This window comes from Zhongshania aquatica (assembly GCF_027257955.1).
Taxonomy (GTDB): Bacteria; Pseudomonadota; Gammaproteobacteria; order Pseudomonadales; family Spongiibacteraceae; genus Spongiibacter; species Spongiibacter aquatica.
Genome location: NZ_JANZNQ010000005.1, coordinates 1 through 230,686 on the forward strand (window position 1 = coordinate 1; position 230,686 = coordinate 230,686).

The window sequence follows — 230,686 nt, forward strand, 5'->3', positions numbered from 1 at the left end:
CTACTCCAACTCTTGTAATGTTCATATAGGGCTTCTCCTCATCTTCTGAATGGCAAATTGACACTTACCATTCTGGCGCATTGACGCCGCATTGCTAGGGTGAGGAGGAGTCCATCCCATTGCTTACGTTTTTTAGCTTCAAAATTGACCGCCAGCCCCGTTTCCATCGCATCTTCCAACTGCTTGCGACTTAACTCCGCAGTGACGACTTCATGCTGACCGCATTTGAGAAACGCGCTTGAACAACGTGAGAATCGACGTTCGACTGTTTCGAATGGTAGTGCTTGTCCACCCAAGGACGCGCCACGGTAAAAACGCCAGCCGCCAACATAACGAGTTTCAAAGAATACCTGATGGCGGGCGACACCCTCGTCGTCGGCAATGGTTCTAATATAACGCTGGCTAAAATTATCAACCCAGCCAATCGGCGTCTTCTTGGTAATCTTCATACCACGAAGAACCGGTTCTCTATCTGCACCGATTCGCTCATATTGAGTCAGCGCAATAATATTTTCGACGGTCAACCCTTGCTTTGCCTCTGCATGACTAGGCAGTGAAATGCAGCTAGCTAGCAAGGCCACGATTAGCAGTCTCATAGATCCTCCACGGGCAGTATCACCCTATTTTTTTATTTGACTATAGCCGGCTGCCCGAATCGTTTAAGATTCAGGCAGTAAAATTGACATTACAGTCAATAAATACGGAAGTCCGAGCTAAGTGGATTTATGAGCAACTAAAATGTGAAGAAATCTTCTCCTGCTGGTAGTTTCCGCACGCGCTTTCCGGTAGCCGCAAATAGGGCATTGGCAACCGCAGGCGCGACTACGGGCGTACCAGGCTCCCCAACGCCGCTTGGCGCCTCCGCAGAGGGCACAATGTGAACGTCTACATGAGGCATATGACGCATCCGCACCACTTTGTAGGAATCAAAGTTTTGCTGCGCAGGTTTGCCGTCCTTTAGCGTGATTTCACTGAACATGAATGGTGACAAACCAAAACCAATGCCGCCTTCCATTTGCGCAGCAATAACATCGGGATTTATGGCAACACCGCAATCGACTGCGCAGGTAACTTTCACGATCTTATATTTGCCGTCTTTTTGAGCGGCAATCTCAGCAACTTGGGCAACATAGGTGCCAAAAGACTTGTGCAGCGCTACGCCATGAAAATGGCCGTCTGGTAGAGGTTTACCCCACTGGGCTTTTTCCGCAACCAGCTTCAAAACCCCAGTATAGCGAGGCTCATCTTTAAGTAGTGCTAAACGGAAGGCCACCGGATCACGACCGGCCTTCTGCGCTAATTCATCAATAACTGTTTCCACTGCAAAGGCCGTATGGGTGGAACCAACACTACGCCACCATGAAATTGGCACGGCCTCATTGGTGTTATGTGCTTCAACACTGAGATTAGCGATAGCGTAGGGTAGGTTTGATGCCCCTTCCACAGTGGTGTGGTCTACTGAATCACTCGCACCCATTATCGACTGACCCACAATACGTTGCTGCCACGCGCTAAGCTCACCGGACACGTTTAACGATGCCTTGACGCTATGAACATACATCGGCCGGTAGTAACCACTCGCCGTATCATCCTCACGAGTCCACACCAATTTGACGGGCGCCGAACCACCCCAGGCCTTTACAATTTCTGCTAACTCCACTGCGTAATCTGACACCATAGTCGCCCTGCGGCCAAAACTGCCACCGGCATAAAGTGTATTAATGGTGACGGCCTCAGGTGCGAGTCCAAAAACCTTGGCAACATTTTGTTGGTCCCAACTTTGAGCCTGGCATCCGTACCACATATCTACACCTAAGGCGGTTTTCTGTAAGGCACAATTCATCGGTTCCATGGCCGCATGGGCCAAGAAGGGAAACTCAAACTCAACATCGACAAGATGCTCACCATTACTTAGTGCCGACGAGACATCGCCCTTAATAACCGCGCTCAAGCCTGGCTTACTAGCAAGTTTTTTGTAATCAGCAATGATGTCTTCCGAACTACGCTCACTGCCACCCTGCCATTGAAGCTTCAAAGCATCGCGGCCTTTTTTGGCCTGCCAAAAGCTGTCTGCCAATACGGCAACACCACTGGGAATCTGCACCACGGCCCTCACACCAGGCAGTGCCTTTGCGTTAGATGCATCTACAGATTTCAAGGTGGCGCCGAACAACGGTGGATGAACTACCACCGCCGTTAACATTCCGGGCCGCTGCACGTCTTGGGTGAAAATCGCCGTTCCGTCGGTTTTACCGCTATCTTTGCGGCCAAGCTTAGCTTTACCAATGAGGACAAACTCACTGGGGTCCTTCAAACTGATTTTCTTAGGGAGTGGCTGCTTAGCGGCCGCTGCTGCTAACTCGCCAAAGCTCGCATGGCGACCTGATGCGCTATGAGTAATGGTGCCTGATTGAACACCGAGACTCGATACGGCGACATTCCAACGTTGGCCTGCAGCGGCAAGCAGCATTGCTCTAGCGGTCGCACCCGCTTCACGCATTTGAGTATATGAATTGGCAATAGCCGTACTGCCGCCAGTAAGTTGCAGCCCCATGGCCAGATTTGCGTATTTTTTAGTATTGGCCGGTGCACCGAAAGACTTAACCTGAGACCAGTCCGCATCTAATTCCTCTGCGACGATAGTTGCCAAACCAGTAAATGTACCCTGCCCCATTTCCAGATGTTTGATGGTAATGACAACGGTGTTATCCGGTTGAATAGTGACAAAAGCATTGGGTTCAAAGTCGCCCGTCTCAGCATTCGCGGCGAGTACTCGACCACCTAAGCTCATCCCCAAGGTCAACGCCGCCCCCACCTGAGCGCCGCGAATTAGAAACAGTCTGCGATTTAGGCCTTCCTGAATATAGCTCATGCCACCACCTCCTTGGCGAGATTCAATGCGGCTTGTTTGATTCCTGCGCGAATCCGCTGATAGGTAGCGCAACGGCAGATATTTCCCGACATAAACTGATCGATATCGTCGTCTGTTGGCGACGGCTTATCCCGAAGTAATTTAGCTGCCGACATTAGCTGGCCCGACTGGCAGTAACCACATTGGTAAACAGCGAGATCTTCCCATGCGGCCTGCAAAGCCTTTGCTTCCGCACTGACTTCACCCTCAATCGTAGTTACATTTTGGCCCTCAACCGCTTGAACTGGCAAAGAGCAGGAGCGCATCGCATTGCCATTAAAATGCACGGTACACGCACCACATTGGGCAATCCCACAGCCGAACTTGGTGCCGGTCATTTGCAATTCGTCTCGCAAAACCCACAGCAACGGGGTATCAGGCGCAACCTCAACCTTGGTCTTTTTGCCGTTAAGCGTAAAATTTATAGCCATGGCCAATCTCCATTTTCTAGGTGGTGCTGATATCGGCGTTGCTGGTATTACTAGCCTGCAGCAACGAAATGTTAGTTGTTTGGATAATACTGATATTTGTGAGCGCTAAAGCACAGAGGAGTATGGTGACATTACTGCACCGTTATAAAATAGTCGCGCCGCTCCATGGCGGCGCTACAAGAAAATACCTAAGTATCTCTAAGAAAACTATGCCCACTATATAGGCAAGTATACGCGACGCTCGTTCAACTCTTAAATTTCACTAAGAAATTATAAAACGACGTGGCAAATTTACCATAGGGCGGACGCAAAAATGTCATCGGCGAAAACGACGCCTGATAAAATATTGGCCGCAGCTTTGAAAACGTCACAAAGCCTTCGTAACCGTGATAATGGCCCATACCACTGGGGCCAACACCGCCAAAAGGAATGTCGTGCTGAGCAACATGAAATAGCGCGTCATTTACTGTTACACCACCAGACATAATGCGCTCAATATATTGGTCTTGCAGATCACGTTTATTGGTAAAGGGGTAAATGGCCAAGGGGCGATCATGGGCATTTACATAATCAATCACGTCCTTAGGCTGATCATAAGCGATCACCAAAAGTAGCGGCCCAAAGGTTTCACGGCTGCGAATATTCATGTCAGCGGTGGTATCTAAAATCAAATGTAGAGGCATCTTACGCGTAGTTGGATCGCTGGTCTGATCACCGTGCAAATTGATCACTCGCGCGCCCTTGCTGCGCGCATCTTCTATCGTGTTTTCAAGACGTTGCAAAGAGCGACCATCAATAATTGAGGTGTAATCTGGGCTATTAATATCCGGGCAGTGCTTTTTCACCCAAGCTTGCGATGCGCTAACAAACTCTTCAACTTTACTTTGGTGAACGAACACATAATCGACGTTGGTGCAGATTTGTCCCGCATTAAACTGCTTAACAAATAAAATACGGTCAACGGCTTTTTCCAAAGAGTAATCTGGATCGATAACTGCTGGTGCTTTGCCACCCAATTCAAGTACAACAGGTGTTAAGTTTTTAGCTGCGGCAGCCATTACTGCTCGCCCGGTTTGACCGGAACCGGTAAACACCAGCAAATCAAAAGGCAGCGTTGAAAACTCGATGCCTACCTGCCCAGTCTCCTCAAAAAACGCGAGTTTTTCTGGCGGGAAATAGTTGGGAGTGATGGAAATAAGCAGCCTTGTCAGTGCGATAGAATTTTCAGACATTTTCACCATGGCACGATTACCCGCCGCAAATGCGGCAGTGATCTGGGTCATACTGAGATTGATCGGAAAATTCCAAGGAATAATGAGTCCCACCACACCAAGCGGCTGAGGAATGACTCTATTCTTGCCACCGGGAAACATCATTTGATCAACATGGCGGCGCTGAACCTTCATCCAGCCTTTCATCTTTTTGATAATGCCGTTGATACCATCGGTTACCGTAATGATCTCAGCGAACAAACTTTCATGACGTGAGCGATTGCCGTAGTCCTCAGAAATCGCATCAATTATTGCATCGCGATTTTCATTGATCATGCGTTTGAGGGTCAACAAATCCTGCTTACGCTGAGCGTAATCGGGCACTGGCGCGACAAGATAAGCTGCGCGCTGTGCGTCGAAAGCACTTTGTAGAATAGAGCCCTGCTCAATATTACTCGCTATCTCAACACTGCTATTCATACCCCGTACTCCTCATCCAAATTTTAATTATGCTTATTTTATAAAGTGGCGCTTATCCACCAAGCGTAACCCTTATCATACCCTCATCAATGTGTCAGGTGTAACCATTCAATCGGTTAAACCAAAGTACATGGCTGAGCGGATTACACATCAATCCTACTGGGAATGGCGAGAAGCGACGATATCGTCGCTTAAATCAGGCGATCAGACTTTCAACATATGGCTCTGTGCATACAACTGCTGCCAGTGACTACCTTGCTTGTTGACGACCTCGGTATCGAAATAATGCTTAACCCGACGGCGATCTTGAAGATTATCTTTTAACGTAGCGCCCAGTAAAAAATGAATTAGGTCAGCAGCTTCCATTCTGCCTTCTCGGTAGTAGTGGGCGTAGACACCCAACGCATGTGCTACCGATACCGCCTCGGCGGTAGACATCACCGCCGCTGCCAAGCGGTCGGTACTGCGGCCACTAAGGGTTACGCCGTTTCGCAACTCATGGAATACGGTTACCAGCATTTCGACGATCATCGGATCAAGCGCTATGGTCACCCCTGAACGCCGCAACAGTTTCGTCGCCTCGCGCTGCACCACGTCCATTTCGTCATTTACGTCATTAATCGCTTCTATGGTTTCAAAATTCATGCGCCGCTTTAAGGCCGCACTCATATCAAACAATCCTCTATCTAATGAGTTTGAGCTAGCGATAATATTAAAACCATCTCGTGCGTATAGCGTTGCATCTTCGCCGCTCAGTTCCGGGATTTGAATTTGGCGCTCAGACAACACCGATAAAATGGCGTCTTGAACCATCTGTGGGCAACGCGCTAATTCTTCGAATCGAACCAGTTGCCCTGCCGCCATGCCTCGATAAACAGGGCCTGGAATTAAGGCTTCCTTAGTCGGGCCATCGCGCTGCAATAAGGCCTTATTCCAATCATATAAAAGTTGGCTGTAATGGGAGACAGCCCCTCCTTGTATGGTCAGCTTGGAATGACCCGACACCGCACAAGCGAGTAGTTCAGATAGCCAAGACTTTGCTGTCCCTGGCTCACCAATAAGCATGACGCCGCGATTTGTTGCCAAAGAAATAATCACCCGACTGATCAATTCCCGCGAGGCTACAAATTTACGCTCTACGCCAAGCTCTTCATTGCCAAGGATAAAATGCTCCACCGCAAACGGAGACAGCACCCAACCTGGCGGCACAGGCGCTGTATCCCACTCACGCAATTTGGCCAGCTCTTCACTGTATGCATCTTCCGCCGCGAGCCGCTGTATTGCTTTATTTACCATTTCCGCTCCCTTCCTGATTATGCTTGCCACTGACCGCGTTTTTCTGGTGCCATCCGCTCTTCGGGTAAAATACGTGGCAACTCACTCAATGGAATATTGCCCTGTACCACGTGATCCAGCGCACTGTCTCGCATGGTAATAAGGCCGGAGTCTAGGGCTTGAGATCGCAACTCCCCCATCGGCACACGACGTGAAATACTGTCGCGCAGCTCTGCATTTAATTGCAGGTATTCGATCACCGCCACTCGGCCATGCGTACCTGTACCGTGGCAGCGCTCACAACCCTTGCCGCGAAAAGCCTTAAAATACTTGGGCACATCGCGGGGGAAGAGCTCTTTTAGTATTGCAGGATCAGCTTCCGCCTCAACCTTGCAGTGTTCGCAAATACGCTTAGCCAGGCGCTGCGCAATCACCGCCAATAGTTCGCTAGCCAGGGAATTGGGATGCACGTCTAGGTCAAACAAACGCTGCACGGCGTCAATCGCGTCGTTGCAATGCAATGTAGATAAAACGATGTGACCGGTTTGAGAGGCCCTGATCGCTTCTAGCGCCGTCTCGTGGTCACGAATTTCCCCCACCAAAATCACATCTGGATCTTGGCGAACAAATGAGCGCATCGCATCTGCAAAGTTAAACCCAATTTCAGGACGTACTCGGGTTTGTTGAATATCATCGATGGAGTACTCAATAGGATCTTCCACGGTGATGACTTTACGACTGGTGTCTTTAGCTAACATCTGTAATCCAGCGTTCAGCGTGGTGCTTTTACCCGATCCTGTCGGGCCTACCACCAACACCAGCCCCGCTGGATTAGTCAATAAACGCCGATAATGACTGGCCACTATCGGCGCCAAACCAAGACTATCGATACTAATTAATGGCGAATTCTGCGGCAGTAGGCGAATCACCACATGCTCGCCATGCAGTGACGGCTGCACCTGCACTCGCAAATCAAATCGCGACTCGCCCACCCTTACCTGCGAACGACCACTCTGGGGCAGCCGCCGCTCGGCAATGTTCATCTCGGCGCGCAGCTTTACCACATTCACAAGCCCGCGATAGCCCGCGCTACTAATTTGATAGTGATGTAAATCACGTAATTCACCGTCTATCCGCAGGCGTACACGCACCCGATCAACATACTTCTCTAGGTGAATATCGCTGGCGCGATCCGCGACCGCATCAAGCAATAAAGCCTCATACACCGCCACCATACGCGCATCGGGTGCGGCGCTATCTAGCAAGTCTTTATCTTCGTCATCACCCTTGGCGTCTTTTGACTCTAAGGCAGAACTCCCTTCTTTTACCCCGCGATTTAAAGAGCTCCACAAACGACGATAATCCACCGGCGTAACCAGCACTTTTTCAATTTTTAAACCAGGGTAAACCAGCTGGATTTCCCGCATAGTCGTTCCGGGACTCGTACAGGCAACCACAAGGTTTTCCCCCTCTATACATAGAGGTATCGCCTGCTGATGGTCGAGAAAAGCCTTTGAAAACTGCAAAAACACCTTGGGGTCTGCGCGCTTCAGTAGCTCGTCTAAGGTGCGTAGAGGCAGACCATATTGCTTGGCCATCGAGCGATACAGCTTCAGCTCGTCAAGGTGCTGAAATTTACTAATCTCGTCAACGATCAGCGTGTTGTTTACTTTGGCAAGTTCACGCGCCCTAGAAAGCAGTTCCGGCGTTATTAGGCCAAGCTCTACAAAAATCTGATCGTCATTCTGCAGTAAATCAACGTAGCCATGCTCTGTGCGCGCGATCTTATGTTGGCCGCGATTATGGTATTTCACCAAGACTAAACGCGAGGCCTCACCGGTTTCGATGCAAATAAATTGACCACCTACCGAAAGCTGCTCCCACAGATTCTCTCTATTGGAAATAGTGGGCGTAGACACCAGAATCAAGTCAAAAGGGCCATCAGCAGGCGCGCCCGCATTACCATCACCAAGGCGGAAGTCAACGTTGTGAATATTCAACTCGGCCAACTTTACCCTAGCGATATCGACAAGCTGACTATTCTTCTCGACAGCGATTACGGTGCCCGCAACCGCAGCCAATACCGCCGTGGCATATCCAACCCCGGCCCCCAAGTGAAGAACTTTGGCGTGGGAAGACAATTTACACAGCGCCAAACTGCGCTCTACCAATTCCGTAGGCGGAATACTTCGCCCAACAACCAAGTCCTGTTGTGAATTCTGAACAAAGTGCTGGCGATCAACCGCCGCAATAGCGTCGTCATACCAATGATGTTGCAGTGTATCTGCTTGCATAAACGTATTTCTTTGATGGCGGGTAATTATAAAAAATAATATATAACAAAATGACGACGCCCGTACTACGCATAAACCTACTAAGCTAATTCGACGTTGGCGCTCCGCGTCGTGTCACGATCAAACTCGTTTCTAACTTAGAGATACCAGCTCGTGCGCCCTTAATTACCCCACCGCAAGTAAAGAGCCTCCAGCAAAGTGATAAAGAGAGCCAGATACGCGCCGTGTCATTTTTGACAAACCCCTCGCCATTAATGACAAAAACAGCTATCAGAGTTGCCGCCACCACTTTTCTATAGCTATGCCAATCACAGAAAAACTATAAAAATCAATGTACTACAGCGTCACCTCATTTCACATAGCTGCTGGCACAGGAGTTGCTATTTACACATCAAAGAACTTTATGGAATATACTTATTCCTTAATTGAATAAGAGAATTACAACGTAAGGGCAGAAATCGCTATGGACACGCTAATACAAATTGTCACGACAACCAGCTTACACGCTCCTTTTCCGACAGCGATAGGATCAGCCAGTTTTTACCGAAATTTAGGCAATAGCGCCTCCAAATGAACAACGCGTATTAACGATATCAGGTACAACAGGAGATACTCGCATGAACAACACTAGCCTACCGGTAGATTTCGACCACAAACCAGAGGTGATTCCGTTTTTCGACAAGGACACCAATACCTTTTCATATATCGTAAAAGATCCCACATCGACATCCTGTGCGGTGGTCGACTCAGTTATGGAATTGGATTATGCCGCAGGTCGCACCAGCCTAGATGGCGCGGACAAGATTATTGAACACATCCGAGACCACGGTCTGACACTGGAGTGGCTGATTGAAACCCATGTGCACGCTGACCATCTTTCCGCCGCGCCCTATATCAAGGAAAAACTGGGCGGCAAGATTGGCATTGGCGCCAAGATCACCATTGTTCAAGATACCTTCGCCACCGTATTTAACACCGGTACGGAATTCGCCCACGATGGCTCTCAATTCGACCATCTTTTTGAAGATGGCGAAGAATATCTAGTTGGCAATATGCGCTGCGTCGCCATTCACACACCCGGACATACACCGGCTTGTATGGTGCACCTAATGGGTGATGCCGCCTTTGTTGGCGATACCCTTTTTATGCCTGACGGCGGCACAGCCCGCGCAGACTTCCCCGGCGGCAATGCCCGCGTACTATACCACTCGATACAACGCGTGCTGGCGCTACCTGAGGTGGTTCGTCTATTCATGTGCCACGACTATATGCCCAATGGTCGCGAAGTTGAGTTTGAAACCACGGTCGCCGAAGAGAAGGCCAAAAATATTCATGTTCATGAAGGAGTCAGCGAAGACGAGTTTGTCGCAATGCGAGAAGCCCGCGACGCAACACTAGGTATGCCGCGACTAATTTTGCCGTCACTGCAGGTAAATATGCGCGCCGGGCACCTACCGGATCCAGACAACAATGGCACGGTATACCTGAAATTACCGCTAAACCTGCTTTAGACAAGCGCGAGGATCTCTAGTATGGATTTAAAAGAACTCGACACTGGCCTCAGTGTTTCCGGCCAAGTATGTGCCGCCGACCTCGATGCATTGTCAGCCAGAGGCGTAAAACACCTAATCTGCAACCGCCCCGACGGCGAAGGTGCCGATCAACCCAACTTTAGCGAAATTGCCCAAAAAGCAGAAAGCTTAGGCATGACCACCCACTACCTGCCGGTAATTACAGGTCGCGTCAGCGATGACATCGCCGAAGAATTTGGAAAAATACTGGCCAATGCCGAAGGCCACGTACACGCGTTCTGCCGAAGCGGCATGCGCTCTACAACATTATGGGCACTGTCGCAGGGAAGGAAAAAACCGCTATCGGAAATAGTTAATCAAGCGAAAAAAGCCGGGTACGACATGACCGGCGTTGCCGCCCGCATCGGCGGCTCAGACAACGCCGATAACGGTCATCGTTTAGCAAAATACGATGTGGTCATCGTTGGGGCCGGTGCTGGCGGCATATCCGTCGCATCGAGCCTACTAGCACGTCAACACAACATCAACATAGCCATTGTTGACCCCGCCGACATTCATTACTACCAACCCGGCTGGACCTTTGTCGGCAGCGGCATCTTCAAGCCCGAGTATACTGCTCGCACAATGGCCTCACTGATTCCGAATGACGTGGATTGGATCAAAGCCGCCGTCGCGGCCTTCGACCCCGAGCGCAACACCGTGATTTTAGAAGGCTGTCGCCTGCTACACTACGAACGCTTGGTCGTTGCTCCGGGCCTAAAACTAAACTGGGATGGCATTGAAGGCCTAGTCGATACCCTCGGCCGCAATGGTGTCACCTCCAACTATCGCTACGATCTAGCCCCCTATACTTGGGAGCTGGTACAAAATCTGCGCAACGGAAAAGCTCTTTTCACCCAGCCTCCCATGCCAATCAAGTGCGCAGGCGCGCCGCAAAAAGCGATGTACCTGTCTGCAGACTATTGGTACAAACAGGACTATCTGAAAAATATTGATGTCGAGTTTTACAACACCGGCGCCGTATTGTTTGGAGTAGAGGCCTATGTACCCGCGCTAATGGAATATATAAAGAAATACGACGCCCAACTTAATTTCAATCACCAACTGGTAAAAATCGACGGCTACAAAAAGCTCGCGTGGTTCGAAACCAAGGACGCCCAAGGTGAAACCACAACGATCGAACGGCCCTTCGACATGATCCACGTAGTTCCGCCACAGTGTGCACCGGACTTCATCCGCAATAGCCCCCTAGCTGACGCCGCTGGCTGGGTAGACGTGGATCAGAATACCTTACGCCACAAGAAGTTTGACAATATATGGTCGCTCGGCGACGTCATGAACGCACCCAACGCGAAAACCGCAGCGGCGGCGCGCAAGCAAGCACCGGTAGTGGCCAATAATGTACTCGCTGATATGGGTAAAACACGAGGCATCGCCCACTATGACGGCTATGGCTCCTGTCCGCTCACCGTAGAGCGAGGCAAGATTGTATTGGCGGAGTTTGGCTATGGCGGCAAGTTAATGCCCAGCTTCCCACGCTGGCTCGTCAACGGGCAGAAACCCACGCGGCTAGCTTGGTTGTTAAAGGAGCGGCTGCTGCCACCCCTCTATTGGGACGGTATGCTTCGCGGCCGTGAGTGGATGGCCAAGCCGGTGATTGGCGAGGACTAATTATCACTACGCACGGCACAATGCCTCACCGAACTCGTCTAGCGGGCTGCGGTGGGGTAACAATAAACATTGGGTCGACCCTATGAAGCAACTTCAAAAATACCTGCCTATTCTCGATTGGGGCAGTAAATACACCAAGCAAACACTGATGAGTGATCTGCTTGCGGCGATCATTGTCACTATTATGTTGATCCCGCAATCACTCGCCTATGCATTGCTCGCAGGCCTACCTCCCGAAGTGGGTCTATACGCCAGCATCACCCCACTGATTGCCTACGGGATTTTTGGTAGCAGCCGAACACTGGCGGTCGGCCCTGTCGCCGTTGCATCACTAATGACCGCCGCCGCCGCGGGACAAGTTGCCAACGGCGGCACCGCAGAATACCTCGCCGCCGCCGTTTTGATGGCAGCAATATCCGGTATTTTCCTGTTGGTCATGGGGATATTAAAAATGGGCTTTTTGGCCAATTTTCTATCCCACCCCGTTATTGCCGGATTCATTACCGCCTCGGGAATCATCATCGCCTTCAGCCAGCTCAAACATATTCTCGGCATAAGCGCGCACGGCGAAAACCTATTACAGCTTATCATCAGCGTGGTAAATCACATTGGCGATACCAATATCTACACAATGATGGTGGGCATTCCGGTATTACTGTTTTTGTTCTGGGTAAGAAGTGGCTTAAAACCCTTATTAGTTAAAATGGGAGCCTCGCCTTTTGCGGCTAGTATGCTCGCCAAAACCGGCCCCGTGTTTGGCGTGATTGGCACCAGCGTTGCTGCCTACTCCCTCGACTTAGGCAGTAAGGGTGTTTCTCTGGTAGGCGCGGTGCCCACCGGCCTACCCAGCTTTGTTATGCCCAATTTCCTTAACCCCGCGTGGAAAGAACTACTGATTTCAGCGATATTTATTTCAATAATTGGCTTCGTCGAATCCGTATCGGTAGGGCATACGCTAGCCGCAAAACGCCGCCAGAAAATTTCGCCTGACCAAGAATTGATCGGCCTTGGCGCAGCCAATATGGCATCGGCCATGTCGGGCGGCTATCCAGTAACCGGCGGATTTGCCCGCAGCGTAGTAAATTTCGACGCCGGTGCAGAAACCCCTGCGGCGGGTATATTCACTGCTATCGGCATTGGACTCGCCGCTATATTCTTCACCCCCTACTTAGCCTATTTACCAACAGCAACGTTAGCTGCGACGATCATCGTGGCGGTGCTTTCGCTAGTCGATTTTTCGATTATCAAAAAGACATGGCAATTTGCTCGCTCAGACTTTGTTGCAGTAATCACCACCATTGGCTTCACCTTAAGTATGGGTGTCGAAACGGGCGTTGCTTGCGGCGTATTTGCCTCACTTGCACTTCATCTCTACAAAACATCAAAGCCTCATATGGCGGTTATCGGCGAAGTACCTGGCACCGAACATTTCCGCAATATTGATCGGCATGAGGTTATTACACACAAGGAAATCCTATCTCTGCGTGTTGACGAAAGCCTGTATTTCGCCAACGCAGGCTACATAGAAGACCGCATCTACAGTCTACTAGAAACGTACCCGGACACCCGGCATGTAATTCTTTTATGTACCGCCGTCAATGAAATAGACCTCAGTGCCCTAGAGGCACTGGAGTCCATCAACCATCGCCTCAAAGACGCCGGCATCAAGCTGCACTTGTCCGAGGTAAAAGGCCCAGTTATGGATATGCTCAAAAAAACCAAATTCTTAGATCAGCTAAGTGGAAAGGTATTCTTAACCCATCATTTGGCATTCAACGCTGCAATGAATGACACCGGTGGACAAGCCGAATGGACGATTTAAAGAATTAAATTCATGCACTCTCATTGCTCCTGCCACCGCCGTGCTTTTTGGGCGGTGGCTTTTTCTTTAACGTCACATGATTAAGACAATACCGCCATCAAGACAATCACTACACAAAAACTAAAATACGGTTATCACTCATAAAAACTTACACTCCTGTAGGTCGCTATATTGCAGGTTCAACTACAACAGTCGCAAACAACCATGACGTCGCGGCGCCGCAATCGCCCTACCACTTGAAATCCACTCCGTCGACGCCGAATCAATAAGTGGCATTTCTCTACTAACCATCCTCCTCGCAACTATTTCGAAAAATTAAATTACAAATTCAAACTTTCTTGTTGTAAATCAAATTTTGAATTCAAGATTAGGCGTCTAATGAGCAGGTAGGAGAAAACACAATTTTGAGATATGGAGAGCAGTTATGAAAATGTTAAAAGCAGCAGCTTATGTTGTGACAGGGGTGAGCCTGTCCTTTTCCGCGCTAGCTTATGAAGCGGGAGATTGGATAGTACGCGCGGGTGTAACGCAAGTCGCCCCAGACGAATCTAGCTCCGTTGTCAGCGTTAACGGCGACAATGGTGCGGCACTCGGTACCAACAGCGGTGTCGGCGTAGATAACGATGAGCAACTGGGTTTGAATATTCAATATATGCTAAACAAACAATGGGGGGTGGAATTACTTGCGGCAACCCCATTCAAACATAAGGTTAACGGCACAGGAGATCTAGCTGGGCTGGATATCGGAGAAGGCAAACAGCTACCACCAACCTTAAGCGCAGTATATTACTTCGATACCGGTTCGGCCTTTATGCCTTACTTCGGCGCAGGCATTAACTACACGGTGTTTTTTGACGCGGAACCAAGCGATTCATTAAAGTCTGCGCTAGGTGCCTCTAAAATGAAGATGGACGATTCTATTGGCCTTGCAGTTCAGGTAGGCGTCGACTACAAAATTAATACGCACTGGCTTGTAAATGCTTCTGTGCGAAAAATAGATATCGAAACCGATGCCACTATTGACCTAAGCAACGGTGACAGAGTCGATGTAAATGTTGATATCGATCCCTATGTTTATACACTATCAGTGGGTTATGTTTTTTAAAAAGTTAACTTTAAAAGCCAAACACCTCCACAAATTGAATAGGGGGTGTTTTATTTTAAGCATATAAAATATTAAAAAATCTGCGTTCAGCCTTCTTATCGCTACATCAATAATAACGATCTAAGCCAAACATCTATATTTATTAGAGAGATTCATCTGCCCACCACTCCTCATTACGAAATATATTTTCTACCGAGCACGTTTTAACCCCCCTCAGTCAAAGTAAAGTTCAAATTAAACTGACACACTATTACTCACCAAAACAAAATGCGAAATTAGACCTAGAATCCAACTACCCGAATAACTACTATAGGCTTACTTACCAATTCTAAGGACAGGACAATGCTTCCACGATCGCACCTCGCTGGCGCTTGGTCAGGCTTCATGTTTATTATTTTTTTAGGGGTCGGCATGCTGCTATTTGCCGACTTTATCCCCGCACATAAACCCAGCGCATCTGCAGCTGAAATCGCCTTGATATACCAGAATAATCTAAACGGCATTCGCGTAGGCATGTTATTTATGATGTTCGCGTCATCACTTTATATCGCGTGGGTCATAAGTCTGTCAGCTGCCATTAAAACAATAGAAGGGGACAACGGCTTTTTAAGCCCCGGCCAACTGATTGGTGGCTCCATTGGCAGCCTGTTTTTTTTGTTACCTGCGTTTTTCTTCGAGTTCGCCGCGTTCAGGCCCGAACGAGACGCAGAACTCGTTTTACTTTTAAATGATATTGGATGGCTCCTCTTAATCACACCTGCACCGCCATTCTTGCTGCAAGCTATCAGCCTGGGCGCAGCAATACTAATCGATAAACGCTCGACGCCAATATTTCCACGCTGGTCGGGATACTTTACTTTATGGGTGGCCGTTTTACTGATTCCGGCCATTTTGCCGTTTTTCTTTAAGACCAATATATTCGCATGGAACGGCTTATTCCCATTCTGGATACCACTTGCGATTTTTGGCGCGTGGATTTCAATTATGAGTTATTTATTATTCTCGGCCATCAAACGCCAAGCATGATCGGATTAGACGTTTAAAGCGTGCTGTTATTAAATAGTTAAAATAAATGGTATCAGCAGGATTTAACAAAAATAGAATATAGGACTGCGCGGTCACCGCGCAGCCCTAGACAAAAAGCACTACTTAACTTTGGGGTTTAAACGGCCTGAGTCATATTCCATATACATGGCTTCCAAACTCAACGGTTTAATTTTAGAGGCATTACCCGCTGTACCAAACGCTTCATAACGTGCGACACAAATCGCCTTCATCTCTTTAATCGTTTCTTGCAGATATTTACGCGGATCAAATTCGCTTGGGTTTTGCGCCATAAAACGGCGGATTGCGCCAGTCGATGCCAAACGCAGGTCGGTATCGATGTTTACTTTACGCACACCGTATTTAATACCTTCGGCAATCTGCTCAACCGGTACACCATAGGTTTCAGGAATCTTGCCGCCGTATTCATTAATAATCGCGAGCCAATCCTGCGGTACGCTAGAGCTGCCATGCATAACCAGATGCGTGTCTGGAATACGTGCGTGAATCGCTTTAATACGGTCAATTGCCAAAATATCGCCTGTCGGTGGACGGGTAAACTTGTAAGCGCCGTGGCTAGTACCACAGGCAATTGCCAAGGCATCTACACCAGTTTTAGTGACAAAATCCGCCGCCTCTTCCGGGTCAGTCAACATTTGGTCGTGAGACAAAATGCCCTCTGCGCCAACGCCGTCCTCTTCGCCCGCTTGACCCGTTTCAAGTGAGCCCAAGCAACCCAATTCACCCTCAACTGAAACGCCGCAAGCGTGGGCCATGTCCACGACTTTACGAGTCACATCGACGTTATAGTCATACTCAGCTGGTGTTTTGCCATCTTCTAATAATGAACCGTCCATCATTACCGAGCTAAAGCCCAACTGCATTGAGCGCTGGCAAATAGCAGGACTAGTACCGTGATCCTGGTGCATGACCACTGGAATTTCAGGAAATTCTTCAATTGCCGCCAAAATCATGTGACGCAGAAAAGGGGCGCCAGCATACTTACGTGCACCCGCAGATGCCTGCATGATAACGGGACTATTTGTCTCACGCGCCGCTTCCATAATGGCGCGGGTTTGCTCTAGGTTATTAACATTAAATGCGGGTACGCCGTAAGCATATTCGGCGGCGTGATCCAACATTTGACGCAGACTGATAAGTGCCATTGTGAGTTCCTTTTAAGTTTTACTAAATTCGTTGTTTGCGATTCGCCAAGACGTTTAAGCTCAAAGCAATTAAGCTTTTGCCCGCTCTTCTAATATCGCCACGGCAGGCAACACTTTGCCTTCCACATACTCCAAAAACGCACCACCGCCAGTCGAGATATACGACACCTTATCGGCAATGCCAAACTTATCGACAGCGGCTAGGGTATCACCACCACCAGCAATGGAAAATGCGCTCGACTCGGCAATGGCGCGGGCAATATCTTCGGTGCCGTCGGCAAATTGATCGAACTCAAATACGCCAACAGGGCCATTCCAGATGATAGTGCCGGCCTGTTTCAGTATTTCGGCAAGGCAGGCAGATGAGACGGGGCCGATATCAAAAATCATATCGTCGTCACCCACGTTTTCAACCGGACGCAGCGTTGCTGGCTCATTGGCATCGAATTTCTTACCAGTAATCACGTCCGTTGGAATCGGGATATGACACTTCTCCATCAACGCCTTCGCCTTTGGAATCAAGTCTTCTTCATATAAAGACTTACCAACGTTATAACCCGCCGCTGCCAAGAAGGTATTAGCGATACCGCCGCCAACAACGAGCTGATCTACCTTATCTGACAATGTTTCTAGCACGGTCAATTTCGTTGATACCTTTGAGCCACCGACGATAGCCACAAATGGACGCGCTGGATTCGCCAGAGCGCGCTCCAAATTATCTAATTCACTCGCTAACAAAGGCCCCGCGCAGGCAATAGGAGCGAACTTAGCCACACCGTGAGTCGATGCTTGCGCGCGATGCGCTGTACCAAAGGCGTCCATCACAAACACATCACACAACGCGGCATAGGCTTTCGATAATGTCTCGTCGTCTTTTTTCTCACCAGTGTTAAAGCGCACATTCTCAAGCAGGGCGAGCTGGCCATTTTCTAGCGACACGCCGCTTTGCCAATCATCCAGTAGCGCTACCGGTGCACCCAATGCCTCACTTAAATAATCTGCTACTGGTTTGAGCGAGTATTGCGCATCAAACTCTCCCTCTGTGGGGCGTCCAAGATGAGACATGACAATAACTTTGGCACCGGCTTCCATTGCCAACTTCAAGGTTGGCAGAGCGGCGCGCAGACGCGCATCTGAACTTACCTTACCATCGGCGATGGGTACATTGAGATCTTCTCGAATGAGTACCCGCTTCCCGGCCAAATCCAAATCCTGCATTCTAATTACTGCCATGTTCTATTCCTTGTTATCTCTACAGCCATCAGGTTCTATAAAACCGGTTTGGCTTGTCCAATTAAAACGTTTTACCAGCGCCACTATCTTTGGAACTGGCCAAAAACATCATGCAAGAATCGCGCTGACCTAAATAAAGTACGCTACTGCAGCCAATGCGCGGTCACATCCAACATACGATTGGCATATCCCCATTCGTTGTCGAACCACGTAAATAAACTGACCAACTCCCCCGCTACGCGGGTTTGCCCGGCATCGACAATGGCCGAACGTGGATCGTGGTTAAAATCACAGGATGCCAGCGGTTCGTTGCTATAACCTAATATTCCTGACAAGCGACCGCTTGCCGCCATTTTTAAGGCTGCATTCACATCGTCAACGCTCACGTCAGCATCTAGACTGACAGTCAGCTCCATCGCCGACACATTGTGCGTTGGAATACGCACTGCACGGGCAGCAAAACGCCCATCAAGCTCAGGAATAATACGGCCAATGCCCGCGGCCAAACCCGTATCTACCGGAATCATTGAAAGGCCCGCTGCGCGAGTTTTCCGCAAATCCGTATGATGATATGCATCTAATACTGGCTGATCATTCATCGCCGAGTGAATCGTGGTAATACAGCCAGAGCGAACGCCAAAGGCTTTATTCAACACATCAATTACCGGCACAATACCGTTTGTGGTGCACGACGCGTTCGACACAATACGTTGCTCAGGATTAAGTTCTTGGTGATTCAAGCCATAAACAATGGTCGGAATGCCGGACTCGCCAGGCTGAGACAACAAAACATGACGAGCACCGCGCTCGATATGGGCCTCTAAATCAGCGTAGCGACTGATCACACCCGAGCATTCCAAAACCACATCAACGTTGTGACGAGACCAGTCTACATTCGCCATCTCGTCGTGATGGCTAACCGAAATCACATCGTCATTAATCACTAAACTGTCGTGACGATGTTCAACCGTACCGGGAAAGCGGCCATGGGTGCTATCGTATCGAGTTAAGTGCGCAATCGTCGCCAAATCCGCCGGTTCATTAATGGCGACAATCTGCATGTTTGCCCGCAAAGGCGATTCGTAAAGGGCGCGCAATACACAGCGCCCTATGCGGCCGTATCCGTTTATGGCCAGTCGTAGCATTAGAATCTGCTCACACTAATCTAAACAGTCTTCAACGGCGTCAACCACCGCGTCAGTCGTGATGCCAAAATATTCAAACAAGGCGTCAGCCGGTGCGGACTCACCGAAACTGTCCATGCCGACAATACGACCATCGAGACCAACGTATTTGTACCAGTAGTCGCGGTGGGCGGCTTCAACGGCAACACGGGTCGGCACATTACTTGGCAATACAGACTCGCGGTAGTCGCCGTCTTGGCTGTCGAATACGTCGGTGCTTGGCATAGAGACAACGCGTACTTTCTTGCCTTTGGCACTCAATACTTCTTGGGCCGCCATCGCCAGCTTCACTTCTGACCCGGTGGCAATAATGATGGCCTCTGGCTCGCCGTCGCAATCGCTTAAGACATAAGCACCCCGGGCAACGTTGGCCAATTGCTCAGCATCGCGCTGCTGATGTGGCAAACCTTGGCGGGTGAAAATTAATGCGGTTGGCCCATCAGTTCTTTCCAACGCGGCCTTCCACGCTACCGCAGATTCAGTCATATCACAGGGGCGCCACAACGACATATTTGGCGTACCACGCAAACTGGCTATTTGCTCAATGGGCTGATGGGTCGGCCCATCTTCACCCAAACCAATAGAATCATGGGTGTAAATATGAATAACACGCTGCCCCATGATCGCTGCCATACGCACTGCGTTACGGGCGTATTCCATAAATACTAAGAAGGTTGAGCCGTAGTTAATGAAGCCACCGTGCAGAGCGATACCATTCATCATCGCCGACATACCAAACTCGCGAACACCGTAGTGCAGGTAGTTGCCGCTAGCGTCTTTGGCGCTGATGGATTTAGCTCCCTTCCAGATCGTCAAGTTTGAACCCGCCAAATCTGCTGAGCCACCAAACAGTTCTGGCAACATCGCGCCGTAAGCGTCTAGACAAAGTTGCGAGGCTTTGCGGGTAGCAACATCCTTCGACTCCGCTTGGCACTGCGCAATATAAGCATCGGCTTTAGCCGCAAAATCAGCAGGTAAGTCACCCGCCGAGCGACGAGCAAACTCAGCAGCTAACTCTGGGTATTCCGCTGCATAAGCATCAAAACGTTCATCCCATGCCGCTTCTAGGGCTTTACCCTTGTCCTGCGCATTCCATTCGTCATAGATTTCTTCAGGAATTTCAAACGCCGGGTATGGCCAGCCCAAAGCTTCTCGGGTCAAGGCGATTTCTGCCTCGCCAAGCGCTGCGCCATGGCTTTCTTCTTTACCCTGCTTGTTCGGTGAGCCTTTACCAATGATCGTTTTGCAGCAAATCAATGTTGGCTTATCAGTCTCGGCACGAGCGGCTTCAATGGCGCGGGCGATCTCTGCACTGTTGTGGCCATCAACGGCGGGGATAACATGCCAGCCGTATGCTTCAAAGCGAGCTGGGGTGTCGTCGGTAAACCAGCCCTCGACTTCGCCATCAATCGAAATACCATTGTCGTCATAAAAGGCGACCAGCTTGCCCAAGCCCAAAGTGCCAGCAAGCGAACACACCTCATGGGAAATACCTTCCATCATGCAACCGTCGCCAAGGAAGGTATAAGTGTAATGATCAACGATATCGAAACCGTCGCGGTTGAATTGCGCAGCCAACACTTTTTCTGCAACCGCCATACCCACCGCGTTGGCAATACCTTGACCTAAGGGGCCAGTGGTGGTTTCTACGCCCGGTGTATAACCGTATTCAGGGTGACCGGGAGTGCGGCTGTGCAGCTGGCGGAATTGCTGCAGGTCTTCAATCGCTAAATCGTAGCCGGTGAGATGCAACAAGGAGTAAATAAGCATGGAGCCGTGGCCATTAGAAAGCACAAAGCGGTCACGGTTTACCCAAGACGGGTTATTGGGATTGTGCTGCAAATAATCGCGCCACAATACTTCGGCAATATCTGCCATCCCCATTGGGGCGCCTGGGTGACCAGAATTGGCTTTCTGAACGGCATCCATACTGAGGGCGCGAATGGCGTTAGCGAGATCACTGCGAGAAGGCATTGGTTGCTCCTGAAATTTTAGCGGGCTGCAAAGAGGCGGTATTTTCCCCTACCGGCGCCCAGACAGCAAATAGCAGAACCGTAAAAATGGCCAATTTACTTGCGCCATTTGCCATCCACAGCGAAAATCATTGCCTCAACGAACAAATCAGGCTCAAAACCCCATGTTCAACAATATTTTGATGGTATGCGTTGGCAATATTTGCCGCAGCCCAACCGCCGAATACATGCTCAAGCACAAGCTCGCTCACAAACCAAATGTGATCATCCACTCCGCAGGTCTCGGTGCACTAGTAGACAAACCCATCGACCCAAGTGCGGGGCAATTACTCACCGCCAACGGCATCGATGCAAGCGCCCACCGCGCCCGTCAACTCAACACCGAAATGCTACTCAAGGCAGATTTAATATTGGTGATGGAACAGCGTCACATAAAGGGCGTCACTGACCTCGCCCAACAAGTCAGCGGGAAAACCTTTTTGCTTGGCAAATGGTCGCAAAATCAAGCCGTTCCAGATCCCTACCGAAAAAGCATGGAAGCCTTTGAGCATGTTTACGGGCAAATGGATCAGTTCACCAATGACTGGCTGAAGTATTTGTAAAAGAGTCGGACGCAAGATGTCAGACGACTGACACCAAAGAAATCTATATCAATATATTTTGATATAGATAAAAAGCCCTGCTACACTGCGCAGCATGAACACTGCCGTCAAGACAAATACCCGTACTCCTGCGCTAGATACCGAGCTTTTGCAACTTTGCAAAGCGGGCGGTGATTCGCTGCGTTTACTGGTTTTGCGGGTATTAAGCCGCGACGCCTACTCTGTTCAGGAGCTTTGCCACATTCTCGATTGCCGACAGTCGGGTATGAGCCATCATCTTAAAACCCTGACGACGGCAGGGCTGATCACAAAACGTCGCGAAGGTAATAGCCTTTTTTATCGACGAACCTATACACCGAGTCACCCCGACCTCAGCGAGCTTCACGATGCTCTGCTCAACAGCGCTGACCTCATCATCTTGGCCCAGGATCAACAAACACGACTGGAGCAGGTGTACCTAGAGCGGGCGGAGCGCTCGCGAGCATTTTTTGCAGAGCACGCCGGTGAATTCGGTGAGCAGCAAGAACAAATGGTGGCCTACGGTGTTTACGGTCAAAGCTGTTTAGAACTGCTGCGCAGCAGCCAAGCGGCTGGCGGCAAGCTAGCCATTGAAGTCGGCCCCGGCGAAGGCGCATTTTTAGCTGAGCTATCACCTCACTATGAGAAAGTGATTGCCGTGGACAATGCCGAGGCGATGCTGAATAGAGCCCATGAATTTATAAACCAACACGCCTTGAACAACGTATCGTTCATTCTTGGTGATAGTCGGGACCCCAGCCTGCAGCAAAACGCGGCTGACTGTGTGATCACCAATATGGTCTTACACCATGTACCGTCACCGGCAGATATTTTCAAAGACGCCGCTCGCCTGCTTCGACCCGGCGGTATTTTTTGCGTTACCGATTTATGCCGCCACGATCAAAGCTGGGCAAGAGATGCCTGCGGTGATTTGTGGCTGGGCTTTGAGCCCGACGATTTAACGGAGTGGGCACAGGCCAGTGGTCTGCAGGACGGCCCCGCTGCGTACTTAGCTCAACTCAATGGATTTCGCGTACAAGTTCGGCAATTTATAAAGCCGGATCATGTTCAACTTCACACCAAGAACCGCAGCGTTTAAAAAAACGTCGGCAATTAAAACAGAGGACCCAGCAACATGTCTGACTACAGTATCTTTACATCAGAGTCGGTGTCGGAAGGACATCCGGACAAAATGGCCGATCAGATTTCTGATGCCGTACTAGACGCGATTATCGCCCGTGACAAATACGCCCGCGTTGCAGTGGAAACGCTGGTAAAAACCGGCATGGCAATCGTCGCTGGTGAAGTCACCACCTCGTGCTATGTCGATTTAGAAGACATCATTCGCGACGTGATTACCGGCATCGGCTACAACAGCTCAGACGTCGGTTTTGACGGCGCGAGCTGCGCAGTACTCAACGCCATTGGCAAACAATCTGTCGACATTAACCAAGGTGTGGACCGCGCCAAGCCAGAAGACCAAGGTGCTGGCGACCAGGGCTTGATGTTTGGTTACGCAACTAACGAAACGCCGTCCTTAATGCCTGCGCCGTTGTTCTACTCTCACCGCCTTGTTGAGCGCCAAGCATACCTGCGTAAAAACGGGGTATTGCCGTGGCTGCGTCCAGATGCCAAAAGCCAAGTGACTCTACGCTATGAAAATGGCGTGCCAGTTGCTATCGACGCGGTGGTTTTATCCACCCAGCACAACCCAGAAATTTCACTGAGCGACTTACAAGAAGCCGTGCGTGAAGAGATTATTAAAAACGTATTGCCTGCAGAGCTGCTGCACGCAGGCACCAAATACCACATCAACCCCACCGGCAAATTTGTCATCGGCGGCCCAGTAGGCGACTGCGGCTTAACTGGTCGCAAAATTATCGTAGACACCTACGGCGGTATGGCACGTCACGGCGGCGGTGCGTTCTCGGGTAAAGACCCATCAAAGGTTGACCGCAGCGCGGCGTATGCTGGTCGTTATGTTGCCAAGAATATCGTGGCGGCAGGCCTAGCCGATCGCTGTGAAATTCAAGTGTCTTACGCAATCGGTGTTGCAGAACCAACCTCTATCTCAATCAACACCTTTGGCACCGGCAAAGTCAGCGACGATAAATTAATCGCCGCAGTACGTGACGTGTTTGACCTACGCCCCTACGGCATCACCAAAATGCTGGATCTGGCTCACCCCATGTATCAACCGACCGCCGCCTACGGTCACTTCGGTCGCGATCCCTACGAACACACTTACACGTGGAAAGAGAACGGCGAAACCAAATCTGAAACCAGCACTGCATTTAGCTGGGAGAAAACAGATCGGGCGGAGGCGTTGAAGGCAGCGCTATAACTCGGGAGAGGCTTGACGGGAGACGGTATACGCACAACCTTCTAAGCCGCTCAAAAATATTAGGAGAGTTGCCATGGAACGGCGACATATAAGAATGGATGTCTGGCAGGATGCTGTCGCACTGGTTCATCAAATATATGAATTCAGCTCAGCATTCCCCCAAGACGAACGGTTTGGACTGACCAGCCAAATGCGTCGCTCGGCTGTTAGTGTTCCGAGCAATATCGCAGAGGGGGCCGCCAGAGGCTCTGACAAAGAGTTTTTACGGTTTTTATATATTGCGAGGGGCTCTCTCGCAGAGCTAGAAACCCAAATGATTATAGCCACACAACTAGGTTATATAAACGAACAAGAAAATTGGCAGCCAGCCTTGGAACGCGTTTTCGCAAAACTAGCTGCACTAATTAACCGACTTAGGGCGAGTATCGGCTGATACGCATTTGCGTCTCCCATCTCCCGTCCAGCATTTAGCTTACAGAGGAATACAACATGACAACATTCACAGATTACAAAGTCGCCGACATCAGCCTAGCAGCTTGGGGACGCAAAGAACTCAGTATTGCAGAAGGCGAAATGCCAGCGCTGATGGCACTGCGCAGCAAGTACGGTGCAGACAAGCCATTAGCAGGCGCTAAGATTCTTGGCTGCATTCACATGACAATTCAAACCGGCGTGTTGATCGAAACCTTGATCGAACTCGGTGCCGAAGTGCGCTGGTCTTCATGCAATATTTTCTCTACCCAGGACCACGCTGCCGCCGCAATTGCCGCTGCGGGTATTCCTGTTTTCGCTTGGAAAGGCGAAACCGAAGAAGAATACGAATGGTGTTTAGAGCAAACCATTCTTAAAGATGGCCAGCCTTGGGATGCCAATATGGTATTGGATGACGGCGGCGACTTAACTGGCCTGCTTCATCAGAAATACCCACAAATGATGGATAGCATTCACGGTATTACCGAAGAGACCACAACAGGTGTTCACCGTCTTCAAGAAATGATGAAAAAAGGGGAGTTAAAAGTACCCGCCATCAATGTGAACGACTCGGTCACCAAGTCTAAAAATGACAACAAATACGGCTGTCGCCACAGCTTGAACGATGCGATCAAACGCGGCACAGATCACCTGTTATCTGGCAAGAAAGCATTGGTTATTGGCTACGGTGATGTGGGCAAGGGTTCTGCACAATCGCTTCGCCAAGAAGGCATGATTGTTAAGATCACCGAAATAGATCCGATCTGCGCAATGCAAGCCTGCATGGATGGCTATGAAGTGGTATCGCCATTCATCGACGGCATCAACGACGGCACTGAAGCCTGTATCAACACATTGGTGCTGGGAAACACTGATTTGCTGGTTACCACCACAGGCAACGTCAATGTATGCGATTCTAATATGTTGAAGGCTCTCAAAAATGGCTGTGTAGTCTGCAATATCGGTCACTTCGACAACGAAATTGATACGGCCTTTATGCGTAAAAACTGGGAATGGGAAGAAGTGAAACCACAGGTTCACCTCGTGTACCGTAACAAGGCAACTAACGACCATTTAATTCTACTGTCTGAAGGTCGCTTGGTTAACTTGGGCAACGCAACAGGCCACCCAAGCCGCATCATGGATGGCTCATTCGCCAACCAAGTACTGGCGCAAATGTACCTGTACGAGCGTCGCTTTGCCGACTTAGAAGATAACTTTAAAGCAGCTGCCATAACCGTTGAAGTATTACCTAAAAAGCTAGACGAAGAAGTAGCAGCTGATATGGTCGCTGGATTCGGTGGCGTCATCACCAAGCTCAGCACTACTCAGGCTGACTATATTGGTGTTAGCGTTGAAGGACCATTTAAGCCCGAGAGTTATAAGTACTAAGCGGGAGACGCTTGATGGGAGACGGCAAACGCGAGGGCTGAGTTGGCTTTTGCGTCTTCCGTCTCCCGTCCAGCCTTAAGCGATATTGCAAAACATCACCGGAACACCATCATGTCCAACCGTTACAGTTTTGAATTCTTCCCACCCAAAACCGAAGCCGGTCGCGAGAAGTTAAAAGACACCCGCAGCCAATTGGCCGCGCTGAATCCCGAGTTCTTTTCGGTGACCTACGGCGCTGGCGGCTCCACCCGCGACAACACCCGCGGCATTGTGCTGGAAACAAAAAAGGCCGGCTTATCAGTCGCGCCGCACTTGTCTTTTGGCGGCGATGAAGAGTCTGAGATTTTAGAATTATTAAACAGCTACAAAGATGCGGGTATCGATCGCATCGTTGCCCTGCGCGGTGACATTCCTTCTGGCATGGGCGCCACTCGCTTGGTTTATGCTCGTGAATTGGTTGAATTTATTCGCAAACACACTGGCGATCACTTTCAACTAGAAGTAGCGGCCTACCCAGAAATTCACCCTGATGGCAAAAGCTACGATGCCGATATTGGCTTTCTAAAAGACAAACTGGACGCCGGTGCAAACAGTGCCATCACCCAGTATTTTTTCAGCGCCGATTCCTACTTCTACTTTTTAGACGCCTGTGACAAGGCCGGTATCGACAAGCCGATTTACCCCGGCATTATGCCGATAACGAACTATACCAATCTGGCGCGTTTCTCCCGCAACTGCGGCGCAGAAATTCCCCGCTGGTTGTCGAAAAAACTAGAAGGTTACGGCGACGATCAGCAAAGCATCATTGATTTCGGCACAGAGTTTGTGACCGAGCTTTGCCATATTCTGATGGAAGGCGGCGCACCAGGTATTCATTTTTACAGCATGAATCAGGTAGAGCCGATTAAGAGTATTGCTAAAGCCGTGATGGAATCGCATCCATAAGCCCCACTCAGACGGCGTTTAGTACAAACGCCGTCTGCTTTAAGTAATCTGTAGTAAAAGTCAGTGCCAGCCACATTTTAATAAAGCAGATTTCACAGTGTGTATTTGAGGGCCGATGTTGGTAACAGGCGGATGGTCGAATATTCCGAACGCCGCCAGCACGCGGAGCTTTGCAGTGGAGCCGAAGGCACAACGACAAAGCTGTCGCAGAGCTTGGCCTTGTTAGGGCTCTTGGCATATAGTTGTACGGCATTTCCGTACATAAAGGTGGCCGCATGGACACGATCAGCGTAAACAAATTTAGAGACAACCTTAAAAGCGTTGTAGAACAAGTAGTTAGCAGGCATGAACCGCTCAAAGTGACTCGGCGAGCCGGTGAGGCTTTTGTTGTAATGAGCGCCGACGATTGGGAACGAGAGCAGGAAACCCTGCACGTACTCCAAAGCAAAAACCTCATGCAACAAATTGCCGATTCCCTTGAAACCCATACCCGCGGGCAAGGCTACAAACCGACCGAAGAGCAGATGAATGAGATCACTGGTATTTGAGGGTAATACCTGGGAAGCGTATGAAAGCATGCGCGAAAAGGACAAGAGGCTGCACAAGGCACTCTGTAAATTACTCAAGGAAATGCTCAGATCTGATGATCCTTCATCCGACCTCGGCAAGCCCGAACCACTCATGCACAATCTCTCGGGCCTTTGGTCAAAACGAATCTCGCAGAAAGACCGCTTGATATATCGTTTCGATGATAAGTCCATTTATATCTTCGCTATTGGTGGACACTACGATCAGCCCTAACGAGGCTGCAAAAAAACTCCAGCCACTCCAAAAATGAAATTACATTCGTGTTCCCACTCGAAATCTGGAGCTTATTCGCATGCCAACTCGGCCAGATTTCAAAAAAAGCGCCTATTTTTAGCTCAAAATGCAATCAAACAAATTCGCCAGAATTCCGTTTTAGTTTTTCTGCAGCCTCAACGCCTGAGCTTACCGGCATATTTTGGATTGCCGCAGGCAACGAAAAATATGTCCGAGTACAGCGAATTGTTAGGCGGAAGTCCTCCACGACCCCTGGAGCTCTCCCGAAACTGCCGACGCGGACGTATTGTTCTGCCACCGTACCCTTGTCATCAACTGTGTCCAGCGCCGTGCGATGCGTTGCATCTGTTCGGAGGCTTTGTACGTACAATAAATGCAAATTCAAATACTAGGAAAGATTATGACCGGATTCATTGCAGTGGTGCTTTACGTGGTGTGGATACAACTTCTCACGCTGTCTTACGCATTCCCTCGCGTGCCAATGGCGCTTTTCGGAGGCCGCAAGTTCTCAGACTGGGAACGCGCTGAGGTCAACCGCGACCCGGCCTTCATGGTTCGCGCCAAGGGCGCGCACCTGAACTGCGTGGAAAACTTTCCGCTTTTCGCAGGCGTGGTGGTGGTTGCCGCGCTCATGGGCAAGAGCCCCGTGGTAGATAGTCTTGCGATGTTCATCCTGCTTGCGCGCGTGGGGCAGAGCCTGTCACATCTCATAAGCACTGCCCCGGCGTTTGTGCTATCACGTGCTACGTTCTTCCTTGCCCAGGTCGGCATGATTTTCTGGATTTGCTTCCAGCTCATCGTCTGATTTTGCCCCTGGATGGGGGCGCCCGATACAGGACATCCCGTGATAATAGGGCCGAACCCGGCCGCCTAACAGTTTTGTTATCAAGACTGGGGTCACATATCACTTTGGCCCCCTATCACGGGAGCAAAAGTGAGCGACGTCTCAGAAAATTTAATTTTTTCAAAAGGTTGGCAAAGATGTGGCGCAAAAGCCTTTGAAGATATCACGAATCGTTCCCTGTATATTTTTGAATTTCCTTTCTCCCGATCATATACCTACTTGATTATAAATCAATCAGTTAGCGCCTCGCAGGCCGTGATAGGGAGCCTGTGGCTCCTGAAAAGGCGCCATTGGCGATTATCCTACGGTGATTTAATGCCTTTTATGGCATGTGAGTGCCCAATAATGACGGCTTGAAAAGAGAGCTCGCTTTTGTGACTGGTCAGCATTTGGCTTAATCAACACACGATTCATTTTTCCGGCGGCGGTTTTTTCTGGTAGCGTCGCCCTGTGATTTTTTGATGCACGCCCTTGCGCAGGGAGTGGAAACTGTTTTCCAATACGTCCACCCCAACCAAAATACCGACAACGACCAGCGCAATAAGTAAGGCGGGGCCATATTTATCTAGCCCGATCATCACGCCAATTGCCGCCAGCACCCATATTGCCGCTGCTGAGGTAACGCCCAAGACCATACCGTCGCGGGACAAAATCACGCCGGCACCGAGAAAGCCAATGCCGGTAATAATTTGACCTATTACCCGTGACGGGTCTGTTACGCCGTTACCCACCGATACCGCCATGGCCATAAACACATAGGTACCCAAGCAAATAAGTGCGGCGGTGCGAATACCGATAGGCTTGCCACGAACTTGCCGCTCTAGGCCAATGATTGCCCCAGCAACAATTGTAGTAAGTACACCGCCCCACTTGAGAGGCTCAATAGAAAAAAGCGCCAAATCCGGTAAATTTATAGCCATTTTTTATACCGAAAATAAATAAGTAATGCGCCGGAAATCGCCACTAAAATTCCGATAAATATCGCAAAGGCATTGCCGTTATCTGCGCCTGGAATACCACCCACGTTTATACCTAGTAAACCCGTTGCAAAGCCCAAGGGTAAAAATATCGCCGAGACAATAGACAGCACATACATACGGCTATTGGACTCCTCCGATATCTGATTCACCAATTCCTCTTGGCTTACCGCTGCACGTTCACGAATGCTATCCAATGTTTCTATATATTGTGCAAGCCGGTCACTAACCTCACGAACTTGCAAGCGCTGCGCATCGCCAAACCACGACAGGCGCTCACTCTGCACCCAACTCAGGGCTTCACGTTGCGGGGCAAGATAGCGTCGTAAGCTTATCGACTGCCGACGTACTTGACCTAGCTCGCTGCGCAACTTTGCGCGGGCACCCGTTAACAGCGATTCTTCAAGTTCATCAACCTTGTCCTCGGCTGCGTCTATTGGGCCAGCAATACGCCTGACCAATCGATCACACAGCACTGCGACGAACTCTGCGCTAGTTGTGGGGCCCGCTTCATCTTTGAAACTGCGGACAATATCATCTACCGACAGTAGTCGACGTTTTCGCGAGCTAATAATCCGATACTCAGACACACATAAACGGATGGAAACCATGTCTTCCGGGTCCGCTTCTGGATTCATATTCACGCCGCGCAGCGCCATTAGCAGGCCGCCCGCGTGGGAGGTCGCGCGCGGACGAGTATCCTCCGCAACTAATGCGGCAATCGCAATGTCATCAAGGCCACTACGCTCTTGCAACCACGCCAAGGTACCTGATTTGCTGTAATCCATGTGCAACCACAGCAAGCCGTGGGCAGGTTCCCACTTAGCCAACTCAGCGGAGCTAATATCACGGGCACCGCCTTTGCCATCAAGTATTTTTGCGTAGACTAAAAAATCATCCATACCGAGTATCTCATTTTTTCATATTCTCATTGATAATCGCACAGCAGAACCGCGATAAACAATCGCCTAGTATCAGGAACGCGCATATGCGCAGTCTATTTTCTTATACCTATTCACTATGATTTACCGCGATTCGCCACAAGCCAACATTGCGCACGTACAATACCCCTTGATAATAAAATAATGCCACAGGACCTATCATGAAAATCGGTGTTTGCCTTCCCTATATGCAGCGCGACATAAGCCGTCAAAACTTTAAAGATTGGTGCCGCATTATTGACCAAGGGCCCTTCCATAGCCTGTCTTGCGGCGAGCGTGTCACAGGTTATAGCTACGAAATGCGCAATATTTTAGCCTTTGCCGCTGCCGCCACCGAACGGGTTCGTATTATTCCCGCCCTATATGTACTGCCGATGCACAGCGCTGTGCAAGCGGCCAAAGAGATTGCCACCCTCGATATTTTGTCGGAAGGTAGGGTTACATTGACCGTGGGCGTGGGCGGTCGCGAAAAAGATTATGAAGCCCTCGACGCCAGCTTTAAAAACCGCTTTCAAAGGATGGACGATCAAATCGCCACCATGAAAAAAATCTGGCGTGGTGAACTGCTAGATGGCTTAGAGGAAATCGGCCCGACCCCCATTCAGGCGGGCGGTCCGCCGATATTAGTGGGGGCAATGGGACCAAAAAGTATTCAGCGGGTATCGAAATGGGCCGACGGTCTGTACGGCTTTGCAATGGACGGCAACTCCGACTTAATCAATCATTTTTTCAGCTCCGCCGATAATGCCTGGCAAGAATCTGGTCGCGAGCAAAAACCCTATCGCATGGGTGGATTCTGGTATTCGCTGGCCGATAACGCCGAAGAAGCGTTGGGTAACTATGTATTTGATTACCTAAAAACCTTTGGCGAAGACGATGCCCGAAAAATAGCCAAGACTATGACAATGCACGACCCGATTGCGATCCAAGACGGGCTGGACGCCATAGAAGCGCTAGGCTGTGACGAGATTCAACTGGTGCCGGCAAGCTCAGACGTAAGCGAGGTGGATCGTCTAGCAAACATGTTGGCAGGCCGCTAAAACGACATACTACGAAATACAGCGCTATTTTAATTTGGCGAATATATCGAGAACGGTATTTAGCTGCTTGCCAGTCACGTTCTCCATCAAACTATTAGCACAGTGTATGCAAGTCACTAGAGCATCGTTATAAATTTCCACCCCGGTCGCGGTTAGCTTCACCAGGCTAAACCGCGCGTCGCGCGCATTCACCACTTTCTCAACAAGATGCAGTTTTTGCATAGGATTAAGCTTTTTAGTAATACCCGACGGCGACAAGCTCACCGCATCTGCAAGCTCTGTTCTGCTCATCGTATACTCCGGCGCCCTATGCAGATAATGCATCACCATAAATTCAGCAAAGCTAATACCATGGGCGCTAAGCTTGCGATCCGCCTGTTTTATAAAGGCAGAACTCAATGACGACATCTCTGTTAATAAATGAAAAGAAGCTGGGAGCTCCATAATAACAACCCCTAATACTTGACTAGTAAAATATTAATCAAGTATATATCGATGAGTATTTAGACTGCAAGGGGTAAATATACCGGACTAAAATCAGCCAAAATCCTCAACCCCTGCCAATAACATCAAATAAGCTGATCAATTAACCCAGAATTTTGCACTTTTCTATTAATTTATTGTTTATATACTCAAATTCTAGAAAATAACTGAAAACACAAATATCGACTTTTTCAGTGAGCTTGGATGAAATCTCAGACAAAGGAGCCGTCATGACAGCAAAAAATACCTACAGCCGCTACGGCTGGGTCAGTGTTGGCCTGCATTGGCTAATGGCCATTACCGTTATTGGCATGTTTGCTCTTGGTATTTGGATGCGCCAATTGTCTTACTACGACCCCTGGTACAAAGACGGGCCAACAATCCATAAAAGCATAGGTATTTTGTTATTCCTCGTTCTGCTGGCGCGCATTGTTTGGCGCAATATCAATATACGCCCTAGCGACGACCCAGCACTGAAAGCGTGGGAGAGAGTAACCGCCCACCTCACCCACTTTGCACTGTATGGCTTGATGCTCGCACTGATGATTGCAGGGTATTTAATTTCAACAGCAGATGGTCGGCCCATCGAGGTATTTAATTTATTTAGCGTGCCCGCAACCTTACACGGAATAGCGGATCAAGAAGATATTGCTGGTGAGATACACGAAATTCTCGCATGGACACTCATTTTATTAGCCGGTGTTCATGCGCTCGCCGCATTGAAACATCATTTTATAAACCACGACTCGACCCTGCTAAAAATGCTGGGAAGAGAATCAACGATGACATCACCACAAAAGGAATCTGAACTATGAAAAAGCTAATCGCCCTAGGCTTTACCGCACTACTCGGACTCAGCGGCGCACTGCATGCCGCAGAATACAAAATTGACACAGCCGGCGCCCACGCCTTTGTGCAATTTAAAATTAAACACCTTGGCTACAGCTGGCTATATGGCCGCTTTAATGACTTTGAAGGTCGCTTTAACTACGACCCGGCTAAGCCTGAAGCATCGACGGTCGACGTCACAATCAAAACCGCCAGTCTCGACAGCAATCATGCTGAGCGCGACAAGCACTTACGTGGCAAAGACTTTTTAGAGGTAGACAAATACCCTACCGCCACATTCAAAAGCACCAGCTTTAAAGCGCTTGGCGACGGTAAGGCGGAATTGAAAGGTATGCTTACCCTACACGGCGTAAGCAAACCCGTGACTATTGCGGTAACTGAAATTGGTGGCGGCAAAGATCCTTGGGGTGGTGTTCGCCAAGGTTTTCACGGCACCACAGAAATCGCCCTGAAAGACTTTGGCATCGACTTCGATCTTGGCCCAGCATCGCAAGTTGTCGAGCTGACGCTTGACGTAGAAGGTATTGCACAATCAATGATGTAAACCAAATGAACTTATTCGACGTAACACTACTCGAAGATTAGGAATTACCCTCATTCAGTCTCGATACTTTGGCCGCTTTGCGGCCTTTTTTATTTCCGACCTTCCCCTATATATTTTTGAATAGCATCGTCTGCGTTAAATTGCGCATCTAACAATGCAATCAGTGCATAGACCCCCATTAACTTGCGCATCACATACAAAAAGTCTTTTGGCGGCAGGGCAAAATACTTGCTAATTGACGCAGTCACCGCCCGTTTTGCAATACGTTGCGGCAAACCACTGTTCCGCCACCAGTAGAACCCGTCTTCAGTAAGCGCCCGCGCGGGTACAGAACTATCAATGGGCCTCAGCGGTTCGGCGATGTCCACCCCGATATCAACAAAATTATCGAGCACCGTCTTCGGAAAATGCGATTTCATAAATCCGAGGCTTATTGATCTCGCCAAAAACGTCGGTTTATCGCGCTCGCAGGCAGCAACTAACATATCGCAAAATTCGTCCGCGAATTCAGCGGGTAATAGGCGCATGGCACCGAAATCCAGCAACACTAACTTATCATCCGACCCATTTTCGTCGATACGCACACGATAATTGCCGAAATTTGGGTCAGTCTGCATTCGCCGCCATTCAAATAATTCGGTGAGGAAAAGCTCCAAGATCGATCGACCTAAACGATTGCGCCGCGGCTGGGGTAGCGCCGCAACCTCGGCGGCATTCACCGATGTTGCCGACTCATAACTCATGGTGAGAATACGACGGGTACAAAACTGCGGATAGCTTTTTGGCACCACAAAACGCTCGTCATCGACTAGGGAGTTTCTAACAAAATCCAGATCTCGACGCTCTTGTTCGTAATCCACTTCTTTATGTAACAAGGCGCGAATATCGCCAAACCATTCATCTAAATTTCGTGTACTCGGTATTAGCCTCGACATTTTCATCAAATGCATCACGGCGCTAAAATCGGCATCTATGGTGTCTTCCACCCCCGGAAATTGCACTTTTATACAGAGCAATTCGCCGGTTTCTCGCAATACCGCGCGATGCACCTGACCCAGCGATGCTGCCGCCAATGGCTGCGGATCTATGTCTAGCTCAGCCAGTACATCCTCGCCCAACTCGTTTACCATCGCTTTTCTAATGGCTCGCCACGACATCGGCTGAGTATTATCCTCAAGCTTATGCAGAGCCTCGGCCACCTCCGGCGGCATTAGATAGTCCCCGTAGGTCGCCATCATCTGGCCAATTTTTACCACACTGCCCTTTAAGCGCCCGAGCTCCGCAACAAAAAAATCGATGTTCTCGGTGCGCTTAGCCAGCGCCTCTTCACCATCACCACTAATCCGCTGCCAGAGGTTTTGTCGCACGGCCCGGGCGCCGTAGCGCAAGCCCACTTTGGACAGCTCAAAACGACGAGAAAACGCGCCGGTTTTCAATTTGTCGAGGGGGTTGTCCTTGTCACTCATAGAAACGTATTTACCTTATTCAATCATATTCATCACTACCGATCGCAACGCTAGTGACCTACTATTCGTCTATATTGCATTATCGTTCATCGACACGGCCAAACAACATCCTAACAGGTATTAGCCATGAAGCAGCTTCGCGCCCTCACTCTAATTGGCCCCGGATTTGTTGTCGCGGCGACCGGTCTAGGGGCTGGCGATTTAGTTGCCGCGGCGGTATCCGGCGCCAGTCTCGGCACCCAACTGCTTTGGGCTATTGCCTTTGGTGCCATTATTAAACTCGCTCTGAACGAGGGCTTGGCGCGCTGGCAGTTAGCTACGGGGAACACATTACTCGCCGGCTGGCAGCAGTATTTACCACACTGGATAAATTGGTATTTTCTCATTTATCTCTTTATTTGGGCATTTCTTGTTGGCGCAGCGCTCATGGCGGCCTGCGGCTTGGCTGCAAATGCACTGCTCCCGCAGTTATCGATAAATAGCTGGGCCTCACTGCACTCTCTAGTCGCCATTACTCTGGTTCTATTCGGGCGCTACTCACTTTTTGAACAGGCAATGAAAATTCTCATTCTGCTCATGTTTGCCACGGTAATGGCAGCACTCTTTGCGAGTGATTGGTCGAGCATAGGTGATAGCTCATCGACGACCATTAGCAGCATCAGTGAGCATTTTAATTTAGTCATGGCACTTGTTGGCGGCGTTGGCGGCAGTGTCACTTTGTTGTGCTACGGCTACTGGATGCGAGAAAAAGGCTGGCAGAATAGTGAGTCGCTCACCCTCGCACGGATAGATTTGATCATCGCCTACACAATTACTGCTCTATTTGGCATGGGAATTATGATTCTTGCCTCGCAGTCGGCGCCCGAATCAGCGTCTGGCACCCATATATTGCTGGCGATGGCCGATCAACTTGGCCTGCTGCTAAGCCCCATTTTTAGAGACCTTTTCTTAGTTGGGGTTTGGGCTGCGGTATTCAGCTCGATGCTCGGTGTATGGCAGGGCGTGCCCTATATTTTTACAGATGCCACAGCACATTGGCGTGGCACACAGGAAGCAAATGGGGTAAGCAGCAAGGCCTACAAATTGGCGCTGCTGTATATCGCCATTCCGCCCGTTGCACTGCTTTACATGGGTAAACCTGTTTGGCTCATCATTTTATATTCGGTTACTGGCGCCTTGTTCATGCCCTTTTTGGCTCTCACGCTACTTTACTTAAACAACCGAATTATCGCGCCAGCGTTGCGCTATGGCTTTATCAGCAACATCGCAATTGTTATCGCATTAATACTATTTTCATGTATTGGCGCACAGTATTTTCTATCCTGAATGAAGCCAGCTAGTGCCACTCGTCGCCATAGTCATGGAGCAACTCTTCGCCAGCCGCTATATCGCGTAGCGCCACGACGGTGAAATCATCGTAGTAAATGACGTTGGCAGACTTATGATGGTTGATGTACTTGAGCGCGCACGTCACATCAATCAAACGGCCATCTGTCATGGTCAGTGTATGCAGACCCGCCTCGATAGCGGGCCTGGTTTCACATACCCCAAGTACAGTGCCTTCAATAATGCCCTTTCGAGCAAATAAACCTTTACCGTGAATAGCACTTTTCTGTACGCGATAGCACTTTTTCATATCACTCCCTCGGCAGCACAAATAACGAGCACGCAGAGGACTATGTGATACATTCCTTCGCCCTGCTATCGACTATTCGCTCGTTAACAGGGCCAAGCAATGACTACGCCAATCTTACTCAGCCAACATCGTCATCAATGCATCCCAACTGACTTTATCTGCATGAGCATCATACGCCAGCGGCATGTCATATTTTTTACCGAGTTCGGTTGAGCCAGGATTTGTAAAACTGTGCTTCACGCCCGGAAAGCTTAGCAATTCAAAATCAACACCAGCCACGGACATTTCTTCGACAAAACCTGCCACTTGTTTTGCTGGCACCATCGTGTCGGCACCGCCCGTTGCCACTAATACCTTCGCCTTAATCGTGCCAGGCTCAACCTTGGTGTCAGTACCCAGCGATCCATGGAAACTCGCCACGCCAGCAAGATCAAGTCCACGGCGTGCTTGATTCAATACCACCGCCCCGCCAAAACAATAACCAATGGCGAACAACTTTTGACTATTTACTGATGGCTGCTTACGTAAAATAGCTAATGCCGCATCAAAACGCGCATCCATTTTTTCCGGTTCGGCTAGTGCCGCATTCATAAATGACATCGCATCCTTGGGGTGGCTTGTGGACTTACCTGTGCCATACATATCAACCGCAATTGCCGTGTAACCTAATTCCGCTAGCTGGTGAGCCCGCTCCCGTGCGTAATCATTCAAACCCCACCATTCATGAACTACAACCACCGCAGGCGATGGCTGAGTGACCTCACTATCGTGATACATAACCGCGGTTCCGAGCTTATTAGGCAGGGTAATTTTTTTCTCAACAACGGCGGCATGTAAAGCTGAACTCGCGAGTGCCGCAGCTATAAGTAAGGTTAAAAATCTCATTCGAAACTCCCCTAAAACAATAATTATAAGCCTACGAAATATAACGCATTCGCGATGACAAACATACGCGAGATAAACAGCAGCGTGTGCGAACGCCTCAAAACCAAGGGCATTCGCTCCGGTTCGGTGAATACCCTATCGGGCGGCTATAACGGTGTGCTTAATCATTCCACCTAACCAATCACATCATATCCCGTTCTAAGTCACGTAACCGGCGAGAGTAGTAGCGGCAGTTTTTCCATATCCAGTCTTCTTTGGCGCGACGTGCTTTCTTCATTGCTGCGCCACTGGCATAACCCTTTAGTTTTTTGCCATCTCCCAATGCCTGCTCTAAGCGAACCGCCTCAACTTTTCTCGCGCGGCAGGCTTGCCAATCTGCGGCACACAGTAGCGACGAGAATCCAAAACATAGAGCGAGCAATATCAGACGAGATTTCATGATGACCTCCTTGTCAGTCGTGAAATTGTTTCGTTAACGATAAATGAATCAGGCAGTCGATGTAAAATCAATCTAGCTTTTGACTTCACCAACCCTGTCTAACTGTCTTATGCGCACGCTGACTGGCATAATAGTCCGCTGTTAACTCGTAAACGGAATTTTCTCCATGAGCAGAATTGCACTGCCCCAGTATTTAGCAAACGCCGACGTTGCGCCAGAATTACAATCCATCATTCTCGGTTTGGCCGATGTGAGCATCAATATCAGCAAGTCCCTAGCGAAGGGTGCTTTAGCGGGCATTCTCGGTGCCGCTGGCGCTGAAAATGTGCAGGGAGAAGATCAAAAGAAACTTGATGTCATCGCCAACGACATGATCAAAGACGCCTTAGCGGCGATACCGGCTGTGCGCGGCTTAGCCTCTGAAGAAGAAACCGATGTCGTCCCTTGCCATACCAACGGCAGTTTTTTGGTCACCTTCGACCCCCTCGATGGCTCATCGAATATCGATATTAATAGCATGGTCGGCACCATCTTTTCAGTGCTGCCCCACAGCGGCACGGAAGTAGTTACCGAACAGGACTTCCTTCAGCCCGGCCGCCATCAAAGTGCAGCAGGTTATGTTTTGTACGGCCCGTCGGTGATGCTGGTATTAAGTATCGGTAAGGGCGTGGTGATGTTCACCCTCGACCAAGACGTCAACAACTATTTAATGACCGACGCAGAAGTCGCGATTCCCGCAGACGCGAAAGAATTCTCCATCAATATGTCTAACCAACGTCATTGGGTAGCACCAATGCAAGACTATATTGCCGATCTAATGGCTGGCAAAGACGGTCCGCGCGGTAAAGATTTTAATATGCGCTGGGTCGCGGCAATGGTCGCCGATGTTCATCGTATCCTGTGTCGCGGCGGTTTGTTCACCTACCCGTGGGACAGCCGTAAACCAGACCAAGCGGGCAAACTACGTCTCATGTATGAAGCGAACCCAATGGGATATTTAGTCGAACAGGCAGGCGGTGAAGTGTGGACCCCTGACGGCAAGATTCTCGATATTCAGCCAGAACATATCCACCAACGCGTTCCCGTTATATTGGGTGCAGCAAACGAAGTCGCGCTTTGCGTAGACTATCACCAGCGCTGAGACCTCTCAGCGCCAGCACCGGAATAGTCGGCAATGCTTAGTTACCGCCACGGCTTTCACGCCGGCAATCACGCTGATGTGTTAAAGCACGTCGTTGAGGTACTCATCCTCGACTACTTGCTACAAAAGCCCACAGCCCTATCTTACATCGACACCCATGCTGGGGCGGGGTTTTACCATTTTGCCAGTGCTTTTAGCGCCCAAAACCGCGAATTCGACAGCGGTATCGCGAAGCTTTGGCAATCTGAAATAGAGCTTCCGGCCGCGCTTAGACGTTACCTCGACATTATCAACACTTGCTCCGCGGGCGAAGCAGCTGGCTACCCCGGCTCGCCGGCCATTGCACTGGCACTGTTACGCGAGCAGGACAAAGCACACTTATTTGAACTGCATCCTAACGATCACCAGAATTTGAGTAAGCGTTTCAAACGACGCGCCCAAATTCATGACAGCGATGGATTTGCGGGATTAAAAGCCTTATTGCCGCCACCCAGCAAACGGGCACTGGTGTTGATTGATCCACCTTACGAAGACAAAAATGACTACCGCAATGTCATTACCACATTAAAAGATTGCCAAAGACGATTCCAGAATGGCGTGTACGCACTCTGGTACCCGCTCATTCCTAGAGACGAATCAAAGGATTTAGGCCGCCGGTTGAAAGCACTATCACCAAGTAATTTCTTACATGCGCAACTTTGTGTTCAGGCCGAGCAAGGCAGTCACGGCATGTATGGCAGTGCGATGTTTGTCATCAATCCACCGTGGCAACTAAACACGCAGCTACAAGAAGTCATGCCTGTTTTACAAACATTACTAGCTGATGCTGAAAGTAAGCCATTCACCCTTGATGCTGTGATTGCGTAGTTGGAGCAAAGAAGAAACACGCATATTCTAGCTGATTTCTCCCCAGCTACTGACGAGAAAACTCAGATCAAAATCAGTGAAAATGGTTTAGGCCTTAGACGTTCGGGCGCGGCCTTTTTCTGACGTGTGCTCGACAGCTTTGACGTCTAATAAACGAACCTGACTAAACAAATGATAGGCGGCAGTGTGTTCTGTCAGCGCATCGGCCGCCAGTAAGATTGCAGCAGCAGTCCATGTTGGGCGTTCATCTGGCCACAACACATCTTCTACAAATTGGTAACCAGTCCAGTATTCGCCATTGGATTCACGCCACTGATGCAACCAGCTATACACCATTACTGCGCGAGCGTGATCACCTGCCGCTAATAACGCCATAGTTAACTCGCAGGACTCAGCGACAGTCACCCATGGCTGATCCGATACGCATCGGCAACCCAAACCCTGCTCTACAAAATCGTCCCAGCGTTTTTGCAAATGGGCGCTCGCCTTTGCGCTGGGCACCGCGCCAGTCAACACTGGATAGAACCAATCCATGGAGTAACGCGCCTTGCTTTCCCAGGTACGATCAAAACGTTCGGGTTTGTTACGTAAAGCGTCGCCCAAGGCTGCCCGTGCATCTCGCCAATCGGCGCGCGGGTCGCCAATGATCACAGAAATATTCACAGCGCATTCAAGGCTTTTATAGATAGAAGAACAACCGGTAATCAGCGCATCTGGCATTGGCTGGCCGTGAGCGTCTACCGCCCAATTTATTTCGCCGTGACGGGACTGTTGCGCGAGTACAAATCCAATGGCACGCCGAACGCAGGGCCACATTTCACGCAAAAATGATCGGTTTTCGCTAATTAAGTAGTGATGCCAAACACCGGTCGCGATATACGCGACAAAGTTCGTTTCACGGCGCTCTTTGTTATCAACTTCACCGGCACGGTATGCTGCCCACCAACTGCCGTCTTCTAGCTGTGCGTTCTTCAACCACCGGTAGGCGTTTTCAGCGGCCGCATACTCCCCACCAATACTCAGACCCATCGCCGATTCAACATGATCCCAAGGGTCACAATGTCCGCCATCAAACCACGGTATACTGCCATCAGCCTGCTGCGCACGAAGTAAAAATTCGACCGTCGGTCGGAAGAACTCTTGCGGAAAAAGACCCTTACTCAGAAACAGTCCGCTCATGCCGCTTTCGCCTTTTCAAAATACATGACTACTGATTTCCCCAGCACTGGATTCAAGCTTGCCTCTAAGGTTCGCGTGAACAGGGGCCTATCCATTAAGTCCCAGACTAAAAAACGGTGGTATTGCTTAATGATAGGATTGGAATCCTGATTTTTCCAAAATGCGCATTTCAGCCACCAATAGGGTGAATGCAAAGCGTGTGCCCAATGGCGTCGATAAAACCGAAAACCCAAACTCTGAATTTGGCGGCGCAATTCGCTCGCCTTAAATATGCGTAGATGGCCGCCTTCAACCTTGTGATAAGCCTCGCTTAGCGCCCAACATATTTTTTCCGGCCAGGCTCTTGGTACGCTGGCACAGAACAGGCCACCAGGTTTAAGCACGCGCTCAATTTCTTTTAATACCGATTGATAGTCCGGGATATGCTCTAAGACTTCCGAGCAGATAATTTTATCAAAGGTATTATCGGCAAAGGGCAGCTGCATAGCATCGCCATTGGCAAGACCGAAACCCTTATTAGCGTCCTCGCCCGGACAGAAATCCTTGAACCTTTCTTGCGCAGTTTTCAAATCACCGAGAGATAAATCTACGCCAATCGCGGTGACGTCAGCTTCAACATACGCAGAGATAACATGGCGACCTTCGCCACAACCGAGGTCTAGGATTATGTCTCCTCGATTTAATTGAAAATGACGAAAATCAACCGTTTTCACGTTGTATCACCTGCCAATAATAATTCGTCATTTGCTGCGCGGCCCGCGTCCAGCAGAACAATTCTTCTATGCGTTTACGACCTGCTACAGCCAATTCATCACGCCATGCAGGTGAGGCCAGCAAGGTTTCTAAAGCTTCAGCAATGGCCGCACTATCGCGAACCGGCACCTTAACAGCCGCGTCACCGACCACCTCGGGCAATGCACCACCGTCGGTAGAAATCAATGCGGTGCCACAGGCCATGGCTTCGCCTGCAGGCAAGCCAAAGCCTTCGTATATTGAGGGAACCACCACCACCGAGGCCTCGTTATAGTACTTAACCAGATCTTCAGTACTAATGCCGCTAACGGCGCGAATATGTTTGCCGATACCTAATTTGCGGATCAACTCACCACTTTCGCCGTCTTCTTTCGGTTTACCCACCAGCAATAATTCGAGATCAGGGTAATTAGGCACAACCGCAGCAACCGCCTCTAACAAATAACGCATACCTTTCAGTGGTTGGTCAGATGACACCGTCGCCATAATGCGATTCGGCTTTTTCGCTACGTGTTCAAGCGGCTTAAATTCCTCGGTATCGATTCCACAATGGACCAAGCTAATTCCCGCCGGTTGTATATCAAAGGCGGCGGCGATATCCATTCTCGACCGCTCAGACACCGTCACCACATGATGAAGCTCCCGCGCAACATTACGCTGCATAATCAAAAAGCTGTGCCAACGACGTATAAGTAGTCGCTCCGTCCAACTTTTCGCCGCTTTTAACGCAATCTTTAAATCACTGGTAATCGGATGATGGATCGTTGTAATTAACGGAAAGCCCTGCTTTTGCAGCTCCAACATGCCGTAACTCAAGCACTGATTGTCATGGATAATATCGTAATGACGACCGTGTTCTTTTAAATATTTGAGCACCCGCCGTCCAAAGCAATAGGGCTCAGAAAATGCACCGGTGAGCTTCCCCGTCCATTCGTAGATATTGGTAAGGGAAGTGAGATGATGTGGGCGAATCGACGTTAAGCCGGTTTCAAATAAATTCATGCCCGGCATTTTGATGAGATTTACCCGCGGATCAAGATGGGGGTATGGCTGACCAGAGATCACGTCAACCTGGTGACCAGCCTCAACTAAAGCCTTACTCAAATACTTAAGGTAGATACCCTGACCACCGCCATAGGGCGCGCTTCGATACCCCAAAAGGCATACTTTTAAGGCGCGCCTTGGTCTCGCTTCATTTAAAGACGTAACACTGGCTTTAGCAGCCCGGAGTATGGGCTGACTGGCAATTGCTGATTCTGACGGCATAAAACGGGGCCACTATTCTTCTGATTGCTGTTATTTGGAATATAGTCCGTGGAATTCTTCTAAGCCTAAAAACCTATTAAAGATACCGAGGTCATATCAGGCACCTTAAGGCGTTGGCCAAGTACAAATAGAAAGAATGCCGCTCATGTAGTAACAGGATTCTAACCATGGGATGAGCATAAATCCACCTGCGATGACAAAGGGCCCGGTGATCTGGCATTAAGACTTTGTCATGTTAAACTCGCCAAGCTCACAAATTTGCCGATGAGAACCCCAGACACATGCGCATAAACGTCATTTTTTGCACATTTTTCAGTGCGATACTTTGCCTAGTTACGTTGAGCGGCTGCGCGAGTCGGCCGGCGCAGCAGGCGCCACGTGGCAAATTTGAACAAACCATCAAAGCTGGTGATATTCGCTTATTTAGCTATAGCCAACCATTGTTTCGCGAAGCGCCTCGCCCCATAACCTCTTCAAATCGGCGCGAAGATGGCACAGGCAAACCACGGGAGGACAGTGAGTCTCAATTAAAAAGAACATTAAACGACTTGGAACACGATCCACGACTAAAAAAATACTGCCCAGTTGGCTACCTTATTATTGATAAATACGCGGTGCTAAATGAGGTCGTTATCAGAGGGGAATGCAAATACAGCGAAAAACCCAAGGAGAAATAAACGCCGCAGCTAGCGCTACGGCGTTCGATCAAAACTTACTTAACAGGCGTCAACCACTCAGGAAACTCTTCGCGACGTCCTTTAACTTGATCAAAATACATATTTTGTAGCAAGTTAGTCACAGGGCCACGTGAACCGGAGCCGATAATCCGACCATCCAACTCGCGAATCGGCAGAACTTCTGCTGCAGTACCAGTAAAGAAGGCCTCATCCGCAACGTAAACTTCATCACGCGTGATACGTTTTTCTTCCACTTTCAAACCAAGCTCATTGGCAAATTCAAAAATGGTGTTGCGCGTAATACCATCTAAGCAGCTGGTTAACTCAGGGGTATACAACTTGCCGTTGCGAACAATAAAGACATTCTCGCCACTGCCTTCGGCAACATAGCCTTCGTTGTCCAGAAGCAGCGCCTCTTCACAGCCGCTGTCCAAGGCTTCGCGCAGAGCCAACATCGAATTGATGTAATGACCATTCGCCTTAGCTTTACACATCGAAATATTGACGTGGTGACGTGTATAGGACGAGCAACGTACTTTAATACCTTTGTCCCGCGCCTCAGGGCTCATGTAACTTGGCCAATCCCAGGCGGCAACAATAACGTGCATCTTTAGGTTGTCGGCACGCAGACCCATACCTTCTGAGCCGTAAAAGCACATAGGACGCAAATACGCTTCCTGCAATCCGTTTTCACGAACCACGGCACGCTGAGCTTCATTAACCTGATCTTTGGTCACTGACATTTCCATACGCATGATATGCGCAGACCGGAATAAGCGGTCAGTGTGCTCGTGCATACGGAAAATGCAGGTGCCACGATCTTTGGTTTGATAGGCGCGTACGCCTTCAAACACGCCCATACCGTAGTGCAGTGTATGTGTTAAAACATGAACCCGCGCATCGCGCCAGGGAACCATTTCACCGTCGAACCAAATCAGGCCGTCACGATCAGCCATAGACATCGTGTGTTACTCCTCAACAAATTCAGGCAAATACCATTATGGAGACAACATCAGTTGCTGCCAGAAACGGCTTACAATTTCCCGCTCTGTACCCAATGCCGTATCGGCTATCAACCCTTTTTGCTCTTGTAAGCTGAGGCGATGCGCCTGACTGCGGAACGCCTTGTAAGCGTCAATCAGTGTCCGGGTATCCGATGTCGAAATTAGGCCCTGTTCAGCCAGTGATTCCAAGATACGAATATTATCAGTGTAGTTAGTAAGCGGTGGGTGCTGATGCGACCATGCTAAAACGGCATATTGCACCATAAATTCAATATCAACGATACCTCCAGTACCCTGTTTAATATCAAAATCTGCATTTTTATCGCTACCAGACAGCAGATGGTCACGCATTTTCTGCCGCATGCTCACTACTTCTTTGTTAAGCACCAAAATATCGCGCGGTTTACACAGGATTTCGGCCCTCAATCTGGCAAACTTTTGCGCCAACACTTCATCGCCCGCGACCGCACGCACACGAACCAAGGCCTGATGTTCCCATGTCCACGCCTGATTGTGCTGGTAGTCGCTAAATGCAGTAAACGACGACACTAATAATCCAGAATTGCCTGAAGGCCGCAATCGCATATCTACGTCGTAAAGCGCACCTAATCGGGTTGTCGCAGTAAGAATATGAATAATACGCTGCCCTAGGCGCGTATAAAATGACCCCGCATCCAAGGGTCTGTCACCATCACTGACACAGCTTGAGGGCAAATCATGCATAAAAACGAGGTCAAGGTCAGAGCTGTAACCCAGTTCAATCCCACCTAATTTACCGTAACCCAAAATAACAAAATGACGCTGATCGTCACCCGCTGGCACCGGGCTACCATGCTTATCAACTAAATTTTGCCACGCAATATCAAGCACCGCCTCTAAGACTACCTCCGCGATATACGTCAGGTAATCACTCACTTTCATTAGTGGTAAACTGCCGGTCACCTCCGATGCCATCACACGCAGAACGTGGGCCAAACGAAAATGTCGGAGCGCCTCCATTTGCGTCTCAAGATCATCTCGCTCGACACGCAGTAAGCGCTGCCGTAGTTCACTGGTTAAACCAGCCTTTTCTGGCACCGAGAACAAACTGCTCGGGTCTAATAACTCATCTAGTAACACCGGCTGCGCCGCCAGCTGCCTAGCGATCCACGGACTCGCATCGCACAACTCTACTAGACGACTACGTGCGCCTGGATTTTCCATTAGCAGTACCAAATACGAAGTGCGTCGCAGTACTGCCTCCACAAGTGGTATCAAGCGCAGCAGTGTCGCTGACGGTGAACTTGCCTCGCACAGGTCTTCTAATAACAGGGGCAGAAAATCATATAAGCGATCACGGCCACGACCCTGCATACGCAAGACGCTGGCGCCATTGAGCAACGCGACTAATAGGCGCGCAGCTTCGTCCGCATCGTCAAATCCCGCTTCTTCCAAGGTTGCTTTAACGGAGTCTCGATCTAATTCATCAAGCATCGTTCTCCAGCGATTATTACTGAGATGCTGGCCCTCGAGCTCGGATTCTGGGGGCGCAATAACGTGAGCAAAATGCGCGGCAACACGCTGCCGATGCTCACCCAGGGCATGCTGAAAGGCGCTGACATCTTCGCCAAACCCCATGGCGATACTTAAGGCCACGCGCTCAGCGTCATTCTCGGGTAGCTGCTGCGTTTGCTCATCTCGCCAGGCCTGAATCGCATGTTCGGTATTACGTAAAAAGCGATACGCGGCCTGCAATTCATCTACAACCACTGCGGGAAGACAAGACATCTTTACCAATTCTGGAAGAACGACTTGTAATTTTAAAGCCTGCAAGGCGGGCTCTTGGCCACCGCGAATTAACTGGAAGCACTGGGCAATAAATTCAATTTCACGAATACCGCCGGAGCCGAGCTTAATATTGTCTTGCAGCTGGCGCCGCACTACCTCTCGCTGAATCATCGACTTCATATCGCGCAGCGATTCGATCGCTGAGAAATCGAGATAGCGGCGATAGACAAAGGGCCGCAATTGCGTGAGTAAACGATTGCCTTCTTGGTGATCTCCAGCAATGCAACGCGCCTTGATAAGGGCGTATCGCTCCCAATCTCGTCCCTGATCTTGGTAATACTCTTCTAATGCGTCGAAGCTAATTACCAAGGGACCGCTCTCCCCATAGGGGCGCAACCGCATATCGACTCTAAAAACGAAACCATCCGCCGTGCGGATATCTAAGGCTTTAATTAAGCGCTGACCGAGACGAATAAAAAAGGCCTGATTATCATCCACACGTGGCCCACCAACGGTGCTCCCCGCCTGCGGATAGGTAAAAATAAGATCAATATCGGAAGACAGGTTTAACTCGCCGGCCCCCAACTTACCCATGGCAATCACTACTAATTGCTGCGGGGTGCCATCTGCCGATTGCGGCTCGCCGCGCTCGACAACTAACTGACGATGCAAAACCGCCAAGGCAATCTCAACACAGGCGTCAGCAAGCCGAGACAAGTCCCGCACTGTTTCTTCCATGTCAGCAAGGCGATTGAGGTCGCGCCAGACAACTCGCAGCCAATGACGGTTGCGAAAGTCACGCAGTATTTTCGCCAGCGAGTCCGCATTGTCACAGTCAGTACATAAAGCACTTAATTCCGCTTGCCACGCTTCGTCCGGTAAAAAAGAAAGCAGCTGATCGGTTGAAAACAGTTCAATTAGCCAAGCAGGATGGCGCACACACAATTCCGCCAATGCCTGACTGCAGGCGAAGGCCCTTAATAGTTGCGGACGATGTTCAGACTCGGCAAAAGCCTCATACCAATCGCGCTGCGTTTTATCACAGCGTTCAAACAGATTTTGCCAGACTACTTCGACGTCTGCCGCCAAGGATGGGGGCAGCTCTTCCGCCAAAACATGTAAGCCGCGATACTCGCGTGGCATGGTCATTCGTTTATTCCTAAAACCGTCTTATTTTATTTCTAGCAAAATAGCGCGGCTCTACACGCTACTAAACAGCAATTCAAACTCAGCCCGTTTGCACCGGCGGCGCCACTCGCAATACCTCAGCGATGGTAGTTTCCCCACGCGCCACTTTATGGGCACCACTTAGCCGCAACGTGCGCATCCCATTTTTCATTGCCAAACGACGTAATTTATCGAGTTCGACATCATCCCCTATCGCCGCTTGTACCTGTCCCTCAACGGGCAGAATTTCATAGATACCTTGCCGACCATAGAAGCCCGTATTACGACACTCCAGACAGCCAGGCGCATGATAAATCTGGGGCGGCGGCGTGACCTTCCAAGGAGATGTTAAAGTCGTCCACTCAGTTTCATCAAGCGCCACTGGCGCTTTGCAATGAGGACACAAGCTACGTACCAATCGCTGCGCCATAACACCAAGAACCGTCGCGCGAATTAAATACGCGGGCACGCCAAGCTCTAATAATCGCGTCACCGCCGAGGGCGCGTCATTGGTATGCAGAGTTGAAATCACCAAATGGCCAGTTAAAGCGGCTTGAATAGCCATTTCAGCGGTTTCTAAGTCGCGAATCTCGCCGATCATAATAATATCTGGATCTTGTCGCAAAAGTGCGCGCACGCCACCGGCAAAATCGAGATTAATATTGTGCTGTACCTGCATTTGATTGAAGGCGTCTTCCACCATTTCAATCGGATCTTCGATGGTGCACACATTCACTTCGCTGGTGGCAATCTGTTTGAGGCTAGAATACAGGGTGGTGGTCTTACCCGAGCCTGTTGGTCCAGTTACCAAAACTATACCGTGGGGCGCGCGAATCATGCCATCCCAGCGCTGACGGTCTTCACCACGCAGACCTAGCTCATCAAAACTGCGCAGTAAGACCTCTGGGTCAAATATCCGCATGACCATTTTTTCGCCGAAGGCAGTGGGCAGCGTTGAAAGCCGCAATTCAATTTCATCGCCCGCAGAATTTTTTGTTTTCAATCGACCATCTTGTGGACGACGTTTCTCAGCGACGTCCATACGACCTAATATCTTTAACCGGCTGACGACCGCCGTAAGTACCGACGCCGGCAACTCATATACGTTGTACAAAACTCCGTCGATTCGAAATCGCACATTGCCATGCTCACGGCGTGGCTCAATGTGAATATCGCTGGCGCGCTGGTCGTAGGCGTACTGCAATAGCCAGTCGACGATATTGACGACATGACCATCATTAGCATCCAAATCCTTGAGATTACTAATCTCCAGCAATTGCTCAAGATTAGCATTGGCCTGCCCGCCATTGCGGCTATCACCACTGGCGCCGCGCACCGATTTTGCCAAGCTGTAAAATTCTACCGTAAAGCGGTCAATCGCTTCGGGATCGGCAATAACCCTGCGTATAGGGCGGCGCACCACCTGCTGCAAATCCTTTTCCCAGGCGCTGACAAAGGGCTCCCCTCCGGCGATCACAACCTCCTGAGGTGTGACCGCTAAGGCCAAAATGCGGTGACGTTGCGCAAAGGCAAAAGACATCACCGCAGTTACCGCTGGCACATCAACCTTTAGGGGGTCTATACGCTGCGGAAGCTGACCGCAATGCCCAGACAGCCATTCAAGCAAACGGTCCATACCAAGCAGGCGCCCCGCTCGACTCGCGTCTGGCAACTGCTCGGCAGCAAGATAATTAAGAACATGCTGGGTCTTATCACCAACACGCGGGGGATTTGGCCGCACACGCTTCGCCACAGCGGCATCTAAAACACCGTCTTCCACAAGCTGTCTGATCAGCAACGCCGTGTCTAAAAGCCCAGTTTTATTGATGTTGCTGTGCATATAAGCCTAAATCCTATGATCGATATCACTCCATTATGGCAAGTCACACAATCTTAACAACCAGCTGTAAGAATATTAGTGGGCTTTATTAACTGGTGAGCCTCGACAGAGGCCCGTATAATTCCGGCCACTTAACGCTCGACGACCATAGGAGTTGTACCGTGCCTTTAAACTCGCTAAGTAATTTATTCGGCAAATCACCCTTTGCGCCTATTCAAGAACACATGAAACAGGCAAAAAATTGTGCTGCTGCATTAAAGCCCTTTATCAACGCCGTTCTAGAAGGTGATTGGGACAAAGCTGCCAAAGCCCACAGTGTTATTGTCGATCTCGAGAACGAAGCCGACAAGCTTAAAAAGCAAGTACGTCTTCAGCTTCCTAGCAACCTCTTCCTGCCCGTACCGCGCTCAGACCTCTTAGATTTGGTCAGCATGCAGGATCGCATTGCCAACTGCAGCAAAGACATTGCCGGATTGATGCTGGGGCGGCAGATGAAAATCCCTGAGTCACTCACCAAGATCATGGTTGATTACGTAGACTTAGCGATTGCTACCTCTGCTCAAGCGATGAAAGCCATTGAGGAGCTCGACGAACTACTTGAAACCGGTTTTCGCGGCCGTGAAGTTAAATTAGTTGAAACACTTATCGAAGAGCTTGATCGCTTAGAGCATTCAGCCGACAAGGTGCAAATTGATATTCGCGCCGCACTCTATTTAATAGAGAAAGACCACCCCCCCGTAGATGTCATGTTCCTGTATCAAATCATTAACTTGATTGGTGAACTGTCTGACAAATCACAGAAAGTAGGTTCACGCCTGCAAATTGTTATCGCACGCTAAAGCCGCGGTTTTCGCTCAAAATAAGGATTTAACATGTCAATTATTGCTGAACACGGGCAACTATTGCTAATTCTGGCTTGTCTCTTTGGTTTTTTCATGGCGTGGGGCGTTGGCGCCAACGACGTTGCTAATGCGATGGGGACGTCAGTAGGCGCTAAAGCGCTCACCATTAAACAAGCAATTCTGATCGCCATGGTTTTTGAATTCTGCGGCGCCTATCTTGCAGGTGGCGAAGTCACCGAAACTATACGTAAAGGCATTATCGATCCAGCGTTTGTCGCGGGCAATCCCGACTTGCTGGTTTTCGGCATGCTATCGTCCTTGCTCGCCGCCGGTGTGTGGCTTTTTATCGCAAGCATGATGGGCTGGCCGGTATCGACCACACACTCTATCGTTGGTGCGCTAGTGGGTTTCGCTGCCGTCGGCATTAGCACTGACGCCGTTGAGTGGGGGAAAGTAGGTCAAATCGTTGCGAGTTGGGTTGTTTCACCGGTGCTAGCAGGAACACTGTCCTTCGGTTTGTTCCTAAGCGCACAGCGCTTAATTTTGAATGCTGCAGACCCCTTCGCGGCAGCCAAGAAATACATTCCATACTATCTATTTGTTGTCGGCTTTATGATCTCTATGGTCACCATGACCAAAGGTTTAAAGCACGTTGGACTTGGCCTCAACTTCAATGAGTGCATCATTTACTCAGCCGCTGTCGGTGTTGTAGTGTCGATCGCCGGCCAGCTATTCATGCGCGGTATCAAAGACGTTTCTGCCGACGAAAGCACCTCTCGTTTTGCCGGTGTTGAGCGCATGTTTGCCGTACTCATGGTGTTCACCGCCTGCGCCATGGCCTTCGCCCATGGCTCAAATGACGTAGCCAATGCAATAGGACCGGTGGCCGCAATAGTAAGTGTTGTACAATCCGGCGGTGAGATCGGCGCTAAATCTGGCCTACCACCTTGGGTTCTATTGGTCGGTGCCGGCGGCATAGTGTTTGGCCTTGCCACCTACGGTTTCAAAGTTATCGCCACTGTTGGCACCAAGATCACCGAACTCACACCCAGCCGAGGCTTTGCTGCAGAGCTTGGCGCCGCCTCAACCGTCGTTATTGCCTCGGCAACCGGGCTACCGATTTCAACGACACATACTCTGGTTGGTGCAGTACTAGGGGTTGGCCTAGCACGCGGCATTGCCGCGCTAAACTTGAGCGTTATCCGCAATATTTTCATGTCATGGATTATTACGCTTCCGGCCGGCGCGGGACTCGCGATCCTATTCTTCTTTATTCTGAAGGCGCTTTTTTAGTCTGAAGCTTTAATACAATCGTCGTGCAAACAAAGCCCTGTTTTTGTTTGCACGACTCGCTACAATGGCCCGTTACTTAACACTTAGCGCGGGCTGATCGTGGCAAACCAAAACAACATACCAAGCGTTCTGTCGATGATCACAGAACTCGTTAAAATCCCCTCTGTCAGCTCCACCTTACCCAGTTGTGATATGGGCAATATTCGCGTCATCGAGCAACTGGCCATGTGGCTAGAGCCCCTCGGTTTTCAGGTTAAAATTCAGCCAATTGTCGGCCATAAAGACAAAGCCAACTTAATCGCCACCCTAGGCACGGGCAGTGGCGGCCTCGTGCTCGCCGGCCATACCGACACAGTGCCCTTCAACGAATCTCTGTGGCAAAGCGATCCATTCGTCCTAACAGAACGCGACAGCAAACTTTATGGCTTAGGTAGCACCGACATGAAGGGCTTTTTCGCTATCGCCATCGAGGCATTGCAGCCCTTCTTAGGCAAACCACTCAAAGCACCGCTCATTATTTTGGCAACCGCCGACGAAGAAAGCAGTATGGATGGCGCGCGCTCACTAGTGCAGGCCGACGTGTCTGGCGCCCGCTATGCGGTTGTCGGCGAACCTACGGGCTTAAAACCCATGCGCGCCCACAAGGGCATCGTGATGAAGGGCATCACAATTAAGGGACGATCCGGGCACTCATCAAATCCTCTACTTGGCAACAACGCCATGGATGCCATGCACGAAGTCATGAGCGGCTTAATTCAGCTACGACAAGAACTCGCCTTAAAATACCAACACCCCGGCTTCTCTGTACCGACACCCACGATGAATTTTGGCTGTATACACGGCGGCGACAATCCAAACCGTATCTGCGGACAATGCGAACTACATTTTGATATTCGCACCACCCCCGGCATGGACAACGATGAACTAGATACCTTAATCCAAAAAATCCTTACACCCGTGGCCGAACGCCGTGCCATCAATATTGGTCTGCGCGCTTTAATGCCCGGCTTGGCTGCCTATGAAGAGCCCGCCGATTCAGAGCTAGTCACTCTTGTAGAGCAACTGACAGGGCAGCCCGCCGGCACAGTGGGCTTCGCGACCGAAGCGCCATTTTTTCAGCAGCTGGGGATGCAAACGATCGTCATGGGGCCTGGCTCAATAGACCAAGCACACCAACCAGACGAGTTTATGGCGCTAGATCAGATCCAGCCGAGCATTGATGTTCTGCGAAGCATGATCAAGCGGTTCTGCGCTTAATCATGCTTCGCAGAAACTCGACTGACCTTATTTATTAACATCAACAACCACACGGCCGCGCAGAGTACCTTCCATCATTTGCGTTGCCACACCAATGGCATCAGACAGCGTGATATCTTTCACGATCTGCTCAAGTACATCGACATCCAGATCACGTGCGAGACGCTCCCAAGCAACCGTTCTCGCCGCCTTAGGTGCCATTACGCTATCAATCCCCAACAGAGAAACACCACGTAAAATAAAGGGCATTACGGTACTGGGAAAATCAAAACCCTGTGCCAAACCACAAGCGGCTACTGCACCCCCGTAACGGGTTTGTGCACAGGCATTCACCAAGGTCTGGCTACCGGCTGCGTCAACAACACCAGCCCACCGCTCTTTCTGCAATGGCTTACCGCGCTCACCTAACTCGGCGCGATCAATTACAGAGGTGGCACCAAGTCGCTTTAAATAATCTCCTTCACTGGCTTTACCAGTCGCCGCAACCACGTTAAATCCGGCCTTGGCTAATAAAGCAATCGCAATACTGCCAACGCCGCCCGTTGCTGCGGTCACTAGCACCTCCCCTTGATCAGGCGCAACACCCTGTTTAATCAATGCTTCTGCGCAAAGACTGGCGGTGTACCCCGCAGTGCCAATTGCCATCGCCTGACGGGTAGTAAATGCAGAGGGTAATGCGACAAGCCAATCACCATTCAACCGCGCCTTCTGAGCAAGACCGCCCCAGTGACCTTCACCCACACCCCAGCCATTCAAAACAACTTTATCGCCGATTTTATAATCGGCGTGGCTACTTTGTGAAACAACGCCAGCCAAATCTATACCTGGCACCATCGGAAATTTACGAACCACCGGAGAACTACCAGTAATAGCCAATCCGTCTTTATAATTCATTGTGGAGTACTCCACGTCTATCGTTACATCCCCCTCAGGTAATTGCGCCTCGTCGATTTGAGTTACGGCTACCGACTGCCCAGCATCGTCCTTACTAATTAGAATTCCAGAAAACATAACTACCAACTCCCCGTCTATTTAATTCAAAAATTGGGTCTTGCCGACTTCCGTCGAGAATAGCCTGCAAACCATTTAACGATAATCTCCGCTCAGCATGGGAAAACGACGAATTACTCAGCAAAAAGACTGACACGAATGAATGTTCATACCGATCGACCATACCAAAACCACCATGCAACTTTCGCGGCTATTGCGCAAGTTAGACAAAAGTCGTACTCGATCAATATTTATCCACCGCGACGGCAGCTCAGGCGACAATATCAACCGTCAACTCCAGCGCCCCTATATCTGCAGCGCGCTAAGTATTTAACGATTTTGTGGCCAACGAACTAAACAAATATTGATAAAAACAGCTTGAGCAAGGTAAAAAATACATGTATCTATACTCTCTGCACCCAAATTTATTTTCTAATAATACTAAATAGGCGAATCCGGGCTGCAGAATTCGCCAATTAAATAAAAAATAACGACAGTTTTAAGCGGATTTCACAGGAAAGTGTCATCGGCGTTTTCCTTGCTGCGTTAATCAGCAAGCCGTGCAAACTGACGGATATTTTCAAGGAGCTCTTGATGATTACCACCCCTCGTTTTTGTAAACTCATCTTACCCATTGCCGTCAGTACCGTACTCATTGCCTGTGGCAGCAGCAGTAGCGGCAGCGGCTCAGCCCCCAGCAACAATGTCGGCGGAACAGCATCAAAAGGCATCATCATTGGCGGCACCGTCAATGCCTACGCTATAGCAGCCGATGGCACCGTAGATAAAACAACACCACTGGCAACGCCAGCCGTAACGGCCGAAGACGGCACATACAGCTTGACCCTGAATAGTAGCTACGTTTCAGGCACGGCTATATTTATCGAAATTAGCGCCGAAGACGGTGCGACAATGCGCTGCGACGTTACTCAGTGCGGCACGGTTGATGGCACGCCCATTTTATTCGGTGATACCTATCCACTGGCATCAACATTTACCATGGCGGCAACACTGCCAAAAGCTGATTCAAGTACCGTTACCGTTAACGTGACACCACTTACAGACATCGCATCGAAACTGACCCTACAGAAAGTGGTTAGTGGTGCTCGAGCCTCTGACGCGGCACTTGCCTCTAATGCTCAAATAGCAAACCGCCTTGGTATCACCGGTGGCCTGATCAATCAGGCGATCGTCGACATTACCAATGCAGATGCTGTCAACGGTGCGACAAAAGACGCGCTTGACTATAACTTGAAAGCTGCCGCTGCTATTGCCGCGATCCTGAAAGATGATTCAAGCCTGTCGCTAGAAGATGCCGTCGCAAGCTTAAGCAACCAATTTGCAAATGGTGGTATTGCGGACAAAGAAACCACTGAATCTACCGCGATTACCATAGAAGAGTTGCTCGAAGAGGCACTTGCAATCCTCGACGCGGTTAAAGCTGTTGAGGGCGTCGACTCAGACGATCAAGAACTAACTGGTGCAAGCACTAGCATCACCGCCGCAGAGGCTGATGCTGAGCAAAATGGCGACACCACAGCCAGTCAAGGTGACATCCCCGACGACATTGGTAGTGAAGGTCTAATTGCGGCGAAAGCTTTTGTAAAACAAGTGCGCGACTTGGGCAGCGCCGGTGTCATCACTGAAAACCAAGCGGCGTTTGCAGATCAAGTTGATTTGGCGGCACAAGTTTTGGCAGACGATGGCGATATCGTTGCTGAGGCCATGGGCCTAGCTCTAAATGCCATTGCCAATGCGGTTGGCGAATTCGAAGATGCAGAAGGCACCAAGCCGACGTCGTCCACCACGGATGGTATTACCGTCGCTATTAGTGTTTCTGGCGATACAGAAACCTACACAATCGACCAGAACCTAAGCGTTAGTGAGACAGATGTTGCGCTGGCTCTAAGTGCGGTCAACGGTTCAGTCATCGATGAAGATAGCGATGAAACTGAAAACGACGATGGTAGCGTCACTTACGTTGCAGAGGGTACAGCTACTATCGACTTAAGCATTACCGGCAGCGCGGAAAGCAGTGCCGCTAAACTCACGATCGACGAAGGCTCATCAATCAGCGCCTCTTTCGCCTATAGCGAGCAAAGCGATGAAACAGAGTTTTTCAGTGAATACAACGAAGAGTGGAATGACGCTACTACCGTAGAGGACGCCAGCGCCAGCCTTAGCGTCACGCTCGCTCAGCTTGGCGGCGACAATCCAGTCTCCTTCACCGGCGCAATGAACATTGCTCTCGACCTGCTCGATTACACTGACATGGGCGAATATAGCAGCGAATTTGGCGAGAATGGTTATAGCGAATCAGAAAAATATACCGAAACCACGATAGTAGATGGTTTTGAAATCACCCTTTCAGGTGAATTCAGTGACGCTAGCGGCAACGCCATCAGCGCCACGTTGGCTGCCAATTTGACAAACTTCGATGAAACTTGCACCAGCGATCTTAGCTACAGCAACTTAAACGGCTATAGCTATTCCTACACATGTGACGATGAGACAGCGCAAGATTATGCAATGGGCAGCCTAAGCATCATCTTTGACGTCGACTTGGCTGGCGTGAGTGACGATATCAACATTAACTTTAGTGCAGGTCGTACAGGCTTAGATACCGGCGAAGGTAGCATCAAACTAAGTTATGGTGGCAAGCAATTAAACTTAGTTTACGAAGGTGGTAATTCGGTTTCTTTGAGCAACCACAACAATGTGACGCTCATCCTTACCGAAACTGAAGATGGCGATGAAACTAGTGTGAGCGGCTCAATAAACGTAGGCGATGACAAGTTCGCCGACGTCAACGATGACTCTGGCACTATCATTATTCGCTATTCCGACGGAAGCTTCGAATCCATTATGTAATGGGTTCTATACAATGAAAAGGGGAGGCCCAAGGCCTCCCCTTTTTTCATCCCAGCACCACACTGGGAGTTACCAAAAATAAATATGGATTTAACCAATGCACTTGCAGGCTTTAATATTTATTAGTCTTTGTGTTTTATCAGTAAACGGCCGAGCCGACTTAAAACCAGAGTCTTTAGAATTGCGTTTTGAGAGTCAGAGCTATAGCTCGATAGCGTCTATCGATCAAACAATCCATGACCTCGAAGGCAAGCCAGTTAAAAACGGCAACATTGCATTTACACATAACCAACTAGAGGTGACCGCGACTAAAAGTGAGTTTGAATACAGCCTATTTCAACGCTACGACTATTATCTAAAGTTTAATAACGACACCGCAGAGCTCGCCTATTTGCTTCGCAACGATTTACCCGTACCCACCAATCGGCACTACGATGTTTATCTTAAACCAAATCACATACGTGCGTGGGGACTTGGCCTAGCACGCAAAATCGACATAACACCCCAGCTTAAAAGTAAAATTCGCGCAAACTATCTACGCGCAGATAAAACAACAAACGGCTACCTTAAAGGACAATTCCAATCTCTAGATGATGGCTACCAAGCACAATTACACTTGGATTACGGGTACAGCCGAGACACATTATTAGATCGAAAAGAGGAGGACACAGATGGCCATGGGGTCAGCCTAGACTTTGACATCGAATGGCAAGCCTCAGAAACCCTTACTTTAGGCTTACAAGGTAGAGACGTTCTTTCCTATATAAAATTTAAAAACCTCACTTACACTCAGGCGAATGCTGATACCAATACGGTCTCATTTGACAGCAACGGCGCTATTGACACCAAACCAACGATTAGCGGCATCGAAGGCTATCGAGATCAAACTCAACATTTGCCACACCGCTATATCATCAATGGCCAGTATTCACTAAACAAAGACTCAGACATTACCAGCCAACTTTTTTCCTACAATAAAGTCATTTTTCCGCGGCTGGGTTACTCGTCGAAAACTCAATTCTTTGCATGGCATACAGATTACGACTTCAGAAGCAAAGCGATAGGGATCATCATCAGCCATCCGCTGGCATCCTTTTCTGTGCGCAGCGACTCTCTAAAATGGGAAACAGCGCAGATGTTAGAATTTTCGATTAGCAGCAACATCAAATTTTAGTACGGTATAATTCATATATCGGTGCAAGTATAATAGCGAACAACCTAGCATTGCTTTACAAAAACCCGAAAATACCAACATGTCATTGGCGGCGATAAAATATATGACTCAAGGAAAAATCCACTTTGTTCGCCACGCGCAGACCTATGCAAATATCGACAAAGTATGGCATGGCCATACAGATACGGAATTAACTCCCGAAGGCTATGAGCAAACACGTAAGTTGGGCGCCTACTTTTCCAACTATCTACGCCCAGATGTAATCTACACCAGCCCACTTCAGCGGGCTCGAATTACAGCAGAGGCCATAGCTAAGCCATTTGATTTAAGCGTAATTCACGACCCGAGACTGATGGAACTGGATCTTGGCGACTGGGAAGGGGTGACCTTTCAGTCATTGAGTAAAGAAGATACTAATGCAATGGCTGAGTTAGTGAACAACCCGGATTATTGCTCGCCAAACGGCGAATCTCAAAATGTTGTGAAACTGCGAATGCTTGCTGCAATTAGCGAGATTAGTGCAAAACACCCAAATGAAAACATTGTCATTGTTTCGCATGGCGTAGCAATCAGTATTGCCCTAGCTCACTATCTCGACGATGACACAACGCAGTGGCCAAAATACAGTAAAAGCAATACTGCTTTTTCGGAGCTTTGCTTAAGCAGTAAACAACTTCTTCGATTCAATCAAAGCGATCATCTTATTGCAGACTGATTATCGCTTTAATTGACAGGTTTTTATCTCCGGCGACGCATCTCAACAAAAAGCCGACTTAGCTGCCGATCTAAGACATCGACAACAATCTGCCGCCATACTGGGTTTCCGGCACTGACGGTTTTGCATTGTTCATTATCGCCACAGTCATTCTTTTTTTGGCGAAGAGAAAATAAAAAACCAAGACAAAGACCGCCAATCAGAAACTCAGGCTTAGCTAAGTTATTAGCTAACTGGTCGCGATATAACTCGCGCCGATGCCGAAGCACCTCTCTGTCTTGCGCTTGTTGTGCCCTCTTTCGCTCAATAGCTTTTACTAGCTGAGCTTCTACACTCGCCATGGCTAAGCCCCTCCGCCGTCCGCTGGACTCGAATCGCGAGTAGACTCGGCCAAAGACGATGGCGAGAATTCGCCAATACGTCGGCGCAAAGCTCGCCAACAAGCCCAGCTAAGCGCAAGGCTCGCCGCACTTGCAAGCAACATCGCTCCAGCAAGTGACAAGCCCGCCTGCATCATTACGCCAACGAGCGCAGCCAGCACACTAAGCCAGCTGGCGAGCAGCAACATAAACACCGCAAGACTTAGCACCAGTATTTTGCAAAGCAGCAGCATCCAGCGCTGACCGTGCATCTCTGCCAAGCTTAAATAGCCCGTCAAATAATCGCGATACGCGTACACCAAGCTAGCCATAGATTCGTTCGAATCTAGCAACTTCGACTTTGCTTCGGCGTTTAACGACCTATCAGCTATGATCTGCTCGTCGCCCTTGCTCGCATTTAAAGTCATTTCTTTTATTTACGAAATAAAAATGCGAGAACGGCGCCTAGCAAAAATGCGATGCCAATACTTTTTGCCGGGTTCTCTCGCGTGTAGTCACCTACTGCGGAGCTAACCGCTTCAGATCGTGATTTAGCGGATTGTGCAAGCCTGTCTGCATGCTCGCGCAACTCATTCGCCAACTCGATTAAGCGATCCTCACTGGTGCCTGCCACTGCGGCCGCCCGATCAACAGCCTCATGTATTTTTTCGGCAGCACCATCTACTTTTGCATGCGCCTTATCACTCGTTGCAGCTGAATTCGCCATATTGCATCTCCCTTTAATTAACAAATTACTAAATATTGGCTTCACTGTGTGGACAATTCATTCCAGACAAAGTTTGTATTTTATAAAAAAAACAAACTTTGAACTTATTATTTAGTCGAGGTCAGAATTAGCACTGCAACAAAAAAGGAAATTGTCATGCTGGGATGGTCACTTGTATTTTTTATTGTTGCCATAGCTTCTGCAGCACTTGGCTTTGGCGGCATAGCAGGTACAGCAGCGAGTATTGCGAAAACTTTGTTTTTTATATTTTTAGTACTACTTGTTATTTCTTTACTATTGCAAATTTTGCAAGGACGACCACCTCGGTTGTAATCGCATCTTACTTTGCCAAAGACGGCAAAAATTCGCTATCAAGAGGAGTATTTTATGAATCAAGATATCGCTGAAGGAAAATGGAAGCAGTTAAAAGGCCAAATTAAAGAGAAATGGGCTGATTTAACTGACGATGATATTAATTACGCACAAGCCAACAACGAACGCTTTATAGGTGTTATACAAGAGCGCTACGGCTTGGCCAAGGACGAAGCAGAAAAGCAATTTAACGAATTAAAAAAGAAAGTTTCTTGAAATTAATTTTACATAGAAATTTTATCTTTCAAATTCATGGAGAAGAATATGACTATCAAAAAAACGCTAGCAAGCGCTATTGTACTTTCAACTATTAGCATTACGCCGGTATTAGCTAATGATTGGCAAGGTAAAACAAATGATGCGTGGCTCGATGGGAAGATTGAAACTGCCTTAATGCTAAACAGCGAACTTAACAATTTCACCATCGACACTGACGTTAAAAAATCAAACGTAACGCTCAAAGGCACTGTAAATAGCGAAATTGAAAAGGACTTGGCAGGGCAGATTGCTGAGAATGTAGACGGTGTAAAGTCTGTAGACAACAAGCTAACTGTAGATAAAAACTACACCAGCAAAATGGAAGCTACTGGCGAGAAATTTAGCCGCACCTGGTATGACTTAACCACCACCGCCGGCATCAATATGAAATATGCTGCCAATGACGACATTGAGGCCACCAGCATTGATGTCGACACTAAAAACGGCATGGTGGTGCTAACAGGCACGGTTAAAAGCGGTGCTGCTCACGACTTAGCCATAGAGATTGCTAAAGGCTTTGATCACGTTAAAAACGTTGAAGACAAGCTAACTGTCGTTAACTAAAAGACAAACCGGTCGTTCTCGGCACCTTAGCTCTGCTAATTTCTGCAGACATAAAAAAAACCGCGCATTGCGCGGTTTTTTTATGGAAGCACCAAACCAAGAGTTACTTGATTTTAGCTTCTTTATACATCACGTGCTTACGTACTACTGGATCGTATTTTGAAAATTCAAATTTATCCGGAGTATTACGCTTGTTCTTAGTGGTCGTGTAGAAGTGACCAGTACCCGCACTAGAAACTAAACGGATTTTATCGCTTGCGCCTTTCTTAGCCATGACAAGTCTCCTTAGAATTTTTCGCCACGGGCAGTAAGATCTGCTAACACAGACTCAATACCTTTTTTGTCGATGATGCGCATGCCCTTGCTAGAAACACGCAAAGTAACAAAACGCTTTTCTGCTTCAACCCAAAAACGATGGCTGTGCAGGTTTGGCAAAAAACGACGACGAGTGCGGTTTTTTGCGTGTGATACATTGTTTCCGGTTACCGGACGCTTGCCAGTAACTTGACATACTCTAGACATGTGATAGTCGCCTCTTCAACCTTTACCCGCATCAACGGTGCAAAAGGTTTATAAAATCAGGTTCAAACTGGGCCGCCGCGTGTTTATGACAATACTCGGGTGCCCTGAGAAGTTGTGGCATCCCGGACACGGCCCAAATGGAGCGCGACTTTATACCAGAACACAGAACAGCAAGCAAGTTTTGCTCAGAAATTTTCTTTAGATCAATCCGCGCTCGGCGAGCGAAATTACCTCTGGACCCGCCACCACACAATGATCTAGCAAGCGCATATCCAGCAATGCTAGGGCGTCACGAATACGACGAGTAATTCTAATATCAGCATCACTTGGCTCAGCCACCCCCGAAGGATGATTGTGCGCCACAATCAGTGCCGCCGCATGTAACTCAAGGGCACGACGGGCAATTTCCCGCGGGTAAACTGCCGCCCCATCAATCGTACCGTAAAACAGTGGCTCGTAGCACAGTAATTGGTGCTGATTATCCAAATATAGAACCGCAAATACCTCGCGCACCTCCTGTCGCAGCTGCGCCAGCAGAAATTGCCGGGTCGCCGCCGCGCTGCTAAACACGGGCTGCTGCTGAAGGGCTTCAGATAAATAGCGACGGGACATTTCTACCACGGCCTGCAATTGCACAAATTTAGCGTCTCCCAAGCCATGGGACGCACAAAAACGCTCGCGGCTCGCGGCGATCAAGGCACCAAGCCCGCCATGTTCCTGCAACAACTCCCGAGCCAAATCCACCGCCGACTTACCCGTCACACCAGTACGCAGAAAAATGGCCAATAGCTCCGCATCTGCGAGCGCCGCTGCGCCGCGCTGCAATAATTTCTCTCTAGGCCGCTCATCGGCAGGCCAATCCCTAATTGCCATCACACCCTCCTTGGTGAACATGGAAGCTACTCAAAATATATACAATCTTGTACCGCTGCGCGACACGGTAGTCGGCGGCAACGATAAGCTTCATAATAACGCCACACTGACCACTTGCGACAATGGTGATATGAAACAACTCAGCAACCGACAGATTCTACTTGGCGTAACCGGCGGCATTGCGGCGTACAAAAGTGCCGAGCTGATTCGACGCCTAAAAGATCGCGGCGCCGATGTTCGAGTCGTCATGACCGCAGCTGCGATGGAGTTTATTACGCCACTAACGCTGCAAGCCCTGTCGGGTAATCCCGTTCACACCACTTTGCTCGATCCTGAAGCCGAAGCAGGAATGGGGCACATCGAGCTAGCGCGCTGGGCCGATCTTATTCTAGTCGCTCCAGCTAGTGCGGATTTTATGGCGCGCCTTGCCAACGGACGTGGCGATGACCTACTCACCACGCTGTGTTTGGCAACAGCAGCACCAATAGCACTCGCCCCCGCCATGAACCAAGGCATGTGGCGCGACGCGGCAACGCAGGCCAATATCCATACACTAACAGAGCGCGGTATTTCCCTGTTCGGCCCCGCAGCGGGGGAACAAGCCTGCGGTGATATTGGCCCAGGAAGAATGTTAGAGGCCGAAGAGCTAGCGGCACTGGCCGCAAACATGTTCAATCACCGCCTATTAGACGGCATACGCCTGACTATTACCGCAGGCCCAACCCGCGAGGCCATCGACCCGGTACGCTATATCAGCAACCATAGCTCAGGGAAAATGGGTTACGCGCTAGCGGCCGCCGCGGCCGATGCTGGAGCCATCGTGACATTAATCAGCGGCCCAACTAACTTAGCCTGCCCAGAGCGGGTGACGCGAATCGACGTGATTAGCGCGCAAAATATGTTTGACGCCACCATCGCCACTCTCGGCTCATGCCAGCTATTCATCGGCTGCGCAGCCGTTGCCGATTATCGCCCCACCAACGCGGCTGATCAAAAGATCAAAAAAGACAATGAGACAATGCAAATTGAGCTCGTCCGCAACCCAGACATCGTCAAGACTGTCGCCAATCACGAGAAACGCCCCATCACCGTCGGTTTCGCGGCGGAGACCCAAGACCTCATAAAGTATGCACGCGGTAAACTTGAACGCAAAAATCTCGACTTAATTATTGCCAACGATGTTTCTAATACGAATATTGGCTTCAACGCTAGCGATAATGCCGTCACGGCAATTTGGAAGGAAGGTGAAACCACAATTCCTCAAATGGGTAAAAATCAGCTATCGACCCAGCTGATTTCTTTAATAGCGAACCAATTCTTTGCTGTGAAAAACTAGACAGACACGCTGAGCGCTTCCATTATGACGTCATTGAGATCCAAAACCTCCAGCTACACGCCAACATCAAGGATCAGATAACCATTACAATGAGAAAAAAAGCGCCTGCCACACCAAGTACCAAGCAGACACACGCCCCGCGATTTTCTGCGAATCAGCGCGACATTGTGGTATCAGCGCTACTCTGTATCAGCTTGGTATTCGGCGCATTTTATTGGATACAGGGTGTTGAAGAGCCACACGCGCTAAATCAACGCATATCTACAATAACATCAAATATCGCAGACCATCAGCGTGGCATCGTGCGCGACGTCATTGACCAACTTGGCGAGCGAGTCACAGAGCAAACCAAAAACCCTGAATTAATTAGCGCACTCAATCAAAGTAATATCAGCAACGACAGCCTTTATTCGCAAAACCTAAAGCGCGCCTTTCCAGAAGCACTGGACACCAAAATTATATACATTGGCAACCAAGGTATTGCCGATGAGCGCAGCGAGACACTGCGCCTACGCAATAATATTGAAATTGATATGCTGCGCAAAAGTATCGAAAAAAATACGCTGATTATTGAAGCCTACAAAGACGACAAGCAGTGGCTGATTTCTTTTGTGCAAACCGCCGGTAAGCACGGCGCCATCTACGTTACCTTTAGCGCAAAATACTTTGAAAAAATGCTCAGTAGCTTAGCCGGAAACGCGGTCAGCAATGAGCTCATTCAAACCTACAAAACACGTCGCGACAGTGTTATCAAGCCCGCAGCGATCAATTATCCCGAAGCAATGCAAAGCCGCCCACTGTCAGTGCCGGGCTGGACACTTCAGGTCTACCCTCAAGAGACTACCGTTCAAAGTCTAAGCTCTGACAGCACCTTACTTTGGTTGATTTGCGTACTATGTGTAGCACTAATCGCCGGCAGCCACGCTATCTTTTTCATCCGCAGCTACCAAATTCCAGCCGCGCCCAAACGTGGCGACAAAAAGACTGGCACTGAAGAGGGCAAAGCCGAAACAAGGGCTGAGCCAAGCTTGGAGCAAGCACTAGCCAAAAAACTCTCGGCTAATCGACAAGGCAAACTCACGAAACGGGATAATTTTCCCGCGTTAGATAGTGCTCCGCCACTTCCGGAGTTAGCCAGTGACAAACCCTCCAGAACCAGACACGACCCTACAACGCGTATCGCTGAGAGTTGCTTTCGCGCCTACGATATTCGCGGCATCGCTGACACTGATTTAAACGACAACACTTGCTTCGCAATAGGTCGAGCCATCGGCAGTGAAGCACTTCATCGCGGCCAAACCAAACTACTATTGGGACGAGACGGTCGCTTGAGCAGCCCTCGAATTCACAGTGCACTGATTAAGGGTTTACTTAGTACCGGAATCGACATCACCGATCTCGGCCTCATTGCGACGCCCATGCTGCACTATGCCTGCCAAGACCTAAACATTGGCAACGCCATAATGATTACCGGTAGCCACAATCGTGGCGACTACAACGGCATGAAGATCAGCTTAGATTTTCAATCACTCAGCGCACAGGACATACAAACATTAAGGCAGCGCATTGAGGCCCAAGACTTTGAAACCGGTCAAGGCACATTGACCAGCGACAGCATAGAACAGCGCTACATCGACCGCGTTACTGGCGATGTGGTTATCGCCCAAACACTGAAAATAGTTATTGATGCTGGCAACGGTGCCACTTCTAACATTGCACCAACACTTTTTGAAGAACTGGGCTGCGATGTCATACCTTTGTTTTGTGATACCGATGGCAACTTTCCCAATCACGATCCGGACCCAACGGTCGCTGAAAACCTAAGCGCCTTAAAAGCCGCTGTGGCGGAACACGGCGCAGATTTAGGGATCGCCTTCGATGGAGACGGCGACCGTGTTGCCATAGTCACTGCAACGGGCCAATGCCCTAATGCCGACCAACTGCTCATGGTGCTCGCCAACGACATGGTGACACGCAATCCAGGCGCAGAAATTCTTTTTGACGTGAAATGCTCACGTCTGCTTTCCGAGCTAATCGTCGATGCAGGCGGGCGCCCCACTATGTGGAAATGCGGCCATTCCTACATGAAACAAAAAATGGCAGATACCGGCGCCCTCCTTGGCGGCGAATTCTCCGGCCATATTTTCTTCAAAGAACGCTGGTACGGGTTTGACGACGGCATGTATACCGCCGCACGATTATTAGAAGTACTAACACTGTCCGGCGCAACCATGGACGATGCGCTGAATAGCCAGCGTGTACTGGTGAGCAGTCCTGAGATTTTAATTCCGGTTGCCGATGATCGTAAATTCGCTATTGTTGAAACTTTTACCGAGAATCAAAAATTCACCGATGCTACGCTAATCAACATTGATGGCCTGAGGGTAGAGTTTAGACAAGGCTGGGGGTTAATACGCGCCTCGAATACCGGCCCAGCTATTACCCTAAGATTTGAAGCCGAAAGTGAGGCCTCTCTGACACGCATACAAAATGACTTCAAGGATTTGCTGCTAAGGATTGATCCGACGCTTGCAGATAGTCTTTAATAGACGTCCTTTTTCAGCCACCGACTTAACGAGAATCCATCATGTCCATGAGTCGCTCCGCCGCAGGTGACGTTGCCCGCGTACTTACCGAAGCACTGCCCTATATCCAGCGCTTTACGAATAAAACCATTGTTGTCAAATTTGGCGGGAATGCCATGATAGACGACAAGCTGAAAGAACAATTCGCCCGCGACATCGTGCTAATGAAGCTCGTTGGCATGAACCCCATTGTGGTTCACGGTGGCGGCCCCCAAATTGGCGACTTACTAAAACGTTTAGCGATCGAATCCCATTTTGTCGACGGTATGCGGGTCACAGACACCGCCACTATGGACGTGGTAGAAATGGTACTCGGCGGCTCAGTCAACAAAGAGATTGTCTCCCTGCTTAATCGCAACGGCGGCAAAGCCATCGGCCTCACTGGCAAAGATGGCCAGTTAATCCGCGCCAAAAAGCTCAAGGTCACCCAGCGCACACCCGATCTGGCAAAAACAGAAATTATTGATATTGGCCACGTAGGCGAAGTAGAAAAAATCAATACCGAAGTGCTAGACATGCTGATTAACAGCGACTTCATCCCCGTTATTGCACCTATCGGCGTAGGCCCAGATGGCGCGTCATACAATATCAACGCCGATCTCGTGGCGGGCAAGGTCGCAGAAGTTCTGAAAGCAGAAAAGCTGATGTTATTAACCAATATTGAAGGCTTGATGGATAAATCAGGCAAGGTATTAACCGGCCTAAGTACAGAACAAGTAGATGCGCTGATTGCCGACGGCACCATTTACGGCGGCATGCTGCCCAAAATTGGCTGCGCACTTTCTGCCGTCAATGCCGGTGTCACCAGCGCTCATATCATTGATGGCCGCGTTCCCCACGCCGTTCTGCTTGAAATTTTCACCGATACCGGCGTCGGCACACTCATTACCAACACCCGTCACTTGCTAGAAGAAGTCTAAGGTTTTACCCAGCCCGCCGCTCACTATTTTGTTTACCCTGTAGTGAGCGAGCTAAGGCCTGAAAACACGATAAGGTCAGTCATACTCTATGAACAAACGTCCGTCACGACGCGATGAAATTCTGCAAGCCCTCGCCACCATGCTGGAAACCCAGCCCGGTGCGCGAATTACCACCGCTAAATTAGCTGCCGAGGTAGGCGTATCGGAAGCAGCGCTATATCGACACTTTCCCAGTAAAGCGAAAATGTTTGAAGGTCTCATCGAGTTTGTCGAAGAAACCATATTTAGCCGCGTCACGCTCATCATGAAAGAGGAAAACCAAAGCATTGCCCAACTCGGTAATATACTTCAGCTATTACTCGGTTTCACCGAGCGCAACCCCGGCATTACGCGAATTTTTAACGGTGACGCCTTGGCGGGAGAGCACGAGCGCCTGCGTAACCGCGTGGTGCAGTTTTACGACCGTTTGGAAACCCAATTAAAAACAATATTACGTGAGGCGGAGTTGCGGGAAGGCTTACGTACGGTAATCACCGTAAGTAGCACCGCCAATCTATTGCTATCAGCGGCAGAGGGTCGAATCGGTCAGTTTGTGCGCAGTGATTTTAAGCGCCGCCCCACCGAACACTGGGACGAGCAGTGGCAGCAACTCAGTGCGTCCCTATTTCGTTAGTTGATCACGCCCTTAATCGCGAGTGTAGTACTGAAGACGTTTTTCAGCCTGGTCTTGTAAATGCTCAAAACGCGCCTTATCACGCTCATAATTTTCAGCAATCTCAGTAAGATCTTGCTTACGGCTAGAAATATGCTGCTCAGTGGTGGTCACTTCGCGGCGCAAAGATGCCAAGGTTTCGGTGAGTGCGGACGGCACTTTCTGGCCTCGACGCTCGAGCTCTGCCGCCTCGCTTTGATTACTTAAAATTTGCTGTTTAATAACAGACAAATTACTTTTCAGAATTGAAATGCGAACCTTGATATCGTTAATTGCCCGTACTTTGGCAACCTCAATATCTTGAACGCTGCTGTAACGCAACAAAAGCGACTGATCCCATTTGCGAGTTTTCGCATCGGCTTCGGCTCTTGCGGCTGCAACTTCAAGCTCTAAAGAACGCGCTTTGCGCTCTTCGTCGCTCAATTTAGGCGCAACTGTTTTAACTACTGAGCCATCAACACGGATTACATCGTAACCCCTTGGCACCGCCTCTGGCGGCACACTGCTGTCGATAACGACGGTGCCATTGGTGCTTGGATAGCGATAATAGAGCGTTTCCGCCGACAACTCAGACGCCACTGTTAGTACCAGCACTCCCAACAATATCAAGCGACTCACTGCCACAATATTAAGCTACTCCCAAAAACACAAAACGATATAAATATGCTCTATACCGAGTTATATCTCAACACCATAACGATCTCGATACGCATTAATACGCGCGACTAAAGACGCATCGCTTGCAGCGGTAGACAGATAATCGACGATATCATTCAAACCAACGATACTAATAACCGATAGAGACGCATCCTGCTCCAGCTCTTGAATAGCAGAGCGATCACCCTTTCCCCGCTCCTGGCGATCCAATCCGATAGCAACACCCGCAACGCTAGCACCGGCGACTTCAATCATCCCAATCGCCTCTCGAATCGCCGTACCGGCAGTAATCACATCATCAATAATCAACACGCGGCCCTGCAAAGACGCGCCAACAAGGCTGCCGCCTTCACCATGGTCCTTCTTTTCCTTGCGGTTATACGCATAGGGAACGTCGCGCTGATGATGATCTGCGAGTGCACAAGCGGTCGCCGCCGCCAGCGGAATACCTTTATAAGCAGGTCCAAATAAAATATCGAACTCTATGCCAGAGGCAACAATAGCGTCGGCATAACAACGTCCAAGAGCAGCCAACGCGGCACCACTACTAAAGCGCCCCGCATTAAAAAAATAGGGACTAATACGGCCAGATTTGAGTGTGTACTCGCCAAAACAAAGCGCCTCACTCGCAATAGCCTGCTGTATAAATTGCTGCTGATATTTCTGAATACTCATCTGCACCCTCAAAAAAACTCGGTCAATATTTCGACGTCCATTTTACGCGTCGGTTTTAGAAAGCTACTACTAAAAATCACAGAATAGACGGCTATTGCACACAAATGCCCTGATCTACGTCCGTCAGCAGTGGGAAATGAGGTGTTTTTTGGCAGATATTCGCCGCCACGATTGTTGTCGTTAGGGTTTCATTGTAGTCTAACCCTTGCTTATATCTAAAGTTCGAAGCAACCTAACTTAAAAGTAGATAAACAATTAATCTGGCTCACCCTACCCCTGAGCTTGCATATCCTTAGGCCAAACTTTGGCCGTGATCGACACGATAGGAAACACATGAGAATCATCAGCTTTTGCGCTGACAGCATTGTAGATGCGGCCAAAAATGGCTTCTTTGACTGGGTCGTGAATCAAGACGCAGACATAATTTGCATTCAAAATCTTGGTATTGCCGAATACAAACTCCGTGACGATGTTTATTTTCCTCGCGACTACAACCCCTACTTCTTCGATGCCGCCGACGGCAAGCACAACGGCGTCGCAATCTACTGCCGCCAATTGCCCAAAGCAATCATGACCGGTTTGGGGTTTCTAGACTTTGATATGGACGGCCTCTATATTCAGGCCGACTTTGACAATATCAGTATCGGCAGCCTACTTGCACCAAGCGCCGAGGAAGGTGATAGCGCCGGTCTAATCCGCAAAAATCAATTTTTTGAACAATATTTGAATCACTTGACCAAGGTCCGCAACAAACGCCGTGACTTTATCATTTGTGGAAACTGGAATATTGCTCACCGCGCCATCGACATCCAAGACGTGCGCGGCAATCACGGTAAGCCCGGCAGCCTGGCAGAAGAGCAACAGTGGCTAGACCGCCTATTCCGCGAACAACATTATGCAGATGCATTTCGCCTAGTGAATAACGACGCGGATGAATTTAGCTGGTGGCCTGACGGCGAGCCCGGCAGCAACGGCTGGCGAGTAGACATGCAAGTAACCTCAGAGCACATTACGCCGCGGGTTGAGTACGGCGCCATCTATAAAGTGCAGCAATTTGGCAAACACGCACCGCTCATTATGGATTATGACTTTGAATTACCAGAGAGCCCATTTTAGGGGCCTCTGGTTTTTTTAAGACCTCAGCCCAAGGCAGCTCGCTGAGCGCTAACAAGTTCAGTAATACCTTTTTCAGCTAAATCCATCATAGCGTTCATTTCAGCTCGGCTAAACGTAGCACCTTCCGCCGTGCCCTGAACCTCAATGACCCCCCCCTTATCGTCCATCACCACATTCATGTCGGTTTCGGCTGTGGAATCTTCCGCGTAGTCTAAATCCAAGACCGGCACGCCCTGATAAACACCCACTGAAATAGCGGCAACCTGTTGCTGGAGTGGATTACCACTGATCAAACCCTGCTTTTGCAAACTCGCAATGGCATCCGCCAACGCAACATAAGCCCCAGTAATCGATGCTGTACGCGTACCACCGTCGGCTTGAATGACATCACAATCCAAATAAACTGTATTTTCACCCAACATATTCAAATCAATCGACGCCCGCAGCGAACGACCTATAAGACGCTGGATTTCCTGAGTACGACCACTCTGCTTACCACGGGCCGCCTCCCGATCCATTCGGCTACCTGTGGAGCGGGGCAACATGCCATATTCCGCTGTCACCCAACCTTGGCCCTTACCACGCAAAAAACCGGGCACACTGTTCTGCACAGACGCCGTGCAAATCACCTTGGTATTCCCCATCTCGATTAATACGGAACCCTCAGCATGGCAGGTAAAATTGCGACTAATCCGCACAGCCCGCTTTTCATCATAGGCGCGCTCACTCGGCCTTACTACAGTCATATTCTTCTCCTTTTTGAAGCCGACAGTATAACCGTTCACCGCCGACAGCAGGTTAAAACCCAACAGAAAGAGCGACAAAATCGAAAAACCAAACTCCAGCCCAACGTTATAATTGCCCCGCCAAAACCAGTGCGCGCACCTAAACCCACAGGCTTTCTTCAAGGAACTTTTCGCCATCTACTACCATTTAGGCTTACACTATTCCGCCTAAACCTTTAACCAGTCCAAGCATTTGAAATCGACAGGGGAATTCTTTTGACTACCAGCAGCATGACAGCCTTTGCCCATCAACGCCTTGACTACCCTTGGGGCAGTGCTACTTGGGAATTGCGCTCAGTCAATCACCGCTATCTGGAGCTATCATTTAAATTACCCGAAAGCTGGCGCCAACTCGAACCCAGCCTGCGCGATGCGCTGCGCAACAATCTGCAACGCGGCAAAGTAGAATGCGCACTGAGAGTACAACTGCAAAACCAACAGCAGGCCCTGCAACTTAACGACGCGTTAGCTAATCAGATAATGGAGGCCGCCAACGGCTTAAAAGCTCACATTGCCCATACGGCACCTATTAACATTCTCGAATTACTGCGCTGGCCCGGCGTACTGGAACCGCAAACATTAGACAACGACGAGCTAAGCAAACAACTGCTAGAGGGTTTCAACACAGCATTGGACGAGCACGTTGCCACACGGCAGCGTGAAGGTGATGCCCTCGCCAAATTAATTGAGCAACGCCTAGATACCATCAACGATATCGTCACAGACATTCGCGGTAAAATGCCAAGTATCGTCGCCGCCCAACGCGACAAATTAAAGCAACGCCTTGCTGAATTGCAAGTCGAACTAGACCCAAGCAGACTCGAAGCAGAAATCGCCCTCATCGCGCAAAAAGCCGATGTAGATGAAGAACTCGACCGCCTAGACACCCACGTAAAAGAAGTAAGACGCGTATTGAAAAAAGGTGGCGCCAGTGGGCGACGCCTAGACTTCTTCATGCAGGAACTCAATCGCGAAGCCAACACCTTGTCATCTAAAGCCGTAGTAGCCGAGAGCACTCAGGCAGCAGTTGAATTAAAGGTATTGATAGAGCAGATGAGAGAGCAGATCCAGAATATTGAGTGATACCCAATGGCTTACAGCACATTTATGGTGTTTTTTAGCTAGATCGGAAATCAATTTCGCTGAACAAATCCAGGACCTATGGAGACTCGTTATTGAAACGTGACAGCCAAATGACGAAGCCATTATCCCTCTTCGCGATCAAAACCGAAAACCCGACCCTCGTCTTCGCTTTGCCGGTCAATAGCACCTACATCCAATAGTGGCGCAGCATCGATATGCTGGGCATCCATCATATGCGCTACGCGCTGCAGCGCACTAATAATCTGGGTCTGCTCCCAATCCTGAAGATCGCTAAACTGGCGAATAAAATAATCTTGCAGCGGCATAGGTGCGTTGCGAATCAGCTCGTTACCCGCATCTGTTAAGCAGGCAAACACCTTGCGCTTATCTTGCTGAGAGCGCTCCCTCATCACCAATCCACGCTTTTCTAAACGATCAAGGATACTGGTCACGGTAGCTTGGCTCAGGCTAATTTGATTGGCCACATCGCTGATAATCGCATCACCCTGATCCCGCAGCGTTTGCAGTATGAGCATTTGTGGTGCAGTAAGCCCCGCTGTTTTCATCAGATGCTTAGAGTGCAAATCAATGGCGCGGGTCACCCGTCGCAGCGAGATAAGGACTTCGTCAATTCTATTCATTTCAACTTTCTTCGATTCGTTTAGCGCCCCAATGGTAGCGGCTTGCCGCCGATTTTGCACCCGATAAACTACGTCGTTGTCAATACCTCGGCTTGAACAAAGGCAATCAAATCACCTATAATGCTTCGTGTACTAAGTAATTAATCAGGAGGTTGAGTTCACAATTTAGTGAATAAATGCGATATAACGCACCAAAATTGACGCCTTATATACCATTTGTTTATTAAATTAGTATGAACACAAATAAGTTGTGTTGAAATCAAATAGCGCGATGCAAGCCGACGCTGCCACGCTTCGTTTTCGCCAGCCAACGGCGGAAGATGGCTATGCCCTAAATCAATTAGTGGCGGCCAGCCCCCCACTAGATACCAACTCCGTTTACTGCAATTTACTGCAGTGCACACACTTTGCAGCGACTTCGGTTGCGGTAGAGGAAGACGGGCGTTTGGTTGGTTTTATTTCCGCCCACCGCCCACCCGAAAAAGCCGACACGGTTTTTGTTTGGCAGGTTGTGGTCGATAAATCTCAGCGCGGTCGCGGACTTGCGAAAAGAATGCTGATGGACATCATAAAACGCCCAGCCTGCGAAGGTGTGAGCTTTTTAGAAACCACCATCACACCAAACAACGAAGCCTCGTGGGCGCTGTTCAAAAGTTTTGCCCGCGGACTCAACACCGAATTGAATCACAGCATTTGGTTTGAAAAAGAGGCGCATTTTGGTGGCCAACACGACAGCGAAGCGTTGCTGCGTATCGGACCATTTTCCGGCCCCGAATAACCAACAACACTGCCATAACAACGAATACAAACTCAGTACCAAGAGGAGTTAATATGACTATTTTCGACAGGCTCGAATCAGAAGTTCAATCTTACGCACGCTCTTTCCCAGTAACCTTTGACAAGGCCCAGGGCGAGCATTTGTACGACACTAACGGCAAACAATATATCGACTTTCTTGCCGGTGCAGGCACGCTCAACTACGGACATAACAATCCAATTTTGAAGAAAGCCCTCGTCGATTACATTATGCGCGATGGCATCACCCACGGCCTAGACATGCACACCGCGGCCAAGGCGGACTTTTTACAGGCCTTCAATGAGCATATTTTGGCGCCACGCGACATGGAATATACCTTCCAGTTTACTGGCCCTACCGGCACCAACGCGGTAGAGGCGGCGCTGAAATTAGCGCGTAAAGTTACTGGTCGCACCTCAATTGTTTCCTTCACCAATGGCTTTCACGGCGTAACCCTTGGCGCAGTTGCCGCTACGGGTAACAGCCATCATCGTGGCGGCGCCGGTGTAGCTCTCGGCGATGTAAACCGTATGCCTTACTGTGGCTATTATGGTCGTGACGCTGACAGCCTAAAAATGATGGATAAGCTTTTATCAGATCCATCCTCAGGTGTTGATCTACCAGCGGCAATGATTGTTGAACCGGTACAGGGCGAGGGCGGATTAAACGTTGCGAACAATGATTGGCTACGCGGCTTAGAAAAACTGTGCCGCAAGCATGACATCTTGCTGATTGTTGATGACATCCAAGCTGGCTGTGGTCGTACTGGCACCTTCTTTAGCTTCGAAGCCAGTGGCATCAAGCCAGACATTATCACCATGTCTAAATCACTGAGCGGCTATGGTCTACCGTTTGCAATTGTGCTGTTGCGCCCCGACCTGGATATTTGGGAGCCGGGTGAGCACAACGGCACTTTCCGTGGTAACAACCACGCATTCATTACAGCGGCAGCGGCTATTCGCCACTACTGGACTGATGAGAAGTTTGCCGCCGATATTGTTGAGAAATCAGCGATTGTCAGTCACCGCTTTAAGAAAATTTCAGATCGCTATGGTGTCACAAAATTACAGCCCAAGGGTCGCGGCATGATGCAGGGTTTGGCATGTCGGGACGGAGAAACCGCTGACGAGATTGGTCGCGCGTGTTTTGAACGCGGTCTTGTCATTGAAACCTGCGGCAACCACGGCCAAGTAGTTAAAGTCTTCTGCCCACTAACTATCGAGAAGAGCGAATTAATGCGCGGTCTCGATATTCTCACCGAAGCAATTGCCGAGGTTCTGGACACGGCGGTCGAAAAAAAAGCATCTTAACTGATTGAATTAGGCGACTCTTCTGCGGATTTATATCTGTGGAAGAGTGCCCTAAGAATTGACTATTCATGCCGCCATAAGGGCGGCAGTTTATATTTAAAAAGGAACGCACAATGATTGTTAGAACCTTAAAAGAATGTGAAAACTCTGAGCGTCGCGTAGCAACCGACACTTGGCAAAGTGTCCGCATGATTCTAAAGAATGACAACATGGGCTTCTCATTCAATATAACTACCATCTTCGCCAATACCGAAACGCCGATTCACTACCAAAACCATCTTGAGTCGGTGTATTGCATATCAGGCAATGGCGAAATAGAAACCGTGAACGATGGAAAAATTTACAAAATAGAAGCGGGCACTATTTATCTTTTAGATAAACACGACAAGCATTTACTACGCGGCGGCAGTGAAGATATGCAATTGGCCTGCGTTTTCAATCCGCCTTTAAGCGGCAAAGAAGTGCATGACGAAAACGGCGTGTACCCAATCGATTAATCTGCTGGAAACCGAAAGTATTTTTCAGTTCTTCAACGGAGAAAAAAATGACACACAGTGTAGAAAAAATCGGCGGCACCTCAATGACCAATTACGAGGCGGTCAGAGACAATATTATTCTCGCCGGCGGTGAAAAAGGTAATCTCTATGAGCGTATATTTATCGTCTCTGCATACGGCGGCGTCACTGATTTATTGCTAGAAAACAAGCGCAACAGCCACCCAGGTGTATATGCACTCTTCGCCGATGACGGTGCAGAAACACTTTGGCGAGATGCCTTAAGCGAAGTGGGCAACACACTTAAAACCATAAATGCCGGTTTGTTCCCAGACGTTAGCCAATTGGCCGAGGCGAACAAATATATTGAAGGTCGTCTTTTTGAGGCTGAGCGCTGCATGGACAATTTACATCGTCTTTGTCAGCACGGTCACTTTGGCCTTGAAGACCATCTTCTCACCGTAAGAGAAATGCTAGCTAGTATCGGCGAGGCGCACAGCGCGTGGAACACCGCTGCACTTTTAAAACGAGACGGCATTAATGCGCGCTATATCGACCTCTCTGGCTGGCGCGCAGAAGAAGCGCTTCCCTTAGACGATCATATTCGCGAAGCACTTTCGGCCATTGATTTAAGCACAACATTACCCATCGTAACCGGCTACGCGCACTGCAAGGAAGGCCTAATGGCTAGCTTTGATCGCGGCTATAGCGAGATGACCTTTAGCCGTATGGCGGTTATCAGCGGCGCACGCGAAGCGGTTATCCATAAGGAATATCACCTCAGCAGCGCTGACCCACGCTTAGTTGGCCCTGACAAAGTTGTGCCGATAGGTCGGACAAACTACGACGTTGCGGATCAACTTGCCAACTTAGGCATGGAAGCAATCCATCCCCGAGCGGCGAAAGGTTTGCGTCAGCAGAAAATTGCGCTGCGGGTGAAAAATACCTTTGAGCCTAATCACGCTGGCACATTGATCGACTGCGATTACCGCAGCGAAAAGCCCTGCGTTGAGATTATTGCAGGCCGCAAGCAGGTCTACGCTTTAGAGGTTTTTGATCAAGATATGGTCGGCTCTCTGTGGCAGTACGAGCAAAAAATCCTCGCTGCAATTGAGCGCTTTAAAGGCACGGTGATCACCAAAGACATCAACGCAAACACGATTACCAACTACCTCGGTGTTAATTTAAAAACTGTGAAACGGATCGTCAGTGCGGTAAAAGAACTGTTCCCAAGCGCAGAAGTCAGTACCCGTAAAGTCGCTATTATTTCTGCCATCGGCAGCGATATGCAGGTACCCGGCATGTTGGCAAAAACAGTATCAGCTTTAGCATCTGCAAATATCAGTGTTTTGGCAATGCATCAGTCGATGCGCCAAGTAGATATGCAGTTTGTTGTTAATGAAGATGATTATGAAACAGGCGTCGCCAGCTTGCACCGTTGTCTTGTAGAAGTGCATGACCACGGCGAAGCTATATGCGCCGCTTAAAAAGTCGCTTAGCAATTATAGGTTTAATGTGTATTCCGCTGGCGCTGTCAGCGGATCCTTCATTAGAGCCCGATGACAGCAATGTCGATGCCTCAATTGATAACTTAAGCGAACCGCTTTACTCACCCTTTATTGAACGCTACATGCTCGATGAGATTCGCAGCCTTAGAATCGACATGGAACGTTCACATCGCGAATTAGCTGCGGAAGTTGTTGACCGTGAACTAGGTGCCGCCGACAAAGCGGTATCTTATGCAACAAACACTGTCACCTATTTCTTTTATCTTATTGCGGCGGTGAGTTCGGCATTGGTCTTGATCGGCTGGAACTCTATTCGAGATATTAGAGATAAAGTCCACAAAGTTGCCAACGAACAGGTAGCCGAATTAGTTGATGAATATGAGAAACGCTTGCGGACAATTGAAAAACAATTAAAGCAAGAAACTGCACACATAGAATCGAATCGCGAAGAGATCAATCTAACCCAAGAAATACATTCGCTGTGGTTACGAGCAACTCAAGAATCTAGTCCAGCAGGAAAAATCGCGATCTATGATCAAATTCTCGAATTGCGAAAAGATGATATTGAAGCCATTACCTATAAAGCTGACGCAGCACTGGACCAGAATGAACCCCAGTGGGCAATCAACCTATGTCATCAAGCCTTGGCATTAGATGATTCAAATGCCCATGCGTTTTATCAGCTAGCCTGCGCCCACACATGCCAAGGCAGCCTAGATGAAGCAGCGCGCTATTTCTCCCGCGCGGTGGTGCAATCAGAATCATACCGCGATGAACTGCACCGCGATCCGGCGCTGTCAGAATTAAGAGAGCATCCTCTGCTAATCGAATTATTAGCACCTGTGCCGTCAATCACGTAAGCGACCACTAAAACATTTTATATCTGCAAATATCACGGAATTAACTATGATAACTGCTTGGAGTTTTGCCGCCTTTCTCGGTGTTTTTGTGTTTATCGGCCTTTCGTCGCTGTTTTTCAATACTCACCAGAGTAAAGATTATTACTTGGCCAGCAACACAGTAAAACCGTGGCTAGTCGGTCTGTCTGCAGTGGCGACAAATAACAGCGGATATATGTTTATTGGTGTGATCGGCTATACCTACACCGTCGGTCTGTCCGCGTTCTGGGTTATGGCGGGATGGATACTCGGCGACTTCATTGCCTCCCACTTTGTGCATCGCAAGCTGCGCAACATGACCGAAAAAACCGGTGAAGTCAGTTACCTCGGTGTGCTGGCAAATTGGAACGGCATCATCTTACCCGGCTATCAGCGCCTAGCTGCGCTAATTTGCTTAGTACTGCTCATCGCCTATGCCGCAGCGCAATTACTCGCAGGCAGCAAAGCATTACATGTGCTATTCGACTGGCCGACCTGGGCGGGTGCGGTGTGCGGTAGCGTATTGGTGGCAGCCTATTGCTTAGCCGGCGGAATTCGCGCATCAATCTGGACGGACGCGGCCCAGTCGTTCGTTATGATCAGTGCCATGGGCATACTCATGTGGGTCGCAATCGCCAATTTAGGCGGTGTGAGCGCCACCATCAGCGCCCTGCAAGATGTGCCAAATTACATGGATTGGTTCCCCGAAGACCTTGCTTTTCCGGGCATAGCCGGCGCCTTCTTATTCGCGCTAGGCTGGCTATTCGCAGGCTTATCCGTCGTCGGTCAACCCCACGTCATGGTACGTTTTATGGCGCTCAGCAGTGGCGAAGAAATGAACCGAGCACGGAGCTGGTACTATTTGTGGTTTACCGCTTTTTATCTCATGGCTACAACGGTAGGTCTATTATCACGTCTTTATCTGCCAGACGTAGGTAGCTTCGACGCCGAACTAGCGCTGCCAACCATGGCGCAAACTCTACTACCTCCCGTGCTTGTCGGTCTCATCCTCGCGGGAATTTTTGCCGCGACCTTATCCACCGCAGACTCATTAATACTTAGCTCCTCAGCTGCCTTTACCCATGACTTGTTACCCAACAATATAGAACGCCCCTTCCTCATCAAAGCGTCAACGCTAGGGGTATGTATATTGGCGTTAGGTTGGGCATTACTCAGTGCACAAAGCGTTTTTGCCATGGTAGTAATGGCGTGGTCAGGCTTGGCCAGTGCGTTTGTTCCCATGCTGGTAGTACTAATATTTGGCGGTCGACCCACGCAAGGTACGGCAATCACCATGAGCTGTGTCGGTATACTAACGGCCTTAATATGGCGATATTTTGATCTTCACAATATGGTTTACGAAGGATTGCCCGGCATTCTATCTGGCCTATTAGTTTACGGTATTGCGCGTGGCTTTTTGGGTAAGCAAGCAGCGAGTAACGCTAGTCTTTAAGTCATGCAAACTTTAGGTGAACACGTTTTCACCTAAAGTTAATGGCATTGCGGAAATGAATAACTTAAGCATTATTTCTTGGCTTTTACGCACCAGTTCGAATGGCAAAGTTCGTAGCAAGCAAAACCTAAATGCAGCCTCATATAAAGACTTGTCGTATTATTGAATTGATCAACAAACACTCTTAAATTTAAGAATCATTGTTAACACCAATACAGCAACGAGCAAGGAAGACTTACACAAGTAAGCTAGATCTTGGGGGGGAGAAATCTGGATTTAGAACTATTTTGGCGCAAGATAGCTCATCACTAAAGAATGAACTGTATTTTGAACAGTGCGCTTCGAGTTACCGGAATAACGCATGTGCACGATAGTATGGGCCATACCCATAATGACACGGGCGGCATCGCTGGCGTTTATTTCTGAAGAAATAGAATTATCTTGCTTTCCTTCCAGCAGTAACTTCCGCAATCCGGCTACTGCCTCCTTATAAAAGTCGAGGTACATATCCCAAATAAAGCCTCGGGTAAAACCAGACCACTCCAACCAAATACGAACGTAATGGCTGTTTTGATCAATTAAGATCTGAAACGCTAATAATATCTCTTCAATACGCTCGTAGGCCGGCGTGGGCTTAGTCAGATAGGGCTCAATCAATTGATCAATAAAATAACGATGTATCTCTGTTAATACCGACCGCTGCAACATATCAATGCTCGGAAAGTAATGAAATACCGTGGGCACCGCCACACCAATCTCAGCAGATATATCTGCATGGTTTGCGTTGGCCAAACCTCGCTCTGCAAACATATATACGCCACAGGTCAAAATCTGTTCTTGCCTTAGCTCTGGCGACATTCGACGTGCTCGGGTCTTCTTCTCCGCACTCTTCACTGATATAGCGCCTTGCTTCTTCACACTCTTCTCCAAAAAGACGGATTTCGCACCGCTATAAGCCACTGCCTATACCTCAACTTGCCCATCAAGGCGACGAAATTGCTATTCACGCACCTATATGGCGCACGTATTATATCGCAAATTACCACCTCAATTTGCTCTTATACGGTCTTGCTATATCAAGCCCAAAACTGGAAAAACATCGCAAACTATTACCAAGTAAATCCATAGCGGCCTAGCCCCGAATGTCCTGATAATGAATTACGACACTTCTACAGGAGAGAAGATTATGTTGAATAGCAAGGAAGACGCTATATTGAAAAACACCCTCAATACCCATCTCGCAATTCTAATTGGAGTTATGGTAGTACTGACACTTTTTATACCAGATATTAACTAGTTAGCATCATGTTGCGGCGAAATCATAAAAATTAGCGCCGCAAACACTTTTCTTAGCAACAACAATTGAACAGAAAATTCACGCTTTTCAGTATTATCGTAGCGACGCGGCAACCTCTGATCTACTAACGCTACAGTTTCGTAACACTCGGTAATCCATCCCCGCAGCAGCTGTAGCTGGCCAGAGAGATTACCAAGATGAAATATACTCTCAACGAACAAATCGTCGTCGATCGGCCCATAGCCGACTGTTTCGCCTACCTGAAAGATTTCGCGACCATTGAACAATGGGATCCGGGAGTATATCGCTCACGCAAACTAACGCCCGGCATCCCGAAAGCCGGCACTGAATACGAAATACTGCTTAAGTTGCCGGCCAACAAGCAGGCTCCGATGCTTTATACGCAACTGGCCATAGACGAACCACATCAATTAGTTCTTCAAGGTGTCGGTGATAATTTCGGCGCCCTCGACACGATCAGCTTTAAAGCGATAACCGCAGGCAGCACAATGATTGACTACCGCGCGGAGCTCGACCTTGACTGGCTAAGCCCCTCCTTCGCGTGGACTGTTAAACCACTCCTAAACCGTCTCGGCAAGAAAGCAGCGAATGGTTTAAAACAGGCGCTAACCACGCCGAGCAAGCCCACTGGCCGCACCTTAAAGGACAGCATTAGCGATCGCCTGATTTTACCCGCCGCACTCAGTTTCGGTAAGCGCGGCTATTTATCTCTATCACGCAAGTCACACAGTACGAGAATGGACGGCAAGGTTGTGGCGATCACCGGCCCAACTGCTGGACTCGGCTTAGCGGCGGCCTGCGAGCTTGCAAGACTCGGCGCCACACTGCTATTAATAGGTAGAGACGAGCAAAAGCTAAACTCAGCGGCCAAGGAAATCCAAGATTTCAGTGGCTGCCCAGACGAAGCCCTGCGTATTATTAGCGCAGATCTCAGCTCGCTAGGCGCCACCGCAGATGCAGCAAAGCAGATTCTTAAGGAACAACCTCATTTAGACATATTGATAAACAATGCCGGCGCATTATTCGCCGAGCGAGAAGATACTGAAGAGGGCTTCGAACGCGCATTGGCAGTAAATTTTCTGGCGCCGGTGTTACTGAGCAAGCTACTCCAGCCGGTTTTCGAAAAAGACAGTCGAATTATCAATGTCGTCTCGGGAGGGCTGTATTTTCAAGGCCTGAATATCAATGACTTACAATTCCGCGACGAGAATTACGACGGCAGCAAAGCCTACGCTCGCGCCAAGCGTGCTCTGCTTTACTTAAGTCGGGATTTTGCTGAAACCGCCACCGGCTGCTACCACACCATGCATCCCGGTTGGGCCGCAACGCCAGGGGTCGCCAAATCACTGCCTGCCTTTAATAAGGCCCTGCAAAATTATATGCGAGACAGCCGAATGGGAGCCGATACTATTGTGTGGCTTGCAACCGCACCTGAGCTTGACGGCTATACCGCGCAGCAACTCTGGTTCGACCGCCACCCACATACTAGCGACGTCCTCCCGGGCACAAAATCAAGCCTTGCAGAGCTCCAGTGGCTCAAGAACTGGACGGCAACAACACTAGCGCAATACGAGTAAGATTCTTGGTGGCGTAAAAGCCATTTCTAAATATATGAATGTATCGTCGCGGAAATTGAGACATATCTTACACACAAAACAGATATCAGCTAATTCACTATATATAGCAAGTACGTAGACTGGGCGAGGTTAAGGATGACACTGGTGCTACATGGATGTACCGCACCACTCTCCGCTAAAGTTAGTAGTTGCGCACGTAAAAAAGGCCCCGTTTGGGGCCTTTTTCATATCCGGTCGAAATTACTTCTTGTCGCCGGCAATACTGATTAACTCAACATCAAAAATTAATGCAGAATTAGGACCAATCATTTGGCCTGCGCCACCTGGACCATAGGCTAATGCTGGCGGAATAAACAACTTCCATTTAGAACCGACTGGCATCAACTGCAGCGCCTCGGTCCAACCCGGAATAACGCCACCCACTGGGAAACTCACCGTCTCGCCGCGTTGGTATGAGCTATCAAACACCGTGCCGTCCAATAAAGTACCGTGGTAATGCACTTCTACGGTGTCGTCAGCCGTTGGTTTAGGGCCATCACCCGCCACCAACACTTGGTACTGCAAACCACTTTCTGTAGTTGTTACACCTTCCACACTACTGTTTTTAGCAAAAAATGCGTCAGCTGCTTCTTTGTTCTTCGCGCCCGCTTCCTGGGCTTCTTCCTCACGAACAGCCAGCTGCTTCTGCTGATACGCTTGCAGCGTACTCATAATATCCTCTTCGCTCATCTGCAAATCGCCGCCCGCCAGTGCATCGCGAACACCCGCGCTAAACGCATCTACATCCAAGGGAAGATCATCGCCGAATCTCGCGCCTATATTAGCGCCAATGCCGTAGCTGACTTTAGAAATTTCCGTTGTTAGATCAGCTTTGCTCGATGTTTCACTATTACAAGCTGTTAGCAGACCACTCATTACCACCGCACATACCAGTGTCTTATTCATGTAACTACCTTAATTTATGGGAAAAAATGCTGCCGCAAATTCGACATGCTTACTCAGACCGTAGTCTGCCACAAGCGTTCCGATAGACACAGTATCCGGAGAAAGAATTCCCTTGATTGGGAAGATAGATTCTCTGCGGCAAGTTTGTATAATGCAGATTGATGTTTTTTTAAACATTCCTAGGGTTAATTCTCATGATAGGTAATAAAAACAAGAGTAAAACGACCAAAACCCCACTTGTTGAGTTGCAGAACCTGCAATCCGAACTGCACTCGCTTAGGGAAAAGCACATCGCGGCACTGGAAAGTGAGCTGTTACTTCTTGAAAAAGAAGAAGTTTCTCAAAAGTCTAGAATTGATAAAGCCCGCGAGCAACTCAACCAAGCCAAACTGAGGCTAAAAGACCTACCAACCACCAAAGCCAGCGTGCAAGCACGGGCGCAGGCCAGCCTTGATACCCATCAGACTAATTTTGACAAATATCAGGCTGATCTGGCACAAATACGCAGTAAAATATTCGAGCAAAAATTAGCCATCCGCAAAGAAAGAGCGGTACTAAAAGCAATAATTGACGCCGAAAAAGAACTTAAAAAACCCGAAAAGTCGACATCATCTTCGAAAAAAGACGCCACAACCGCAGCTACTCCAGACGTTACACCCAAGCCTACAGCCAAAAAAGCTGTCGAACCAAGCTCGGCTCAAAAACCGGCGCCAAATGCAAAACCTAGCACTAGTGCTAAAACGCGCCCAGCGTCACCCGCGGCCACTAAAAAATCTACCGTGCAGAAAACTGAAAACAAGGTAGCTGCCCAACCAAGCGAAGCGAAAAACACAGACACCGCCAAAAAAGACTCGCCAAGCCCAGCAGCGGAGACAGTAAAAACAACGAAAGAAGCTGCGGTTAAACAAGCGGCTATTCCCACTCCACCGCCAACAGCAGTAACACCACCACCGAAACGACGAGTTAGACGCATGAGCGATATCCCCAGCCACCCAGATAAGGCGGGGGACAGATTAGCCAGCCTATTCGACGATTTTTAGGAGATTTCGAGAAATTTAGCAGCAAGTTCAGCAAGCATAAGCTGAAGATTAGCCTGGTTTATGTCCACCTCCAACGCGGCATAAACCAGCAAATTATTTGCAACATCAGTGCGATCAACATCTCCCGCAACTTGTTTCGCCAATTCAGCCGCCAAGCTACTTATTTCTATACGCTCCGCCTCGATCTCTGCCTTTTTTAACGCAGTATAAAGACCATCGCTCCCATAGGCTTCAAGCCGCAGCGCCCGAATGGGAAGAATGTATTGCTCCCGAATAGGGGCCGCAATGTTGATTAATATGCGGCAAAATGGTTCTGTCCACATCAAGCCATTACGACCGCAGAACCCCGCCGCCAGCAACATATTTACATCCATTTGATAATGGTCCTGCAAATACAGGCAGTGCCGTTGTATTATGGGCGCCGCATAGGCCGCCAGCGCAAATTCCCACAAGGTGCTTAGCGTCTGTTTAGGTGAATTCCCACCGGCACTAAATTTTTCATTCATTACTCGGTACTCACGCTATAATCGCGCCCCATCATGATTGAACTCCAGAACCTCAGTTTACAACGCGGCGGCAAAGCATTGCTCGAATCCGCCGACCTACGCGTTAATCCCGGCGAACATATCGCCCTCGTTGGTGCCAACGGTACAGGCAAATCTAGTCTATTCCAGCTCATGTGCGGCAAGTTAGTCCAAGACAGTGGCGAACTTTTTATTCCCGCACAATGGCAAATTGCCCAAATGCGCCAAGAAGTAGATGCCAGTGATCGCTGCGCCATTGAATACGTTATTGATGGCCATCACCGCTTTCGTGACATTGAAGCGCAAATTGCCAGCTGCGAAGACGACCATCGTCTAGCAGAATTACACGGCGAGCTCGATTTGATCAACGCCTATCAAATTCGTAGCGACGCCGAACGCCTGCTTACCGGCCTAGGTTTCAAATTGGACGAACTGGAGCGCTCGGTCAACGATTTCTCTGGTGGTTGGCGCATTCGCTTAAATCTAGCACAGGCGCTCATGTGCCCATCAGATTTGATGCTGCTCGACGAACCCACAAATCACTTGGATCTCGACGCCAGTCTGTGGCTAGAACAATGGCTGCACCGCTACGAAGGCACCTTATTTCTAATTTCACATGACCGCGACTTTATCGACGCCTGCTGTGATCATGTGGTGCATTTAGAGCGGCAAACAATGACGCGCTACCGTGGCAACTACACAGCCTTTGAGCGCCAACGTGGCGAACGTCTTGCCCAACAACAACAGGCCTTCGAAAAGCAACAAGTTGTGCGCGCCCACATGGAAGACTTTGTGCGCCGCTTCCGCGCCAAGGCCACCAAGGCCAAGCAGGCACAAAGTCGATTAAAAGCGCTGGAAAGAATGGCCGACATCGCGCCAGCCCATATCGACTCGCCATTTAATTTCCGCTTTTATGAACCTAAGCAGTTCTCAGATCCGTTGCTGTCGCTTTCCCAAGCCACATTGGGTTACAGCAGCCCGATCCTGCACAAGCTCAATATCAGTATCCATCCCGGCACACGCCTGGGGCTACTGGGCGCCAATGGCGCGGGTAAATCCACGCTGATGAAAACCCTAGCAGGCACCCTGCAGCCGCTGATTGGCGAGCGCCAACAGGGTGAGCACTTGCACATGGGCTACTTTCACCAGCACCAGCTTGAGTCTTTGGACTTAAGCGCCAGCCCAATACTGCAATTACAACGCCTGCGTCCCGATGCGCGCGAACAGGAAATCCGTAATTTCATCGGCGGCTTTAACTTCCACGGCAAACACGCCGAGCAAAGCTGTGAGAATTTCTCGGGCGGCGAGAAAGCACGTCTCGCCCTCGCCATCATCGTATGGCAACGCCCGAATATGCTGCTACTCGACGAGCCGACCAACCATCTCGACCTTGAGATGTGTCACGCCCTCACAACCGCACTACAAAATTTTGAAGGCGCGGTGATCCTCGTCAGCCATGATCGACATTTGCTGCGAAATACCGTGGACGAGTTTCTGCTTGTCGATGCCGGCCAAGCGCAGCCCTTCGACGGCAGCCTAGAAGATTATCGTCACTGGTTACTCAATCGCGATAAAAGCGCACCAAGTAGTAATGAAGCAACCAGTACTGATGCGCCGCTAGTCGACAAAAAGCAGGCGAGACAGCAAGCCGCAGCACGTCGTGCACAACTCGCGCCGCTAACATCAAAGCTGAAAAAGCTAGAACAGAACATGCAAAAGTTTGCTGAACAATTGACGCGCATAGAAGACCAGCTCGCCGATACCAGCCTGTATGAAGAAACCAATAAAGAAAAATTAAAGAAATTACTTGCCGAACAAGCAAGCTTGCGCGAACAAAATGACGACACCGAGGAGCAGTGGCTGGCGATTCAAGAAGAGCTGGACGCCTTAGAAACCGGACTCTGATAATACAAAACCGTAGTGAGCGGGCGGCCAACTCAGCCGCCCACACACTCTAATTATTTAGCGTTAACCGCCGCCAAGAATGCTGTCATTCCTTCCTGCATTGCTTTATCCAACTGCTTAGCAATATCTGACCCAGCCATCATTTCGTCCCATTCACGAAGACCCGGTACCTCAGCGACCACATCCCACTGATAGATAGCCTGCGTTGCCAATTTACACGTCACCAAACAATAGCGCATCGCCACGTCACCCATGGTCATCGCCTCACCAAACATATAGGGCGACGGCTTCGCTAGTTGCGCCATGGCTTTACAACCCTTGGCAATCGTTTCACGTACCTCGGCCTTAATATCGTCGCTCACTTTTTTACCTGCGAGAACTTCAGGAAACAAACGGCGCGCAGGCAGCTCAAAATAAAGCTCCGCCATTTTCATTAGCTCACTCACCTTAGCTCGCTGCCATTCATCCGCAGGCATCAGCGGTCGTGCGGGATACGCAGCCTCAAGATAACTTAAGATCACACTGGTTTCCGCCAAATAACCTTGTTCTGTTTCAATGCAGGGCACTTTTCCCATCGGGCTTTTGCTATTGTAAGCGGGGTCCATGCCAGGAAAGGTTGCCACCTCATCAAACGCGATGCCCTTGTACAGCAAGACATGCTTGACCATATTGAAGTAGTTACTTACAGCAAACCCATATAATTTGAGCATCGTGATTATCCCGTTTAGTTTTATAGTGATTAGCACCACAGTATACGCAGCAAGGAATTATCTGCACCAGTGCCAAATCAGCCATCTTTTTTTACAAAACGGCACCACCACCATAAAACTGACAATTTGGTAAGTTGCCGCCAAGGCATAAGTTGGCTACTGTTCTCGCTCAATTTTTTGCCGCACGAGAACACTATGAATATTGCGCTACCCCCTCATATCAATACCGTTAAAGGGTTTTTAGCCGATGATGAAGCAAAGGCCCTATATGAACAGGCTTTATCGGTAGCACAGCGCGGCCCAGTATTAGAAGTCGGCAGCTATTGCGGTAAATCGACCATCTACTTAGGGCTAGCATGCCAACAAAAAAACAGCGTGGTTTACGCCGTAGACCATCATGTAGGCTCAGAAGAACACCAACTCGGCGAGATGTTCCACGATCCCGATCTCTACGATGCGGGAGAAGGCCGCTTCGACACCTTTAAAGAATTTCGACGCAATATTCGCCTAGCGGGATTAGACGACACCGTCGTACCCATCGTAGCCACCTCAGAAGTCAGCGCAAAACACTGGCACACGCCACTCGCCATGGTCTTTATAGACGGAGGTCACAGCCTTGATGCCGCACTATGCGACTACCGCTGCTGGGCAGGCAAAATTATCATCGGCGGCGTACTCGCCATCCACGATCTATTTCCCGCACCGGAAGAAGGCGGCCAAGCGCCCTACGCCATTTATAAAATGGCCTTAGCTTCTGGTTTATTTGAACCCATTGCGCGGGTGAATACTTTGGGTTTGTTACGACGGATTTAGGCTAAAAGTGTATCGGCACATTCGCGAACGCGGTATTGCAGCATCCGGCTTAATCCGTTACTTGTTGCTGCGCAGAAGGAAAAATGCCTTAAGATGCTAGTTCATTGGCAAAGCCAAAAATGATCTCATGTCAGAGTCGGGCACTAAACTATTCGCCCCGCCTTTGAACTCACCGAGCATCGAAAAAAGAAGTACGTCGCCCAGAGACGGCAAAAAAGAGCTACTGGAAAACTGCGCTCGCGTTATCCAAAATCACTTTCAAACCTAAAAATTTTAACTTTAAGTTCTGTCAAATGAAGCAGTCTCCTTGACCAAATAAAATATAATTTAAGCAAAACACTATACGCAACTAAGCTCGAAGAAGAACGTAGACGCCATCTATCAGATGCACTGTTAGTCTCGACGGTAGCCTTCACCTAAACGAATCGTCAGACAATTAGACTTCTCGGTCAACCACTTCATCCCTGTTTCGGCGCCAGTCGTTGCAAAGAAAAAACTCAGAAGCCACTACTGCGGCGGATCAATATGCGGCCCAAGTGTCGTATTAACCCGAAACCAACCCGCAATGCTATAACGCAGGCGGCTTGCGATGGTCACTTCGTGGGGAAAACGATCACTTAGAAACACCACCAGAGTGCCCATCAAAGGCGATATTTTTGCGATGGGCTCTAGACTTTCTTCGTACATCACAAGATGGCCGCCGTCGGCCAGCGCCCAGTTGGGATTTAAATAAAACACGGTAGAGAGCACGCGGTTAGTCCGGCCCTTAAAGGCGTCTACATGTTTCTTATAAAACGCACCGGGCGCATAGCGGGCAAAATGACATTCGTAATCGAATAGCCCCATAAACAAGCGACGATTAAGTCCTGTGCGGAGCTTTTCCATCCACGCCAAGTAGCTCGCCTCAATCTCATCTGTTGGTGTTAACCAGCGGATTTCATCATTGCGTACAAAGGGATTTAACTGAAATTCGCCTGCGCGACCAACGCCCGCAGGCCGAAATACGTCGTCTTCAAAACTGGCGATTCGGGCAAACAAAGCGTCGCTCATGGCGATGGGTAAGGAGGCGGGCAGCACGACGTAGCCTTTTTCAGTTAAGGCATCGGCAATACGGTCAAATAGTTGCTCCGTATCCAGCGTAGATAAGAGTACTTCAGCTTCCACTAGACGTCCCCTGAAAAAGCTGCATATTTACCCTTAATCGCTGCGCTGTCACTAACTAATTTTTTAAAAACAGCATTTTTTGCAGCGAGGCTTAGCGCGGACTACTGAGCCCTTAGCGAAGGTGTCGCAGAGTCATCACCAAATCGGGAATAAACTGCAAATAGCTACCGTACTGCCATAATTGCGCCGATACCGATGGCCGTATTTCACGCTCCACCTTATCTATTAAATTGTGCAGGCGACGACGACCCTGCGTGCGATTCACTCCGACTTCAATCACTGGGGCGAGTAACGGCGTTGCCAAAAATACGACTGCAAATCCGGCGACAGCACCGCTAACCGCGACCCAGGTAGGCACACCAAACCACCCAGCCCACAGCGCCGCCCATGCACTTTGTTGACTGAGGTATACCGTGCTTGCCGCCGACATGCCGATCATCGACGCGCTACCAAAGGCAATTTTGTCGCTCACGCTTCTGCCCAACAAACCCACACCCAAAAACATGAGCACATCACGGCTGCTGTCATGATGCAGTCCCATCTGCGCCACCGCCGCCTGTAGCCGCTTTGCGGCAATGTCACTGTCGTAGGGCGCTAAAGCCTCACGCAAGCGTTCAATATCACCCTGCTGATAATCTGGATGGGCGCGCAACTGCTCGAACAACATCGCTTGCAAGGCCGGCAGGTCCAAAACCTGCTCAGCCAAAATATCTGCTATCGCCTGCTCCTTGCCTGTTAGCGCTCTATGAACCGGCTGACCTCGCCGCCCAAGGCTGCGCATTAACCGCCATACAGCACGCGGAATATTCATTAAATCGGCAGGTACGTCGGCTTTATTACGCCAATGTCTGACAGCAACCGCAGAAAGAGAACTGAAATAGCGAGCGTGTACATCGTCTACCCGCGCATGGGCAGTAGCAAAATGTGCGCTGATCGCCTCACGCAGCCCTGCCTGCCATTGCGCCTCGGCATCACTGATTTTGGTTTCTTGCTTATCTACGCCCATAAAGCCCAACTCCACAGAATGCGCATAAAAATGGCTTGTAAGCCTATGACATTACACACAAAATGAGGGCTTAAACTCATAACACATACCGTTGCCATGTCAGAACATACCGATTACGTAAAATGGTTTCGCAACTCTGCGCCGTATATTAACGCCCACCGCGGTAAAACATTCGTCATTATGTTTGGGGGTGAAGCTGTTGCGCATCCGAATTTTGCCAACATTGTGCATGATATTGCCCTGCTCAACAGCCTTGGCGTTAAACTTGTTTTAGTACACGGTGCGCGCCCACAAATAGAAGAGCGGGTTCGTGGCGCGGGTATAGAAAGCCGCTATCACAATGATCTACGCATTACCGACGATATCGAACTGCGCTGCGTGACCGACGCGGCAGGGTCGCTACGCGCCCATATTGAAGCACTGTTGTCGATGGGTGTGGCGAACTCGCCTATGCACGGCGCGGCCATTCGCGTGTGTTCCGGCAATTACGTTATCGCCCGTCCGATTGGCGTGGTAGATGGCGTCGATTTACGTCATACCGGTATAGTCAGAAAAGTTGATGCGCAGGCTGTACAACAGCAACTCAACCACCAACATATTGTGATGCTATCGCCGTTGGGCTATTCGCCAACGGGCGAGGTGTTCAATCTCACCGCCGAAGATGTCGCGGTACATACCGCTGCGGCCTTAAAAGCCGACAAACTGATTTTGTTTACCACCGACGCGGGACTGCTCGACAGCGACGGGGAATTAATACGGCAATGTGAATATCGCGATGTAGATCGCGAGTTAGAATTGCAGGCATCTTTGGCCAGCGATAGCATTGTGCAAGCGGTGGTAGATGCGGGTGATCTTGGGATTAACCGTTGCCACATGATTTCTTTCCAGCAAGACGGTGCACTACTGCAAGAGCTCTTTAGTCGTGATGGTGCGGGTACCTTAATAACCCAAGAACACTATGAGCAATTTATGACCGCCGGTATAGATGATGTCGGTGGCCTGCTTGCCATTATTGAGCCGCTAGAAGCAAAGGGCGTTTTACTAAAACGGTCGCGGGAATTATTAGAAAACGAAATCGAACACTTCAAAATTCTCGTTCGCGACGGCATGGTGGTCGCCTGCGCGGCGCTATACCCCTACCCCGAACAACGCAGCGGCGAAATTGCCTGTGTTGCGACGCATCCCGATTATCGCGGCGCGGATCGAGCTGAGCGCTTGTTAGAGTTACTGGAAAAAGAGGCCCGCAAAAAAGGTTTGGATTCGGTGTTTGTACTCACCACACAAACCGCGCACTGGTTCCAAGAACAAGGCTATGTAGAATGCCAAATTGACGATTTGCCGCCGGCAAAAAAACAGCTCTACAACTTTCAGCGCAAGTCTAAAGCCTTTATTAAGGCGCTAAATTAAGATGCGCGTACCGAGAATTTATGTAGAACAGGACTTGGCTGTCGGCCAAGTCATCTCGCTAGATGAACGCGCGGCGCACTATGTGTCGCACGTGTTGCGGATGCGCGCTGACCGAGATTTAATTCTGTTCAACGGTGACGGCAATGCCTACCCGGCAAAAATTAGTGACGCGGGGAAAAAGCACGTTAGTTGTCAGCTAGAGGGTGCAACACTCGTCACTACGCCACCCTCGCCTATTAAGATAGAACTCGCTATCGGTATTTCTAAGGGCGACAGATTTGACTGGGTTATACAAAAAGCGACTGAGCTAGGCGTGACAAAAATTACGCCGCTATTTACCGAAAGAGTAGATGTAAAGCTGAGTGGCGAGCGACAAGAAAAGAAACAGCGTCACTGGCAGCAAATTATGATTAGCGCCTGTGAGCAATGTGGCCGCAATGATTTGGTTGAAATAAGCCAAGCATGCCGACTTGAGGATTGGTACGCAAATTTAGATAGCGAATTAAAACTGGTTTTGTGCCCCAGCCAGAACGACCAACTGGTCAACGACGAACTTGCGCCAAATACGTTTACTTTGCTTGTTGGACCGGAAGGCGGGCTAAGTGATGAAGAAATTGCGTACAGTTGTAAACAGGGTTTTCGCGCCCTGCAAGTAGGACCAAGGGTACTCAGAACAGAAACCGCACCCATCGCCGCCATCAGCATTGTGCAGCATCGCTGGGGAGATATGGGCTGGCTAAGCTAATGCTTACCCTATCCATGGCCCCGAATCCAATCTTTATCAGTAAGCAGATTGCCAAGCTCTACCTACAGAGCCTCAATAATTTCCTGCTCCAACATATCCCAATCCGGAATCATTAATTTGGTGTCGAGCGCACGAACATAGCTGTGAATCAGCGGATTCGTTTCGGTATCTATGGGTGTAATATCACTGTCTCTTAAGCGTGCAAGCCGCGGCACACCGCTCAACGCCACGCAAAAAAAGGGCATTTTTTGGCGATCGGTAATTCCGTTTAACACCGCCATTTGGCGTAGTGTTACACCTGCCGGTAACTCGCCTTCAAGCAGTCCCTCAAAGCTAATCACCGGTATTTCCTGCTCACGCCAGATCATATAGCCAAGTAAAAAAGGGGACGACACTGCAGAAGTAAGCTGGCCAGCCAGAACGACCTCCGCCACTGCCGCATTGGGGAGGAGTAAGGCACTGCCTACCAAGGGTAAAATAATATTAGTCTGTACCGACGACCGAGTTTCTACTAGCTCACTCATGCATCCACCACGCCAGACATGACTTCATCAATCGCCTTCAATAACTGAATTTCTTGGTAGGGTTTACCTAGAAAATTGTGCACACCAAGCGCAAAAGCACGCTGACGATGCTTTTGACCCGTACGAGAACTAATCATAATAATAGGTATGTCCTTCATCCGCGGATTACTGCGCAAACGACTCGCCACTTCAAAGCCGTCCATACGCGGCATTTCTATATCCAACAAAATGACATCGGGAAGACGCTCGCTATCCTGCAGCTGATTTACCGCGTCTAAACCATCGCGGGCCAAGGCCACTTCCATATGCTGACGGGTGAGAAGTCGCGACGTTACTTTACGCACCGTCACCGAGTCATCCACCACCATGACCAAACGGCTGGTCAACCGAGACGCGGCAGCTGGCAATTGCTGCTGATTACCCGCCAAGCGACGCGCCACATCAGCACGAATACTGGCGAGCATGTCTAAAATGACAACCACACTACCGTCACCAAGCACCGTCGCACCGGACAAGCCCGGCACCGCCGCAAACTGCGGCCCAAGGGTTTTTACGACAACTTCGCGAGAACCCATCAGTGAATCCACTTGAATCGCGGTAGGCGGCTCGGCATTGCGAATCAGCAATACCGGGCGAGACTCTAACTGCCCCTCAAGATGAGCCACCCGACCTGAGTCGAGTAAATTACCCATATAACGCAATTTGTACTGCTGCCCTGCGTATTCGAAATCCGGACCATTCTCTTGGTAGTACACGTCGAGCTCATAGGGGCTGACTCGCACAATACCTTCAATATTATTCAGTGGCACCGCGAAGATTTCACCACCCACGCTCACCATTAAGGCACGGTTTACCGAAACGGTGAATGGCAGACGAATTTCAAAGCGCGAACCTTTGCCCGCCTCGGTCTTAATCTCAATCGCGCCGCCCAGCTGCTTAATTTCACTGCGGACCACGTCCATACCCACGCCACGCCCAGAGATTTGCGTAACATTTTTCGCTGTACTAAACCCAGCATGGAATATATATTCAAGCAGCTGACGCTCGCTAAGTTCAGCGTCCGCGGTAATGAGCCCCATGTCCTCTGCTCGCCGACGAACAGCCTGCAAATTTATACCGCCGCCATCGTCACTAATCACAATAACTACGTCGCCGCCCTGCCGGTCAAAGCGCATTTTAATTTCGCCGACCGTTGGTTTACCGGCCGCCTCGCGCACTTCTGGCGACTCTATACCGTGGTCTATCGCGTTGCGAAGCATATGTTCTAGCGCGGGAATAATACGCTCTAAGACTCGGCGGTCCATCTCTCCTTCGGCGTTGTAAACATTAAACTCAACCCGTTTATCTAATTCGCTACCGATCTGCCGCACGCCCCGTCGCAACCTGGGTACCATGCGCGAGAAGTTGACCAACTGCGAACGCATCAAGCCTTCTTGGAGTTCAGTGTTAACCCGCGACTGCTGAACTAACAGCGTTTCCATGTCGCGACTTTTTTCGAGTAGCGTACCGCGTAAATCTACTAAGTCAGACGCAGACTCTAAAAGTGCTCGCGACAATTGCTGTAATTGTGAATAGCGGTCGAACTCTAGCGGGTCAAAACCATCGGCGCCTTCGCTTTCCACCTGCTCCTGACGAAAAATAATTTGCGCTTCGGTTTCTATATCCATACGCCTCACCTGACCCCGCAAGCGATCGACGGTAATTTCCATTTCTTCCAGCGAAAAATTAATTTCGTTCACTTGCTCTTCAACACGACCGCGAGCAATAGAAGTTTCACCCGCCAAGTTAATTAAGCGTTCAAGCAGTGGCGACGGCACCTTGATCATTTCTTGTGGCGTCGCTTTCGCCATCGACGATGCCAGAGAATAATCTTCTCTAAGAAGTCTTTCCGTCTGTGAGACCGGCGCCACGTCTTGCGCAGGTATTTCACTAAACTCGATGTCCGAAGTAACGTCTTCCTCAACCGTATTTATAAAATCACTAAGATTTGGATCGATAGGCGGCGCAGCAAGTGTCGGGTCATCAATAGCGGCAACCGCGTGTACCAGCTGATCTTGAAATTGCTGTACAAGATTGAAGAATTCGTCACTGGACGTATTGCGCTGGGCGACAGCAGTCGCAATGGCTGTTTCAAAATTATGGCTAAGATCGCCAACCGCCATCATTCCCGACAAGCGCGCACCACCTTTTAATGTGTGCAAATAACGCTGAATATTATCGAGATGAACTAGCTCATCGCGCTCACCAGCCCAATGCTGAATAGACTCGTCTAAGCTCTCTAATAAATCTGCCGCTTCTTCTAAAAAGATCTCCAGTATTTCGATATCAATACTGTCTTCAACCGCAGGCAAAGATGTGCCTTCGTTTACGGCCGCACCACTATTGGGTGTTTGCTCGTAGCCAGAATTTGATGCCTGTGTACTATCGACATCGACATTGGTATTTGCGACATTTTGATCAGCAGTAAACTCTTCCTCAACAAAGTCACCGCTTTCACCAAACGTATTATCGGCTGAGGCGACTGACTCAGAAGTAGTTAAATCAACATTATCCTTAGTGACATCTGCAGGGACGTCCTCAATAACAATCTCTTCCGGCTCGCCAAACTCCTCGACTGTTTCAAGCCGTTCAACCGGAGAAGCCAATTCAATTTCTATGGGTTCCGCTGCGATCAAATCCACATTGCGAATCCGATCAATTAAATCGCTATTTTCTAATACCGTTTGTTCAGCCGCCAACTGATTTAAATAATCCATTAGCTGCTCTAAAGCTTCATTTACCAGCGTAGTAAAATGTTGTGGCAAAGGATCTATTGCATGACTAAGCATTACCTGTAAGGCCTGCGCCAACTCGGCAATTGGCTCGCAGTTAATTTCCTCAGCGCGCTGCGCAAATACTCCCATAATTTGGGCGTACTCGACCAAGGTGCCAGCGTCGATGTCTTGATTTTCACTAAGAATGTCCAAGAGACCTTGAACACTGTCTAAATTATTAGCCAAAAACGCGTCGAGTGCACCGGCAGATACCTCGCCACGGGCATTGCGATCAGACGCAAATTCAGCCTCGTGAATTAACTGCACAGATAAGGCATTGATAGACGACAACAAGGTTTTTGGCGTATGCAAAGACGCTACCGGTGTGTCGGCCAACTGCTTGACCATTGATCTAACTTGTCGAACTACATCTGAAATCAGGGCAACAAGGTTCTCACCTGCAGCAACCCGCATAGAGCGCAACTCTTTAACGAGACTCTCTAAGGGAGAAATGATATTGGCGACCGGCCATACCTCGGCCATTTTCGACGAGCCTTTCAGGGTATGCAGCGCTCGCTGCACCTCATCGGTCAATCTAGCAGGATAGCTATCGACGCTCTCGATATAGGCTTCTAGCACCCGCAAATGGGTATCTGCCTCACCCATAAAAATCGACGTCAAACCATCTTCGTCAGCACCGGAACCCGCATTGGATTGAGGGATTTGCTCCTGCGCTAAGGCACCGGCAAAGGTCATTAATCCATCTACTGAAGACGGCGGTAATTCCCGGCCTTCAGCAAGCCCCGCAATCAGATCTGGCAGTAGCGCCGTTACATTTTCAACCAGTTGTAGACGCGCGTCATCCATCACGAAATGACTGTCTACCACCTTGTTCAACATTGCCTCAACAGACCACGCTAACTCACCCATTTGGTAAGCGCCAACCATGCGACCGCTGCCCTTCAGGGTGTGAAAAGCTCGTCGAACCACTGCTAGATAGTCTTCTGAATCCAGACGATCTTTCCAAATGGGTAAGGTTTCATTGAGTAGAGCAAGTACGTCCTGCGCTTCCTCAAGAAAGATATCAACAATATCGGGATCAAGCTCTACTACCGCACCAACATCTGCTGGCTCCGCCGCCTCTTTCGCGTCGGTGTTTTTACCTGGCCAAGGCAGTATATTCGTCGCATCACGCGGCGCGCCAGGCACCGGATAACCCAATTTGGCAACACAGGCTTCCGCACCGACGAGTAGCGCCTCATCATCATTTTGACGACCGCTGCTGCTCCGCTCGAGGTAATAGTCCACTGACGTTAAGGCATCCGCCAAGGCATCCAATGTTTGCCAATCTGGCACTATTTGTTGAGTAAGTATTTTGTCAGTAAGGTACTCGGCACAGCGCTCCAACACTAAAGCGGGTGCCGCAAAACCGACTGAACTCGCTAGTGCCGCAGATTCCCGAAGTTGCGCCGGTGTGCTCTGTAAATTGCTACTCTGCCAATGCTCTGCCACATAGGCAATAATCGCCTCTTGAGCATCGAATAAAATTGACCGACTTTGCGCAATAACACTGCGCGTAGTCACTTCGGTATTTGGCTCGCCTGTCTGTGCTGCGTCGGCGACTGTATCAGCCGGTGACAATAAACGCTCCGCTAGTCGCTGCAACGACGTAGCAACCGCCTGCATTTGCTGGCCGGCCAAACCAAGCTCCACCTGATCGATAATAGCTTTTAGTGGATAGAGCGATTCCACCCACCCCAATACCGCCATAGCGTCACAGATACTGGTGCAGCGCCCCAGCAATACATCATTGTCAGACACCGCATTTGACGCAGTCCTTAGCTCGCTAACGATAGCCTGCCGCGCCAATTCAACAAAAGACAAATGGGCGGCGCTCTTTTCAGTCACGCCATCGAATAAACCACCAAGCTCATGTTTTTCGCGTTCTTCGCTTATATAGCGCGACGAGGCAGGACTGCTGGCGATATAAAAGGAAATGTCTTTGAGTAGAGGTACAGACACGGGCCGTTGTGCAGCCTGCTGTCCGTCCATCACTAGTATTTTTAGCTCCGAACCCAAGCGACTTAATACATTGCGTACCGCAAAATGATTGGCAATTGATTCGTTAAGTAGGCCTTCTATCAAGGCCAGGGCCGACGACCACAGTACTTGTTGTGCCTGACCACTGCAGAGCTTAGATGCTCGTCCGGCGACTTTTCCTAAGTAAACCAGGTTTTGCTTTTCGTCATCGCCACGCAAATAGGCCTGCAGCGCAATTTGGTACATTTTCAGTAATTTGCCGGCCAACTCCGTAAAGGTTTGTGCCGACAACGTAGATTCATTGGCCGTCGAATCTGCTGCCAAGTTCAACGCGGGGTTAAACAAGACAGTAGACGATAAAAGGGATTGATGGTTTGCCGCGCGAAGGTCGTTAAATATCATGATTAACGAGGCAGGCAACTCACTCTTACTATCTTTCACACGCCGTAAATAGGCTGGCAGTTCATCGGCACTGGTTTGCACTGCGTGTAATACATCGTGCTGGCTGCGTGCAATATCACCGCCAGCGATTGCAGATTGAATACTGCGTTCCATCTCATCGACTAACAGCGCGGCACCACTAAACTCGATCATCCGCAGGCTACCCTGAACCTGATGCAGCAGCATGCTTGCACGATCTAAAGAACTTACGTGGTCATTTTGAAAAAAATCGTCAATCAGTGACACGCACTGACCTAGGGCTTCTGAAATCTCTCCAGAAACCCACTCAAGCGCTATATAGTCTCGGCGATCAGTCATATCGTTGAACTCTACATTCCCTTGCCATAACGATGTTCGCAGCACCGTTTTTATAAGCGATCACTACGCAATCTACAGCCGTATTGTTCGCTGCGAACACCGTGGCGCAGGCAATCAGAATTGTTGCTCTGGTAGTGTGAAACCTGCCACCGAGCTGCGTAAATCGTTGGTCATTTCCGCTAATGCTCCGATAGACCTCGCGGTCTCCGTTGAACCCGCCGATGTTTGCGACGTAATTTGCTGGATTACCTGCATCGTTGACGAAATCTGTCCCGCCGACACCGCTTGGTCTGCCGCCGCGCTGGAAATGTTCTGGATCAGTTCTGCCAGTTCCTGCGATACCGTTTCGATTTCGGTTAGTGCCGTACCCGCGTCCTGCGCAAGTCGCGCACCACGTACCACTTCCGATGTTGTTTGCTCCATCGAAATAACCGCTTCATTAGTATCTGACTGGATGGTTTTTACGAGAGCTTCAATCTGTTTGGTCGCACCTGATGACCGCTCCGCAAGACGCTGAACCTCATCCGCAACAACCGCGAAGCCCCGACCAGCATCACCCGCCATCGATGCCTGTATCGCCGCGTTCAACGCAAGAATGTTGGTTTGGTCTGCAATGTCGTTGATCAACGAAACGATATCACCGATTTCCTGCGATGATTCACCGAGACGCTTAATACGCTTCGATGTTTCTTGAATCTGCTCACGAATATTATCCATGCCCTTAATGGTGTTCTGCACCACTTCAGCACCGGTGTTGGCGATTGCCACCGATCGCTGCGCCACCGCCGCGGAGTCGCGGGCGTTTGAGGATACTCGGTCGATTGTTTGCGCCATCTCGCTAATTGCCGCAGATGCTCCGGCAATTTCTTTGGCCTGACTCTCCGATGCCTGCGCCAATGTTAAGGCCGTAGACTGGGAACTCTGCGCCGCCGACGATACTTCCACCGCAGTTTCGTTGATCTGCGATACCAGTACCCGTAATTGGTCAATGGTATAGTTGATGGAGTCAGCAATTGCGCCGGTAAAGTCTTCGGTTACGGTTGCTGAGGTTGTCAGGTCGCCATCTGCAAGGTCGGCCAATTCATCGAGTAAACGCAAAATTGCCGTTTGGTTTCGTTCGTTGGCATCCGCTGTTTCACGCAAACGCATTTGGGTATTGCGCATAGACTGCCAGGCCAACATCGCCAAGCCAATCAGAATCACACCAACAAATATCAGGGCACTCGCCACAGAAAGCGGCCGTTTTTCAGACAATTTAGCAATGCCAGACGACAAGCTACTGGTGACTTGGGTAATCTCTGGAACAGTAGATGCAATTAATTTTGCGGCTTCTGATGACTTCAATAATTCGGGCGACACCTCAAAGATGCTCGCCATCGAACCGCTAAGCTGCTGGAAAGACTCCGCAATGGCAGCGAGTATTTTTTGTGCGCTGCTGTTACTAACTCGATCGACGCCGATGGCACTGTTTCCAGACAACAGCGCGTTTAACACGGTCGCAAACTCACTGGCATCAATGGTGAACTGCTCCGCTGCTTGAGTCGCCGCTTCGCCGCCGCCAATCATTCGGTCAACATGGCGGCCAATACGCTCTGCCAACCAGGATTGACGTTGTGCGATGGCCACCTGCTTAGCAGATGCGCCATTTTTTAATAATATCTCAACCACTTTATTGTTGTTTTCTTGTAACTCGGGGAGCTGTTTATTCAGGGTTTCGGCAACCTGATACAAGAATACGATTCGCTCGCTATTGCTAGTGATGGTATCCGCCGCGCTGCTAATCTGCGCCGCCAATACATTGAGCCGGTCAATGTCGCTACCTAGCATCGCTGCCGGAGAAGGGAGTCCTTTGCCACCATCGACCAAGGTACTGCGAGACTGTTCAAAATTGCGTTCCGCTCGCGATAGCGCAGCAAAACTGTCTTGGTCACCCAGTGCCGCTTCCCGCGAACTATTCGCTATTTGCTGCGCGAACAAACGCATTTCACTGGTCAATTCTAGATAGCGCTGATCGTAATCCGCATCTCGCAAAATAATGAAGGTATTTAAACCCGCGCCCACAAAGCCGACCAGTATAACGATCACCAGCACACTCACCGCTCGGCTAGATCGCAAACGCGCGAGTGCGCCTTGATTACCTGCTGTCATGTCCCCAAACTCCCAGTGCTAAATTTTTTAGGTATTGTTAATTTCCGGGCTTATGCTGCCACGGTATAAAAATTATCGTCTTCTATTAATTGAACTGGCCGGAACACCAGCCACTGACGCTGGCCGTGCTGATAACAACCTTGAATATAGTTAGCCATTGCTGGCGTGCTTAAATCGCTTTTAAGACTGAAGGTTTCAGCGTCAAAATGCTGCATACCAAAGACGTCATCAACAATAAGACCAAGATATATCTCGCCCTTTTCAATCACTAACACTCGGCGCTGTCGCTGCTCACTATTAACTCGATCTTCGATAAATGCGGTTAAATCAACGAGGGGCAACAAGCGCCCACGCACGTTTGCAACGCCCCGCACCCAAGGTTTTACACCGGGTAAGCGCGTTACAGCGGGTTCCGTTAAAACCTCGGCAATATCATCCATCGCGGTGACGCAGTACTGCTCACCAATGCGAAAGCCAACACCACTCCATGTGATTGCACGATTGTCCCGCGCACTAGGCAGGGCGCTAAAATCCGCTCGAAACCTCTGCGCAAGACTCTGTAAATAATCAAATGACAGCGTGTTAGGCATATCTCTTCCGTTAAACAAACTGCTAATTAATTCAAGACAGCGTCGATGGCCTTAAGCAGCCCCTTGCTATCAACAGGCTTGGTCAAATAACCCTTTGCGCCCTGACGCTGCCCCCACAAGCGATCAGTTTCCTGATCCTTGGTGGTCACAATAATCACCGGAATACCACTGGTATTCGGGTCACGACTCAGCTGGCGCGTTGCCTGAAAGCCATTAAGGCCGGGCATGACGATATCCATCAAAACGACATCTGGCATCTGCTGTCTAGCAATATCTAGGCCGAGTTCACCGCTTTCCGCCGTTAAAACTTCGTAGCCATTCTTACTAAGAATTTCTGAAATCTTAAAAATTTCGGTTGGTGAATCGTCAACAATAAGAACCCGTGGCATTCTCTTTATCCTCATCGGTAGCACCGCTTTTGCGGCACATAACGCTGCATTAAACCGGTCAACGAACCGATTCAAAGGTTATTTAGTTAGGCAAATACGCAAATCAGGCTTGCGCTATATGTACGTGATTTTGAATTGCTTCGAGCAACTCACCCTTACTGAAAGGCTTGGTCAAATATTGATCTGATCCTACGATGCGACCTTTCGCTTTGTCGAACAAGCCATCTTTACTGGACAGCATGATGACCGGCGTAGACTTGAATTCAGTATTATTTTTAATCAAGGCGCAGGTCTGGTAGCCGTCTAGGCGCGGCATCATAATATCGACAAAGATAATATCGGGCTTAGTATCGGCAATCTTCGCCAAGGCGTCAAAGCCATCGACGGCGGTGACTACCGTACAGCCTTCTTTTGCCAATAATGTTTCAGTGGTGCGACGAATCGTCTTGCTATCGTCGATGATCATAACTTTTAAGTCGGAAAAATTAACTTCCATAAGAATTGCGAACCTTGTGAAGGTTGTAGATTGATGCGCCAACAATCCAATGTCTTATCGCACAGCTTTGATGATTTTTTACCACGTAAAGGCCGCTGACACCATCATCCGATGATGTCGGTAAAGCAAAATTGCTGCAATAGACAAACTTTCGCTATTTTTGCGGTATTCTATAGGCCGTAATTATTAGCGCAGCTCGCGCCCATAATAAAGCCTATTCGCAAAGTTTTAGACACAGGTAGCAAAATGACTATTCGTCTCGGCGTAGTGATGGACCCCATCGAAAACATCGCCTACAAGAAAGATTCAACCTTAGCCATGCTCTGGGCGGCCGCTGCTCGGCAATGGGAAATAAGCTATATGACCATCGCCGACCTTTATGTGGCCGATGGACAAGCACGCGCTTCAGCGCAGGTGCTTAAGGTGTTTAAGGATCCCGCACACTTTTACGAGTTAGATGATGCCGCTGATATCGCACTTGGCGATCTAGACGTCATCCTGATGCGCAAAGATCCACCCTTTGACAACGAATTTCTCTACGCTACGCATATTCTCGAATTAGCGGAAACCCAAGGTGCCTGGGTCGTCAATAAGCCCAGCAGCTTGCGCGACTGCAATGAAAAACTGTTTGCCCTGCAATTTCCGCAGTGTGGTCCGGTACATTTGGTTAGCCGCGATCAAGCGAGATTGCGCGCATTTCATGCCGAGCACGGCGACGTTATCATGAAACCATTAGACGGCATGGGCGGTAGCTCAATATTCAGGCTCAAACCTGACGATGCCAATGTTGGCGTTATATTAGAAACCCTGACCAACCACGGTCAAACCACCATCATGGCGCAGGTCTACCTGCCAGAAATTCGCGATGGCGATAAACGCATTTTACTTATCGATGGCGAACCTGTGCCCTATTGCTTGGCGCGGATTCCCGCCAAAGGCGAAACCCGCGGCAACTTGGCCGCTGGCGGCACCGGCCGAGCGCAACCACTCAGCGACGCTGACCGTCGTATCGCCGCCGAAGTTGGCCCTGTGGCAAGGGAAAAAGGCCTACTCTTTGTCGGCTTAGACGTGATTGGTGACTCACTTACTGAAATAAACGTAACCAGCCCAACCTGCATTCGCGAGATCGACACACAATTCGGCACTGATATCGCGGGTCAATTGATGGATTGCATCGCCGCAAAACTTGCACAGGCAAAGTAAGTAAGGCAATGACGGCACCCGCGACGCCTTTTCTAGACGAACAAGCCCCACCTGAACGGCTGGGGTTTATTATTATTGTCGCCGCGGCAATGCACCTAGCGCTAATTTTAGGCATCACCTTTGCTCCGCCTGATACTCGCATTAAGCTGCCGAGCCTTGAGATCACTCTTGCGCAGTATCAAAGCAAGGATGCGCCGGACAAAGCCGACTATTTAGCCCAATACGACCAGATAGGCAGTGGTACCTTAAACAAAAAAGCCGAACTCAGCGCCACGACGGAAAGCGCCTTCCATGACAATACTGCGCAGGACGAAGACGCCCTGAAACTGGCGAAATCTGTGCCTGACAATGCCAGCGCCTCACTACTTAGCACCACAGCCATTGCCGCACGTAATAGTAAGCCGCAGCAAACTCGGATGCTCCATCAACAGCAGCAATGGAATGGCAGCGACGAGAGCAATCAGCTCAGCGAAAATATATCTGCGCTGGAGGCTCAGCTCGAAAAACTAAATCAAAATTACGCGAGTATGCCGCGCCCCAAGTTTATTACGTCGGTTGCCACCAAGGGCTCGCCCGATGCGCTTTATTTGAATCGCTGGGAAAAACGAGTAGAGAAAGTCGGCAACGCAAATTACCCAGAAGAGGCGCGCAAAAAGGGAATTGAAGGCGAATTGAGGCTATTACTCATGCTCATGCCCGACGGCAGAATAGATGAAGTGCGCATTCTCAGTAGCTCAGGCAGCGCCATCCTAGACCGCGCAGCCCACCGCATTGTTCGCTTGGCAGCACCGTACGAGGCCATTCCCAGCGATGTCTTGGACGGCAAGAATCGCCTGGGGATCGTTCGTACTTGGCGCTTCGAACGCCAATCGCTAAAAACAAATCAAGGCTAAATCCGCAGAATTTATCAACGGTTCGCTTGTGTTTGCAGTAATTTCACCGATACTAAGGTCATGAACAAAACCACCTACCCATCATTCAAAAATCATTTTTTGATCGCACTCCCTGCGCTCAAAGACGGGATTTTTACGCATAGCATTACCTATCTCTGTGAACACGACGAACACGGCGCAATGGGGATTATCATCAATCGTCCGCTGGATATGGACGTCGATGAAATTCTTGAACAACTTGAGCTGGACGGGCATATATACAGCCATCACCAACCGGTCTACGCAGGTGGTCCAGTGCACACCGATCGCGGCTTTGTTTTGCACCGCCGCGACGGCAAAGACTGGGAAGCCAGTGTTGATGTCACCGATAACATCACGCTTACCACGTCGCTTGATATCCTCAACGCCATTGCCCGCGACGACGGCCCAAGACAAAGCCTTATCGCGCTGGGCTATGCGGGCTGGGACGCAGGTCAATTGGAAGAAGAGCTACAGGACAACACATGGCTGACCGTACCGGCTAGCGAGCATGTGCTGTTCGATGTTGCGGCCGAAAACAAGGTCGACGCCGCGCTTGCCACTCTCGGCATTAACTTCTCGCAAATAGCGCCAGACAGTGGCCACGCCTAAGGACATTTCGCAAACAATGAGCGACAAGCCGCAAACCTTGCTCAGCTTTGACTTTGGCCTGCGCTGGATTGGCTGCGCTACAGGTCAAACGCTGACTGGCACCGCAAGCCCTCAACCCTCATTACAGGCCAAAGACGGTATTCCACGCTGGGAAGATATCGACAAGTTAGTCGCCGAATGGAAACCCGACGCCGTGGTGGTAGGGCTACCGCTCAATATGGACGGCAGCGTATCTGAAATGTCATTGCGGGCGAGAAAGTTTGGTAATCGCATACATGGCCGCTTCGGCATTACTGTGCATTTTGCCGATGAACGCCTGAGCAGTTTTGAAGCGCGCGGCGACATCATTACCGACACCGGCTCTCGAGATTTTAAAAACCAATCCGTAGACAGCCGCAGCGCGGCCATTATTTTAGAAAGTTGGATGCGCAGCTAACACAACGCCAAAAATACACTCAGCGACGAACGCCCGGCGATCCAAGCGGCTTGCTTCTCGGCTTAGATTTATCATCTTCTTGCATCGTCAAACTGCCGGCAATTTTCTGCATCTTCTCCAGATTGTTATCCGCACCTAATTTAATCAATAAACGCAGGTCATTCGCGGAGTCCGCGTGAGCGATGGCGTCTTCATAGGTAATTTCGCCGCTAACGTAGAGGTCATACAGCGCCTGATCAAAGGTTTGCATACCCTGTTCAGTCGACTGCCGCATGAGATCTTTAATTGCCGACACATCGCCTTTACGAATTAAATCAGACGCCAGTGGTGTATTCAGCAAAATTTCTACACAGGCCCGTCGGCCCTGACCGTCACGGGTGGGAATAAGCTGCTGCGCCACCATTGCCTTCAAATTCAGCGACAAGTCCATCCACAATTGCGGGTGCCGCTCAGCAGGGAAAAAGTGCAAAATTCGATCTAGTGCTTGGTTAGCATTGTTCGCATGCAAGGTGCACAAACACAGGTGCCCCGTTTCTGCGAAGGTAATCGCCTGTTCCATCGCCTCACGGGTACGCACCTCACCGATCATGATGACGTCCGGCGCTTGGCGGAGCATATTTTTCAGCGCCACCTCAAAAGACTCCGTATCGATCCCCACTTCTCGCTGGGTGACAATACAGCCACGGTGCTGATGCACAAACTCAATAGGGTCTTCGACGGTAATAATATGGCCACGGGAGTTTTCGTTGCGATGGCCAATCATCGCCGCCAACGAGGTTGACTTACCCGTGCCGGTGGCGCCGACAAAAATGATCAAGCCACGCTTGGTCATCGCCAGATCCTTTACCTGCTCAGGCAGCCCCAACTCTTCCGTGGTCGGGATATTTGTTTCAATTCGCCGCAAGACCATACCGACCAAGTTGCGCTGATAAAACGCGCTTACCCGAAAGCGGCCGATTCCCCGCGCGCTGATCGCAAAATTACACTCTTTGTCTCGAACAAACTCACGACGCTGCTGGTCATTCATCACACCCATAACCACTTCGCGGGCTTGCTCGGGACTTAGCGCATTACTGCTCATTGGCATCATCTGACCGTTAACCTTGATCGACGGCGCAACGCCTGCGGAGATAAACAAATCCGAGGCGCCCTTTTCTTGCATAATTCTCAGTAGTTTTTCAATTTCCAATGTATTGCTCCTCAGCGCAATGTGGCGATTCTGAATACATCAGAAATTTTCTGGGAAACGTGCTTTTAAACGCGCGGCATCGCGGTTGATTAAGCGTTTCTGCAACAGCGTCTTCAAACACTGGTCCATAGTCTGCATACCCATCGCGGCACCAGACTGAATAGCAGAATACATTTGCGCCACCTTGTCTTCGCGAATCAAGTTACGAATCGCCGGGGTGCCTATCATTATTTCATGGGCTGCCACTCGGCCACCTTCCGGCTTTTTGAGTAGCGTTTGGGAAATAACGCCCTGCAAAGATTCCGACAGCATCGACCTTACCATCGACTTTTCGTCACCGGGGAATACGTCCACCACCCGGTCAATGGTTTTCGCCGCCGAAGTGGTGTGCAAGGTACCAAACACCAAATGACCGGTTTCTGCTGCGGTTAGCGCCAAGCGGATGGTTTCTAAATCCCGTAACTCGCCGACCAGAATAATATCCGGGTCTTCACGCAGAGCTGAGCGTAATGCTTCATTAAAACCGTGGGTATCGCGATGCACTTCACGCTGATTGAGCAGGCATTTTTTAGATTCATGCACAAATTCGATGGGGTCTTCGATGGTGAGTATATGATCGAATTTATTGTCGTTGATGTAATCAATCATCGCGGCAAGGGTGGTCGATTTACCGGAACCCGTTGGCCCGGTCACCAACACCAAACCTCGGGGGAACATCGAAATATCTTTAAACACCTGCCCCATACCTAGATCTTCCAGAGACAGGACCTTAGACGGGATAGTACGAAATACCGCACCGGCACCGCGATTGTGGTTGAAGGCATTCACCCGAAAACGCGCCACACCCGGTACTTCAAAGGAGAAGTCAGTTTCTAAAAACTCCTCGTAATCACGGCGCTGGCGGTCGTTCATGATTTCATAAATCAAACTATGCACTTCGCGATGCTCCAGCGGCGGCAAATTAATGCGCCTCACATCACCATCCACCCGAATCATCGGTGGCAAGCCCGCAGACAAATGCAAATCCGACGCATTTTGTTTGGCACTGAAGGCCAATAACTCAGTAATATCCATGAAATTCCTCTACCGGCATCTAATCAATTGCGGGTTCATTACCCGCTAAAAAATCAACATCGCGCCAAATTAAGCAGCCCAACCTAGCCCTTGGCATATCGCCATAAGCAAATATGTCACGCACCGCCGCCAACAAATTAGTATCCATTCAAAACTGTATAACGCGGTGTGGTTGCCGTACAGCACAAAGTTTTTATTTTAAGACTATGCAGCAGTACCAAACCGCTTGAGGCATAATCCCAAGCATGAGCATTCACACAAACATACTAGCCAATATAGCAGCAATTCAGGCGCGGATAGACTCCGCCTGCCAACTTTATCAGCGCCAGTCGCCGCCAACACTCATGGCCGTCACCAAAACCCGCAATGCGGCAGAGATCGCCGCCGCCATTGATGCTGGCATTTGCGACGTTGGCGAGAACTACCTGCAGGAAGCTCTTGATAAGAAAGCCGAACTCAACAGCTACAACGTGAATTGGCACTTTATTGGCCCCATACAGGCAAATAAAACCCGCGCCATCGCCACCCATTTCGACTGGGTGCACAGCGTAGACCGCGCAAAGCTAATTCAACGCTTAAACGACCAGCGCCCCGATGAACTAGCGCCATTAAATATTTGCCTGCAAATAAACATCAATGATGAAGACAGCAAGGCTGGTGCGGCAATCGAAGATGCCGTAGAGCTCGCCACCCTCGCCCTCACTCAACCTCGTTTAACTCTGCGGGGGCTTATGGCCATTCCCGTCAATACCGACGATAACCAGCAACAACGACACAATTTTGCCGCCTTGCGAGCAATACTCTCAGACCTGCAGGAGACATTTCCCGAGGCCAAGCTCGACACTCTGTCTATGGGAATGTCTGGCGATATGGAATCGGCCATCGCCGAAGGCGCAACCATCGTACGCATTGGTAGCGATATTTTTGGGCCAAGACCTACAGCCGCGCAATGATCTGCAGTACTGCGACTGCCAGTATGAAAAGGGGGCTGATATACTGCCCGCGGAAATTTACAGCCTGCGCAGTGTCATATGGCGCAGCTGATATAAAGTAAATGGGGAAATAACGTGGAAGAGATGCGAATTGGCTTCATTGGCGGCGGCAATATGGCCTCCAGCATTATCGGCGGATTAGTCGCTAGCGGCATGGCTGCTGAGAATATTTGGGCAAGTGATCCCAACGCAGACAGCTTAGCCAAACTCCGCGACGTCGCTGCGGTGAATACCGGCAGCGACAACAATGCGCTTATTGCCCAGGTGAACGTCTTGATTCTGGCAGTTAAGCCCCAAATTATGAAAATGGTCGCAGTCGACATCGCCGCCGCGGTAAAAGAGCACCAACCACTGGTGATTACCATTGCTGCCGGTGTTACTGGCGGCAGCCTTGCAGGCTGGCTCGGTGGCAATCCAGCCATCGTTCGCTGCATGCCGAACACACCGGCACTGGTGCGCAGTGGCGCAACGGGTTTATATGCCAATGAGCAAGTCAGCGAAGCACAGCGTCAACAGGCCACCACCATTTTAGAAGCTGTTGGTCTGGCACTATGGGTAGACAGCGAAGCACAACTGGATGCGGTCACCGCCGTGTCTGGCAGCGGCCCCGCCTACTTCTTTTTAGTGATGGAAGCCATGCAGGCTGCGGGAAAAGACATGGGCTTAAGCGATGAAGTCGCCAAACAACTTACGCTGCAAACCGCATTGGGTGCAGCAAAAATGGCCATCGCCAGCGACGTTGATGCGGCGGAATTACGCCGTCGTGTTACCTCGCCAAAGGGCACAACGGAACGCGCCATCAATATTTTAGAAGATGGTGGCTTACGGCAATTATTTGCCGACGCACTCGACGGTGCCCGTGTACGTGCCGAAGAACTCGCAATTGAACTTGAAGGAGAATAAGGCGCATGACAGCCGCTGCAGAAATCACCATCATGCTACTCAACACCGTTGTTAGCTTAGCGATAGCCGCTTTTTTATTGCGTATGATTCTGCAATTAGTCCGCGCAGATTTTTACAATCCCATCTGCCAGTTTTTGGTTAAGGCGACCAATCCGCTGGTGATACCACTGCGCAAAATTATTCCCAGCATAGGCAAAGTCGATACCGCATCACTGTTGCTCGCACTGATCGCGCAGGCGCTGGGCATTGCCATCTTATTTCAAATATACGGTGGTGGCTTCCCCAACCCACTGCAGCTCTTAATCTGGTCGGTCATCGGCCTGTGCAGCGCAATACTTAACCTGTATTTCTTTGCCATCATTGGCAATATCATTATGAGTTGGGTTGCACAGGGTGGCGCGCATCCTGCGGCGCAAATTCTGTATCAAATCACCGAACCCGTGATGGCGCCCTTTCGTAAACTATTACCTTCAATGGGCGGTCTCGATTTATCGCCCATTTTGGTGTTTTTATGCATCAACGTGCTTGAAGTACTGCTTCGCCACGTTGCCGCCAGCGCCGGTCTGCACCCCGCGTTAATAATGGGTCTGTAGACCGTGATTGAAACGCCCGCGTTTTATCGCTGGCAAGATGGAAGTTTAATGTTGTTCTGTCATATTCAACCTGGCGCGAGTGCCGACGAATTTGCAGGAGAACATGGCGATAGATTAAAAATAAGGGTTCGCTCAGCGGCGACAGACGGCAAAGCCAACGCCGGTTTAATAAAGTTTGTCGCCAAAGAGTTTGGGGTGAGTAAACAGGCTGTGGCGCTAACTGCTGGCGCGCAAAGTCGGCAGAAAACCCTAAAGATTACGGCGCCGAATAAAATACCCACGGCGCTTACCATAGTACAAACAGATATATAGCTCCGTTCTTAACGGTTTACGCCAAAGTTTCAACCCGTCGACTAGACTCTATGAGTACGGGGCGGCTAATAAGGAAATGGGTCCACATGACACAAGCTCCACCCAGCCCACAACCTGCAGACAACGATAGCGTTGGCATTGTTGTGCCCCAGACGCTGCATTTTGATCAGCCACTGCAGCTGGCCTGCGGTCGTGCGCTACCCGAACACGATATCGTTTACGAAACCTATGGCGAACTCAACGCTGACAAATCCAATGGCATATTAATTTGCCACGCCCTGAGCGGCCATCACCATGCGGCGGGCAAACATAGCGAAGATGATCGCAAAACCGGTTGGTGGGACAGCTGCATCGGTCCCGGCAAACCCATCGACACCAACGTCTTCTTCGTCCTCAGCATTAATAATATCGGCGGCTGCCACGGCTCAACTGGCCCGACCTCTATCAACCCCGAAACCGGCAAACCCTGGGGGCCAGATTTTCCACCGCTGCGCTGTCGCGACTGGGTAGAAAGCCAATATTTAATGATGCAGCACTTTGGCATCAGCCAATGGGCAGCCATTATCGGCGGAAGCCTAGGCGGTATGCAGGCAATGCGCTGGGCCCTAGAACACCCCGACGCACTGCGCCACTGCATTGTTATTGCATCGGCCATGAAGCTGTCTGCCCAGAACATCGCCTTTAATGAAATTGCCAGACGCGCTATTACATCCGATGCCAATTTTTATGAAGGCCGCTATCTTGAGCACAATACGTTGCCAAAACAGGGACTGGCGCTGGCACGGATGGTCGGCCATATCACCTACCTGTCTGAAGACGGAATGAAGCAAAAATTCGGTCGCGAACTTAAAACCGGCAATCTTTCGCTAGGTGCGGGTTCAGACACCGCCGTGGAATTCGAGGTAGAAAGTTATTTACGCTATCAGGGCGAGGCCTTCTCAAGTAGCTTTGACGCCAATACCTATTTACTGATGACCAAGGCGCTTGATTACTACGACCTCGCCCGAGAATATAACGACGATCCAGTGGAAGCATTTAAGCTCGCCAAGTGTTCATTTATGGTGGTGTCCTTCACCACCGATTGGCGCTTTGCACCGGCGCGCTCGCGGGAAATTGTCGACGCCTTGGTGGCCGCCGACAAAGCAGTGAGCTACGCAGAAATTGAAGCTGATCACGGTCACGACGCCTTCCTCATTCCTATCCCCCGTTATATGGACGTTTTCCACGCCTATATGAAACGACTAAAACAGGAGCTTGGCCATGCGTTTTGACCTTACCCTGATTCAGCCGTGGATTAATGCCAACAGCCGCGTGCTCGACCTTGGCTGCGGCGACGGCATGTTGTTAGAGACACTTAAGAAAGAGAAAAATATCTCCGGTGTTGGCCTAGAGATCGACCCTAAAAACATCACCCTTGCACTTGCTCGTGGCGTGAACGTTATCGAGCATGACCTTAACGTCGGCTTGGGAAACTTTCGTGACGATAGCTTCGACATGGTAGTGATGACACTGGCGCTGCAAACCCTGCGCTACCCGCATTTAGTTATCGACGAAATGTTACGCGTCGGTCGCGAATGCATTGTCACCTTCCCTAACTTCGGCCACTGGCGCAGCCGCTGGTACCTGGGGCATCGGGGCAAAATGCCGGTCTCAAAATTCCTGCCGTACACGTGGTACGACACGCCAAACATTCACTTTTGTACCGTGAAGGATTTTGAAGCTCTATGTGAAGAAAAGAACATACGCATTTTGAACAGCAGCGTCATTGCCGCTGATAACAGTCAGTCCGAACTCGCAAATCGCTTTCCGAATTTACTCGGCGTTACTGCGGTTTATCACATCAGCAAATAATTCTGAAATCAGAGCGTAACTATGAAACCAGTACGATATTTTTCACTAATTTCTGCGCTGCTACTAAGCACTTTATTTAGCATTAGCAGCTACGCCCAAGAAACTCCGCCGGTTACCCCTACGAGTTCAAACTTCGGCAAAGACACCGTTCACTACAATGTACTAAACACCACCTTCCTCTCACCGGAAGTTGCTAAAAGCTATGGCATTGTGCGCGGCGAAAATAAATTCATCGTCAATGTTTCTGTGCGCCGCCAACTCGATACCAGCAATATCGCCGTGCGCGCGAAGGTTGAAGGTACTAGCTCCGACCTTATCCATCGCAATCCGCTGGACTTCAAAGAAATTATCGAACAAGACGCGATTTACTATATCGCCGAATTTGAACTCAGCAACGACGAACGCCAAGACTTTCGCCTGTCGGTGAGTGTCGACAATCGTCCCAGCTACGACATTCAATTTAATAAATTGATGTACCTCGACAACTAAGCGGGAGCCCCTGTGTCCTCTTCTGACAACATCGTCGTTCTCGCCAGCGGCAATCGCGGCAAACTTTTAGAGCTAAATAATTTATTAAATGGCTTGGGCATAGAGCTGCGCAGCCAAGCAGATTTTGATGTTGTCGAAGCCGCGGAAACCGGACTTAGCTTTATCGAAAACGCCATTCTTAAAGCGCGCAACGCGGCACGGCAAACGGGTCACGCAGCGCTAGCCGATGATTCAGGTCTCTGTGTAGATGCACTCGGCGGCGCGCCCGGCATTTACTCTGCACGTTACGCTGGCGCAAATGCGCAAGACGCAGACAACAACGCCAAACTTATAAACGCCTTGCAGAGCGAAACGAATCGGCACGCCCATTTTCACTGCGCGCTCGCCTTCGTTCGCCACGCCGACGATCCAGCGCCAATCGTCAGCGAAGGACTCTGGCAGGGAGAGATTCTGCATGCACCTCGGGGTACAAACGGCTTTGGTTACGATCCCTTATTTCATATAGCCAACCTAGGCCTATGTTCAGCAGAGCTCAGCAAAGAACAAAAGAATCAGCTAAGCCATCGCGCCCTTGCATTGGCTCAACTGCTACCAAGATTAGAATCAGAGTACTTAGGTAGTTAGTGATGGCGACGTTAAGGCTATCGACTACGGACACTGCGCTTAGCCTGCCAATAAACCCAGATCAAAACCTATTAGAGCACTGCCTTGCTGCAGACCTGCCTGTTACTCGCAGCTGCCGTAACGGCAATTGCGGTCGCTGCGACAGCAGCCTAGATGCCGGGCATGTGCGACTGCGCAATGACAAAGAAATAAACGCTCCCGCCATCATTCCGCTGTGTATTACCTTTGCCGCTAGCGATGTTTCCATTAGCAAAATCCCGATGTTAGCGCTCCCGTCACACTGGCGCTGCCAATGGCAAAATCCAATGCTGCTTCGCCTACCTGCTGGCAGACAGATTCCACCAAAACAAGGTGACATCTGCGCTCTGCTGATGGCAAACGCTATCGAATTAAATGAAATCGCCAACATCGACGGGCGCAATATTCACTTGCTACTCCCCACCCAGAACTGCAGCGAGCAAGATAGCCTAAGCTTGATTATTATCGACCGTGAGCATCACGGCGAGTACTCACTTTTCCGTGAACATGAAGGACAGCAAACGCGACTGTGGAAAAATATCAATCACCGCACCGCGCTAGCGGCTCAGGCTGCTTATCAGCAACATCCTGAATCAGCACGCTACTCTATTCACGACCTAGATCAAGAGTTGGATGAGCTCTCCTAGCATTTAGGTAATCTCCATCCGCACTAAATGCCAAAATGAAGGTCAAAACCGATCACGGTTTAAGTCGCCCAGCTAACGCGTTATGCTTCAAGCCACGCAAACACACACTAGCCAAGAATTAGCGACACTGCACAGCTAGCGGATACCAGCAAACCAACACACACCATTACGCATAACATCTGGAGAATAAATCGAATGTTCAAACGGATTTTACAGGGCGTTCTCATCCTGTTCGTCGTCGCCATCGTCGGCGTAGTTTTCGCCCTCGAACCCATTGCCAAATTCATGATCGAGCGCGAAGGCAGCAAGCAAGTCGGTGCTCGCGTCGATGTCGATAGTGTTGACATTAGTTTTTACCCCACCCACGTTGCGCTGAACGGCCTTACTGTAGCCAACCCACAAGAGCCAATGCGCAATCTGCTACAAAGCGAAAAAGTCTCTGCAGACGTGGATGCCAAAGCCCTGTTTAAAATGCAGGTAATTGCCGACGAAGTTGTATTATCTGGCCTGCAAATGTACACCGAACGCAGCACCCCCGGCACTTTAGATGGCAGCATGCCGCCGCCAAAAGAAGATACCGGCAGCTCAATGCCAAGCATCACCCTACCCGATCCCAATGCTTTGCTTGCCGAAGAAAAGGCAACCATCCAAGCTGAAGTTACCGACATTCAAAACGGCTTCACCACTATCGAGTCACGCTGGAAAGCCAAATCAGAGAAAGTCCCAGATCAAGCTCACTTAGAGCAGTATAAAAAACGTTGGGATGAGCTGAAAAACAAAAATGTTATCGAGCGTATAGCCGGTGCTAAAGAATTACGTGACGACATCAAAGCAGAGCTTCGTCAGTTTGAAAATCTAAACGAAGACCTAAAAACAGATTCCGCTGCGGTTAAATCACTCACCGCACGGGCGGCCAATCTACCCGCCGATCAATCTAAACGTATGTTGTCTAAATATGGCCTAGATCAAGGCACCGAAGGCATGTTGCGCTTTTTACTTGGCGACGAAGTCAACGCCGTGGTTCAGCGTGGTCTAAGCCTATACCAAGAAACCATGGGCAATATGGCAAACAAAGAAGAAACCACGCCAAGCGAACCCGCTGCAGAATTGCCGGTAAATATATTAATTCGCAAAATTCTGATCGACGGCTACCAAGTCATCGGCGGTGAAAAACTTGCCTACTCTGGTGAAATTAACGACGTCACCGACAAGCAAGACTACTGGAACAAACCGATCACCATGGCGCTACGCGGTGGCATGGAACAGAAGCCGCAACTGGTCATCGACGGTATTTTTGACCAGCGTAACGACACCCTTAAAAGTGTGTTTAACATGGGTTTAAAACAGCTAGCCTTATCCGGCATGTCGCTGTCTCAAAGTCCAGACCTACCATTGCAGTTAGAAAAAGGGATTGCCGATATTGCAGCCAACTTCTCAATTGACGGCAATAACTTGAAAGGCTCAGTAGCTGGCCTAGTAAACCAAGCGAAGCTTCTTGTTAGCAACGCTGCAGGCGACAATAAAACTGCAAAACTTCTAGCCGCAGCGCTAGAAGACGTTACTAAGCTAGTCATGAATATGAGTGTAAACGGTACGGTCGATCAACCCGCCATCAAACTCAAATCAAACCTAGATAGCATATTGGGCGACGTACTTGGCGCAGAACTAAAATCGCAACTCGGCGAAGTAGAAGGCAAACTGAAAACAAAACTCAGTGCTGACTACGGCCCACAAATCGCGAAATTCCAAGACAAGCAGAACATGCTAAGCCAATATAAAGACCTACTCGGTGATCGCGAAGCGGCACTGCAGGCGCTGATGAAAGAAATGCTGTAATACTTAACTGGTAAAAATATCAAAAAATAAAAAGGCGCCCCTCAATATGAGGGGCGCCTTTTTTGTATCAATAATCAGACCGCAACAACAAACCGATTTTTGCTGAGCAAATACTGCCATTTTGACTCCGGTCCTCCTAAGGAAAAAATTGGGACTAATCGCCTATTGGCATAACAGCTATTAGGTTACCTACCTTGGCCGATGATGGTAAAAAAGCAGACGGTCTATCATGGCGTCCCTTGGTCGATCGATATCAGACGCCCCTTAATATCTATTCCGCAAGTCGACGAGGTACGTCCATGTTCTCATGCAGCACCCGAACGATAAGAATGTTGTGTTTTTCTAGTCGATAAAATACCAAATGGTGCTCCTGGTGAAGCTGGCGATAACCGGGGAGTACGTGACAATAATCGAGTCCCAGTTCAGGATGATCGATCAGTTGATTGATGCCACGCTCCAATTGATCCAAATACTTATCCGCCTGATCAACACCCCACTCGTTGCAAGTGTAGACCCAAACATCGACGAGATCGGATTCCGCCTCGGGCGTTATTTCAAGACCAAGCACTACTCAGCAGCCTTGACAACTTTACGCCCAGCCCTTTTAACAGCAGACATATCTAGCGGACGCGATTTGCCACTGGCCTCACCCTTCTTAAGCGCCTGCCGAAGCTCTAAAAGGCGCTCTTGGGAATGCTGATCCTGCCTGATAAGGTGGCGGATGTATTCACTGTCGTTGCCGAAATGCCCACCATCAATCTGACACTTCACCCAGTTTTCTTGTTGTTCCGTTAGTGTGATAGTTTTCCGATGCATACTCATGGCGGATCCTACGTCAGTCCGAAAGGTATGATAATATCATATTGATACCTAACCACAAATCAAACTAGCTTCGATTGTATGTCCACTAATGTGACGCTAGAGCCAAACACTCCCAGTAACTAAGGGGCATTTCCCGACCTGATAAAAAGCGGACATGTAATTCTTACTTGTTGATTTGTCTGCATAGTTGAGCTTCAACAACATTGTAATAAAGCGCCCTATCGTTTTTATTTCTTAGAGTTTGGACGCATACTACTGAATCGATTTTTAGTAACGAAAGGGAGCCAGCTGATATGATTTTGCCGTCTTCAACTTTCATTCTGGAATAAAACGGCGCTAAATAACCACGAGAACCTCCTCCTGTTGGAGTTTTCGCACTATTAATTACGGTTCCCCAATAGTAGCTGCTTTCAATGACGCCGGACTGCCCCCAAAACCACAATCCGTATCCTGAGAGGAGAAGCGCAATTATCAAAATAGCACCAATGTTCTCTTTGACAGCCGCAATGCGCATTTTCGTCAATTCTCAATCCTATAATTTTCCTGAAGTTCAGCTTAATAAGAAAGGTGGCCGCTAAAGCTGCTCTCCTCAACTCAAAGCGTATGTACGACATCGAGTTAAATGTCCGCTATTGTGACGCTATAGACTTGCGACGCAATCTGCATAGCCCAAAATTCCGAAGAAAGCTAATATACAGCCTGACAAGCGATACCAAGCGATTACAATTTAGTAAACGTTACTGATGCGGCGAGTGATAAAATTGAATTATAAGATCATTATTTTGTTTTCGATGGTGTTGACCCTATCCCAAGGGCTCTTTGCTGTCGCTGTGACATACGTTTTAATTAAAAATGGTATCGACTTTTCGTCCCATGTATTTTTGTACTTCTTCTTACCTGACTTCATTATATCGATTATAGTATTTTTCTTTTTGGCTCGTCGCATATTTATAAGGCCAGTAAGTCATGCTTTGGTAGTTTACATTATTTCTATTATTATTCATTACATCCTTAGCAGCATACTTGTACCTAGTGCTCCATTATTTTTTTCATCCTTTTTAATTCAGCTTTTCCTTTCGATAGCAGCAATACTCATAGGAATTTGGTCAGGAAGCAGAAGCGTTGTGAAGAACAATCAACAGCGTAAGCGCTCTCAAATCGATTCCGGACTTTAGCTATCCGGTATGTCCGCTAATGTGACTTTCCGGCTCTCTTTCGAATAGGAAAATAACCGAAATATGATTCAAATACTTATCCGATTTTGTTTGAATCAATAGTTATTGCCAGTATTTAGCACTGACTAAGCGACACTTAATGTTAAAATTTATTTCTTCAATTTCTTCAAAAAAACGGTAATTTCTTTTTCGGTTTGCTTGTCACCTTTGCGCATAGCCACTTCTAAACCTGATTGCCATGCGGATTCTGCCGACGCTTTGTCGTCCATTTGCAAATGCGATTTACCAAGCAGTTTCCATGCGGCGGAATAATCAGGATCTTGGGCGACGCAGTGTTTGAAATGTTCTATTGCCGCTTCTATGTTTTTATCATCTAGATAAGCTTTACCCAAACCAAAACGCAGCATTGCACTGTCATTTCCTTTGGCGAGCATTTTTTCTAAGGCGTCGATATTCACATTAATATCCTAGAATTTTTTTGCTTTCACATTTGCCGCACACATTTGTTACGCGCTTTGCAGATAGAGCATTTTCGTCATCAAGGCGGCAGGTGAAAAATTAGTTTGCTAAGTGTGGCTGCGGCAATTCCGGCAGGGCCTGCCCCTGTCGTTGCAGTGCCTCGCGGGTGTAGCGTTCAGCGTCGGCTTGTTCACCCATATTGTTGAGTAGACGCCCAAGTTCAAAACACAGTTCTGCAGTTGGACTACGGCGATAAGCTTGCTCAAAATATTCCTTGGCTTTGCCCCATAACTCATTGCGCAGAGACAAACGACCCAGCGTTAGTAGCAGCGCCGGATCATCATTGTGTTCTTTTAACCACGCTTCTGCAGCACTCAGCTGGCGAGATAAATCAGCGCTAGCAATAAGGCCGTAGAACGCTACCAAGCTAGGTGACCAATTCTGTTTTATTGATTGACGAAGCACTTTTTCTGCAGTTACTTGATCATCGAGCGCAACTAGCGTTCGGCAATATGCCAGCGTTATGTCTGCGTCTTTCTGCCATGCGCGGGAAACATGCTTCCACCACTGCTGCACTGCGCCGACATCAGACTGAAGGGCTACTTGCTCTAATTGACCCATTAAGGCTTGGCGCTCAAGACGGTCTATTTTTTCGGTAGTTAATATATTGTGCTTACGCAAATCAGGTAGCAAGGCTAGCAAGGACGTCCAATCCCGTAAGCCCGAGTACACTTTTTCTAGCAAACTTAGCACTGAGGGATGACGCTCTGCATTGCGACGGGCGCGGGTCAATGTGGCCAGTGCTTCTTCTAATCGGCCATTCTCCACCTGCATTTCTGCCTGTGTGAGCGCGACAGCGATACTTGCCTTGGCGCTGGTCTCTTCTGCTAGGCCAAGGTAATGCCGGCTCGCTGCGGCATCGCCCATCGCGTGGCTCGCGCGGGCAGCTAACAAGTAATTAATCAACGGTGCATCGCTGCCTTTCAGCGAATCAGTAAGCAGGCGCCGAGACTTCGCCCAATTACCTTCGATAAAAGCAATCATGCCGAGTGTTGTGTGGCTTCGGCCACGATTGGCTTTACGATTGCTCCAAAAGCTGCCGATTTTATCGCTAACTTTTACGCCGCGGCGCAAACTGATAAACACGACAACAAACAAAAATACCAATACAGCCAATACCGCTAAACCAACCCAAATCGTCATTTCGACAGTGGTTTTACCGTAGGCGATGAGTATATAGCCGGGATCATGTTGAATCGCCACCGCCAAACCTGCGGCAACAATAAGTGTGAGCAGAACCGCAATGAATATTTTCATTGGCGAACCTCTTTCTGCCAGCGATTACTTTTTAAATACTCTTTTAAGCTGCGCAGCGACCCTGAAATATCAGGAAGATCGGCCTCGACCTGCACAGCGGCAAGCACCTTGATTTGATCTAGCAAAGCATCCCGATGCTCATCTAGCTGGTAGTAACGATTCAACCACGCGGCGGATTTTTCTAGGGCTCGTTGATAGAGTACGGGTTGATTCGCCAATAAGGCCAACTGAGCCTGCTCGAACATTAATTGCAAACTTGCCCGCAGCGCAGATTCTTGCTCCGGTGCCAATTGCGCGCGAAAGTTTTCTTCATGATGGCGAATACGAATATAGCCGCGAAGTTTTTCCCAAGCCGCAGCAAAGCCATTTTGTAAGCGCTGCTGCCAACCCGTCTGCTCTTCGGCAACAGGCACCACCTGATAAGTGGGCGCTTGATATATTTTCAGCTTTTCAGCCGCACTGGCCAGCGCCTGCAATGCTAAGTAACTGCCTTCCACATCGCGCTCTGCGCTGCTTTGCAGGCCAGCAATTTCTTTCGCCAATTCTGCACGTACCGGGTGTAATGCGGCGTCATCGAGATCTCGCAGGATTTCATCTGCACTGCTGAGCAGCTGCGCCGCAGAACGAGCGTCATGACTTAGCTGTGCGCGTTGATTTGCCAGCCTTAATAAATACTCTGCTTCTGCCAGCAACCAGTCGCGACGATCCACCGTTGCCAATGACTGCACCGTCACTTCTAAGTCTTGGCTGCGACGGCTTAAAGCGTCTAAGCGCGCGCTATTGTCGCTGCGCAATTGAGACAGCGCTTCACGCTGTGCAGTGATCAGCGATGTAAATTCTGCCTGCGATGCGCTTAGTGAACGCAGTTCTGATTTAAAACTGGCGTTGGCATTTTCTTCCTGCGCGGCGAGGAGCTGATCCTGCTGGTACATCCACCCCGCTAAAGCCAGTGCGGCAACCGCAATCAGCAAGGCAAGCAGGCCGAGTAAATTACTGCCTGACTTGGTCGTCTCACTTTTCGTTTTTTTAGATACTTTACTAGATGGCGGTGCAGGCCGGCTAGTCACCGCAGACTTTTGGGCTGCGTCGGTGGTTGCTTGTTTATTATCTTCCGGTTTATCGCCGCTCATTATTTTCTCTCAAGATCCATTTAATGAAGTATAGACGGATTACTTTCTACATATCGCTGCAGTGCCGCTAGGCTTGCAGCGGTACCTGCATTCTCGGCCTCAATCACCGACTGATAGCCCTGATTTTTTGCTAGTGTCGCCACCCGCGGGCTTGGCACCAGTACTGGGTAAGCAAATGCCACAGAGCCCAATAGCTCGGTGAAATGACTGAGGGTTTCTCCGCTGTTCAATGCCACCATATTTATGCGGTGTTGTAACAGCAATGCCCGCAGTTGACCACCGTCAATATCCGGTTTGCACCGCTGATAACACTCAACGTAATCGACAATAGCTCCGCGCTTCGTCAATTCGGTTGCCAAATATTCTCGGCCACCCACGCCACGGACAATTAGAATCTTCGCCTGTGCAATATTCTGCAACTCCGCGCAGGCCAGCAGACTCTCGCTATTCATCGCCAAGGCGCTATGCCGAACGACGACATCGCGCTCGGCGAGGGCTGCTGCTGTCGCCGCGCCGATGGCGAAGACGTCAATATCCATTGGCCATTGTGGCCAGTATTGTTCAATTTGATCCAGGCCGTATTGCACCGCATTCACGCTGATAAAAATAACGCATTGATAGCGGTCTAAATTCATCAGTAGGCTGCGACTTTTTTGAATAGCCTCGCCATGGTCTGCTTGCGTCAACGGTGCAATATCTAACAGGGGCTGCAATACACACTCCGCACCAGCGGCCGTTAACGCCGCCGCAAGTTCAGCGCTGCGATCCGCTGGCCGCGTGACTAAAACCCGTAAGCTATTCAGCTTTGCTAGCGCCATACACCGCCTGCAAAATATCCGCCGCGCCCTGCTCCAGCAACGATTCTGCCACCGCAATACCTAGCGCCTCAGCTTGATCTCGCGGCCCGCGCTGTTCAGCAGTTAAAATAGTTTTGCCACTTGGCTCACCCACTAGGGCGCGCAACCAAAGCTGATCCGCGTTTTCCGGATCAATGATGGCATAACCGGCGATAGGCACCTGACAGCCACCCTCAAGGCGGCGATTCATGGCGCGCTCGGCCATGACTTGCTCTGCACTCACACTATTATGCAAAGGCTGCAACAGAGCGTTAACCCGCGCATCATCGAGTCGCGTTTCGACACCCACTGCGCCCTGACCACAGGCTGGCAAGCTAGATTCAACCGCCATCAAGGCCGCAATACGGTCTTCTAACTTAAGACGAATCAATCCGGCCGCCGCCAGTATGATTGCATCGAATTCGCCCTCATCAAGCTTGCGCAAGCGGGTCTGAACATTGCCGCGTAAACTAGAGATTTGCAGATCTGGACGCTGGGCGCGAAGCTGGCATTCACGGCGCAAACTAGAGGTGCCAACACGCGCGCCCTCTGGTAAATCATCTACTGACGCGAAGTAATTACTCACAAACGCATCGCGGGGGTCTTCTCGCTCGCAGATAATCGCCAAACCAAGGCCTTCTGGAAACTCCATCGGCACGTCTTTCATTGAGTGCACGGCAATATCGGCGCGGCCATCGATCAGAGCCTGCTCAAGTTCTTTAACGAAGAGCGCTTTACCGCCAATTTTAGAGAGTGGTGAATCTAAGAGCTGATCGCCACGGGTGGTCATTCCAAGTAGCTCAACCTCTAAACCGGGATGCGCCGCTTGTAGCTCTGCCTTGATGAATTCCGCCTGCCAAAGTGCCAGCAGACTTTCGCGGGTGGCGATGCGGATTATATTGTCGGACATGAATATTTCCGTAGAACAACGTGGGGCCACCATGATACGTCAGCGAGGCCGCTGACAAAACCGAAAACCTGCCACAAAGCAGCAGTCGCTAAATACCTTTGGCGAGTCGCGCTCGTACAGCGGGTAAATATCGGCGACTTATTTGGGGCCCAAGGGCAAGACCCTGTAATTTAACCCGATAACCCGTCACGCCATGACGCTCAATACCCTGCAGGTATTGCAGCGCCACCAGCGCATTGCGATGAATGCGCACAAACTGATTGGCAAACTCCTGCTCTAGCTCGCGCAGACTGTCATCAATTAATAACTCGCCGTCTAACGACACGGCGCTCACGTATTTATTGTCCGCATGAAAATAACGGACCTCCGCCACAGGCAATAGACGAACACCCTGCGGGCCAGAAGAGGACAACTGGCTTCGCTGAACCGGTGCCTCCAAAGCAGTCAGCGCGGCAATTTGCGCTTTATTAAGCCGAGACAAACGCCCAAACACCGCCGCTAATTTATCCCGCTCAATCGGTTTTAGCAGATAGCCCACTGCCTGCGCCTCAAACGCAGCAATGGCGTATTCATCGTAGGCGGTGCAAAACACAACCGCCGGTGAGGAGTTCCGCTCAGCTAATTCCCGCGCTAATTCTATTCCGCTCTTACCCGGCATCGAAATATCGAGGAGGAGGACATCTGGCTGGCTGCGCGTAATTTCAGCCAAGGCCTCCTCGGCATTCGCGGCCTCTACTAATACATCAACGCCGTCTATTTCCTTTAACAGGCGCGCGGCGCGTTGGCGAGCTAAGGGCTCATCATCGACGATGAGCACCTTCATGAAGATTGATCCTGAGGAAATTTTTTCATTGGAAATATCGCGCGGGCAACGTAATGATCGCCGCTCAGCTTACTACTAAAATCAGCGCTATCGCCAAACAGTGCCTGCAAGCGCAGCTTGATGTTATCGTTGGCCATGCCATTACCAACACCAAGGTCTAAGTGGTCTGCAACTGGATTCTTAACTTCAATTTCAACGATGCCGTTTATAGCCTGCGCCTTTACGGTGACTAGACCACCCGCCTGCAAACGCTGAATACCGTGAACAATCGCGTTTTCAATTAAAGGCTGCAAGAGCAAGGACGGAACCGACACATCGTCGTCTAGCTCGGCGTCTTGCCAATCAACCTTTAATCGATCATCCAGGCGGGCGTGTTCGATACGCAAATAGCGTTCACACAAATCCCGCTCATCGGCCCAGCGCACCACGCTCATCCCACTTTGTAAATTAGCTCTAAACAATGCCGCTAAATCTTCGACGGCTTGCTCAGCTTTGTCGGGTGCGATACTGATTAAGCTGCTAATGCTATTGAGGGTATTAAAAAGAAAGTGCGGACGGATTCTAGAATTCAGCGCATCTAAACGCGCATGCAAACTGCTTTGTTCGCGCAGGCGATACTGCAAACTTAAATAGGCATAGCGCATGCCCACGCCAAGCACGACGGTGGCAACTGCCAAGGTTTCTGCCAAGGCCCAAACATCAATTAGCCAACTTTCACCCTGCAATCTACCGCTGGCAAACCACTGGCCGAACACGGTGACGCAGGCAACCCAAACAAGGCAAACGATAAAACTAACAGCGGCAGTTACCGCTGTGCTTAGCGGCAAAAATAATGGTTTGAGCAACTGCAATATGGCCGCCGCCCCCAGCAGACACCAAATAGTGAACATGCCCGATAGTCCGAGGAGTACCCAATCGAAATTCTGCAAACCGGATTTTAGCAGGGTAAACAAAATGGCAAGCAAGGAGGCCAATAACACAATTAATAGCAGTGATTGCGGGCTAGACAGGTTGCCAATAAATGACACCTGCTGATCCTTATGCTGAAATTGCGACTTTAGCTGCGCTTTGTTTTGCTGCCAACCCGACACGGCTTTCACCTTACACATGTTTTGTAAAGCATAGCAGGCTGGTGGCAGAGCGGATATGACTAACGCTTGGGGCTAGCCATATCCGTGGGGATTTATTTAAGTGGAAATGCGGTCCAGCTGTCGGTCCACGTTACCACTGCGCCGGGACGGATAGCGCCGCGATAATTTGCAGCCTCATCCCAAAATTCGCCCTGCGGCACCGCTACCGCATTGTCTTTTGCTGGAGAAGAAGCCGCGACGCGATAATCCGGTTCGCTTTCACTTTGGGTCACTTTTAAAAACTGCGGGTTAATACCCAAGCTGGCGCCTTCGGATATATAAGCGGCCTCATCAAAACCGCCATCATCATTTTGGTCGCCGAATTCCTCTGCAAAAAAATGCGTGCCGTCTAGGCCTATATCCGACATCATCAGGCCCGCAAAACTCATTTTACCTTGGTCAATACGCGCCACGGTCTCAGTATCTTTAATATCTATCGCCTCGCCCGAAAATCCCGAGATGATCATATTATTAAAGTGACCGCCGGTGCCGCGACGCAGGGTCATGCCGCGCTGATACTTTTCCTGACTATTCATTCCGAGCAGAGTCACGTTATACAAGGTCGGTTCAGAGATCGGCTCGGCCTGATAATCCCCCTCGCGGTTATCGGCTTCGAAGGCGTTATCGCCCACCCCCGAATATTGCTGAATTTGTAAAAACTGCACACGCCCCGTCCAGCCCATATCCCAGTCAAGGGAGTCATCCGCCGCCCCGGTGATAAGAATATGGCGCAAATCGACAGTGCCACCAAATATCTCAATGCCATCATCTAAAGCGCGGTGAACCTGCACATGGCGAATAATGGTTTTACTGCCACAGCCGCCCAAGGTCAGCCCGTTCAGCTCATTATTGGCATAGACTTCGTAACCAGCAAATTCGACGCGAACGTATTCCAATACACCACAATTGTCTCGCGGGTCGCTGCCGCCAAACATGCCCCGGGTATCACCGGCATTTAAACCTTCTATTTGTGCATCCGCTGTATTTACCGGCGCATTACCCAGCAACACGAGGCCACCCCAATCACCGGCCTTACGCTTGCCCGCCAGCGCAGAACTGGTAAACACGATTGGGGCCAGCGCCGTGCCACGGGCTTGAATGCTGCCGTCGCGGGTCACTAACAATGCACTGCCCGGGCGTCCTTGCACAATCGTACCCGCCTCAACGACCAGCCTTGCCCCTGCCTCAACGTAAACTATGCCGTCTAAGATCCAAGTTTTATCGCTGGTCCATATTTGCTCGCCGCGTATTGAACCACTCACTACCTGACTGCGACTTATTAACTGCGACAGATCTTTACTGAATATCGCCGCCGCAATAACGACAAATAATACAATCACAGCAAAGCCAATCACTGCATTGCCGAGTGGACCTTGCTTTGGCTTTTCTGAAGACGTTTTGTAGCCGACGGTCTCAGCGATATCGGGATTAATTACCCCTACCGGACGATCATGACGACCCTGGGTTAAGGCGCCGCTGGTATTAATGTTCTGCAGGCCGATACCCAACTCTCGAATATCGGGATTACTGCTCACCGCCGCCTGATCTATCAACTCTTTGCGATAGGCAGGATCATTTAGCAAGGTATTAAAATGAATATACCTAACGCCCTTATCACCCTGCTTGTCGTAGGTTTTCTTAAGCTGCCAGAGCATTTCAACCAACTTGGCACGGGGAGACGTGACGTTACTCATTGCTTTACCTCGGTAAACAGGCCTGTTTTTAGGCAGCGAAGTATGCGGGGAAAATATGACATTGGTATTAAGCGAAAACACCCTATCCTTTCGCCAAGCACGCTTATATCTAAAACTGATATAATGACGACCTTTTCAGCGATGGGTCGCAAACGCGCCCACGCCAGACCTATTAGTGACACGGGAACACAGCGCAATGAGTGACAAAGATCCGAGCATCAAACCCTGGGGCGGCCGCTTCAGCGAGCCTACCGACCAGTTTGTAGAACGCTTTACGGCCTCTGTCAGCTTTGATCAGCGCCTGTATCACCACGACATCAACGGCTCACTCGCCCATGCCGCCATGCTTGAAAAAGTTGGCGTATTAACCGCGCAAGAGCTGGCTGATATTCAAGGCGGACTCGAGGAAATTCGCGCCGAAATTCTCGCTGGCACCTTTGAATGGTCGATCAGCCTTGAAGACGTGCACATGAATATTGAAGCGCGCCTGACCGATAAAATCGGTATCACCGGTAAAAAACTACATACCGGCCGCTCGCGCAACGACCAAGTGGCAACCGATATTCGTCTCTACGTGCGCGATGAGCTAGCGCTGATTTGCAAAGAACTGAGCCGCCTGCAGCAGGGGCTTATCAACCTCGCCAAGCGCGAAGCCAATACTATTATGCCGGGCTTCACCCATTTGCAAACCGCCCAACCCGTTACCTTTGGCCACCACATGCTGGCTTGGAATGAAATGTTGGAACGCGACTACAGCCGTTTTCAAGACTGTGGCGTTCGCCTAAATCAGTGTCCGCTGGGCGCCGCCGCGCTGGCCGGAACGACCTACCCAATTGATCGCCATTACAGTGCCGAGTTGCTGGGTTTCGACCGCCCCACAGAAAACTCGCTAGATTCAGTCAGTGATCGGGACTTTGCAATCGAGTTTGCCGCCGCCGCCAGCGTAATGATGACCCACCTCTCTCGCTTCAGCGAAGAACTCGTATTGTGGACGTCAGCACAATTTAAATTTATCGAATTACCAGACCGCTTCTGCACCGGTTCATCGATTATGCCGCAGAAGAAAAACCCAGACGTGCCGGAATTAATTCGCGGCAAAGTGGGCCGAGTGAACGGCCATTTGGTTAGCCTGCTAACACTGATGAAATCTCAGCCACTCGCCTACAACAAAGATAACCAAGAAGACAAAGAGCCTATCTTCGACATTATCGATACCGTAAAAGACTGCTTAAAAGCCTACGCAGACATGGTACCGGCAATCACTGTGAACGAAGATGTGACTCGCGAAGCAGCGATGCGCGGCTTCTCAACCGCAACTGATTTAGCCGATTACTTGGTACGCAAAGGCTTACCCTTCCGCGACGCGCACGAAGTGGTCGGTAAGTCAGTGGCCTATGGCGTTGCCGAAAACAAAGACTTGTCAGAAATGACCATCGATGAACTGCGCACGTTCAGCAGCGACATTGAACTGGATGTCTTTGATGTTCTCACTCTCGAAGGCTCGGTAAATGCCCGTGATCACATAGGCGGCACTGCGCCCAAGCAGGTATTAGCGGCGGCAGAACGAGCAGAAAGCCGACTGAACACGCGCGTCTAAATACTAGGCAATATGCTGCTCAAACTAGCTTAGCGCCGGTGCGTTTTGCACCGGCGATTTTCACCACCAAGCCCAAAGTGAGATTAACACCACAAAAGGGTGATTCTTAGATGGTCAGCCGTTACATTAATCTGCGTAAATAGAACTGCATGAGACCGTTGCACAAATGTCATTTTGCCCATATTGGCGTCATAACGCCCTGCTTGTGCAAAGGACGCGACTAAACGAATGACCGCTACTTAGATTTACAACGGAGTACCGTCTTGAAAAGCGCAAACAACACACTGCTATTATGTACCTGTTTTGCAGCACTTCTCGCGGGCTGCAGCCCCGCTGAAAATTCAGCGTCAGCACCCAGACCTGCTCCCGCAGTGAAAATTAGCACACTAAAAACTGAGCCCGTGCAAAATCGCGTGCAGGCTTTAGGCACCTTGCTTGCGCGTGAATCCATCGATATCAGCAGCAATGTCAGCGAGAAAATCACGGCCGTACATTTTAACGATGGCGATAACGTGACCAAGGGACAGTTGCTCGTCACTCTGCAGCAGGATGAAGAAGCGGCACAACTCAATTCAGCTCGCGCTGATTTGGCGGAACAAGAACGAGAGCTGGCGCGCCTGAAGGGTTTGATTGCCAATCAATCTGCAGCCCAAACTGAATACGATCAGCGCCAAACCGCCAAACTTCGCGCCGAAAGTAAAATTGCAGAGATACAAGCGCTGCTAGCCGAGCGCAATATTCGCGCGCCCTTCAGCGGTGTCACCGGCCTGCGGCAACTTAGCCCCGGGGCCTTGGTCAGCCCCGGCACAAGCATTGCGACACTGGATGATATCAGCGTTATGCGCCTCGATTTTCAGTTACCCAGCCTAGGCATCAACGCAATTGCGAGCGGGCAAAGCGTCGTCGCTCATAGCGAAGCCTTAGGAAAAGACTTCACCGCCACTATTGCCAGCGTCGCCACGCGCATCAACCCCGTTGACCGAAGCATGACCGCGCGCGCTCTAATCGATAATCCCGACAACACACTTAAACCCGGCATGTTGATGCTGGTATCGCTAATTACCAATGAGCACGACGCCATTATGGCGCCGGAGTCGGCACTGCAAAGTATTCAACTTCAGCACTATGTCTGGATTATGGATAGCGAACAAAAAGCCGAGCGCCGCCAAGTTAGCCTAGGCATTCGCAAACCCGGCTTTGTCGAACTGAGCAGCGGTGTCAGCGCTGGCGAACAGCTTATTTACGAAGGCTTTACTGCACTGCAACCTGGGGCAAGCGTAGCGCCACAGGGGAGCGAATAGAATGCTGCTTTCTGATACGGCGATAAAACGTCCGGTATTTGCGACGGTTATCAGTCTGCTGCTAGTCGCTTTTGGTTTACTCGCCTTTGAACGCCTACCGCTGCGTGAATACCCCGATATTGATCCTCCGATTGTCTCTATTCGCACCGTTTACGTGGGCGCCTCTGCGGAGGTCGTCGAGTCTCGGGTTACGCAAATTATCGAAGATCGTATTGCCGGTATCGAAGGGATCAAGACGATTGATTCAAGCAGCCGCGACGGCTTTTCGTCCATCAATATCGAGTTCAAATTGTCGCGAGACATAGACGCCGCCGCCAACGATGTGCGCGACCGCGTCTCTGGAGCGCTAGCCGATTTACCGGAGGAAGCCGACCCACCAGAAGTACAAAAGACCGACGCCGACGAGCAGGTCATTATGTGGCTTAACTTAACGTCGGAAACCCAGAGCGTATTGGCACTGGCGGATTACGCCCAACGCTATATTGTTGATCGCTTTGCGGTGATTGACGGCGTCGCACGAGTACGCATAAGTGGCGGCCCTGAATACGCCATGCGTATTTGGCTAAACCGCGAGTCATTAGCGGCCCGCCAACTCACCGTGGGTGATATTGAAAATGCACTGCGTCGGGAAAACGTAGAGCTACCCGCTGGCACCTTAAAATCATTGGATCGCGATTTTGTGGTGAAGATTAATCGCCACTACCTCAGCCCCGCTGATTTCGAAGGCCTAGTAGTAAAACGTGATGAACAGGGTTATCTAACCAAATTAAGCGACGTCGCCAGAGTTGAATTGGGCGCCGCTGAATACCGCCAGTCATTCCAAGGCAATGGCGTACCTATGGTGGGCGTCGGCATTGTAAAACAAAGCGTGTCCAATACCCTCGCCGTGGCTGAGGCGGTGCGCGCCGAAGCTGAAAAAGTACGCAAGACCTTGCCCGGCGACATTCAGCTACACTCTAGCTACGACAGCTCGGTATTTATCGACCGCGCCATTTCCGAGGTTTACAGCACCTTATTCATTGCCGCGGCACTGGTTGTGCTGGTGATATTTTTGTTTCTTGGCGACTTCCGCGCCATGCTAGTGCCCGCGATCACCGTACCGGTATCACTCATCGCCACCTTCACCGTACTTTATGCGCTAGGGTACACAGTCAACTTACTCACCTTGCTAGCATTAGTCTTAGCTATCGGTCTTGTGGTTGATGACAGCATTGTGGTGCTCGAGAATATTCACCGACGCTTACTCAACGGTGAACCGCCCTTGGTTGCGGCTTATCGCGGCAGCCGCCAAGTGGGCTTTGCGGTGATTGCAACAACGGCGGTGCTCGTTGCTGTCTTTATTCCCATCAGTTTCCTAGAAGGCGATGTGGGCCGCTTATTTGGCGAATTTGCAGTTGCTATGGCCGTCGCGGTTATGTTCTCCAGCGTTGTTGCACTTACGCTGTCTCCCGTCATTTGCTCAAAAGTGCTGAATCGCGACGCCATGCACGGCGGTCTCGCTAACTTTGTCGAAAGTCTGCTGCACCGCATGGAAACCCGCTACGGCAAACTTCTCGCCGGGAGCATGAAACACCCAATTCTATCCGCCCTCGCACTGGTGCTCACCGTCGGCGCCTGTGTGTTTTTTCTTCAAAAAGTACCCGCGGAATTTGCCCCCAAGGAAGATCGCGGCGTTGTATTTATGATTATTCGCGGCCCAGAAGGCGCATCGTATAACTACGTCACCCGCCAATTAGCTGAAGTAGAACAACGACTGATGCCGATGGTTGACGCAGGCACGATCAACCGACTACTACTTCGCGCTCCCGGTGGACGCGGTGGTGCCGACGTCTACAATGAAGCCGTCGGAATTTTGGTGCTAACTCCGTGGGGCGAGCGCCAACCAGTCGCGCAGGTTGTCGGCGAGATACGGCAGCGACTCGCTGGCTTTACCGGCTTAAGTGTATTTCCTATTACTCCTCAATCCTTGGGTGGCGGCTTCACTAAGCCATTGGAATTCGTACTCGGCGGGAGCAATTACGAGGAACTCGCGGAGTGGTCGGAAGAGCTGATTAAAGAAGCCAAAACCAATCCTGGCCTGCTGGGTATTGATAGTGACTTCCGGCAAACTAAACCGCAGTTAGCGGTGACCATAAATCGCGATCGCGCCGCCACCCTCGGCGTAGATGCCAGCGAGATCAATCGCAGCTTAGAAACCCTGCTCGGCTCACGACGGGTCACGACGTTTATGATGGCCGGCGAAGAGTACGATGTTATTTTGGAGGGGGAACTGGATACCCAACAAAGTCCGCAGGATCTGAATAATATCTATGTGCGCTCTGCCACCACCGGCAATCTCATCCCCCTTGGCAACCTTGTTACCTTGCAGGAGCGTGGCGATGCCGCGGTGCTAAACCGTTACAATCGAGTAAGGGCGATCACCATCGACGCCAACCTTGCCAATGGTTACTCGCTGGGTGAGGCACTCACTTATATGGAAAATCTCGCTTCCGAGAAATTCCCGAACGCGACCATCGATTTCAAGGGCGAGTCCTTGGATTATCGTGAGGCAGGCTATTCCGTTTATTTCACCTTCGCGCTGGCATTGCTTGTTGTTTACCTTGTGCTTGCGGCCCAATTCGAAAGCTTTATTCATCCCTTTATTATTTTATTGAGCGTACCGCTAGCGATTGCCGGTGCCTTAATTGGGCTTTATCTCACCGGTCAAAGTTTGAACATTTACAGCCAAATAGCACTGATTATGCTGGTAGGCTTAGCCGCAAAAAACGGCATTTTATTGGTGGAGTTTGCCAACCAATTGCGCGATCAAGGGTTGGAATTTAACGAGGCGATTTTACAATCTGCGCGCCAACGTTTGCGCCCGATTGCGATGACAGCCATCACCACTATCATGGGCGCAGTGCCACTGCTACTTTCATCAGGGCCGGGCAGTGAGTCGCGCTATGTAATTGGTATCGTGGTCGTATTCGGCGTCAGTTCCGCCACCATACTCACACTATTTGTCATCCCCATGGCTTATCGTCTTCTCGCCAAAAATAGCCAATCTCCCCATGCGGTTACACGCAGACTGGAAGCTCAGTTAGCGCTGCATGAAGACAAAGAGCGGGATCAATAAGTACCTCTTTTACCGGTACTGACATAGACAGGAATACACAGAAAATAAAAACGCCAGCTCTAAAACAGAGCTGGCGCGATGCATCAAAATATTGAGGCAAGAAGCCCTAAAATTTACACCACTTCGTTGGCGATGAATTCCATGGTATCTATCGACGTTTCAAAATGGTCGCGATGACCAATCATGAGCGTGGTGACATCCGATTTTTTCCAGTCTTGCAGACGCTCTCGAATACGTTCTTTCGGGCCGAGCAATGAAATCTCATCAACCAGTGCGTCAGGAACAGCTTTTATGGCCTCATCGTGCTTACCTTCATACCAGAGGTCTTGCACTTTCTCGGCTTCGTCGCCAAAGCCCATCCGGCCCATTAAATTCTTATGGAAATTATCTTGGCGCGCGCCCATGCCACCCAAGTACAGGGCCATAGTCATTTTACCTGGGTACATTGCCTCTTCGAGATTGTCGTTAACGATGCAATTTACCATCGCGTTAATTTCAAAATCATCAGACTTATTCGCCAAGCTGTCGTCAAAAATATTCATGCGGTAAGGCGAAACAAAAATGGGCATCCAACCATCGAATTTTTCAGCCGCCAGCGCGATGTTCTTCGGGCCTTCCGCACCGAGAAACACGGGGATTTTCTTGCGCAGTGGATGGGTAATACTTTTTAATGGCTTACCTAAGCCCAGACTTTCAGGCCCTTGGTAAGGCAAATTATATTGGCTGCCGTGGAATTCTACCGGCGCCTCTCTCGATAGCGCTTGCTGGAAAATATCTAACCATTCGCGGGTACGCTCAAGGGGACGTTTAAACTGCTGGCCATACCAGCCTTCAACCACTTGAGGGCCAGATACACCGACGCCAAGACACAAACGACCATTGGACAAATGATCAAGTGTCATCGCCGTCATTGCCGCACACACCGGCGTCCGCGCTGAAATTTGCATCACACCGGTACAAAGGCGAATTTTATTTGTGGTAGCGGCGATAGCCGCAAGCGGCGTGAAACAGTCAGAGCCATAGGCCTCAGCGGTAAACACCGAATCGAAACCCATATTCTCAGCAGCCTGCGCCAACTCTAAGAAGCGATCAGTGGGATGCTTTTGCCAGTATCCGAGATGTAGTCCGAGTTTCATGCGATATCCTCATTATTTTTTCGATGATGCTGCCAAGATTATACGGGGCAAGCATGCCATAACCGATGACATCTCCGCTCAAATAGCGCCGTAAGGGGGTGACGAAAAAGATCATCGAATGATAAAGGGTAGCTGCGGGAAATGGTTCAAGAATTCGCTCCGCTCACGTGGATACCCAATCGGGCTTCCCTGCGTTGCGCACGCCGCGAGAACTAAAAGCATGCAATTCGCACAAAGGCATATCCGATTAGAATCGGGTATGCCTGTGCCAATGCCGCCTAAATACTAGGCCTTTGCTATGCGCTTCACTACAATCGGCAAATCATCCACCGGCTTAGGGAGTGGTACGGTTTGCATTTTGCTGCTGAAATTATCCGCCAAGCGGAATTCATATTGACGCAGGAACTGGTGCATGAAGTTTTTCACTTGCATTAACGCAAAGTGCATACCGATACATTTATGCGCACCGCCACCAAAACCAACAAAACTAAAGGTGTGCCGTTTGTGCTCATTACGCGGCTCTAACCAGCGATCAATATCAAACTTCTCTGGCTCGTCCCAGTATTCCGCCATACGGTGGTTATGCTGCGGGGCCAAAAACAAAATAGTATTTGGCGGTAGCTTGTAACCGCCCAGCTCGCATTCATTAATGGTACGACGCTGCATCATCATAACTGAGGGATGCAAGCGCAGCGCTTCCTTCACCGCCACTTCCATCAATGGCATTTTTTCTAGATCTTCGTAATCCAGATAAGGTTTGTCGATAGACATCGCTTCATCACGAAGACGCTGCTGTAACTCTTGGTTTTGCCCCAAGTGGTAAAGCATGTGACTCAATGCGCTGGTAGTGGTGTCATGCGCGGCGAACAACAAGAAACCCATGTGAGCGATGATGTCGTCATCAGAGAAGTACTCACCATCCTCGGTTTTTTCACGGCAGAAATAGCTAAAGGTGTCGGTACCATCACCAGCGCGGCGATCAGCAATTAAGCTGCCAAAAAACTGGTGCAGATAGCGTTCGCCAATTTTACCCTTGCGGTATTTAGTGCCGGGAATTTCTTTAGTGATAATGCCCATCAAGCCGTTGGCGATATCTAAGAACGCCTTATTCAATTTGGCTGCCCGCTCGTCGCTTTCTTCTAAGCCGACAAAAATCTTCGCAGCCACATCAAGCAAAATTTGCTTAATCGCCGGAAAGAACAGCAACTCTCCTTGCTCTCCCCAGTCAGAAATACCTTCCTCAATCATCGGCCCCATGGTGCCAATGTAGCCCTTCATGGCGTCATTTTTAAAAGCAGACTGCATCATCCGGCGCTGAAATTTGTGATCTTCATGATCACGCAGTAGCAGTGCGCCCTTATAAAAGCGACCCAATGAGCCCATATAGCCCATTTCTGCCGAGAAATTTTTGTCTTTATCCAAATACACTTCTTTGTATAAGTCCGGACCAATCAGCAACGCACCACGAAAGCCCGCCAAGCCAAAGCGACTGACATTACCGAACTTTTTGTATTGGTTATCAATAGTGCCGTAGAGATCGGTCACCAACTGGAAGGTCTGGCCGATAATAGGCAGCCCAAATGAACCCGGAATATGGTCGAGGTTTTCATTGTTTTTGGCTAGCTTGTAGTCTGGGTTTACTGCCGTAGTCATAATCGGCCTCCAATTGGGATGCGATGAAATTGTTATTTGCGTCAATCATAGGCTTGGGCATAATACATATCAAGCGTCCGATATGAAATATTGGTCATCTTCGGTATATTATTCGCATATAGATGGCCGAAAGCCGATGCAACCACGAATACAAGGTAAGCACATTGAGGAAAGTTGACCACGATAGCCGCCGTGAAGAAGTGGCTGGCGCCGCCGCGAGCCTTATTGCAAACAAAGGTTTGGAAGCACTAACTACCCGCGCACTGGCCAAAGAGCTGGGCTGCTCCATTGGGGTGTTGTCGCACTACTTCAGCAGCAAGGAAGAAATCGTCATCGCCGCGTTTCGCTGGGCTGACCAGCGTATTGACCTGCGCATGCAGGAAGCCATCGCCGACGATAGCCCCAATATTGAGTCATTCTTTCCGGTGATTAAAGCTGGCCTGCCCCTAGATACAGAGTCGGATCTGGAGTGGCGAGTACGCCTCAATCTACACACCTTTGCGTTAACCCATGACGCCAGCTTGCAAGCCGAGCGCGAAAAAACCAAACAATTCAGAGACTTAATGGTCATCATGATTGGTAGCATGCAAAACAAGGGGCATGTCACCAAAGAGCTAAGTGCGGAAGACATCACCAGCATCGCCTTCGACCTCGTGAACGGCATGGCCAAAAACCTACTGATGTGCCCCTTTGAAGAACGGGAAGCGAAGGCCGAGTATCTTTTTAGAATGATAGAACTACTGAAGCCACCGGCTTAGACACAGTAGTCGCAATCGCTTCGCGAACATGGAGATCTGATCGGAGTTCAGTATGACGAGCCCTCCAACAGGCCCGCCCCACTGTCAACGCGACTTCGCAATCACCTCATTCGCATACCACGTCATCATGCCCACCTTTTCTTCAACCGATTTATCGTCTGCTTCAGAGGCATACACATCACGAAAGGCAACCAGCACTTCATCAATACCAATATCTTCCAAACGCTTAATTCCGTCGGCTGAATAGGCCTCAGCTGTCATAGCATGAAATTCAAAGGGCAAATGATCACGACCATATTCTTTGCGGAATTCATTAATCTTATCGACCATCCCTTTGATCGAATCCAACTCGCCACCAGCAGCTATCCAACCATCGCCCAAACGCGCAGCTCGACGCAATGCGGGATTTGAATGCCCACCAACAAGAATAGGCGGCCGTACACTTGGTACTGGGCAGAGTTTAATTTCGGGCATATCAAACATTTCGCCTTTGTAGCCGAAGTACTCGCCCGTCATTAGTCCATTAATAATCTCAATCATCTCGTCCATGCGCTTGCCGCGTTTATCCCACGCCACATTCGTCACTTCAAAATCTTCTGCCCACGGGCTAATACCGACACCGTAGCCAAAGCGATTGCCAGTAAGAATTGCTAGACTAGACAAAGACTTAGCAATTAATGCTGGTTCGTGAACAGCCAACTTATGCACGGAGGTGGTAAACCGAACTTTGCTCGTCAGTGCCGCCAAATGCGCAGTGAGCAAGAATGGCTCAATAAACGGCACACCGTCTAAAAACTCGCGGCTACCGTCGCTGTTATAGGGATATTTAGAGCTGCCCTCTTTGGGATAGCAAATACTGTCTGGCATGGTAATGGTGTCAAAACCAAGATTTTCCGCCGCTAATGTTAACGGTAGATATTGTTCTGAGGGGCACATACTGTGGTGATACGCGAATTTCATTGCTACGTCCTTTCCCGTCGTTATTGTTTTCGTGATTTTCGAGACATACGCTCGCAAACGAAGAACGGTTGACAATAATACAAAGCAAAATTCCCCGCCTCATCCGAATGGCGCAGCAGGTACAAGAAATTAGACCACGAGAAAATATCGCCCAGCTCAACGCGACTTCACTATGCTAGATGTTCGATGCCAGTTGCGCACGACATCCACTTACCCCAATCGGGCATCTGCAACTTGATCCAGAGTGCATATACCTCAATGTGAGGACAGCTATCGACAATGATTTCGTCACAAGATAGAACTGGTACCGCGCAAAAGAAGGGTATCTATGTAAAATAGACCTAAGGATCAACATGCTAATTGCGGAGCAGACTCGATAACACTATGCGTTTTACTTTTTTAGGCACCAGTGCTGGCACGCCAACCACAAGCCGCAACGTCACCGCCCTCGCACTGGCAATTGACGAACATCGCGAGTGGTATCTATTTGATTGCGGCGAGGGCACTCAACACCGCCTGTTAAAAAGCCGATACTCTTCTGCCAAGCTTAAAACCATTTTTATTACCCACGTACACGGCGATCATTGCTATGGCTTGCCCGGTTTAATTGCGAGCGCCAACATGAGCGGTCGCAAGGCACCGCTTACCGTTTGCGCACCCGACGGTATCGAACAATACGTGCGAAGTACTTTCGCACTAACCGATGTGCATAACCTACGCTTCCCACTAAATTTTGTGCGCTCAGATCACGACAACTTCCGCTACAACGATGGTCATATTTCGGTAAGCGCCGTCGCGATGTCACACAGAGTACCTTGCTACGCATATCACGTAAGTGAAATCCCACCCTTTCATTTAAATGAAGAAATATTAGATTCTCTTAAGGTTCCACGCGGGCCGCTATGGCACCAATTACAGCAGGGAGAAAATATTACTCTTGAAGATGGAAGGATCATAAGTGCTGATCAAGTTCGCAGCCCTGCATGGACACCTCGCAGAGCAGTCATAGGCGGCGACAATGACAAGCCTGACTTGCTTTCAAAAGCGCTAGAAAACAGTGATTTATTAATTCATGAATCCACATTCACCGAAGATGTCCTCGCAAGGGTAGGCCCTCAATACATGCACAGCACGGCGGAAATGGTCGCCAAAACCGCCGCAAATGCAAAGTTAAAGAACCTAATACTCACCCATTTTAGTCAGCGCTACCGTACCGACATAGGCGCGAAAGAACACACCGTGAATGACCTCTACAAGGAAGCGAGAAATTATTATCAGGGGAACCTACAACTCGCAGAAGATCTTCAAAGTTTTCAATTAGAAAAAGATAAAACACTCACTAAATTGTGAGCCCAGCGTTCATGCTGCGCTCACAAGGATGGTCGAACGAAATCGATTATAGCTGAGGTTTTGACCTCATCCACCGTACCCGTCAGGATTGCCACTTTGCCAACGCCAGGTATCTGCCATCATTTGCTCTAGCGAACTACCCGCCACCCAATGTAATTCGCGCTTGGCCTTATCTGCATTCGCCCAAAACGCAGGTAAATCACCACTGCGACGTGGCGCAATTTTATAGGGCACAGCTTGACCAGTCACTGACTCAAAAGCCCGAACCATATCCAAGACCGAAACACCCTGCCCCGTACCCAAATTGAACGCGTGCAATCCAGGCTTTTCCAAAGAGGCCAGAGATTGACAGTGACCTGCAGCCAAATCCACAACGTGAAGGTAATCCCGTAAACACGTCCCGTCAGGGGTTTCGTAGTCACCGCCAAATATCGATAACTCAGCTAGCCTCCCAACGGCAACGCGACTTATAAACGGCATCAAATTATTTGGAATTCCAAGTGGGTCTTCACCAATTAATCCAGAACTGTGTGCGCCAATCGGATTGAAGTATCGCAAAGCAGCAATAGCCCAGCGGGAGTCAGAAATACACAGATCCGCAAGCACACGCTCAGCCATGGCTTTAGATGCACCATAAGGACTAGAAGGCTGGCCTAATGGCATAGACTCCTCGTAGGGCACCGGCGCGTCCGGTCCATAGACCGTAGCAGACGAACTAAATACCAACTTAAAAACACCAGCATCCGCCATCGCCTGACATAACGCCATCGTACCGCGCACATTATTGTCGTAGTAACGTAAAGGCTGTTCAACACTCTCACCAACGGCTTTTAAACCCGCAAAATGAATAACAGCGTCGATTTCATGTGAAGAAAAAGCACCAGCCAAAGCATCGGCATCACGTATGTCTGCTCGAATGAAAGTCGGCGCGATGCCAGATATTTTCTCAATACGCTCAAGAACTGCCGGATTACTATTCACAAAGTTATCGACAATGACAACGTCATAGCCCGCAGCCTGCAACTCCACAACCGTGTGACTACCGATATACCCAGCACCACCGGTGACGAGAATAGTTTCCATTCGTTAAATCCAATTGGTAAAACGCATATTCTAAAGCATTCACAGACAATTTATAACGGAACCTAAGCGAAATAGCGCGGTGTCTCGACAAAGCTATTATCGATAAAAGCATCCGCTTCACTAATATAAGTCCCCGGCCGGGATCAGAGATGACGTGAGCTTTTACATAATATACGTGGGTACAATAACATTATGTTTTGAACATCGTTGATCAAACATAACATCTGGGAGACGATGACTACCGAGTTATTTGAGTAATTCCACGATTCCGCAATATTCTTAAATAGTATCATCTCAGGTTTACTCAAGGCCTCGTAGACCACCGAATATCAGCCATGAAATAAACGTGAAAACTCAATATTTAATTTTTTTGAAAAATTAAATAAAAACGTAACGCGCACAAACTCGTAACAATTAATATTTTACTAAGAGAGGGGATATAAAATAACTAAGGACACCCGATGTAAACATCAGGAAAAAAGAATGGCAGGGAGCCGGTCATCCATTCCGAAAGTACACATCCTATGTACACGACCAACCTTGGTCAGCGTCCCTGCCAAGTGCCCATCCAGAGCAAACTTAAGTCTACTCGCGGCCAAAATAAAAGCAATGAAAAATCTGAAATTTATCCTGCGACTCAATTAAGCGTATTGTAAGTAACAATGCATTAACTAAAGGCAATAGACTGTAAACTAACACAGAAATATACAATCTAATAATATCGTGCATTAGAATGCCAAATTACAAACGAGCACAATAAAAATCATGGATGATAAATATTGACTAAACAGCAACTCAAAGAATGAAAGGAAAACTTGCTTAACATGAACGTCACCTTGTTTAGACACACGCAAACTATGAAATCACTATGAGCGCGTCAAAATCTGCCTACCTAACTGCCTTATCTGAACACATCGATCAATGTGAGTACGACCTTAAATCATTGCGTGAGATGCTCAGTAAGGGCAAGTTTAGTCGACTAAAACAACACACCACCAAACGAACACTACAGATGCTCATTGAAAGTGCTATAGGGCTTGCCAAACACTAGGCCAAAGCTGAACTAAAAATCACTCACAGCGAAGCACTTAGCTCATTCAATAATTTGGCCGAAACGCCATAACCGCGTTAGACGCAAAAGTAGATACCTGATAGGGGACGGAAATGACGAAGGATTTACGCCGTCATTCGCCCTACCTGACCGGGGATCAATTCATACTGAACTGCAGCAAAACACCATTAGGCGAACCCAAGCACACTGCGACCACGCCCAATCCCGTAATAGGCTATCCCCTGCTCTTCAAGCATCGCAGGATCATATAAATTTCGGCCATCAAAAATGACCGCATGGCTTAAACGCTCTTTCACCAGATCAAAATCCGGTGCCTTAAACGCATTCCATTCTGTACAGACAACCAAGGCATCTGCAGTATTCAATGCCGACTCCTTTGTCCCCATCAACGTCAAATCAGAGCGCGTACCATATATACGCTGGGCCTCATTCATCGCCTCGGGGTCATAAGCCTGCACCACCGCACCGGCTTCCCACAAACTTTCCATCAACACACGGCTTGACGCATCTCGCATGTCATCCGTATTTGGCTTAAACGACAAGCCCCAAAGCGCAATCCGCTTTCCCTTTAAATCGCCATCAAAAAACGCATGAATATGCGTAAACAGCTTCTCTTTCTGGCGACGATTCACCGCCTCGATTGACTTTAACAACTCAGGCACATAACCCACTTTCTCAGCGGTACGCACCAAGGCCTGCACGTCTTTAGGGAAACAAGAACCACCGTAGCCACAACCAGGATAGATAAAGTGATAGCCAATACGTGGATCAGAACCAATCCCTTGGCGCACTTTCTCAATATCAGCGCCCAACTTTTCAGCCAAATTAGCCATCTCATTCATAAAGCTGATTTTAGTGGCCAACATACAGTTAGCAGCGTACTTGGTTAACTCCGCAGAACGCACATCCATCACAATCAACTTTTCATGATTACGATTAAAGGGCGCGTACAACTCACGCATCTTACTTTCAACAGACGGACTATTGGTGCCAATAACAATTCGATCTGGACGCTGGCAATCAGCTACCGCCGCCCCTTCCTTTAAAAACTCGGGGTTCGAGACCACATCAAACCCCAAAGTCACTCCACGCTCAGCCAAGACCGCTGCCATACAATCGACGACCTTATCAGCGGTTCCCACTGGCACAGTGGACTTATCAACAACAATCTTGGGGGACTCCATATACGTCGCAATAGTAGTGGCCACCGCCAGGACATATTGCAAATCCGCAGAACCATCTTCATCTGGGGGGGTCCCCACAGCAATGAACTGAATCTTGCCGTGTTTAACACCCATAGCAGCATCAGTAGTGAACTGCAGGCGGCCAGCGTCGAAATTGCGCTGAACCAAAGGCGTCAAACCCGGCTCATATATTGGAATAATGCCCTTTTTTAAGTTCTCGACACGCTCAGCATTCACATCGACGCAGACTACCTCATGCCCGACTTCTGCCAATACCGCAGCCTGCACCAAGCCAACATACCCAATACCGAACACCGTGACTTTCATTCACTTGACCTACATATCGAATTATCTACCGATAGGATTCTAGCATGCGAAAAAGAGAGTTCGTGAAAAAACAAAGGCATTCGCATCGCTCGGAAGAATTTCCAACTGCGGCTCGGTACGAACGGAAATGAAATTAAGTGTGGGATCAACAACGAATCTCCGGCCTTATATAAGGACATAAATCCAAAGGAATTACTTACCACGCCTTGATTCTACAGACCAACTAACGACACCCTCGGGTTACCCAGGGTAACTATATGGAATAGGCTATGAGCAGTACAGCAACGTGCTAAAATCAAAGACGGAGCAAGCTCACGAAGTAATCAAAATTACATGCAATAAAATAGAAGAAGTGCGAGACTAGGTGAAAATTTCAAACTCAGACTTTTCCAATTTATGAACACTATTACCTCGACTAAAAATAAGCAGCTAATTGTCTCAATTTTAACCTTACTCATAACTGCTTGTGGCGGTGGATCGAGCTCCTCATCACCTGCAGAAGATAGGCCAAATATCATTTTTGTCCTAACTGATGATCAACGATGGGATACTGTCGCAGACATGGCATATGTGAATGAGATTTTTAAACAAAAAGGTGCGTATTTCACGAACGCGTATGTTACTGACCCGGAGTGCTGCCCAGCTAGGGCAACAATATTGAGTGGTGGCTATTACCCAGAAAATACTGGCGTACTAGAAAATAATGCAAAAAATGGAAGTATTTCTCATTTTAATGAAAATGATACTCTCGCGACAAACCTGAAAGAACTAGGTTACAACACAGGGTTCATAGGAAAATATTTACACGGCTATAAAAAAGGGCACGTCCCACCGGGCTGGACTGTTTTTATCAGCAATGCTGAAGGTGGCCAAGTTTTAGATTGGTATAATTACGGTCCATACACTATTGGATCATCAGGGCAAAATACTGAGGCAATTTTAGAACAAGACAAATCTCACCTAACGGTCTCTCAAAAAGCGAGAGCGTTTGACGCCCTTGAAAACCTCTCAAATAGCTCTAAACCATTTTTCTTAATGATTTCCACTTTTTCGCCACATCCTCCTTCTACTCCAGAACCACAGGATGAAAATTACTACACAGATTTCTTCTATAACGATAGAGCTGTTAATGAGTCGGATCTCAGCGATAAGCCATCTTGGGTCACAACCGGCCCACTGAACGCGGGTGGTTGTGGAAACAAAAATCCCCAGAAACAACTTAGAGCAATTCGTTCACTCGACAGGCTCATGGAGGAGCTTGACAGCAATTTAGTAAGATTAGGACTGCAAGACAACACAATTGTTATTTTTAGCTCTGACAACGGCGTATTGTGGGGTGAACATGGGCTTTGCGATAAAGGATGGGCATATGAGGAATCTGTACGCGTTCCGCTACTTATAAAAGGTCCCGGCGTTATAACACAGACACTCGAAGATTTGATTGCGATGAATCTCGACATACCTCAAACGATCTTAGAAATTGCCGGATACAAATTTACCGGAGATGGTGTAAGCCTAAAAAACTTATTATTTAAAGGTCAACCAATTACAAGAAAGCATATCTCAATTCAGAATTATGGTTACACCTCGTATAGATTCGATACTGACGGGATATGGCGCGGAATAATTTATAAAGACAGCGACAACTTTTTAAAGTACGTAATGCACAGTACAGGTGAACAAGAGCTTTACGACTTACTTGAAGATCCTTATGAAAAAGAAAGTCTTCACGAAACGTCACCTATTAAATTTTCTAATCTCAAAGAATTAGTATTCGAGAACAACGGCTTAGTCATAACCAGCTCATCAATTCCAAACGCAATCGCCTCTAAATATTACTCATATAAACTGACGCACTGGGGGTCGATAACTACGGGAATGGTTCGTTGGAATCTGCGATCGGGGAGATTGCCAGAAGGTATTACACTTGATACTACATCTGGGGAAATATCTGGTATCAGTACAGAAGTTGGAGAATACGAAGTAGATATGGAAATAATATCAGACATAAAAGGAAGTCAATCCAAACGAGTAAAATCCTATTCTAGAAAATATACTTTTTCAGTTCTGTAGTTAGAATTCGAAAGGATATAAAAAGCAGTTAAATCGTGGCATTACGATTCAATAACACTTATTCAGCAGACATGCACCAGAACAATAGGCTTTCTAATAGTTTTTAGCGCCAGACTAGCAGGGTATTGAACCCAAGGCGCTTTTTCACAAAATACACAGCCATTAGGTTTTGCGCAGAAACTGCTATAGCCGTTGCTAAAGCCGCGCCTAAAACACCAAAAGCCACAGTCATACCCCAGGTCAGTACCATAGCTAGCGAACCGGAAATCAAAGTAACCGTACGCATATCACGTTCATTACCTGACATAATAAGTAAAAACCCGACAGATCCTGTAACGGCGTTCACAAACTGACCAATCGCCAATATTTGTAACAAATAAGCTCCGGTTACAAATTCTTCGCCGAAGATGCCCATCAATTTTTCAGGAAAAATCAACATCCCGCCGACAACAGGTAGCGCAAGTACACATATTATCTTTACAGACTTTATTGCTAATATTTCCAATCCACGGGAATCGTCTTGGCGGTACAATGCTGCAAACCGAGGAGCAACAACTAAATTTACTGCGATTAAAACAAAACTTGTTAACATCGCGGTTCTTTGCGCTACCGCAAACTGCGCCACTAAATCACTAGAAACATATGCGCCGGCTACAAATTGACCGGACCACTGAACCATCTGCGCCATTACCACGACTATCCATAACGGCCAACAACTAGCAAATAATTCCTTCCAAGGAATTGAAGACTTTTCAGTGCGAGGAGCAAAACAAAGGAAAAACGAAATACCAATAGCCGCAATGAGAATTGAACATAGCGTATAGAACGCACCCAACTCAGTAGCATTGGTAATTCCAAAAGTGAAAATACTGCCTATAAGCAACGTATTTACTGCAATATTTAAAACAAAAATTGATGCGGAAACTCGCCGCAAGCCTTGAAGCGCCATCGAGGAAATTGTAACGACAGATAGGGCTAGAATACCAAACGACATTTTCTGCAGTATCGGCTTTAGCTCTACTTTCCCAAATATTTCCAACGAAATGTAACCAGCCGAAAAATAAGCCACACTAGAAAACACCAAGCCCAATATTGTGACAACCATCAATGCTTTCGCCATCACATTAATTGCTAACTCAGGGGTACCTCCGACAAAGCGCAATACGGTATTGTCTAATCCGGCACGAGATACAGAGGACAACACCATGACTATTGAGAGAGCTAGAAAGTAACGACCCGACTCCGCCGCGCCAAGACTCTTAGCAACAAAATATGTTACCAAAAAGCCACTAAATGCTCCGAGCACTCTAACAACGAATGCAAACGCAGCACTTAAAATTAACTCACGATTATCACCATCAGTAAAAACACGCTTAATTTTTGAAACAATCACAGTACTTACTCGAAGGTACAATTTGGTGTGCAAGCATGATCATGATCGCCAACATGCTCTCTCAATCAAAGTTCTAGCAAATTTTTCTCGAATGCGCTAATCACTTGATGATAATCAATTTTTTCCTTCGCGTAATTCGCGGCGATAAGATTAGGCCTGTCACCATATAGTGCTTTTTCAATGCCAGTAATTAAAGCGTCAACATTTTCAGGTTCAACTAATTCAGCTATACCAGCATATTTTTCACAGAGTAATCCGAGCTCGGTATTACTCTCCGCGGTAATAACGACGTTCCCGCCAACTGCGAGAATATTAGTTAATTTGGACGGTAAAACAACATCTGCGACACCGCGCTTTTGAATAACCAAATGACAATCTGCAGAAGCCAACAAAATCGGCAACTGCTCAATTGGTAACAATGGAGAGAAATGGACATTTGTTAACTGCTTGCCTACTGCAAGCGAAATGAGTTTCTCTCTCCCCCCTCCATCGCCGACTATTACAAAATCATATGGTTTATCTTTCAATATATCGGCCGCTTCAATAAGCTGTTCCAAACCTTGCTTTTCACCTATATTTCCGGAATATAAAATTAGCTTATTGCTACCACTAACACCTAACTCAACACGCAAAGCGTTAGAGGGTTTAACGTCGGCAAAGCGCGACGTATCAGACCAGTTCGGGAAAAAGAGGATATTTTTTTCCGAAACCCCTTTCTCTTTCGCCTTATCCATCATTGAATGCGATATGGTCGACACTTTATCGAAACTTGTTAAAACCAATCTCTCAAAGGTACGCGCCAATTTACCAACCAAACCAGATTCTGCCATACCCAATCCCAGCATCGCGTCTACTTCATAGTCTTGAATATGTAAGACACTTTTTCCACCACTCAGCTTCGCAACTAAAGCCGCCATAGGCGATGAAAACAACGAGGGCACAGGATTAATAACAATATCAGGCCGCCAAAATAATTGCCGTATGAGTACTGGAAATGAAGAAAGAGCGAAACTGAACAAGTGTATAATTCGTGTCAGGGTAGTAATGTTTTTCGGAACATACAGCGGGCATCGATATACTAACACGCCATTATGGACTTCCATTTTGTATAGATAACTTTTATAGGGCTTTTGTATATTCCACTGCGGATAGTATGGCGGCGCAGTGACCACTCGAACCTCGTGGCCCCGTGCAGCAAGCCACTCAGCCATTTCGCCCGTATACTTACCGATACCGGTTAACTCAGGTGAATAATTCAATCCTACAACAAGTATTTTCACTAAGAATTACGCCCGCCCATATCGATCTTCAAAACGAACTATATCGTCCTCACCCAAATATGAACCTGACTGCACTTCGATTAATTCCAGCGGGATTACACCGGGATTTTCCAAAGCATGTACAACACCAACAGGGATATACGTCGACTGATTTTCCGTCAACATTAACTCCTTATCGCCATTGGTTACTTTTGCAGTGCCAGACACTACAATCCAATGTTCAGCACGATGATGGTGCATCTGAACAGAAAGCTTTGCGCCCGGCTTCACTGTAATACGTTTAACTTGGTAGCGCTCGCCATTATCAATTGAGTCAAAAACACCCCACGGCCGATAAACGTGACGATGTTGCATAAACTCACTGCGGCCTTGCCACTTCAATAACTCAACAATCTTCTTAACGTCCTGAACCTGATCCTTAGCAGCAACTAAAATGGCATCATTGGTTTCGACCACAACAATATTATCTAATCCAACCGTTGCCACTAAGCGATGCTCAGCGCGGATATAAGAGTTTGACGTATTGTGGCTCAACACATCGCCACTACTCACATTTCCATAGGCATCTTGATCACCGATCTCCCATAGCGAAGACCACGCACCAACATCACTCCAACCAGCAGCCAAAGGTACGACCACCGCCTTATCTGTTTTTTCCATCACCGCATAGTCAATAGATTCATCAGGGCACGCATTAAACGCGTCAGCATCAACGCGCAAAAAATCTACGTCACGAGTTTTACCTAAATAAGCCTTTTGACAAGCATCATAAATATCTGGGCGGAAAGCTTTTAATTCAGCTAAATACACATCAGCGGCAAACAAAAACATACCGCTATTCCAATAATAGCCACCGTCCTCTAGATAAGACTGAGCGGTTTTAGCGTCAGGCTTTTCTACAAACCGAGAAACAGAAAATGAGCCTATACCAAACTCATCTCCGCGCTGAATATAACCATAACCTGTGTGAGCTGACTCAGGCACAATGCCAAAGGTCACTATTTTACCGCTTTCAGCTTGCACCTTTGCGACGCCGACTGCTTGAATGAAAGCGTCAACATCCTCTATGACATGATCCGCGGCCATAACCAGCAACAACGGCGCTGCCGACGTTTCCACGGTAGATTCCATCGCTTCGAATGCGGCAAGCGCAACCGCTGGCGCGGTATTACGACCAACCGGCTCTAAAATAATGGAGGTTAAATGGTGCTTAGACTCATGAGACTGCTGAGCAACAATAAAGCGATGCTCCTCATTACAAATAACCGATGTACTGCAATCTAAAATACCTGATACACGAGACAATGTTGCCTGTAACATTGTCTCTTCGCCGGCAATGGATAAAAACTGCTTAGGAAACAAACCTCGACTAGACGGCCATAATCGACTTCCGCTTCCACCCGCCATTACAACAGCTTGAAATTTCGCACTCATCTAAAATAATCCTTGCTGTATTGGTGCACCAAGTTAGACCCACCAATTTCATCTTTAGTCATCCACTGATATTTACTATGTTGTTCCGTCGGTAAATTCAGCGCTCCAATGTTAACAACTATCTCGTATGCCAAAACAATATAATGGGTAGAGATGCCTTCGCCAAAAACACAATCTTCGTAAAAATGTTGATAAACACCAAGCCACTGAGCTGTAGATCTGGATTTCCCCGCCCCGAGTTCCGCCTTGGTTAGTCGCGCAAATGCATCATCCAAAGTTTCATTTTTTTGGACTCGCCCACCAGGTACAAACCAGTGGTCAGCGGCGGGCCTATTTCGTCGCCATCCAAACAAATATTGTCCACTAGTTTTATCTCTAACAACTAAATCAATAGACACTAGAGGAAGCGACGCAATACCGCTGGAAAATACCTTGTCATCAAGCCAGCCACTCATAAACGAATATCAGACTGATGCTCTAAAAACCAAGCATAGGTTGTACGCAGTCCCTCTTCCAGTGTGGTTTGAGCTTGCCACCCCATATCCCTCAAGCGTGATACGTCCATAAGCTTTCGCGGCGCGCCGTCGGGTTTAGTCGTGTCAAAAATAACGTTACCTTTAAACTCGACTACTTTCGCCAAGGTATGAGCCAATTCTGCAATAGTACAATCTATGCCTGTACCGACGTTAATGTGCGACAACATTGCTTGGGTATTAGCGTCGTAGGTCTCTTTGTCTAGATTCATGACAAAAACAGATGCTTCCGCCATGTCATCTACGTGCAAGAACTCACGCATCGGCTTTCCTGTACCCCAAACCACCACCTCGGGGGCATCGCTCGCTGCGGCCTCATGAAAACGTCTCATCATTGCTGGAATAACATGGCTATTCTGTGGATGGAAATTATCATTTTCCCCATAAAGATTTGTTGGCATCACGCTACGATAATCAACGCCATACTGGCGATTGTACGATTCACATAATTTAATACCGGCAATCTTAGCGATCGCATAGGGTTCATTGGTTGGCTCCAAGGTACCCGTCAGCAACGCAGTTTCCTGCATAGGCTGTTCTGCTAACTTAGGATATATGCAAGACGAACCCAAAAAGAGTAAGCGCTTAACACCTGATTTAAACGCCGAGTGAATAATATTGCACTCAATCATTAGGTTTTCATAAATAAAATCAGCCGGATAGCTATTGTTTGCCACAATACCGCCCACTTTAGCTGCCGCTAGATATACTTCATCAAGCTTCTGAGTAGCAAAAAAATCCGCCACCATCTTTTGATCCAGTAAGTTCAAAGAAGCACGATCAGCTGTGATTACTTCATAACCACCTAAACGCTCTAAACGACGAACAATAGCAGAGCCAACCATGCCTCGATGACCGGCAACAAAAACGCGTTTCATATATGTACCCTTAGTTCTCTCGAGCTACCGACACATCAAACCCATGGTCTTTTAACAATGCATGGCGCTTAGCTTTATCAAGATCAGACGCAACCATCTCCGCACACATTTCTTCAACCGTGATTTCCGGAACCCAACCCAACTTAGCCTTCGCTTTACTTGGGTCGCCTAACAAAGTTTCTACTTCTGCGGGACGGAAGTAACGAGGGTCAACACGGACTATTACATCACCCACTTTTACACCAGGCGCCAAGTCCACATCTACGCTTAAGACAGTCGCTTTTTCATCTATCCCGTTCCCAGAAAACTCTAGCTCGATACCCGCCTCTTTAGCGGACATACGAACAAACTCTCTAACGGAGATTTGTTTTCCTGTTGCTATTACGAAATCCTCCGCTTGCTCCTGCTGTAGCATCATCCACTGCATACGTACATAGTCTTTCGCATGCCCCCAATCACGTAAAGCGTCCATATTACCAAGGTATAAACACTCCTCTAAACCGTGAGCTATATTGGCTATACCCCGAGTAATTTTACGTGTCACAAATGTCTCACCACGACGAGGAGATTCGTGGTTAAACAAAATACCATTGCAGGCATACATACCGTAGGACTCGCGGTAATTTACGGTAATCCAATATGCATATAGCTTTGCCGCGGCGTAAGGAGAACGCGGATAGAAGGGAGTTGTTTCCTTTTGAGGAATCTCTTGCACTTCACCATAAAGCTCTGAGGTCGACGCTTGATAAAAACGCGTTTTCTTTTCTAAGCCCAATAAGCGAATCGCCTCTAAAATCCGTAAAGTACCTAACGCATCAACGTCAGCGGTATATTCAGGGCTTTCAAATGACACGGCAACATGAGACTGAGCACCTAAATTATAAACCTCATCAGGCTGCACTTCTTTCAGAATACGTGTCAAATTCGACGAGTCAGACAAATCTCCATAATGAAGTATGAAATTCTTGTTGTCCGTATGAGGGTCTTGATAGATATGATCGACGCGCTCCGTATTAAAAGAGGAGGCGCGGCGCTTGATACCGTGAACTTGATACCCCTTATCCAAAAGAAATTCGGCAAGATATGAGCCATCCTGCCCAGTAATACCCGTAATTAAAGCAACCTTCGCCATACTTTACTCCATAAATATTTTATTTAGTGATATTAAAAATCATTCGAGCGTCGTCAATTGATATTTTCTCAAATACTTCTAGTTTTCCACCGATTGTAGCATCGAGCACTTTTCTACCATCTCGTTCAAAGACTTCCCTAGCCATACTATATTCAACCTCACTTTGATCCAAATTAGGAACCCCCCAAAACTGGCCTTTCGCAAAATAATTTGGATCAAAATGATTTACATCGTCTGACGTTCTTTTCTGGATATCGTGGGGCTTACCTTCTGTTTTAAAAGAATGATCAACTCCAAACAAAACAACAGGGTTTGCTCCCGTGTAATACGCAAATTGCAAAGCAATATAAGTAACCGTAGCGGAAGAACCCAAGCCATTAACGATATCGTGGCTGAAGTCATTTCCAGAGTTGGCTAAAAAATAGTTAAATGAACTTCTTTCATTTCTAGGCAAAAAATGCCGACACTTCCATCCAATAAATACAGGCATGGCTGAAGATTTAAATACTTTCCAATTCTGCTGAACCACAAGATTATTAAGACACACCACCAATGATGGGCGCCAATTCGTCTTGGAGAACATCAGATCAATCTTATTCATGCCAATTGAAGGCATACCAGTAAACTCATCAAGGGGTGTCTGATTCAGGCTAGGGCCATTACCAACAATCAGTAAAGGTTTTCCTTTATAAATATCTTTCCAAGATTCAATCCTCGGCGTCATACGTGAAGCTGGATAAGTAAATCGATCCCACGCATATCTAAAGGGCTTTGTTGCGAAAATTAAAAACCTTAACATTACAATTTACCTAAAATCATTAATAATGAAATTTAACTTACAAATAGCTTCTCAAGATTTCGCTGTGATCAAAAGTTTCACATCCGTCCAAACCCAAAAAACCAATATCCGAACTCTTAAGAATATGTTTTAAATCACTAATCGCACTAATTGAAATCGTCTTCGCAAAGTGCCCATATTGATCATCTAAGTACCCCCCCGAACGAACGATCACCGGACAGTTATTCTGAATCGCGCGACCAAAAATGCCAGATGGACGCATAACAGAGGCGTCGTAAAACGCATAAACTGCCCCGGCGCGCTTATACAAGCCAAGAATTTCGGCATCTGAAACATAGCGATTTATAGAAACAATATTTTTAAAACGAGTTATCTTACATTCATCTTCTTCACTCATTTTTCCCGCGAAAACAATATCAATCTCTGTTAATTCAGGTAGTGCGTCTATAAGCTCATCTTTACATCGCTTATCATTTAAAGTGCCAAGTACTAACAGATATCCAGGCGAGACCTGTAACTCGGGAGGGAAATCTACACTCTGATCAATAAACGGCAAATCCCACAGTTGGGGATCATAAATGCACCGGCTGACAAGCTTACCCTCGTAAATATTGAAACTTGGGTAGTGTATAGATATAAACTTTACCCGATGAAATCGAATCAGTAATCTGACCAACGTCTTCTTTATTCTCGATTTGATTCTAGACTCAAGAAAATCTTCAGTTCTAACCGATAAAAAAACCGTAGACCTTCCCATTAACGCCCTAAGCACAACAACTGGAAAGAGCAGTAAATGGCGAGAATCACCATCAATAAGAACTAATTTTTTACAGGCGAATATTGTCGACAGAGGAGCGGAAGGGAGAACTTCTCCACGCCCCCTTAAAGAGCGGCATAACTCACCGTAGCTTTTATAGTGGCCAGGTTTATCAGTAGTTAAAATTAACAAGTCTCTTTTCATGTGAAATTTCATTAGAGCTTCAGCGCCCAAAGGCTCCTATTTAATATCACACCCATGCCCAAACCGCTGGCTATAGCAAGCTCCGGGACCAATAGAGCCTCTGTAGTTACAAAAAAATACAAAGAAACAAGAAGAACAATCGAAAAAAACTGGTTCTTTTCAGATTGCCCTATTACTTTAGAAAAATTTAGTAGTCGCGAAGCTAACATATATACCATTAGAAGAAAAAGTATGAGCCCAAAATGTAAAAGCCCATATAGAATACCACTATCAGTTGTATTAAATTCCGGGAAGTCAGAGTAAATATTTTCACCAATAGCTGAAGCCCCAAGCCCCAATGGAAAGAGGAAGTAATAGAAATGGCTAATGGCATATGTCAAAAACTCAAATCGCTGGGTTAGAGATTGCTCAGAAGAAAGATTATTACTGCCGGAGATTACACCCCAAAGAGCTTCGGTTTTCACTATCAATTGAGAATACCGAGCTTCATCGCCAAAAACGAATTCATAAAACTGATCACCGAAATTTAACAGCTGCCACAACAACATGAACAGCCATCCAAAAATTAAAATAGTAACAGCGTTTTTGAAAGTGGTGTAACCATTCCGCTTGCCAGCGTACCAAATCGGCAAAACGGAAAGGACAACAAGCAATACATTAATTCTATAATTTGAAAGAACTGATAAGTATAGACACAGAATAAAAACTGAAATTGATACCAACGTCATTCTTGCTTTTGATGCACCTAACATTAAAGATAACATCAATAGAAAGGGTACTCTAAATTTATTCGAATACTCCTCCGTTAAAATCGTATCTTTATAATTAAGGTAGAAGTATAAATATGCTATCAGAAGTAGAGCCCCTGAAAAAATAAACATCTTTAAGGCAGTAATACTAAGGTTTACATTTTTCGCCAGAATAAAAATACAAAAAAAGTATGAAACCGCGCGAAGATGGGACATCTGTTCTTTTAAGGGCAGCCCATAAAAGCTGCCAAGAAAAATAGCAAGTATAGGCGCAATAAAGAAAATCAAATAAGGGCCTCTTCGCATACAAGAAAGAATGTCCGCGGCATTCTTGCCAAAATTAAAAAATAGAGCTCCTATAAGCAGAGGAATCACAAGCAAATCAAGAAAATACACCCCACCTATATTAAGAAATAGCCGAGGGAAATAATTGCCAGCAGACAACACCGCCAACAACAGAAAAGCATACGAAATACCAGCATGTCTGACGCCAGAAATGTTAAGACCCATTAAATATACCCATGTTCGCGCATTTCCTCGCTAAATACGCGCTCTATTAATTCTACACTTTCTTCGGATAGCATATCTTTCCATTCCCCGCTTTCTCCTTTCCTCATAAACATGATATCTTTGCGAGTATTAGAAGTTTCACGCCACTTCTCTGCCCCCTTCTTTTCGGCCTCTTGCATAGATTTAAAAGATATATCTTTAGCTATCCGTACAACATCTTCTTCGCAGCATTGTATCTCTAAAAAATTCGATACATCGCAGATTAGTTTCTCGGGAATTTCACGTATATCCTCATATTTAATCAACAAATACCGCTTACTTTCCCTATTTACTGAAGACCAACCACCAACGTGCTCAGACCAACTAGAGAAATTATCAATATTACCAGCAACGAATTGGCATGCGAACGCATCGATACTTAGCTCATCAGGTATGGCGAAATTCTTCTTTAAGTAATAATAGTATGATACACAGACGTCACGAGGATCTCTCACAACGTTAATAATATTTTTATACCTATTATCAAAATATTCATGGCTTTTTATGTATCGCCTACTAGCCATTTTCTCTAACTTGTATTTCCTGGTTTTATAAACATCAGGAACATACTCATCCACTGTTTGAATCCCCGTTATTCGGTCTGGATAAACAAGATTAACAACTAAGTTTCTTAGCCAGGTATTCCCTGACTTTGGATATGAAACTAAAAATACGTCGTCATCTCTAAAATCTAAACCGTCTCGAGCAACCAACTGAAGATTAAACAATTGTTTCCAATTTTCCACACCCAAACTCATTACACTGACACCTAATTATATTCAGCTGGATCACATAGTTTAGCGGAAATACCACCAGTCAAATCGATAACCGCCCCGTTCAAAAATGGAGTTGAACCATTTATAAGATAAAACGCTATATTTGCAACTTCCTCAGGCTGACCGATTGACCCCGTTGGGTGGCAATCCTTTAGCTGAGTATATTTTTCGGGGCAAGCCTTAAATCCATCAACGAGCATTTCAGTCTCTATTGCAGCAGGTGCGATTAAATTCACTCTAACCTTAGAGCCAACATCTACTGCCATTGCTTTAGTCATTGTCTCTAGTGCTCCCTTAGAAGTAGCGTAAGCAACAAACGTTTTCTTTGTTAGTTTCGCGTGAATACTTCCTATATTTACTATTGATCCTTTGTTTTCTTGTAAAAACTCTAAACAAATTTTCGACAAAATAAAGGGCACGATTAAATTTACGCTTAAGGTCGACTGAAAGTCGTTCAGCGTTAAGCTTTTAGTGTCTGCCAAAATTTGAAGCGCAGAGTTGTTAATCAATCCTGCGAGCGAATATTTTTTAAAAAGTGGTAGTATTTCTTCGCAAAAGCACTTTAGCACCTCTTCGCTACGGGCCAATTCTATAAAATCGACTTGTATATAAGCATCACAATTTTTTTGATCCGGACTTTTTCCAATACCGATAACGGCATACCCTTCTTCTGAAAATTTTTCCTTTAGGGCCGCTCCGATACCTCCGTTGGTTCCCGTTATAACCACCGCCTTTTTCATCGACAGGCGCTCAGGAAAGCGGAAATCTCATTAATTGCCCGAATATTTGTTTTAATGACCGCGTCTTCTGTATTTGAGCTATTGTGCGAACCAAAAATACATAAAGGATGGTTTCGCAAATAACTATTCGCTGGCAACGGCTCAACTTCAAATACGTCGAGCGCTGCCGAATGTACTTTTTCAGTCATCAATGCTTCACAAAGTGCTTCTTCGTCGATAAGAGGGCCTCTCGCGACATTAACAATTCGAACCCCAGCTTTGCATTGCGCTAACACTTCCGCATTCAACATATGATAGTTGTGCTTATTTAGGGCACAGGTAAATACTAAGAAATCGCACTCGTGCGTACGCTCGGGCCACATTGCGAGCTGACCATTTTTAGAATCAAGCTCTTTAAACCCTGGATCAAATATAATTGGCTGCATACCTAATGCGACGGCACGTGTAGCGAAACTCTTCCCTATATCGCCATAGCCGATAACGCCGATAGTTTTACCTGACAAAGATATGCCGCGATTTTTCGGCCAATTGCCGCTACGAATCTCTCTGTCTATGAAAAATGTTTGTCTTGCTAGAGCAATAACATAACCAAGTGCAACATCGGCCACTTCTGCCCCAAACATATTTGGGGTATTTATGATTGGTATCCCTAAATCTGCGCAAGCAGAAAAGTCTACATTATCAACACCAATACCCCACTTTACGGCCGCTTTTAGCTTCCCGGCTTTTCCCGCCTCAAACACTTCTCTGGTAGCTGGGTCATCACCTATAATCCACCCATCATATTGAGGTACAAGGCTAATTAATTCCTCTACCGATAGCGTTTGTACAACATCTGCACATACACCTTCCAAACCCTTCTCTTTCATGTAGGGTAAAAACTGATCTTTCATCCCCAACATGGGCGGGCATGTTACTAATACTCGCATCGAATGTATTCCTCTTACTAATTTGATAAATTCATTGCTAAGGCTTCTGCCATTACCCAATCTTCCGGTTCATCAATATCAACGGACTCTAGTGCTGGAGTAATAAACATCATTGGGGACTTGCCAATACGAGCATTGGTTTTTGAAAAAGACTCACGGGTAAATAAATATAAGCATGAATTCTCCTCAAACCACGGCTCTAGATCTTGAGTTCTAACCAACTCGGCTGGATTATGATTTACAGGCGTCATATCTTCTCGATAAAACCGCGTTTGAACCTTGTTGACACTAAACAAGGAGTCATGGGTCGCCTCACATGACTTAAACCTCTTCAACGCATTCTTAATCGTATCGCTAGAGATCAATGGGTTAGTCGTATGCGTCATCAAGTAAAGCTCAGAATCAACTTCGGATATATCATCCTCCAAAATCAAGTTCATCGACACAAAGTCGCCGCATAACCCAGCCTTTCTTTCACGTATGATTACGCGATCAGATGGAACCAAGCCATTCTCTAATAAAATATGTTTTGCGTCAGTATTAATCACCACACAATCAATATCAGGAACAGCTAATAGCGCATCTAATATCCATTGAAACAGAGGCTTTCCCGCAAGTATTCTAAAATTTTTACCTTTGACCCGGTCACTATTTGCCTTCATTGGTAACAATGCGACTACTTTCCTTTTCATACTCTTCTCTTTCAATATCTTTAGGATAAAAATAACGGTACTTCATTTCTTGAGACGCTTTTCTATGCTCGTGATGACCTCTATACGTGCCCCAATATTGCATCAATCTAAATAAAATGATGGACGGGAGTTCTTTTATAAGCACCCCTTTGTTGATAGCGGACGCCATATCTTGAAGAACACCAGCAAAATAAAACCGAAACAAATCTGCAAGATTGAAATGCATGCCCGGCATTATCTTTTGGAGCGCATAGGCTTCACGCTCATAGCGAATTCTAACCTGTCGCCAGCTCTCATCATGTATATGAAAAACCGGAGCATCAGCTTTGTATGCAACATGACCTTCGGACTCTTCGACTATACGACGCGCAAGATACATATCTTCCAAGCCGGTCAGCTCTTCATTAAATTTAAATTTTGACCACGCCGAACGGATTACCGCTGCATTCGCGTTATTGCAAAAATACCCCTCCTGAGGCTGCTTGGAATACTCCGGGTAAAATTTATTAAATAACTCGTTCTCAGAGAATTTTGTGGTGTCTCGTGCAACCTGACGACCGTACGAATATTCGGCAAGACCATCCCTTAACGGCCGGATTAGATTTTGCAGCCAATTTTCCGTCGCGGGAATACAGTGCCCACTAACAAATATTAAATAATCACCATTAGAAAAATCACAACCGACATTTAAAGAGCGTCCAAATGTGAAATCTTCTTTTTTAATATGTGTAATTCGGCATCCAAATGATTGAGCTATTTCAAGCGTTCTGTCTGTAGAACCTGAATCCACCAAAACAACTTCAATATCGAAACCGTCCACCGACTGATTGCGAATACTTGTCAATAACTCTGGAAGATAGCTCTCTTCATTTAAGGTGCGAATAACTACACTTGCAATTTCAGTCATATTATTTAGACCACCGCAAAATCATTTAAACTTGCTATAAACGTCTTCCCAGAATGTGGGGACTTCATCAACGCTTCTTTATTCAAATCGGTTTTAGCAGTTGTTATCACTATTTGAGCGCCAACCACAACACAACTTGTCGGCTGAGAAATGGGTAATTGTATTCTTTCAAGCACTTGGCCTGACGACAAAGACCTTTTCGTAACTCTCCAGCCACCCCATTCAGCGTTATATAAATATCCCCCTGCAAGGTCTGACCCATCTGGCGTAGCGTCACTATCTGAAAGCACAAACAAATCCCGACGAGTGTTGCCTATGTCAAAATAACTTGCTTGGAACATCGTTTTAACAAAAGAATCTGCAAAGTAAATGACCTTGCCATCATCAGACCAGGCAAACGTATTAGGAATACCTACACTATCAATCAAAATTTCTAGATTTCCATCTAGGTCAATTCGTGATATCCACCCATTGAGCCCAGAAGGCTCCCATTCCATAACACCGAACACAATGTAGCCATGGGGGTCTAACCCTGCATCATTAGTACGATGTGTCGCAGGTAAACTGTAGGAAAACTTAAGGCGTGACGTACCGGTATCTATATTAAATTCAAACACCCCTACATCTGAGACAAGTAATAGTGTAGCCGGGGATAACGTCTTGTTTACCAAGATTGCAGAGGCAGTGTATTCTAAATCATAACTAACCGTTCGTGCCGAGCCATGAATAGGTTTAACATATAGCTTTCGCGAGAGAATATCGAGCCAAGCAATAGATTGCCTACCAGGAATCCAAACAACTCCCTCACCCAAGTCACAACAGGTATTATCAAAAATTGAAAGCGCCATCTTAATATGCGCTATTGCCACTAAATCCTTTAAAAATCGTTTTAATCACAATTTTTAAATCAAACCAAATCGACCAATTCCGAATATAGTAAAGATCAAATTCAATCCTCTTTTCCATTTTACGGATTGTGTCAGTTTCGCCACGCCATCCATTCACTTGGGCCCAACCAGTGATGCCCGGCTTAACTAAATGACGCTGCATATAGCCACTGATTTGATCGCGGTATAGCTCATTATGAGCTACCGCATGGGGGCGGGGGCCAACAATACTCATTTTACCCTGTAACACGTTGATGAATTGTGGGAGTTCATCAAGCGAGGTTCTTCTGATAAAGGCACCTACTTTAGTAATACGAGCATCGCCTTTAGTGGCTTGCACTACCACATCGCCGTTGTCGCAGCTTGTCATTGAGCGGAACTTCCACACCATGATTTCTTCGCCATTAATGCCATAACGCCGCTGTTTGAAAATGACGGGGCCTTTTGAGGTAAATTTTACTGCCGCTGCGATAAATAGCATTGGGATTGCGATGAGGCATAAAATGATCGAGCTAAGTACTACATCCTCTGTGCGTTTTACCACCGCATCAAAAGAATCAAATGGGGTGTCGTAAACGCTTACGACGGGTAAGCCGCCAATTTCTCTGCTGCGCGCATTGAGCATTTTAAAGGTAAATACATCAGGTACGATGTGTACGCAACAGGAACTATTGGCAAGATACTCGACGAGGTCTTTGATGGTTTCCTCTTCACGCATCGGTAATGCGATATAGATGTCGTCGAATTCACCCGATCTTGCTTGAGTTTTTAAAAATTCGATATCCCCCAATACTTGAAGTTTTTCGCCCTCAAGCGGTCTGCCACCCACAGTAACGCGGTTGTCGTAAAAGCCCACGATATTCATCCCCATCCATGGGCTTTGTAGAATGCTTCGTGCAAGAGTAAGTCCGGGTTCTTTGGCGCCCACAATAGCGACCTTGCGGGTGTTTACGCCGGTACGTCGCATTTCTCTGAGAGCGATGCGTGCAGACACACGATAAAAGCTAATCGTCACAGGCACCGCTAAAGACCACGCGACCATTACTCCGCCGCCATAGGATTCATTCAGCTCAAAGAAAAAAACGACTGTTAACAAGGCGCCCAGCACAATCAACCATGTCAAAAAAACAGTTTTTACTTCTTGAAAAATTGACTGGCCACGCCAAGAGAAATAAAGGCCATTTTTGTGGGCTAATATGTGGTAACAAAGTGAGCTGACGAAGGCCGCTACCTGATAGCAGACTTCCCATCCGTAGCCAGCTAAATTTACTAGCAGTGTAAGCAAGCCCCAGATTAGTAGTACGTCTGTCAGTTGGTGCATGCCAATGAGCATAGAATGGTGCTGCTTAATAAAGCCACCTGACTGTATTGTATTACTGACTTTCAACCGCTCTGTGTTCACAGCAACTCCCTCGCTTAGGAATTTGGTCTTTAACTATAGGTAGAAAGCGGGCAATCCGTTGACGGCCTTCAGTTTGTTTCGAGCTAACGGCTCAGAAACGCCATACCAATCGAACATTAACATTCGGGGCATTAAAGTTTAGTTGCAAAATTGAGTTTTGCACTAAATCTGCTCCACTGTTCGCACCAAGCGCGCAATTTTGCGCTAATTAAGGGCGAATTCCAAGTCCTGCAACGCGTATTTGCGCACCTTTGACCGTGAATAAGTCATTTTGCAGCGCATACTACTGAGCCTTTGTTACAGGTAGACATTCGTTATAGTCGGTACCATATTGGCTCGCAGATACCGTAGCTGACTGGTTAATGCAATTAATAGGCCAAGGCTATGATGGTTCGTCGTTAAAAGTGTGTAGCTTATAGCATTTTGGGAGGATGTAAGGCATTCGCTGCGCTCATATGGGATCTCCGACTAGGGCCGGGGATGACGAAATCCGCGCAAACTGGAGATGACAGCATTTAAAATGTGAGCATTCACCAGCTTACAGACCAGCGACAAACATGAAAACCGATAAACAATCCATAATTGTCATGCTTTTAATGATAGCGTGGCTCGGTTTGTGCTTTAGTGCACGAAAAGAGAGCTGGCAGGAATTAGGCTATGCCGATATGATTAGCACCCGTGCGCAGGTGGGTAAGCTTTACATACAAATTCAAAGAAATGTTTCAGGGATGTTGATATATGTCGCGACATAAAACAGGGATGGGGTGTCATCGGCATAGGCCGCTCGCCAAGTATTTCGTTCGATTTCATCAAGGCGTGCTGATTAGCCACCTCGCCTTCTTTACCAGCTATATAATGACTGTTGTAATGGGTTTTTCTGCATGAATATGATCAAAACATCTGCGTTAGCACTTCTAATTGCTAGTACCACTGCCTGCACTATTGTACCGGGCAGTAATATGAGCTCTTTCAACTCGAGATGGTTTGACGACACGCCAGAGAATTACACTCCGGCAACCACCGTAACGAATTACATTCCTATTGATGCAACCGTTTTAAGTCATTTGAATACCTTCACACCGCAAAAGCCGTCACTAAACTTAGCCTTGCAACAAGCCCTAACAGACTACGAGTACCGTATTGGGCCAGGCGACGTGCTGACCATTACTGTGTGGGAGCATCCCGAACTAACCATTCCGGCGGGTTCTTTTAGAACTGCAGCTGAAGGCGGTAACGAAGTTAAGGCCGACGGCACCGTGTTTTATCCCTACGCCGGCAACTTTGCCGTCGCAGGATTAACGACCAATGAGGTTAAGACGTTACTTGAGAACAGGTTAAGCTCTGTTATCAAAAAGCCCCAGTTAGATGTGCGCGTTGCCTCTTTTAACAGCCAAAAGGTCTACGTAAGTGGCTCTGTTAAGCAACCAGGAATTATTCCGATCACCGCTACGCCACTTACGCTGGTAGACGCTATTGAAAGCCTTGGTGGATTGACAGAAACCGCGTCTTGGGGCTCCGTCACGCTTACGCGTAACGGTATTGCTAGTAATATATCACTACGCTCCCTGTATGAAGATGGTCGCTGGGCAGAGAATTTATTGCTGCAGGACGGCGACTTAATTCATGTACCACGTAATGACGCCGACAAAATCTTTGTGCTGGGTGAGGTTAATCGGCCACAAAGCTTAAATATGTCTCGTAACGGTACGAGCTTGGCAGAAGCACTAGCAGATGCAAACGGTATAAACGAAAATCGCGCCGATGGCCGCGGAATTTATGTTTTGCGCAATGCAGGAATCAGTAAAGACGCTGAAGGGTTGCCAGTGTATCAGGCAACAATTTATCACTTAAATGCGGCGTCTGCCGTTGGCTTTATGCTTGCCGACAAATTCCCGCTTGAAGCACGTGACGTGGTTTATGTTTCCCCGGCACCAATTACGCGCTGGAATCGCTTTTTAAGCCAACTACTGCCTTCTATCATCGCCACCGACACTATAGGCGATGTTGAAAATAATTAACTTTGTGCAACTAAAAGCTCCCGCAGAGAGACCTTAAACGTATTCGGCCAGCAATAAACGGCCGCTATCGACATCATTTCCGGTACTAGATTTTATGACAACACCAGTGCAAAGCAACACTTCAGATCGAACAAGCCCTAGGCAACAGCAAGATGACGAAATAGACCTATTGGCACTATTTGGCACGTTGTGGAATCAAAAACTCATTATTGCCGCCAGTACCGCCATTTTTATGGTCATTGGCGTAAGCTATGCCTTGTTAGCGACGCCGGTATTTCGCGCAAATGCGATCGTTCAAGTGGAGGAGAAGTCACCCAGCCTGCCAGGCATGAGCGATGTGACTGAAATGTTTGGCGGTGAATCCGCCGCAGTCACTGAAATCGAACTACTTAAAAGCCGCAAGGTGATTGGTACGGCGGTTGACGACCTGAATTTAGATATTTTAGTTGAACCTCACTATTTCCCGATTATTGGCCAAGCTATTGCGCGTCGTTTCGCGGCCGAGGCGGACGAGGTCAATACCCCATTGCTGGGTTTTGATAGTTATGCGTGGGGCGGTGAAGATATTGAGGTTACTGAGTTCAATGTTCCTGCGTCACTTTTCAATGAAGGGCATACCATCATTGCAGGCAATGGTGGTAGTTACACTTTGTTGTCGCCCGATGGCGATGAAATTCTTAGCGGTCAACAAGGTGTTACCGCTACTGCATCGGGCTACTCTATTTACATAGGCACGTTAAAGGCTCGCGAGGGCACCGAGTTTTCTATTAGCCGTCAGCGTCGCTTAAGCGCAATAATTGATCTGCAAGAGCTTTTAGGCGCATCCGAGCGTGGTAAAGATTCGGGCATTATTGCGTTGTCCTTAGAAGATACCGACCCAAGTCACGCAGAAAATATTCTAAACGTAGTGGCCAAAACCTATCTGCGCCAAAATGTAGAGCGTCAATCTGCTGAGGCAGCAAAAAGTTTAGATTTTTTAAAAGAGCAGTTGCCTACCATTAAAAAGGATTTAGAAGAGGCCGAACGTAAATTTAACGAATACCAAGTTCAAGCTGGCTCGGTAAACATAAGCGCAGAAGCTGAAGCTTTGCTTGAGCAGGTTGTTGAGATTGAATCCGGTATTGCTGAACTTCAACTTAAAAAAGCAGAGTTAGATCGCCTGTACACACGCGACCACCCTGCCTACCAAGCTTGGCGTGAACAAATGGCTGAGCAGCGATCAAGAAAAGAAGAGTTCAGTGAGCGCATAAAAGGCTTACCTGCCACTCAACAAGAGCTTTTAGGTTTAAAGCGTGACCTAGAAGTCGGCACCGAAATTTACACCCAAATGTTAAACAATATTCAAGAGCTGGATATTGTCCGTGCTGGGACTGTGGGTAACGTTCGTATTGTTGATGATGCGGCAGTGAATGTTGAAGAGCCAGTGAAACCTAAGAAAGCCTTAATTGCCGTTATTGCTACGCTACTAGGTGGATTTTTAGGTGTCGCCATAGTGCTTGTGCGCGCAGCGCTGAATCGTGGCATTGAAAACCCAGATGATCTAGAGGCGATTGGTTTGCCCGTTTATGCTTCTATTCCACTGTCTGACGAACAGCGTAAATTAGACTTTGGTAGCCGTCGTTCTGCCAGACATTTAAGGAAGATAAAGAACCAGCACCCGACTGTATTATTGGCACATCGGAATCCTACCGACATTACCATAGAGGCATTGCGGAGCCTGCGCACTAGCTTGCACTTCGCGATGTTGGAAGCCAGCAATAATATCATGATGATTTCTGGCCCAAGTCCGAACGTAGGTAAATCGTTTGTTTCAGGTAACTTGGCTGCGGTTATCGCGCAAGCCGGACAGCGTGTTTTACTTATCGATATGGACTTACGCAAAGGCTATATGCACAAAATGTTCGATATGGGTCCAGAGGATGGCGTATCAGATGTTTTGAGTAAGCGAGTTGATTTGGCAAAGGCTATAAAACCGACAAAAATTAATGAGTTGTTTGTATTGCCCCGTGGCGCGATTCCACCCAATCCCTCGGAATTATTGATGAGTAAGGGATTAACTGAGCTATTAGAAACGGTTAGCGGTCAGTACGATTTAGTTATTGTTGATACGCCGCCGATTATGGCGGTTACTGATGCTGCAATTGTGGGGCGTCAGTGTGGTGTAACAATGATTGTGGCGCGTTTTGGTTTGAACCCGATTAAAGAGCTAGAAGTTACCAAGCAGCGCTTTGAGCAAAATGGTATTACGGTTAAAGGTGTTGTATTGAATGCCGTTGAGCGCCGTGCTTCTGGTTACGGCTATGGCTACGGTTATGGTTACGGGTATTACCAATACGAGTACAAATCTGATAAGTCGTAATACCTTCCTCCGAACGGATACCTAGTGTAATTCTGGGTATCCGTTGATATTCCTTCTTGACGATACTTCCTGCTTTTTGCCGATAGGGCAGACACGCCACCTCGCCTATGTCATTCCGAACTTGATTTGTGATCCATGTTCTTGAAATTTTGAGTTTATGCATATTCCCCGAAGGATCAATGGTATTCGCGCCGCTCACGTGGATGGTCAATCAGGGGCGGTAATGAGGAGTTTTGGAGCTTGTACATTTTGGATAGCAAGTGACTGACTTCACAATTAGTATCGTTTACAGAGATGACAGCCTCTTAATTCTCGTTGCAAGATTAGTCATATTGTCTCCTAGCCAGTATAACCTTGTTACCCCCGCCTATTTTCGCTACCATTTCCGGCCCACAGACCCAGCGGTGATTTATGAAACGTATTGTTTATCCCGGCACGTTTGACCCTATCACACGTGGTCATATCGATTTGGTGGAACGAGCTTGTAAGTTGTTCGACACGGTTGTGATTGCGGTGGCGAATAGCGAGAAGAAGCAACCCATGTTCGCGCTTAAAGAGCGCATGGATTTGTGCGCCGAGGCATTGGCGCATGTGCCGAACATTGAGGTGTGCAGCTTTACAGGCTTAACCGTAGAGTTAGCCAAAGCGCAGAACTGCAAAATTATTCTGCGGGGTGTGCGCACCGTGGCGGATTACGAGTATGAGTTGCAGTTGGCCAATATGAACCGCTCGCTTGCGCCAGGAATAGAGACCGTTTTTCTTACTCCCGGCGAGTCACTGTCTTATGTTTCCTCATCGCTGCTACGCGAAATTGCTAGCATGGGTGGCGACGTATCTCGTTTCGTCCCTGACAATGTCAGTAAGGCTTTAAATACCCGTTTCCCGCCCCGCAAATGAGAATGTTATGGCACTAATCATCACTGATGAATGCATTAATTGTGATGTCTGCGAACCAGAATGCCCGAACGAGGCCATTTACCAAGGCGACAGTATTTACGAAATCGACCCTAATCGCTGCACTGAATGCGTAGGGCACTTTGACGAGCCACAATGCCAGCAAGTATGCCCCGTAGATTGTATTCCACTGGATCCCGCGTTCATGGAAACAGAAGACCAGTTGATGGAGAAGTACAAGAAGTTAATTGCTGTCGGTTAGGCAAACAATTCAAATCACGCCGCCAAGAATAGTATTGCTAACGCGAACGAATCATTTGCCAATTTTGGTTTTAGTTTTTTACCGCTTCGCCGTAGTACATATAGCCCGCGATTTTAGGTACGCCATCGGCATAGCAGGTTTCGAGTTTACTAATGGTAAACCCACAGCTGGCAATCGATTCTGCAATGGGACGATTGAGATGGCAGCCGCCAACTAACTTCTTCCACACGGGCGTTACTCTATTTTGCCAATTTTGCACCGAGTGATTTTCAGCTAGGCCGTGCTCACAAAACAATAATTTGCCAGTCGGTTTTAAGACCCGGTGCATTTGTTCTAACGCGCGCTGCCAATCGGGAATGGTGCAAAGGGTATAGGTAAGTAAAACAGTATCGACACTATTATCTTCAAGCGGAATTTCTTCCCCGGGCAAGTCTAACCACTTTACTTCGACGGGTGACTTGTCGAGATTGCGCTGCGCTTTCTGGCGCATACCAATAGAGGGCTCTAAGCCCCAAACGAAATCGATATTATTCGGGTTATATAGGGCTAAATTAATGCCACTTCCCATACCCACTTCTAAAACAACACCCTTCGCGAGGGGTACAACTTTCTCGCGCAAGCTCATAATCGACGCCATTGAGCAGGCCTTGTCGATGATCACAGGCAATATTTTATTATCGTAAAAGCCCATTACACATTCCTATTTTGGCGAGTTCGCCGGCAAGATCTCGCCAGCAATGTGCCCGAAGGTTAGCACAGTGCGGGCAAGTCGCAAAGACGGCGAAGGCCCAAAATTACGCGCGCAAGGCGGCAAGGCTATTCAATGTACCGATGCAAGCTGATGCAGCTTCTTCGCCTTTAACAAGAAAGTGCTCGCGAAAGAAGCTGATGTGCTCTTCGCTGTTGTGAAAATTGTGTGGCGTAAGCACCACTGAAAATACCGGCGTGCAGGTTTCAAGCTGAACTTGCATAAGGCCTGAAACAACGGCTTGCGCAACGTATTCGTGCTTGTATATGCCGCTGTTGGTAACTAAGCCTGCGCCGACGATAGCAGCGTACTTGCCAGTTTGAGCGAGGAGCTTGGCGTGTAAAGGAATCTCAAACGCGCCTGGCACTTCAAAACATTCCACATTAACGTCACTACGCGAGGACATGTCTTTGAGAAAAGATTCTTTACAGCGGTCGACAATGTCGCGGTGCCAACAGGCTTGAATAAAAGCTACGGTTTGTTTGGAAGATGTGTCTGTCGATGTCATGTTTTTGTCCCAAATGAATACGGCAGGGCAAAGATGAGCTGACAGACCAGACGGCACATAGTGATGGAAACCAAGCGCTGCGGCGTGTAACGATCTTTTCTCATAACCGGACTCTAACCGTCGGCTCCGGAATCACACCGGATCTGCTGTCCTTGTTGGCGTCATCGCTCTGCGATGCTCAACAAGCGCCCGCGGGCTACATGCATACACATGATTACCGCCGGTGGGGACTTTCACCCCGCCCTGAGAACCCTCAATAGGCATAGGCGCTATCGGGGCGCGCGAATATTAGCAATCTGCAGATGATTTGTATACTCACGGCCAACATTCAGGCATTGCGCTAATCTATTAAACGTTAAAGGTATGGCGCGAGGAGTCTATTTGTCGTGCTCGACCACGACCGAGTATCGATGTGAAAGTAAGGAATGCCTTTGGTTTAGGTAAAGTCTGCCGCAATTCAAAACCAAAGGTCGATGGCTTCTCAATAGGGTTCGAGGATGACGGTTAGAGAATTTGATGTCAGTTACTATTGCTGAAATTAAAAAGGATGGGGGTTTTATAGCCCCATCCTTTATTTATCGACTGCTGTTCCGCCATGCCAGTTAAGGCATGATCGCCGGCAATAGTTTTTGTAGCGCCATTTTTTGCTTGGTGCCTTCGCCGGTTAGGGCAAAACCCAGCAATTCGCCGTCGGTGCCAACAAAGCGCGCAACAACATTGATGCCATCTTGCTCAATTTCCCACGTGCCTTTAGCGTCACGGGGCGCAGGGCTAACCGTTACCGGGCACGCAGGGGTTTTGATGGTGACCGGCATAGCAGGGTAGCTCACTTCGGTCGCTTCACCGGTAAGGGTTTTTGCCAAGGCGCGAGCCTGAGCCATGAGCGGCGCAACATAGACCAAAACATGCCCCGCCACTTCAGCACAGTCACCCATCGCGTAAACATTTGGCGCGCTGGTTTCCAACAATCGGTTAGTGGCGATGCCCCGATTCACGGTTAAACCTGCCTCTTGTGCCAATTTGATTTGTGGACGCACGCCAACAGCAGACAAAACCAAATCACAGTTGATGGTGTCGCCATTATTGAGACTAACCACCAAACCGTCGCCTGACTTGTTTACCTCGGTAACGAGCGGGCCAAAATGGAATTTAGCACCCTTGGCTTCAAGCCCTGCCTGAACCGCTTTACCTGCAGCTTCTGGCAACAACGTTGGCAAGCAATAGCCAAGGGGATCAACCGTTTCAGTCTCAATGCCACCATTAAGTAAATCATTGGTGAATTCGCAGCCGATCAGACCGCCGCCGATGATGCAGACCTTTTTCACATTGTTTTTGGCCACCGCAGTGCGGAAGTCATGGTAGTCCAGCAAGTCATTCACTGAGTAGACGTATTCCAGCGCATTACCTTGAATGGGCGGACGAATCACATCAGCGCCCAAGGCCAACACCAACTTCTTGTAGTGAACCTGGGTTTCTTTGTCGCCAATAGTGATAATTTGCGCAGCGGTGTCGATGGCGGTGACCTTGGTCAGCGTCCATACGCTAGCATTCAAGTCTTCACCCATACCACCAGCGTCTTTTTGTGCCAGCGCGTCAGCATCAGTGTTTTTGGTAAAGCCCGTCGATAACATCGGCTTAGAGTAGGCGCGGCCATCATCTGAGGTAATCATAATGACTGGGCTGTCTTTGTCGTGTTTACGCAGCTCGCGAACCAAGCCATAGCCTGCCAAACCGGTACCAATCACCACAATGGCCGCGTCGCTACCAGCCGATGCGGGTTCCTCATGATGGGGGAGGTCACTTTCTTCAGACTTCTCAATCATCTCGAAGTCTTCTTTACCTACACCACAGTCTGGGCAAAGCCAGTCATCAGGAATATCTTCCCAGCGTGTTCCCGGCGCTATGCCAGAATCCGGATCACCCACTTTTTCATCGTAAACCCAACCGCAAACAATACATTCCCACTTACTCATTTACCCAATTCCTCATAAACCTTATGCTTCTATTGGCGAAGCTTAATGTAATATTTTGATTGATATCATCGCCTATTTGGCCGATACCATCGCTTGCAAGTCGCAGGTGATTCGCGCATTCTGCCGCCACACATTTGTTTTGATTGCTGCGCGTTTATTGTGTGGCAACGCTTATGTTCAGTGACCCTCAACACTGGAAGCCGAGTATTGTACGCTTTTCAAACATCACGATTCCACTCGCAAGAGCCAAGGTGGCTTGATTGTAAGAAATTTCCACGCTCCGCCTTGTCTGCTGCGGATGCACGCTGGTTGCTAGATACGGGTTCACTCACCGCACATTTACGGCGCGTGTCCGACGGCCATTTTCATGTTGAGGTGCTGTTTCAACGCTGGCAAATCCCGCGCCTGTCAGAACGCCGCCTGCTAGGCATGGGCGACAGGGACTGGGGTTTAGTAAGGGAAGTGCGCTTGCATTGTCGCAATGAACCCTGGGTATATGCCCGCAGCGTGCTCCCGGCTACATCACTGGTTGGCCGCCTAGACCGCTTGCGAACCCTAGATAATCGGCCCCTAGGCCATTTGCTTTTCACCGATCCCCACATGTCCCGCGATCGCTATGAAATATGTCGCGTGCCCGCAACGTCACTCGGGGACTCTGTTTCTGAACGGAGCGAGGAAAGCCTGTGGGGGCGGCGATCACGGTTTTTACTCAGCGAACATCCCATTATGGTGAGCGAAATATTTTTACCCGCTTTTCGACCTTGGTAGTTTTCCTTCCACCTTGGCCGTGCTGATATACTTTTGCCAGAATATTTTAATGGCTGCCTTATGAACGCATTACTCCAGCATATAAAAAAGCAAACCCCCCAGTATCTCGCTCTCATGCGCGTAGATCGGCCGATTGGCACCTACTTGGTGTTATGGCCAACATTGTGGGCGCTGTGGTTTGCGGCGAAGGGGCTGCCAGACTGGCACATTCTCATTATTTTTGTGCTTGGCACATTTTTAATGCGCTCTGCAGGCTGCGTAATTAATGACTTTGCCGACCGAAAAATAGACGCCCACGTGAGCCGCACCAAGCAACGCCCCTTTGCCACTGGTGCAGTCAGCGAAAAGGACGCATTGTTGTTATTTGCCGTGCTTTGCTTGCTGGCCTTTGTGCTCGTCTTATTCACCAATTTACTAACCGTATTATTTGCCTTTGGCGCCGTGGCTTTAGCCGCTACCTACCCCTTTATGAAGCGCTACACCCATTTACCTCAATTGGTGCTGGGGGCTGCGTTTGCCTGGGGAATTCCGATGGCGTTCACCGCACAAACCGGCGAACTTCCACCGCCAGCGGCATGGCTGCTCTATATTGGCGTATTGATATGGACAGTCGCTTACGACACCTTTTACGCCATGGTTGATCGCGAAGACGATTTAAAAATTGGCGTGAAATCGACCGCAATATTGTTCGGTGACGACGACAAAGTGATTACTGCCATGCTGCAATTCTGCGTGGTCGTCGTGATGCTCATGGCCGGCCCGCGCTTTGACATGAGCTTTATCTACTACGCGGGCATCATTGCCGCCAGCGGACTATTTATTTATCAGCAGCAATTGATTCGCTACCGGCAAACTGAGAAATGCTTTAAAGCATTTCTAAATAATAACTGGGTAGGTGCCGTTATTTTTGTCGGTATTGCTCTGCACTTTCTGATGGAGACATAAACATTGAGCAAACTTGAGTTAGAGTTTGTCAGTGCCATTGCTGAAATTGGTGCCGAGGCGTGGAATAGCGCCGCTGGCTGCGACTACCCCTTTACCCGCTATGAGTTTTTACACGCGCTTGAAGCGAGCGGCGCGGTCGCGAAAGACAAGGGCTGGCAAGCCCATCATCTTATTATTCGCCGTGATGATGAACTTCTTGGCGTCATGCCGTTTTATATCAAAACCCATAGCTATGGCGAGTATGTCTTTGACTGGTCGTGGGCCGACGCTTACCAGCGTCATGGACGCCCGTACTATCCAAAATTACTGTCCGCTATTCCGTTTACGCCGGCGACCGGGCCACGCCTGTGCTTGGTCGATGAAAACGATCGTAGCGACGTCATGGCCGCACTCGCAAAAGCACTGCCGATACACGCGAGCGAACTCGGCTTCTCATCAGTGCATATCCTTTTTTCCCGCGCTGAAATGGCGAGCATATGGTCGCAGGAGGGTCTGATGCAGCGCATCGGCCCTCAATATCATTGGTACGACCGAAACTATGGGGATTTCGAGGGCTTTTTAGCGGAGTTTAGCTCTCGCAAGCGCAAAGGGCTACGCAAAGAGCGCCGCGTGGTGGCGGAGCAGGGTTTGAGTTTACAGCTTATTTCGGGAGCTAAGGTAAGCGCCGAACAATGGCGTTTCTTCTTTCACTGCTATCAACTAACCTACGCAAAACGAAGCGGTCACGGCGGCTATTTGCCAGAATCATTCTTTACTCAGTTAGCGGCAACCATGCCAGAACACTTGGTAATGGTACTTGCCAGTCATGGCGATGAACCGGTGGCCGTGGCGCTAAACTTTCGCGACAAACACACACTCTACGGTCGCTACTGGGGCTGTATTCGCGAGTATGAATTTCTGCACTTCGAAACCTGTTACTACCAAGGCATTGAGTATTGTCTGAGGGAGGGTTTGCGGCATTTTGACCCTGGCGCGCAGGGCGAGCACAAGATTCAACGCGGCTTTACGCCCATCTTGACCTACTCAAATCACTGGCTGGCCGACGCTGATTTTTCCGCCGCCGTTGAGCGGTTTTTAGATGATGAGCAGATCCATATTGGCAACTATCTGCGGGAAGCCAGCGAGATGCTGCCGTTTAAAAAGACCGACGACTAAGCCGGTCATCCCCTGTTACTGTTGGGCGTTTTTTAAAACTCGCTCAACGTAAAGTAGGCAGATGATCGGCAATATAAAGCTACAGGCGATCTGCACGGTTTGAATGATGTCTTCTAGCGTCCACGGCGCATCGCGGCTAGTCCAATACACCACGATCGGCATGGCAATAAATATCACCGTAGGTAAATAGCGCCAGAGATAATAACTCATGCTTGACGCTGCTTCGGCATCAGCGCGGCGGTAACAATAAAAGGTGATTAACACCACCAAGAATCCGATAATCAACACATAATAGCTGCCTAAAATACCGGCGAGTAAATTCAAAATAGCGCCCAATACCAAGCTAATTAAACTAACATTAACCAGTCCGCGAAGTATGCGTAGTTTACGTCGTTCCATGTTCACTCCTACTATTATTTGAGTGCTTAAGCGTGAATGTCTTTGACCAGTAGACCGTATTTAAGTGCCGTTTCGGCCAGCGGTTGATCTAAGGGGATTTGCACCCGATGACCCGACCCCGGCGCCGCACTGATTGATTTACCGTGTTTGTCACTCAGGGTCTTTAGAGTAAACCGAGTATTCCCACCCGGCATCATCAACTCTAGGGTATCACCTGTTTCAAATCGATTTTTAACATCAACGGTAATGACAGAATCCCGGGCATCCACAATCTCACCCACAAATTGTTGCTGCTGCGCATTGTTTACACCCATTTCGTAATTTTGGTATTCCTTAGGGGGATGCCGACGATAAAAGCCCTCGGTATAACCTCGATTGGCGAGTGTTTCCAGTTCGTCCATAAGATGCATGTCGAAGGGCTTACCGTGGGCAGCGTCATCTATGGCGCGGCGATACACCTGCGCAGTTCTGGCAACATAGTAGTGCGACTTGGTCCGGCCTTCTATCTTTAGGGAGTGCACACCCATCGCCGCCAACCGTTCCACATGCTGCACCGCGCGCAGGTCTTTAGAGTTCATAATATAGGTGCCATGCTCATCTTCGTAAGCGGGCATAAATTCACCGGGACGCTGAGCTTGTTGCAGTAGTACCGCTTCTTCCATTGGCTGCGGTGCCGGCTCAGGAATATAGGTTTGCACCGCAACAAGATCACCTGTTTCATCTTCTTTGGCTTCGTGGGCCTGATATTTCCAACGACAGGCATTGGTACACGCACCTTGATTGGGATCGCGGTGATTCATATAGCCAGACAGCAGACAGCGACCTGAATACGCAATACACAGCGCGCCGTGAACAAAGACTTCAATCTCCATCTCGGGCACCCGCTGGCGGATTTCTTCAATTTCATCAAGCGCCAATTCCCGAGACAGTATGACCCGTTGAATACCGTTCTGATGCCAAAATTTTACCGCCGCCCAGTTCACCGCATTGGCCTGCACGGATAAATGAATCGGCATATCAGGCCAGTTTTCACGCACCAACATCATCAAGCCGGGATCTGCCATGATTAATGCGTCCGGCTTCATTTCTATCACGGGGCCCAGATCACGAAGGTAGCTGCGAATTTTGTCATTATGGGGCGAAATATTAGACGCTAGATAAAATTTCTTGTTCTGCCTATGAGCTTCTTCAATGCCGCTGCCCAAGGTCTCTAAATCTTTGAACTCGTTATTTCGCACCCGCAGGCTGTAGCGTGGCTGACCCGCATAGACAGCATCTGCGCCATAGGCGAAGGCATAGTGCATATTGCGGAGACTACCAGCGGGAGAAAGAAGTTCGGGAATCATGGTGCTAAAACCTTGAAATCAGATTAAGTGATGGGGTGCCTATGGTAGCGTAAACCTAGGTATTCTGCGCTATTGGTGACTAGACTGACGTTAGTTACACTCTGCATGAGCTGCATTAGACATATAAGACCGGGAAAGACGATATTGAACATTTGCTTCACACGATTGCTACTAAGCCAGCTCTTAATAGTATTGCTGGCGTCTTCATATTGCGCTGCGGCAACATCTCGACCAAAGGATAGCGACGGCGATGGCATAGCAGATAGCGATGATCGTTGCCCAGAAACATTAGCAGCAGCCGTCGTTGATAGCTATGGCTGCGCAGATAGCGATAACGACGGTATCATCGACACCATTGATCACTGCCCTAAAACCCCACCGGGTGAAAATGTTGACCAGTTCGGCTGTGTAGACAGCGACAATGACGGCGTAAAAAATGGCGACGATCAATGTCCGCGCACCGCGGCTGGCGCCCGGGTAATGCGAAACGGGTGCTCGGCAAAACAAAGTGTCGGTCTAGAAAGCATTTGGTTTGACTACGGCACCGCCGATATCAGCAATGAAGCCCATGAACAACTTGCACATGTCGCCGAGGTATTGATGCTGAAACCGAAGTATCGGCTAGCACTTCAAGGCCACAGCGACAGCAGCGGCTCATCTGACGTGAACTACCGGTTGTCACGAATTAGAGCGAATGCGGTTAAAAACCAATTAATGGCACTGGGAGTCACATCAGACCGTATTGATATTGAGGCCTATGGCGACACCATGCCCATTGCAGACAATAATACCGACGAAGGCAGGGCTAAAAATCGTCGCGTCGCCCTAAGAGTGATTCGAGCCTCACCGTCGAAGTAAATACGCATTACTATATCGATCAATTTAATATCAGCTAGAATATCATCTGCTACTTTACTGTTTTTATCAGAGAGTTTAGGATTTCTGCGCACTCAAACGTTAAGTTGCACGCATTTTTAATAATTTATTTACGCTATTATGGAACACTATGCCTTAAAGTATGTATTAAGCCTCGCGATGACGTGGTAATTTGCGACTTATAAAAGGTATAACTTTAATGATTCAGGGGATGTTTATGAGCAAGCAATGGAAAACTGCTCTTGCGGCCGGTGTGATTTTAGCATCGGCGGCGAGTGCGGCTATGGCTGAGGCCGAAAAGGAGAAGGGTTTCTACCTTGGTGGTAACGCCTTTTATAATCAAGTATTTGACGCAGACGGCACAGTAAGCACCTCTAGCGCTGGCGGCGTTGGCGCGCTAGGCGCGATTCCCGTTCTGGGTGATCTTCTCAATGGCTTGCTGGGCGGTGGCGCAGCTGCCAATGCCAATTTTGAAGCAAGCTACGATGATGACTATAGCTACGGCGTCACCTTCGGTTATAAATTCGAAAGCCCTTACCGACTGGAATTTGAATACCGTCAAGGCGAAAATGATATTGATAGCTTAAGCGGCCCCGGCGGATCTCTTGCTAGCGACGGCACACTGGAAGTGACCTCTATGATGGGTAACTTGTGGTATGACTTCTCAGCTGGAGAGCGCCTGCGTCCCTACATTGGTTTCGGTTTGGGTCAAGCAAACCTAGATTTCGGCGATGGCGACGATGACGTCCTTATCGGCCAATTGGGTGCTGGTATCACTTACTATATGACACCTCGTCTAGCCGTAGATGCGGGTTACCGCTACAGCATGTCTGAAGATGCGAGCTTTGAGTCTGCCGCAACTAAAACGGAAATTGAATACAGCGCGCAAAGCGTGATGGTTGGTTTGCGTTATAACTTCTTCGACGCGCAATACGGCGTAAAAGATGCAGATGGTGACGGTGTTTCTGATGAAATGGATCAGTGCCCAGGCACACCAAGCGGCGTACAAGTTGACAGCGTTGGTTGCCCACTTGACGGCGATAACGACGGTGTTGCTGACTACCTAGATCAGTGCCCGAACACACCTGCTGGCGCAGAAGTAAACGCGGTTGGTTGCCCTTTAGACGGTGACAACGATGGTGTTGTAGATGCCGACGACGCTTGCCCTGATACTCCAGCTGGCCAAGCTGTTATGTCTAACGGCTGCGCAAAAGATCAGGCTGTGATTCTACGCGGTGTAAACTTTGAACTTAACAGCGCTAAGTTAACCATGAACGCTGAAACTATCCTGAATGATGTTGCGGCAACATTGACTAGTTCACCTGGTTTCAATGTTGAGCTACAAGGTCACACAGATAGCAGCGGCAGCGACAGCTACAACATGAACCTGTCTCAGAACCGTGCCAAATCAGTGAAGAACTACTTGGTTGGCAGTGGCGTTGAAAGCAGCCGCTTGACTGCAACTGGCTACGGCGAAGAACAGCCTATTGCTAGCAACGAGACCAGTGAAGGACGCGCTGAAAACCGCCGTGTTGAGCTGAAAGTATTGGGTAGCGAAGACGCAATGGTTGCTGCGCCTATGTCATACGATGAGCCAATGGTTGAAGATGAGCCGATGCTAGACGAGCCCATGGTTGAAGAAGCTCCAATGACCGTCGAAGAGCCAATGCTTGAAGACGAGCCTGTAGAAGAAGAATATCAGTCATACGAAATGTCTGAGGATGAGCTAGATTACTAATATGCCTCTTGGCAGTTAGTTTTAGCTTAGGAAAAACCCGGCTCTGGCCGGGTTTTTTTATGCACTCAATGTAGCGATAACGTTGATATTAGATACTAGCGACGGCGCTGCCAGACAAGTAGCTGATTATTCGCCGGCATGTTGTGGTCTGCCAGCAGACTAAAACTCGCATTGTGAGCAAGCCTTTCAATGGCCTCAAAATCACGTATGCCGCTAACTGGATTATTGCCCTTTAACCAAAGATCGAAGTCCGCATTACTGGGCGACGTGAACTCACCTCGATATTTAAATGGGCCGTAAATACACAATAAGGCCGTCGCCTTTAGGTGCTTATCCGCCTTAGCGAAAAACAACTCCACCTCTGGCCAGCCCATTATATGGAGCGTATTAGCAGTAAAAATGGCATCGTACTGCTCTGCTGGCCACACCTCATCTCGAATATCTAAACTCAACGGCGCAGGCAGCGAGGTTTCCGCCAACCAGCTACGTATGCCCGAAATATTTTCAAACCGATCACTACACTGCCATAGTAGCCATGGCATATGGGCAGAAAAATACACAGCGTGCTGGCCAGTGCCACTGCCGACTTCCAGCACATCATGGGAATCCTGCAGCACCGCTTTTAAGTGATTCAAAATCGGCTGTTTATTATTTTCGCAGGCTTGCGAGAATGGCTTAATTTCACTCATAGTAGGGTTATCGCCGTAACACACCATCAACGCGACGGTGGTAGAGAAGTAATAATAATCCAGTTTAGCGTTTTGGAGGCGCAGTCAACAATGACCTATTGGTTAATGAAGTCAGAACCGGACACCTTCAGCTTAGATGATTTACGCAGCCGCCCAGATAGCACCGAGCATTGGGACGGCGTGCGCAACTACCAAGCAAGAAATATGATGCGCGACCAAATGAAGTGCGGTGACAAGGTCTTTTTTTACCACTCCTCTTGTCCTGTGCCGGGCATAGCCGGTATCGCCAAGGTAGTTAAGGAGGCCTACCCAGACGGCAGCGCGCAAAACCCCGAGTCTCGTTATTACGATCCTAAAGCGAGCGCCGACAACCCACGCTGGTTTATGGTAGACGTAAAATTCGAACGGAAATTTAAACGCTTGATTCCCTTGTCAGAGTTAAAAGCCGAACCGGCATTAGGCGAGATGAGACTGCTCAAGAAGGGCAGCCGCCTGTCTATAATGCCGGTGAGCAAAGCAGAGTGGCAGCAAATACTGTCTATGGTCTGAGCGCTAAGAGCAATGCAAACTAAACTGGGGCGTCCCTTAAGAATACCCACTCACGCGCGGTAGAGTGTTCTGGGCTGAAGTAATATCCATCGCTATCAAAGGCTTTCAGCTGCTCAACGTCAGAGATACGCTGCTGAATAATATAGGCCGCCATCAGCCCCCGCGCTTTTTTCGCATAGAAACTGATAATTTTATATTTGTCGTTTTTAAAATCTTTAAATACCGGTGTGATGATGTCAGCTTTCAGGGCCTTAGGCTTAACCGCGCTAAAGTATTCGTTTGAAGCAAGATTGACCAAAACCTGGGAATTGATTTCAGCCAGCTGGGTGTTAAGCGCCTTGGTTATTTTCTCGCCCCAAAACTCATACAAATTCTTGCCGTCGTTATTTTCAAACTGAGTCCCCATTTCCAGACGATAGGCTTGTATTAAATCTAAGGGTCTGAGCAAGCCATAAAGCCCAGACAAAATACGCAAATGCTGTTGGGCGAACTCGAAATCATCGTCAGTAAAACTGTCTGCATTTAATCCCGTGTAAACGTCGCCGCGAAACGCCAGCACCGCCGCCTTGGCATTATCCGGCGTGAAGGGGCGCGCCCAATTCATAAAGCGATGATGATTTAATTCGCCTAACTTGGGACTAATTTTCATCAGTGCCGAAATATCATCGGGGCTGAGCTTTTGCAATTGCGAAATCAGCTTTTGCGAGCGCGGCAAAAAATCACCTTGCGTGAATTTCGCGGTGTGCGACGGACTATCAAAATCTAAGGTTTTCGCCGGAGATATTACAAGTAACATGGTCTGTCCTTTCAGGCCTGCAACAAGGCTTGCCACCAATTTAGTGGCTCGCCGCTATCCGCATCATATACATTGCCATAGAGCCAAGTAGCCGTGTCGCCGTTAATCCATTTATTCATGAGTTCTTCGATGCTGCTGAATCCTACGCCAAAATGGATGCTATAGACCAAGGCGCGTTCCGTTTTAATATCAAGGCACCCCCCCAGTTTTTCAAATTCAGCCGTGAGCTGCATTTCCAGTACCTCATTGGGCTCCCGAAAAAACACCCTGACACAGAGATTCCCTCCGCGCTCGACCACAATAAACCGCCCACGAGAATCGGGGTTTAGATTGATCGTATCCATGGCAGCTACTCCGCGCACAAACAGCGGTGACTTGAGCAGTCGATAATCACCGCTGTTCTGCAGCGGGATCGCGAGTACCTTTTCAAAAATTGGTTGTTTATTAACCGGATGAGTGCCCGCGTATAACTCCAGCAGCGTTTCCTGATCGGCAAAAGGTGCGTTATCTGTCATAGGATTTAGTGTGTTACTTAATGATTCGGTATCTCGGAGGCACAATGATACCGATTTTACTCGCTCACCGCACGGTGACGCAGGGCAGGCGGGCGCTATTACTGCTATAGAAAATTACTGACCGGGAAATTGAATACCAATCGGCGGCGGCGTGTAGTAATTTGCCGGACGCGCTTGCTGCTCAATAGCAATTAATTTAAAGCCACCTTCAACCTGAAGAACACCACGATCCTGCTGATCTTTAAACGCGCTCTCGAGAGCAATCAACTTGTTACCGCGTTCATTCTTCATTGAGCTGGCAAAGCGTCGAAAAAACTGACGCAGGCCATCGCTGGCGGCAATAACCTCCGCGTTGTCAGTGAGCACAGCAAGGTATTTAGCGCGACCGTCGCTAGCAGTGTAAACTCGACCTTTAATACCAGCGACGTCGCTGAACTGGCCCGTAGGTGTCAGACTTACCTCATGGGTATCTGGTACTACGATAGCTTGGCCTTCTTGCGCACTATTGATCATGTCACCGACATCATCAACATTCATGACCACGCGCGCGCCGCTTTGTGTAAGTACGGCAATGGCTTGCTGGCCATTGATAATAGAATAACCAAGCTGGCCGCGATCCACGCGAATATGTTGGTCATCTCGGTAACTTAGGGTAAGAGTTTCTTTACCCATGGCATAACGGGCAACAATGTCTGCCTGTACGCTGCCCGCGTAGGCAAAGCCAAGCAATGTAAGAATAATAATAGAACGCATGGTGTCTCCTTGGCATCTGTGCCCACAGAATAGCTATAATAAGCAGCTAATTTAGGGATACCCGAATAGTGAAGCAGTGTGTTTATTTAATAGATTACCTTACTGAGCGACTTGGACGTCTGCTAGCGTGGTTAATTCCCTTAATGATGTTAGGCACAGCCGCAGTGGTGATCATGCGCTACGGCTTTGGCGAAGGGATGACCGCGCTACAAGAATCTGTAACCTACTTACACGGCACCGTGTTTATGCTCGGCGCGGCCTATACGTTAAAGCACGGCGGCCATGTCCGCGTAGATATCTTCTATCATCGCTTTTCACCACGCACTAAGGCATGGATCGACAGCATTGGCTGCATCCTATTTTTATTGCCGCTCTGCGGATTAATATTGATCACCAGTTGGGATTTTAGCGCGAACGCTTGGGAGATACGTGAGGCATCAGTAGAACCCGGCGGACTGCCCTTTGTTTACCTGTTAAAAAGCCTGCTTCCCTTGATGGCGATCAATCTCGCGATGCAAGGAATTGCCGAATTATTACGCAATGCCATCATCCTGAGCGGCGGGGAGCTAATTAGCCATGCTGATTGAGTTTCTACCGCTGTTAATGTTTGCCGTAATTTGCTTAGTGTTAATGCTCGGCTACCCCGTGGCCTTTAGTCTTGCAGGAACCGCCATGCTATTTGCGGGTATTGGTATTAGCATCGGCCATTTTGATGCTTCCTTTCTATCGGCACTGTCTGGCCGTTTATATGGCACGATAAGCAATGTGACCTTAATCGCCGTACCCTTATTTGTATTAATGGGCGTACTTCTTGAAAAGAGCCGCCTAGCCGAAGAACTGCTCAGCAATATGGCAGCGCTATTTGGTCGTCGCAGAGGTGGTTTGGGGTTTTCAGTCATATTGGTAGGTATGCTGCTCGCGGCCAGCACCGGCATTGTTGGCGCAACGGTCGTCACTATGGGCTTAATGTCACTGCCGACTATGCTAAAACGGGGCTACGATCCGAGCTTAGCAACCGGCACCATCTGCGCCACAGGCACCCTCGGGCAAATTATTCCGCCGTCTATCGCTCTCGTTCTACTCGGCGACACTCTGTCTAGCGCCTACCAACAGGCGCAATTAGATTTAGGGGTATTCAGCCCAAAAACCCTGTCTGTCGGCGATTTATTTATTGGTGCACTCGTACCAGGCCTGATGTTGGTCGTTCTTTACTTGTTATACATGGGCTACATTGCCATCACACAACCGGAGAAAGCCCCCGCCGCCAGCGATCTCGATCCACCGCCAATAAGCGCGCTACTCAAAGGACTACTTCCTCCAGTTGCCTTAATCCTAACCGTACTGGGCTCTATTTTAATGGGGGCTGCCACGCCTACCGAAGCAGCGGGTGTAGGCGCCTTAGGCGCGGCACTCATGGCAGTCGCTAAAGGACAGTTAAGTTGGACACGGATGGGAGAGGTCGGTCGAGAAACCCTAAAAGTGACCTGCATGGTCTTTATGATTCTGATCGGCGCAGCCGTATTTTCATTAGTATTTCGCGGCTTTGGTGGCGATGACCTCATTCAACATTTTTTCGCACAGCTACCCGGCGGCGTCATCACCGCAACCTTCATCGTGATGTTAGTGATATTTCTACTAGGCTTCATTCTCGATTTTATTGAAATCACCTTTGTGGTGGTGCCAATTGTGGGGCCAATATTGCTGGCGATGGGAGTAGACCCGATCTGGCTTGGCATTATGATCGCCCTCAACCTACAAACGTCTTTTTTAACCCCGCCATTTGGTTTTGCGCTATTTTATCTGCGCGGTGTTGCACCACCATCGGTCAGCACATCAGAAATTTATCGAGGTGTTGCACCGTATATTGCACTGCAATTACTCATGCTTACTTTGCTGGCACTTTGGCCTTCTTTAGCGACGTGGCTGCCGTCTTTCGTTCGAGGTGAATAATGATAAGTGTGACATTGACAATTCATCTGGGCACACGTTAACTGTGCGTCTTTAATATTTTCTACCAAGAGATTACAAATTATGCGTGACATCGACGACACGCCAAAACCCACAGGCGAATTAGCCTTACAAACTGTTGCAATGCCCGCCGACACCAACCCTAGCGGCGATATTTTTGGCGGCTGGTTAATGTCACAAATGGATCTTGCAGGAAGCGTTACCGCTTCACGGCGAGCCGGAGGACGAGTCGCAACTGTTGCCGTCGATGGTATGGCATTCATGACCCCTGTCAGGGTCGGCGCAGTTGTAAGCTGTTATACAGAAATCTTAGATGTTGGCCGCAGCTCGATTCGCGTTCGTGTAGAGGTCTGGATTACCAGCCTACATCAAGACGAACCCGCCAAAGTCACCGAAGGTGAATTTGTCTTTGTCGCAATCGATGGCAATGGTCGCACCCGCATCGTCGACTGAGTTACTCCTGCTACAGAAAGACGATGTAAACCTGCCGTAAAACAAGGCAGACTCTGCGCTGACGACAATAATGGAGAATAACAATGTCGATGCATAATAGAGTCTGCTTGATCACCGGTGCAACAAATGGAATTGGTAAAGCGACAGCCCTCGCATTGGCCGCACAAGGTGCGGAGCTATTTGTTGTATGCCGAAACCAAGCAAAAGGCGAGGCACTACTGGCGGAAATTAACGAACAATCGCCGGAATGTCACAGCACACTTCTACTCGGCGATCTCGGCAAATTCTCTGACATTAGACGCGTCGCAACACAATTTTTAGATACCGGAAAACCACTTCATTTGCTGATGAATAACGCCGGTGTCGTCAACACCCACCGCAAGCTCAGTAGCGATGGCATTGAAGAAACCTTTGCGGTGAATCACCTCGCGTATTTTTTAATGACCGAACTACTCCGCGATCGCTTAATACAAAGTGCCCCGGCGCGCATCGTCAGTGTGGCGTCCGCAGCGTATAGCTTCGCCAATGGCGTCCAGTTCGACGACCTAGAGTTTAAGACCACACCCTACAAAACTTTTAAGGTCTACGGACATTCAAAATTGTGCAATATTTTGTGGACGCGACAACTCGCGAAACAACTAGAAGGCACCGGCGTCACGGTAAATTGTGTGCACCCCGGCGCGGTTAGCACCGGCCTAGGCCATCAAGATCACGTAGTGATAGGAAAAATCATCGGGCTGTTAATGAAGCCCTTTTTTCGAAGTCCCGCATCTGGCGCAAAAACGTCTATCTTTGTCGCAACATCGCCAAGCTTAGCTAATATTAGCGGCGAGTATTTTTCAGACTGCAAACCCAAACGACTAAAATCTTGGGCGAAAGATGACCGCGCGGCGGAACGTCTATGGCAGGTAAGTGAAGCCTATTTAAAACGCGCCTAGCGGTATTTTTACAGTAAAGAGTAACTTGGCTAACAACCCTAAAGCATATTTTACGAATGCGCTTTAGGGCATAATTTAATAAAAAAATGATTTAATTAAATTACAAATCCCGCGAATTGATATAAGACTGCTCAGAAATATGATGATAAGCCTTGGCGCCTTCCATAAAGTTTTTCCAGCTTGTGTAGACCTTTTTAGTAAGCGGATCACTATTGCCAAGCTCTTCTAAATACTCATCAGACGCCTTGTGCAACTCGCGAATAACATCGTCTGGCAGTTTCCGTAGCTGCACGTGATGAACGTCAACTAGCTCGCGCAGCGCAGCGTTATTTCGCGCCGTGTACTCATCGAGCATATCGGCATTGGCGTAGCGTGCAGCAGTTTCAACAATCGCTTTTAAGTCTTCTGGTAAAGCCTCAAACGCCTGTTTGTTAATAATTAATTCCAGTGTCGAACCAGGCTCATGCCAGCCCGGATAGTAATAGTATTTGGCCACTTCGTGAAAACCGAAGGCGAGGTCATTGTAGGGTGCCACCCATTCTGTCGCGTCAATCACACCGGTCTGTAAAGAGGTATATAGCTCACCGCCAGGCAGGGTAACCGATGTGCCCCCAAGGCGATTCCAAACTTCGCCGCCAGAACCAGGGATGCGCATTTTCAGGCCTTTAACATCAGCGACAGAATTAATTTCTTTATTAAACCAGCCCGCCATTTGCACGCCAGTATTGCCGCCTGCCATCGGAATCAAATTAAATGGTGCATAGGCTTCGCGCCATAATTCCAAGCCACCACCGTGGTATAACCAGCCATTCATTTCCTGCGCGGTCATGCCAAAGGGAACCGCGGTGAAAAAGATAGACGACGATAATTTCCCTTTCCAGTAATACGCCGCGCCGTGACCTGCTTCGGCGCTGCCGGTAGACACCGCGTCGAAAACCCCTAGCGCAGGCACAAGTTCGCCAGCGCCATACACTTTTATTTGCAGACGACCGTTGCTCATTTTATTCACGATGCTCGCAAATTTTTCAGGCGCGGTGCCAAGCCCAGGAAAATTCTTAGGCCATGTGGTTACCAGCTTCCAGTGAAAAACCTGCTGACCGCTCGCGCTACTCTCTTGGCGTTGAGTGCTGTGATCTTTACTTCGCTCACCAACATATAGCCAACTCATAGCAACTAAAGCTGCAAGCAAGGCTAAAATAACCAGCGGTGAATAATTGGTTTTTACGGCCTTATTCATTGTTATTATTCCTGTCTTACAGTAACTGCAAATTCGCGTATTGAAGCACTAACCACTTACTGCCTTCGTCTTCAAAATTCACCTGCACCCGCGCGCTGGCGCCTTGGCCTTCAAAGCTAAGCACGACACCAGCGCCAAAAATACTGTGTAAAACCCGCTGACCCAAACCAAAGCCAATAGACGCCGCCGCTGCCTGTTGGGCACTGGTGGTACTTTGTGCGTAGCTACTTGGACGAGTGACGGTATTATTGATTCGGACTTCATCAATGAGTTCGTTGGGGATTTCACGCACAAAACGCGACAGGCTATTAAAGCTCTCTTGGCCGTGCAAACGCCGAGATTCTGCATAACTTAAATATAATTTTTTCTCTGCGCGGGTAATACCTACGTAAGCAAGGCGACGCTCTTCTTCAAGTCGCTCTGGGTCTTCCATCGACATTTTATGGGGGAAGAGATTTTCTTCCACGCCGACCATAAACACCGCCGGAAACTCCAGCCCCTTGGCCGAGTGCAAGGTCATAAGCTGCACGCTGTCTTCATGTTCATCAGCTTGCTGATCACCGGCATCCAAGGCAGCCTGATCAAGGAAGGCGCGCAGCGGTTCGGCTTCCTCGTCTTCCGGGGTATAGCCCCGCGCGGCGGTAATCAGTTCCTGTAAGTTCTCGACTCGCGCCTGAGCTTTCTCACCCTTTTCTTTTTCATGAAAGGCAATTAGGCCAGACTTATCAATGGCGATACTGACTTGTTCATCTAAGGGTACATCTTGGCACTGGGTCGCAAGATCTTCGATGAGTGACAAAAACCCGCGCAAGGCATTACCCGCTCTAGCAGGCAGCAAGCCATTTTCAATAATGGCGACCGCAGCCCGCCACAAAGACGTTTGATGCTCTCGAGCGTATTCACGCAATATTTCCACGGTGCGGTTACCGATACCACGGGTGGGCGTATTAATAACCCGCTCGATGGCAGTGTCGTCATCGCGCAGAGCAATAATCCGCAAATAGGCGAGGGCGTTTTTAATTTCGAGCCGATCATAAAAGCGTTGGCCGCCATAAATCCGGTAGGGCACGCCAGCGCGAATCAAATACTCTTCCAGCACCCTCGACTGAGCGTTGCTGCGGTAGAGGACGCCAATATCGCCGCGGCGATAATCATCGCGCAGGAGTTCATCAATGCGATCAGTAACAAAACGCGCTTCGTCTTGCTCATTAAACGCAGCAAACAACGCGATTTTGTCGCCATCTTCACCCTTGGTCCACAGCTCCTTTCCTAGCCGCTGGCTGTTATTGGCGATGAGGGCATTGGCGGCTTTGAGTATGGTGCCGGTGGAGCGGTAGTTTTGTTCTAGGCGAACTACCTGAGTATTTGGAATATCTTTGGAGAACTGCTGAATGTTTTCAATCCGCGCGCCACGCCAGCCGTAAATAGACTGGTCATCATCGCCCACGGCGGTCATCGCCATGCCTTTACTGGTCAATAATCGCAACCACGCGTACTGCACGGCGTTGGTGTCTTGAAACTCATCCACTAGAACGTGCTTAAAGCGCTGTTGGTAATGATCAAGAATCGCGGGATTGTCTCGCCATAATTCCAGCGCCCGCAGCAGTAACTCGGCAAAATCGATAACGCCTTGCTGACGACAGACTTCTTCGTAACGGCGGTAAACCTTGAGCATGGTGCTCAAATGGTGATCGCCACCAAAATCGTCAATATGCGCTGCGCGACGACCTTCGTCCTTGTGCCCATTAATAAAATACTGGGATTGACGCGGCGGCCAACGGGCATCGTCAAGTTCTAATTCACGATGAATACGCTTGAGCTGCCGAAGTTGATCGTCGCTATCCAAAATTTGAAAGTTGTCGGGCAAGCCGGCTTCACGGGCATGCGCTTTAAGTAAGCGATGAGCTAGACCATGAAAGGTGCCCACCCACATGCCGTGATTAAGATTACCGCCTAAAAGCGCCTCTATCCGGCCACGCATTTCGCGAGCGGCTTTATTGGTAAAGGTGACCGCCAAAATACTGTAGGTAGACAGGCCTTCGACCTTAATCTTCCAGGCTATACGGTGCACCAAGACTCTGGTTTTACCACTACCGGCACCCGCCAGTACTAGCGTGCCGATGCTATCGGCAGTTACCGCGTCACGCTGCGCGTCGTTGAGATCATCAAGAATATAAGATACGTCCATGGCGGCATATTCTACTGGGATTACGCGGCGCTGGCACCGCTAATCTCGGATCCGGATCAATTTGATGACTGACAACGCCAATATCCCCGTCCTGCGTTACAATAAAGCCAGCCAAACCAATAACAGCAAGCCGGTGGACACCACGTTGAGACCCAGAAATATCATTCGCGCGATGGAAAGCAGCCGAGAGCAAATGCGCCGCTCTGAGCGCAAGGTCGCTGACTATATTCTGGCAAACCGCAAAGAAGTCATTCACATGCGGATTGTTGACCTCGCCCAAGAGGCCCACGTTAGTGAACCCACCGTGGTGCGCTTTTGCCGCGCCATTGGCTGCGACGGTTTCCAAAACTTTAAAGTCGCGCTGGCTCAGCACATTGCCCACAGCCCGGAGTATGAAGAATTTAGCTTTGGCGACGAGGACTCTGCCCGTCAATACACCTTCAAAGTCTTTGACTCCACCATGGAGACCTTAAAGAAAGTTCGCGATAGCGTCGACGTCACCGCTATCGAAAAAGCCGTGGAGCTGCTCAGCAATGCTCGTCGTGTAGAATTTTACGGCTTTGGTGCTTCTGCGGCCGTGGCCACCGATGCCCAGCACAATCTGTTTCGCCTTCAGATTTCTGCCAGCGTGTATTCCGACCCCCATGTACAAGCCATGTCGGCCATGTCCTTAGACCCCAACGATGTCGTGGTGGTCATATCCCAGTCTGGCCGAACCAAGGCCTTGCTAGACGCTATCAATTTAGCCCAGCAAAATGGCGCCCCCGTCATCGCATTAGCACCAACAGGCTCACCGGTAACAAGCGCCGCCGACCTCGCCATTTATATCGACGTCGATACCGATGATGGCGACTACACACCCTTGCCATCCCGTCTTGCTCATATGGCGGTGTTAGATATTCTCGCAGTGGGTATTTCCCGCAGCAAAGCCGGTGTACGCGAACATTTAATCGCCATAGAAAAAGGCCTGCAGGTACTGCGTACAGATATTAAGGAGTAAGTGCTTTTTTACGTCGTTGATTACTCTGCTTATAGTTATAAACGAGCAGTGCAAAAGTAGTGCGCTATAGTGATATATTTCAGCGAAGGCATTTTCAGTAACCGCTAGGGAAAGAACTTACTAAAGAAAAGGATAGGGTATGAAGGTAAAAAATACGTTTGGGGATAGTAGTCAGAGCGGCGTGTTTAAACACGTCGCATCAACGTATATTTAGCTGTTATACCTAGGGTTAAGCAATGGACTATGTAAGTGTATTTGCAGGCTTTGTTAGTGGTGTATTGCTTGCCCTAGCGGGGGCCTGGATAAATATCTCATTAAGTAAGAGGTCACAAGATAAATCAGCATTGAAGGCAGCCGAGTACGAGATGTATCTAAAGCTCAATGACCTTTACAATTGGTATTTTTGGTACTCAACGAACGAGCTTCATAAGAGAGATACGCCTCAAGATATAACAGATGCGTGTCACAAAATTGCCGTCGAACTAGCTAAGCTCCTACATGAAAATGAAGAAACAGAGTTCGCACAAGAGCTGATGAAAACCCTCTATGATGAAAGCTATGAAACATACGATCAGCGTTGGAAGCACATGTCAGCCTTATCAGAAAAAATGGGCAGTAAAGTTGTCCCTGTACATCGCCAGCGCCTAGGCCAAATAAGTGAGGCCAATATACATTTGATGGCGCAAGAGAAATTTGTAGCTAAAGCTCCTGCTTCAAGCCGGTTTAAGATGGGGATATAACAAATTGCTCAAACATCGCTCCGGCGCAAAAACACGCGCCTCCACTGAACAGCCTGCGCTGCGCTTCGGCTGCTGTTTAGCAAAGCGTTATGTTCCAATAATCAGGACTTCCTAAATGAAATCGGTATTCGACAGCGTTCCTTCTGACTTTCGGCTTTTGTCGATACTTGCAACCATCATAGGCATTACGGTCCTGGCGAATTGGGCTGTGATTGCGATAATAAATCGACTGGAGTCGTCTAAGTTGACATCTGACTCTTTCGATAGAACCATACTGATTTTCGCAAAGCGCCTAATTTCCGCCGTAATCTATGGTGTCGGCATTGGGGCATGCTTGACACACATCCCCGAACTCAAGATTGTTGGTCATTCGCTGCTCACCGGAGCAGGTATTCTCACCCTTGTAGGCGGCCTGGCGTCGCAGCAAGTGCTCGGGAATATTGTCAGCGGTTTCATGATCGTGTTCTTCCGCCCGTTCCGGATCGGTGACCGAATCACCGTCTCTGGCAATTACACCGGAACAGTCGAAGACATCACTCTTCGAGAAACCATTGTTCGAGATGCCGAGAACAACCGAATCATCATCCCGAATTCACAGATCAGCAGTGAGGTGGTGGTCAACGCCAACCACACAGACAATAAAATCTGCAAGTTAATCGAGGTGGGTATTGGCTACTCATCTGACCTGGAGCTCGCGATGAAGATCATGCGGGAAGAGATCGCTAAGCATCCGCTGCTCATTGACCAACGCACTAAAGAGCAAATACGAGATAATTCCCCGATTGTCACCGTGCGAGTCACTGCGCTCGGCGATTCTTCCGTCACGCTCAGAGCGTGGGCCTGGGCGGATAGTCCTGCAAACGGTTTCGCATTGCAATGCGACAGTTACGTCAATTTGAAACGCCGATTCGATGAGGCGGGCATTGAGATTCCCTTCCCGCAGCGAACTATCTCGTTCGCCGATGGATCGCGAGTCTACTCGCTTGCCGAAGGCTCGAATGAAAGGAATGCTCGCTAAGCGGAACATGACAAAGCCTTGCAGCTGCCCCGTTTTCCGCTACTTCCCTCTAGCCATTCGCTTCAAGCGGGTGGCTGCAGGAAAGCGTTGAGGTTGGAGAATAACGCTAAAAATATCTGTTTTTATAAAATACGACCTAGAATTTAGGAGCGATTATGTACCCTATTTCAAGAAATATTCCTAGGATAAAATCGCAATGGTTGTGTTTAATTTTCTTCAACCGTTATCCGGGGGCTGTAGTACAAAAATCATCACCGAAGAAAGGATTTAACATTGCGAACCGAACTTAGAAATAAAATTATTGAGGTTTGTGATCAAAAGATTAGCAAGCAGGGCGATGGCGTGGGTTTATCATTTTACGCCTTCTTTAAAAATAAGAATGACCAACCGGATGTACTGATGGAGGCCGCTACCTGGTGGATTAAAACGCATCAGCTAGATCACTTTGAAAAGGCACTAAAGATTAAGTCTATGATAGAGTCTGGCCTATAATTATTGGAATTTTAAAATAGCAGTTATGGAGAAAAGACATGGAAGATATGACTACTGATAAGGACGACACAAAAATGGATTTTGAAACCACTGATGGCGACATACTCGCAAGCAGATGGGATCGGCTTGGAGCTGCAATAATAGACGGCTTAACAATGATACCTATAACACTTCCACTGATGTATTTTACCGGCGGTTTCGATGACATTTCAAAAGGCATAGAGCCTTCAGCCTCCTACTTCTTGGTCTTGTCCATTGCGGGCATGGCAGTATTCCTACTAATTCACGGTAAGTTTTTAGTAAGAGATGGACAGACCCTAGGTAAAAAAGCACTAAATATTAAAATAGTGACTGTAGCAGGACAGCATGCCGACGTGACAACTCTGGCAAAGAGATATGGTTTTAGTTGGCTAATTCCACTAATCCCAGTTATTGGGCCCATTATAAATATGGTCAATATACTCTTTATATTCACTAAATCTAAACGATGTTTACACGACCATGTCGGCGGAACCAAAGTGATAAATTCTAAATAGCAAAGCGTGCCGACGGAAATATCCGTCGGCTAATTAAGGCATTGGAAATAAAATCTTAACTGCTAATTTTTACGCATCTACTGCGCCAAGCACATTAACCCGCGTTCCATTTAGTCTAGGTACCCGCGACAGAGGATCAAGGTCAGTATTGGAAACTAAAATATTTCGGTTCACCCCACCGTTATATGTACCTTCTCCGGTTTTCGGGTCGAAGGTACGGTAGCCCCAGCCGTGCTCCATTACCGCAACACCGCAGCGTATCTCTTTTGAGAGTTTTACTGTTGCTTGTAGTTTATTGGTTACTGAACTTACGGTAACGGTTTGACCATCAATGACACCGAGCTTTTCACCATCTGCGATATTGATTTCAATCGTGCCGCCGCTCATTTCTTTTTCTTTCATGCCGCTCATACTGGTTTCAACAGACCACGAGTTCATCATTTTCATGCGGCGGCGCCCAATGAGTTGAAGTGGGTAAGCTGAGGTATCGGCGGGCTTTTCCTGCAGACGCTCGACGAGGGTTTGTACAAATAGCTCGGGCGCAATATTTACTTTGCCATTGGCGGTGCTGAGCTTTTTAAAGAGCGCACCGAACTGGGGGCGGGTATCTACACTGCCAAGACCATGCTCTGCATTAACAATGTCTTTCCATTTAAACATGCCACCGGATTTAACTAGTACCCGAGACAACCACATTGGTGAAAATCCGTGACTTTTATTGCCCGTCCAGTTTGCTATTTTCATACTCGCTTTAACCACCGGGTTTAACCATTGCTTACCCATCACAAACGGTTTGTTCATGCCGATGGTGAGGTCGCGCAGAAATTCCCATTCGTAGCGCATACCCTCTGGGAGCTCAACGGCGGCATGGGTTATTTGCGCGCGCGGCGCGGGGCTTAGTGCTTGCAACAGCGGATTGATTTCTGAGCGCTCTAAAAAGTGATCACCGGGAATTAACCAATCGGCATGACGATGACTTTCGCGCTGGAATTGATCAATAACGACAAAGCATTCCAATTGCGACAGGGCTGCATCGAGTTTATCGCCATCTGGCCCCGACACAACAGGATTGCCGCTATTCATGATTAAGGCGCGAATCTGGACTGGGCCGGGCGTTGTAATTTCATCGGGCAGTTCAGCAAGGCTATGCGATCCCGCCACATTTTTATTGCCACGCACACGGCTAACAGCATTTGATGCCGGAAATAATTTATCCCCCGCAGCCAATAGATCAAGCACGCCAACCGAGTAATAAATGCCACCCTCGCTTTCTACGCGGTTGGTAATTAAATTTAAGGCTTGGACTAACCATAAGGCGAGAACACCGTTGCGCCCCTGACTCACGCCGGTTCGACCAATGGTCATGGCGCGCGGTGCCTTAGCAAATTGCTCGGCAAGGCGGTAAATGGTATCCAATGGTATATCGCAGAGCTGGCTAAGGGCGTTTAAGTCGGCGTCTTGGGCGTGGGTTTTTAATGTGGCTAATCCGTTAAGGTGCTGGCTGGGTGCCTTGTCCCAGTTGTTGTCGAAGATGATTTTGATCATGGCCAGAACCAATGCCCAATCGGTTTCTGGCAGCGGCGCGATATGCTGGCTGGCCTTAGACGCACATTCGGTGGTGCGCGGATCTACGACAACGAGCTGTGCGCCGGCGTCTTTACGGGCAAGCACCCGCTTCCAGCCGTCGGGAGAGTAGCCAATCCAACACATGCCGCTGATTTGCGGATTGGTGCCAATCAGGAGAAAGTAATCGCAATAATCAATGTCGGCCTGCAGGCTCACCCAAGGATTGCCGTAAAGGTTTTCTGACACCACATGCAGGGCGTTCTGATCTACCGAGGCAACCCAAAACCGACTCTCGGTGCCAATGGCGTCTAGGAACATAGCCTGAAATAACGCGCTACCAAAGTTAAAGCCATTGGGGTTGCCGGTGTAACTTCCAACGGCGTTGGCGCCATGTTTATCAATAATGGCATTGAAGCGCGAGCCAATATCACTAATGGCTTCTTCATAACTTGCTTCTACATAGCGGTCGCCAACCCGTTTCATCGGCTTGGTAATACGCTTGGGATGGGTAAGGGCGAGATGGGATTTGGCGCCTTTAATACAATAATCCCGCCAGCTAAACGCGTTTTCCTTATCTGGCTCTATCTTCACTACCTGATTATTTTCAGCAGTAACTTTTAAACCGCAGCCCTGTTCGCAGATTCCACATATGGTATAGCTGGTTTTCATATCACGCTCCGAGCGCCTTATTGTTATCTGTTGGTGACCCCCATAAACAGGCGAGATCACGGATCACGCTCGCCGCCTCCATACTAATAGCCTGAACTATAGTGTCAATAGGAAACAGTTCTAAAATAGCAATATTGAAATACCGGATTATAAGCCGAAATAACAATCAGAAAATAAATTCGTCCTTCGGTGCAAAATGTATTTTCCTTAAGTTTTTCTTAAATATGGCTCGATACGCTACAAACATGGAAATTCAATGTGAGGGCGTAACGATGTATTCAACTCAAGTAGATGCGGTAACTAGCGGGCTAAACAGCGCCGTAAATGCTAATCCTCGCACGAGTGAGGCATTAGAGATGTCCCCGCAGCTAAGTGTTATCGGCCGAGGCGCGCCAGAGCGTGCAGAAATAGAGGCCTATATTGCCAACAAGTTCTCCGCCGCCTACGGCGCAAAGCTAAGAGAATTCCTACCCTTCTTTTTACTCATGCGCTCACACAGCAAAATTGCTGGCGTACTTGGCATGCGTCGCGGTATTCACGGCCACGCCCTGTTCGTAGAGCAGTATATGGATCAGCCAGCCGAAGTGCTGCTAGCGAACTTACTAGGTAACGATGTTCAGCGCGGAAGCTTGGTTGAAATTGGTAACCTCGTCTCTACATGGCGCGGTAGCAGCCAAATGCTGTTTATTGCCTTGGCATCGCTAATTTGCCGCTCAGGCGCCGAGTGGGCCGTATTTACCGCAACGCCAGAGGTGCAAAAATTACTTCGCCGCCTGCATGTAGAACAATATACCCTTTGCGAAGCAGATGGCCGCCGTTTAGGTGTGCAGCTAGCCGATTGGGGCACGTATTACGACACCAAACCCACCGTTATTGCGGTGAATGCCCGCAGTGCTATCGACATTTTTGCCAAACAGCCCATGACCGCCATGCTACTCAGCGGCTGTGACACGCAATTGACCAATGTGGACGACCACGGCTTGCGAGCGCTGTATGAGTAAGATCATTCATACACTGCAGGAGTTTGCTTCAAACTCTGGCGATCTACCTGCACTTCGCGGAGACAATAACGCATTTAGCTATAGTGACATGCTGGCCGCGGTGCACACGCTCGCGGACGAACTTACTACCTTGGGTATTGAACGCGTAGGTCTTGCGGCAGACAACGGACCAGAATGGATTATTGTAGATTTAGCTTGCCAGCTAGCGAATGTCCCCCTCATCCCGCTACCTGGCTTTTTTACACCGCAGCAAATGCGTCATGCCGTTGAAAGTAGCGGCGTCGATGCATTGCTAAGCGACCGAGACGGCTTCGCTTCCACCTGTGCCACCTTATTCGGTGCGCGGCTTTCGGGCGGGGCAGTGACTTTTGCTAGCCTAACAAGCATTAGTGCGTTTCGGTTATGCCCGCTACTCGATAGCGTTTTATTGCCAGACAACACCGCAAAAATCACTTATACATCGGGCTCAACCGGTCACCCTAAAGGTGTGTGTTTATCTGTTGCAGCCCAGTACGCAACTGCCAGTGCACTGAATGATGCGCTCAAAGAGACGCCCCTACATCGGCATCTCGCGGTTTTACCCTTGGCGACGCTTCTAGAAAATGTTGCCGGTGTGTATAGCGCGCTTTTGCGCGGTGCCGAAGTGGTGCTGCCCGGCTTAGCGAACTTAGGTTGGGCGGGAAGCTCAGGCCTAGATATTCAAGCATTAGCGTCTACCTTGACCGCAACGACACCAGATAGCGCGGTGTTGCTGCCGCAAATTTTAAAAGGTCTGATTTGCGCTCGGGAGTCTGGAAAATGGCCTGCGCCAACAAGCTTAAAATTCCTTGCTGTTGGTGGCGCGCGCGTCGCACCTGACTTAATCGAACGCGGCAGACAACTCGGCCTGCCAGTTTATGAAGGGTATGGCTTATCTGAATGCGGATCGGTGGTCTCTGTGAATCGGCCCGGCGCCGACAAGCCGGGTTCTGCCGGCAAGATTTTACCTCACTGCGCGGTAACCATTGTGGCTGCCGAAGTCTTAGTTAGCGGCAATACCTATCAAGGCTATTTGCAACACGACATCGGCGCGCCATCGTTCACCGAGGTATCCACAGGTGATCTTGGTGAATTAGATGAGGATGGCTTTTTGTGGCTTCGCGGCCGCAGTAAAAACCTGCTGGTAAATAGCTACGGACGCAATATTTCACCGGAATGGCCAGAAAGTGAATTGTCAGCACTACCTAGCATTCTTCAAGTGATGGTTATCGGCGACGCGCAGGCCTTTTGCAGTGCTCTTATCTATCCGGCACCCGGTGCAAGCAAGAGCGACATTAGCCATGACATAGCACTGTGCAATACAAATTTGCCAGACTACGCACAAATTCGTCGCTGGGCAGCATTGCCCAACGCGCTGAGCGTCGCTGACGGTTTATTAACCGCCAATGGTCGCTTACGTCGCAACGAAATATTGACGCACTACGCGTCATTAGTGGACGACTGCTACAGCGACGTTTTGAACCCAGAAACCAACGAAATTACAATGCAATGCCTATCGGTTGTTAGCGCAAATACCGCGCGCACTGACATGGCTGAGGAGTAAAAAATGGGATTTTATGATCAGCTTCAAAACGAGACCGCCACTGCAAGAGCAGAACTTTACACCATCGATTTCATCCAGCACGGGGTGAGCGGCAAGCTCAGTTTGAATGACTATATTCAATTTTTAACGCAGGCCTACCACCACGTAAAACACACTGTTCCCTTGTTAATGGCCTGCGGCGGCCGCTTAGGTGAAGAACATGAATGGCTTCGCGTGGCAGTGGCAGAATACATTGAAGAAGAACTCGGCCATCAAGAATGGATACTCAACGATATCGAAGCCTGCGGTGGCGATCGTGAACAGGTACGCAACAGCCGTCCTGCGCCGTCTACCGAACTGATGGTGTCCTACGCCTACGACATGATCAACCGTGTGAATCCCGTTGGCTTTTTTGGCATGGTGCAAGTACTTGAAGGCACCAGTATTGCGATTGCCGATAATGCCGCGGAAGCGATTCGTTCAAGCTTAAATTTACCAAAACGCGCATTTAGCTATTTAACGTCACATGGCGCATTAGATGTTGAACATGTCGAGTTCTTCAAAGGTTTAATGAATCGTATCGACAACGAGCAAGATCAGGCGCAAATTATTCACAGTGCCACCATGTTCTACAGTTTGTACGGCAATATCTTTCGCGAACTTGGCGAGCGAGGAGATTTGCAACATGCCGCATAAATCCCATCAGCAAAGGAGCTTTTAAGTCATGTCAGCATTAACCATTGTGCTTACTGGCGCCTGCGGCGGCATCGGCAAGGCCTTGGCTGTCGCATTTTCCAGCGCTGGTCACAACCTCGTTTTGATAGGCCGCAATGCAGAAGCGCTAGCCGCACTGCGAGACGGTCTCCCTCGGCCACGCAGCCACCGCTATCTTGTCGCAGATTTGTCTTCTGCCGCTGATATTATCGAACTTTGCGCCGACATCGCCGACGGCCCGGCAATCGACGTATTGGTTAACAATGCGGGTGTGTCTAACTTTGGCCTACTCTCTGACACTGACGACGCCACCATGGAACAGCTGCTCCAGCTGAATATGTTGGCACCAATGCGCCTGTGCAGAGAACTCATGCCTTTACTGTTAAAAAGCCAGAACGCGACAGTGATCAATATTGGCTCAGGCTTTGGCAGCATTGGCTTCGCCGGATTCGCAGTCTATAGCGCCAGTAAATTCGGTCTCCGCGGATTTACCGAGGCCATGCAGCGCGAATACGCGAACGAACAAATTGCCATTCACTACCTTGCACCACGAGCGGTGAAGACCTCGATGAACTCCGACAAAGTCGTTGCCATGAATACTGATCTGGGCAACGCCGCAGATGACCCTGAAGTCGTTGCAAGTGCAGCAATAGCACTGCTGCAGCAAAGAAAAAGTAGTAATCGCTATCTAGGTTGGCCAGAACGCTTTTTTGTCCGTCTCAATGCCTTATTTCCTTCTATAGTATCTAGTGCACTAAAAAAACAATTGGGTACCATCCTGCGCTACGCAAAATCGTCCTAGGAAACCCGCTTCTCTACCAAGGTAGATCATCAATGAAAAACATAGCCGCCGCACACCGTTTTTGCTTACTACTGTTGTTAACTGTTTTACCCGTCTTTGCGCATGCCCAAGGGACGCAGAACGAAGACGCGACGATGACCGATACGCCAAGCGCCGCCGTCGCCGAATTGCAGACAACATGGGCGCTAGCACAGTACGAGGCTGACGAGAAGCGACAAGAAAGGAGCTTTGAAACACTATTAGAAAAAGCAAATACTCTCATACAAAACACACCAAAGAACGCTGACCTCTATGTTTGGCGAGGCATCATTAAGGCCAGTTACGCGGGTGTCAAAGGTGGATTAGGTGCACTCAGCCTAGTCAAAGAAGCCAAAATCGATTTAGAAACCGCCATCAATTTAGGCGGCGGCTCACTACAAGCAGCGGCGCGTACCAGTTTAGGCTCATTATATTTTCAAGTTCCGCCTTGGCCAATTGGCTTTGGTAATGATAAAAAGGCAGAAGCTTACCTTCTTGAAGGGTTGGCTATGGCGCCGGACGATATAGACAGCAACTATTTTTATGCGCGGTTTCTACTTGACCAACGACAAGGCGAAAAGGCACGCCAATATCTTGAACGCGCGTATACTGCGCCTAGACGTCTGGGCCGCGCCTACGCAGACCAAGAACGCCAGCGCGAGGTACTTGAATTAATTACCGAGCAACAAAAACAAAAATGATCTGACAAAGGAGGGTATCCCGACTTCATGCGAGTTTTGCTAATTGAGGATGATATATCACTCGCCGACGGCACAGTGAAGGCCCTGCGTCGCGCCGGCTATGCGGTTGACCATGCGGCAACAGGCAAAGAAGGGCGACGCTATTTTGAGGCAGGTCAATTAGACATATTAATTTTAGATCTCGGCTTACCCGACATTGATGGTTTAGTACTGTTGCGCGAACTGCGTCAACTGCAAACCGGTGTACCAGTGTTGATTTTAACCGCTCGCGACGCGCTCACCGACAAAGTCTCCGGCTTAGACGCCGGTGCCGATGATTACCTGACCAAGCCCTTTGCCTTTGAAGAGCTTCTAGCACGTATTCGTGTTTTATCCCGCCGCAATACTCCAGCCCGTGAGCCCGAACTTAAAATCGGCAATGTGCTCATCAATATCGCCAGTCACGAAGTGCAATTGGATGGCGAAGTTCAAAAATTATCGCGACGAGAGTTCGCCATCTTACGCGCCTTAGCTGATCGACCAGGGCAGGTTTTCTCCCGCGAACAGTTAGAGGAAAAACTGTACAGCTGGGGCGATGAAGTCACCAGCAATACCGTAGACGTACATGTGCATAATTTGCGCAAGAAATTAGGTCATACCTTAATTAAAAATATTCGGGGCGTCGGCTTTATTCTCGGGAGTACTGAGTGAGTTCACTGCGCCGATTTTTATTGGTCAGTGTTCTATCTGCATTAATGCTGGTGAATTTTATTGCCGCACTGCACGGCTATCGCTCCAGCATGGTGGAAGCCGAAAATCTCTTTGATCAAAAGTTAACGGCAATGGCCGTGCAATTGTCATCGGTTCCCCTGCGCACAACAAATAATGCGCCAGCACCCGATGACGAGAATATGGTATTCCAGTTATTCAACCAAGACGGCAAGCTTGTCTGGCATTCTGTTCATGCGCCAGACCAATACATCGCCGCAAACGAAGGCTTCAGTGAAAATAACTTTAATGGCTATCGCTGGCGCACGCTGAGCTATTTTAACTTCGTCAACGGCCATCGCATTATGATTGCCGAACGGGTAGATCTTCGCTATCAACTAGCGGAGAGCGTGATTCTCCAGTCGATTGTACCCGTCGTATTAGTATTGCCCGTCGCTGGCTTATTGATTTGGTTAATTATCGGGCACGGTTTGAAAAGCCTTGCCATATTGGCGGGCATTTTACGACGCAAAGCAGCGGACGATTTAAGTGCTGTAGATGTTGGCCACGCACCGGACGAGCTAATGCCAGTCATTGATTCGGTGAATTCTTTATTACGACGACTAACAGCCTCCTTTGACCGTGAACGACGTTTTTCTGCAGATGCCGCCCACGAACTTCGCACCCCGATTAGTGCGATTAAAATGCATTTGCATAATTTGCGGGACGAGTACGGTAAAGACGACGAATCCTTGCTCAATCTCGATCGGGACGTGGATCGCTTAGCCCATTTAGTTGAGCAGATGCTGTTACTGCATCGCACCACACCGGATCATTATCCGGCGAAATTCGAGCCCATTTCACTGGCAGCGCTCACACGGGAAATCATCGCCGACCGATATACTGACTTTGTCAGCAAAGATCAAAGCATTGAGTTATTTGGCGATGATGGCGAGGTCAACGGCGATCGCTTTGCTTTAGGTATACTCATCCAGAATCTATTGAATAATGCCTACAAATATACCCAGCAAGGGGGAGCGATTCAGGTCAAAATAGACACGTTGAAAAATGCCGTTCGCTTGATGGTCATCGACAATGGCCCGGGCATTTCTGCAGAGGCGCAAGCCAGAGTGTTTGAGCGTTTTTATCGCGTCGGTGGCGACAGACATAGTTCTGGTGTTAGTGGGTGCGGCCTTGGTCTATCTATTGTCGAGCATATCGCGGAGCTACATAACGCGCGTATTTCCATGGCCAACGGTGAAGACAATACCGGCCTAGTTGTCAGCGTGGAATTTCCACTAGCAACATCTACAATAGAGTTGAAGCGCAGTATAACGCTAACAGGATACGGAGAACGAAAGTGAAGGGTTGCGAACACTAATGGTAATTAAATACCGACTTTCTGTTTTAGCATTGAGCCTATTGAGCAGTGTATATGCCTTTGCCGGAAAGCCTGAATTTGAGCTGACTATTCGGCAACATTTATTTGAGCCATCGATTATAGTCATTCCTGCAAACACCAAGATCAAACTGTGGGTACACAATGAAGATGCCACCCCAGAAGAGTTTGAAAGCTACGAACTAAACCGCGAAAAAGTCATACTCGGTGGTCAGCGATCGGTGATTTTTATCGGTCCATTGCCACCAGGAGAATATCCCTTTTTTGGTGAATTTAATCCTAAGAGCGCGCAGGGGAAAATCATTGTTGAATGATATAAGCGCTAATATTAGCAAACTGATTAAAGGTGACGCTAAATGTTACTGACCAGCGTTATCATTGTGATTCGCGAGGTGCTTGAAGCCGCGCTGCTAGTTAGTATTTTACTGTCACTGTGCTTTCAGTTAGGCATTGAGCGCAGCTGGTTTAAGTGGGGACTCTTAGGCGGTATCGCGGGCTCCATCGGCCTAGGTAGTCAGCTCGGTTATATTTCAAATTGGTTTGATGGTGTTGGCCAAGAAGTCATTGACGCAGGCTTACAAATATTTATTTATATCTGTCTTTTGTATATCTGTGTTCAATTTATAAACCATTTTTATAAGCGCCATCCCTTGACGAATGTTCTTCGTGCGACGCTAATCATCATTATTAGCTGCGCGATGACACGGGAAGGTTCCGAGATTTATATTTATTTATCTGCTTTTCAAAGTTTGCCGGAAACTGGCGTAAGCTTATACAGCGGCTCTGCAATCGGCCTGGGTATTGGATTTAGTTGTTGCGCCTTGTTTTATTATTGGCTCTTGAGTTTTAGCCCGTCCCGCGCATTGTTAGTGAGTTGCGCGCTGTTAACTATGGTTGCCAGCGGCATGATGTTGCAGGCAGGGAAAATGTTGATCCAAGCAGATTTACTTCCCGACGGTCAGTTATGGGACAGCAATAGCCTATTGCCGGAAGATGGCTTGACTGGGCAATTGCTGTACGCGCTGGCAGGCTACGAAGCCACACCCGCACCGGCACAACTTATCATGTATTCACTGAGCGCCGCCTGCATGGCCACCGTCATGCTACTTCGTTATAACTCTTGGCGTAAGCAAAAGGTAGCAGAGGAAATTAGTTAACATGCAGCTTCGATATTTTATTTACGCGACTTGCATACTGATTCCCGCTGGAATCACAAGTCATGCATACGCAGATGGTTTATCGGTAGATAAAATTTATGATCCCTATGTAAACGAATTAGAAAAAGAATTGGAATACCGACTGAGTAAAGCAGAGGGGGGCCTACAAGCGCCCGATGGTTTTATTATTCATCGCTTAGGATTTGGCACAGCACTGAACGATAGTTTTGCGGTAGAGGCCTATATCAATGCTCAGGGTACCGACGATGCAGATCGACTGAGTGCCTATGAATTAGAGTTACGTTGGCAGCTAACGGAGCAAGGTGAATACGACGTCGACTGGGGCGCTATATTTGAGTTTGAACACAGCCGTGATTACAACGTTGAGGAATTAGTGGCTAAGTTGGTAGCGCTAAAGGAATGGGGTAATTACGTCACCACCGCGAATGCGAGTCTCATTTACGAATCTAGCGAAAAGACCGGCGACGAGTTTGAAACAGCCCTTTCTATACAGGCCCGCTATCGATATAGGTCAATGCTGGAACCTGCGGTAGAGTTTTACGCGTCCGAAGATTACCGCGGCATTGGGCCCGTACTAGTAGGCTCTATGCGGCTAGAGGGTGCAAATAGTTTGCGCTGGGAAACAGGTACGATATTTGGCGTGGACTCTGACAGTGCAGATTATACTTTTCGCTTAATGCTGGAATACGAATTCTACTAAGCGTCATTCTCTGGGTTGGGTTTGCCGGCCATTTTTTGCCTGAAAAATAGCGGAAAACGACTGTTGATATACGACTGCTCTCGCATCACATGATGAAAACTGATGTTGTTGTGTAGAGTAACCACCGCGCCGCGTGAATCAAGCCGGTATATCTCGCCTTCAATATATTCTGTGGTTTTATCCTGAAACCTGATCTTTCCACACATCTGCTCGCCGACAGCAAAGGTAGCCCCTTGGGGCAATTCTAGCACCACACTCTTTTCGGATATTTCTAATACCTTGTAAGAGCTACCATCATCCGCAATTAACGGCGGCTGCGCCGTGATTGGGTAGGGCAGACGAAAAAATCTTCTCCGCTGACTGTCTTTCTCGTTACTCATTACGAATTCACTACTGCCTAGCATCGTTATTTCATCTTCTTTGTAGAGCATTGCGGATGTCTTGTCGACACTTACCGAGTTAATGTAAGTATCGGCAAATATGAGATTTTCTTAAACCGAGGCGTAAACCGTGCGATTTGACAACCAGCGCTGTATGAGCGGCTTCACGTGGGATGGATGGGCCTGCATAATATGCTGAGCTTGTATTTTCACGTCATCAAGTAAATGGGTATCTCTCTGTAAGTCCGCTATTTTAAAACTCATCAACCCCGTTTGCCGGGTACCTAACACTTCACCGGGGCCACGTAGTTGTAAGTCTTGCTCGGCAATTACAAAGCCATCTGTACTATCCCGAAGGGCGCTCAATCTCTGTTTGCCATTGCGAGACAGCGGCGACTGATACAGCAAAACGCAAAAACTTTGACGACTGCCGCGCCCAACCCGACCACGTAACTGATGTAGCTGAGCAAGCCCAAGACGCTCCGCGTTTTCAATAATCATTAGCGAGGCATTGGGCACATCAACGCCAACCTCTATCACCGTCGTCGCCACCAATAAATTGAGTTTAGCCGCTTTGAAATCTGCCATTACCTCGGCTTTTTCCTTTGGTTTCATACGACCGTGCACTAAACCAACATTCAGTTCTGGCAGGGTTTCCTTTAACAGCTCCCAACTTGCTTCGGCGGCCTGCGCCTGTAATTTGTCTGACTCCTCAATCAGCGTGCATACCCAATAGGCCTGCTGGCCACTCGCACACACCGCCCGCAAGCGCTCCATGACATCATCCCGGCGGTCATTAGCTAACACCACCGTATTCACCGGCGTTCGGCCAGGCGGCAATTCGTCAATCACCGAGGTGTCTAAATCGGCATACGCCGTCATCGCTAGCGTCCGCGGAATCGGTGTGGCGGTCATAATCAATTGATGTGGTTGGCCCACATTCACAGCGGCTTTTTGTTTAAGTGCCAGACGTTGATGAACGCCAAAGCGATGTTGTTCATCAATAATCACCAAGCCGAGCTTGGCGAACTCCACGTCATTTTGAAATAGGGCGTGGGTACCCACTGCAACGTGTGCATCGTGATTCGCAATCGCGTCACTTTGAAGCTGGCGCGCCTTGCCTTTGAGCTTGCCCGTTAGCCACGCGACATGTAAACCCAAGGGTTCAAACCACTGTCTAAAATTTTGGTAGTGCTGCTCGGCGAGAATTTCAGTCGGCGCCATTATCGCCACTTGGTAGCCGCTACTCACCGCACGCAGTGCGGCCAAGGCAGCGACGGCGGTTTTGCCACTACCAACATCCCCCTGAACCAAGCGCAACATGGGAATGCGGCTATGTAAGTCTTTGGCGATCTCGGCTGCCACCCGCTTTTGAGCCCCTGTTAAAGTAAAGCCCAACTCGCTAAGAAAAACCTTTTGCAATTTGGTGGGGCCATTTAGCGGCGGCGCACCAGAACGCTGGGTCTCCCGTCGCAACTCTTGCAAAGCGAGATTGTGGGCGAGTAATTCCTCAAAGGCTAAACGCTGCTGACTGGGATGACGACCGTCCTGTAATTGGCTTAGCGACGCGTCCGCTGGCGGATGATGCAAATACCTCAAGGCATCGGCAAGTGTCCAACGACTGCGGCTTATTGCTTGCGGCAGGGAATCGAGCGGCAGCCATTCGGTAATCGGATGGCTTTCAAGGTACTGCAGAGCTTGGTCACACAACTTGCGCCAACTAGTTTGAGCAAAACCTTCTGTGCTTGGATAGATTGGTGTAAGTCGCTCTTCGACTGCGAGTGGCGAGTCGTCGCTAATAACTCGATATTCGGGATGATAAAATTCTAATCCACCGCTGCCGCGACGCGCCTCTCCATAACAGCGCAATGTGGTCCCAGGGGTAAGCTGCGCTTTCTGTGCGGCATTAAAATGAAAAAAACGTAGGGTAGTGGTACCGGTATTATCTTGTAGTCGGCACACCAAGCTGCGGCGCCGACCAAATACAATATCGGACAATAGAATCGTACCTTCAAACACCACATCGGTATTTAATTGCAGCGCGCCGAGCGGCGTTATACGGGTTCGATCTTGATAACGTAAAGGCAAGTGAAATAGTAAATCCTGGATACTTGAAATACCCAGCGCCGCGAGCTTTTCCTGCAAGCGCGGACCAACACCTTTTAAGGTGTTTACGCTAATCTGGTGTATGGCGGCTTGAGCCATTAGTTAGCGCTTGATCTGTCTGAGAATGCAGGCGCAGCTGCCTTAATAGCTTTACTAATAACGTCCACCGCTTGATGCCGCGGAAAGCTCGTGCGCCATGCCAAAGCAACCGTGCGGGTTGGCGGACTGGCAAAGGGACGAGTACACAATACGCCATCTCCGTAGGGCGCAACCTGAGCGGCGGACAGCGGCAAGATCGTAATACCGAGTTTTGATACCACCATATGTTTAAGTGTCTCTAGGGAGCTTCCCTCAACCACCGATTGAAGCAATCGATCGCCATTGGCAAAGGTTTGTCGCAAACCAGGGCAAGCCGCCATCACTTGATCTCGAAAGCAGTGGCCCGCGCCCAGCAACAGTACATTTTCATTCATCAAGTCACTATGTTGTAACTCGGTTTTTTTCGATAGCGGATGATCGCTGGGTAGCAGGACCACGAAGGGTTCGTCATAGAGCGGCTGAGTAACGACATCGGGTTCGTTGAATGGCAAGGCGACAATGATCGCATCCAGTTTAGACGCGCGCAGTCTTTCACGCAGAGTGCCGGTAAAATTTTCTTCAATATACAGGGGCATTTCAGGCGCGTATTCGCGAATTAAGGGAATACAGCGCGGATATAAGTAAGGGCCAACCGTGTGGATTGCACCAATCGCTAAGGGCGTGCCCAGGGGATCGCGCCCCTGATTAGCCAGCTCGCGGATATGGTCCGCTTGCTCTAAAACAATCTTTGCCTGTTGAATAACTTGCTCGCCAACGGGGGTAGTTTGGATTTGGCCTCGACTGCGCTCAAATAGGGAAATCGCTAACTCGTCTTCTAGCTTTTTTATCGCAACACTCAATGTCGGCTGACTAACAAAACATTTTTCTGCCGCCCGACCAAAATGCCCCGTCTCTTTTAGAGCGAGAATGTAGCGTAATTCAGTTAGCGTCATAAATTATTCCAGCTTGATAGCGAATCACTATGACGCACAATAGTACATTCTCGATCTAGAAAGGCAATGTAAACCTAGTCCACCACCGCCACGACGATTACAAAGTGAGTATGATTTTGCCAATGTGGTCGCCACTTTCCATACGCGTGTGGGCGGCAGCGATATCCTCAAAGGAGAACACCTTATCAATCACTGGCGTGAATTTGCCGGCGGCAATAAGCGGAAAAACCTTCTCCTCGATGTCCTTGGCAATACGCGCTTTTTGCTCGCCGCTTTGGGCACGTAAGGTCGAGGCTGTAATGGTGAGCCGCTTCATTAACACCGGCACAAAATTGACCTCTGTATTAAAGCCCGCCTGAAAAGCAATAAATACGATACGGCCATCTTCGGCGGCAAGCTTGAGATCCTTCTGCACGTAATCTCCGCCAACCATATCCAGAATAACGTCCATGCCCTTACCGGTGGGAATGTCCGCTAGCGCACTCACAAAATCATCGGTTTTGTAATTGACCGCCTTTATCGCGCCCAAAGCTTCACAAGCCGCGCACTTTTCTGCACTGCCCGCCGTGGTGTATACATTCGCGCCGATGGCCTTGGCCAAGGTAATCGCCGTTGTGCCGATACCACTGCTGCCACCGTGAACCAGAAAGTTCTCTCCCGCTTGCAGATTGCAGCGCTGAAACACATTGTGCCAAACCGTAAACAAAGTCTCTGGCAGCGCGGCAGCATCTCTAATCGAAATACCTGAGGGAATAGGAAGACATTGGCTAGCCGGAGCCACCGTGTGGTCGGCATAGCCACCACCGTTACACAGCGCACAAATCATATCGCCAACTTTCCAGCGACTAACCTCACTGCCCACGCCAATAACTTCACCCGAGACCTCAAGTCCCATAACGGGACTGGCGCCCACCGGCGGTGGATACAATCCATAGCGCTGCATCAAGTCAGGTCGGTTAATACCCGCAGCCACAACTTTGATAAGCACTTCGTTAGCGGCTGGTGCGGGCATTGGTTCAGTGCCAATGCTAAGACTGTGATCATCTTTATTTACAATAACAATTCGGCGGGTCGCGGGGGTAGTCATGGTCGTCCTCTTGATTGTTAAGATGGTAAGATCTGCGCGGAATTAACCGACGGCAGCAAGCTATGCACTTGATCCCAATTATGACCGACTCGGTGAGGCATTCACAGCAGGAGAACACCAAGGTATGACTGAGCAAAAATCACTTTTGATTGTTGGCTGCGGTGATCTAGGCAATGGCTTAGCAGAAATCTATTTGGCGCAGGGCTGGCAAGTGCTAGGTATGCGTCGCAATACCGAAAAGCTACTTAGCGGCATCACCGCTTTAGCTGCGGACGTGTGCGATCGACATAGTCTAGAAAAACTAGGGCCACTGCGTGCCGACTATCTGGTCATTACCCTTACTCCCGCTCGCGGCGGTGCAGAAGGCTATCGAGCGGTATTTGAGGGCGGGCTAAAGAATGTTTTAGCCGCCATGAGCGAAGCGCCGCGCCTCGTCTTGTTTGTCTCTAGCACCGGCGTGTATGCCCAAGCAAATAATGAATGGATAGATGAGCAAAGCGCCACAGAGCCCGACCGTTTTTCAGGTCAAAGCCTACTCCGCGCAGAACACGCTGTTAGTGCAACTGGGTGGGCGCATTCGAATATTCGCTTTGGCGGTATTTACGGCAGCGGACGCTTACACATGATTAGTAAAGTCCTCGATGGGGATTGCGCGCCGATCGAGCCAATACATTACACCAACCGAATTCACCGGGATGATTGCGTTGGCTTTCTCAGTCACTTAATCGACAAGGCCGAGACTGGCGACACTATTGAAAACTGTTATCTCGGTGTCGATGATGAACCAGCTTGCATCCAAGACGTACAAGCATGGCTAGCTGACAAACTCGGCGTTGTATACGCCAGCAAAGGCGAGGGAGTTACTCGCACTGGCAGTAAACGCTGCTCGAACAAACGACTACGGGAAAGTGGCTATCAGCTAAAGTACCCCACATTTAGAGAGGGCTTTGTGCCGGTAATTGAAGATTGGTACAAATCTGAGGATAGATAAATAGGGGCCGAAGGCATCGGCCCTACAGATATTTTTTATCTGAAACTATTTTTTACAAAGTTAGGATAACTTCTACCTCAATCATCGCGCCACGCGGCAGGGCTGCGACTTGCACACAGGCACGAGCGGGATACGGCTGAGCAAAAAACTGCGCCATAACCTCATTCACTTGGGCAAATACACCCAGATCCGTCAAAGAAATATTCACCTTAGCAGCATCATTCAAAGTGCCACCCGCCGCCTCAGCAACCGCAGCCAGGTTTTTAAACACCTGAGTCGCTTGCTCAGTAATGCCGCCTTCGATCATTTCCATGGTTTCTGGAATCAGCGGGATTTGGCCAGACATGTAAACGGTACTTCCCACTTTTACTGCTTGAGAATAGGTACCGATGGCCTGCGGGGCATTGCTAGTCGCGATGATTTCTTTGTTACTCACGAAGGTGTCCTTATTTATAGGGTGTAAAACGACATTGTATTATCGACTGGCGCTATCAAGCACCAAACTAATGCCGTTCGCGGGTGACTTTAATGACGGCGGGAACATTACGAATTCTGCGCATCACATTGGCTAAATGTACGCGGGAGCGCACCCCAACCACGAGATGAATTGTACTAATTTTAGGGTTTTCTTCTTCAACACTAATTTTCTCGATACTACCGTCTGCGCCGTTTACTCGGGTCGCTAAGACCGCAATGATGCCGCGCTGTTTGGAAATCTCAATTTTCATTTCCACCGAGAAGTCCCGATCTATATTCTCAGCCCAGCTCAATGGCACCACGCGCTCTGGCTCACTACTCAGCTCAATACTGTTATGGCAATTTTCGCAGTGCACCACCACCCCTTTTTCTGAGCTGACGATCCCGACAATATGGTCGCCAGGTATCGGGTAGCAACAGCGGGCGAAATTAACCAAAAATCCTTCGGTGCCGTGAATAACCATCGATTGGCGAGTAAGCGGCGCACGGAGCTTATCGTCACCGTCACGAATTTCATCACGTAAATTAACCAGCTGACGGGCGGTTAAATACGCCACGCGATTACCCATACCGATCTGCTCATAAATATTGTCGATGGATTTTGCGTGGGTAGATTCCACTAACTGCAGCAGATATTTTTCATCAATATCGGCGAGATTCTCATCCATGCTGCCCAACGCGCGCTCAAGCATACGACGACCAAGGGTAACCGCCTCGGTTTTACGCTGGTGCTTCAAATAATGCCGAATGCCGGTTCTGGCCTTCGCCGTCACCACAAAATGCAGCCACGCAGGATTCGGCTGCGCGCCCGGCGTGGTAATAACTTCTACGGTCTGACCGCTCTGCAGGGTTTCCGACAGTGGCGCCAGACGGCGATTAATTCGGCAAGCTACACAACTATTACCCACATCACTGTGCACCGCGTAGGCAAAGTCGACCGCTGTTGCACCAGCGGGTAATTCCATAATGTCGCCGCGAGGCGTGAAGACGTATACCTCATCGGGGAATAAATCGATTTTGACGTTTTCGATAAACTCCAGCGAATCGCCAGCACGTTCCTGCATTTCTAATAAACCCTGTACCCATTGACGGGCGCGGGCGTGACTAGAATTACGCTTAGGTTCTAACTCGTTCGACTTATACAGCCAATGCGCGGCAATACCGTTATTGGCCATTTCTTCCATTTCATGGGTGCGGATTTGAATTTCAATCGGCACGCCTTCCAAGCCAAACAAAACCGTGTGCAACGACTGGTAACCATTCGCCTTGGGGATAGCAATATAATCTTTAAACTGCCCCGGCACCGGCTTGTATAAACTGTGTACACAGCCTAATACCCGATAACAGGTGTCCACAGAATCAACCACAATACGAAACGCATAGAGATCCATTATCTCTTTAAGCGATTTCCGCTTGTTGCGCATTTTGGTGTAAACGCTAAACAAATGCTTTTCGCGGCCAATCACATTGGCAGTGTGGCCTTCTTCGGTGAGGCAATTCTCAATGCTTTCGCGAATAGTGGAGATGGTCTTTTTACGATCGCCGAAGCGGGTGGTAATCGATTTGCGAATTCGCCTAGCACGCATTGGGTGCATAGACATAAAGCCGAGATCTTCAAACTCCACCCGAATATTGTGCATGCCCAAACGCTGAGCAATCGGTGCATAAATCTCGAGGGTTTCGCGGGCAATACGACGGCGCTTTTCAGGCGGCATAGCGCCGAGGGTGCGCATGTTATGCAGACGGTCAGCGAGCTTTACTAATATCACGCGAATGTCTTTGGCCATTGCCAAGGCCATTTTCTGAAAATTCTCTGCCTGCTGCTCAGCTTTAGATTGAAACTCAATACGGGTCAGCTTAGACACACCATCTACTAGCTCGGCCACCACATCACCGAACTGATTGCTCAGTCCCTGCTTGGTCACGCTGGTGTCTTCAATCACGTCGTGCAACATGGCCGCCATCAAACTTTGGGCGTCCATATGCATTTCAGACAGAATTGTGGCGACGGCTAAAGGATGGGTAACGTAGGGCTCGCCACTGCGGCGATTTTGACCTTCGTGGGCTTGCTCAGCGTAATAGTATGCGCGCCGAACCTGTTTTACTTGGTCGTCAGAGAGGTATTCAGCTAGAGATTTTGTAAGGGCGTCAATCGATCCCGCGGGCTCTTTCTTGCCGGTACTGGGATTGAAAAAACTGTATTGATGCATTGGCGCCCCTATCAGACGCAGAATTACAGTGCAGTAGCGCCCAATTCAGCGCTAAGGTCTAATTCTGGCTCTTCCGCATTGGAATTTGCCGCCATAACTTCTTCACGAGTAATTTTGCCTTCGGCAAGTTCGCGCAAAGCGATTACTGTGGGCTTATCACCTTCTTCTGGAACCAGCGCATCTTTTCCGCCTGTGGCAAGTGCGCGAGCGCGCTTGCTTGCAACCATAACTAATTCAAAGCGGTTATCGACGGCTTGAAGGCAGTCTTCAACAGTAATTCGGGCCATGATGTGTATCCTGCGTACAAAATAAAATCAGCGCGCAATTTGCGCGCTGTCAATTAAGCCATAGTTTAACAAATAGCCAGCGCTTATGACAGTAGCTCAGAAAGTAAAGCCTGGTGCCGCACTTGCTGACTGGCGAGGGTTAGACGATGGCTGCGAAAAATAGACTCTAGGTCCGCCAGTGCAGTGTCAAAGTCGTCATTGATCACCACATAGTCACCTTCAATGTAATGGGACATCTCAGCCACAGCAGCATCCATACGACGCTGAATGACTGCGCTATCATCCTGTCCTCGACCGGTAAGCCGCTCGTTTAAGGCCTCTTTAGACGGCGGCATAATAAATATCGCGACAGTGTCTGGCATTAGCCGCCTAACCTGCTGCGCGCCCTGCCAATCAATCTCTAAAATGACATCCTCTCCGGCTGCTAACTTTGCTTCAACCCAGCGCTGCGAGGTACCGTAGAAGTTATCAAATACCTGTGCATGCTCTAGAAACGCGGCGGCTTCAAGCATCGCCTCGAATTCATCATGACTTATGAAGTGATAATTAACGCCTTCTTGTTCACCAGGCCTTTTCGCGCGCGTTGTATGCGACACCGACACGCCCAAGCGTGGCGTTCGTTTAATAAGCTCTGCAACCAGACTGGTTTTACCAGCCCCAGATGGAGCAGAAATAGTGTAAAGCGTACCTTGGCTTTGCATGTTGGCGGGAAGGTCCTTTATTGTGCTCGCGACGGTGAGTGCGCGACGGGAATGACAAAGATTATACGACCTGATCGGTGAAGCGTCACGAAAGAGGGGACGAATAGCTGATCCGGACAATTAAAATCCTTGAGTAGCCAATGCCACCCCTGACATGGTGATCCAATGCCACGTAAACTGTGCTAAATCTTTGTCTTGGAAGCGCGAGTAATGTTTATCAAAAACCTGTTTACTAAGATTCTATTTGGTCTTGCCATACTCACTGGCTTAACCGCATGCGGCCCAGGGCCATCTGAAAACACCAACGACACCAGCGTAGGAACAGTTGCGGTGAATAGCAGAAACCGTATGCCGGCTGACCCCGCTATAAAATCGCTCTATATTCAAAGTTGCTATGGCTGCCACAGCGCCGGGGTCGCAAGTGCGCCTCGCAGCGGCAATGACGCTGACTGGGCGCCTCGACTGCAAAAGGGCATGGATATGTTGCTCTACAACACTATCAACGGCATAAACAGTATGCCGCCGAAGGGTATGTGCATGGGCTGTAGCGAGGAAGATTTCACCAAGCTGATATCATTCCTGTCGGGCCAGAGCGAGTGATCACAAATCCTAAGTAGTGACCAAAATAATAGTGAATATGGGCTGGCTGCTGATCTGCCAACAAAATCAATTCGTAACTACTAGCCATATTAATCAAGAAGATACATCACTGAGGAACACCCTACCACGATGAATGAATCAGGATCTATCCGTATTGGTATTAGCGCCTGCTTACTGGGTGAGCAAGTACGTTATGACGGCGGTCACAAGCGCCTGCCCTTTGCTACTGATGAATTAGCCCGGCATTTCGACTTCGTCAAAATCTGCCCAGAACAAGCCATTGGTATGGGCGTACCGAGACCCACTATTCGCTTGGTAGGCGACACTGAGAACCCGCGTTTAATCGGTAGCTCCGATAGCACTTTAGACGTCACCGATAAAATGACGGTATTTGCTAGCGACACCGCAGCGAAACTTGATTACATAAGTGGTTATATCTTATGCGCCAAATCACCAACCTGCGGTATGGAACGGGTTCCCGTGTACGCGGAAGGTGGGAATAGTCTCGGTAAAGTTGGGGTGGGAATTTTCGCCAAACAATTGATGGCCGCTCAACCACTATTGCCAGTTGAAGAAAATGGCCGCTTAAACGATGTGCACCTGCGGGAAAATTTTGTGCTGAGAGTGGTTGCCTATTCACGCTGGCAGACGATGATGGCTGAGGGCATCACGGTTAAAAAACTGCAGGACTTCCATCGTCGCCACAAATTTCTGCTGCTGGCCCATAGCCAGCCTATCTATCGAGAACTCGGTCCCATCGTTGCAGAAGCCGGTGACGTAAATGACATGGCAGACCGCTACATCACGAAATTCATGGAGGCAATACGACTTCCAGCCAGCATAAAAAATCACACCAATACCTTGATGCACATTCAAGGCTTTTTCAAAGATCATTTAGATGCGAGCGACAAAGCACAACTTAGTGAGGTCATTAAAGAATACTCTGCGGGACTATTACCCTTACTCGTGCCCTTGGAAATGCTCGGTATGTTTTTAAAGAAATACCAAGTCGATTACTTGCTGGATCAATATTACTTTACGCCGTATCCGCGTGACCTAAAACTGCGAATAGGCCTGTAAACCATGACGGCACTAGTTTGGTTTCGCAACGATTTACGAACTTTAGATCACCTCGCACTGAGCGCCGCATGTAAAGATCACGAGACGGTACGTGCGGTGTATTTTTTATGCCCACAACAGTTAGACGAGCACGGTATAGCACCCATTCGACGGCACTTTTTGCGTCGTGCACTGGACGAACTAACAAGGCAACTTTCCAGCCTCGGCATTGCCCTGGACATCATCAATGCGCAGCACTTCAGTAAAACCCCGTCGCACCTAGCGGATTATTGCCGTGATCACGGCATTGATTCAGTCTTCGCCCATAGGGAGTGGTTGCTTGACGAGATTAATCGTGACGAGAGCTGCTCGGCGTTGCTCAGCGAGCTCGATATTCCATTAACTTTGTTCGACGATAGCTTGCTCAGTCCCCTCACCATCGCCAAAGGCGACGGTGAGCCCTATAAAGTGTTCACGCCGTTTTCGCGACGCTGCCGAGATTATTTGGCGGCGGAGTTTCCACGCGTTATACGCAGACCTGCTGCCAAATCAGCGTTAACCAGCGCGTCAAAAACTCCCTGCCAACCCTTTGGTGACGAGAAAGACGCCTCAAAATGGCCAGTAGAAGAAGACGACGTACTGCGTCAACTTCGCCAGTTTTGCGCTGAACGGGCAGGCAGCTACAAAGATGATCGTGATTTTCCAGCACTTCCCGGCACATCAAGGCTATCCGCGGCCTTAGCACTGGGACTCATTACCCCCCGCCAGTGCTTAGCATGTCTACAGCAGGAGTGCGGTGAAGAAATATGGGACGCAAAAAGCGGCGCTGGCACATGGTTTAACGAGCTTTTGTGGCGCGAATTCTACCGACATGTCGCCTATCATTTCCCCCGCGTAGTAAAAGGGCAGGCCTTTCAAACCTACACAGACGCAATCCGATGGAGCAATGATCAAGCATTATTTGATGCGTGGTGTAATGGGCAAACCGGTTATCCCATTGTTGATGCAGCTATGCGTCAACTGAAAGAAACAGGCTGGATGCACAACCGACTTCGGATGATCACCGCCTCGTTCTTGTCAAAAGACTTACAAATAGACTGGCGCTGGGGTGAGCGACACTTTCTAGAAAACCTAATTGACGCGGATTTTGCCTCTAATAACGGCGGATGGCAGTGGGCCGCCTCCACCGGTACTGATGCCGCTCCGTATTTCCGCATATTTAATCCCACCACCCAAGGCCAACGTTTTGACGCCGATGGCCAGTTTATTTTGCGCTATGTTCCAGAGCTAAAGAGTCTACAAGGCAAGCACTTACACATGCCGCCCACCACCTTGGGCTACCCAAGCCCTATTGTTGATCACAGCGAAAGGCGAAATATTACCCTCGCACTTTTTCAAGAATTAAGGGACTAAGCCCACTAAGACGCATATATTGCGCCACACTGGTATTACGCCACATCTGTTACCGAGCTGGCTAACTGCACCTCAGCTGATTTATGCTAGATCGGCGATTGTGAGCACAACAAGATAAAAAGGAGAGACCGTGCGATTTGTTTTACTAATATTGCTACTAACGAATACCATTTTATTTTCTGCCGCATCCCACGCCAATGAAGACTCACATGAAATATTCGGCTTAAGCGAATATGTTTATATTGAAGAGCTAGGCGTGCAATACAAGGCTAAAATCGATACTGGTGCGGAAAGCGCCTCTATCAACGCCATTAACGCGAAGGTCGAAAAGGGCAGCGGTAAAAAGGACGACATCGTGCACTTTGATTTAGTCATGCCCGACGAAACGCTTAAGTCCGTCAGCCTGCCGCTCAGCAAACATATCCGCATCAAGCGTCGCGCCGCAGACTACGATGAAGACGAAAAAGATTATAGTCGCCGTCCAGTACTAGAGCTAACGCTATGTATTGGTGGTAAATCGCACAAAGTTGAGGTCAATTTGGCCGACCGCAGAGAATTTTCAAAACCCATGCTGGTTGGCTCAGAACCGCTAACCGCATTTAATGCCTTGGTAGACCCAAGTAAAAAATACATGCAGAACAAGACGCTCTGCGCTAAAAAATATGAGTCTGAGGAGCACAAGGAATGAAAGGTGTAAAACTGCATGTTAGAGTTTTGGCACTAGCCCTATTAGTTATTGGTGCTGGGAGCACTGCATGGCAGATTTTTGTACTGAATATTCCAGTCTCGTCAGACACCACCGAGCCAGTATGGGTAATCGACACCAAACTCAACTTTAATGCGCGCGATAATAGCCCCGTGAAAGTTCAGATGTATGTGCCACCGGTATGGAGCAAATTCATCACCCTGAACGAAAGTTTTATTTCCAAAAACTACGGGGTGAATACGGATGTCGTTGGCGATAATCGCCAAGCTACGTGGTCCGCCCGCCGCGCCGATGGCAATCAACAGCTGTTTTATCGACTAATGCTTACCAAGCGCAGCAATTCGCGTTTTTCAGAATCTGAGCCAGGTCCCTTATTTCAAGAAAGCCCGGAGTTAATAGGCGTAGAAAAGGTCGCCGTTGAAGCGCTTTTAAAGCCGATTCGCGAACATTCAGCCGATATCGAAACCTTTATCCGCGAAGCCATTAAGCTCATAAATGAACCCAGCAACGACAATGCTCGACTGCTACTAGGTAATAACTACACCCAAGATAATAAATCGCGGGTATTGGAGCTATTGCTTTCGTCTGCCCATATTCCTGTTGAACGCGTGCATACGCTGCGTCTGGTTAGCAGCGTCGCACAGGTGTCCGAGCTTTGGATGCGCAGTTATAACGGCAAACGCTGGCTATACTTCAATCCAGAAACGGGGACTCAAGGCCTGCCCAATGACCGCGTAGTCTGGTGGACGGGCGACGAGCCCATGGCCAGCGTGGAAGGTGGTCGCAATTTAAAAATTGAAGTGACCGCGAATCAAAAAACCATGAACTCAATTATGCTCGCGCAATCGATTGCCGAGCGTAAAGAGAATAAGTTTTGGGCCTTGTCCCTATACGACCTACCTTTGCAATCACAGCAGACCTTTGAAATCATTCTGATGATTCCTATTGGTGTTATGTTAATTCTTTTACTGCGGAACGTGATTGGCTTGGAAACATTGGGCACATTTACACCCGTGTTAATTGGTCTGGCCTTCAGAGAAACTCAGGTTTTCTGGGGCGTTATACTATTTACCACTATTACCGCACTCGGTCTGTCTTTGCGATCCTATCTCGAACACCTACACTTACAATTACTATCCCGACTCTCAGTGGTGCTTACCTTTGTGGTTATTGTTATGGCCTTAATCAGCGTGCTAGGCCACAGATTGGGCTTGGACCGTGGACTTTCGATCGCCCTGTTCCCAATGGTAATTTTGACCATGTCGATAGAGCGGATGTCGATTGTTTGGGAGGAGCGCGGCGGCGTTCACGCGGGCAAAGTTGGCATCGGCACCCTCGTCGCGGCAAGCCTGTCTCATCTTATGATGACCTACGAACCTTGGTCTTATTTCGTTTTCACCTTCCCAGGCATGCTGTTGGTGTTTATGTCGTTGATGCTGATGTTGGGCCACTACCGAGGCTATCGACTAACTGAGCTATTTCGCTTTAAAGCTATGATTAAAGGCAAATAACATGTCCTTATTCAGCACTTGGAAAGAACTTCGCGCGAAGGGCATCATGGGGATCAACCAGCGCAATGCAGACTATGTATTGCGCTATAACCAGCGCCACCTGTACCCCCTAGTCGATGATAAAATTAAGACCAAGGAACGAGCTGTTCACGCAGGTATTCATGTTCCACCAATGTACGGCATTATCGACTCAGACAAACAAATCAGCTCGCTATCAGAAATCGTTAAAGACCATGGTGACTTTGTCATCAAGCCAGCTCAAGGTGCGGGCGGTGATGGTATTATCGTCATTGCTGATCAGTTTGAAGGCTACTACCGCACAACCTCAGGCCGACTGTTAAGTCACGATGATATTGAATTCCACTTATCTGGAATTCTATCTGGCATATATTCGCTGGGTGGCCATCGCGATCGCGCACTCATCGAATATCGGGTAACACCCGATCCTATCTTCAGCGCCATTAGCTATGAGGGTGTCCCAGATATACGCATCATTGTATTGAAAGGCTACCCCTTACTCGCCATGCTTCGGCTGCCTACGCGCCAGTCAGGTGGCAAAGCCAACCTTCACCAAGGTGCAATTGGTGTGGGCGTTGACTTAGCAACTGGCATTACCTTGGACGGCACTTGGTTAAATAAATTCATCAATCGGCATCCCGATACGACCAACCCTGTTCGTGGCGTTCAATTGCCTTTCTGGGATGGATTTATGTCACTGGCGACTAGGTGCTACGAACTCACAGGCCTTGGCTACCTTGGCGTGGATATGGTGCTTGATAAAGATCGTGGCCCATTAATGCTGGAGCTGAATGCGAGGCCAGGGCTCAATATCCAAATAGCCAACGACGCTGGGCTCGCTGCACGCTGCCGGAAAGTTGAGGATGAAATTGACCGACTTGCCACCAAAGGGATAAACAAACCGTCGCCAGCCAAGCGACAGGCTTTTTGTCAGCGCGAGTTTGCCTCACAATGTCTGCCCGACCAGTTAGGGGCAGATAGCGCTCCTGCTAGCGAGAATAAGGGTATTAGCTCAATCTGATACAGAAACGACTGTTTCACCCATAAAAAAGCCGCACGGTGTGAACACTGCGCGGCTTTTTTATTTTAATTTACACAGACACTTCACGCTGTAATATCCACTGCGAGTTGCCCGCTAGATCAAATCAAAGACCTTACTTAGCTGCACGCTCTTTAGCGATAAGCTCTTCAGCAACCTGTAACATTTCTGCACGACCACCGGCTGAACGGCCAGTAATTCGATATTTACCATTAACAATTAATTCTGGTGTGCCAGCAATACCATAGGAGCGCGCACGAGCATCAGCCTGCTTCACTTGGCTATTTACACCAAAAGAATCAAAGGTTTTGCGGAAGGTAGCATCATCAATTTTGGTATATTCAGTAAACAACTTTGCCAAAGCATCGGCATCACGCAGGGTATTGCGATCAACATTGATGGCCTTAAAAATAGGTTCATGCACTTGATCCAACACACCTAAGCTTACCGCGGTGTAATAGGCTTTTGCGTGCACGACCATCAGATCATTCCACATTGCCGGCGAGCGATGAAAATCGACATCGGCAGGCAACTTCTTCTTCCATGCCTCTAGCATCGGGTCAAAATGGAAGCAGTGACTACAGCCATACCAAAACACTTCAACAACTTCTATTTTATCCGGGTTGGACGTTCTTACTGGCTGAGGAATACGAATAAAACGCTCGCCTTTTTCACCGCTATCGGTCGGCTGAGCTTGGGACTCTGCGACCTTTGCCGCAACCGGCGATGCAACTTTTGCCGCACTGGGCTCAGCGCCATCACTGCAAGCTGACATTAACAATAGAAAGCTGAACACACTGACCAGCGAGAACATTTTCTTAATCATGAAGCCCCCTCATTTTGAAATTTTACCCACACCCCAATAGCCGCGGATATCGAGCAGTATAAATAAATTGTTATAAGCTGTTTGAGACCGCGCTAAACCACAAAGATTCCTATACCCGCGCTAGCAAAATTAATAAGCGACTGAAAAATCTAGTCAGCGTATTTTTCTACAAACCAATAGCAGCAAAGATAAAAAAAGCGGCCTAAGCCGCCTTTTTCGATTTACTTACAATTACTGATGTAAACCCTGAATAAAGCTAGATACCGCTTCAATCTCAGAATCGCTTAGTTTAAAAGCAATTGAACGCATCATCTGCGTATCACCATCATTGCTTCGGCCTTCGCGACCATCAGCGGCGGCGCGGAAAGCTTTCAACTGAGCAGAGGTGTAATCCGCATGTTGACCACCAAGCTTGGGGAAACCTGCAGCGGCCATACCACTACCGGTGGGTGAGTGACACCCTGCGCATGCCGGAATACTGCGATCAGCAATGCCACCGCGATATATAGCGGCGCCTTTCTCTACCAACGCAGGATCAGTCTGACCCGTGCTACCGGCTTTACCGGCGTAAAAAGCTGCGATATCCGCGATGTCTTGATCAGACAAGTTGTCGGTTTGACCTGCCATCATTGGCACCGAACGGGCACCCGATTTAATGTCATGAATCTGTTTAGCCAAATAACGCTCACCCTGACCCGCCAATTTCGGGAAGGTCGGTGCAGCACTATTGCCGTCTGCACCATGACACGCCGCGCATGCGGCTGTTTTTGCTTTTCCGGCTGCCGCGTTGCCTTCTAATGCCACGGCAGAACCGGCAAACATCAATGAGGCAATCATTACTAGTAGTGGTTTATTCATTGTCACGTACTCTTTAATCAAGATAATTCTGTCACGCATCGATTAAGATTCAGGCGTCGCCATATACTCAATCAATGCTTTAAATTCATCAGCACTACAGTTAAAACACAAGCCTTTAGGAGGCATGGTGTTAAAACCTTGATCTACATGTTTCACCAGTGTATCCATTCCCTTTTCTAGGCGCGGCGCCCAATCTGCAGCCACACCCGTTTTTGGCGCACCATTAGCACCAAATCCATGACAGGCGTAGCACGAAGCCTTGTAACGATCTACAATCGCCTGCTCTGCCGCCAATGCGGACACGCTAGATGCCAAGAGCAACACGGTTAAAACGCTTTTAATCATGATCTACGTCTCCGAAATTCAGCAAGGTAACTGTTTAACAGGAAGCTGGGGGCATGGATAAAACCTAAAGTGACCCCGCACAAAAACTGCGGCATTATACACAACTAGTCGGCATGAGGGCCAATTATTGCCCCAATATGCCTCTGCAATCGCAATTTTCCTCGGACTTATTATGGATTCTTTTCCCGCGCTAAACTACCGCCGCGCCAGCTATTTAAAAAGCTCACCCGGCCTTATGCACTGCCCAGATGATTCTGGTGCCGAGGTAGCGTTTGCCGGCCGCTCTAATGCGGGGAAATCCAGCGCCATTAATCGCCTAACCGAAAACAAAAAACTCGCTAAAACCAGTAAAACACCCGGTCGAACCCAGTTATTAAACTTCTTCATTCTCGACGACACTGGCCGCCAGCGACTAGTCGACCTTCCCGGTTATGGTTTCGCCAAAGTCCCTTTGGCGGTGAAAAACGAGTGGCAGCGAAACCTTGAAGCTTACCTACAAAAACGCGAGTCGCTGCGCGGAATGGTGCTGATGATGGATATTCGTCACCCATTAACCGATTTTGACCGCCAAATGGTAAGTTGGGCGACAAAAAGCGCAATGCCCATGCACATTTTGCTCACCAAATCGGACAAGCTTAAACGCGGTCCAGCCTCGGCGACATTACTGTCTGTGCGTAAAGATCTCGCCGAATATGGCGACTTGATCAGTGTGCAGTTATTTTCTGCTCACAATGGTGATGGCCTGCAAGAACTGCGCAATCAGTTAGACATGTGGCTGGACACCAGGGCACTTGACGCCGCGGATAATGCCATCGCGATAGGCGCGGAATTACCCGGCGAAGGCGAACCCGACTAAGCTAAACGTCGAGCCTAAAACCTTACCATGAGACGCAAAAAGGCCCGGCGCGCTGAACTCACCGGGCAATCCTACTCCTTAGGAGTCAGGGGGAGACAAGTCTCCTAACGCGGGGCTGTTCTCATCATAATTTAAGAGCCACAGCCTTTTAAAAGTAGACACAGATTTGCAATTACGCAAATCAGTGCGCCTCATCCCAATTCGCGCCAACACCTATTCCCACTTCCAACGGCACTGATAAATCCCCAGCCGCCATCATTAATTTCACCAATTCGCTCTTTACCGAATCTAGCGCATCGGGTGCGACTTCGAGCACCAATTCATCGTGAACCTGCATGATCATGCGCGCGTCAACGCCGCTGTCACTGAGATAGCGATCGACGGCAATCATCGCCCGCTTAATAATATCAGCGGCGGTACCTTGCATGGGTGCGTTAATCGCGGTGCGCTCCGCTGCCTGGCGCCGCATGCCGTTGCTGGCATTAATTTCAGGCAAATATAGGCGACGGCCAAATAGGGTCTCTACGTAGCCTTTCTCTGACGCCAGTACCCGAGTTTCCTCCATATACCGGAGCACCCCTGGGTAACGCTCAAAATACAGATCGATATATTGCTGCGCCTCTTTGCGACCAAGGTGTAACTGTCGCGCTAAACCAAAAGCCGACATGCCATAAATCAAGCCAAAGTTGATCGCCTTAGCATTTCGGCGCTGATCATCACTGACTTCATTGACCGCAACACCAAATACTTCTGCGGCGGTCGCCTTATGAATATCTTCGCCGCGGGAAAATGCGTCTATCAAGCCGCGATCCCCCGACAAATGCGCCATAATCCGGAGCTCTATTTGCGAATAGTCAGCCGCCAAAATGACATAACCCGGAGGTGCGATAAACGCCTGACGAATACGGCGCCCCTCGGCGCTGCGAATAGGAATATTCTGTAAGTTCGGATCTGACGATGAGAGTCGGCCCGTCGCCGCCACGGCCTGGTGGTAAGACGTATGAATACGGCCTGTTGCGGGATCGATAAGCAGAGGCAATTTATCGGTATACGTCGATTTAAGTTTCGCCATACCACGATGTTCGAGGATCACCTTAGGTAGCGGATAATCATGGGCTAACTCGGCCAGCACCTCTTCTGCGGTAGACGGCGCACCTTTCGGTGTTTTTTTAATGACCGGAATGCTCAAGCGCTCGAACAATATTTCGCCCAACTGCTTGGGTGACGCCAAATTGAATTCACCGCCAGCCAAATCATAGGCCTCTTTCTCTAGCGCCTGCATTTTCAGGCCCAACTCATGACTCTGCTTGCTAAGCAATTCGCGACTCACAAACGCGCCGTTACGCTCAATTCGTGAAAGAACCGGCACTAAAGGCAGTTCTATATCGCGATATACCGACATAAGCGACGAACATGCCCTCAATTGCGGCGACATAGCCTGATGCAGACGCAAGGTAATATCCGCATCTTCCGCGGCATAAGGACCCGCCTGCTCAAGTGCAATCTGATTAAAGGTAATCTGCTTAGCGCCTTTACCCGCAATATCTTCAAAATGAATTGTGCTATGGCCCAAATGCTTTAAAGCAAGAGTATCCATATCGTGGCGGCTACCGACAGAATCTAAAACATAGGATTCAAGCATGGTGTCTTCGGCAATACCTCGGAGCGCAATACCATGATTAGCGAGAACATTGGCATCGTATTTTAAATTTTGACCCAGCTTGGCCTTGCCAGCATCTTCAAGCAGAGGTTTTAACGCCGCCAACACAGCGTTTTCATCCAGCTGATCTGGCGCATCCAGATAATCGTGGCCAAAGGGGAGGTAGGCCGCCTGTCCAGCCTGAATAGCGAAAGACACACCCACCACCCGCGCCTGCATATAATTTAAACTGGTGGTTTCGGTATCAAAGGCGAATAATGGCGCCGCCTCAAGTCGTTTAAGCCAATCGTCAAACTGTGACTGAGTAAGAATTAATTGGTAATCAGTCTTGCCAGCGAAAGCTGGAGCCTCCTCCACAGATTCGTTAGCGCCAATATTGTCGTCACCCAATAAGTCCGACTGAGCCAAAGATTCGGCACGCTCATGTCGGCTCAACTCCTGTACCCAAGTTTTAAATTCAAACTCGGTAAATAAGCTGAGCAAACGTGCATTGTCAGGCTCGGTCGGTAATAAATCTTGCACTGACACATCTAAAGGGACATCACATTTAATCGTTGCCAGCGCGTAGGAAAGGAAAGCCTGCTCACGACTGTCTTCAAGCTTTTTGGCAATCCCTTTGGCACCACGTATCGCAAGATCTGGCACTTTCTCAAGATTATTGTAGATATCCTCTAAGCTTCCCAAGGCTTGCAATAGCGCCAAAGCCGTTTTCTCACCAACACCAGCAACGCCGGGAATATTGTCGACTTTGTCGCCCATCAGCGCCAAAAAATCGATAATGAGTTCAGGTGGAATACCGAATTTTTCATTTACCCCAGCAATATCCATTACCGTATCGGTCATGGTATTCACCAAAGTCACATGCTCATTCACCAACTGAGCCATATCTTTGTCGCCAGTAGATACCAACACCGGACGCTCCCTGCCAGCCTGAGCCGCCAAGGTACCGATAACGTCATCAGCTTCAACGCCATCAATCATCAATCGCGGCAGCCCCATAGCATCGACGATGGCATTGATCGGCTCAACCTGACTGCGCAGATCGTCTGGCATGGGCGGGCGCTGCGCCTTGTATTGGGAATACATATCGTCGCGAAAGGTTTTCCCCTTGGCGTCAAACACCACCGCGATAGGACTATCGGGGTAATCCTTCTGCAGGCGCCGCAGCATGTTGATCACGCCCTTTATTGCGCCCGTTGGCTGGCCCGTCGATGTATTTAACGGCGGAAGGGCGTGAAACGCGCGATATAAATAGGAAGATCCATCAACTAAAACAAGAGGCTTTATGGCTGTCATGGGGGTGAATTGACACGTCTATTATTGGGAAACGGCAGTGTACCACGAGCCTGCCGCACGTGATTAACCTATCGCAAGCAATTCCATATGTTACCTATATTCACAATATCAGCTCTGCGTAACCTTGGTAATTTGCAACATTAACGGGAAATTAACAAAAATTAAGCAGACAACCACCCCATTTGTGTTACCTTACGTAACACAAGGTAACCTTTTACTTTGTGTAAGGCCAAAAGGGCCATGTTGAGAGGAGAACCTCAAATGAAAAAATCTATCAGTGCACTACTTATTCTGGTTGCGAGCACCATGGCAACGGCAGCAGAACCCGTCTCTGCCAGTGCTGAACCAATAATGGTATTAGCCTACAATCAGATTGATGAGACCAAGTTTCAAGAAGCCACCGTTGAGTACGCAAGCCAAAACTCAGCAGAACGTTTTCTTGAAAGAAACTTAGATGTGGTTGCCGCAAGCCTGAATATAGAGCTTAACGACAAAATTATTAGCGCAATGACACCACGTATCGACGAGTAAGCTTAACAACTTATGACGCGTCGTTACTGGCTGCTAATCATCAAAACAGGCCAGAAATGCCTGCCCGAGCTGACGGTATAAATTCAGAAACCCGTCAGCACCTACATTTTCACCTTTCCCATTATCGCCACTTACACCCACTCTCGCACCGAGGGGATCTATTTCAATCACTGGAATTTCGAGGCCAGATACCAAGGCATTTAACATTGCTGGAGCATACTGCGGCTCACGAAAAACACAGGCGAACTCACCCGCCTGCAATCTTGCGCGTAACCCAACAATATGACGAGCTCCGGGCAAACGATCTCCGCCTGACATCACCATTTCACCCGCGGGCAATCCATAATGCCGCTCAAAGCGACTAAAACCATCATGCAGTAATAAATACGGGCGACGCTCGTGTCGGCTAATCTCCTGCTGTAACTGTTTATCATACTGACGAAACTCAGTACTGAACCTAGCGGCATTAGCGTGGAAATACGCGCCACGAGCGGGCAAGCGGTCTGATAATAACCGCGCTATACGGCGAGCAATAATTTGCACTTCGTCGGCGTCCATCCATACGTGGGGATCTTCGTTATTTTTTAAATCGGGGTAAAGTGCAACAGCGTTATCCTGCTTACGCAGTAATTTTTGCAAATAGGTCTCAAGCATCGGCCCGACCCACAAGACAAGATCGGCATCTTGAACCCGCTGAGCATCTGACGGGCGCAATTGAAAATCATGGGGCGATACGGTCGCTGGCGCCAGTAATTCAGCCGTAATCGCGTCACCGCCAATATCGTGAACAATCATCTGCAAAGGCATAATACTGGACAGTACTACCGGCTTATTGCTATCCGCCCAGGCAATATTACTGAGCATCCAAGCCGCTAATACACTCCACAATAGTACTCTCAAGTTATCATCCCCATTGTTTAACACGGTGCAAATGCAATATTATAACATTTTATTTCATAACGAACTGAAACTTGATGGACGAACTCGCTAAACAACACAACCATCAGCGCTGTATTGACGATGCAATGACCCAAGCACGGGAATTATGTCAGCGTCGCCAGATTAAATTCACCGCCATCCGAGAGCAAGTCTTGGCCTGCGTTTGGGCCAAACACCAACCCATCGGGGCTTACGCCATACTCGAAGAACTTGCCAAAGATTCCACACGCCGGCCCGCGCCACCGACGGTATATCGAGCACTGGATTTCTTACTCGACAACGGCTTGGTTCATCGAATAGCGTCGCTAAATGCATTTATCGGCTGTAAAGATCCAAGTCATCATCACCAGGGCCACTTTTTAATTTGCCGCCATTGCCGCAATGCCATGGAGCTGGATACCGATATTATTAATTCTGCTATTAACACCGCGGCAACTCAACACGGTTTTGCCGTGGAAACACCCTGTGTCGAGGTCGTCGGCTGCTGCGCAAATTGCCAGGAGTTAAACCGTAATGCATAACAACACGGCGCTATTAAAACTTAATAATATCTCGCTGAAACACCACAACCAGAGCCTGCTGAGCAATGTCAGCCTAGAGCTTTCACCTCGTCAAATAATGACTATTATCGGCCCCAATGGCGCGGGTAAAAGCACCTTAGTAAAAATTGCGCTAGGATTAATCAAGCCCGACAGTGGCACGGTATTTAGGCAGGCCAAGCTTCGAATCGGCTATATGCCGCAGCGCTTGTCACTCAACCCGTTAATGCCATTAAGTGTAGAACGTTTTTTAGCAATGGCGACAAAAGGTAATCACGTTATCGATACCGCCTTAGCGCGAACCGGCATTAGCCATCTACGCAAACGCCCGCTGCACGATATCTCGGGGGGCGAAACCCAGCGAGTGCTATTGAGTCGCGCCTTACTGAGCGAACCCGATTTATTGGTTCTCGATGAACCTGCGCAAGGGGTCGATATCAGCGGTCAAACCGAACTCTACGAGCTAATCAATAAGTTACGCGACACTCTCGGCTGCGCCGTACTTATGGTGTCTCACGACCTACACTGGGTAATGGCGCAGACCGACACGGTAATCTGCCTCAATCAGCATATATGCTGCCACGGCCACCCGGAACACGTCAGCAACGATCCTGCCTATCTATCCTTATTTGGGCGACGTCACGCGGAAGCGGTTGCACTTTATCAACACGATCACGATCATCAGCACAACATCCACGGCGATGTGGTGTGTGAGCACCATCATCATGACTGACATACTATTCAACGCGCTCATTGCGGGCTTACTCGTGGCCACATTGTGCGGCCCCCTTGGTGCACTAGTTACATGGCAGCGTATGGCTTACTACGGCGACACATTAGCCCACTCGGCGCTCCTGGGTCTTGCTCTAGGATTAGCATTACAAGTTAACCTGCAAGTTAGCGTACTCATAACTTGCCTACTAATAGGCGCAGCTCTATTTGCCTTGCAGTGGTGGCGGAACATTGCCTTAGATAGCCTACTTGGGATTTTATCCCACAGCAGTCTCGCACTCGGCCTTGTATGTCTATCTTTTCTAGACAACCAACAACTCGATTTAAATGCCTTTTTATTCGGTGATTTGCTCGCCATCGCCAAGGAAGATTTAATCAGCCTTGGGGTGATTTGTGGCTTAGTCGCAGTATTACTACTCCGTTATTGGCCGGCACTCGTTGCTATGACAGCACACGCGGAGCTAGCTGAAATCGAAGGACTGCCGGTTAAGCGACTACGTCTGCTTTTAATGCTGATGGTTGCCGCGACCGTCGCTGTTGCGATGAAAATAGTCGGTGTATTACTGATTACCGCTATGTTGATTATTCCCGCATCGGCGGCAGGGCGCTTTGCCAGAAGCCCTGAACAGGCTGCGATTTTGGCAATGATCTGTGGCGCCATCGCCGTTATTTCTGGTTTAACCGGTGCTTGGTACTGGGACACTCCAGCGGGGCCAAGCATCGTGCTGGGTGCTGGGTGTTTGTTTGTATTGGGGCAATTGGCACCAAGCTTTCGACGCAGCTGACATGTTTAGATACCCGCCCCCTTAGGGCGAGCATCTGAGAATCAGATGGGCTAGGACACTATTGATTAATAGTATTCCCGAATAGATAAGTAAGCCCGTTTCATCTTACTGATTTCCAAAGGCGCTTTAAAAAAGCCAACTGAATGACCCTTGGGGTTAATCAGAGCGACATTGGCGCTGTGCTCAACCTGATAGTTGCTACCACCACCGGGCACTTTGGTGAACGGAATATTTAACGAGGTCGCGAAGCGATGAATCTCTAAAAAGTCTCCTGTAATACCACGAAATGCCGGATGGAAAAAATCCAAATAGCTATGTAACTGTTCCGGCGTATCGCGAGCAGGGTCAACGCTAGCTAACCACACTTGTGTATTCGCCTGAAGCTCAGGATCGAGCTCTTGATAGAAAGCCTTGAGCTGAGCGAGCGTGGTCGGACATACATCGGGACAGTATGTAAAACCAAAAAAGACTAGGCTCCACTGGCCTTGAAAGGTCGCCGGAGTAACTTTCTCACCGCGATCATTCTCCAAGGTGAAATTAGGCAGTAAACGCGGGTTTTCGTATAAATACGCACCTTGAGATTTTAACTCCTCCGTCGTCATAATCCGGGCCCGGGTAAAGGAATAAAAAAATCCACCCACTAAAATAATAGCCACAGATACAACCGCTAGTACCGTTAAGCGAATACCGCGATCGCGCTTTGCTGTCACGCTTGGTTGTTTCTCTTCCGTCATCAGTATTCAACCTCAAAAATGGTCATAGCTGGCAGTAGATAATGATCCAATAGCATGATCATGAACAATGCCATTAGGTAGATTATGGAATACTTAAACGTTGCCATCGGCGCCTTGGGATCTTTGCCTCGCATCAAAACGATCGCCCAATAGAGAAATCCAGAACCAAGACACACAGCGCCCAGCAGATACAGTGAACCGCTCATTCCGGTCGCAAAGGGTAACAAGGTCACCACAAACAACAGCACCGTATATAGCAGCGTGTGTAATTTGGTATAGCCGATACCGTGGGTTACGGGCAACATGGGGATTTCAACTTTTGCGTAATCATCTCTACGATGTATCGCCAAAGCCCAAAAATGTGGCGGCGTCCAAATAAAGATTATCAACACTAGGAGCAGCGCATGACCATCTACTTGATTAGTAACTGCGGTCCAACCCAAGAGCGGCGGCGCCGCACCAGCAATACCACCAATAACAATATTTTGTGGTGTGGCGCGCTTTAAATATAAGGTATAAACCACGGCATAACCAAGCAATGACGCAAAGGTCAACCATGCAGTTAAGGCATTAACCTTAATCAATAGCACTGCCATACCCACGCCGCCGATAACCGCGGCAAAAATTGCGGCATCACGGGTACGAACTCGCCCCTGAGCGATAGGACGGTTATGAGTACGCGCCATCACTAAGTCGATTCGACTATCAACCAAATGATTTACTGCCGCAGCTGCGCCAGCACAAAGCGCTATACCCAAATTACCGTAAATTAACGCGTCCCAAGGCACCATGCCCGGCACCGACATGAACATGCCAATCACCGAGGTGAGTAACATCAACAGTACAACGTTAGGCTTACACAGCTCGTAGTAATCGCGCCAGTTTGCTGACTCGGCCTGTGGCTTTGTCATACTTTAATTCCCCCGCGGTTCACTGCCGCTGTAAACACTAAATAGTTTGTTGTTACTTGTGTGAGTAGCAGTAGGGCGCCGACCAGGTTATGGGCGACAGCGACGTCAATTGGAAACTGGAAAACGACATTACTAATACCCAGGGTGATTTGCGCAACAAGCACCGCCGCTATTACATACGCTAATTTTTTAGCCGCCGGCAAACCAAGCCGATAAAGTTTGGCACATAAAAAGATCAGATAGGCGGCTGTGACAATGGCACCAACGCGATGACTAAAATGAATTGCGACCCGCGCCGCGTTATCCATCGTCCCGCCCAAATAATTTGGCCCGATGTGCTGGCCAATATTAAAACCGTCCGCAAAATTCATCGGCGGCAACCATGCGCCCTGACACTTTGGGAAATCAGGGCAGGCAATGTCTGCATAGTTTGATGTGGTCCAGCCACCTAAGGCTATTTGCATTATAACGATCAACAGGCCAATCACCGCTAATGGCTTAATCGCATTTAATTTTTCTTCGGCAATAGCTGGAATTTGCCAAGGCCTATTATTCAGTCGTAGAGTAAGTAACCACAACAAACTCAGTGTAGTAAAACCACCTAAGAGGTGAGAGGTAACCACTTGTGGCCAGAGTTTCAGGGTTACAGTCCACATGCCGAACATACCTTGCAAAATAATAAATGCAAAGATGAAGATTGGCAGTTTAACCGGCTGATCAGGTTCCCGGCTACGCAGGGATAAAATCAAAATTCCGATGGTGAATAGACCTAGGCTAGAAGCCAGATAACGGTGAATCATCTCCGGCCATGTCTTGTCGTGTTCAACGGGCGCGTCGGGAAAAGCTTCATTAGCACGGGCAACATCATGATCATCACTAGGCCACAACACGTGGCCATAGCAGCCCGGCCAATCCGGGCAACCCAACCCCGCATCTGCCAAACGTGTAAACACCCCCATCCCTAAAACAATAACAGCAACTAAACACGCAATAAATGTTAAACGAAAACCTGCCTTGCGCTGCTCTGGCGTATTAAATAAAGACATTGACCAATACCATATTCGCTAAATATTTACTGCGCCGATTATTTAATCAAGCGCCCCATATCTTTCAGGACGTCCTTGCCTAATGTTGTCAGCGTATGCTGCTCTGTATCACCTGCGCGGTAATACATCATCACCCAACCCATAGGGTCTACTACATAAAAAGCGTGAGGATCAAATGGGTCAATCTCTAAAGACTTCAAGCCTGTTAAAAATTCGCTACCACTTGCATACAGCACAGTCATATCATCGTGTTCTGCTTCTACAAAATCGCGCAGCGTTGGCGACAATGGGCCGTCTATCGCTAAATAAATTCGCTCAACACGATCCATTTTTTTACCGAGAGCAGTGTGGGTTTGGCGTGTTAAATAGAGCATACGTTCGCAGGCATCTACACATTCACGTCCGCCAACAACCATAAAAACCCACTTAGACTCAGCGCGGTCAAAAAGAAATTCACCGCCATCCATACGCATAGGGTGCAAATCACCAAGCTGCATGGGCGGAATGATTAAGGTGCCTCTATTTACCGTTCTAAAATTAATAATATTTTCTTTGGCCAAATAATAAACGGCGCTAGACAATAAAATGACGACGATTGGAATACCTAGTATTAAACTAAGTAGCCGCTTTCCGCGTTTAGGATCTACAGATGTTGTTGTCATAGCTCTTTGTTCTCTTTATCTTTGCGATGCCTGAGCCACACCGCAAGATTAGTATTAAGAAATATAAAAATAATCCCCAGGGCTAGGGCCATAGCAAACCATTGAACAGCGTAAGCTGTGTGTTTAGCAGGAGAGACATTCACAACCAAGCGCTCCGTTTGCAAGGCCCCCTGACTGTCGCTCCCCAAACGAAGACTTACGGGTAACATATTGGCAAATTCGGCGCTTACAGAATCTATATCCAGCCACTGCTGACGACGCGGCCAATCGCCTAAAGCTTCCTCACCCAAACTAAAATTCTTTTCTTCGCTGCGATAAAGCTCACCACTAAGACGGACTGTACCTTGCGGTATAGATACGACAGGCAGCGTGCGGCGGGAAGAGTCTCCCTCGATCCAGCCGCGATTTACCAACAGCTTTCCACCGGTGCTTAGTATAAACACCGACATTATCTCATATCCAAATCGCCCATGAAAAATTCGATTGTCTAGCAACCAATAGTGCGTCTTATCAAATTGGCCAACGGCATAAACAGGAAGGTAATTTGGATAGCTATCTAAGCTAGAAATATCAACTTCAGGTAGTAAACGGCGCGCTTCAAAATCGGCTAGCAATGCCTGCTTTTCATCAGCACGACGCAACTGCCAAAACCCAAGACTCACCAACACCGGTAAAATTAGCGCAATTGCCAACGCGGACTTCCAATCGAGCCGCCATTGAAGTCTTGTCCGCTTACCCACCATTTATGAAATCCTATTGTGTATACTGCGGCAAACAATTTATGAGGTTTACCGGTATGTGGTTAAAGATTGTCATAGTCGTGCTATTTATCGCACTCGTTATCAGCCTATTTAGTGGGCTATTCTTCTTGATGCAAGACCGTGGCACCACAATGCGTACATGGCAATCACTAAAAGTGCGCTTGATTCTAGCGACGCTACTGATGAGCTTCCTGTTTTATGGGGTATTCACCGGGAAACTGGGCTCCAAAGCCCCATGGGACCAACGCTATTTAGAATCAGGTGATGCCGTCTTAAAAACCACACCATAGTCTTCAATAAAAAATTGGCCGGTATCATCTATCTACCTAAGTAAACAGATGTACCGGCCAAACTTACTGAGCGACTAGCGTTGTACGCTTACAGAATGTAAACGAACAAGAACAAGAATACCCAGACCACGTCAACAAAGTGCCAGTACCAAGATGAAGCTTCAAAACCAAATTGGTCTTCTGCTGAGAAGTGACCTTTGGTTTTTGAACGCAGCCACTGCACCAACAACATGAAGGTACCCATCGCCACGTGGAAGCCGTGGAAACCGGTCAACATAAAGAAGGTTGTACCGTAAACACCGCTGTTCAGACGAATGCCATATTCAAAAAGTGCTTCGTGGTATTCCATGTACTGCAAATACAAGAAAATACAACCCAAGGCCACTGTCACAAATAACCACAAGTTAAACTTCTTGCGGTCATTCTGCTTAATACCCATGTGGGCAATGTGACAAGTAAAACTAGATGCCAGCAGGATGATAGTGTTGTAAAGCGG

Annotated in this window: 226 protein-coding genes and 1 riboswitch (1 of these 227 cut by a window edge); of the genes, 114 read left to right on the forward strand and 112 right to left on the reverse strand. The window is 48.8% G+C overall.

Annotation, left to right across the window (positions count from 1 at the left end; translation table 11 throughout):
- Positions 1–38: 38 nt before the first annotated feature.
- From O9X78_RS06135 to O9X78_RS06160, 6 genes are all read right to left on the reverse strand, one after another.
- Positions 39–596 (reverse strand): hypothetical protein, encoded by a 558-nt coding sequence (locus tag O9X78_RS06135; RefSeq protein ID WP_269618744.1) that lies wholly within the window; start codon positions 594–596, stop codon positions 39–41.
- A gap of 137 nt (positions 597–733) precedes the next feature.
- Positions 734–2,872: a xanthine dehydrogenase family protein molybdopterin-binding subunit gene (locus O9X78_RS06140; RefSeq protein ID WP_269618745.1), complete on the reverse strand. Its 2,139-nt coding sequence runs from the start codon at positions 2,870–2,872 to the stop codon at positions 734–736.
- A complete protein-coding gene (locus tag O9X78_RS06145; protein WP_269618746.1) occupies positions 2,869–3,342 on the reverse strand; it encodes a (2Fe-2S)-binding protein in 474 nt (157 codons plus the stop codon). Before O9X78_RS06145 ends, O9X78_RS06140 begins: the two co-directional genes overlap by 4 nt.
- Before the next feature lie 245 nt (positions 3,343–3,587).
- Positions 3,588–5,033: a coniferyl aldehyde dehydrogenase gene (locus O9X78_RS06150; protein ID WP_269618747.1), complete on the reverse strand. Its 1,446-nt coding sequence runs from the start codon at positions 5,031–5,033 to the stop codon at positions 3,588–3,590.
- Between the two features lie 204 nt (positions 5,034–5,237).
- Positions 5,238–6,329 carry an ATP-binding protein gene (locus tag O9X78_RS06155; RefSeq protein WP_269618748.1) on the reverse strand — a complete coding sequence of 364 codons (1,092 nt, stop codon included), beginning with the start codon at positions 6,327–6,329 and terminating at the stop codon, positions 5,238–5,240.
- 17 nt (positions 6,330–6,346) lie between these two features.
- Positions 6,347–8,602 carry an ATPase, T2SS/T4P/T4SS family gene (locus O9X78_RS06160; RefSeq protein ID WP_269618749.1) on the reverse strand — a complete coding sequence of 752 codons (2,256 nt, stop codon included), beginning with the start codon at positions 8,600–8,602 and terminating at the stop codon, positions 6,347–6,349.
- Between the two features lie 617 nt (positions 8,603–9,219).
- On the opposite strand from O9X78_RS06160, the gene O9X78_RS06165 reads away from it, so the two are divergent.
- From O9X78_RS06165 to O9X78_RS06185, 5 genes are all read left to right on the forward strand, one after another.
- Complete coding sequence (locus tag O9X78_RS06165; RefSeq protein ID WP_269618750.1) at positions 9,220–10,113, forward strand: MBL fold metallo-hydrolase; 894 nt, start codon at positions 9,220–9,222, stop codon at positions 10,111–10,113.
- Between the two features lie 21 nt (positions 10,114–10,134).
- Entirely contained in the window at positions 10,135–11,805 is a 1,671-nt protein-coding gene (locus O9X78_RS06170; protein WP_269618751.1) for a bifunctional protein tyrosine phosphatase family protein/NAD(P)/FAD-dependent oxidoreductase, read from the forward strand.
- A gap of 82 nt (positions 11,806–11,887) precedes the next feature.
- The gene (locus tag O9X78_RS06175) at positions 11,888–13,627 is read left to right on the forward strand and encodes a SulP family inorganic anion transporter (RefSeq protein ID WP_269618752.1); all 1,740 of its coding nucleotides are present in this window, start codon (positions 11,888–11,890) and stop codon (positions 13,625–13,627) included.
- Between the two features lie 424 nt (positions 13,628–14,051).
- Positions 14,052–14,732, forward strand: coding sequence for an OmpW/AlkL family protein (locus tag O9X78_RS06180; protein WP_269618753.1), 681 nt, complete (start codon positions 14,052–14,054; stop codon positions 14,730–14,732).
- Between the two features lie 342 nt (positions 14,733–15,074).
- Positions 15,075–15,758: a hypothetical protein gene (locus O9X78_RS06185; RefSeq protein ID WP_269618754.1), complete on the forward strand. Its 684-nt coding sequence runs from the start codon at positions 15,075–15,077 to the stop codon at positions 15,756–15,758.
- 119 nt (positions 15,759–15,877) lie between these two features.
- Here O9X78_RS06185 and fba read toward each other — a convergent pair whose 3' ends face one another.
- From fba to tkt, 4 genes are all read right to left on the reverse strand, one after another.
- Positions 15,878–16,942, reverse strand: a complete 1,065-nt coding sequence (fba, locus tag O9X78_RS06190) for a class II fructose-bisphosphate aldolase (protein WP_269618755.1) — start codon at positions 16,940–16,942, stop codon at positions 15,878–15,880.
- A gap of 69 nt (positions 16,943–17,011) precedes the next feature.
- Positions 17,012–18,175, reverse strand: a complete 1,164-nt coding sequence (locus tag O9X78_RS06195; protein WP_269618756.1) for a phosphoglycerate kinase — start codon at positions 18,173–18,175, stop codon at positions 17,012–17,014.
- 143 nt (positions 18,176–18,318) lie between these two features.
- Complete coding sequence (locus O9X78_RS06200) at positions 18,319–19,320, reverse strand: type I glyceraldehyde-3-phosphate dehydrogenase (RefSeq protein WP_269618757.1); 1,002 nt, start codon at positions 19,318–19,320, stop codon at positions 18,319–18,321.
- Between the two features lie 15 nt (positions 19,321–19,335).
- Positions 19,336–21,333, reverse strand: a complete 1,998-nt coding sequence (gene tkt, locus O9X78_RS06205; RefSeq protein WP_269618758.1) for a transketolase — start codon at positions 21,331–21,333, stop codon at positions 19,336–19,338.
- A 163-nt stretch (positions 21,334–21,496) separates the two neighbouring features.
- On the opposite strand from tkt, the gene O9X78_RS06210 reads away from it, so the two are divergent.
- The 9 genes from O9X78_RS06210 (at position 21,497) to O9X78_RS06250 (ending at position 28,731) form a co-directional block, all read left to right on the forward strand.
- The gene (locus O9X78_RS06210) at positions 21,497–21,934 is read left to right on the forward strand and encodes a low molecular weight protein-tyrosine-phosphatase (protein ID WP_269618759.1); all 438 of its coding nucleotides are present in this window, start codon (positions 21,497–21,499) and stop codon (positions 21,932–21,934) included.
- A gap of 94 nt (positions 21,935–22,028) precedes the next feature.
- Positions 22,029–23,051, forward strand: a complete 1,023-nt coding sequence (locus O9X78_RS06215; protein ID WP_269618760.1) for an ArsR/SmtB family transcription factor — start codon at positions 22,029–22,031, stop codon at positions 23,049–23,051.
- Between the two features lie 36 nt (positions 23,052–23,087).
- Complete coding sequence (metK, locus tag O9X78_RS06220; RefSeq protein WP_269618761.1) at positions 23,088–24,296, forward strand: methionine adenosyltransferase; 1,209 nt, start codon at positions 23,088–23,090, stop codon at positions 24,294–24,296.
- 73 nt (positions 24,297–24,369) lie between these two features.
- Positions 24,370–24,729 (forward strand): four helix bundle protein, encoded by a 360-nt coding sequence (locus O9X78_RS06225; RefSeq protein WP_269618762.1) that lies wholly within the window; start codon positions 24,370–24,372, stop codon positions 24,727–24,729.
- A gap of 56 nt (positions 24,730–24,785) precedes the next feature.
- Positions 24,786–26,159: an adenosylhomocysteinase gene (gene ahcY / locus O9X78_RS06230; RefSeq protein ID WP_269618763.1), complete on the forward strand. Its 1,374-nt coding sequence runs from the start codon at positions 24,786–24,788 to the stop codon at positions 26,157–26,159.
- 111 nt (positions 26,160–26,270) lie between these two features.
- Complete coding sequence (gene metF / locus O9X78_RS06235; protein WP_269618764.1) at positions 26,271–27,104, forward strand: methylenetetrahydrofolate reductase [NAD(P)H]; 834 nt, start codon at positions 26,271–26,273, stop codon at positions 27,102–27,104.
- A 275-nt stretch (positions 27,105–27,379) separates the two neighbouring features.
- Entirely contained in the window at positions 27,380–27,652 is a 273-nt protein-coding gene (locus O9X78_RS06240; protein WP_219043003.1) for a type II toxin-antitoxin system Phd/YefM family antitoxin, read from the forward strand.
- Complete coding sequence (locus O9X78_RS06245) at positions 27,633–27,905, forward strand: Txe/YoeB family addiction module toxin (protein WP_219043004.1); 273 nt, start codon at positions 27,633–27,635, stop codon at positions 27,903–27,905. The genes O9X78_RS06240 and O9X78_RS06245 overlap by 20 nt, the downstream gene beginning before the upstream one ends.
- A gap of 421 nt (positions 27,906–28,326) precedes the next feature.
- Complete coding sequence (locus O9X78_RS06250; RefSeq protein ID WP_219043005.1) at positions 28,327–28,731, forward strand: MAPEG family protein; 405 nt, start codon at positions 28,327–28,329, stop codon at positions 28,729–28,731.
- Between the two features lie 449 nt (positions 28,732–29,180).
- Here O9X78_RS06250 and O9X78_RS06255 read toward each other — a convergent pair whose 3' ends face one another.
- Entirely contained in the window at positions 29,181–29,690 is a 510-nt protein-coding gene (locus O9X78_RS06255) for an MgtC/SapB family protein (protein ID WP_269618765.1), read from the reverse strand.
- Positions 29,681–30,649 (reverse strand): zinc transporter ZntB, encoded by a 969-nt coding sequence (locus O9X78_RS06260; protein WP_269618766.1) that lies wholly within the window; start codon positions 30,647–30,649, stop codon positions 29,681–29,683. The genes O9X78_RS06255 and O9X78_RS06260 overlap by 10 nt, the downstream gene beginning before the upstream one ends.
- A gap of 200 nt (positions 30,650–30,849) precedes the next feature.
- Here O9X78_RS06260 and O9X78_RS06265 point away from each other — a divergent pair, with 200 nt between their 5' ends.
- Complete coding sequence (locus tag O9X78_RS06265) at positions 30,850–31,728, forward strand: LLM class flavin-dependent oxidoreductase (RefSeq protein ID WP_269618767.1); 879 nt, start codon at positions 30,850–30,852, stop codon at positions 31,726–31,728.
- 24 nt (positions 31,729–31,752) lie between these two features.
- Here O9X78_RS06265 and O9X78_RS06270 read toward each other — a convergent pair whose 3' ends face one another.
- Entirely contained in the window at positions 31,753–32,172 is a 420-nt protein-coding gene (locus O9X78_RS06270) for a MarR family winged helix-turn-helix transcriptional regulator (protein WP_269618768.1), read from the reverse strand.
- Positions 32,173–32,441: 269 nt separating this feature from the next.
- On the opposite strand from O9X78_RS06270, the gene O9X78_RS06275 reads away from it, so the two are divergent.
- Complete coding sequence (locus O9X78_RS06275) at positions 32,442–33,026, forward strand: cytochrome b (RefSeq protein ID WP_269618769.1); 585 nt, start codon at positions 32,442–32,444, stop codon at positions 33,024–33,026.
- Positions 33,023–33,604 carry a YceI family protein gene (locus O9X78_RS06280; protein WP_269618770.1) on the forward strand — a complete coding sequence of 194 codons (582 nt, stop codon included), beginning with the start codon at positions 33,023–33,025 and terminating at the stop codon, positions 33,602–33,604. Before O9X78_RS06275 ends, O9X78_RS06280 begins: the two co-directional genes overlap by 4 nt.
- An 89-nt stretch (positions 33,605–33,693) precedes the next feature.
- Here O9X78_RS06280 and O9X78_RS06285 read toward each other — a convergent pair whose 3' ends face one another.
- On the reverse strand, positions 33,694–35,070 hold the full coding sequence (locus tag O9X78_RS06285) for an ABC1 kinase family protein (RefSeq protein WP_269618771.1): 1,377 nt from the start codon (positions 35,068–35,070) through the stop codon (positions 33,694–33,696).
- Positions 35,071–35,196: 126 nt separating this feature from the next.
- On the opposite strand from O9X78_RS06285, the gene O9X78_RS06290 reads away from it, so the two are divergent.
- On the forward strand, positions 35,197–36,396 hold the full coding sequence (locus tag O9X78_RS06290; protein ID WP_269618772.1) for an Nramp family divalent metal transporter: 1,200 nt from the start codon (positions 35,197–35,199) through the stop codon (positions 36,394–36,396).
- Between the two features lie 10 nt (positions 36,397–36,406).
- Here O9X78_RS06290 and O9X78_RS06295 read toward each other — a convergent pair whose 3' ends face one another.
- Positions 36,407–36,706 carry an SET domain-containing protein gene (locus O9X78_RS06295; RefSeq protein WP_269618773.1) on the reverse strand — a complete coding sequence of 100 codons (300 nt, stop codon included), beginning with the start codon at positions 36,704–36,706 and terminating at the stop codon, positions 36,407–36,409.
- 114 nt (positions 36,707–36,820) lie between these two features.
- Positions 36,821–37,591 (reverse strand): dienelactone hydrolase family protein, encoded by a 771-nt coding sequence (locus O9X78_RS06300; RefSeq protein WP_269618774.1) that lies wholly within the window; start codon positions 37,589–37,591, stop codon positions 36,821–36,823.
- 54 nt (positions 37,592–37,645) lie between these two features.
- Here O9X78_RS06300 and O9X78_RS06305 point away from each other — a divergent pair, with 54 nt between their 5' ends.
- Entirely contained in the window at positions 37,646–37,768 is a 123-nt protein-coding gene (locus tag O9X78_RS06305) for a hypothetical protein (protein WP_269618775.1), read from the forward strand.
- A 4-nt stretch (positions 37,769–37,772) separates the two neighbouring features.
- Here the strand turns inward: O9X78_RS06305 and O9X78_RS06310 are convergent, their stop codons facing one another.
- On the reverse strand, positions 37,773–38,030 hold the full coding sequence (locus O9X78_RS06310) for a hypothetical protein (RefSeq protein WP_269618776.1): 258 nt from the start codon (positions 38,028–38,030) through the stop codon (positions 37,773–37,775).
- Positions 38,031–38,196: 166 nt separating this feature from the next.
- Between O9X78_RS06310 and O9X78_RS06315 the strand changes: the two genes are divergently transcribed.
- Positions 38,197–39,171, forward strand: coding sequence for a class 1 fructose-bisphosphatase (locus O9X78_RS06315; protein WP_269618777.1), 975 nt, complete (start codon positions 38,197–38,199; stop codon positions 39,169–39,171).
- A 33-nt stretch (positions 39,172–39,204) separates the two neighbouring features.
- On the forward strand, positions 39,205–40,038 hold the full coding sequence (locus O9X78_RS06320) for a 23S rRNA (adenine(2030)-N(6))-methyltransferase RlmJ (protein WP_269618778.1): 834 nt from the start codon (positions 39,205–39,207) through the stop codon (positions 40,036–40,038).
- An 87-nt stretch (positions 40,039–40,125) separates the two neighbouring features.
- Here O9X78_RS06320 and O9X78_RS06325 read toward each other — a convergent pair whose 3' ends face one another.
- From O9X78_RS06325 to O9X78_RS06335, 3 genes are read right to left on the reverse strand one after another with little or no spacing between them, the layout of a single operon-like run.
- On the reverse strand, positions 40,126–41,217 hold the full coding sequence (locus O9X78_RS06325) for a prenyltransferase/squalene oxidase repeat-containing protein (RefSeq protein ID WP_269618779.1): 1,092 nt from the start codon (positions 41,215–41,217) through the stop codon (positions 40,126–40,128).
- Complete coding sequence (locus O9X78_RS06330; protein WP_269618780.1) at positions 41,214–41,930, reverse strand: class I SAM-dependent methyltransferase; 717 nt, start codon at positions 41,928–41,930, stop codon at positions 41,214–41,216. Before O9X78_RS06330 ends, O9X78_RS06325 begins: the two co-directional genes overlap by 4 nt.
- Entirely contained in the window at positions 41,917–43,236 is a 1,320-nt protein-coding gene (locus O9X78_RS06335; protein ID WP_269618781.1) for a glycosyltransferase family 4 protein, read from the reverse strand. Before O9X78_RS06335 ends, O9X78_RS06330 begins: the two co-directional genes overlap by 14 nt.
- Before the next feature lie 281 nt (positions 43,237–43,517).
- Here O9X78_RS06335 and O9X78_RS06340 point away from each other — a divergent pair, with 281 nt between their 5' ends.
- Complete coding sequence (locus tag O9X78_RS06340) at positions 43,518–43,913, forward strand: hypothetical protein (RefSeq protein ID WP_269618782.1); 396 nt, start codon at positions 43,518–43,520, stop codon at positions 43,911–43,913.
- A 35-nt stretch (positions 43,914–43,948) separates the two neighbouring features.
- On the opposite strand, the gene O9X78_RS06345 is transcribed toward O9X78_RS06340, so the two are convergent.
- The 3 genes from O9X78_RS06345 to tfpB all read right to left on the reverse strand — a co-directional run bounded on the left by O9X78_RS06345 (position 43,949) and on the right by tfpB (position 49,691).
- The gene (locus O9X78_RS06345; protein ID WP_269618783.1) at positions 43,949–44,875 is read right to left on the reverse strand and encodes a branched-chain amino acid transaminase; all 927 of its coding nucleotides are present in this window, start codon (positions 44,873–44,875) and stop codon (positions 43,949–43,951) included.
- 36 nt (positions 44,876–44,911) lie between these two features.
- Positions 44,912–47,833 (reverse strand): bifunctional [glutamate--ammonia ligase]-adenylyl-L-tyrosine phosphorylase/[glutamate--ammonia-ligase] adenylyltransferase, encoded by a 2,922-nt coding sequence (gene glnE / locus O9X78_RS06350; RefSeq protein ID WP_269618784.1) that lies wholly within the window; start codon positions 47,831–47,833, stop codon positions 44,912–44,914.
- A 79-nt stretch (positions 47,834–47,912) separates the two neighbouring features.
- On the reverse strand, positions 47,913–49,691 hold the full coding sequence (gene tfpB, locus O9X78_RS06355; protein WP_269618785.1) for a type IV pilus assembly ATPase TfpB: 1,779 nt from the start codon (positions 49,689–49,691) through the stop codon (positions 47,913–47,915).
- Positions 49,692–49,852: 161 nt separating this feature from the next.
- On the opposite strand from tfpB, the gene O9X78_RS06360 reads away from it, so the two are divergent.
- The 3 genes from O9X78_RS06360 (at position 49,853) to argE (ending at position 53,083) form a co-directional block, all read left to right on the forward strand.
- On the forward strand, positions 49,853–50,530 hold the full coding sequence (locus O9X78_RS06360) for a TIGR00153 family protein (RefSeq protein ID WP_269618786.1): 678 nt from the start codon (positions 49,853–49,855) through the stop codon (positions 50,528–50,530).
- 33 nt (positions 50,531–50,563) lie between these two features.
- A complete protein-coding gene (locus tag O9X78_RS06365; protein ID WP_269618787.1) occupies positions 50,564–51,826 on the forward strand; it encodes an inorganic phosphate transporter in 1,263 nt (420 codons plus the stop codon).
- Positions 51,827–51,925: 99 nt separating this feature from the next.
- On the forward strand, positions 51,926–53,083 hold the full coding sequence (argE, locus tag O9X78_RS06370; RefSeq protein ID WP_269618788.1) for an acetylornithine deacetylase: 1,158 nt from the start codon (positions 51,926–51,928) through the stop codon (positions 53,081–53,083).
- Positions 53,084–53,110: 27 nt separating this feature from the next.
- On the opposite strand, the gene acuI is transcribed toward argE, so the two are convergent.
- Positions 53,111–54,094 carry an acrylyl-CoA reductase (NADPH) gene (gene acuI, locus O9X78_RS06375; protein ID WP_269618789.1) on the reverse strand — a complete coding sequence of 328 codons (984 nt, stop codon included), beginning with the start codon at positions 54,092–54,094 and terminating at the stop codon, positions 53,111–53,113.
- Between the two features lie 142 nt (positions 54,095–54,236).
- Here acuI and O9X78_RS06380 point away from each other — a divergent pair, with 142 nt between their 5' ends.
- The 4 genes from O9X78_RS06380 (at position 54,237) to O9X78_RS06395 (ending at position 58,833) form a co-directional block, all read left to right on the forward strand.
- On the forward strand, positions 54,237–54,407 hold the full coding sequence (locus O9X78_RS06380) for a hypothetical protein (protein ID WP_269618790.1): 171 nt from the start codon (positions 54,237–54,239) through the stop codon (positions 54,405–54,407).
- Between the two features lie 260 nt (positions 54,408–54,667).
- On the forward strand, positions 54,668–56,944 hold the full coding sequence (locus tag O9X78_RS06385; protein WP_269618791.1) for a hypothetical protein: 2,277 nt from the start codon (positions 54,668–54,670) through the stop codon (positions 56,942–56,944).
- Between the two features lie 97 nt (positions 56,945–57,041).
- The gene (locus tag O9X78_RS06390) at positions 57,042–58,118 is read left to right on the forward strand and encodes a hypothetical protein (protein WP_269618792.1); all 1,077 of its coding nucleotides are present in this window, start codon (positions 57,042–57,044) and stop codon (positions 58,116–58,118) included.
- 103 nt (positions 58,119–58,221) lie between these two features.
- Positions 58,222–58,833 carry a histidine phosphatase family protein gene (locus O9X78_RS06395; RefSeq protein WP_269618793.1) on the forward strand — a complete coding sequence of 204 codons (612 nt, stop codon included), beginning with the start codon at positions 58,222–58,224 and terminating at the stop codon, positions 58,831–58,833.
- 23 nt (positions 58,834–58,856) lie between these two features.
- Here O9X78_RS06395 and O9X78_RS06400 read toward each other — a convergent pair whose 3' ends face one another.
- From O9X78_RS06400 to O9X78_RS06410, 3 genes are read right to left on the reverse strand one after another with little or no spacing between them, the layout of a single operon-like run.
- Complete coding sequence (locus O9X78_RS06400) at positions 58,857–59,174, reverse strand: hypothetical protein (protein WP_269618794.1); 318 nt, start codon at positions 59,172–59,174, stop codon at positions 58,857–58,859.
- A gap of 2 nt (positions 59,175–59,176) precedes the next feature.
- A complete protein-coding gene (locus O9X78_RS06405) occupies positions 59,177–59,620 on the reverse strand; it encodes a hypothetical protein (RefSeq protein ID WP_269618795.1) in 444 nt (147 codons plus the stop codon).
- Between the two features lie 5 nt (positions 59,621–59,625).
- On the reverse strand, positions 59,626–59,919 hold the full coding sequence (locus tag O9X78_RS06410) for an ElaB/YgaM/YqjD family protein (RefSeq protein ID WP_269618796.1): 294 nt from the start codon (positions 59,917–59,919) through the stop codon (positions 59,626–59,628).
- Positions 59,920–60,075: 156 nt separating this feature from the next.
- Here O9X78_RS06410 and O9X78_RS06415 point away from each other — a divergent pair, with 156 nt between their 5' ends.
- From O9X78_RS06415 to O9X78_RS06425, 3 genes are read left to right on the forward strand one after another with little or no spacing between them, the layout of a single operon-like run.
- Complete coding sequence (locus O9X78_RS06415) at positions 60,076–60,252, forward strand: DUF1328 domain-containing protein (RefSeq protein ID WP_269618797.1); 177 nt, start codon at positions 60,076–60,078, stop codon at positions 60,250–60,252.
- 54 nt (positions 60,253–60,306) lie between these two features.
- The gene (locus O9X78_RS06420) at positions 60,307–60,507 is read left to right on the forward strand and encodes a CsbD family protein (protein WP_269618798.1); all 201 of its coding nucleotides are present in this window, start codon (positions 60,307–60,309) and stop codon (positions 60,505–60,507) included.
- Positions 60,508–60,555: 48 nt separating this feature from the next.
- Positions 60,556–61,113 carry a BON domain-containing protein gene (locus O9X78_RS06425; RefSeq protein WP_269618799.1) on the forward strand — a complete coding sequence of 186 codons (558 nt, stop codon included), beginning with the start codon at positions 60,556–60,558 and terminating at the stop codon, positions 61,111–61,113.
- Between the two features lie 103 nt (positions 61,114–61,216).
- Here O9X78_RS06425 and rpmG read toward each other — a convergent pair whose 3' ends face one another.
- From rpmG to radC, 3 genes are all read right to left on the reverse strand, one after another.
- Positions 61,217–61,387, reverse strand: coding sequence for a 50S ribosomal protein L33 (gene rpmG, locus O9X78_RS06430; RefSeq protein ID WP_008252729.1), 171 nt, complete (start codon positions 61,385–61,387; stop codon positions 61,217–61,219).
- An 11-nt stretch (positions 61,388–61,398) separates the two neighbouring features.
- Entirely contained in the window at positions 61,399–61,635 is a 237-nt protein-coding gene (gene rpmB, locus O9X78_RS06435; protein ID WP_103682597.1) for a 50S ribosomal protein L28, read from the reverse strand.
- Positions 61,636–61,833: 198 nt separating this feature from the next.
- Positions 61,834–62,508: a RadC family protein gene (gene radC, locus O9X78_RS06440; RefSeq protein WP_269618800.1), complete on the reverse strand. Its 675-nt coding sequence runs from the start codon at positions 62,506–62,508 to the stop codon at positions 61,834–61,836.
- 130 nt (positions 62,509–62,638) lie between these two features.
- Here radC and coaBC point away from each other — a divergent pair, with 130 nt between their 5' ends.
- From coaBC to slmA, 4 genes are all read left to right on the forward strand, one after another.
- Positions 62,639–63,844, forward strand: a complete 1,206-nt coding sequence (coaBC, locus tag O9X78_RS06445; RefSeq protein WP_269619011.1) for a bifunctional phosphopantothenoylcysteine decarboxylase/phosphopantothenate--cysteine ligase CoaBC — start codon at positions 62,639–62,641, stop codon at positions 63,842–63,844.
- Positions 63,845–63,933: 89 nt separating this feature from the next.
- Positions 63,934–66,390, forward strand: a complete 2,457-nt coding sequence (locus tag O9X78_RS06450; RefSeq protein ID WP_269618801.1) for a phosphomannomutase/phosphoglucomutase — start codon at positions 63,934–63,936, stop codon at positions 66,388–66,390.
- 41 nt (positions 66,391–66,431) lie between these two features.
- Positions 66,432–67,349 carry an acetylglutamate kinase gene (gene argB / locus O9X78_RS06455; RefSeq protein ID WP_269618802.1) on the forward strand — a complete coding sequence of 306 codons (918 nt, stop codon included), beginning with the start codon at positions 66,432–66,434 and terminating at the stop codon, positions 67,347–67,349.
- Between the two features lie 88 nt (positions 67,350–67,437).
- Positions 67,438–68,022, forward strand: coding sequence for a nucleoid occlusion factor SlmA (gene slmA, locus O9X78_RS06460; protein WP_269618803.1), 585 nt, complete (start codon positions 67,438–67,440; stop codon positions 68,020–68,022).
- Positions 68,023–68,034: 12 nt separating this feature from the next.
- On the opposite strand, the gene O9X78_RS06465 is transcribed toward slmA, so the two are convergent.
- Both O9X78_RS06465 and pyrE read right to left on the reverse strand, forming a co-directional pair.
- The gene (locus tag O9X78_RS06465) at positions 68,035–68,685 is read right to left on the reverse strand and encodes a hypothetical protein (RefSeq protein ID WP_269618804.1); all 651 of its coding nucleotides are present in this window, start codon (positions 68,683–68,685) and stop codon (positions 68,035–68,037) included.
- A 54-nt stretch (positions 68,686–68,739) separates the two neighbouring features.
- On the reverse strand, positions 68,740–69,393 hold the full coding sequence (gene pyrE / locus O9X78_RS06470) for an orotate phosphoribosyltransferase (RefSeq protein WP_269618805.1): 654 nt from the start codon (positions 69,391–69,393) through the stop codon (positions 68,740–68,742).
- A gap of 333 nt (positions 69,394–69,726) precedes the next feature.
- Here pyrE and O9X78_RS06475 point away from each other — a divergent pair, with 333 nt between their 5' ends.
- The gene (locus O9X78_RS06475; RefSeq protein ID WP_269618806.1) at positions 69,727–70,509 is read left to right on the forward strand and encodes an exodeoxyribonuclease III; all 783 of its coding nucleotides are present in this window, start codon (positions 69,727–69,729) and stop codon (positions 70,507–70,509) included.
- Positions 70,510–70,532: 23 nt separating this feature from the next.
- Here the strand turns inward: O9X78_RS06475 and rph are convergent, their stop codons facing one another.
- Positions 70,533–71,255 carry a ribonuclease PH gene (gene rph, locus O9X78_RS06480; protein WP_269618807.1) on the reverse strand — a complete coding sequence of 241 codons (723 nt, stop codon included), beginning with the start codon at positions 71,253–71,255 and terminating at the stop codon, positions 70,533–70,535.
- Positions 71,256–71,525: 270 nt separating this feature from the next.
- Between rph and O9X78_RS06485 the strand changes: the two genes are divergently transcribed.
- Positions 71,526–72,377, forward strand: coding sequence for a YicC/YloC family endoribonuclease (locus O9X78_RS06485; protein ID WP_269619012.1), 852 nt, complete (start codon positions 71,526–71,528; stop codon positions 72,375–72,377).
- Positions 72,378–72,499: 122 nt separating this feature from the next.
- On the opposite strand, the gene O9X78_RS06490 is transcribed toward O9X78_RS06485, so the two are convergent.
- The gene (locus O9X78_RS06490; protein ID WP_269618808.1) at positions 72,500–73,018 is read right to left on the reverse strand and encodes a MarR family winged helix-turn-helix transcriptional regulator; all 519 of its coding nucleotides are present in this window, start codon (positions 73,016–73,018) and stop codon (positions 72,500–72,502) included.
- 250 nt (positions 73,019–73,268) lie between these two features.
- On the opposite strand from O9X78_RS06490, the gene ectA reads away from it, so the two are divergent.
- The 6 genes from ectA (at position 73,269) to O9X78_RS06520 (ending at position 79,457) form a co-directional block, all read left to right on the forward strand.
- Positions 73,269–73,796, forward strand: coding sequence for a diaminobutyrate acetyltransferase (gene ectA, locus O9X78_RS06495; protein WP_269618809.1), 528 nt, complete (start codon positions 73,269–73,271; stop codon positions 73,794–73,796).
- A gap of 53 nt (positions 73,797–73,849) precedes the next feature.
- Complete coding sequence (gene ectB / locus O9X78_RS06500) at positions 73,850–75,124, forward strand: diaminobutyrate--2-oxoglutarate transaminase (RefSeq protein ID WP_269618810.1); 1,275 nt, start codon at positions 73,850–73,852, stop codon at positions 75,122–75,124.
- A gap of 113 nt (positions 75,125–75,237) precedes the next feature.
- Positions 75,238–75,621: an ectoine synthase gene (locus O9X78_RS06505; protein ID WP_269618811.1), complete on the forward strand. Its 384-nt coding sequence runs from the start codon at positions 75,238–75,240 to the stop codon at positions 75,619–75,621.
- Positions 75,622–75,668: 47 nt separating this feature from the next.
- Entirely contained in the window at positions 75,669–77,105 is a 1,437-nt protein-coding gene (locus tag O9X78_RS06510; protein ID WP_269618812.1) for an aspartate kinase, read from the forward strand.
- A complete protein-coding gene (locus O9X78_RS06515) occupies positions 77,093–77,986 on the forward strand; it encodes a TPR end-of-group domain-containing protein (protein ID WP_269618813.1) in 894 nt (297 codons plus the stop codon). The genes O9X78_RS06510 and O9X78_RS06515 overlap by 13 nt, the downstream gene beginning before the upstream one ends.
- 46 nt (positions 77,987–78,032) lie before the next feature.
- Positions 78,033–79,457, forward strand: a complete 1,425-nt coding sequence (locus tag O9X78_RS06520) for a sodium/proline symporter (RefSeq protein ID WP_269618814.1) — start codon at positions 78,033–78,035, stop codon at positions 79,455–79,457.
- Between the two features lie 282 nt (positions 79,458–79,739).
- Here the strand turns inward: O9X78_RS06520 and O9X78_RS06525 are convergent, their stop codons facing one another.
- A complete protein-coding gene (locus O9X78_RS06525) occupies positions 79,740–80,375 on the reverse strand; it encodes a TetR/AcrR family transcriptional regulator (protein WP_269618815.1) in 636 nt (211 codons plus the stop codon).
- 576 nt (positions 80,376–80,951) lie between these two features.
- Here O9X78_RS06525 and O9X78_RS06530 point away from each other — a divergent pair.
- Entirely contained in the window at positions 80,952–82,352 is a 1,401-nt protein-coding gene (locus tag O9X78_RS06530) for an SDR family NAD(P)-dependent oxidoreductase (RefSeq protein WP_269618816.1), read from the forward strand.
- 240 nt (positions 82,353–82,592) lie between these two features.
- Here the strand turns inward: O9X78_RS06530 and bamJ are convergent, their stop codons facing one another.
- Entirely contained in the window at positions 82,593–83,297 is a 705-nt protein-coding gene (gene bamJ, locus O9X78_RS06535; protein WP_269618817.1) for a BamJ family beta-barrel-assembly machinery protein, read from the reverse strand.
- Between the two features lie 194 nt (positions 83,298–83,491).
- Between bamJ and O9X78_RS06540 the strand changes: the two genes are divergently transcribed.
- Complete coding sequence (locus tag O9X78_RS06540) at positions 83,492–84,337, forward strand: hypothetical protein (protein WP_269618818.1); 846 nt, start codon at positions 83,492–83,494, stop codon at positions 84,335–84,337.
- On the opposite strand, the gene O9X78_RS06545 is transcribed toward O9X78_RS06540, so the two are convergent.
- Positions 84,334–84,843: a TIGR02444 family protein gene (locus O9X78_RS06545; protein WP_269618819.1), complete on the reverse strand. Its 510-nt coding sequence runs from the start codon at positions 84,841–84,843 to the stop codon at positions 84,334–84,336. The two genes, O9X78_RS06540 and O9X78_RS06545, sit on opposite strands and share 4 nt — an antisense overlap.
- 33 nt (positions 84,844–84,876) lie before the next feature.
- Here O9X78_RS06545 and O9X78_RS06550 point away from each other — a divergent pair, with 33 nt between their 5' ends.
- Positions 84,877–86,766: an ATP-binding cassette domain-containing protein gene (locus tag O9X78_RS06550; RefSeq protein WP_269618820.1), complete on the forward strand. Its 1,890-nt coding sequence runs from the start codon at positions 84,877–84,879 to the stop codon at positions 86,764–86,766.
- 53 nt (positions 86,767–86,819) lie between these two features.
- Here O9X78_RS06550 and O9X78_RS06555 read toward each other — a convergent pair whose 3' ends face one another.
- On the reverse strand, positions 86,820–87,476 hold the full coding sequence (locus O9X78_RS06555) for a glutathione S-transferase family protein (RefSeq protein ID WP_269618821.1): 657 nt from the start codon (positions 87,474–87,476) through the stop codon (positions 86,820–86,822).
- Positions 87,477–87,671: 195 nt separating this feature from the next.
- Between O9X78_RS06555 and O9X78_RS06560 the strand changes: the two genes are divergently transcribed.
- Positions 87,672–88,289 carry a class I SAM-dependent methyltransferase gene (locus O9X78_RS06560; protein ID WP_269618822.1) on the forward strand — a complete coding sequence of 206 codons (618 nt, stop codon included), beginning with the start codon at positions 87,672–87,674 and terminating at the stop codon, positions 88,287–88,289.
- Positions 88,290–88,796: 507 nt separating this feature from the next.
- Here O9X78_RS06560 and O9X78_RS06565 read toward each other — a convergent pair.
- A complete protein-coding gene (locus tag O9X78_RS06565; protein WP_269618823.1) occupies positions 88,797–89,453 on the reverse strand; it encodes a 2OG-Fe(II) oxygenase in 657 nt (218 codons plus the stop codon).
- A gap of 112 nt (positions 89,454–89,565) precedes the next feature.
- Complete coding sequence (locus O9X78_RS06570) at positions 89,566–90,459, reverse strand: hypothetical protein (RefSeq protein ID WP_269618824.1); 894 nt, start codon at positions 90,457–90,459, stop codon at positions 89,566–89,568.
- Between the two features lie 96 nt (positions 90,460–90,555).
- Between O9X78_RS06570 and argA the strand changes: the two genes are divergently transcribed.
- Both argA and O9X78_RS06580 read left to right on the forward strand, forming a co-directional pair.
- Entirely contained in the window at positions 90,556–91,866 is a 1,311-nt protein-coding gene (argA, locus tag O9X78_RS06575; RefSeq protein ID WP_269618825.1) for an amino-acid N-acetyltransferase, read from the forward strand.
- 1 nt (position 91,867) lies between these two features.
- Positions 91,868–92,611 (forward strand): 16S rRNA (uracil(1498)-N(3))-methyltransferase, encoded by a 744-nt coding sequence (locus tag O9X78_RS06580; RefSeq protein ID WP_269618826.1) that lies wholly within the window; start codon positions 91,868–91,870, stop codon positions 92,609–92,611.
- Positions 92,612–92,673: 62 nt separating this feature from the next.
- Here the strand turns inward: O9X78_RS06580 and O9X78_RS06585 are convergent, their stop codons facing one another.
- From O9X78_RS06585 to pilG, 6 genes are all read right to left on the reverse strand, one after another.
- Positions 92,674–93,135, reverse strand: a complete 462-nt coding sequence (locus tag O9X78_RS06585) for a chemotaxis protein CheW (RefSeq protein ID WP_269618827.1) — start codon at positions 93,133–93,135, stop codon at positions 92,674–92,676.
- Entirely contained in the window at positions 93,132–98,687 is a 5,556-nt protein-coding gene (locus O9X78_RS06590) for a hybrid sensor histidine kinase/response regulator (protein WP_269618828.1), read from the reverse strand. Before O9X78_RS06590 ends, O9X78_RS06585 begins: the two co-directional genes overlap by 4 nt.
- A gap of 114 nt (positions 98,688–98,801) precedes the next feature.
- On the reverse strand, positions 98,802–100,835 hold the full coding sequence (locus O9X78_RS06595; protein WP_269618829.1) for a methyl-accepting chemotaxis protein: 2,034 nt from the start codon (positions 100,833–100,835) through the stop codon (positions 98,802–98,804).
- Positions 100,836–100,885: 50 nt separating this feature from the next.
- Positions 100,886–101,425: a chemotaxis protein CheW gene (locus tag O9X78_RS06600; protein WP_269618830.1), complete on the reverse strand. Its 540-nt coding sequence runs from the start codon at positions 101,423–101,425 to the stop codon at positions 100,886–100,888.
- Between the two features lie 26 nt (positions 101,426–101,451).
- A complete protein-coding gene (pilH, locus tag O9X78_RS06605) occupies positions 101,452–101,814 on the reverse strand; it encodes a twitching motility response regulator PilH (protein ID WP_269618831.1) in 363 nt (120 codons plus the stop codon).
- Between the two features lie 103 nt (positions 101,815–101,917).
- On the reverse strand, positions 101,918–102,310 hold the full coding sequence (gene pilG, locus O9X78_RS06610; protein WP_269618832.1) for a twitching motility response regulator PilG: 393 nt from the start codon (positions 102,308–102,310) through the stop codon (positions 101,918–101,920).
- Between the two features lie 246 nt (positions 102,311–102,556).
- On the opposite strand from pilG, the gene gshB reads away from it, so the two are divergent.
- From gshB to ruvX, 4 genes are read left to right on the forward strand one after another with little or no spacing between them, the layout of a single operon-like run.
- The gene (gshB, locus tag O9X78_RS06615; protein ID WP_269618833.1) at positions 102,557–103,513 is read left to right on the forward strand and encodes a glutathione synthase; all 957 of its coding nucleotides are present in this window, start codon (positions 102,557–102,559) and stop codon (positions 103,511–103,513) included.
- Positions 103,514–103,521: 8 nt separating this feature from the next.
- Positions 103,522–104,406 (forward strand): energy transducer TonB, encoded by an 885-nt coding sequence (locus O9X78_RS06620; protein ID WP_269618834.1) that lies wholly within the window; start codon positions 103,522–103,524, stop codon positions 104,404–104,406.
- 60 nt (positions 104,407–104,466) lie between these two features.
- Positions 104,467–105,036, forward strand: coding sequence for a YqgE/AlgH family protein (locus O9X78_RS06625; RefSeq protein ID WP_269618835.1), 570 nt, complete (start codon positions 104,467–104,469; stop codon positions 105,034–105,036).
- A gap of 16 nt (positions 105,037–105,052) precedes the next feature.
- On the forward strand, positions 105,053–105,472 hold the full coding sequence (gene ruvX, locus O9X78_RS06630) for a Holliday junction resolvase RuvX (RefSeq protein ID WP_269618836.1): 420 nt from the start codon (positions 105,053–105,055) through the stop codon (positions 105,470–105,472).
- Between the two features lie 19 nt (positions 105,473–105,491).
- Here the strand turns inward: ruvX and O9X78_RS06635 are convergent, their stop codons facing one another.
- From O9X78_RS06635 to O9X78_RS06645, 3 genes are read right to left on the reverse strand one after another with little or no spacing between them, the layout of a single operon-like run.
- A complete protein-coding gene (locus O9X78_RS06635; protein ID WP_269618837.1) occupies positions 105,492–106,661 on the reverse strand; it encodes a PilT/PilU family type 4a pilus ATPase in 1,170 nt (389 codons plus the stop codon).
- A gap of 39 nt (positions 106,662–106,700) precedes the next feature.
- Positions 106,701–107,735, reverse strand: a complete 1,035-nt coding sequence (locus O9X78_RS06640; protein WP_269618838.1) for a type IV pilus twitching motility protein PilT — start codon at positions 107,733–107,735, stop codon at positions 106,701–106,703.
- 19 nt (positions 107,736–107,754) lie between these two features.
- Positions 107,755–107,883 (reverse strand): hypothetical protein, encoded by a 129-nt coding sequence (locus O9X78_RS06645; protein ID WP_269618839.1) that lies wholly within the window; start codon positions 107,881–107,883, stop codon positions 107,755–107,757.
- A 97-nt stretch (positions 107,884–107,980) separates the two neighbouring features.
- Here O9X78_RS06645 and O9X78_RS06650 point away from each other — a divergent pair, with 97 nt between their 5' ends.
- The 10 genes from O9X78_RS06650 (at position 107,981) to O9X78_RS06695 (ending at position 116,000) form a co-directional block, all read left to right on the forward strand.
- The gene (locus O9X78_RS06650) at positions 107,981–108,688 is read left to right on the forward strand and encodes a YggS family pyridoxal phosphate-dependent enzyme (RefSeq protein WP_269618840.1); all 708 of its coding nucleotides are present in this window, start codon (positions 107,981–107,983) and stop codon (positions 108,686–108,688) included.
- Between the two features lie 123 nt (positions 108,689–108,811).
- Positions 108,812–109,630: a pyrroline-5-carboxylate reductase gene (gene proC / locus O9X78_RS06655; protein ID WP_269619013.1), complete on the forward strand. Its 819-nt coding sequence runs from the start codon at positions 108,812–108,814 to the stop codon at positions 109,628–109,630.
- Between the two features lie 5 nt (positions 109,631–109,635).
- Positions 109,636–110,223, forward strand: coding sequence for a YggT family protein (locus O9X78_RS06660; RefSeq protein WP_269618841.1), 588 nt, complete (start codon positions 109,636–109,638; stop codon positions 110,221–110,223).
- 3 nt (positions 110,224–110,226) lie between these two features.
- Positions 110,227–110,535 (forward strand): DUF167 domain-containing protein, encoded by a 309-nt coding sequence (locus tag O9X78_RS06665; protein WP_269618842.1) that lies wholly within the window; start codon positions 110,227–110,229, stop codon positions 110,533–110,535.
- Positions 110,536–110,621: 86 nt separating this feature from the next.
- On the forward strand, positions 110,622–111,806 hold the full coding sequence (gene metX / locus O9X78_RS06670; protein ID WP_269618843.1) for a homoserine O-succinyltransferase MetX: 1,185 nt from the start codon (positions 110,622–110,624) through the stop codon (positions 111,804–111,806).
- The gene (metW, locus tag O9X78_RS06675; protein WP_269618844.1) at positions 111,796–112,386 is read left to right on the forward strand and encodes a methionine biosynthesis protein MetW; all 591 of its coding nucleotides are present in this window, start codon (positions 111,796–111,798) and stop codon (positions 112,384–112,386) included. The genes metX and metW overlap by 11 nt, the downstream gene beginning before the upstream one ends.
- A 21-nt stretch (positions 112,387–112,407) precedes the next feature.
- Complete coding sequence (locus tag O9X78_RS06680; protein WP_269618845.1) at positions 112,408–112,875, forward strand: DUF4426 domain-containing protein; 468 nt, start codon at positions 112,408–112,410, stop codon at positions 112,873–112,875.
- A gap of 12 nt (positions 112,876–112,887) precedes the next feature.
- Complete coding sequence (gene rdgB, locus O9X78_RS06685) at positions 112,888–113,499, forward strand: RdgB/HAM1 family non-canonical purine NTP pyrophosphatase (protein WP_269618846.1); 612 nt, start codon at positions 112,888–112,890, stop codon at positions 113,497–113,499.
- 2 nt (positions 113,500–113,501) lie between these two features.
- Positions 113,502–114,164, forward strand: coding sequence for a 2Fe-2S iron-sulfur cluster-binding protein (locus O9X78_RS06690; protein WP_269618847.1), 663 nt, complete (start codon positions 113,502–113,504; stop codon positions 114,162–114,164).
- A gap of 195 nt (positions 114,165–114,359) precedes the next feature.
- Positions 114,360–116,000, forward strand: a complete 1,641-nt coding sequence (locus O9X78_RS06695; protein WP_269618848.1) for a TIGR03545 family protein — start codon at positions 114,360–114,362, stop codon at positions 115,998–116,000.
- Between the two features lie 271 nt (positions 116,001–116,271).
- On the opposite strand, the gene O9X78_RS06700 is transcribed toward O9X78_RS06695, so the two are convergent.
- The 11 genes from O9X78_RS06700 to O9X78_RS06750 all read right to left on the reverse strand — a co-directional run bounded on the left by O9X78_RS06700 (position 116,272) and on the right by O9X78_RS06750 (position 126,296).
- Positions 116,272–116,568, reverse strand: a complete 297-nt coding sequence (locus O9X78_RS06700) for a type II toxin-antitoxin system RelE/ParE family toxin (protein WP_269618849.1) — start codon at positions 116,566–116,568, stop codon at positions 116,272–116,274.
- The gene (locus tag O9X78_RS06705) at positions 116,568–116,822 is read right to left on the reverse strand and encodes a type II toxin-antitoxin system ParD family antitoxin (protein WP_269618850.1); all 255 of its coding nucleotides are present in this window, start codon (positions 116,820–116,822) and stop codon (positions 116,568–116,570) included. The genes O9X78_RS06700 and O9X78_RS06705 overlap by 1 nt, the downstream gene beginning before the upstream one ends.
- 163 nt (positions 116,823–116,985) lie before the next feature.
- Complete coding sequence (locus tag O9X78_RS06710) at positions 116,986–117,345, reverse strand: hypothetical protein (RefSeq protein WP_269618851.1); 360 nt, start codon at positions 117,343–117,345, stop codon at positions 116,986–116,988.
- 801 nt (positions 117,346–118,146) lie between these two features.
- Positions 118,147–118,455, reverse strand: a complete 309-nt coding sequence (locus tag O9X78_RS06715; RefSeq protein ID WP_269618852.1) for a tetratricopeptide repeat protein — start codon at positions 118,453–118,455, stop codon at positions 118,147–118,149.
- A 100-nt stretch (positions 118,456–118,555) separates the two neighbouring features.
- Positions 118,556–119,773, reverse strand: a complete 1,218-nt coding sequence (locus O9X78_RS06720; RefSeq protein ID WP_269618854.1) for a heme biosynthesis HemY N-terminal domain-containing protein — start codon at positions 119,771–119,773, stop codon at positions 118,556–118,558.
- On the reverse strand, positions 119,770–120,903 hold the full coding sequence (locus O9X78_RS06725) for a uroporphyrinogen-III C-methyltransferase (RefSeq protein ID WP_269618855.1): 1,134 nt from the start codon (positions 120,901–120,903) through the stop codon (positions 119,770–119,772). Before O9X78_RS06725 ends, O9X78_RS06720 begins: the two co-directional genes overlap by 4 nt.
- Before the next feature lie 20 nt (positions 120,904–120,923).
- Complete coding sequence (locus tag O9X78_RS06730; protein ID WP_269618856.1) at positions 120,924–121,721, reverse strand: uroporphyrinogen-III synthase; 798 nt, start codon at positions 121,719–121,721, stop codon at positions 120,924–120,926.
- Positions 121,699–122,649 (reverse strand): hydroxymethylbilane synthase, encoded by a 951-nt coding sequence (gene hemC, locus O9X78_RS06735; protein ID WP_269618857.1) that lies wholly within the window; start codon positions 122,647–122,649, stop codon positions 121,699–121,701. Before hemC ends, O9X78_RS06730 begins: the two co-directional genes overlap by 23 nt.
- A gap of 88 nt (positions 122,650–122,737) precedes the next feature.
- Positions 122,738–123,472, reverse strand: coding sequence for a LytR/AlgR family response regulator transcription factor (locus O9X78_RS06740; RefSeq protein ID WP_269618858.1), 735 nt, complete (start codon positions 123,470–123,472; stop codon positions 122,738–122,740).
- Complete coding sequence (locus O9X78_RS06745; protein WP_269618859.1) at positions 123,469–124,563, reverse strand: sensor histidine kinase; 1,095 nt, start codon at positions 124,561–124,563, stop codon at positions 123,469–123,471. Before O9X78_RS06745 ends, O9X78_RS06740 begins: the two co-directional genes overlap by 4 nt.
- Before the next feature lie 92 nt (positions 124,564–124,655).
- Complete coding sequence (locus O9X78_RS06750) at positions 124,656–126,296, reverse strand: beta-helix domain-containing protein (RefSeq protein ID WP_269618860.1); 1,641 nt, start codon at positions 126,294–126,296, stop codon at positions 124,656–124,658.
- Between the two features lie 196 nt (positions 126,297–126,492).
- On the opposite strand from O9X78_RS06750, the gene argH reads away from it, so the two are divergent.
- The 3 genes from argH (at position 126,493) to O9X78_RS06765 (ending at position 132,309) form a co-directional block, all read left to right on the forward strand.
- Complete coding sequence (gene argH, locus O9X78_RS06755; protein WP_269618861.1) at positions 126,493–127,893, forward strand: argininosuccinate lyase; 1,401 nt, start codon at positions 126,493–126,495, stop codon at positions 127,891–127,893.
- 263 nt (positions 127,894–128,156) lie between these two features.
- Entirely contained in the window at positions 128,157–129,194 is a 1,038-nt protein-coding gene (locus O9X78_RS06760; protein ID WP_269618862.1) for an efflux RND transporter periplasmic adaptor subunit, read from the forward strand.
- 1 nt (position 129,195) lies between these two features.
- The gene (locus tag O9X78_RS06765) at positions 129,196–132,309 is read left to right on the forward strand and encodes an efflux RND transporter permease subunit (RefSeq protein WP_269618863.1); all 3,114 of its coding nucleotides are present in this window, start codon (positions 129,196–129,198) and stop codon (positions 132,307–132,309) included.
- Positions 132,310–132,422: 113 nt separating this feature from the next.
- On the opposite strand, the gene O9X78_RS06770 is transcribed toward O9X78_RS06765, so the two are convergent.
- Together O9X78_RS06770 and O9X78_RS06775 are read right to left on the reverse strand one after the other, a co-directional pair.
- A complete protein-coding gene (locus O9X78_RS06770) occupies positions 132,423–133,445 on the reverse strand; it encodes an LLM class F420-dependent oxidoreductase (protein WP_269618864.1) in 1,023 nt (340 codons plus the stop codon).
- A gap of 285 nt (positions 133,446–133,730) precedes the next feature.
- Positions 133,731–135,098: a cytochrome P450 gene (locus O9X78_RS06775; protein ID WP_269618865.1), complete on the reverse strand. Its 1,368-nt coding sequence runs from the start codon at positions 135,096–135,098 to the stop codon at positions 133,731–133,733.
- Between the two features lie 164 nt (positions 135,099–135,262).
- Here O9X78_RS06775 and O9X78_RS06780 point away from each other — a divergent pair, with 164 nt between their 5' ends.
- Positions 135,263–135,856, forward strand: a complete 594-nt coding sequence (locus O9X78_RS06780) for a TetR/AcrR family transcriptional regulator (protein ID WP_269618866.1) — start codon at positions 135,263–135,265, stop codon at positions 135,854–135,856.
- Positions 135,857–135,940: 84 nt separating this feature from the next.
- Here the strand turns inward: O9X78_RS06780 and O9X78_RS06785 are convergent, their stop codons facing one another.
- Complete coding sequence (locus tag O9X78_RS06785) at positions 135,941–136,816, reverse strand: TIGR03619 family F420-dependent LLM class oxidoreductase (RefSeq protein ID WP_269618867.1); 876 nt, start codon at positions 136,814–136,816, stop codon at positions 135,941–135,943.
- A gap of 384 nt (positions 136,817–137,200) precedes the next feature.
- On the opposite strand from O9X78_RS06785, the gene O9X78_RS06790 reads away from it, so the two are divergent.
- The gene (locus tag O9X78_RS06790; RefSeq protein ID WP_269618868.1) at positions 137,201–138,166 is read left to right on the forward strand and encodes a ribonuclease Z; all 966 of its coding nucleotides are present in this window, start codon (positions 137,201–137,203) and stop codon (positions 138,164–138,166) included.
- A gap of 66 nt (positions 138,167–138,232) precedes the next feature.
- Here O9X78_RS06790 and galE read toward each other — a convergent pair whose 3' ends face one another.
- Entirely contained in the window at positions 138,233–139,249 is a 1,017-nt protein-coding gene (gene galE, locus O9X78_RS06795) for a UDP-glucose 4-epimerase GalE (RefSeq protein WP_269618869.1), read from the reverse strand.
- 868 nt (positions 139,250–140,117) lie between these two features.
- On the opposite strand from galE, the gene O9X78_RS06800 reads away from it, so the two are divergent.
- A complete protein-coding gene (locus tag O9X78_RS06800; RefSeq protein ID WP_269618870.1) occupies positions 140,118–140,300 on the forward strand; it encodes a ribonuclease HepT family protein in 183 nt (60 codons plus the stop codon).
- Between the two features lie 188 nt (positions 140,301–140,488).
- Here the strand turns inward: O9X78_RS06800 and O9X78_RS06805 are convergent, their stop codons facing one another.
- Positions 140,489–141,832 (reverse strand): UDP-glucose dehydrogenase family protein, encoded by a 1,344-nt coding sequence (locus tag O9X78_RS06805; RefSeq protein WP_269618871.1) that lies wholly within the window; start codon positions 141,830–141,832, stop codon positions 140,489–140,491.
- 396 nt (positions 141,833–142,228) lie between these two features.
- Here O9X78_RS06805 and O9X78_RS06810 point away from each other — a divergent pair, with 396 nt between their 5' ends.
- Positions 142,229–143,905, forward strand: a complete 1,677-nt coding sequence (locus O9X78_RS06810; RefSeq protein ID WP_269618872.1) for a sulfatase-like hydrolase/transferase — start codon at positions 142,229–142,231, stop codon at positions 143,903–143,905.
- A gap of 103 nt (positions 143,906–144,008) precedes the next feature.
- Here the strand turns inward: O9X78_RS06810 and O9X78_RS06815 are convergent, their stop codons facing one another.
- From O9X78_RS06815 to O9X78_RS06890, 16 genes are all read right to left on the reverse strand, one after another.
- Entirely contained in the window at positions 144,009–145,298 is a 1,290-nt protein-coding gene (locus tag O9X78_RS06815) for an oligosaccharide flippase family protein (RefSeq protein ID WP_269618873.1), read from the reverse strand.
- Between the two features lie 65 nt (positions 145,299–145,363).
- Positions 145,364–146,578: a glycosyltransferase WbuB gene (locus tag O9X78_RS06820; RefSeq protein ID WP_269618874.1), complete on the reverse strand. Its 1,215-nt coding sequence runs from the start codon at positions 146,576–146,578 to the stop codon at positions 145,364–145,366.
- A 6-nt stretch (positions 146,579–146,584) separates the two neighbouring features.
- Positions 146,585–148,012 carry a mannose-1-phosphate guanylyltransferase/mannose-6-phosphate isomerase gene (locus O9X78_RS06825; RefSeq protein ID WP_269618875.1) on the reverse strand — a complete coding sequence of 476 codons (1,428 nt, stop codon included), beginning with the start codon at positions 148,010–148,012 and terminating at the stop codon, positions 146,585–146,587.
- On the reverse strand, positions 148,009–148,467 hold the full coding sequence (locus tag O9X78_RS06830; RefSeq protein WP_269618877.1) for a GDP-mannose mannosyl hydrolase: 459 nt from the start codon (positions 148,465–148,467) through the stop codon (positions 148,009–148,011). The genes O9X78_RS06825 and O9X78_RS06830 overlap by 4 nt, the downstream gene beginning before the upstream one ends.
- Positions 148,464–149,423 (reverse strand): GDP-L-fucose synthase, encoded by a 960-nt coding sequence (fcl, locus tag O9X78_RS06835; protein WP_269618878.1) that lies wholly within the window; start codon positions 149,421–149,423, stop codon positions 148,464–148,466. The genes O9X78_RS06830 and fcl overlap by 4 nt, the downstream gene beginning before the upstream one ends.
- A 10-nt stretch (positions 149,424–149,433) precedes the next feature.
- Positions 149,434–150,555 (reverse strand): GDP-mannose 4,6-dehydratase, encoded by a 1,122-nt coding sequence (gmd, locus tag O9X78_RS06840; protein ID WP_269618879.1) that lies wholly within the window; start codon positions 150,553–150,555, stop codon positions 149,434–149,436.
- A 19-nt stretch (positions 150,556–150,574) separates the two neighbouring features.
- A complete protein-coding gene (locus O9X78_RS06845) occupies positions 150,575–151,354 on the reverse strand; it encodes a 6-hydroxymethylpterin diphosphokinase MptE-like protein (protein ID WP_269618880.1) in 780 nt (259 codons plus the stop codon).
- Positions 151,355–151,391: 37 nt separating this feature from the next.
- Positions 151,392–152,315 carry a glycosyltransferase family protein gene (locus tag O9X78_RS06850; protein ID WP_269618881.1) on the reverse strand — a complete coding sequence of 308 codons (924 nt, stop codon included), beginning with the start codon at positions 152,313–152,315 and terminating at the stop codon, positions 151,392–151,394.
- Between the two features lie 11 nt (positions 152,316–152,326).
- Complete coding sequence (locus tag O9X78_RS06855) at positions 152,327–153,574, reverse strand: hypothetical protein (protein WP_269618882.1); 1,248 nt, start codon at positions 153,572–153,574, stop codon at positions 152,327–152,329.
- Positions 153,574–154,371 (reverse strand): sulfotransferase domain-containing protein, encoded by a 798-nt coding sequence (locus O9X78_RS06860; RefSeq protein WP_269618883.1) that lies wholly within the window; start codon positions 154,369–154,371, stop codon positions 153,574–153,576. Before O9X78_RS06860 ends, O9X78_RS06855 begins: the two co-directional genes overlap by 1 nt.
- A gap of 11 nt (positions 154,372–154,382) precedes the next feature.
- Positions 154,383–155,129 carry an SDR family NAD(P)-dependent oxidoreductase gene (locus O9X78_RS06865; RefSeq protein ID WP_269618884.1) on the reverse strand — a complete coding sequence of 249 codons (747 nt, stop codon included), beginning with the start codon at positions 155,127–155,129 and terminating at the stop codon, positions 154,383–154,385.
- On the reverse strand, positions 155,126–156,058 hold the full coding sequence (locus O9X78_RS06870; RefSeq protein WP_269618885.1) for a phosphoglycerate dehydrogenase: 933 nt from the start codon (positions 156,056–156,058) through the stop codon (positions 155,126–155,128). Before O9X78_RS06870 ends, O9X78_RS06865 begins: the two co-directional genes overlap by 4 nt.
- Before the next feature lie 17 nt (positions 156,059–156,075).
- Complete coding sequence (locus O9X78_RS06875; protein ID WP_269618886.1) at positions 156,076–156,750, reverse strand: acylneuraminate cytidylyltransferase family protein; 675 nt, start codon at positions 156,748–156,750, stop codon at positions 156,076–156,078.
- The gene (locus O9X78_RS06880; RefSeq protein ID WP_269618887.1) at positions 156,707–157,657 is read right to left on the reverse strand and encodes a glycosyltransferase family 2 protein; all 951 of its coding nucleotides are present in this window, start codon (positions 157,655–157,657) and stop codon (positions 156,707–156,709) included. The genes O9X78_RS06875 and O9X78_RS06880 overlap by 44 nt, the downstream gene beginning before the upstream one ends.
- Positions 157,658–157,662: 5 nt before the next feature.
- On the reverse strand, positions 157,663–158,505 hold the full coding sequence (locus tag O9X78_RS06885; RefSeq protein WP_269618888.1) for an SMP-30/gluconolactonase/LRE family protein: 843 nt from the start codon (positions 158,503–158,505) through the stop codon (positions 157,663–157,665).
- Between the two features lies 1 nt (position 158,506).
- Positions 158,507–159,946, reverse strand: a complete 1,440-nt coding sequence (locus tag O9X78_RS06890) for an undecaprenyl-phosphate glucose phosphotransferase (protein ID WP_269618889.1) — start codon at positions 159,944–159,946, stop codon at positions 158,507–158,509.
- 557 nt (positions 159,947–160,503) lie between these two features.
- Here O9X78_RS06890 and O9X78_RS06895 point away from each other — a divergent pair.
- The 5 genes from O9X78_RS06895 (at position 160,504) to O9X78_RS06915 (ending at position 165,479) form a co-directional block, all read left to right on the forward strand.
- Positions 160,504–160,698, forward strand: a complete 195-nt coding sequence (locus O9X78_RS06895) for a hypothetical protein (RefSeq protein WP_269618890.1) — start codon at positions 160,504–160,506, stop codon at positions 160,696–160,698.
- A gap of 135 nt (positions 160,699–160,833) precedes the next feature.
- On the forward strand, positions 160,834–161,964 hold the full coding sequence (locus O9X78_RS06900) for a polysaccharide export protein (protein WP_269619014.1): 1,131 nt from the start codon (positions 160,834–160,836) through the stop codon (positions 161,962–161,964).
- Between the two features lie 94 nt (positions 161,965–162,058).
- Positions 162,059–164,323, forward strand: a complete 2,265-nt coding sequence (locus O9X78_RS06905; RefSeq protein WP_269618891.1) for a polysaccharide biosynthesis tyrosine autokinase — start codon at positions 162,059–162,061, stop codon at positions 164,321–164,323.
- A 411-nt stretch (positions 164,324–164,734) separates the two neighbouring features.
- Positions 164,735–165,220, forward strand: a complete 486-nt coding sequence (coaD, locus tag O9X78_RS06910; protein ID WP_269618892.1) for a pantetheine-phosphate adenylyltransferase — start codon at positions 164,735–164,737, stop codon at positions 165,218–165,220.
- Between the two features lie 7 nt (positions 165,221–165,227).
- Positions 165,228–165,479 carry a YfhL family 4Fe-4S dicluster ferredoxin gene (locus O9X78_RS06915; RefSeq protein ID WP_269618893.1) on the forward strand — a complete coding sequence of 84 codons (252 nt, stop codon included), beginning with the start codon at positions 165,228–165,230 and terminating at the stop codon, positions 165,477–165,479.
- A 70-nt stretch (positions 165,480–165,549) separates the two neighbouring features.
- On the opposite strand, the gene O9X78_RS06920 is transcribed toward O9X78_RS06915, so the two are convergent.
- The 3 genes from O9X78_RS06920 to O9X78_RS06930 form a co-directional block, all read right to left on the reverse strand.
- The gene (locus O9X78_RS06920) at positions 165,550–166,170 is read right to left on the reverse strand and encodes a class I SAM-dependent methyltransferase (protein ID WP_269618894.1); all 621 of its coding nucleotides are present in this window, start codon (positions 166,168–166,170) and stop codon (positions 165,550–165,552) included.
- A 103-nt stretch (positions 166,171–166,273) separates the two neighbouring features.
- Positions 166,274–166,735, reverse strand: a complete 462-nt coding sequence (locus tag O9X78_RS06925; protein WP_269618895.1) for a 6,7-dimethyl-8-ribityllumazine synthase — start codon at positions 166,733–166,735, stop codon at positions 166,274–166,276.
- A gap of 90 nt (positions 166,736–166,825) precedes the next feature.
- Positions 166,826–166,990: riboswitch (FMN riboswitch) on the reverse strand.
- 347 nt (positions 166,991–167,337) lie between these two features.
- On the reverse strand, positions 167,338–168,708 hold the full coding sequence (locus O9X78_RS06930) for an FAD-dependent oxidoreductase (RefSeq protein ID WP_269618896.1): 1,371 nt from the start codon (positions 168,706–168,708) through the stop codon (positions 167,338–167,340).
- A 207-nt stretch (positions 168,709–168,915) separates the two neighbouring features.
- Between O9X78_RS06930 and O9X78_RS06935 the strand changes: the two genes are divergently transcribed.
- From O9X78_RS06935 to O9X78_RS06945, 3 genes are read left to right on the forward strand one after another with little or no spacing between them, the layout of a single operon-like run.
- On the forward strand, positions 168,916–169,476 hold the full coding sequence (locus tag O9X78_RS06935; RefSeq protein ID WP_269618897.1) for a chorismate--pyruvate lyase family protein: 561 nt from the start codon (positions 168,916–168,918) through the stop codon (positions 169,474–169,476).
- A 60-nt stretch (positions 169,477–169,536) separates the two neighbouring features.
- Positions 169,537–170,421 carry a 4-hydroxybenzoate octaprenyltransferase gene (gene ubiA / locus O9X78_RS06940; RefSeq protein WP_269618898.1) on the forward strand — a complete coding sequence of 295 codons (885 nt, stop codon included), beginning with the start codon at positions 169,537–169,539 and terminating at the stop codon, positions 170,419–170,421.
- A gap of 3 nt (positions 170,422–170,424) precedes the next feature.
- The gene (locus O9X78_RS06945) at positions 170,425–171,576 is read left to right on the forward strand and encodes a GNAT family N-acetyltransferase (protein ID WP_269618899.1); all 1,152 of its coding nucleotides are present in this window, start codon (positions 170,425–170,427) and stop codon (positions 171,574–171,576) included.
- Between the two features lie 15 nt (positions 171,577–171,591).
- Here O9X78_RS06945 and O9X78_RS06950 read toward each other — a convergent pair whose 3' ends face one another.
- Positions 171,592–171,975, reverse strand: coding sequence for a hypothetical protein (locus O9X78_RS06950; protein ID WP_269618900.1), 384 nt, complete (start codon positions 171,973–171,975; stop codon positions 171,592–171,594).
- Positions 171,976–172,001: 26 nt separating this feature from the next.
- Positions 172,002–173,321 carry a prephenate-dependent tRNA uridine(34) hydroxylase TrhP gene (trhP, locus tag O9X78_RS06955; RefSeq protein ID WP_269618901.1) on the reverse strand — a complete coding sequence of 440 codons (1,320 nt, stop codon included), beginning with the start codon at positions 173,319–173,321 and terminating at the stop codon, positions 172,002–172,004.
- Between the two features lie 144 nt (positions 173,322–173,465).
- On the opposite strand from trhP, the gene O9X78_RS06960 reads away from it, so the two are divergent.
- Together O9X78_RS06960 and O9X78_RS06965 are read left to right on the forward strand one after the other, a co-directional pair.
- Positions 173,466–174,179, forward strand: a complete 714-nt coding sequence (locus O9X78_RS06960; RefSeq protein ID WP_269618902.1) for an OmpA family protein — start codon at positions 173,466–173,468, stop codon at positions 174,177–174,179.
- Positions 174,180–174,414: 235 nt separating this feature from the next.
- Complete coding sequence (locus O9X78_RS06965) at positions 174,415–175,935, forward strand: OmpA family protein (RefSeq protein WP_269618903.1); 1,521 nt, start codon at positions 174,415–174,417, stop codon at positions 175,933–175,935.
- 95 nt (positions 175,936–176,030) lie between these two features.
- Here O9X78_RS06965 and O9X78_RS06970 read toward each other — a convergent pair whose 3' ends face one another.
- The gene (locus tag O9X78_RS06970) at positions 176,031–176,624 is read right to left on the reverse strand and encodes a DUF938 domain-containing protein (RefSeq protein WP_269618904.1); all 594 of its coding nucleotides are present in this window, start codon (positions 176,622–176,624) and stop codon (positions 176,031–176,033) included.
- A gap of 90 nt (positions 176,625–176,714) precedes the next feature.
- Here O9X78_RS06970 and O9X78_RS06975 point away from each other — a divergent pair, with 90 nt between their 5' ends.
- Entirely contained in the window at positions 176,715–177,173 is a 459-nt protein-coding gene (locus O9X78_RS06975; protein ID WP_269618905.1) for an EVE domain-containing protein, read from the forward strand.
- Between the two features lie 19 nt (positions 177,174–177,192).
- Here O9X78_RS06975 and yaaA read toward each other — a convergent pair whose 3' ends face one another.
- From yaaA to O9X78_RS06990, 3 genes are all read right to left on the reverse strand, one after another.
- Complete coding sequence (gene yaaA / locus O9X78_RS06980; protein ID WP_269618906.1) at positions 177,193–177,969, reverse strand: peroxide stress protein YaaA; 777 nt, start codon at positions 177,967–177,969, stop codon at positions 177,193–177,195.
- A gap of 11 nt (positions 177,970–177,980) precedes the next feature.
- Positions 177,981–178,484 carry a DUF4265 domain-containing protein gene (locus O9X78_RS06985; protein WP_269618907.1) on the reverse strand — a complete coding sequence of 168 codons (504 nt, stop codon included), beginning with the start codon at positions 178,482–178,484 and terminating at the stop codon, positions 177,981–177,983.
- Positions 178,485–178,598: 114 nt separating this feature from the next.
- The gene (locus O9X78_RS06990; RefSeq protein ID WP_269618908.1) at positions 178,599–179,237 is read right to left on the reverse strand and encodes a hypothetical protein; all 639 of its coding nucleotides are present in this window, start codon (positions 179,235–179,237) and stop codon (positions 178,599–178,601) included.
- 68 nt (positions 179,238–179,305) lie between these two features.
- Between O9X78_RS06990 and O9X78_RS06995 the strand changes: the two genes are divergently transcribed.
- The 4 genes from O9X78_RS06995 (at position 179,306) to O9X78_RS07010 (ending at position 182,596) form a co-directional block, all read left to right on the forward strand.
- Positions 179,306–179,824, forward strand: a complete 519-nt coding sequence (locus O9X78_RS06995; protein WP_269618909.1) for a TRAP transporter small permease subunit — start codon at positions 179,306–179,308, stop codon at positions 179,822–179,824.
- Complete coding sequence (locus O9X78_RS07000) at positions 179,814–181,187, forward strand: TRAP transporter large permease (RefSeq protein WP_435056047.1); 1,374 nt, start codon at positions 179,814–179,816, stop codon at positions 181,185–181,187. The genes O9X78_RS06995 and O9X78_RS07000 overlap by 11 nt, the downstream gene beginning before the upstream one ends.
- Positions 181,188–181,268: 81 nt before the next feature.
- Positions 181,269–181,658: an acyl-CoA thioesterase gene (locus tag O9X78_RS07005; protein WP_269618910.1), complete on the forward strand. Its 390-nt coding sequence runs from the start codon at positions 181,269–181,271 to the stop codon at positions 181,656–181,658.
- Between the two features lie 83 nt (positions 181,659–181,741).
- Entirely contained in the window at positions 181,742–182,596 is an 855-nt protein-coding gene (locus tag O9X78_RS07010) for an SDR family oxidoreductase (protein WP_269618911.1), read from the forward strand.
- 100 nt (positions 182,597–182,696) lie between these two features.
- On the opposite strand, the gene O9X78_RS07015 is transcribed toward O9X78_RS07010, so the two are convergent.
- Positions 182,697–183,833 carry a TRAP transporter substrate-binding protein gene (locus O9X78_RS07015; RefSeq protein WP_269618912.1) on the reverse strand — a complete coding sequence of 379 codons (1,137 nt, stop codon included), beginning with the start codon at positions 183,831–183,833 and terminating at the stop codon, positions 182,697–182,699.
- Positions 183,834–183,849: 16 nt separating this feature from the next.
- On the reverse strand, positions 183,850–186,021 hold the full coding sequence (uvrD, locus tag O9X78_RS07020) for a DNA helicase II (RefSeq protein ID WP_269618913.1): 2,172 nt from the start codon (positions 186,019–186,021) through the stop codon (positions 183,850–183,852).
- Between the two features lie 64 nt (positions 186,022–186,085).
- Between uvrD and O9X78_RS07025 the strand changes: the two genes are divergently transcribed.
- The 5 genes from O9X78_RS07025 (at position 186,086) to O9X78_RS07045 (ending at position 189,807) form a co-directional block, all read left to right on the forward strand.
- The gene (locus tag O9X78_RS07025; RefSeq protein WP_269618914.1) at positions 186,086–187,021 is read left to right on the forward strand and encodes a MurR/RpiR family transcriptional regulator; all 936 of its coding nucleotides are present in this window, start codon (positions 186,086–186,088) and stop codon (positions 187,019–187,021) included.
- Positions 187,022–187,257: 236 nt separating this feature from the next.
- Entirely contained in the window at positions 187,258–187,761 is a 504-nt protein-coding gene (locus tag O9X78_RS07030) for a hypothetical protein (RefSeq protein WP_269618915.1), read from the forward strand.
- 115 nt (positions 187,762–187,876) lie between these two features.
- Complete coding sequence (locus O9X78_RS07035; protein WP_269618916.1) at positions 187,877–188,779, forward strand: mechanosensitive ion channel family protein; 903 nt, start codon at positions 187,877–187,879, stop codon at positions 188,777–188,779.
- Between the two features lie 273 nt (positions 188,780–189,052).
- Positions 189,053–189,271, forward strand: coding sequence for a DUF6500 family protein (locus O9X78_RS07040; RefSeq protein WP_269618917.1), 219 nt, complete (start codon positions 189,053–189,055; stop codon positions 189,269–189,271).
- A gap of 38 nt (positions 189,272–189,309) precedes the next feature.
- Positions 189,310–189,807 (forward strand): RDD family protein, encoded by a 498-nt coding sequence (locus O9X78_RS07045; RefSeq protein WP_269618918.1) that lies wholly within the window; start codon positions 189,310–189,312, stop codon positions 189,805–189,807.
- 69 nt (positions 189,808–189,876) lie between these two features.
- On the opposite strand, the gene O9X78_RS07050 is transcribed toward O9X78_RS07045, so the two are convergent.
- Positions 189,877–192,042 (reverse strand): molybdopterin-containing oxidoreductase family protein, encoded by a 2,166-nt coding sequence (locus O9X78_RS07050; RefSeq protein WP_269618919.1) that lies wholly within the window; start codon positions 192,040–192,042, stop codon positions 189,877–189,879.
- Between the two features lie 272 nt (positions 192,043–192,314).
- On the opposite strand from O9X78_RS07050, the gene O9X78_RS07055 reads away from it, so the two are divergent.
- From O9X78_RS07055 to O9X78_RS07100, 10 genes are read left to right on the forward strand one after another with little or no spacing between them, the layout of a single operon-like run.
- On the forward strand, positions 192,315–193,043 hold the full coding sequence (locus tag O9X78_RS07055) for a thermostable hemolysin (protein WP_269618920.1): 729 nt from the start codon (positions 192,315–192,317) through the stop codon (positions 193,041–193,043).
- On the forward strand, positions 193,036–194,625 hold the full coding sequence (locus O9X78_RS07060) for an AMP-binding protein (protein ID WP_269618921.1): 1,590 nt from the start codon (positions 193,036–193,038) through the stop codon (positions 194,623–194,625). The genes O9X78_RS07055 and O9X78_RS07060 overlap by 8 nt, the downstream gene beginning before the upstream one ends.
- Positions 194,626–194,628: 3 nt before the next feature.
- Positions 194,629–195,300, forward strand: a complete 672-nt coding sequence (locus O9X78_RS07065) for an iron-containing redox enzyme family protein (RefSeq protein WP_269618922.1) — start codon at positions 194,629–194,631, stop codon at positions 195,298–195,300.
- Positions 195,301–195,328: 28 nt separating this feature from the next.
- Positions 195,329–196,120 carry an SDR family oxidoreductase gene (locus O9X78_RS07070; protein WP_269618923.1) on the forward strand — a complete coding sequence of 264 codons (792 nt, stop codon included), beginning with the start codon at positions 195,329–195,331 and terminating at the stop codon, positions 196,118–196,120.
- A gap of 32 nt (positions 196,121–196,152) precedes the next feature.
- Positions 196,153–196,839, forward strand: a complete 687-nt coding sequence (locus tag O9X78_RS07075) for a tetratricopeptide repeat protein (protein WP_269618924.1) — start codon at positions 196,153–196,155, stop codon at positions 196,837–196,839.
- Positions 196,840–196,866: 27 nt separating this feature from the next.
- Entirely contained in the window at positions 196,867–197,529 is a 663-nt protein-coding gene (locus O9X78_RS07080; RefSeq protein WP_269618925.1) for a response regulator, read from the forward strand.
- Positions 197,526–198,890 carry an ATP-binding protein gene (locus O9X78_RS07085; RefSeq protein WP_269618926.1) on the forward strand — a complete coding sequence of 455 codons (1,365 nt, stop codon included), beginning with the start codon at positions 197,526–197,528 and terminating at the stop codon, positions 198,888–198,890. Before O9X78_RS07080 ends, O9X78_RS07085 begins: the two co-directional genes overlap by 4 nt.
- Before the next feature lie 16 nt (positions 198,891–198,906).
- Complete coding sequence (locus O9X78_RS07090; protein ID WP_269618927.1) at positions 198,907–199,239, forward strand: cupredoxin domain-containing protein; 333 nt, start codon at positions 198,907–198,909, stop codon at positions 199,237–199,239.
- A gap of 42 nt (positions 199,240–199,281) precedes the next feature.
- Positions 199,282–200,082 carry an FTR1 family protein gene (locus O9X78_RS07095; protein ID WP_269618928.1) on the forward strand — a complete coding sequence of 267 codons (801 nt, stop codon included), beginning with the start codon at positions 199,282–199,284 and terminating at the stop codon, positions 200,080–200,082.
- A 1-nt stretch (position 200,083) separates the two neighbouring features.
- On the forward strand, positions 200,084–200,803 hold the full coding sequence (locus O9X78_RS07100) for a hypothetical protein (protein ID WP_269618929.1): 720 nt from the start codon (positions 200,084–200,086) through the stop codon (positions 200,801–200,803).
- On the opposite strand, the gene O9X78_RS07105 is transcribed toward O9X78_RS07100, so the two are convergent.
- The 4 genes from O9X78_RS07105 to O9X78_RS07120 form a co-directional block, all read right to left on the reverse strand.
- Entirely contained in the window at positions 200,800–201,234 is a 435-nt protein-coding gene (locus tag O9X78_RS07105; RefSeq protein WP_269618930.1) for a PilZ domain-containing protein, read from the reverse strand. The genes O9X78_RS07100 and O9X78_RS07105 overlap by 4 nt on opposite strands.
- 60 nt (positions 201,235–201,294) lie before the next feature.
- A complete protein-coding gene (gene recG / locus O9X78_RS07110; RefSeq protein WP_269618931.1) occupies positions 201,295–203,388 on the reverse strand; it encodes an ATP-dependent DNA helicase RecG in 2,094 nt (697 codons plus the stop codon).
- On the reverse strand, positions 203,388–204,320 hold the full coding sequence (locus O9X78_RS07115) for a hydrogen peroxide-inducible genes activator (RefSeq protein ID WP_269618932.1): 933 nt from the start codon (positions 204,318–204,320) through the stop codon (positions 203,388–203,390). The genes recG and O9X78_RS07115 overlap by 1 nt, the downstream gene beginning before the upstream one ends.
- Before the next feature lie 97 nt (positions 204,321–204,417).
- Positions 204,418–205,407 (reverse strand): NAD(P)H-quinone oxidoreductase, encoded by a 990-nt coding sequence (locus O9X78_RS07120; RefSeq protein ID WP_269618933.1) that lies wholly within the window; start codon positions 205,405–205,407, stop codon positions 204,418–204,420.
- A gap of 124 nt (positions 205,408–205,531) precedes the next feature.
- Here O9X78_RS07120 and O9X78_RS07125 point away from each other — a divergent pair, with 124 nt between their 5' ends.
- Positions 205,532–206,398, forward strand: coding sequence for an SDR family oxidoreductase (locus O9X78_RS07125; RefSeq protein ID WP_269618934.1), 867 nt, complete (start codon positions 205,532–205,534; stop codon positions 206,396–206,398).
- Positions 206,399–206,450: 52 nt separating this feature from the next.
- Here O9X78_RS07125 and O9X78_RS07130 read toward each other — a convergent pair whose 3' ends face one another.
- The 4 genes from O9X78_RS07130 to gmk all read right to left on the reverse strand — a co-directional run bounded on the left by O9X78_RS07130 (position 206,451) and on the right by gmk (position 210,073).
- Entirely contained in the window at positions 206,451–206,834 is a 384-nt protein-coding gene (locus O9X78_RS07130; protein WP_269618935.1) for a RidA family protein, read from the reverse strand.
- Between the two features lie 67 nt (positions 206,835–206,901).
- On the reverse strand, positions 206,902–209,085 hold the full coding sequence (gene spoT, locus O9X78_RS07135; RefSeq protein ID WP_269618936.1) for a bifunctional GTP diphosphokinase/guanosine-3',5'-bis pyrophosphate 3'-pyrophosphohydrolase: 2,184 nt from the start codon (positions 209,083–209,085) through the stop codon (positions 206,902–206,904).
- Positions 209,086–209,108: 23 nt separating this feature from the next.
- Positions 209,109–209,372 carry a DNA-directed RNA polymerase subunit omega gene (gene rpoZ, locus O9X78_RS07140; protein ID WP_269618937.1) on the reverse strand — a complete coding sequence of 88 codons (264 nt, stop codon included), beginning with the start codon at positions 209,370–209,372 and terminating at the stop codon, positions 209,109–209,111.
- An 83-nt stretch (positions 209,373–209,455) separates the two neighbouring features.
- Positions 209,456–210,073, reverse strand: a complete 618-nt coding sequence (gene gmk / locus O9X78_RS07145) for a guanylate kinase (RefSeq protein ID WP_269618938.1) — start codon at positions 210,071–210,073, stop codon at positions 209,456–209,458.
- A 210-nt stretch (positions 210,074–210,283) separates the two neighbouring features.
- Between gmk and O9X78_RS07150 the strand changes: the two genes are divergently transcribed.
- The 6 genes from O9X78_RS07150 to O9X78_RS07175 all read left to right on the forward strand — a co-directional run bounded on the left by O9X78_RS07150 (position 210,284) and on the right by O9X78_RS07175 (position 216,401).
- Complete coding sequence (locus O9X78_RS07150; RefSeq protein WP_269618939.1) at positions 210,284–210,673, forward strand: c-type cytochrome; 390 nt, start codon at positions 210,284–210,286, stop codon at positions 210,671–210,673.
- Positions 210,674–210,802: 129 nt separating this feature from the next.
- On the forward strand, positions 210,803–211,753 hold the full coding sequence (locus tag O9X78_RS07155; RefSeq protein WP_269618940.1) for a YbgA family protein: 951 nt from the start codon (positions 210,803–210,805) through the stop codon (positions 211,751–211,753).
- A gap of 3 nt (positions 211,754–211,756) precedes the next feature.
- Entirely contained in the window at positions 211,757–213,145 is a 1,389-nt protein-coding gene (gene phrB, locus O9X78_RS07160) for a deoxyribodipyrimidine photo-lyase (protein ID WP_269618941.1), read from the forward strand.
- A gap of 130 nt (positions 213,146–213,275) precedes the next feature.
- Entirely contained in the window at positions 213,276–213,833 is a 558-nt protein-coding gene (locus O9X78_RS07165) for an ATP-dependent zinc protease family protein (RefSeq protein ID WP_269618942.1), read from the forward strand.
- A complete protein-coding gene (locus O9X78_RS07170) occupies positions 213,830–215,362 on the forward strand; it encodes an inactive transglutaminase family protein (RefSeq protein ID WP_269618943.1) in 1,533 nt (510 codons plus the stop codon). The genes O9X78_RS07165 and O9X78_RS07170 overlap by 4 nt, the downstream gene beginning before the upstream one ends.
- Position 215,363: 1 nt before the next feature.
- A complete protein-coding gene (locus tag O9X78_RS07175; RefSeq protein WP_269618944.1) occupies positions 215,364–216,401 on the forward strand; it encodes an alpha-L-glutamate ligase-like protein in 1,038 nt (345 codons plus the stop codon).
- 133 nt (positions 216,402–216,534) lie between these two features.
- Here the strand turns inward: O9X78_RS07175 and O9X78_RS07180 are convergent, their stop codons facing one another.
- The 3 genes from O9X78_RS07180 to O9X78_RS07190 all read right to left on the reverse strand — a co-directional run bounded on the left by O9X78_RS07180 (position 216,535) and on the right by O9X78_RS07190 (position 218,448).
- Positions 216,535–217,245, reverse strand: coding sequence for a thiol:disulfide interchange protein DsbA/DsbL (locus O9X78_RS07180; RefSeq protein WP_269618945.1), 711 nt, complete (start codon positions 217,243–217,245; stop codon positions 216,535–216,537).
- 231 nt (positions 217,246–217,476) lie between these two features.
- Positions 217,477–218,103: a c-type cytochrome gene (locus tag O9X78_RS07185; protein WP_269618946.1), complete on the reverse strand. Its 627-nt coding sequence runs from the start codon at positions 218,101–218,103 to the stop codon at positions 217,477–217,479.
- A 42-nt stretch (positions 218,104–218,145) separates the two neighbouring features.
- The gene (locus tag O9X78_RS07190) at positions 218,146–218,448 is read right to left on the reverse strand and encodes a c-type cytochrome (RefSeq protein ID WP_269618947.1); all 303 of its coding nucleotides are present in this window, start codon (positions 218,446–218,448) and stop codon (positions 218,146–218,148) included.
- Positions 218,449–218,620: 172 nt separating this feature from the next.
- On the opposite strand from O9X78_RS07190, the gene yihA reads away from it, so the two are divergent.
- Positions 218,621–219,304 (forward strand): ribosome biogenesis GTP-binding protein YihA/YsxC, encoded by a 684-nt coding sequence (gene yihA / locus O9X78_RS07195; protein ID WP_269618948.1) that lies wholly within the window; start codon positions 218,621–218,623, stop codon positions 219,302–219,304.
- A 181-nt stretch (positions 219,305–219,485) separates the two neighbouring features.
- Here yihA and polA read toward each other — a convergent pair whose 3' ends face one another.
- On the reverse strand, positions 219,486–222,260 hold the full coding sequence (gene polA, locus O9X78_RS07200; protein WP_269618949.1) for a DNA polymerase I: 2,775 nt from the start codon (positions 222,258–222,260) through the stop codon (positions 219,486–219,488).
- Between the two features lie 261 nt (positions 222,261–222,521).
- Between polA and O9X78_RS07205 the strand changes: the two genes are divergently transcribed.
- On the forward strand, positions 222,522–222,791 hold the full coding sequence (locus O9X78_RS07205) for a hypothetical protein (RefSeq protein WP_269618950.1): 270 nt from the start codon (positions 222,522–222,524) through the stop codon (positions 222,789–222,791).
- A gap of 33 nt (positions 222,792–222,824) precedes the next feature.
- Here the strand turns inward: O9X78_RS07205 and O9X78_RS07210 are convergent, their stop codons facing one another.
- Positions 222,825–223,691: a metal ABC transporter solute-binding protein, Zn/Mn family gene (locus O9X78_RS07210; RefSeq protein WP_269618951.1), complete on the reverse strand. Its 867-nt coding sequence runs from the start codon at positions 223,689–223,691 to the stop codon at positions 222,825–222,827.
- A 74-nt stretch (positions 223,692–223,765) separates the two neighbouring features.
- Between O9X78_RS07210 and O9X78_RS07215 the strand changes: the two genes are divergently transcribed.
- From O9X78_RS07215 to O9X78_RS07225, 3 genes are read left to right on the forward strand one after another with little or no spacing between them, the layout of a single operon-like run.
- Positions 223,766–224,251 (forward strand): Fur family transcriptional regulator, encoded by a 486-nt coding sequence (locus O9X78_RS07215; protein WP_269618952.1) that lies wholly within the window; start codon positions 223,766–223,768, stop codon positions 224,249–224,251.
- Complete coding sequence (znuC, locus tag O9X78_RS07220; protein ID WP_269618953.1) at positions 224,244–225,002, forward strand: zinc ABC transporter ATP-binding protein ZnuC; 759 nt, start codon at positions 224,244–224,246, stop codon at positions 225,000–225,002. Before O9X78_RS07215 ends, znuC begins: the two co-directional genes overlap by 8 nt.
- On the forward strand, positions 224,995–225,786 hold the full coding sequence (locus tag O9X78_RS07225) for a metal ABC transporter permease (RefSeq protein ID WP_269618954.1): 792 nt from the start codon (positions 224,995–224,997) through the stop codon (positions 225,784–225,786). The genes znuC and O9X78_RS07225 overlap by 8 nt, the downstream gene beginning before the upstream one ends.
- Positions 225,787–225,851: 65 nt before the next feature.
- Here the strand turns inward: O9X78_RS07225 and O9X78_RS07230 are convergent, their stop codons facing one another.
- From O9X78_RS07230 to O9X78_RS07250, 5 genes are read right to left on the reverse strand one after another with little or no spacing between them, the layout of a single operon-like run.
- On the reverse strand, positions 225,852–226,520 hold the full coding sequence (locus O9X78_RS07230; protein WP_269618955.1) for an SCO family protein: 669 nt from the start codon (positions 226,518–226,520) through the stop codon (positions 225,852–225,854).
- Positions 226,520–227,431: a heme o synthase gene (cyoE, locus tag O9X78_RS07235; RefSeq protein WP_269618956.1), complete on the reverse strand. Its 912-nt coding sequence runs from the start codon at positions 227,429–227,431 to the stop codon at positions 226,520–226,522. Before cyoE ends, O9X78_RS07230 begins: the two co-directional genes overlap by 1 nt.
- Positions 227,428–228,477 (reverse strand): COX15/CtaA family protein, encoded by a 1,050-nt coding sequence (locus O9X78_RS07240; RefSeq protein WP_269618957.1) that lies wholly within the window; start codon positions 228,475–228,477, stop codon positions 227,428–227,430. The genes cyoE and O9X78_RS07240 overlap by 4 nt, the downstream gene beginning before the upstream one ends.
- A gap of 38 nt (positions 228,478–228,515) precedes the next feature.
- Positions 228,516–229,139 carry a redox-active disulfide-containing membrane protein gene (locus O9X78_RS07245; RefSeq protein WP_269618958.1) on the reverse strand — a complete coding sequence of 208 codons (624 nt, stop codon included), beginning with the start codon at positions 229,137–229,139 and terminating at the stop codon, positions 228,516–228,518.
- Positions 229,136–229,882, reverse strand: coding sequence for an SURF1 family protein (locus O9X78_RS07250; RefSeq protein ID WP_269618959.1), 747 nt, complete (start codon positions 229,880–229,882; stop codon positions 229,136–229,138). Before O9X78_RS07250 ends, O9X78_RS07245 begins: the two co-directional genes overlap by 4 nt.
- Positions 229,883–229,935: 53 nt before the next feature.
- Here O9X78_RS07250 and O9X78_RS07255 point away from each other — a divergent pair, with 53 nt between their 5' ends.
- Positions 229,936–230,190, forward strand: coding sequence for a DUF2909 domain-containing protein (locus O9X78_RS07255; protein ID WP_269618960.1), 255 nt, complete (start codon positions 229,936–229,938; stop codon positions 230,188–230,190).
- An 88-nt stretch (positions 230,191–230,278) separates the two neighbouring features.
- On the opposite strand, the gene O9X78_RS07260 is transcribed toward O9X78_RS07255, so the two are convergent.
- On the reverse strand, positions 230,279–230,686 hold the end of the coding sequence (locus tag O9X78_RS07260; RefSeq protein ID WP_269618961.1) for a cytochrome c oxidase subunit 3. The gene runs 573 nt beyond the window's last position; the window shows 408 of its 981 coding nt (coding positions 574–981); its start codon lies beyond the right edge, outside the window; it ends in the stop codon at positions 230,279–230,281.

Coding starts and splice junctions, on each gene's coding strand:
- O9X78_RS06380 (WP_269618790.1), top strand. CDS start 54,237: ATGTTCATACCGATCGACCATACCAAAACCACCATGCAACTTTCGCGG.
- rpmG (WP_008252729.1), bottom strand. CDS start 61,387: ATGGCTAAGAAAGGCGCAAGCGATAAAATCCGTTTAGTTTCTAGTGCG.
- ahcY (WP_269618763.1), top strand. CDS start 24,786: ATGACAACATTCACAGATTACAAAGTCGCCGACATCAGCCTAGCAGCT.
- O9X78_RS07000 (WP_435056047.1), top strand. CDS start 179,814: ATGCTGATTGAGTTTCTACCGCTGTTAATGTTTGCCGTAATTTGCTTA.
- O9X78_RS06870 (WP_269618885.1), bottom strand. CDS start 156,058: ATGCGAGTATTAGTAACATGCCCGCCCATGTTGGGGATGAAAGATCAG.
- O9X78_RS07030 (WP_269618915.1), top strand. CDS start 187,258: ATGGACTATGTAAGTGTATTTGCAGGCTTTGTTAGTGGTGTATTGCTT.
- O9X78_RS06515 (WP_269618813.1), top strand. CDS start 77,093: ATGCGCCGCTTAAAAAGTCGCTTAGCAATTATAGGTTTAATGTGTATT.
- O9X78_RS06595 (WP_269618829.1), bottom strand. CDS start 100,835: ATGACAGCAGGTAATCAAGGCGCACTCGCGCGTTTGCGATCTAGCCGA.
- O9X78_RS06550 (WP_269618820.1), top strand. CDS start 84,877: ATGATTGAACTCCAGAACCTCAGTTTACAACGCGGCGGCAAAGCATTG.
- O9X78_RS06705 (WP_269618850.1), bottom strand. CDS start 116,822: ATGAGTATGCATCGGAAAACTATCACACTAACGGAACAACAAGAAAAC.
- O9X78_RS07080 (WP_269618925.1), top strand. CDS start 196,867: ATGCGAGTTTTGCTAATTGAGGATGATATATCACTCGCCGACGGCACA.
- spoT (WP_269618936.1), bottom strand. CDS start 209,085: ATGCATCAATACAGTTTTTTCAATCCCAGTACCGGCAAGAAAGAGCCC.
- hemC (WP_269618857.1), bottom strand. CDS start 122,649: ATGTCCGACAATATAATCCGCATCGCCACCCGCGAAAGTCTGCTGGCA.
- znuC (WP_269618953.1), top strand. CDS start 224,244: ATGCATAACAACACGGCGCTATTAAAACTTAATAATATCTCGCTGAAA.
- O9X78_RS06305 (WP_269618775.1), top strand. CDS start 37,646: ATGACAAACATACGCGAGATAAACAGCAGCGTGTGCGAACGCCTCAAA.
- O9X78_RS06625 (WP_269618835.1), top strand. CDS start 104,467: ATGAACAAAACCACCTACCCATCATTCAAAAATCATTTTTTGATCGCA.
- O9X78_RS06335 (WP_269618781.1), bottom strand. CDS start 43,236: ATGCCGTCAGAATCAGCAATTGCCAGTCAGCCCATACTCCGGGCTGCT.
- O9X78_RS06950 (WP_269618900.1), bottom strand. CDS start 171,975: ATGGAACGACGTAAACTACGCATACTTCGCGGACTGGTTAATGTTAGT.
- ubiA (WP_269618898.1), top strand. CDS start 169,537: ATGAACGCATTACTCCAGCATATAAAAAAGCAAACCCCCCAGTATCTC.
- O9X78_RS06170 (WP_269618751.1), top strand. CDS start 10,135: ATGGATTTAAAAGAACTCGACACTGGCCTCAGTGTTTCCGGCCAAGTA.
- O9X78_RS07240 (WP_269618957.1), bottom strand. CDS start 228,477: ATGTCTTTATTTAATACGCCAGAGCAGCGCAAGGCAGGTTTTCGTTTA.
- O9X78_RS06365 (WP_269618787.1), top strand. CDS start 50,564: ATGTCAATTATTGCTGAACACGGGCAACTATTGCTAATTCTGGCTTGT.
- recG (WP_269618931.1), bottom strand. CDS start 203,388: ATGGCTCAAGCCGCCATACACCAGATTAGCGTAAACACCTTAAAAGGT.
- gmk (WP_269618938.1), bottom strand. CDS start 210,073: ATGCAAAGCCAAGGTACGCTTTACACTATTTCTGCTCCATCTGGGGCT.
- O9X78_RS06245 (WP_219043004.1), top strand. CDS start 27,633: ATGAGATCACTGGTATTTGAGGGTAATACCTGGGAAGCGTATGAAAGC.
- O9X78_RS06750 (WP_269618860.1), bottom strand. CDS start 126,296: ATGAGTAACGTCACGTCTCCCCGTGCCAAGTTGGTTGAAATGCTCTGG.
- O9X78_RS06395 (WP_269618793.1), top strand. CDS start 58,222: ATGACTCAAGGAAAAATCCACTTTGTTCGCCACGCGCAGACCTATGCA.
- O9X78_RS06210 (WP_269618759.1), top strand. CDS start 21,497: ATGTTCAACAATATTTTGATGGTATGCGTTGGCAATATTTGCCGCAGC.
- O9X78_RS06160 (WP_269618749.1), bottom strand. CDS start 8,602: ATGCAAGCAGATACACTGCAACATCATTGGTATGACGACGCTATTGCG.
- O9X78_RS06520 (WP_269618814.1), top strand. CDS start 78,033: ATGATAACTGCTTGGAGTTTTGCCGCCTTTCTCGGTGTTTTTGTGTTT.
- O9X78_RS06860 (WP_269618883.1), bottom strand. CDS start 154,371: ATGAGTTTGGGTGTGGAAAATTGGAAACAATTGTTTAATCTTCAGTTG.
- O9X78_RS06915 (WP_269618893.1), top strand. CDS start 165,228: ATGGCACTAATCATCACTGATGAATGCATTAATTGTGATGTCTGCGAA.
- argA (WP_269618825.1), top strand. CDS start 90,556: ATGTCAGAACATACCGATTACGTAAAATGGTTTCGCAACTCTGCGCCG.
- O9X78_RS06215 (WP_269618760.1), top strand. CDS start 22,029: ATGAACACTGCCGTCAAGACAAATACCCGTACTCCTGCGCTAGATACC.
- O9X78_RS06320 (WP_269618778.1), top strand. CDS start 39,205: ATGCTTAGTTACCGCCACGGCTTTCACGCCGGCAATCACGCTGATGTG.
- yihA (WP_269618948.1), top strand. CDS start 218,621: ATGGATTCTTTTCCCGCGCTAAACTACCGCCGCGCCAGCTATTTAAAA.
- O9X78_RS07155 (WP_269618940.1), top strand. CDS start 210,803: ATGAATGAATCAGGATCTATCCGTATTGGTATTAGCGCCTGCTTACTG.
- O9X78_RS06475 (WP_269618806.1), top strand. CDS start 69,727: ATGAGAATCATCAGCTTTTGCGCTGACAGCATTGTAGATGCGGCCAAA.
- O9X78_RS07230 (WP_269618955.1), bottom strand. CDS start 226,520: ATGACGGAAGAGAAACAACCAAGCGTGACAGCAAAGCGCGATCGCGGT.
- O9X78_RS06420 (WP_269618798.1), top strand. CDS start 60,307: ATGAATCAAGATATCGCTGAAGGAAAATGGAAGCAGTTAAAAGGCCAA.
- O9X78_RS07070 (WP_269618923.1), top strand. CDS start 195,329: ATGTCAGCATTAACCATTGTGCTTACTGGCGCCTGCGGCGGCATCGGC.
- gshB (WP_269618833.1), top strand. CDS start 102,557: ATGACTATTCGTCTCGGCGTAGTGATGGACCCCATCGAAAACATCGCC.
- O9X78_RS06920 (WP_269618894.1), bottom strand. CDS start 166,170: ATGGGCTTTTACGATAATAAAATATTGCCTGTGATCATCGACAAGGCC.
- O9X78_RS07180 (WP_269618945.1), bottom strand. CDS start 217,245: ATGATTAAGAAAATGTTCTCGCTGGTCAGTGTGTTCAGCTTTCTATTG.
- O9X78_RS07215 (WP_269618952.1), top strand. CDS start 223,766: ATGGACGAACTCGCTAAACAACACAACCATCAGCGCTGTATTGACGAT.
- O9X78_RS06805 (WP_269618871.1), bottom strand. CDS start 141,832: ATGAAAGTCACGGTGTTCGGTATTGGGTATGTTGGCTTGGTGCAGGCT.
- O9X78_RS06830 (WP_269618877.1), bottom strand. CDS start 148,467: ATGAGTGGCTGGCTTGATGACAAGGTATTTTCCAGCGGTATTGCGTCG.
- metW (WP_269618844.1), top strand. CDS start 111,796: ATGCGTTTTGACCTTACCCTGATTCAGCCGTGGATTAATGCCAACAGC.
- fba (WP_269618755.1), bottom strand. CDS start 16,942: ATGGCACTTATCAGTCTGCGTCAAATGTTGGATCACGCCGCCGAATAT.
- O9X78_RS07115 (WP_269618932.1), bottom strand. CDS start 204,320: ATGACGCTAACTGAATTACGCTACATTCTCGCTCTAAAAGAGACGGGG.
- slmA (WP_269618803.1), top strand. CDS start 67,438: ATGAACAAACGTCCGTCACGACGCGATGAAATTCTGCAAGCCCTCGCC.
- argB (WP_269618802.1), top strand. CDS start 66,432: ATGTCCATGAGTCGCTCCGCCGCAGGTGACGTTGCCCGCGTACTTACC.
- O9X78_RS07245 (WP_269618958.1), bottom strand. CDS start 229,139: ATGACAACAACATCTGTAGATCCTAAACGCGGAAAGCGGCTACTTAGT.
- gmd (WP_269618879.1), bottom strand. CDS start 150,555: ATGGCGAAGGTTGCTTTAATTACGGGTATTACTGGGCAGGATGGCTCA.
- O9X78_RS07025 (WP_269618914.1), top strand. CDS start 186,086: ATGACTGACAACGCCAATATCCCCGTCCTGCGTTACAATAAAGCCAGC.
- O9X78_RS06965 (WP_269618903.1), top strand. CDS start 174,415: ATGAGCAAGCAATGGAAAACTGCTCTTGCGGCCGGTGTGATTTTAGCA.
- O9X78_RS07090 (WP_269618927.1), top strand. CDS start 198,907: ATGGTAATTAAATACCGACTTTCTGTTTTAGCATTGAGCCTATTGAGC.
- O9X78_RS06730 (WP_269618856.1), bottom strand. CDS start 121,721: ATGGCGCTAGCAAAGCTGAATAGCTTACGGGTTTTAGTCACGCGGCCA.
- O9X78_RS06425 (WP_269618799.1), top strand. CDS start 60,556: ATGACTATCAAAAAAACGCTAGCAAGCGCTATTGTACTTTCAACTATT.
- O9X78_RS06680 (WP_269618845.1), top strand. CDS start 112,408: ATGAAACCAGTACGATATTTTTCACTAATTTCTGCGCTGCTACTAAGC.
- O9X78_RS07065 (WP_269618922.1), top strand. CDS start 194,629: ATGGGATTTTATGATCAGCTTCAAAACGAGACCGCCACTGCAAGAGCA.
- tfpB (WP_269618785.1), bottom strand. CDS start 49,691: ATGCACAGCAACATCAATAAAACTGGGCTTTTAGACACGGCGTTGCTG.
- fcl (WP_269618878.1), bottom strand. CDS start 149,423: ATGAAACGCGTTTTTGTTGCCGGTCATCGAGGCATGGTTGGCTCTGCT.
- O9X78_RS06590 (WP_269618828.1), bottom strand. CDS start 98,687: ATGACTGATCGCCGAGACTATATAGCGCTTGAGTGGGTTTCTGGAGAG.
- O9X78_RS07095 (WP_269618928.1), top strand. CDS start 199,282: ATGTTACTGACCAGCGTTATCATTGTGATTCGCGAGGTGCTTGAAGCC.
- rpmB (WP_103682597.1), bottom strand. CDS start 61,635: ATGTCTAGAGTATGTCAAGTTACTGGCAAGCGTCCGGTAACCGGAAAC.
- O9X78_RS07010 (WP_269618911.1), top strand. CDS start 181,742: ATGTCGATGCATAATAGAGTCTGCTTGATCACCGGTGCAACAAATGGA.
- O9X78_RS06875 (WP_269618886.1), bottom strand. CDS start 156,750: ATGAAAAGGAAAGTAGTCGCATTGTTACCAATGAAGGCAAATAGTGAC.
- O9X78_RS06690 (WP_269618847.1), top strand. CDS start 113,502: ATGGCGACGTTAAGGCTATCGACTACGGACACTGCGCTTAGCCTGCCA.
- O9X78_RS07045 (WP_269618918.1), top strand. CDS start 189,310: ATGGAAGATATGACTACTGATAAGGACGACACAAAAATGGATTTTGAA.
- rpoZ (WP_269618937.1), bottom strand. CDS start 209,372: ATGGCCCGAATTACTGTTGAAGACTGCCTTCAAGCCGTCGATAACCGC.
- O9X78_RS06555 (WP_269618821.1), bottom strand. CDS start 87,476: ATGCTCAAATTATATGGGTTTGCTGTAAGTAACTACTTCAATATGGTC.
- O9X78_RS06450 (WP_269618801.1), top strand. CDS start 63,934: ATGAGAAAAAAAGCGCCTGCCACACCAAGTACCAAGCAGACACACGCC.
- O9X78_RS06970 (WP_269618904.1), bottom strand. CDS start 176,624: ATGAGTGAAATTAAGCCATTCTCGCAAGCCTGCGAAAATAATAAACAG.
- O9X78_RS06825 (WP_269618875.1), bottom strand. CDS start 148,012: ATGAGTGCGAAATTTCAAGCTGTTGTAATGGCGGGTGGAAGCGGAAGT.
- metX (WP_269618843.1), top strand. CDS start 110,622: ATGACACAAGCTCCACCCAGCCCACAACCTGCAGACAACGATAGCGTT.
- O9X78_RS06185 (WP_269618754.1), top strand. CDS start 15,075: ATGCTTCCACGATCGCACCTCGCTGGCGCTTGGTCAGGCTTCATGTTT.
- O9X78_RS06410 (WP_269618796.1), bottom strand. CDS start 59,919: ATGGCGAATTCAGCTGCAACGAGTGATAAGGCGCATGCAAAAGTAGAT.
- O9X78_RS06240 (WP_219043003.1), top strand. CDS start 27,380: ATGGACACGATCAGCGTAAACAAATTTAGAGACAACCTTAAAAGCGTT.
- O9X78_RS06155 (WP_269618748.1), bottom strand. CDS start 6,329: ATGGTAAATAAAGCAATACAGCGGCTCGCGGCGGAAGATGCATACAGT.
- metK (WP_269618761.1), top strand. CDS start 23,088: ATGTCTGACTACAGTATCTTTACATCAGAGTCGGTGTCGGAAGGACAT.
- O9X78_RS06975 (WP_269618905.1), top strand. CDS start 176,715: ATGACCTATTGGTTAATGAAGTCAGAACCGGACACCTTCAGCTTAGAT.
- O9X78_RS06175 (WP_269618752.1), top strand. CDS start 11,888: ATGAAGCAACTTCAAAAATACCTGCCTATTCTCGATTGGGGCAGTAAA.
- O9X78_RS06850 (WP_269618881.1), bottom strand. CDS start 152,315: ATGAAAAGAGACTTGTTAATTTTAACTACTGATAAACCTGGCCACTAT.
- O9X78_RS07105 (WP_269618930.1), bottom strand. CDS start 201,234: ATGCTCTACAAAGAAGATGAAATAACGATGCTAGGCAGTAGTGAATTC.
- O9X78_RS06405 (WP_269618795.1), bottom strand. CDS start 59,620: ATGACTTTAAATGCGAGCAAGGGCGACGAGCAGATCATAGCTGATAGG.
- O9X78_RS06925 (WP_269618895.1), bottom strand. CDS start 166,735: ATGACATCGACAGACACATCTTCCAAACAAACCGTAGCTTTTATTCAA.
- O9X78_RS06790 (WP_269618868.1), top strand. CDS start 137,201: ATGCGTTTTACTTTTTTAGGCACCAGTGCTGGCACGCCAACCACAAGC.
- O9X78_RS06895 (WP_269618890.1), top strand. CDS start 160,504: ATGAAAACCGATAAACAATCCATAATTGTCATGCTTTTAATGATAGCG.
- proC (WP_269619013.1), top strand. CDS start 108,812: ATGCGAATTGGCTTCATTGGCGGCGGCAATATGGCCTCCAGCATTATC.
- O9X78_RS07175 (WP_269618944.1), top strand. CDS start 215,364: ATGTCCTTATTCAGCACTTGGAAAGAACTTCGCGCGAAGGGCATCATG.
- O9X78_RS06620 (WP_269618834.1), top strand. CDS start 103,522: ATGACGGCACCCGCGACGCCTTTTCTAGACGAACAAGCCCCACCTGAA.
- O9X78_RS06720 (WP_269618854.1), bottom strand. CDS start 119,773: ATGAAAATATTCATTGCGGTTCTGCTCACACTTATTGTTGCCGCAGGT.
- O9X78_RS06135 (WP_269618744.1), bottom strand. CDS start 596: ATGAGACTGCTAATCGTGGCCTTGCTAGCTAGCTGCATTTCACTGCCT.
- O9X78_RS06900 (WP_269619014.1), top strand. CDS start 160,834: ATGATCAAAACATCTGCGTTAGCACTTCTAATTGCTAGTACCACTGCC.
- argH (WP_269618861.1), top strand. CDS start 126,493: ATGAGTGACAAAGATCCGAGCATCAAACCCTGGGGCGGCCGCTTCAGC.
- O9X78_RS06785 (WP_269618867.1), bottom strand. CDS start 136,816: ATGAAATTCGCGTATCACCACAGTATGTGCCCCTCAGAACAATATCTA.
- O9X78_RS06280 (WP_269618770.1), top strand. CDS start 33,023: ATGAAAAAGCTAATCGCCCTAGGCTTTACCGCACTACTCGGACTCAGC.
- O9X78_RS06200 (WP_269618757.1), bottom strand. CDS start 19,320: ATGCTACGACTGGCCATAAACGGATACGGCCGCATAGGGCGCTGTGTA.
- O9X78_RS06855 (WP_269618882.1), bottom strand. CDS start 153,574: ATGGGTCTTAACATTTCTGGCGTCAGACATGCTGGTATTTCGTATGCT.
- O9X78_RS06400 (WP_269618794.1), bottom strand. CDS start 59,174: ATGGCGAGTGTAGAAGCTCAGCTAGTAAAAGCTATTGAGCGAAAGAGG.
- pilH (WP_269618831.1), bottom strand. CDS start 101,814: ATGCCACGGGTTCTTATTGTTGACGATTCACCAACCGAAATTTTTAAG.
- O9X78_RS06775 (WP_269618865.1), bottom strand. CDS start 135,098: ATGACTACGGCAGTAAACCCAGACTACAAGCTAGCCAAAAACAATGAA.
- O9X78_RS06810 (WP_269618872.1), top strand. CDS start 142,229: ATGAACACTATTACCTCGACTAAAAATAAGCAGCTAATTGTCTCAATT.
- tkt (WP_269618758.1), bottom strand. CDS start 21,333: ATGCCTTCTCGCAGTGATCTCGCTAACGCCATTCGCGCCCTCAGTATG.
- metF (WP_269618764.1), top strand. CDS start 26,271: ATGTCCAACCGTTACAGTTTTGAATTCTTCCCACCCAAAACCGAAGCC.
- O9X78_RS07250 (WP_269618959.1), bottom strand. CDS start 229,882: ATGGTGGGTAAGCGGACAAGACTTCAATGGCGGCTCGATTGGAAGTCC.
- O9X78_RS06165 (WP_269618750.1), top strand. CDS start 9,220: ATGAACAACACTAGCCTACCGGTAGATTTCGACCACAAACCAGAGGTG.
- coaD (WP_269618892.1), top strand. CDS start 164,735: ATGAAACGTATTGTTTATCCCGGCACGTTTGACCCTATCACACGTGGT.
- O9X78_RS07190 (WP_269618947.1), bottom strand. CDS start 218,448: ATGATTAAAAGCGTTTTAACCGTGTTGCTCTTGGCATCTAGCGTGTCC.
- O9X78_RS07035 (WP_269618916.1), top strand. CDS start 187,877: ATGAAATCGGTATTCGACAGCGTTCCTTCTGACTTTCGGCTTTTGTCG.
- O9X78_RS06660 (WP_269618841.1), top strand. CDS start 109,636: ATGACAGCCGCTGCAGAAATCACCATCATGCTACTCAACACCGTTGTT.
- O9X78_RS06290 (WP_269618772.1), top strand. CDS start 35,197: ATGAAGCAGCTTCGCGCCCTCACTCTAATTGGCCCCGGATTTGTTGTC.
- trhP (WP_269618901.1), bottom strand. CDS start 173,321: ATGATTCCCGAACTTCTTTCTCCCGCTGGTAGTCTCCGCAATATGCAC.
- polA (WP_269618949.1), bottom strand. CDS start 222,260: ATGACAGCCATAAAGCCTCTTGTTTTAGTTGATGGATCTTCCTATTTA.
- yaaA (WP_269618906.1), bottom strand. CDS start 177,969: ATGTTACTTGTAATATCTCCGGCGAAAACCTTAGATTTTGATAGTCCG.
- O9X78_RS06250 (WP_219043005.1), top strand. CDS start 28,327: ATGACCGGATTCATTGCAGTGGTGCTTTACGTGGTGTGGATACAACTT.
- O9X78_RS07150 (WP_269618939.1), top strand. CDS start 210,284: ATGTTTATCAAAAACCTGTTTACTAAGATTCTATTTGGTCTTGCCATA.
- coaBC (WP_269619011.1), top strand. CDS start 62,639: ATGAAACAACTCAGCAACCGACAGATTCTACTTGGCGTAACCGGCGGC.
- O9X78_RS07100 (WP_269618929.1), top strand. CDS start 200,084: ATGCAGCTTCGATATTTTATTTACGCGACTTGCATACTGATTCCCGCT.
- O9X78_RS07050 (WP_269618919.1), bottom strand. CDS start 192,042: ATGAAAACCAGCTATACCATATGTGGAATCTGCGAACAGGGCTGCGGT.
- O9X78_RS06485 (WP_269619012.1), top strand. CDS start 71,526: ATGACAGCCTTTGCCCATCAACGCCTTGACTACCCTTGGGGCAGTGCT.
- O9X78_RS06490 (WP_269618808.1), bottom strand. CDS start 73,018: ATGAATAGAATTGACGAAGTCCTTATCTCGCTGCGACGGGTGACCCGC.
- uvrD (WP_269618913.1), bottom strand. CDS start 186,021: ATGGACGTATCTTATATTCTTGATGATCTCAACGACGCGCAGCGTGAC.
- O9X78_RS07055 (WP_269618920.1), top strand. CDS start 192,315: ATGTATTCAACTCAAGTAGATGCGGTAACTAGCGGGCTAAACAGCGCC.
- O9X78_RS06880 (WP_269618887.1), bottom strand. CDS start 157,657: ATGACTGAAATTGCAAGTGTAGTTATTCGCACCTTAAATGAAGAGAGC.
- O9X78_RS06650 (WP_269618840.1), top strand. CDS start 107,981: ATGAGCATTCACACAAACATACTAGCCAATATAGCAGCAATTCAGGCG.
- bamJ (WP_269618817.1), bottom strand. CDS start 83,297: ATGAATAAGACACTGGTATGTGCGGTGGTAATGAGTGGTCTGCTAACA.
- O9X78_RS07005 (WP_269618910.1), top strand. CDS start 181,269: ATGCGTGACATCGACGACACGCCAAAACCCACAGGCGAATTAGCCTTA.
- O9X78_RS06885 (WP_269618888.1), bottom strand. CDS start 158,505: ATGGCGCTTTCAATTTTTGATAATACCTGTTGTGACTTGGGTGAGGGA.
- O9X78_RS06145 (WP_269618746.1), bottom strand. CDS start 3,342: ATGGCTATAAATTTTACGCTTAACGGCAAAAAGACCAAGGTTGAGGTT.
- O9X78_RS06415 (WP_269618797.1), top strand. CDS start 60,076: ATGCTGGGATGGTCACTTGTATTTTTTATTGTTGCCATAGCTTCTGCA.
- O9X78_RS06390 (WP_269618792.1), top strand. CDS start 57,042: ATGCACTTGCAGGCTTTAATATTTATTAGTCTTTGTGTTTTATCAGTA.
- O9X78_RS06315 (WP_269618777.1), top strand. CDS start 38,197: ATGAGCAGAATTGCACTGCCCCAGTATTTAGCAAACGCCGACGTTGCG.
- O9X78_RS06345 (WP_269618783.1), bottom strand. CDS start 44,875: ATGTCTATGGCTGATCGTGACGGCCTGATTTGGTTCGACGGTGAAATG.
- O9X78_RS06510 (WP_269618812.1), top strand. CDS start 75,669: ATGACACACAGTGTAGAAAAAATCGGCGGCACCTCAATGACCAATTAC.
- ectB (WP_269618810.1), top strand. CDS start 73,850: ATGACTATTTTCGACAGGCTCGAATCAGAAGTTCAATCTTACGCACGC.
- O9X78_RS06385 (WP_269618791.1), top strand. CDS start 54,668: ATGATTACCACCCCTCGTTTTTGTAAACTCATCTTACCCATTGCCGTC.
- O9X78_RS07185 (WP_269618946.1), bottom strand. CDS start 218,103: ATGAATAAACCACTACTAGTAATGATTGCCTCATTGATGTTTGCCGGT.
- O9X78_RS06530 (WP_269618816.1), top strand. CDS start 80,952: ATGAAATATACTCTCAACGAACAAATCGTCGTCGATCGGCCCATAGCC.
- O9X78_RS06930 (WP_269618896.1), bottom strand. CDS start 168,708: ATGAGTAAGTGGGAATGTATTGTTTGCGGTTGGGTTTACGATGAAAAA.
- radC (WP_269618800.1), bottom strand. CDS start 62,508: ATGGCAATTAGGGATTGGCCTGCCGATGAGCGGCCTAGAGAGAAATTA.
- O9X78_RS07170 (WP_269618943.1), top strand. CDS start 213,830: ATGAAAGGTGTAAAACTGCATGTTAGAGTTTTGGCACTAGCCCTATTA.
- O9X78_RS06285 (WP_269618771.1), bottom strand. CDS start 35,070: ATGAGTGACAAGGACAACCCCCTCGACAAATTGAAAACCGGCGCGTTT.
- pilG (WP_269618832.1), bottom strand. CDS start 102,310: ATGGAAGTTAATTTTTCCGACTTAAAAGTTATGATCATCGACGATAGC.
- O9X78_RS06325 (WP_269618779.1), bottom strand. CDS start 41,217: ATGAGCGGACTGTTTCTGAGTAAGGGTCTTTTTCCGCAAGAGTTCTTC.
- O9X78_RS06600 (WP_269618830.1), bottom strand. CDS start 101,425: ATGCCTAACACGCTGTCATTTGATTATTTACAGAGTCTTGCGCAGAGG.
- acuI (WP_269618789.1), bottom strand. CDS start 54,094: ATGTTTTCTGGAATTCTAATTAGTAAGGACGATGCTGGGCAGTCGGTA.
- phrB (WP_269618941.1), top strand. CDS start 211,757: ATGACGGCACTAGTTTGGTTTCGCAACGATTTACGAACTTTAGATCAC.
- O9X78_RS07060 (WP_269618921.1), top strand. CDS start 193,036: ATGAGTAAGATCATTCATACACTGCAGGAGTTTGCTTCAAACTCTGGC.
- O9X78_RS07255 (WP_269618960.1), top strand. CDS start 229,936: ATGTGGTTAAAGATTGTCATAGTCGTGCTATTTATCGCACTCGTTATC.
- O9X78_RS06295 (WP_269618773.1), bottom strand. CDS start 36,706: ATGAAAAAGTGCTATCGCGTACAGAAAAGTGCTATTCACGGTAAAGGT.
- O9X78_RS06150 (WP_269618747.1), bottom strand. CDS start 5,033: ATGAATAGCAGTGTTGAGATAGCGAGTAATATTGAGCAGGGCTCTATT.
- O9X78_RS06540 (WP_269618818.1), top strand. CDS start 83,492: ATGATAGGTAATAAAAACAAGAGTAAAACGACCAAAACCCCACTTGTT.
- O9X78_RS06905 (WP_269618891.1), top strand. CDS start 162,059: ATGACAACACCAGTGCAAAGCAACACTTCAGATCGAACAAGCCCTAGG.
- O9X78_RS06255 (WP_269618765.1), bottom strand. CDS start 29,690: ATGGCTATAAATTTACCGGATTTGGCGCTTTTTTCTATTGAGCCTCTC.
- O9X78_RS06845 (WP_269618880.1), bottom strand. CDS start 151,354: ATGTTAAGGTTTTTAATTTTCGCAACAAAGCCCTTTAGATATGCGTGG.
- O9X78_RS06770 (WP_269618864.1), bottom strand. CDS start 133,445: ATGAAACTCGGACTACATCTCGGATACTGGCAAAAGCATCCCACTGAT.
- O9X78_RS06265 (WP_269618767.1), top strand. CDS start 30,850: ATGAAAATCGGTGTTTGCCTTCCCTATATGCAGCGCGACATAAGCCGT.
- O9X78_RS07225 (WP_269618954.1), top strand. CDS start 224,995: ATGACTGACATACTATTCAACGCGCTCATTGCGGGCTTACTCGTGGCC.
- O9X78_RS06765 (WP_269618863.1), top strand. CDS start 129,196: ATGCTGCTTTCTGATACGGCGATAAAACGTCCGGTATTTGCGACGGTT.
- O9X78_RS06985 (WP_269618907.1), bottom strand. CDS start 178,484: ATGACAGATAACGCACCTTTTGCCGATCAGGAAACGCTGCTGGAGTTA.
- ruvX (WP_269618836.1), top strand. CDS start 105,053: ATGAGCGACAAGCCGCAAACCTTGCTCAGCTTTGACTTTGGCCTGCGC.
- O9X78_RS06570 (WP_269618824.1), bottom strand. CDS start 90,459: ATGGGCGTAGATAAGCAAGAAACCAAAATCAGTGATGCCGAGGCGCAA.
- O9X78_RS06640 (WP_269618838.1), bottom strand. CDS start 107,735: ATGGATATTACTGAGTTATTGGCCTTCAGTGCCAAACAAAATGCGTCG.
- O9X78_RS06990 (WP_269618908.1), bottom strand. CDS start 179,237: ATGCGTTCTATTATTATTCTTACATTGCTTGGCTTTGCCTACGCGGGC.
- O9X78_RS06585 (WP_269618827.1), bottom strand. CDS start 93,135: ATGAGTGAGCTAGTAGAAACTCGGTCGTCGGTACAGACTAATATTATT.
- O9X78_RS06300 (WP_269618774.1), bottom strand. CDS start 37,591: ATGAGATTTTTAACCTTACTTATAGCTGCGGCACTCGCGAGTTCAGCT.
- O9X78_RS07205 (WP_269618950.1), top strand. CDS start 222,522: ATGAAAAAATCTATCAGTGCACTACTTATTCTGGTTGCGAGCACCATG.
- O9X78_RS06340 (WP_269618782.1), top strand. CDS start 43,518: ATGCGCATAAACGTCATTTTTTGCACATTTTTCAGTGCGATACTTTGC.
- O9X78_RS06140 (WP_269618745.1), bottom strand. CDS start 2,872: ATGAGCTATATTCAGGAAGGCCTAAATCGCAGACTGTTTCTAATTCGC.
- O9X78_RS07125 (WP_269618934.1), top strand. CDS start 205,532: ATGACTGAGCAAAAATCACTTTTGATTGTTGGCTGCGGTGATCTAGGC.
- O9X78_RS06505 (WP_269618811.1), top strand. CDS start 75,238: ATGATTGTTAGAACCTTAAAAGAATGTGAAAACTCTGAGCGTCGCGTA.
- O9X78_RS06180 (WP_269618753.1), top strand. CDS start 14,052: ATGAAAATGTTAAAAGCAGCAGCTTATGTTGTGACAGGGGTGAGCCTG.
- O9X78_RS06740 (WP_269618858.1), bottom strand. CDS start 123,472: ATGAAGGTGCTCATCGTCGATGATGAGCCCTTAGCTCGCCAACGCGCC.
- O9X78_RS06725 (WP_269618855.1), bottom strand. CDS start 120,903: ATGAGCGGCGATAAACCGGAAGATAATAAACAAGCAACCACCGACGCA.
- O9X78_RS07120 (WP_269618933.1), bottom strand. CDS start 205,407: ATGACTACCCCCGCGACCCGCCGAATTGTTATTGTAAATAAAGATGAT.
- O9X78_RS06275 (WP_269618769.1), top strand. CDS start 32,442: ATGACAGCAAAAAATACCTACAGCCGCTACGGCTGGGTCAGTGTTGGC.
- O9X78_RS06270 (WP_269618768.1), bottom strand. CDS start 32,172: ATGGAGCTCCCAGCTTCTTTTCATTTATTAACAGAGATGTCGTCATTG.
- O9X78_RS06800 (WP_269618870.1), top strand. CDS start 140,118: ATGAGCGCGTCAAAATCTGCCTACCTAACTGCCTTATCTGAACACATC.
- O9X78_RS06645 (WP_269618839.1), bottom strand. CDS start 107,883: ATGGATACTAATTTGTTGGCGGCGGTGCGTGACATATTTGCTTATGGC.
- O9X78_RS06195 (WP_269618756.1), bottom strand. CDS start 18,175: ATGGCAGTAATTAGAATGCAGGATTTGGATTTGGCCGGGAAGCGGGTA.
- galE (WP_269618869.1), bottom strand. CDS start 139,249: ATGGAAACTATTCTCGTCACCGGTGGTGCTGGGTATATCGGTAGTCAC.
- O9X78_RS06225 (WP_269618762.1), top strand. CDS start 24,370: ATGGAACGGCGACATATAAGAATGGATGTCTGGCAGGATGCTGTCGCA.
- O9X78_RS06260 (WP_269618766.1), bottom strand. CDS start 30,649: ATGGATGATTTTTTAGTCTACGCAAAAATACTTGATGGCAAAGGCGGT.
- O9X78_RS06580 (WP_269618826.1), top strand. CDS start 91,868: ATGCGCGTACCGAGAATTTATGTAGAACAGGACTTGGCTGTCGGCCAA.
- O9X78_RS07015 (WP_269618912.1), bottom strand. CDS start 183,833: ATGAATAAGGCCGTAAAAACCAATTATTCACCGCTGGTTATTTTAGCC.
- O9X78_RS06560 (WP_269618822.1), top strand. CDS start 87,672: ATGAATATTGCGCTACCCCCTCATATCAATACCGTTAAAGGGTTTTTA.
- glnE (WP_269618784.1), bottom strand. CDS start 47,833: ATGACCATGCCACGCGAGTATCGCGGCTTACATGTTTTGGCGGAAGAG.
- O9X78_RS06310 (WP_269618776.1), bottom strand. CDS start 38,030: ATGAAATCTCGTCTGATATTGCTCGCTCTATGTTTTGGATTCTCGTCG.
- O9X78_RS06865 (WP_269618884.1), bottom strand. CDS start 155,129: ATGAAAAAGGCGGTGGTTATAACGGGAACCAACGGAGGTATCGGAGCG.
- O9X78_RS06545 (WP_269618819.1), bottom strand. CDS start 84,843: ATGAATGAAAAATTTAGTGCCGGTGGGAATTCACCTAAACAGACGCTA.
- O9X78_RS06695 (WP_269618848.1), top strand. CDS start 114,360: ATGTTCAAACGGATTTTACAGGGCGTTCTCATCCTGTTCGTCGTCGCC.
- O9X78_RS07075 (WP_269618924.1), top strand. CDS start 196,153: ATGAAAAACATAGCCGCCGCACACCGTTTTTGCTTACTACTGTTGTTA.
- cyoE (WP_269618956.1), bottom strand. CDS start 227,431: ATGACAAAGCCACAGGCCGAGTCAGCAAACTGGCGCGATTACTACGAG.
- pyrE (WP_269618805.1), bottom strand. CDS start 69,393: ATGAGTATTCAGAAATATCAGCAGCAATTTATACAGCAGGCTATTGCG.
- rph (WP_269618807.1), bottom strand. CDS start 71,255: ATGACTGTAGTAAGGCCGAGTGAGCGCGCCTATGATGAAAAGCGGGCT.